Below are 230017 nucleotides of genomic sequence, written 5' to 3' on the forward strand. Positions count from 1 at the left end.
CCCAGACAGGGCCCCCTCACCCGGCCTGCGGCCGACCTCTCCCCCAGAGGGAGAGGTGTCGCTGCGCTCCCTATTCGCACTCATCCCCGCTCGCACTGGCATCGCACACATCGGTGTGGGTGTCGGGTTTCAGCAATCGCGCCATATCGACCAATCGGATGAACTCGGCACGGTAGCCGCCCTCGTCCACCCCGCGCCCGGCTTGGGCCAGTGCCTCGACGCCATCCCAATCCATGGCCGTGCCATAGGCGCTGCCCTTGAGCTTTTGCCCGAAAGCGGCGACCGCGGCGGCGAATTGGACGTCGACACCGGCATCGGCGATGTCGCCATAGGCAAGATCGGCCGTGACCGGGGTTTCGATCAATTGGCTGACATCGCTATCGGGGAGCTTGTAGCGCATCTTGAGGAAGGCGATTTCGTCGCCTCCCGTCGGCGTCGCGGCTTGGCCATAACGAAGTGGATCGACCAACTCTGCGCCCGAGCCGACCGGGGTGATTTCGTAAAGCGCGGTCACGCTTGTGCCGGCGCCGACATCTCCCGCATCAACCGCGTCATTGTTGAAATCCTCACGATTGAGCGCGCGGGTTTCGTAGCCGATGAGCCTATATTCGCTGACCAGGGCCGGATTGAACTCGACCTGGATTTTGACATCCTTGGCGATGGTGTGGAGCGTGCCGCCGATTTCCTCGACCAGCACTTTTTTGGCTTCGGCAAAGTTTGAAATGTAGCTGGCATTGCCGTTGCCGTTCTGGGCCAGCGCCTGCATGGTGGCGTCATCAAGATTACCGCGCCCGAAGCCGAGCACCGAAAGGCTGATCCCGTCCTGCCGTTTGTCGGCAATCAAGGTCTTGAGCGCTTCGGGATCATTGATGCCGACATTGAAATCGCCGTCAGTGGCAAGGATCACCCGATTGGTGCCGCCCGCGATCCGGGCTTCGCCTGCCAGCCGATAGGCCAGTTCGATCCCCTCGGCGCCCGCCGTGCTGCCACCGGCATAAAGCTGGTCAAGCGCCGCCATGATGCTTGCCTTCCGGTCGGCACTTGTCGGCGGCAATGCCACCCCGGCCGAACCGGCATAAGTGACGATGGAGACCGTGTCATCGCCCGACAGCTGGTCGAGCAACAGGCCAAAGGCGCGCTTTAAAAGCGGCAGCTTGTCGGCTTCATCCATCGAACCGGAGGTGTCGATGAGAAACACCAGATTGCTTTTGGTCGCGGCAGCCTCGGGTTCGAACCCCTTGATGCCGATCTGGAGGATCTGCGTATTGGCATTCCACGGCGTTGGATAAAGCGAGAGCGTTGGCTGGAACGGCACCTCGGCGCTGGTCGCCGCCGGATAATCATAGGGGAAATAATTGATCAGCTCTTCGATACGCACCGCGTCGCGCTCGGGCAGATAGCCGTCCTCCAGCATGCGCCGTGTATAGGCATAGCTGGCGGTATCAACATCGAGCGAAAAGGTCGAAACCGGCTCCTCGGCGGCGAGTTTGAGCCGCTGTTCCGCGAAGCTGGCGAACGCGTCGCCGCTGGGCTGGGTGACCTGGCTGGGCGGGGCGAAATTGGCGGCACTGTCGAGCGCCATCCCGCCAGCCGGCGCGGTGGATTTGCTCGCCATGGGCGCCGCGATTGACGGCATGGCTACGCGGCCTATCTCGCTTTCTTCGAGCATCATCGGTTCGGGGGCAGGCGCAATGGCATCGGCCAGCGTCATGTCGGCATCGGCCGGCGCCTGTTCCAGCGGTTGGGCGAGCTGCGTGGCCGCACGGTCCGCCGGCGTCAGCGCCGTGGAACTGTAAAGCTGCCAGCCCAGCGGCAGCACAAGCAGGGCAATGGCGGCGGTGCCGACAGGAAGACGCATGTCCATGATCGAAATCCCTTTCAAGGAAGTGATGATGGAGATGAGACGGCGGCCAAGCGCATTTCCTTGGGTGGCCTCGGCAGCTTTTTTGTTTTCGGCCTCAAAGGCCACGCGGGCAGCGTGCAGGGCCTGCTGTCGCGCAGCATCACGCGGCGGCGGAACGGCGCCGGACTTCAGGTTCTCGAACGGATCGGTGTCGTCAGGAAAGCTCATAATAGCCCCCTCAAGGTCTTGCGGGCTTCGTAAACGTGAAACGAGACGGTCGCTTCCTTGATGCCCATGATCGTGGCGGCCTCGGCATGGCTCAGCTCTTCGGCATAAACCAGGAGCACCGCATCGCGCTGCTTGTCCGGCAATTGCCGGACCGCGTCCCAAAGCTGGCGAGAGGTCGCGGAGGCTTCCTGCTCCGGGGCGCTTTCCGTGTGGCTGACCTCGGCAAAGGCGCTGGCCTGCCGCCCGCGCCGCGCCCCGGCTCTCTGCCAGTCGCGCACGGCATTGAGCGTGATGCGATAGACCCAGCTCGAAAAGGCGCTGCGCCCATCAAAGGCGCTGATCCCCTGCCCAATCTTGACGCAGACCTCCTGGGCGATGTCCTCGGCGTCGTCGCGATTGCCGCACCAGCGCCAGGCGGCGCGATAGATGCGCTCATACTGGTCGGCAATCAGCGCGCCAAAGGCCGCACCATCACCCTGGCGTGCGCGCAGCACCAGCGCCGCAATCAGCGCTTCGCTCGTGTCCGGCGGGGGTGCGGCGGTCAGTCCCATCATCTGTGCATGCAAAACGGGCCTCTCCGGGCTATTCTACAAGGTAAGACGATCCGATCGCGCCATTCCTTTGGTTTGGCCCAAAGTTTTTTATGTGCCGGAAAGCCGCCAATGACCGACCAGAAACCCGGCCCCTTCGGGCTCAACCGCACCCGCCTGTTCCTGCTTGCCATGGGCGCGCTGGTGCTGGTCATCACCATCTCGATGATGATGGGTGGGCTGGGGTCCTACAACGCCCTAAAGGAAGCCGCCAATGCCGCAAGAGAGCCGACGGCGGAGCAATTGAGCGGCGACTAGGCCACCAGCGCCTGTGGCACCGCTTCGGCAATGAAGCCGCCGCCGAGCACTTCGCTCATTTCGCTGTCATCGGCATAGAACACACAGGCCTGGCCCGGCGAGATGCCGTATTCGCCGCTGACCAGCGTCACATAGACCTCGCCGTTCTGCATCTGGATTACGGCCGGCTGCGGACCGCGGGTCGAGCGCACCTTGACCTCGACCGGAGCGCCATTGCCGGCACTGGCCTCGGCCAAGGGCAGGCCACCGAGCCAATTGACGTCGCGCAACCGCACGGTGTGGGTCTTTAGAGCCTCGCGCGGCCCGACGATCACCCGGCAGGTCTTGTGCTCGAGCTTGATGACATAGAGCGGTTCGCCCGCCGCGACCCCCAGGCCTTTGCGCTGGCCGATGGTGTAGTGGACAATGCCCTCGTGCTCGCCCAGCACCCGACCGTCCAAATGGACAATCTCGCCCTTGGCCAGGGCTTCGGGATGCATCCTGGCGATAATGTCGGCGTATTTGCCCTGCGGCACAAAGCAGATGTCCTGGCTATCGTGCTTTTCGGCAATTTCCAGACCCATGTCGCGCGCATGCTGGCGCACTTCGGCCTTGCCCATGCCGCCGAGCGGAAAGCGCAGGAAATCGAGCTGGCTCTGGGTGGTGGCAAAGAGGAAATAGCTCTGGTCACGATCATTATCGACCGGGCGGAACAGATGGCGGCGACCATCCTCCCCGAGCTTGGTCTGCACATAATGCCCCGTCGCCAGAACATCGGCCCCCAGGTCCCGCGCCACCGTCATCAGGTCAACGAATTTGACCGACTGGTTGCAGGCAATGCAGGGCACCGGCGTTTCGCCCTGCTGATAGGCATTGGCAAAAGGCTCGATGACGGCGTTCTTGAAGCGCTCTTCGTAGTCGAGCACGTAATGGGGAATGCCCAGCGTGGCCGCGACGCGGCGCGCATCGTGAATGTCCTGCCCGGCGCAGCAGGCACCCTTGCGATGAATGGCCTCGCCATGATCGTAGAGCTGGAGTGTCACCCCGACCACTTCATAACCCTCGCGGGCGAGCAATCCGGCAACAACGGAGGAATCCACGCCCCCGGACATAGCGACGACGACGCGCGTGTCCTCTGGGCGCTTGGCGATATCAAGCGAGTTCAGCATCTTCTCTTTCGTATCCGGGTGGGTTCAAGGGCCAGCGGAAACTGTGAGGCGCGGTTTTACGCTGCACCGGCCCATCTGTCCATCGCGCGCCCGGCAGCTTTTGCCGCCTGCCCGGCAGGTCTGGCCACTCCATGCCCGGACAAGCAAATGCCAGAACGCGCCAGCGCATTGAGTTTGAACGACATTTCGGCCCGACCCGACTTGGCAAGGCTCTTGCATTGAACGGAGCGGATGAGTGTTTTGTTCAGGGGCGCCCACGTGGCTTCACATCTGACGATTATCAGCGGAAACAGCGGCGCCAGCGCCTCGGTCAAGGCCTTTGCCGGCCAACAGACAGGCGTGCAGGACGCGACAAAGGAGCCCAAAGGCCTGCTGGGCCTGTTTTCGGCGCTCTTGTCGGGCGCGGACGCCGCAACCATTGCCGAGGCCGCCCCTGCCGGTTTGACCACCGATCGTCCCGGCCACCAAAGCGGTGAAGGACTGGCGGGCCTTTTCCGGCTGGCCCTGCAGAACGGCATCGGGGGCGAAACCGGGGACGGCTCGACGGAGCCGGGCGATTCCGACGTGATCGCCGCGCCCGTGGACCCGTCGGCTATCGGCACGGTCCCCGCCGACCCCGCCGCCATGGTCAACTTTGTCGAAGCGCTGAGCGCCCTCAAGGCCAGCCTCGATAACGGCGAGCCCCTGGATTCGGAACTGCTCGAACAGGTCGAAACCGCCCTCTCCGAACTCGCCGAAGCGCTTGATCTCGACCTTGATACGCTCGACGTGCCCGAGGATTTCGCGGCCCTGCTTGAAACCACCGGCACCGACGAAACTGGCCTGGCCGGCGTGCTAACCCAATTGCTGATGCCCCTGGCCACCTCGCTGGACACCGCCCAGCCGGCGACCGACGCCGAACAGGCCGCAGCTGCCGGCGCCGCCAGTGCCCAGTTGAAGGCTCTTGGCGACAAGCTCGCGGCCCTTTTGGCGGCTCTCGAAGACGGCCAGGTGTCGGCCGAAAAGCTGGCAGCGCTGGGCATGACCCCGGGCGAACCGCTGGATGCAGAAATCGAGGCCGCGCTGAGCCGCTTTACCGCCGGCCTCAGCGCGCAGGCCACAAATGTCCCCGATGAACCCATACTGTCGGCCCCGGCGCTCAAGCTGACCGAGCCGGTGCTGGCAGGCCAGACGACGCCAGCCGATGCGCCCGAGACGCTTGCGGCCGCCCCGCGCCCCGCGAGCGACCCGGCCGATGCCGGTGGACAGCAAAACGACGCCGGCGATTCCTCCGCCGATGATCGTGGCCGCGACCGCGCCGAACAGGCGCCACGCGAAGCCCGCTCGTTCACCCCCCCGTCAGCGCCCGCCGCGGCTGACGCATCGGGCAATCCCACCCCCACCGCTGACGCCAGCGCCCAGCAGGCAACAGGGGCGCGCGTCGACGCAGCCGCCAATCCACGCATCATCCAGGCCGGCTACCAGACCAGCCAGCAGCAGCTCAACCTGCCGCAACTGGCCTTCGAGCTGGCCCGCCAAGTGCAGGATGGCAATACCCGCTTCCAGATCCGGCTCGATCCGCCAGAGCTTGGGCGCATCGACGTGCGGCTCGACATCGATCAATCCGGCCAGGTCAGTGCCCGGCTAATGGTGGAAAAATCCGAGACCCTGGACCTGATGCAGCGCGACCAGCGCGGACTGGAGCGCGCCCTGCAACAGGCGGGGCTCGATAGCGCCAAGACCAATCTCGAATTTTCACTCAAGCAGAACCCGTTTGCCGGCCAGCAGGGCCAGATGGGCGAGGGCAAAGGCCAGAACGGCACCAATGGCGGCCTGAACGCCAATGACAATGGCCTGGGCAATGGCGAGGCCGAAGAGACCCCGCCCATGGTCAATCTTTACCGCGGGGCCCTGCAGGCCAGCGGCGTCAACATTATCGCGTAAGGAGTAGGTTTCATGGCTGTTGATGGCGTTACAGGAGCAAGCACCCCCGCATCGAAGAATGCTTCGTCACGCGCCACCATTGCGGACAATTTCGACACCTTCCTGTCGATCCTGACCACGCAGCTCAAGAACCAGAACCCGCTCGATCCGCTCGACACCAACCAGTTCACCCAGCAATTGGTGCAGTTCACCGGCGTCGAACAGCAACTCAAGACCAATGAGTTCCTCGAGGCCCTGCTGCTCAACACCCAGACCGGTTACCGCGCCGATGCCGTCTCCTATATCGGCAAGGAAGTGACCGCATCGGGCGAAACGGCCGAACTCAAGGACGGCGGTGCATATTGGGCCTACAACGCTGAATCCAACGTGGCCAATGCCAGCGTAGCCATCAAGAATGCCTCGGGGCAGGTCGTTTATAGTGAAGGCGGCTCCCTCAATGCAGGGCCCGGCGCCTTCCTCTGGGACGGCATGGGCACTGATGGAAGCAAACAGCCCGATGGCGTCTATACCATCGATATCAAGGGCACGAACCTGGCCGGCAATACGGTCAAGGTGTCCACGTCCTCGGTCGGCATTGTCACCGCCGTCGACTTCTCCGGCTCCGAGCCCATGCTTACCGTGGGCAAGAACAAGATCGCACTGTCCGATGTCACCAGTATCAAACTGGTCGACAGCACCGGTGGCGGCGACACCACCGACCCCGACAATACCCAGAGCTGATCACGCGCTCCAATTTCCCGGCACCAGCGGCGGCCTCGCAAGGGGTCGCCGCACTGTTTTGTACTCGGTCGCAATTGATTGAAACGGCTGGCGTTTCTTAACCTGTTGTAAGTTTCCCCTTAGGGGTATTTTAAGCCCACTGCCCTACTCTCTCCTCATATGGTCAGGTTTGAGTAGAGAGTAAAATGACCGTACAGATGCGTCCTCGCGTGAAGTACGTTATTGGCCCAGACGGCAGCCCGCTAACCATTGCGGACCTTCCGCCTGCCAATACGAGACGGTGGGTCATCCGCCGGAAGGCCGAAGTGGTTGCCGCTGTGCGCGGTGGCCTGCTCAGCCTCGAAGAAGCATGCGAGCGTTATACGCTCAGCGTGGATGAATTCCTTAACTGGCAGGCTGCCATCGATAAGCATGGCCTTGCCGGACTCAGGACCACCTGGATCCAGCACTACCGGGAAGGCTGAGGCCTTCTCTTTAAAGGATTTTGGTGCCAAACAATCAAACCCGTCGGAGCGATCCGGCGGGTTTGTGCCTTTTGCTGCCGCTCAGCCATAATCCTGCGGCATCCAGCGCGCTCCGGCCGGCCGTTCCAGCAAACGCTGGTAATAGGCCTTCGCCGCCGGCATCGGCTTCTTGTCGAAAGGCGTCATGAACCAGCGATGGCAGGACAGGCCGATGGCAATGTCGGCAATCGAAAAATCGTCACCCGCGATATAGGGGCGTCCCCTGGCCAGTTCTGCTTCCAGAATATCCATCTTGGCGGTCCAGCGCGTCGTGGAATCGGCGATTTTCTGCGGGTCGTCAAAGCCAGGCATTTTGCGCAGCAGGCCCATGACGGCATAGCCCCAGGGCGCATTGAGCTCTGTGGCCTGCCAGCTCAGCCATTGCAGCGCCAGCCCCAACTCGTGCCGTTCCCTGGGCAAGAGTGCGCCGCGTGTCTGAGCGAGGTAGATCAGCAGCGCATTGCTCTCCCACAACGATGAGCCGTCTTCCTCGATCAGCACTGGAACAGTGGCATTGGGATTGAGCGCCAGAAACTCGGGGACGCGAGGATCGCGATTGGGCAGGCCCCAGTCTTCTCGCGTATAGGCCACTCCCAGCTCGTCGAGTGCCCAGAGCACCTTGCGCACATTGATCGAGGTCACCCGCCCCAGCACCAGCACCATTTCGATACATCCCTTGTTAACTTAACCCGGCACTTCTTGCCCCAAATCGCATGTTGCGACAGTCGGTTAATACATTGTTTACCATCCACTAGGTAATTTTTGCCCATCGGTCTTGGGGGCACCATCGACCGCTATGAATAGGACCAGAGTGGCGGCGTGGAAAGTCTAACCAATCTCATCAACCGGATCGGCCTGCCGCGCATAGCCGCAATGGTCATCGTCGCGGTGCTGATGCTCGGCTTCTTTGGCTTCCTGATCCTGCGCTCCCAGTCCCCCAACCTGGCGCCGCTCTATTCGGGCCTCAGCCTTGAAGACTCCTCGGCAATCCTGACCGAGCTGCAAACCCTCAACATTCCCTATGAGTTACGTGGCGACGGCGACACTATCCTGGTACCGCGCGACCAGATCACGACGCTGCGCATGACCCTGGCCGGCGAAGGTCTGCCCACCCGCGGCCAGGTCGGCTACGAGATCTTCGACCAGCAGTCGACCCTGGGCGCCACCAGCTTCGTCCAGAACATCAATAACTTGCGCGCGCTCGAGGGCGAACTGGCCCGCACCATCGGTTCACTGACCCGAATCAAGAGCGCCCGGGTGCATCTGGTCCTGCCGGAACGCGAGTTGTTCCGTCGCGAACGCAAGGATCCTTCCGCCTCCATCGTGCTTTCGGTGCGCGGCGAACTCTCCAACGGCGAAATCCGCGCCATCCAGCACATGGTCGCTTCGGCCATTGAAGGCCTGACCCCCAGCAGTGTCTCCATCGTCGATGATCAGGGCAATCTTCTGGCCTCGGGTACAGGCGAGGATGTGGCCGGCGTCATGTCGGGCCAGAATGACGAGCGCACCCTGGGTTTTGAAAACCGCCTGCGCACCCGTGTCGAGGACATGCTGGCCAATGTCGTCGGCGCCGGACGTGCCCGCGTCGAAGTCGCCGCCGAACTCGACTTCAACCGCTCGACCACTACCCAGGAAACCTTTGACCCGGAGAGCCAGGTCGTTCGGTCCACCCAAACCCGCGAAAGCGAGAACCTGACGGGCGGCGCCAATGGCCAGGTGACGGTCGCCAATGAACTGCCCGGGGCCAGCCAGAACAATGGCGCAGCCGGCATCACCGACCAGGGGACGTCGAGCGAGGAAGTCGTCAACTACGAGATTTCCAAGACCACCCAAACCGCCGTCATGGAAGCTGGCTCGGTCAAGCGCCTGTCGGTCGCCGTGGTGGTGGACGGTGTCTATACCGACGATGGCGCAGGCAATGTGACCTACTCGGCCCGCTCCGCCGACGATATCGCCCAGATCCTGACGCTGGTGCGCTCGGCAGTTGGCTATTCGGCGGAACGCGGCGACAGCGTCGAAGTGGTCAACATGCAGTTTGCCGAACGCCCGGACCTGGCGCCCATCGGCACCGATGCGGAAGCCGGTCTGCTCGACTTCACCCGCGACGACCTGATGAACGGCGCCGAAATGGCTGTCACCCTGCTCATCGCCCTGGCCCTGGTCTTCTTCGTCATGCGCCCGCTCTTGAAGCGCGCCCTGACCCCGGAAACCGCGCCCCTCGCCCTGCCCTCCGCCGCCGAACTCGGCCATCATGGTGTTTTGGGCCCCGATGGCCAGATCATGGCCGAGGAAGAAGTCGTGGCACCCCGCGACAAGACCCCGGCCTGGGTCACCAATGCCAAGTCCATGGGCGAAACCCAGCTGCAGACGCTCAAGACCGTGGGCACGCTGGTCGAAGAAAACCCCAAGCAGGCCGCGCTCATCGTGCGCGACTGGCTTGGTAGCGCGGCGTAACGGCAATGGCACTGGTATCCCAATCCAAGGACGACACCGCCCTCCCCGGGGCAATGGGCGCGCAATTGCAGATCGGCGCCACCGCCGAGCAGCGCGTCCTCAAGGGCGACGAGAAGGCCGCAGCCCTGTTGCTGGCGCTGGGCCCCGACTATGGCCGGCCCATCTTCGACGAACTGGACGAACTCGAGGTCAAGCAACTCTCGCGCGCCATGGTGCGCCTGGGGCCGATTACCCAGGAAATGCTCGACGACCTGATGATCGAATTTGTCACCAGCGTCTCGTCCAATGGCTCGCTCTCGGGCAATACTGATTCGACCGAACGCCTGCTGCTCTCCTTCCTGCCCGCCGACAAGGTCGATGCGATCATGGAGGAAATCCGCGGTCCGGCCGGTCGCAACATGTGGGAGAAGCTCTCCAACGTGCAGGCCGACGTCCTGGCGGCCTACCTCAAGAACGAATATCCCCAGACCATCGCCGTAGTGCTCTCCAAGATCGCCACCGAGCATGCCTCCAAAGTGCTCGCCGTGCTGCCCGAGGAACTGGCCATGGACGTGGTGCAGCGCATGCTTGGGCTCGACCCGGTGCAAAAGGAAATTCTCGAAAAGATCGAGATGACCCTCAGGACCGAATTCATGTCGACGCTCAATCACACCAAGCGCCGCGACAGCCACGAGCAGATGGCCGAGATTTTCAACTCCTTTGACCGGCAGACCGAAGCGCGCTTCATCACCACGCTCGAAGAGGTCAATCGCGACGACGCCGAGCGTATCAAACAGCTCATGTTCACCTTCGAGGACCTGGCCAAGCTCGATATGTCGGCCATCCAGACCCTGCTCAGCAAGCTCGACAAGCGCGATCTGGCCCTTGCCCTCAAGGGAGCCAATGATCAGGTCAAGGAATCCTTCTTCACCAATATGTCGAGCCGCGCGGCCAAGCTGCTGCAGGACGACATGCAGGGCATGGGTCCGGTGCGCTTGAAGGATGTGGACGAGGCCCAGACCCGCATGGTCGCCACCGCCAAGGATCTGGCCGCCAAGGGTGACATCATCATCCTCAAGACCAAATCCGACGATCAGATGATTGCGTAGCGCCATGGCCAGTCCCGCACGCTTCACCTTCGATCTGAACCTTGAAAGCCATGGGGTTCGCAAGGCCGCGCCACCACCGGTGCCCACCATCCCCGAGGATGTCGTGGCCCAGCTCATCGCCAATGCTCGCGAGGAGGCCTATGCCGAGGGTCTAAAGGCCGGCGAGCAGAACGCTGCCTCCATGGCCGCCCAGACCATCGCCGCTGCGGCCGGGAGCATTGCTACCCAGTCGAGCCATATGGCCTCGGCGCTCGACCGCGCCCGCCAGGATCACCACCAGCAAGCGGTCGAACTGGCGCTCAGCGTCGGTCGCAAGCTGGCGCTGCATCTGGTGGCGCGCTTTCCCCTGGGAGAACTCGAAGCCCTGGTCGCCGAATGCCTGCCCAGCCTGAGCGGCGTGCCGCATCTGGTGATCCGCTGCCACCCGGATCTGGCGGACGCCATCCGCGACGCCGCCACCGCCCAGATGGCTCATGCCGGGTTCGCCGGCCGTCTGGTGGTCATGGGCGACCCCGAACTCCGGCTCGGTGACGGCCGGCTGGAATGGGTCGATGGGGGACTGGTGCGCGACATTGCCGACACCTCCCGCCAGATCGACCAGCAAATTGCCACTTATCTCGCTTCCCGCCGCGGCGGACAGCACAAGGAGAACGGTTCATGACCGATCCCGAAGACGACATCACCTCCGCTGAGGGGCTGACCTTCGACGAGATGGATGCCCCCAGCCGCGAACCGCGCGGCCAGGGCTATATCGAGCGCTCCGCCGCCGACCTCGAAGCCGTGTTCGACGTGCCGGTCCGCGTTTCGGTCGTGCTGGGCCGAACCAAGATGCCGGTATCCGATCTGCTCAAGCTCGACACCGGAACGGTCATCGAACTCGACCGCCAGGTAGGCGAAGCGGTTGAAATCTTCATCAATGACCGCCTCGTCGCGCGTGGTGAAATCGTGCTGGTCGAAGACCGGCTCGGCGTCACCATGACCGAAATCATCAAGCCGCAGTAAGGGAAGCCAAGATCATGCGCCTGCTCATCATCGGGGCTCTCGAAGGCCAGCTCTCCACCGCGACAAAGATGGCCATGGATGGCGGCGCCAAGGTCGCTCACGCGCCCTCCATCGAGATCGCCCTGGCCTCGTTGCGCGCCGGCAAGGGTGCCGACCTGCTGCTGGTCGATGTGATGATGGACATTGCCGGGCTGATCGCCGGGCTCGAGGCCGAGCGCATTGCCATTCCCGTGGTCGCCTGCGGCATCGAGACCAATGCCGCCGCCGCCGTCAACGCCATCCGCGCCGGGGCCAAGGAATATATCCCGCTGCCGCCCGATGCCGAGCTGATTGCCGCAGTCATCGCCGCCGTCGCGCGTGAAAGCACGGATTTCCTCTATCGCGACCCCGCCATGGAACGCGTGGTCCGCATGGCCGAGCAGATCGCCGGCTCGGCAGCCTCGATCCTCATCACCGGCGAGAGCGGCACCGGCAAGGAAGTCATTGCCAAGCACGTCCACGCCCGCTCCAAGCGCGCCCATAAGCCGTTCATCTCGATCAACTGCGCTGCCATTCCCGAAGCCCTGCTCGAAAGCGAATTGTTCGGGCACGAGAAGGGTGCCTTCACCGGCGCCATTGCTCGCCGCATCGGCAAGTTCGAGGAAGCCTCGGGTGGCACCCTGCTGCTCGACGAAATCTCCGAAATGGACGTGCGTCTGCAAGCCAAACTGCTGCGGGCCATTCAGGAACGCGTCATCGACCGGGTCGGCGGCACCAAGCCAGTGGCAGTGGATATCCGTATCCTCGCCACCTCCAACCGCAACCTCAACGAGGCCGTGCGCGAAGGCAGCTTCCGCGAGGATCTGCTGTTCCGCCTCAATGTCGTCAACCTGAAACTTCCGGCGCTGCGCGAACGCCCCGGCGACATCGTTGCCCTCTCCGAGCACTTCGTCGCCAAATACGCCAAGGCCAATGGCCTGCCGCCGCGCACCCTCTCGGCGGAAGCCCGCGATGCCCTGGTCAAGGCGCCCTGGCCGGGCAATGTGCGCGAACTGGAAAATACCCTCCACCGCGCCGTATTGCTGTCCTCCGGCGACATCATCGGCCCCGACGCCATCGTGCTGCCCGACGGCATGGGCCTTGCCGAAGCTGCCCGTGCCGCTTCGCCGGCGGCCCAACTGGCCCAGACCGCAGAAGCCATGAACCGGGCCCTCGTCGGCCGCACCGTGGCCGATGTGGAGCGCGACCTTATTCTCGATACCCTTGACCATACGCTGGGCAACCGAACCCACGCCGCCAATATCCTGGGCATCTCGATCCGCACGCTGCGCAACAAGCTCAACCAATATTCCGATGAAGGCGTGCCGGTGCCCGAACCGGGCGAAAAGCGCGGCGCGGCATAGGATCGATACACACTAGATGACCGATATCCCCAACAGTCCCGGCACCGGCTTCAAGCTTCCCAGCTTTGCCACAGTGCTGAACACGCTGCGCTCGGGCGACATAGCGCTCGCAACCGGCGTGATGGGGCTGATTGTCATCCTCATCGTCCCCATGCCCGCTATCCTGGTGGACATGCTGCTGGCCATCTCGATTGTCTTCTCGGTCATGATCCTGATGACCTCGCTGTTCATCCAGAAGCCACTCGAATTCTCGTCCTTCCCTACGGTGCTGCTGATCGCCACCATGCTGCGGCTGGGTCTCAACCTGGCGACAACAAGGCTGATCCTGTCCGAAGGCCATGAGGGCACCAGCGCCGCGGGCAACGTCATCGAGGCTTTTGGCAGCTTTGTTACGGCTGGCAATTTCGTCATCGGTATTGTCGTCTTCATCATCCTCGTGATCGTCAATTTCATCGTCATCACCAAGGGCTCGGGCCGTATCGCCGAAGTCGCCGCGCGCTTCAGCCTCGACGCCATGCCCGGCAAGCAGATGGCCATCGATGCGGACCTTTCGGCAGGCCTCATCGACGAAGACACTGCCAAGAAGCGCCGCGCCGATCTTGAAGGCGAAAGCGCCTTTTTCGGTAATATGGACGGCGCGTCCAAATTCGTGCGCGGTGACGCCATCGCCGGCCTGATCATCACCTTCATCAATGTTTCTGCCGGCATGCTGATCGGCATGATGCAGCAGGGCCTGGGTTTCCAGGAAGCCGCCAATAACTATACCCTGCTCACCATCGGGGACGGCCTCGTCAGCCAGATCCCGGCACTGATCGTTTCGACCGCCGCCGGTATCCTGGTGTCAAAATCCGGTGTTACCGGCGCCGCCGACAAGGCCCTGTCTTCCCAGTTCACCGGCTATCCGCGTGCCCTGGGCATGTCTGCCGCGGTCATGGGCGCGCTGGCCTTCCTGCCGGGCATGCCCTTTGTGCCCTTCATTGCGCTGGCCGGTGGCGTCGGCTATGCCGCCTATCGGGCCACCAAGTCCAAGGCCGTGCGCCAGGGCGTGGAACACGCCCAGGAAATCGCCAAATCGGCCCCGCCGCCCATGCCGAGCGAACCGCCTATTACCGACAGCCTCAAGATCGACGATCTCAAGCTCGAACTGGGTTATGGGCTGCTGAGCCTGGTCAAGGAAGACGAGACGGGCACCGACCGCCTCACCGAGCAAATCAAGGCGCTGCGCCGCCAGCTGGCGCTGGAACTGGGCTTTGTCATGCCGCCGGTGCGCATTCTCGACAACATGCAGCTCGAGCCCAATGACTATAAGGTTCGCATCAAGGAAGTCGAAGCCGGCACAGGCCAGATCTACGCCAATCAGCTCATGGTCATGGACCCCTATGGCAACCCCATCGACCTGCCGGGCAACCACACCACCGAGCCCACTTTCGGCCTGCCCGCAACCTGGATCGAAGCGGCATTGCGCGACGAAGCCGAGCTCCGCGGTCTCTCGATTATCGATCCGTCGACCGTCATTTCGACGCATCTGACCGAAGTGCTCAAGGCCAATGTGGCCGACCTCCTGAGCTATGCCAATGTGCAGACATTGCTCTCGGGCCTGCCCAAGGACCAGCAAAAGCTGGTCGAAGATCTGGTGCCCAGCCAGATCACCGTGTCCGGCTTGCAGCGGGTGCTGCAATCGTTGCTGACCGAGCGCATCTCGATCCGCGACCTGTCGTCCATTCTCGAGGCCGTTGCCGAGATCGCCGGCAGTGGGCGCTCAATTGCCACCATTACCGAACATGTCCGCGCGCGCCTCGCCCGCCAGATCTGCGCCGCCAATCTGGGACACGACGGCAATCTGCCGCTACTGACCCTGTCGCCCCAATGGGAGCGCGATTTCGCCGAGGCCATGGCCGGCGATGGCGAAAACCGTCACCTCGCCATGGCGCCGAGCAAGCTGCAGCAATTCATCGGCGCCGTGCAATCGGCCTTCGAGCGCGCCGCCCAGCAGGGCGAACTGCCGGTGCTGATCACCTCGCCTTCGATCCGCCCACATGTTCGCTCCATCATCGAACGCTTCCGCCCGCAGACGGTGGTGATGAGCCAGAACGAAGTGCATCCGCGCATCAGGCTCAAGACAGTCGGGAGTGTCTAGGGTTCGGAGGTCTGGCGGGACGGCAACATCGGCGCCCCTTCCCCTGGCGGATTTGCTTCGAGATCGGAAATCAGCGTCTTCATTTCCCCAATTTCGCGCACCTGTGCCTCAATGATCTGATCGGCCAATTCGCGCACGCGCGGGTCGCGGATATTGGCGTGGGAGCTGGTGAGAATGGCGATGGAGTGGTGCGGGATCATTGCCCGCATATAATCCACGTCGCCCACCAGCGCCTGGCTGCGCACCAGGAACAACGAGCCGGCAAAGACCACCACCGCACCCGCAAGGATCGCCAGATTGGCCGCGCGGTTCTTGTACATGGACCACATGAACCCCAGCATCACCACGGCCATGACCGCGCCCATCAACAGCGCCATCCATAGCCGGGTCTGGCTGTAGAACACGTGATCCAGCTGATAGGTATTGAGATACATCAGCCCATACATGATGACGGTCGATGCAGCGATCATGGCGCCAAAACGAAGATAGCTCATGACAAATCCTTCCTTGCGTTTGAGGGGCAACGCAACAAGGCCGTGTTGGGTTCGCGCCGCTCAATCGCGATGGACCGCGTCATAGGCCGCCAGCTCTGCGGCATCGGGCGCCTGAAAGAGACCCACCCATCCCTCGATATGCTCAAGCGTGATCGGTGGATTTTCCCGCCCCCGAGCGGCAATGCGCGCACGCATGACCTCAAGCGGCGCAGTGAGCCAATAAAGCTCGGTGCGGGCGCCCAGGGCCCTGGCTTCTCCCGCAAGGCGCAAACGCTCCTCGCGTCCCCAGGTGCCCCATTCAATAATGACGCTCACCCCAGCGGCCAGAAACCGCCGGCTCAGCCGCCATTGCATGGTCTCGATGGTAAAGCGCCGATCCTCGTCCCAGAGGTCGAGCTTGAGTTCACTCATCCAGCCGTCCGGCTCCATGCGCACGGCCCCGCTCGACGCTTCTAGCGCCGCGGCGCATGTGGATTTGCCGACCCCGGGCAGGCCGGTCACAATATGAAGCGTTGCGGCCACTGCTCGCCCTCCCTGGCATGGCGGGCGACTATGACGGGATTGGCGAAGCGCTTCTAGCCCAGTCCGCCCGGCACCACGGGCGGCAGGTCCACCCTGGCATTGTCCCGGGACGAATCGACTTCGTCCTCTTCCGCCATTTCGCGCTCTGCCTGATACCAGAACTCCTGTTCACGGCCCTCGGGCTGGCCGGCACGGTCCCAAAGCTGGAACGCCCGGTCGCGGATTTTTTCCTGATCGATGGTCTGCATGTCCTCGTCCTCCTGCTTGCCCCCACAAAACGCACGGATCATGGCCCGGTTGCCGCTGGAACAAGCCTGTGACCGGCCGCATTATGATCCTGTACAAAGGGGCGGCCGATGAAACTGTTTTCCTGCGACCATTGTGGCAACACGGTCTATTTCGAGAACGCCACCTGCGAACGTTGCGGCCATACGCTGGGCTACGCCCCGGACCATGGCGCGCTGCTGTCGCTCGATGATGACAATGGCGCCTGGACCAGCCCCGCCCGGCCAAGTGAGCGGTTCATTTTCTGCGCCAATGCCCAGCATGGCGCCTGCAATTGGCTGGTTGCCGAGACGCCGGGTGGAGACATTTTTTGCGCCGCCTGCCGCCACAATGAGACTATCCCCCCAATTGCCGATCCAGCCAATCTCGGGCGCTGGCAAACCATCGAGCGCGCCAAGAAACGGCTGTTTTACGCGCTGATCCGGCTCGGCCTGCCCCTGCGCACTCGCGACGAGGACCCTGATCACGGTCTGGCTTTTCGTTTCCTGGCGGACGACAGCGGCGCCAAGGAGCGGGTAATGACCGGTCACGACACCGGCACGATCACCATTGCCCTCTCAGAGGCCGATGACGCCGAACGCGAATATCGCCGCACCAGCATGAACGAGCCCTATCGAACTCTCCTGGGTCACTTTCGCCACGAGATCGGGCACCATTTCTGGGATCTGCTGGTGGCCGGGCAACCCTTCGAGGGGCAATTCCGCGCCCTCTTTGGCGATGAGCGCGTCGATTATGGGCAGGCGCTGGAAGGCTATTACGCCAATGGTGCACCGCAGGGCTGGTCACAGACCCATATCAGCGCCTATGCCACGGCCCACCCCTGGGAAGATTTCGCCGAGACCTTCGCGCATTACCTGCACATCATCGACACGCTCGAAATGGCCGCCGCCTTTGGCGTGCGGGCGCGGCCGCAGACTGGCGACGAGCACCTGAACATCCCGCCCATGACCTTTGACCCCTATATGGCGCCCGACATGGCCCTGATCATCGAGGACTGGGTGCCGCTCGCCAGCCTGATCAACAATCTCAATCGCGCCGTTGGACAGGCCGATGCCTATCCCTTCGTGTTGACCCCCGGCGTCATCGACAAGCTCGCCTTCATCAACACGCTGGTGCATCAGGCACCGGCGCTCAGCCAGCTCGATACGCTCAGCCGCGCCCACTGACCTGGTTATAGGGCGCCAAGGCGTCTTCAAGCGCCTGCAGATCATCGGGCAGATCGGCCTGGAACATCATTTCCTCGCCGCTGGCGGGGTGTTCAAAGCCCAACTCGGCGGCATGCAGCGCTTGCCGCCCCAAGGCCAGGATCGCCTCGGCCAGTTCGGGCGGCAACTTGTTGACCTTGGTGGCAAAGCCCGGCGCATAGAGCAGGTCGGACACCAGCGGGTGGCCGATATGGGCCATATGCACGCGGATCTGGTGGGTGCGGCCGGTCTCAAGCTGGCACTGGATGCGGGTGACATCCCAGCCTTCGCCCTTGAAGCGCGCTTCGACCGCATAATGGGTGATCGCGTCGCGGCCGCTCTTGAGCACCGCCTGCTTGAGGCGGTTGCCCGGATCGCGCCCCAGTGGCGCATCGACCGTGCCCATGCCTGATTGGGTCGAACCCCAGGCATAGGCGATATAGGCCCGATGCAGCGGCCCGGTGCGCCCATGATCGGCAAACTGCGCACTCAGATGCTTGTGCGCCTGGTCGGTTTTGGCCGCGACCATGACACCCGAGGTATCCTTGTCGAGCCGATGGACGATGCCAGGCCGCTTGACCCCGCCAATCCCCTTGAGGCTATCGCCGCAATGATAGATGAGTGCATTGACCAGCGTGCCCGTGGGTGAACCGGGCGCCGGATGCACCACCATGCCCACCGGCTTGTTGATAACGATCAAGTGCTCGTCCTCGAAAAGGATATCGAGCGGGATGTTTTCAGGCTGCGGATCGGGATCTTCCGGGGGTGGGGCGACAAGCACGATTGTCTCGCCAGCCTTGAGCCGGTATTTGGGTTCGGCAATTGTCTTGCCGTTTACCGCAACGGCACCGGACAGGATCAGATCCTTGATGCGGCTGCGGCTCAGAGCGTCGTGCGCCTTTGCCAGCATCGCATCGAGCCGGCCACCATCCATGGTGGCATCGACCACAACTTCAATGGGCTCGCCCTCAAACTCGAAATCGGTATCTTCCGCCATGAGCAATCCTGAACCAAATGTGCCCAATGCCGCCGACACTGAATTGTCGCCCGAAGCAGTGGTCATGCTGGGAAAAGCCCGCCGCTCGTTCGCGGTGTCGATGGGCATTCTGTTGCTGGGCTTTATGGCGATTGGTGTTGCGCTTGTCTATCGCGTCATGCGCGACAGCCCACCCGCCGCAATTGCCGAAAGTGTCGCCCTTCCGGCCGGCGCCGACGTGATCTCGGCGCTCAACACCGATGGCACCATTCAGGTGACATTCCGGGCCGGCGGCGCAACCATGCTCAACGTCTTTGATGCGGGCTCCGGGGAACTGGTCCGCAGCGTGCAGATCGGCACCGAGTAGGCGCGGCCTTTATCCAACTGCAACTGCCCGAGGGCGGAGCAGTGATTGGGACCACGCACGCCGCTGGAATGTCAAAGTGCAGGCCCCGGTCTAACGCCCCTGGATTTCCTTGAGCGCCGCGAGGCGGTCCGACACGGTGCCGCGCTGGCTATTGGCGGGCGTGGGCAGAATGTCGATCCCTTCGCCATCATCGGCAAAGCGCTGCACCCGGTCGAAAAGGCTTTCCTCGGGCTGCGCGTTGGCCGGAGCCTCGTGATCAACCGCATAGACCAGCCGACTGACGCTGGCGGCTATGTCATTGAGCTTTTCGCGCAGGTGGGCTTCCTCGAACCGCTCGGTCTCCCAATCGGCCATGATACTGGCTTCGACATTGCCGACCTTGGCGCGCAGGTTTTCGAGCTCGTCTTCCATCGACAGCTTGTCAGCCAGCAGCTGCTCGACCCGTCCTTCGCTCTTTTCCACCATCTGGCTGGTTTCAGCCAATAGGGCATTGAGCCGGTTTTCGGCGCTGGCAATGCGGGCCTCCGCCGCCACCAGGTTTTCGGCATCCTCTTCACGCTGGGCTTCGCGGCCGGCCAGGGCATCGCGCATCTGGGCAATGGCCGAGCTCGCCTCAGAACTGCGGCGGTCCGAATTTTCCAGCCGATCAATCAGGCTCCGCGCCTGATCTTCGAGAAAGGCCGCCCGCTTGCGCTCAATGGCAAGAGCCGTTGTCAGCTGATCGATATCGCCTTCATAATCGCCCGATAGCGCCACGCCATCGACGCGCGTGGCCTTGGCCAGCCCGCCGCGCAGGCTATTGCGCAAGGTTTCGATTTCCCCAGCGCGCGTCTCCAGCTCGCGGTCGCGCTTGCGCAGGCGATTGCCCAGATCGGCACCTTCCTTTTCAAGCTCGAGAATGCGTGCGCGCAATTCAACCTCGCGGGCCTCCAGCTCGCGCACGACGCGGAGATGGCTTTCCCGCTCAGCCTTGAGCGCGCCAAGATCGGTGCGCTTCTGATTGACGTCGCTCAGCTGTTCGGCCAGGCGCTTGCGCAGCGCCTCGACATTCATTTCCAGCCGGCGGGTCGAGAGTGCGAACTCGGCGCGCAACTGATCCTTGTCGGCGCGGAATTCGGCCATGGTAATGGGGGTAGCGGCTTCGATACGCCGCTTGGTCAGCCGCACGGCGCGCTTCCAGACGGCCGGCATGATGATGAGCGCCACCAGCCCTGCCACCAGCAGGCCCAATGCAAAATACATGACGTTCTCGATCAGCATCGACTCTGCCTCCGGCGGCGCCACAGCATCCGCCTTGGGACTTTCCCGTTTTCGTTTTGGCAGCAAAGATGAGGTGAGACCATCTTTGGCACTTGTTAACCCTAACGGGTTTGAGCGACGCCGTCACGACATCGGCCAAACACCCCGCCCGGTTTGAGGGCGATTGGTCTTCACTTTTACGGGTCGAGCTGGCCCATGAAAAGTCAGAGGCCGCCCGCACTCAAGCGGACGGCCTCGTGTGAGACAAGTAAAAGGACCCGCGCCTTTGGATCAGAAGGGGTTCCAGGTGGGCTCACTGGTGAAATTGAGATAGCCCACATTGATCCCCAGCCGGGCGCCAACACCCGAACGGATCGGCACCACAACCACATTGCCGCGCTTGGTCACGGTCATGCCGACCCCGCCGATGACATAGGCCGAGCCGTCGACCCCCGGATAGCGCCCCAGAATGTCCTGGATGGTGGAGAGATTGTAGACCAGCATCATGACCTTGGAGCCATCGCCGCCGACATCAAGGCCAATGCTCGGACCCTGCCAGAAAATCGAAAACTGTCCCGCGTTGCGGGTATAAAGCGTGCCCTCGCCATATTTGGCGCCGATAAACAGCGCGCCACCCGCTTCCTCGCCAAGGATATAGCCATTGGGCTGTCCATATTGGCTCACCGCCCGCTCGACCACCGAAGCCAGACCCTGGGCGGCTGATCCAAAGAACTCGCGGCCATTGTCGACCAGTTCTTCTCCCGAAAACGTGTCGCTCAACGACCCCTGCGCGAAAGCCGGCGCGGTGAACGCCAATAGGCCGACACACAGGGCGGCAAGCTGGGCAAGGCGCTTGATCATGGCAATTCTCCCGTAGCGACCGCGCACTTTACGAAGACCTTAAGGTCTGCGGCCCTAGTCTGGGACCATGGCATGGCGATCATTTGGGCCAATCATGAAGCAAACCTCTAAACAAATCTTAACCATGATCGCCCTTGTTTTGACGCTTTTCGGGCTCGGTCCGGCCATGATTGTTCCGGCAGGGGCCCAGTCCATCATTACCTATGTGCAGACCGACCCGCTGACCGGCCTGGCGATGAACGGCATGGACCCGGTATCCTATTTCACCGAAAGCGCTCCCCTGCCGGGCCACCCCGACCATGAATTCACCTGGATGGGTGCGCCGTTCCTGTTTGCCAATGCGGCAAATCTGGAGGTTTTTCGCCGCCACCCCGAGATCTACGCCCCTCGCTACGGAGGCCATGGCGCCATGAGCATGTCGCGCGGCTTTGTCTCTGACTCCGACCCCCAGATCTTCACCGTCTTCAAGCAGCGGCTCTACCTGTTCTACTCCGCGTCCAACCGCGAGGCTTTTTTGCTATCGCCCGACGCCGCTGCCATTGCCGGTGAAGAGCACTGGCAGCGCCTGTCCAAAACGCTCTCGACCCGGTAGTCCGGGCCGGCGCGGCGCATTATTGTCCCCTTACTGATTCTTGCCCCATTTTCCGCCGAATGGCGCCTACGGAGACCTGCACCATGGATATCATTGAGCTCAAGGCAACCGATCTGGCCGCCATGTTGTGCTCGCGGGTCTGCCACGATCTCATCAATCCCATTGGTGCCATCGGCAATGGCCTGGAAGTGCTCGCCGACCCCGCCCAGGGCGAAATGGCCGAGGGCGCACGCGACCTGATCGCCAGCGCCGCCCGGCAGAGCCGCGCCAAGCTCGAATTCGCCCGCCTCGCCTATGGCGCCTCATCCACCGCCGGCACCGATATCGACACCCGCGAATGCGAGCGCGTCGCCCGCATCCTGTTCGAGGTGGAAAAGGCGGACCTGGAATGGAACGCACCGCTGATCCTTTTGCCCAAGCACAAGGCCAAGCTGTTCATGAACATGCTGCTGATCGCCGCCGGGTCAGTGCCGCGCGGCGGGGTGGTGACCGCCTCGATCACCGGTGCGGCCGGCGAAGAGAAATTCGAATTCACCTCCAAGAGCGACCCGGAGAAGCGCCAGAAGACACTGGTTCCCTCCGGCTCGGCAGGCCTTCTCTCTGGCATGCCCGAGGAAGGCTCGGTGGATGCCCGGGGTATCCAGCCCTTCTACACGGGCCTGCTGGCGCGCATGACCGACATGGATCTCGACATCGGGCTCGAAAACGAGATGTTCTTCTTCACCGCCACGCCCAAGGCCAAACCCGCCGCGGAATAGCGCTTAAACACCTATCGCTATGGGATATTTCCGTATGTCCCAATTGCCTGAAACGGCATTTTGGGAGAGGCGCGCTAACCTTTCGCCAACCTATTGGACGGCATAGTCATCTCAGCGTCTCAACCTCCAGGGCCAAATCATGCGCAGCTGCCTGATAGTCGATGATTCCAGCGTGGTGCGCAAAGTTGCCCGCCGCATCCTGGAAGATCTCGACTATATCGTGGATGAGGCAGAAGACGGCCAGGAAGCCATCGACAAATGCCGTCAGGAAATGCCTGACGCCATTCTGCTCGATTGGAACATGCCGATCATGAGCGGGCTGGAATTTCTCAAGCTGCTGCGCGCCTATGTCGGCGGTGAAAAACCCCGCGTCATCTATTGCACTGTCGAGAACGACATTGGCGCCATCGCCATGGCCCTCAAGGCCGGTGCCGACGACTATATGATGAAGCCCTTCGATCAGTCGGTGCTGATCTCAAAGTTTCAGGACAAAGCTGCGGCGGCCTGATCGGGCGAGCGCTAAACCACTTCCTCTGCCCTTCCGAGCAGGAATGCCTTTTCGCGCGCATTGCGGGTCAGTTCCGCTGCCTTGCGGAAATCGGCATTGGCTTCGTCATGGCGGCCGAGTTTGCGCAACAGATCGCCCCGCACACCGTACAGCAGATGATAGCCTTCGAGCGTCAGGCCAGCCGCGAGCGCATCGACCAGCGGCAGCGCCGCCGCCGGCCCCTCGGCCATCGACACGGCTACGGCCCGATTGAGCTCGATGACCGGCGATGGGGTAACCTGATTGAGCAACCCATAAAGGGCCGCGATCTGCCCCCATTCGGTGTCCTCTGCCTTGCGTGCCCGCCCATGGCAGGCCGCGATGGCGGCCTGCAAGGTGTATGGCCCGGCAATGCCCCCCAGGCTCTGAGCGCGCGCCAGCCCGTCAAGACCGCGGCGGATCAGCATCTGGTCCCAAAGGGCCCGGTTCTGGTCAGGCAGCAGCACCGGCTCCCCCTTGGCATTCACGCGGGCGCCGGCACGCGAGTGCTGCAATTCCATCAGCGCCAAAAGGCCGTGAACCTCGGATTCCTCGGGCATCAGCGTGACGAGGATGCGCCCCATGCGCATGGCCTCCTCGCAAAGTTGGGGCCGCATCCAGTCTTCGCCCGCCGTGGCCGAATACCCCTCATTGAAGATGAGATAGAGAACACCCAGCACCGACGCGACCCGCGCTTCGCGGTCTGCCCCTCGTGGCACTTCGAAGGGCACGCCGGCATCGGCAATGGCGCGCTTGGCCCGCACAATGCGCTGGCCGATGGTCGTGTCATTGGCCAGAAACGCCCGGGCGATCTCCTCGGTGGTGAGCCCGCCGATCAGTCGCAAGGTCAGCGCCACCCGGCTTTCGGGCGGCAGCACCGGGTGGCAGGAGGTAAAGATCAGACGCAAGAGGTCATCACCGACCTCGTCGTCCAATTGTTCATGCAGCGCGGTTTCGGTGTCTGGCGTTTCCTCGTCGAGGAGGCGGCCGACTTCTTCAAGCTTGCCTGCCGCCATCTTGCGATGGCGAAAATAGTCGATGGCCTTGCGCTTACCAGCCTGCATCAGCCAGGCGCCAGGATTGCGGGGAACGCCGGTATCCGGCCAACTGCGCAGTGCCGCCATCAGCGCTTCCTGCGCCAGCTCTTCGGCCAGTGAAATGTCCCGCACCATGCGCGTCAGGCCCGCGATGACCCGCGCCTGTTCCAATCGCCACACGGTGGTGATAGCGCGGTCGGTCTCCGTGCGACTGTTCATACTGCGCTATCTCCCGAACGCTTGACCGGGAATGGAGATCATCAGACCGCCCCTCGTCAAGGGTCACCCTGTCAACATCACAGGCGCGACGGCTCAACCGGTCGAGGCCGGGCGCTGAGGGCCGGGCAACTATTCCGCGCGCTCAAATTCCAGGCCGGACATCGGGCACCCCTCCGCCTCGCCAACTATAAGGCCGGCTTCGGATTGTTCCACTGGGCAGGTCATGGGGAACTGCGCAGCGCCAATGCTGCCCGAGGGGTCGGTCAGCACCAACTCCCTGTTTTCAAGGGAATAAGCGCCACTCACGCGAGCGCCGGTACGGTCCTGCATCAAGAACGTGCCATCCTCGGCCAGTGTCAGGCGCAGGCCATTGGCTTCGCCTTCCGCCGACACTTGATAGACACTGCTGGAGGGGGATAGTTCTGCGCCTTCTTCGGCATCGGCACCCGCTGGCGACGCCGCTCCGATTGCGGCTTCGATGCCTTCGAGCTGGCTCGACCGCTGGGCGAGGGTGCGCGTCAGTTCCTCGACCTGCGGCTGCAGCACGGCCAATTGATCTTCATACCCGTCCACCTCCCCGGCAAGAGCGTCGCGGCGCTCCCCAAGGTCGGCAATGCTTTGCTGCAATTGCTGCACATCCTCACCGGCTGCCTCGGTTTGCTGGGCAATTTCGGACCGCTCTTTCTGCGCGGCCGTCAATTCCTGACGCGCTGCCTGCAACTGGCTCTGAGTGTCCGCCAGGCTCGACGTCGTCAGGGCTGCTTCCTCTGCGAGCTGAGCGACATTGGCCGTCGCAACCTCTTCCTGCCGCCGCGCCTCTTCAAGGCGAGCGCCGACATCATTCAACTGCTGGTTTGAACTCTGAATTTCGGCCTGGAGCGAGGCCTGGCGGGCGGCCAATTCCTCGGTGCGTTCCTGGTCCTCGGCCAGCCTGGTCTCAAGCGTCGCCATTTCCGACTGGCGGGCCGTCAAGTTCTGCGTCGCAGTCTCAAGCGCGCTGTTGCGGGCGTCCAGCTCCGACTGCGCATTCGACAAGGCGGCATTGGCCTCATCCACCTGCTCGCGGAGCGCGACCAGCTCGGTCTGCGCGGCCTCAAGGCTGGCGACGGTTTCATCGCGCGCGGCCAGCTGCGCGCTGATTTCGTCGCGCTCGCCACTCACCACGGCAAGCTGTTCGCGAAGCTGCCCGCTCTCTCCCGCGCTGTTGATCCAGACGGCGAAAAACGCCAGCCATCCGGCGACGGCGACCACCAGAATGGTGAGCACCAGTGGTTCCCTTAAGCGCTGCGACAGGTCAGTCATGACGATCCCCCGGAATTGGCTACCAACAGAGGCAACGTCGCGCGTCGTCATGGGTTCCGGTCACGAGGCGTGTTCGCTGGTGAACCCGCATTTCGCGCCCCGGCTCAACAAAAAAACCCCGCGCTTCGGGCGCGGGGTCTTGGAAAATTTCGTCTGCGGCAGAGCGTCTTAGGCGACGTTCTCGCTATAGACTTCGCTCTCGTCCGGCTCACGCAGCACATAGCCGCGGCCCCAGACGGTCTCGATGTAATTCTTGCCGCCGGTGGCAACGCTGAGCTTCTTGCGCAGCTTGCAGATGAAGACGTCGATGATCTTCAGTTCCGGCTCGTCCATGCCACCATAGAGGTGGTTGAGGAACATTTCCTTGGTGAGGGTTGTCCCCTTGCGGAGCGAAAGCAGCTCCAGCATCTGGTACTCCTTGCCCGTCAGGTGAACCCGCGCGCCCTGGACTTCCACAGTCTTGGTATCGAGGTTGACCATGAGGTCGCCCGTCGAGATGACCGACTGGGCATGGCCCTTGGAGCGACGGACGATGGCGTGGATGCGGGCCACGAGTTCGTCCTTGTGGAACGGCTTGGTCATGTAGTCGTCGGCGCCGAAGCCGAGACCGCGAACCTTGTCCTCGATGCCCGCGAGGCCCGAAAGGATAAGTATTGGCGTCTGCACCTTGGCAACGCGCAATGTCCGCAAGACTTCGTAACCGCTCATATCCGGCAGATTCAAGTCCAGCAGAATGATGTCATAATCATAAAGCTTACCGAGATCGACGCCTTCTTCACCGAGGTCGGTGGTGTAGACGTTGAAACTTTCGGACTTCAGCATCAGCTCGATGCTCTGCGCCGTGGCGCTATCGTCCTCAATAAGGAGTACCCGCATTATATTCCCCTTGCCATTCGTTCCTGCTGGAACCTGCGGGAGGCCTGGCCATATTGCCGTTCCCGCTCCAACCCTACTGGATATGACTGAAGCCTAAGCCCAACTAGTTAACAAAGTTTAATTCTGATCCGCAATACGCAAAGAGCGTTAGTACAACTTTATCTTAAGTTACTGAAAAATAACGATAAATGCCCTATAAAATTCTTAAGGTACTACATTAAGAAAGGGTTCCAAGAGACTCTTGGGACTCAAGCTATTCGGGCTTTTGGGGGTGGTTTTGCCACAATGGTGGCGGTGAACGGAATTAGCCGATCATCACTGCCAATAGCGCTTTTGAGTTAATGATCGGTTACGATCTGATTCGCACGAACCAACGATTCGAGCCCGGCTGGAAACCATAAATATGGCACGGGGCCACCGCCAGGCTATCGATGATGAACGGCCACAGGGCTTAGATGAACATGAAAGCGCTGATCTCGGCCATTGAGGCCATAGACGACGTGGAAGTGTTCGGACGCGTCAAATCCGTCCAGGGCCTTCTGATCGAAATCGTCGGCCCGGTGCGTGAGCTGCGCGTCGGCGGCCGGGTGATCATCGAAACCACTGACAACAAACACCTGGCGGCTGAAATCATCGGCTTCCGCGACGGCCACGCGCTCTGCCTGCCGTTTGGCGAATTGGGTGGCGTGCGTCTCGGCTGCAAGGCGGTGTTCAGGCGCCATGACGGCTCGGTCAATCCGTCCGAGGGCTGGCTGGGGCGCGTGGTCAATGCCAATGGCGACCCTATCGACGGGCGGGGACCGCTCCCACGCGGCGCTACTCCCTATCCGCTGCGCCAATCCCCCCTTGCCGCCCATGACCGCACGAGGGTGGGTGATCCCATAGAGTTAGGCGTGCGCTGCCTCAATACCTTTGCCACCATGTGCGAAGGTCAGCGCATGGGAATTTTTGCCGGCTCGGGCGTTGGCAAGTCGGTGCTGATGTCCATGCTGGCCCGCAATACCGATGTCGACGTCTCGGTTATCGGGCTGATTGGCGAGCGTGGCCGCGAGGTCCATGAATTCATCCAGGAATATTTGGGCGAAGAAGGGCTGGCCCGTGCGGTTGTCGTCGTGGCCACCAGTGACGAGGCTGCGCTGATGCGCCGGCAAGCCGCCTATATCTCCATGTCTATCGCCGAATATTTCCGCGACAGCGGCAAGCGCGTGCTGTGCATGATGGACAGCCTCACCCGCTTCGCCATGGCGCAGCGCGAAATTGGCCTCGCGATCGGCGAACCGCCCACCGCCAAGGGCTATCCGCCCACCGTCTTCACCGAATTGCCACGCCTGCTCGAGCGCGCGGGACCCGGCACACCAAATTCGGGCTCTATTACCGGTCTATTTACCGTTTTGGTGGAAGGTGATGATCACAATGAGCCTATTGCGGATGCCGTACGCGGCATTCTTGACGGGCACATCGTGATGGAGCGCGGCATTGCCGAACGGGGACGCTACCCCGCAGTCAATGTGCTCCGGTCCATCTCGCGGACCATGCCAGGCTGTGTGCCCGAACAAGTTCGGCCCATCCTGTCGAGGGCGCGGGAACTCATGTCCATCTTTTCGGACATGGAGGAACTGATCCGGCTGGGGGCATACCGGAAAGGGTCAGATCCGAACGTGGACCGCGCTATCGCCATCTACCCGCAGCTGGAGGCCTTTCTTGGCCAGCGACGGGATGAAACGACGACGATCGCCGAGGGCTACGCCATGCTCGCCGGTTTGATCGCCGAGGCCGATGCGCGGGACTGACGGGGTGGCTTGCCAGTGTTTGGGCCACACCGGAACTGACTTGATGTGTAAGGAGTACAGGTCTTGAAATCGCGCAGCGAGAGCCTCATCCGGCTCAAAAAGTTCCAGGTGGACGAGAAGCGTCGGCAGGTCACGCAGATCGAGATGATGGTAGCCGATTTCGAGCGCATGGCGTCCGAACTCGACCAGCAGATCGAGATCGAGCACACCAAGACCGGCATCTCCGATGTTGCCCATTTTGCCTATTCGACCTTTGCCAAGGCCGCGCTGACCCGGCGCGACAACCTCCTGGCATCGGCCCATGACATGAAGGGCAAGCTCGAAGCGGCCCAGGATGATCTGGCCGAAGCGCTCGAGGATCTCAAGAAGGTCGAACTGCTCGATCAGCGCGAACACCAGCGCGAAAAGGACGAACAGGCCAAGGTCGAGCAATCCGAATATGACGAAGTGGCCCGGATGCGTTATCGGCGCCAGTAGGCGAGACGCTACTGAACACATGAAAAGGCCCGCCGAAGCGGGCCTTTTGCGTTTTTGGACTGCGGCTGCCGATTACAGGTCGGTGGCGCGCTGGGCCGGATCGTCGGCGTAGGTGGCCTCGTCGTATTCCGGCTGGGCTTCGAGCTGTTCGCGGGTGAAGTCCGAATAGATAATCAGATCGCCGTTTTCGTTCGACGCGAACTCAAGGTTCTCAAGACCAACGGCAACGCGCTTTTCGCCAATGCCGAGGAAGCCACCAAAGTCGATCAGCATGGCGTCGACCTGGCCATCAGCCGTCAAGAGGATGTCGCCGACCACGGCAATGTCATCGCCTTCCGGGCCAATCACGGTGGCACCTGTGAGGTTCTCGGCCGTCAGGGCATCGACCTCGACGGCAGTATAGCCCTCACGCGGCAAGACATTGGTCTGATCGGCATTCGTGGCATCATCAGCCGGAGCGACAGCCGGATCGGCTGGTGCCGCGGCAGGATCGGCAGGGGCCACAGCCGGATCAGCCGGTGCGACGGCCGGGTCAGCCGGTGCAACGGCCGGGTCAGCGGGGGCGACGGCCGGATCAGCAGGCTCCATGGCCGGGTCGGCTGCAACATCAACGTCCCAGATGAAGTCCGGTGCAGCGTTCAGCGCGTCAGCCGTGGTGGCCAGCACCCAGCGCTCGGTTTCATCAAAGGCAATGGTGTATTCGAGCTCGGCAAAATCAACGGCGACATTCTTTTCGCCAATGCCGAGGAAGCCACCAACGCCGATCACGACGGCATGGATTTCCCCATCCGTGGAAATGACGAGATCGTTGACGGTACCGATGGTTTCGGCATCTTCAGCGCCGCTCGAGAAAATGGTGGCGCCCATGATTTCGGACACCAGGGCATCACCCTCGCCTGCAACATAGCCGGCGGACATATCCCAAGGCTCATCGGCCTCCATGGTGCCGTGATCGGCGGGGGTCATCGCATCATCAGCAGGGGCCATGGCATCATCGGCCGGGGCCGTAGCATCGTCAGCCGGCGCCATTTCGTTGGCCGGCGCCATCTCATTGGTCGGTGCCGTTTCGGTGGTGGTGGTCTGTGCGACAGCAGCAGTACCAAGCACCAGGGCAATGGCCGAGCTGGTAAGAAGTGTGCGGATCATAGTAGGCTCCATAGGTTCATCGTTGCGGTGAACAGGGCCGTGCGGCGCAAAACTTGCCGGTAGCGCACCGTGCGGCCCATTGATGTTCGATGAACGCAAGGACCGCGCGAGGCGTTCCGCAGCTTTTTTGCGGGCCAATTCGGAACCAAAGAAAAAGCCGGCCGCTGATTGCACCAGCGCCGGCTCTTCCCGCCTCCCGTTAACGGGTTATATTATTGTCGACCAACCGGGTGTGTCGCGGTCACGCCGGTCGATCTTTCTGCCCCCGGCGGCGCGGCATGGGGCGCGCAGGAGGGCTGACAGGACGACAATAGCGCAACCACGTGGACCGACCAGCCAGACCCCGGTTAATGCGTTAACGCAATGCTAATGCGCGCGACGTGTCGCCTTTTGGCGCGTCGTTTTCTCGCCTGTCTTGGTCCCAAAACCGGGACCCACTTTTGGCTGACATGCCCTAATCGACCAGGTGTGCGCTCTCACGGTCATAGTCGCGCATGGCCCGATGCGGCATCCCGCCATCCTGGAATTCAGGCCCGAAGGCGACGAAACCGAGGCTTTCGTAAAACCCCAGCTTGTCTGATTGAGCGGTCAGGTAAAATCGGTCCTGCCCGCGCTGGCGCGCATGAGCCATGGCCGCCGCGATCAGTTTGTGGGCGATCCCTCGCCCGCGAAACAGCTGTCGCACCGCAACCCGGCCAATCTTGGTGTGCTCGGGCAGATCGATCAGGCGCAACGTGCCGACCACCTCACCCTCGCTGATGGCAACAAAATGGGTGGCCGAGAGGTCATATTCATCATGCTCCTCTGCCTCGGGCACCTTCTGCTCCCACACGAAAACTTCGCGCCGCAGCGCAAAGGCAGCGTTGCACAGAAGGGAAAAGCACGGGACGGGAAGGATGGCGAGTTCGGACATGGCCGCATCCTAGAGCATTCTACCGCTTCGTTAAAACGCCAAAATGCTCAGGCGCAAGGACGGAATGGTAGAGGCTGGACTGACAGCCCATTCTCAAGCAAGCCGCGCAAAAACGCACCCGTCACATCAATGTGTTTGAACTTTTCGCGCTTCTATCGTATTATGACGATGAATGGCGAAGGCCGTCGGGGCAACCTGTCCAATTTGTAACGATTGTTCTGCCCGGCACTCTTAAATTCGCCAAACTGCAACCTATATTATCCTGACTTCGGGAGTTGTGCCTTCGGGACAGCGTCCGATTTCCGCCCGCGTCCTGCGGGGGATGCCGTAAAGGGGGTGCGTCCATGGCCCAAACCAATTTGCCGGTCCTCTCGTCCGAGGGAGGCCTCAGCCGTTATCTTCAGGAAATCCGCAAATTCCCCATGCTGGAAGCGGATGAAGAATACATGCTGGCCAAACGCTACAAGGAACATGCCGATCCTGGCGCCGCGCAGAAGCTGATCACCAGCCATCTGCGCCTGGTCGCCAAGATTGCCATGGGCTATCGCGGCTATGGCCTGCCGATTTCCGAGGTTATCTCGGAAGGCAATGTGGGCCTGATGCATGCGGTCAAGCGCTTCGAGCCGGAAAAGGGCTTCCGCCTGGCCACCTATGCCATGTGGTGGATCCGCGCCGCGATCCAGGAATATGTCCTGCGCTCGTGGAGCCTGGTCAAGATCGGCACCACCGCCGCCCAGAAGCGGCTGTTCTTCAACCTGCGCAAGGTGAAGGGGCAGATTGCCGCCCTTGACGACGGCTCGCTGCACCCCGACCAGATCAAGCAGATCGCCACCACGCTTCGGGTGACCGAGGACGAAGTGGTGCAGATGAACTCGCGCCTTTCGGGCGACGCCTCGCTCAATTCGCCGATGCGGGCCGACGAGGGCTCATCCGAATGGCAGGACTGGCTGGTCGATGACACGCCGGACCAGGAAACAAGCCTTGGCGAAAGCGAGGAATATTCCGAGCGCATGGGCATGCTGAACAAGGCCATGGACGTGCTCAACGAACGCGAACGTGCGATTTTCCAGGCCCGCCGGCTTCAGGAAAGCCCCTCGACGCTCGAGGAACTGGCCCAGCAATATGATGTCAGTCGCGAGCGCATCCGCCAGATCGAAGTCCGCGCCTTTGAGAAGGTGCAGGACGCCGTCAGGGATGCGGCAAGCCACGCCTGACAACGCCTTGCTCCGCAGGAGCGTTCACATCGCAATAAATCAAACGCCCCGGCCCGGCAGCCGGGGCGTTTTGCGTTTCCCACGCTATTGCCCCTGCGTCTCCAATATCGTCTTGATCGCCACCAGGTCCTTGCGATTGGCCGCCTTCATCGCACCCGAAAGAACCGGCGCCATAATGCCGGCAAAGCCCTTGGGCGCGCCGCGATTGATCAGGCACATGCGGGTGCGCGCGGGACCCATGGCCTGCAATTGATAGGTCGTCTCCATGGCCAATGGCCCCTGTGCCGTGGCCATCACCAGCCTGTTGGGCGTCAATTCGACCACCCGATAGGTATAGGCCAGCTCCCGCCCCAGAAAGCGGGCGACAAAATCCATCTCGCTGCCCAAGGCAACCGGCGGATCGGTGCGCCAGCGGACAGACTGGATGTTCTGGTACCAATGGGGCGCATTGGCGGGATCGAAGGCATAGGCGGCGACGACAGCAAGCGGCCTTTCGATCTCGATTTTCGTGACGACTTCAACCTGCATCGCATTCCCTTCTTGGCCCGGCATCCGGCCTGCAGCAATTTTTAGCAGTTCGCCGGGACATTGGTGCATCCTTTTGACCCGTGAGAACGTATTAACCCCATCGCGACAATATGACTGGACGGGAAGGCCCGAAACGCCGAGGTCTTGCCCTTGTAACGCCCCATTGAGGGACTTACATTCGCCCTAATACCGTCGCTCCCCATGCGCCGGCTTCTCCGGGACAGGAATTGATGAACGGAAACTTCCGCAACTTCGCCATCTGGCTAGTCATACTCTTCATGCTGATGGGTCTGTTCCAGGTCTTTCAATCGTCCACGCGCACCATGTCCGTGGCCGAAAAGAGCTATAGTCAATTCGTGACCGACATTGAGAGCGGCCGCGTTTCGAGCGTCACGGTGACCAATAATGTGGTCTCGGGCCAGCTCAACGACGGCACCCGCTTTGAAACCATCATTCCTGATGGCGCCGATGTCATCACCAAGCTTGAAAACCGCGACGTGAGCATCACCGCCCGCGCCCCGGAAGCCAGCCCCTTCTGGTCCATCCTGCTCTCGAGCTGGTTGCCCTTCATCGTCATCATCGGCGTGTGGTTCTTCTTCATCCGCCAGATGCAGGGCGGCGGTCGCGGCGGTGCCATGGGCTTTGGCAAGTCGCGCGCCAAGCTTCTCACGGAAACCCAGGGCAAGGTGACGTTCGAGGACGTCGCCGGCGTTGACGAAGCCAAGCAGGATCTTGAGGAAATCGTCGAATTCCTGCGCGATCCCGGCAAGTTCCAGCGCTTGGGCGGTCGTATTCCGCGCGGCGTGCTGCTCGTCGGCCCTCCGGGTACCGGTAAGACGCTTCTGGCCCGCTCGGTCGCGGGCGAAGCCAATGTGCCCTTCTTCACCATTTCCGGTTCTGACTTCGTGGAAATGTTCGTCGGCGTGGGCGCATCGCGTGTCCGCGACATGTTCGAACAGGCCAAGAAGAACGCGCCCTGCATCATCTTCATCGACGAAATCGACGCCGTCGGTCGCCAGCGTGGCGCCGGGCTCGGCGGTGGCAATGACGAACGCGAACAGACCCTCAACCAGCTGCTGGTCGAGATGGACGGCTTTGAAGCCAATGAAGGTATCATCCTCATTGCCGCCACCAACCGCCCCGACGTGCTCGATCCGGCCCTTCTCCGTCCCGGCCGCTTCGACCGCCAGGTCGTGGTGCCGAACCCGGACGTGTCGGGTCGCGAAAAGGTCCTCAAGGTCCACGTCCGCAAGGTGCCGCTGGCCCCCGACGTCGACCTCAAGGTGCTCGCTCGCGGTACCCCGGGTTTTTCGGGCGCGGACCTGATGAACCTGGTCAACGAGGCGGCCCTGATGGCGGCACGGCGCAACAAGCGCTTCGTCACCCATCAGGAATTCGAGGACGCCAAGGACAAGATCATGATGGGCGCCGAGCGCCGCACCATGGCCATGACCGACGACGAGAAGAAGCTGACCGCCTATCACGAGGCCGGCCACGCCATCATCGCCCTCAAGGTTGCCGGCATCGACCCGATCCACAAGGCCACCATCATCCCGCGCGGCCGTGCGCTGGGCATGGTGATGACCCTGCCCGAGAGCGACAGCTATTCGTTCTCTCGTGAAAAGGCGCTGGCGCGGCTGACCATGCTGTTCGGCGGCCGCGAGGCCGAGATCATCAAGTTCGGCCCCGAAAAGGTGACCTCCGGCGCCTCGGGCGACATCCAGATGGCCACCGGCCTGGCGCGGTCCATGGTGATGGAATGGGGCATGAGCGAAAAGCTCGGGCGCGTGCGCTACAAATCCAACGACCAGGAAGTGTTCCTGGGCCATTCCGTGACGCAGAGCCAGCACATGTCGGACGACACGGCTCGCATCATCGACCAGGAAGTGCGAAAGCTGATCGAGGATGGCGAAGCTTCGGCCCGCCAGATCCTGACCACCTACCACGATCAGTGGGAAGCCATTGCCCAGGCGCTGCTCGAATACGAGACGCTGACCGGTGATGAACTGCGCGCCCTGATGGATGGCAAGCAGCCCGTTCGCCCCGATGATAACGGCCCCGCCGCCCCCAAGGCGACCGGCGTTCCCTCGGCTGGCAAGACCGGCAAGAAGCGCCCCGACGCGCCGCCGGAGCCGGGCATGGAGCCGCAGCCGGAAAGCTGACCGGCACGGATAAACCACAATTAAGGGTCGCCCCCGGGCGGCCCTTTCGCTTTTCGCGACACTGCGCTATTCGAGGGCGAAGTGGTATTTAATGAACAAGACCAGTGAATCGGGGGGAAACCCATGGCGCGCAAGTATTTCGGCACCGACGGTATTCGTGGCCTTGCCAATGGCGACAAGCTGACCCCGGATCTGGCTCTTAAGGTCGGCATGGCGGCCGGCACAAAATTCGTGCGCGGCGACCACCGCAACCGTGTCGTCATCGGCAAGGACACCCGCCGCTCGGGCTATATGATCGAGCAGGCGCTGACGGCCGGCTTCACCGCCGTGGGCATGGATGTCTACCTGCTGGGCCCCATGCCCACCCCGGCAGTGGCCATGCTGACCCGCTCGCTGCGCGCCGACCTCGGGGTGATGATTTCGGCCTCGCACAATCCCTATGACGACAACGGCATCAAGCTGTTCCGCCCCGATGGCTACAAGCTCTCCGACGAGATCGAGCTGCAAATCGAAAAACTCATCGATAGCGATATGACGCGCTACCTCGCCAAGGGGCGCGACATCGGCCGCGCTCACCGCGACGAGGAAGCGCGCACCCGCTATATCGAATACGCCAAGCGCACCCTGCCCCGGAACATCGACCTGTCGGGCCTGCGCGTCGTGCTCGATTGCGCCAACGGCGCCGCCTATAAGGTGGCCCCGATTGCCTTGTGGGAACTGGGCGCCGAGGTGTTCACCATCGGGGCCGAGCCGGACGGGTTCAATATCAATCACAAGGTTGGCTCCACGGCCCCCGAGGCGGTGGCCGCCAAGGTCAAGGAAGTGCGCGCCGATATCGGCATTGCGCTCGATGGCGATGCCGACCGCGTCATTATCATCGACGAGAAGGGCAATGTGGTCGATGGCGACCAGTTCATGGCCGTTATCGCCGAGAGCTGGCTGGAGCGGCAGATGCTGGTGGGCGGCGGCATTGTCGCCACCGTCATGTCCAATCTGGGCCTCGAACGGCATCTGACAAAGCTGGGCCTGACGCTCGAGCGCACCCAGGTGGGCGACCGCTATGTGCTCGAAGCCATGCGCACCAAGGGCTTCAATGTCGGCGGCGAGCAATCGGGCCACATCATTCTCTCCGATTTCACAACCACTGGCGACGGCCTTGTCGCGGCCCTGCAATTGCTGGCCGTGCTCAAGCAGCTTGAACGCCCGGTCTCGGAAGTCTGTGCCCGCTTTGACAAGGTCCCGCAGCTGCTGCGCAGCGTGAAGTTCAAGTCCGGCAAGCCGCTTGAACACAAGCAGGTCATCCAGGCGATTGCCGATGGCCAGGCCATGCTGGGCAAGGGCGGGCGCCTGGTGGTCCGCGCCTCGGGCACCGAGCCGGTGATCCGTGTCATGGGCGAGGCCGACGACGCCATGCTGGTGGAAACGGTCGTGGGCCAGATCGAGGCGGCTATTCGCCAGGTCGCCTGACCACCCATAAAGTATTGATAGATTACTAATACGCATCTGCGCAGTAACGATTGATCAATCATCGCGATTGACTGGCGGTTAGGGTTAAATTTCTAGGTTAAGCGCGCTTTAAGAAGTTTGCCGGATATTGGTCGCAATCGACTTGGTGTCGTGGCAACCAAAGGACCTTCGTAATGCGTAACCTAACCGCTGCAATGCTGGTGGCAGGAGCCACCATGATTGCCGGGCAAGCCCTGGCTGCGGATCTGCCCTACTATCCCCCGGTCATTGAAATTCCCGATGTAGACTATGGCTATTCTGGCTCGTTCTACCTGCGCGGCAGCGCCGGCCTGAACCTGATGTGGACACCCTATGTCCATCATCCGGACGCCTTATCCGCAGACAAGAACTTCGCCATTACCGAATTCGGTTACGGCTATTCGGTCGGCGCCGGCGCTGGTTACGAATTCGGCAATGGCTTCCGCGTTGACGCGACGGTCGACTACCTCGCCAACGAGAACATGACCGCCTACATCAACGATGGTTCTGGTGGTGCTGTCCTCACCGTCGGCGACCACAAGCTTTCGCTGCGCTCCACTGTCCTGCTCGCCAACGCCTATTACGATTTCGGCCTGGGCCTGGGCGATGGTTATGGTGCTGCTGGTGGCGCGTTTGGCTATGTCGGCGCTGGCGCTGGCGTTGCCTTCAACGACTTCATCACCACCGGCTCCGCACTGCCCGATACCCGTGACCAGAACACCAGCCTTGCCGCTGCTGGCATGGTCGGCGTGGGCTATGATTTCGGTCAGGTGGTTGCAGACGTGGGCTACCGGGCCCTTTACATCAACCGCATCCACAACGATGCAGCCACCCACCCCTACACGCTCGACAACAATTGGATCCACGAAGTGCGCGGCTCCGTGCGCTATCGCTTCAACTAAGCCAAGCCGCAGACCGCCACGTCTGCCAATTCGGAATGGGGCCGGTGTCAGAAGACACCGGCCCTTCTGTTTGCCCTCTGGACGGCAAGCCCCGGCCAATGCTCAATGGCACGGGGACAAAGTCCCTTTTTTTTATCGCGTTTCCGAACCGCAAAACTGTTGCCACTTGTGCTGGAAACGCTCTGGAGGAGGAGCGGCGTGCATATTCTGATTATAGGTGCCGCCGGCATGGTCGGGCGCAAGCTGACCCAGGCCCTGCTGGCAGCAGGCACCATTGCGGGCCGGGACATTTCGGCGCTGACGCTGGTGGACGTGGTCGCCGCCGACGTACCAGTGAGCGACACTCCCATATCGGCCCTGGCCGCCGACCTGTCGCTACCCGGCACCGCCCAAACGCTGGCTGCCACCAGGCCTGACCTGATCTTCCACCTGGCCGCCATTGTTTCGGGCGAGGCGGAGGCTGACTTCGACAAGGGCTATCGCATCAATCTCGACGGCACCCGCCTGCTGCTCGAAGCGATCCGGCAGGAGGGCATGAAAGCCCCATATTGCCCGCGGCTGGTCTTCACCTCGTCCATTGCCGTCTTTGGCGCGCCCCTGCCCCCGGCCATTCCCGACGACATGGCCCATACGCCGCTCACCAGTTACGGCACGCAAAAGGCCATTTGCGAGCTGCTGCTGGCCGACTATTCGCGCCGCGGCTTTGTCGATGGCATCGGCATCCGCCTGCCCACCGTGGTGGTGCGGCCGGGCAAGCCCAACAAGGCCGCCTCGGGCTTCTTTTCGGGCATTATCCGCGAGCCGCTCAACGGCATGGAAGCCGTGCTGCCGGTCGATGACAGCGTGCGCCACTGGTTCGCCTCGCCCCGCTCTGCCATCGGCTTCCTGCTTCACGCCGCCGGCCTCGACACCGCCCCGCTGGGTCAAAGACGCAATCTGAGCATGCCCGGACTCTCGGCGACCATTGCCGAGGAAATCGCTGCATTGGAGCGCTTCGGCGGCACCAAGGCCCTTCGGCTGATCCGCCGCGAACCTGACGAGACCATTGCCCGCATCGTCGCGGGTTGGCCGCAGAACTTTGACACCGGCCGCGCCATCGCTCTTGGCTTCCGAGCCGAAACCAGCTTCGACGATATCGTGCGCGCCCATATCGAAGACGAATTGGGCGGGCAGATCGGCAATGGTTGAGCCCGAGGCAATGCTGAGGGCCGTCATTGCCCGATTGTACCCCGCCGATGCGCAGCATGGTGACGGCCTGGCCTTCGGCGCCCTCGACTATCTCGAACGCCACTTCGCCGCCCATCCAACCGATCGGCAAAGCGTCGCAGCCGGCCTCGAAGCTCTCGCCGCGGCAGGCTTTGCTGATCTTGATATTCAGGCCCAGGATAACCTGCTGACGCGATACGAACAGGAAGCCTGGTTCCTCCGCCTCGCCGAACTGGTTGCCGAGGGCATCTATGCCGACCCTGGCAATGGCGGTAATCCAGGCGCTGCCTCATGGGCGATGCTGGGCTATGCACATGGCCTGCCCGACGGCCCCTCTGGCCCACCGGCCCAGGACGCGCCACCATCGCGCGGCCATTCCGGCACGCTGCGTTATGACACCATAATTGTGGGCGCCGGAGCCGGCGGTGGCGTCGCGGCGGCGGTGCTTGCCGAGGCCGGACACCACGTATTGCTGCTTGAGCGCGGCGTCGAGCGCAGCTATGCCGATAGCGGGCATCGCGACCATTTGCGCAACCACCGCCTCTCGCTCTATGGCCACAATACCGGCCCCGACCTTGCCGGCAATCCGCGCGTCTTTGTCGATGCCAACGGTCACGAGCACATGGCTGCACCGCATGAGCCGGGTTATCACAACATCGCCGCAGCGGTGGGCAGTGGCACCACGCTTTATGGTGCCATGGCCTGGCGCTTCCACCGCGACGACTTTCGCATGGCGAGCCTTTATGGCGTGCCCGAAGGGTCCTCGCTGGTGGATTGGCCCATGGATTCTGACGCGCTGGCGCCCTGGTATGATCGGGTCGAGGCCGAACTGGGTGTTTCCGGCGATGCGGCACGCCACAGCCATGAAGGCGCCCGCGACCGCCCCTATGCCATGCCGCCCCTGCCGCCCGCCCCGCAGACCCCGACGCTTGTCGCAGGCGCCGCAGCGCTGGGCCTCTCCACCACCGTGCCGCCGCTGGCGACCAACAGCGTGCCCCATGATGGCAGGGGCGCCTGCATCGGCTGCGGCGCCTGCGTTGGCTTTCCCTGCCCCGTCAATGCCAAGAACGGCAGCCACAACACATTCATCCGGCGTGCCCTCGCCACCGGGCGCTGCGAACTGGTGACCGGCGTCATGGTCACCAAGGTCGATACCGACACGGCGGGCCGTGTCACCGGCGTCAGCTTTGCCGATCCCGATGGGGCCATCCACGGGGTGCGCGCAAAGACTGTGGTGCTGGCCGCCAGCGCCATTGAAACGGCACGGCTGTTGCTCAATTCAGCCTCATCGCGCGAACTTGAGGGGCTGGGCAATGCCAGCGACCAGGTCGGGCGGCACCTGCAGGGCCATGTCTATCCGCAGGCCTATGGCCTGTTTGATCACACGGTTCACGGCAGCACCGGCCCCGGCGTCACCATTGCCACCACCCAGTTCAGTCATGGCAATCCCGGCATCATCGGCGGCGGACTGATCGCTGACGACTTCATCCTGCCCCCGATCCTGTTCTGGAAGTCCTGCCTGCCGCCCGATCTCCCGCGCTGGGGTCAGGCCGCCAAGGCCTTCATGCGCGACAATTTCCACAAGGTGCTGCGGCTGACCGGCCCCATTCACGAAATCCCCAATCCGATGTCTCGGGTAACGGTAAGCGCAAGCCTGCGCGACCGATGGGGCCTGCCGGTGGCGCGGCTTTCGGGCAGCATCCACCCCGAGAGCCTGCGCACAGCGCTTTACGTGCAGCAGCGCGCCTTTGACTGGCTCGACGCCTCCGGCGCATCGCGGCATTGGGGGCCGGTTCCGGCCATGGGTCTGTCCGCGGGCCAGCACCAGGCCGGCACCTGTCGCATGGGCACAGACCCGGCCCATTCGGTAACGGACACAGAAGGCCGGGTCTGGGGCCACGACAATCTTTATATCTGCGACGGCTCGGTGCATCCCACCAATGGCGGGTTCAACCCGTTCCTGACCATCATGGCCATGAGCTATCGCACGGCGGCCGGACTGGCTGGCCGCCGCTGAACTCAGGCCCCGGTAACGCGCCAGATGACATCGCCCACATCATCCGCCATCAGCACGGCGCCATCGCTGGCGAGGGCCACACCGACCGGACGGCCATAGGAATACTTCTCATCGGGCGAGAGAAAGTCCTTGAGGATCTCGCGCGGCATGCCGACCGGCTTGCCGTTCTGGAATTCGACGAAGGCCAGCTTGTAACCCGAAAGCTTGGAGCGGTTCCACGAGCCGTGCTGGCCAATGGCCATGCCGGACGGAAAGCCGGGCAGCGTGCCTTCGGGCAGCCAACAGAGACCGAGCGAGGCCGTGTGACCGCCCAGCGCATAATCGGGCTGCGTGGCGGAGGCGACCTTGGCGGCATCCTGAGGCACGCGGTCGTCAACGACGCGATCCCAATAGCAGAAGGGCCAGCCGTAAAATCCACCATCGACCACTGAAGTGAGATAATCGGGCGGGGTTTCGTCGCCCAGGCCGTCGCGCTCATTGACCACGGTCCACAGGTGCCCACCAACCGGCTCCCAGGCCATGCCCACCGGATTGCGCAGGCCACCGGCAAAAATGCGAGACTGGCCCGAGACCAGATCCAGCTCATGGATACAGGCGCGGTTTTCTTCCGCCGCCATGCCCGCGTCGCCGATATTGCTGAGCGAACCGACAGCCACATAAAGCTTGCTGCCGTCCTTGGAGGCAATGAGATTGCGCGTCCAGTGTCCACCCGGAACCAGGGTCATCAGCGTCTTGCCGGGCTTGGTGATGCGGGTCTCGCCGGCCACATAGGGATAGGCCAGCACCGCGTCGGAGGCGCCGACATAAAGCGTGTCCCCGATCACCACCATGCCGAAGGGCTGGCGCACATTCTCGATATAGGCATGGCGTTCCTCGGCCACCCCGTCGCCATCGGCATCGCGCAGCAGCATCACCCGGTTGGGGCTCTTGCCCGAGGCCTTGGCGCGCTTCATCGTGGCGTGCATGGCATGCTCGAATATGGTTCGCGGACCGCTGCCTTCCTCGCCCATGGATTCGGCCACCAGCACATCGCCATTGGGCAGGACATACACGTGGCGCGGGTGATCAAGCCCCTTGGCAAAGGCGTTGACCTTGAGGCCAGGCGCGGGCGTCGGCTTGTGATCGCCTTCCCAACCCTTGGCCGTGGGCATCTTGAGGGTCGGAATCTTGCCCTGTGGCTTGGCATCGGGAATGGCCGGCGAGGCGCCATAGGCCGGCGCTTTCGGTCCGTCGCCGGAATGGCGAATGGCAACGGCTGCACCACCGACAAGGGCGACGATGCGGGCGAAAAGGCTGGACTGGGCCATGAAACGTCTCGAAATCTGGGATAAAACGAAGGAGAGATTGCTAGGCTAATGACTTTGCGCCCCAAGCACTAGTACCGGGGGCAAAAATCAGACAATTGCGCACCCGCGACCGGCGCTAGGCCTCGATCATGGTGCGCACCTGCGAGCCGGGCGCGATGGTTGATGGGGCATTGTTCAACTGCTCCATGGCAAAGCCCGCGGCGGCCTTGTATTTGGCCACGAACTCATTGCGCTCCTCGGGCGGCACCACATCATCGATATTGTCGAACTCACCGGCGCAGCGTTCATCGACGATATTGAGGAGGCCGAAGGGGCCGGCGCCGCGATTGCGCAGCACCAGCTGCGAGATCGGCCCGCAGAATTTGCTGTCATAGGCGCTGAGCGCTGCCGGGGTGACCCCATGCTCGAGCATGGCCACACCCAGTTGGCGGGCATCCATGATGGCCTGGCTGGCGCCGTTGGAGCCGGTTGGATACATGGCATGGGCCGCGTCGCCCATAAGGGCCACCGGACCATCCTGCCAGGTCGATACCGGGTCGCGGTCGATCATGGGATTTTCATAGGCCACATCCGAGCGCCCAAGCAGGTCGGGCACGTCCAGCCAGTCATAGGTCCAGCCGGCGAAATGATGGGCAAAGTCCGCCACCTCGACGGGCCTGAACCAGCCGCTGCTGTAGCGGCCATCGGTGGCATCAACCGTCAACTCCGCGATCCAGTTGATCATGGCCAGCCCGGTTTCGGGGTCGGGATGCGAAATGGGATAAAACACCACGCGGTGCCGATGGGTGCCCAGGCCGACGAAGGACGAACCCGAGCGGATCGGCTTGCCCAGCGTCGTGCCGCGCCACATGATGGCGCCGCCCCAGTGGATGGGCGGCTGGTCGGGGTGCATGGTGGCGCGGATCGCTGAATGAATGCCATCGGCCGCAATAAGAAGGCTCGCCGTCTCGCGCAATTGCGTGCCATCGGCCCGCTGCACCAGTGCCGTCACGCTGCCGTCGGCGTTCTTTTCGTAGCCGGTGACCTTGTGCCCCAGCTTGACGACATCGGGACCGGCGCGCTCGACCAGCGTGCGGTGGAGCAACATGTGGAAGCGGCCGCGATGCACCGCATATTGCGGCCAATTGTATCCGGCGAGAAGGCCGCGCGGCTCGGAATAGACATCATTGCCATTGAGCCCGACCAGCGCCCACTCCCGCGCCGGCACGCCGACCGTGTCGAGCGCATCGGCGCCAATACCCAGATCGTAAAGTTCCCGCACCGCATTGGGCTGGATATTGATACCCACGCCAAGCGGCGCCAGCTCGCGAACGGCTTCGTAAACCGTGAACGGCACGCCGATCTGCTGCAAAGTCAGGGCCGTTGCCAGGCCGCCAATGCCCCCGCCCGCAATGATGACATGTGGTTCGGACATGTGCCCCCGCTCAACTGTTATTTTTGTGAACCGTCATAGACGAGCATCTGGATCAAGTCCAATGCCCCCGGCGCGCTATTCGACGGCGTAAATGTCGATCTGGACGCCGGTGGCGGTTTTGGCCCCGGTGCCGATGAACACCATGCGGTTGACATAGGCATAGGCCGGGTGGCCGGTTTCGAGCCGGATCGAGGACCGCATGTAATAGGCTTCGGGCGACACGGGTTCGCCGGAAACAAGGCTTTTCATCACCGCTTCCGGGCCGTGGCGATAGCCCTGGTCCACGATCTCGATGAGGGCGCCGTCCTCGGTCTCGAAACTATAGCGCGCATCGAGTATCGCCAGGCCATCGGCGCTGGCGGTCATCCAGTCAGCGCCCCCTGGCGATATCGTGCCGCTCAGCGCCGGCCCACTGACGCGTCCACCCACAATGGGAATGATGCGCCGCTGGCCCAGCCGCCCCGCTCCCAGATGGCGAACGGGCCCGGCTTCGACCTCCAGCGTACAGAACGGGCGCAGCACGGGCGCCTTGAGATCCAGCATGTTTCCCCCTCATCACGACGGCGCCGAACCTAACGGCCCGCTTCCCGCCCGGCAATCCCGAAGCCCGCGCGGCTGGTTTGCCTTCCGTTGCGGGGGCGCGCGGCGGCCTTATTGGCTAACCCCCATGTACCGACCGAGCCAGCCCCAGGAGGTCAAGACTATGGGCAGCATAGCCAGCCATGCCAATGGCGATGATCACAAGTGCAGTGGTGAGAATGCGACGACGAGTCATTTTGAAATCCTAATTGTATGCAAGGGTTTGGCGGATGGTGAGGCGCGCGGCTTGCCGCGCGGGTGTGAGGCTGGCAAGGACCGAGCCGGCAACCAGGATCAGGGTCCAGATGCCGATGGCGCCCGTGGATATGGTCAGGGGCAACGGCAGGCCGAAGGACATCGTCCCGACCAATTGGCCGATGCTGTAGCCCAGCGGAATGCCGGCAATCAGCGCCAGCGGCAGGCTCAACAAGGCAATCATCAGCCCCTCGGCCAGGATGTTGCGCATCAGCGGGCCACCACCGGCGCCAATGGTGCGCATGATGCCGAACTCGCGGGTGCGTTCGACCACGCTTGACCCCTGGGACGCGGCAAGGCCGATACTGCCCACAGCCGCCATCAGCAGCGCCATGGCCTTGAGCGCGATGATCAGGATGGCGACATGGCCCGATTGTGCTGCCGCCAGCGTGGCCTCGGTGGTCAATTGCTCGATGGCAATACCCGCCCGATTCAGCGCCTCGGATGCGGCAACGGCGGTTTGGGCAACACTGGCAGCGTCATCCTCGGCCAGCACCAGGCGGATGGCCGCGACCCCATCGTGATGGTCCACCAGCACGGCGAACAGGTCCGGCGGGAGATAGGCCGTTGCCGGGGTCAATATCTGGCGCACAATACCGCCCGGTGTCGCCGCCAGCGTCCGTCCTTCCACGGCCAGAAGCAGCTGGGCATCGAGTGCCGGTCGGCCAAGCAGGTTCCACGCCTGCTGATTGAGCACGATGGCCGCCGCGTCCGCTCTGGAACCCGCGATGAATTCGGGATCGGCCGGCAGGCTACCGAGCGGTCGCAGCGACAGGCTGCCGTGGCCACCATCAGGATAGGTGCGCACCAGCATCAACCCATCCTCGCGGCCCGCGGCGCCCGAAATCAGGTCTGTGGGCCGCAGCTCGGCAATATTGCCAACACCGGCCAGCGCCTCGGCCAGCCGCGCAGGCGATACCGGCTCGAGCAGGTTCATTTCGATGTCGTAGTCCCGACTGCCGGCCGCCTCGACCAATTGCCCCTGCCAGGCGGCTTCGACATTGAGTGCGGCGACAAACATCGCGCCGGCCGTCCCCAAAAGGCCAATATTGAGCAGCAACCGCCCCCGCTTGCGGAAGGCGTTGCGCAATGCCAGCAGCAGTGTTCGATCAATGCCGGTAAATCGGCCGAGCAAGCGCTGGATGGGGTCATTGCGCAGGGCATCTGCGGCGACGCCCTGGTCCGCCAAAACCTCCCGCACGGTCGCGCGGGTCGCCTTGCGGATGGGCACGGCAACCAAGATCAACGGCAGCAGCAGGCCAGTGGCGACCAGCGCGACGATCAGCCAGGTGGATACCAGCGGCGAGGCGATGTCGAAATTGAGGAGTTGCGAGATCACGCTGGCAAAGCCGGCCGCCCCATAGAGCCCAAGGGGAATGGCGACGGCGAGCGCCGCTGCCGCCACCACGGCAATACCAACGAGATAGAGGCCGCCAATCTGCCGGCTGGTGCCGCCAATGGCTTTCATGATGGCAATCTGGCGGACCTGTTGTGCCAGGAGCGCAGAAACCATGGCCGCCGTGAGCACCGCACTCAGGATGAGCGCCAAAAGGGCGAACATCAGGAACATGCCCAGCACACCATTCATCTGGCTTTGGTGCGGATGCTGGTTGACGGGCGGAATCTGCACCTGGTGCACCGTGACACCACGCTCGACGAGGCGGCGGGAAACGCCGGCAACCACGCCATCGACATGGTCCTGTCCAAGCGCGGCATCCCGCACGACCACTTTGACCAGTTCGGATGCGAGGGGCAGGCCGAGCTGCGCCGCCGTCTCCGACGTCAGGTAAATATAGGCGGTCTGCTCCTGCCAGGCTGGCGCCAGGCTTGGATCATGCACCGAGCCGGCAACAGGCAGGTCGCGTACCGTGCCGCCGCTGGTCTGGATGGAGATCGTCCCGCCAATGGCGGCGCCAAGAAAGCCCATGGCTTCGCGCTCCACCAGGACCGTGCCCACGGCGGGCGGAAACTGCCCATCCGCGGCAAAGGTTCGGCCGATATCGGCGCTGGAGAAATCGGGAACGACAAACAGCAAGCTGCGGTGCCAGGTCCCTTCTCCACTCCGGGATCGGGCCACCACGATGGAGGTGGGTTCGGCAGCGACAATACCGGGATCGGCCGCAATGGTCGCCAGGATGTCCGGCGTCACCGCCCCGACATCGATCAGCGCCGAGGCCGGATTGGTCTGAAGGTAGTTTCGGGCAATTTCCCGGCTGAGGATGGCGTAGGCACCGGCAATGGTGGTCAGCGCGAACATGCCGATGGCAAGCGCGGTGAACATGAGGGCGATGCGCCCCTGGGTTGCGCTGAAATCGCCAATCAGCTTGCGCCAGCGTGGGGCAAGGGTCATGACCGCCCCCCCTGGCCCTGCGTGGTGACCATGCGGCCATCGGCCAGTTCGATCGTGTCGGTAAAATAGTCGCCCAGATCACGCTCATGGGTGACCATGACCACCGTCTTGCCCTCTTCGGTGAGGCCACGGAACAAGTCCATCACCTCGGTCGTGGTGCGAGAATCAAGGTTCCCGGTCGGCTCGTCGGCCACCAGCAACGGCGGGTCATTGGCCAGGGCACGGGCGATGGCGGCGCGTTGCTGCTGCCCGCCCGAGAGGTCGGCAGGCAGTTTGTCGGCCTGTTCGGCTATGCCGAGTTTTTCGAGCAGCGCCAAAGCGCGCGGCCGCCGGTCCTGTGGCCGTCCGAAGCGACAAAAATCCATAGGCAACATGACGTTCTCGACCACCGTCAATGTCGGCAGCAATTGGAAGAATTGAAACACCACGCCGACATTGCGACCGCGCCAGGCCGTCAGCTCCTCTTCCGATTTGCCGTTGAGCAGGACGTTCCCGAAGTGGATGTCGCCGCTGGTGGCGCTATCGATGCCAGTCAGCAGGTTGGCCAGCGTGGTCTTGCCACTGCCCGATTTTCCGACCACCGCCAGGAAGGCACCCGCCTCCAGGCTGAGGGTAATGTCGGTGAGAGCAGCAAAGGGACCTGCGGGCGTGTCGTAGGTCTTGCCGATTGCCCGCAGGCTGACGATGGGCGCCGCCGTGGCAAGGCGCGCGACCGGCTTGAGAAGCGATGTAGGGGGCACGATAGAACTCCGTGACGATCAGACATCTGTGTGATATTGGACACTTGTCTTGAAACGCAATCGACGCGGCAGCCGCTCATGTCCGATACTGAACACTGGCCGGGATTTGACCGGGAAAAGTCTGCGCAGGTGCTTGTCGCGGGCGGATTGACCGACCGGCGGGCCCGGCGCACCCGCCAGTCTCTGCATGAAACATTGATGCGGCTGACGGTCGAACGTGGCTATGACGAGCTTAGTGTTGCCGACATAGCCGCCGCCGCCAATGTCGGCCGCTCCACCTTTTATGCGCACTTCACCGACAAGGACGATCTGCTGCGCAGCGCCATGGGGACGCTGCGCGCCGCGCTGGTGCAGGAACATGCGGCGGCAGGCATCGATGGCACCGACCTGGACCGCATGCTGGGCTTCAGCGCCTTCATGACAGCCCACCTGGCCGAACAGCATGTGCTCTATCGGGCCCTGATGCGCGGCCGGGCGGGGCCGATCCTGCTCGATCTCATCCGCCACGCATTGTGCGACATTGTCCGCTCCGAACTGGCTCCCGGGTCCAGATCAGCAAATGTCTCGCTGGACGACGAACTCTCCGTGCAGTTCGTCGTGGGCGCCTATATGTCGGTGCTGACCTGGTGGCTCGACCGCGGAGCCAAAGAGCCGCCTTCCGCCATTGAAGCCGGCTTCCGGCACATGGCGCTGAACGGCCTTTCGAGGACCCGCAAAGCCTGAGATGGCAAGCGCGCTCTGTTAGCGGGTCGAAATTCGCCCGTTTGGCGCCTTGCACCCTTGGCTGCGTTGACCCGCAACGTTGATCAGCGGGAAGCGCCTGGCTCGGCTCGACGACCGGAACCGGACGCTGGGCCGTAACCGTTTATCATGCACTCCACTTTCCCCATTGACGCCACCTCTCCCCCGGCGTATCTCCCGCCTCAGGACACCTCTCCCTAACGAGAGGCGCATAGGCCTGGGAGGGCCGCTGAAGATGGCTGAAACGCCCCAAACCGCACCGGCGGTCAAACCGGCAAACCCAAATTTCTCGTCGGGCCCATGTGCCAAGCGTCCTGGTTGGACCCTTGATGCGCTCGCTGACGCGCTGACCGGCCGGTCGCACCGCGCCAAGCCGGCCAAGGCCCGCATCCAGCAGGCCATCGACCTGACGCGCACCCTGCTCGAAGTTCCCGCCGACTATCGCATCGGCATTGTCCCGGCCTCCGACACCGGCGCGGTCGAAATGTTCCTCTGGAGCGCCCTGGGCGCCCGCGGCGTCGACATGCTGGCCTGGGAGAGCTTCGGCGCCGGCTGGGTCACCGATGTGCAAAAACAGCTCAAGCTCGACGACGTGCGCGTGCTCGAAGCGCCCTATGGCGAACTGCCGGACCTCGGCCAGGTCGATTTCAACCGCGATGTGGTCTTTACCTGGAACGGCACGACCTCGGGCGTGCGCGTGCCGAACGCTGACTGGATCCCGGCAGACCGCCAGGGCCTGACGATCTGCGACGCAACCTCGGCGGCCTTTGCCCAGAAGCTCGATTTCGCCAAGCTCGATGTCGTCACCTTCTCCTGGCAGAAGGCGCTGGGTGGCGAAGCCGCCCACGGCATCCTCATCCTCTCGCCCCGCGCCGTCGAGCGGCTGGAAAGCTACAAGCCCGACCGTCCGCTGCCGAAAATCTTCCGCATGACCAAGGGCGGCAAGCTGATCGAAGGCATCTTCAAGGCCGAGACCATCAACACCGTCTCGATGCTGTGTATCGAGGACGCCATCGACGCCATGAACTGGGGCATCAAGATCGGCGGTCTCTCGGCCATGCAGGCCCGCGCCGACGCCAATTTCAAGGTGCTGGCCGACTGGGTGGAAAAGACCGACTGGGTCGCCTTCCTCGCCAAGAATGCCGAGCAGCGGTCCAACACCTCGGTCTGCCTCTCGATTGTCGATCCCGAGGTCGTGGCGCTTGACGCCGATGCCCAGGCCGCCTTTGCCAAGGCCATTGTCGCCCGCCTCGACAAGCTCGGTGTCGGTTATGATTTCGGCTCCTACAAGGATGCGCCCGCAGGCCTCAGGATCTGGGCCGGCTCGACCATCGAAGCCTCCGATCTCGCGGCCCTCGTCCCATGGCTCGACTGGGCCTTCGCCCAGGAAAAGGCCGCTCTCAAGGCTGCTGCCTAAGTTCGGGCACCCCCACCCAACCTCCCCCTGACAGGGGGAGGGGCTGATCGAGCTTGCTGATAGAACAGAGCGAACTCGGAGCTACCCCTCCCCCTCCTTCAGGGGGAGGCCGGGTGGGGGTCCAGTTCCACATTTGAAATCCAGGACATCCCAAAATGCCAAAAGTTCTCGTTTCCGACAAACTGAGCCCGACCGCCGTCCAGATCTTCAAGGACAATGGCGTCGAGGTCGACTACCTGCCCGACCTGGGCAAGGATAAGGACAAGCTGTTCGAGGTCATCGGCCAGTATGATGGCCTGGCGATCCGCTCGGCCACCAAGGTCACCGAAAAGATCATCTCGGCAGCGACCAATCTCAAGGTCATCGGGCGCGCCGGCATTGGTGTCGACAATGTCGATATTCCGGCAGCGACCAAGAAGGGCATCATCGTGATGAACACGCCCTTCGGCAATTCGATCACCACCGCCGAGCACGCCATTTCCATGATGATGGCGCTGGCCCGCCAGCTGCCCGAGGCCGATGCATCCACCCGCGCCAGCAAGTGGGAAAAGAACCGCTTCATGGGCGTCGAAGTGACCAGCAAGACCCTTGGCCTGATCGGAGCCGGCAATATCGGCTCGATCGTCGCCGACCGGGCGCAGGGCCTGCGCATGAAGGTCATCGCCTTTGATCCCTTCCTCACCCCCGAGCGCGCCCAGACCATGGGCGTTGAAAAGGTTGAGCTGGACGAGCTGCTGGCCCGCGCCGACTTTATTACCCTGCACACCCCGCTGATCGACGCCACTCGCAACATTCTCAATGCCGAGACCCTGGCCAAGACCAAGAAGGGCGTGCGTATCATCAATTGTGCCCGTGGCGGATTGATCGATGAAGAGGCGCTTTATGCGGCGCTGAAGTCGGGCCAGGTGGCCGGTGCGGCGCTCGACGTGTTCCTGGTGGAGCCGGCCGAGAACAATCCGTTGTTCGAGCTGCCCAATGTCATCTGCACGCCCCATCTTGGCGCTTCGACCACAGAAGCCCAGGAGAATGTGGCCCTGCAGGTTGCCGAACAGATTTCGGCCTATCTGATGAGCGGCGAAATCACCAATGCGCTGAACTTCCCATCGATCTCGGCCGAAGAAGCACCGATCATCACCCCCTGGGTGAAGCTGGCCGAAACGCTGGGGTCCTTTGCCGGCCAGCTCACCGAAACCGCGATCAAGGGCATCCAGATCGAGTTCGAAGGCACCCCGGCCGGGCTCAATACCAAGCCGATGATCGCTGCTGCCATCAACGGCGTGCTCAAGCCTTCGCTGGGCGATATCAACATGGTCTCCGCCCCCCAGATCGCCAAGGATCGCGGCATTCTGGTGGAAACCACCACCCGCGACCAGCAGGGTGCCTATGAAGGCTATATCCGCCTGACCGTGACCACCGAACGCCAGACCCGCGGCGTTGCCGGCACGCTGTTCGTCAACGGCAAGCCCCGCATCATCCAGGTCAAGGACATCAACATGGAGGCCGAAGTCACGCCCCACATGCTCTATGTCACCAATGAGGACAAGCCGGGCCATATCGGCCGTCTCGGCACCACTCTGGGCGCGCTCAACATCAACATCGCCAACTTCAACCTCGGCCGTGCCGATGTGGGCGGCGACGCCATCGCGCTGGTCTCCATCGATGGCACACTGACCGAAGACCAGCTTGGCCAGATCGCCAAGCTCGAAGGCGTCAAGCAGGCCAAAGCCCTGACGTTCTGAGCCGTCGAACTGCCTCCTGCACCTTGATCTTGTCTCAATTGAGATACATATTGGTGCAGGAGGTCACTCATGGCTACGCAAAGTTCCATGCTCCACGTTCGCGTGGACGACGACACTAAAGAAAAAGCCACAGAGGCTCTCAACGCGATGGGCCTTTCGGTATCCGATGCGGTGCGCCTGTTCCTGCGCCGCGTCGTGATCGATCAAGCATTTCCGTTGGAACTAAAAGTTCCCAATGCCGAGACGCGCGCCGCCATGGCGGAAGCGGACGAGATTGGGCGGACTGGCAAGGCGCGCTTTTCGACCAGCAACGAGTTGATCGAAGACCTTGAAAAGACCGGCAAGCAGTAAGCGGGCGGGCTTGCCGCGGGCGGCCGACTATACAAAAACGTTCCTCAAGGACTGGGAGCGTCTGGCCCGCTCTGGCCGCTATGACCTCAATCGACTAAAGCATGTCATGCTGCTGCTGGTCGCAAATGACGCACCGCTCGGTCCCGAATGGCTTGACCACGCCCTGAAAGGTGATTGGGCCGGCCATCGCGAATGCCACATTGGCGGCGATTTCCTATTGGCTTACAAGATCGAGGACACTGGAAAGGCCGGCATGGTCATTTTCGTCCGCGCGGGCACCCATGCCGATCTCTTTGAAGCGTAGGCGGGAAATCAGCCGCGCCGGGCCGCCCATTCGGCGAGAAGAATGCCCGAGATGATGATGGCCGCCGCGATGAAGTGATAAAACTCCAGCCGCTCGCCCAGAATGATCACCGAACCGAGCGTACCGAACACCGGGATGAGGTTATGGCTGGGCGCGGCGCGATTGGCGCCAACCAGTTCCACGCCGCGGGCATAGGCCACCTGGCTGAACATGGACGGGAAGACTGCCACATAAGCAATCACCGCCCACACCACCGGCGGCGCGCTGGCCAGGGTCGTCACCGTCCCCAAACCGCCCCCGAACAGCGCCAGCATGATGACGGCCGTTACGGCTGCGCCGAAGAAAGACACCGCCATAAAGCTCAGAATGTGCATTTTGGGGCGGAAGCGCAGCGCCAGCGTATAGGCCGTATAAGCCAGGCACGCGAGCATGACGAAGCCGTCGCCCAGGTTGATGTCGAGCGTTACGATGCGGGTCAGGTCGCCATGGGTGGCGGTCAGCACCACCCCGGTGATGGCCAGCAGCACGCCGATGATCTGGATCGGCCGCGCCCGCACCCGGAAGAAAATGAAATTGGCACCCAGAATCAGCATGGGCAGCGAGGCCTGCTCGATGGCCGAATTGACTGCTGTCGTCGTCTGCAGCCCCAGATACAGGAAGCCATTGAAGAGGGCATAACCGACAACGCCATAGGCCATCAGCACCGCCCAATAGCGGCGCAGCACCGGCCAGTCGCCCTTCAGGTGCGGCCAGGCAAACGGCACGATAAAGGCAGTTGCGAGCACGCAGCGGCTGGCCAGCAGCAAAAACGGGTCGATTTGCCCCACGGTGAGCTTGGCCGCCACCACATTGCCGCCCCAGAAAAGCGGAGCAAGCACCAGAAGCAGATAGGGTTGATCGAGAACGCGGGCGAAAATGCCGCTCTTTTGCAGATCTTGCGGCTTTGTCATCGTCGCCCGGGTGATGTAAGGACAGTCGGACTTAACAGTTATTCGGCCGCAGTCAAACCCGACAAAGGGTGGTCGAGGGGACGTTGGTCCTATCATCGTAGGGTTCCGCTTAAGGGCTGGAACCATTGTTGTGCTTGCTTTGGGGAAGTCTGGATTATGGCGAATGTGGTTGTCGTCGGCTCACAATGGGGCGACGAGGGCAAGGGCAAGATTGTGGACTGGCTGTCGGAGCGCGCCGACGTTGTCGTGCGCTTCCACGGCGGGCACAATGCCGGCCATACGCTGGTCATCGACGGCGTCAGCTACAAGCTCGCCCTGCTGCCCTCGGGCCTGGTCCAGGGCAAGCTCTCGGTCATCGGCAATGGCGTGGTGGTCGACCCGCACCACTTTGTCGCCGAAATGGCCAAGCTGCGCGCCCAGGGCGTCGAGATCACGCCCAAGATCCTGCGCATTGCCGACAATGCGCCGCTGATTCTCTCCCTGCACCGGGAACTCGACGGCATCCGCGAGGACGCCAATTCCGGGCTCAAGATCGGCACCACCCGTCGCGGCATCGGCCCGGCCTATGAGGACAAGGTTGGCCGCCGCGCCATTCGCCTGGTTGACCTCAGCGAACCCGAAACGCTGATGCCCAAGATCGAACGGCTGCTGACCCATCACAACGCGCTGCGCCGTGGCATGGGCCTTGATGAAATCGCCGCGGCCACTATCTACGAGGAACTGACCTCGATTGCCGGGGAAATCCTGCCCTTCATGGATCAGGTCTGGCGCGTGCTCGAAGACAAGCGCAAGTCCGGCGCCCGCATCCTGTTCGAAGGCGCCCAGGGCGCCCTGCTCGACAATGATCACGGCACCTATCCCTTCGTGACCTCGTCCAACACTGTCGCCGGCCAGGCCGCCGCCGGTTCGGGCCTCGGCCCCACGGCCATCGGCTATGTGCTGGGCATCACCAAGGCCTATACCACCCGCGTCGGCGAAGGCCCCTTCCCCTGCGAGCTGGACGACGAGATCGGCAAGCACCTGGCCGTGGTCGGGCGCGAAGTGGGCGTCAACACCGGCCGTCCGCGCCGCTGCGGCTGGTTCGACGCCGTGCTGGTGCGCCAGACCGTCAAGACCTCGGGCATCACCGGCATTGCGCTGACCAAGCTCGACGTGCTCGACGGGCTCAAGGAGATCAAGGTCTGCGTCGGCTACGAGCTGGACGGATCACGCATTGATTATTTGCCTGCCTCAATGGGAGCACAGGCGCGGGTTAAGCCAATCTACGAGACCCTCGAAGGTTGGTCCGAAACCACGGCTGGCGCCCGCAGCTGGGCCGAATTGCCGGCCCAGGCTGTCAAATATGTACGCTACATCGAGGAGCTGATCGGGGCCCCGGTTGCCCTGTTATCAACTTCTCCAGAAAGGGCGGATACCATCCTTGTGGTTGACCCATTCCAAGACTGAGAAATTTTGATACAAGACTGCGCTGTCATAGTGAGTACCAAGTAGCCAATGGCGGATTACAAGGAGCTGTTGCGTCGGGCGATTTCGGCGCTGCCGGAGAACAACGGGGCTGCCCGGCGTGCAGTCTATGAGAAGGCGCGCTCGGCTCTGGTGGGCCAGCTTCGCGCCATCCAGCCACCGCTCCCGGCGCGCGACATCACCCAGCATCGCCTGCAGCTCGAAGATTGTATCCGTCAGGTCGAACAGGAAGCCAGCGAGGCCGTCATCAGCCTCGGACGCGACGGCCCCCTGGCGGCACGTCCGGCGCCCGACACTCCTGCCCTCAACGTGCGGCCAACGCCTCCGCCACAACCGCAGCCGCAGCCCAAGCTGGCCGAGGTCAGCGTCGCGAGCGAAGCCAAGCCGCCCGCAACCTCACCCGAAGCCGAGCCGACCCCAAAGCCGGTCGAGCCCGCTCCGGCCGCCGTGCCGGTCGAGGCCCCGCCCGAGCCCAAGTCTGCTGCGCCGGAAGAACCCGTCAAAGAGCCGGGCGTGGAAACGCCGTCTCCCCGGGACTCTATCGAATCCATCATCGCCCAGGCCGCCCAGACCAGCGGCGCGGTGCTGCTGAGCGATGACAAGCCGGCAAAAACCGATGCCCCCGTCGCGCCTGTCGAAGACAAGCCTACCCGGCCCCTGACGTTCACGCCGCGACCGCCAGCGAGCAGCGGCAACACCCAGGCCGTATCCGCGACAACCGTGGCGCCGCGCATTGAGCCGATGCTGGGCAGCACGGCCCTCGCCAGCCAGCCGGTGCTGACCGAACCGGTTATCATCGAACCGCCATTGCCGGTCGATCCGGCGCTGTCGAGCGTCCGTGAAGTCGAAATTGAGCAGGACGATGCCCGCGCCGCCGAAGGCGCCATCGAACGCGCCATCGAGACCCTTGACCGCGAAGCCCGTGGCGAAGCCACAGAGCCGCCGCCGGAACGCGAAGACAATGCCGCCGTCGAGGCCAGCCAACAGGACGAGGATGCCGGTTTTGCGCCGGTTGGTGCCGAGCGCCGCTCCGGCGCAGGGCTGACCATCTTTCTCATCGTCTTTGTCGTGCTGCTGGCTGGCGTCGGTGGCGCAGGCTTCTGGGCCTGGCGCGAAGGCTATGTCGATCTTGACCAGATGTTCGGGCGCACTCAGACAGCCGTGACCCAGCCGGTGACCACCACCGAGCCGGCCAGCCTGCCCACCATGGACAGCGCCGCCACTCCGGCCCCAACCGACACAGAGGGCGCTTCAGGCCCCGGCAATACCGCCACCACGGCCGCCACCGAGCCCACCAGCGCGCTCGAAGTGACCGACGAAGACCGTCTCGAACCGACGCCGGAAGCCGTGACCCCGACCGGCAACGAAACCGTGTTGCCCTCCATTGACGGCGAGACCAAAACAGAGGAGCGGCTTTCGGGCGAGGATACGTCCATTGCCGCCACCGAGGACCCTGCAGCCAGCGTCGATCCGGCGGTACTGGCCGGCAATCAGTCCCTGCTGCTCGAAGCCTCGACCAATGGTCAGGGCGGCGCCGTGCCCTTCTCGGGCACCGTCGAATGGACCCAGGGCAGCGACGAAATCGGCCTGCCGACCTTGCAGGCCCAGGCCAGCATTCCGGCGCGCAACCTGGGTGTCTCGATTATCATCCGCAAGAACAACGATCCGGTTCTGCCCGCCAGCCACCTGATGGAAATCAGCTTCGATGTGCCCGATACCTTCATCGGCGGCTCGATAGCAACGCTGGCCGGTGTGCTGCTCAAGGACGAGGAACTGGTTCCTGGCACGGCTCTGGCCGGTGCCGCGGCGCGCGTCGTGGGCAATTCATTCCTCTTTGCCCTCAGCGCCTCGCCGAGCGACCTGACCACCAATACCAACCTGCTGGGCAGCCGCCGCTGGCTCGATCTTGCCATTGTCTATGGCACGGGCCGCAACGCCATCCTGACGCTCGAAAAGGACGAAGAGGCCGAGGCCCTGTTTGATACGGTTCTGGCGGCCTGGGCCGAATAGCGGGCGCGCCTCAGGCGCGTTCGAGCCGGCCATCAACGATGCGGTAATGAGCCTCGGCCAGCGCTGCAATGTCGTCGGCGTGGTGGCTGACCAGCACCGTGTGCCAGCCATGCCGGCGGGTCAGATCACCCACGAGTTCTCGCGTGGTCTTGCGGGTTTCATCATCCAGCGCCGAGAAGGGCTCGTCCAGCAGCAGCACCGGCCGGTCGCGCAACAGGGTGCGCGCCAGTGCCACGCGCTGCTTTTGTCCCCCCGACAGGTTCGACGCGATCCTGTCCTCAAAACCCGATAGTCCAACCTCGGCGAGGGCCGTTGCGACCCGCGCCTTGCCATCGGCCTTTGGCGTCCCGCGTGGCAGGCCGAGGGCGGCATTTTCTGCGGCGCTCAGGTGCTCGAAGAGGTTGTCGGCCTGCAGCAACAGGGACACAGGTCGCGTCTCTGGCGGGAGGGACAGCAGGCCGACGCCATCCAGACTAAGCGATCCGCTGGTGGGGCGGATAAATCCGGCCAGGAGATCAAGCAGCGTCGACTTGCCCGACCCGCTGGCGCCAGAAATTGCCGTGACCGTGCCCGGCATGGCCTCGAGGGTAAATCGATAGGGCTCGCCCTGCCCCGGATAGGCAAAGACCAGGTCATCGGCGCGGAGCATGGGCGATCCTCTCGATAAGGCGCGGCAGGCCGACAAAGGCGGCAATGGTAAAGATCAGCAGGAGTGCCGCAATCGCCGCCGCATCATTGCTGCGGTACGAGCCAAGGGCCCGATACATCATCAGCGGCAGGGTCTGGAAATCCTGCGTGCCAAAGAGCGCAATCACCCCCAGGTCCCCCAGCGAAAAGCAGAAGGCCAGCGCCAGCATCAGCCCGATGTCGCGCCCCAGCAGCGGATATTCGATGGCCGTGAACTGCTGCCAGCCCGAGAGACCCAGCGAACGGATCAGCTTGCCGCGCGAGCGCAGAACCGCATCGAGCGGCGGCCCCAGCGTCGCCATGGCAAAGGGCAGCGACAGAAGGCTATTGGCAATGACCACCACCACCGGGGCGGCCGCGCCGGACGGCACGCCCAGGGCGCGCACCAAAAGGAAAAAACCCAGCGACAGCACCACCGCTGGCACCGCAAGATAAGCATAGGCCGGGACACCGAGCAGGGTGCGCCCGACCCGCTGAGCGGTGGCGCTCCGCCCCAGCGCCAGAACCAGCGCCAGTGCCAAGGTAAGCGCAGCAGAGCTGGCACCAATAATGACGCTGGTGGCCGTGGCACGCCAGAAACTGGCCTGTTCGAGCACCCGGAACAATCCGCCCGCCAGCCCCTCATAAAGGACATTGAGCAGGGGCAGCGCAAAGCCCAGTGTCGCCAGCACCAGCACCAGCCATTGCACCGCGCGCACCGGCCGTGCATCGCGCCAATTGGGCTGGGCGGAACGGCTGAGCGCCGACGGCACCGGCGTGAAGGCCGAGGCGATGAGGATGACGACGGAACAGACTGCAATTTGCGTCAGCGCCAGCCGCACCGCGCCCGCGAGATCGAAATCGAGCCGCACTGCGGTGTAGATCGCCACTTCCAGCGTCTGGTTGGCCGGGCCGCCACCCAGCAGCAGCACGATGGGAAAGCTGGTGAAGGCCAGAAGAAAAATGATCGCACCCAGGCCCGGCAGGCTGCCACGCATGGCCGGCCAGTCGATCAGCCTGAAGCGCTGCACCGCGCCAAGCCCCAGCGACTGTCCGACCTTGAGCCGGCTCTGCGCAATGGCATCGAGCCGCGCCAGCAAGATGCGGGCGGCAAAGGCACCATCGAGCACCACATGGGCGATGAGAATGCCCGACAACCCATAGGCGGGACTGTCGAAGCTGAACCCGAACAGCGACTGCGCCGCCTGGTTGATCCAGCCATTGCGTCCCCAGATGGACAGCAGCCCGAAGGCAACCACCATGCCCGGCGTGACAATAGCCGCCGCAAACAGCCCCACCACCAGATCGCGCCCAAAAAACCGCAGCCGGTTGAGCGCCCAGGCCACGGCCACGCCCACACCCAGCGAGAGCACCATGGTCAGCCCGGCCTGCAGCGCCGTCATCCGCAGCAGATGGGCGAGATCCACCCGCGATCCGCCGCTGGCGCCTGTCGCCGCATCGAGAATGGCCCAGAGCACCGCAACGATCAGCGCCGCGATGATGAGGGTCAACCCGGTGGCAGTGGCGATCCGAAGGGGTCGGCGGGGGAGGGTCAGCATGGGCGCCCTGCCCCGACATCCCCCTCATCCGGCGCTGCGCGCCAGCTTCTCCCCGAGGGCGAGAAGCATGGCACAGCGTCCACCCTTGTGCCTCTCCCCAGCGGGGAGAGGGTGGATCGGCCGGAAGCCGAGACGGGTGAGGGGGACCTTTCCACGAGTGCGGACCTCTACTGCACCGCCGCCAGCATCTCTTCGATCCACGCCGGGGAATTGGCGATAATCTCGCTTTCCTCGAGTGTAAGCGTCTTGTCCGGCTGCGGCAGACCTTCAAAGGACGCGTCCAGCTCGGTGCCCAGATCGACGACCGGGAACATCCAATTGGTGGTCGGGATCACTTTCTGCCCTTCGACCGAGGTCAGATAGGCGAGGAAATCGCGGGCCAGATCCTGCTGGTCGGAGGATTTCAATATCCCCGCCACTTCGATCTGCGGGAAATGTCCTTCACTGAACATGGCCGCCTTGATGGTGTGATCATCCTCGTCAAAAATGTGGTAGGCCGGCGATGTGGTGTAGGACAGGACCATATCCGCTTCCCCATCGAGGAACAGCGCATAGCTCTCGCTCCACTCGCGGGTAATGGTGAGGATATGCGGCTTGAGGCCCGCCCAGATTTCCGGGGCGCGCTCGCCGTAGGCGGCCTTGACCCAGAGCATCAGCCCAAGGCCCGGCGTGGCCGAGCGCGGGTCCTGGATGGCGATCTTGATGTCGTCGGGCAGTGCGATCAGCTCTTCAAACGAGGCCGGCGGCACCGGCATGGTGTCGGTGTCGTGCATGAAGGCGAAGTGCGAATAGTCGAAGGGCACGAACTGCGCATCGGTCCATTCGCCCGGCAGGGCGAGATCGCTCAGCGCCAAGCCATGATCGGCAAAGAGCCCTGTGGCCCGTGCCTCTCCGGCAATGGCGGTATCGAGCCCCAGGATCATATCGGCCTCGGTGCTTTCGCCCTCAAGCTGCACCTTGCGCAGCGTGCCGATGGACGAGTCGGCGGCCACCCAATTGACCGTGCAATTGCAGGTGGCTTCAAAGCCGTCCTTGAGCGGCACGCCCGGACCCCATTCCGAGGCAAAGCCGTCATAGGTGTAGATAGTGAGGGTGGGCTTGCCCTGTGCGATTGCACTGCCGGAAAATCCGGCAATAAGGACCGCAAGCGCCAGCGAGGAGGATTTGACCATTTTGGTCTCCCTTCGTTTGGTGTGCGGCCATGGGTGAAGGGATGTGTCAATGGTAAGGACGCGCGAGGGCACCCTTGCCATCTCGAACTTCCTCCGCCAGCATGACCTGGTTCAGGTTCTATGGGTAACTCTCAGCTCCGGCGGTAACCGGAACACCCCAGCGAGACGGTGCGGACCTTATTGAGAGTGAACCCAGAGTGCAATCCCCCAATCCATCGACCCAAAAACTGCTGCTCAGCTTTGATCGACCACTGGCCATTGTCGGCGGCGGCACCGTTGATCCCGCGCTTTTGCGCGAACTGGCCGCGCGCCAGGTGGCCCTTGTCGGCGCTGACGGCGGCGGCAATGCCATAGGCGCTGCCGGGCTCATTCCCGAGGCCATTCTGGGCGATCTTGATTCGCTCGAAGATCGTGCGGCGTGGGAAAAGCGCACAAGCGTCATCCACATTCCCGAACAGATCACCACCGACTTCCAGAAGGCACTCTATTCCACCGAGGCGCCGGTGACCCTCGCCCTGGGCATGACCGGCAAACGGCTTGATCACACATTGGCGGCGCTGAGCGCCCTGCATGAAGTGGCACACAGCCGCCGGGTGATCCTGGTCGATGAGGTGGACGTCGCCCTCGCCATTTCAGGGCGCTTTGCCTTCGACGCGGCGCCCAGGGAGCGCATCTCGGTGCATCCTCTGGTGCCGATTGTCTTTGAGCGGACCGAGGGCCTCTACTATCCGATGAACAACCTGCTGCTCGACCCGGCCGGGCGCCTGGGCACCTCGAACGAGGGCACCGGCGGGCGGGTTGAGATCGTGCCGAAGGACCAGACACCCTGGCTGCTGATCCTGGGGCGCGAGCGGCTCTGGGATATGGTGGCAGCGTGTGAGGCGGCTGAGGAACACACCCACCTGGCCTCCCCCTGAAAAAAGGGGAGGTTGGGTGGGGGTAAATGGCCTAAACCGCCTCAGCCGTCCTGAACTGCAGTTTTGCCAGGTCGGCATAGCGGCCGCCCTTGGCGACCAGCTGGTCATGGGTGCCATGGTCGATGATCTCGCCGCCATCGAGCACCAGGATGGTATTGGCATCGCGGATCGTTGCCAGACGATGGGCGATGACCAGCGTGGTCCGCCCTTCCATCAGGTGTTCCAGGGCCAGTTGCACCAACCGCTCGGATTGCGCGTCGAGCGCCGAGGTGGCCTCGTCGAGCAGCAGGATCGGGGCATTCTTCAAAATGGCGCGGGCAATGGCGAGGCGTTGCTTCTGCCCGCCCGAGAGCATGACGCCGCGTTCGCCCACCACCGTGTCGTAGCCGGCGGGCAGGTCGGTGACGAAGTCATCCACCAGCGCCGCCTTGGCTGCCGCGATCACCTCGTCCATGGCCGCATCGGGTTTGCCGAAACGGATATTGTCGGCAATGGTGCCGGCAAAGATGATCGGCTCCTGCTCGACATAGGCGAAACGCTGCCGCAACTCGCTCAGCTTCACATCGCGGATATCGACGCCGTCCACCGCGATAGTCCCCGCGTCGACGTCATAGAAGCGCTGCAGCAGCGACAGCGTCGTCGACTTGCCCGACCCCGAGGGGCCGACCAGCGCCACGGTCTCGCCCTTGCCGACGCTGAAGCTGACATTGGTCAGCACCTTGTCGCTGCCCGCCTCGCCATAGGAAAAATTGACACCTGTGAAGGTCACCGTGCCAAGCGGCGGGGTCGGCAGCGCCACGGGCCGGGCGGGATCAACGATTTCGGGCTTGGTATCGAGGATTTCGGTGAGGCGCTCCGTGGCCCCCGAAACCGTCTGCAAGGTGCCCAGCACTTCCGAGACATTGGTCAGCGCGCCCGACGCCATCAGCGCATAGACGAGAAACTGCCCCAATTGCCCGGCCGTCACCGAGCCGTCGAACACCGCACGGGCGCCCCACCACACGAGCCCCACCAGCGCGGCGGTGCCAAGAAAGATCACCATGCCCACAAGAAAGGCGCGGGCGCCCAGACGCTTGACCTCGGCCCTGTAGCTCGCCTCGCTGCTGGTGTCGTAATGGGCGGCCTGCACATGTTCCTGGGTAAAGGACTTCACCGTGCGATTGGCGCCCAGCATTTCAGTCGCCATGGCGGAGAGGTCCGCCAGCGCATCCTGGGTGCGGCGCGACATGCCGCGCAGGCGCCGCGCATAGATCATCACCGGGAACAGGATCGCCGGCAGCGCCACAACCACGGCAATCGTCAGCACCGGACTGGTGAGGATCATCATGGTCAAGGCGCCAATGATAGTGACGAGCGAACGCAGCGCCAGCGAGAAGCTTGACCCGACGGCGCCCCGAATGACGGTCACGTCGCCATTGAGGCGGCTGGTCAGCTCGCCCACCCGGTGGGTATCGAAATAGCGGGTTTCAAGCTGCAGCAGATGGGCGAACACCGCCTGCCGCAGATCGGCAACCACACGCTCGCCAATGACCGAGATAAAGTAGAAACGCGCGCCGCTGGCCACAGCCATGATCACCGAGATGCCGATGATCAGCCAGCCATAGCGCCCGACATTATCAAGGTTCTGCGCGACAAAGCCCTCGTCAATCGCGCCGCCCAGCACGGCCGGGATCGCCAGCGAGGAAATGGCCGAAACCAGGAGGAAGAGGACGGTAAGAGCAAGCCGCAGCGGATAGCGCAGCAGGAAGGGAAACAATCGGCGCAGGGGTTGGAGCTGGCGCGGCGCCGCCTTGACCTCGGAAACGATCTTTTCGGGGTCGGTTGCTGCCGAAACGGCCTGGTCTGTCATGGCTGGAACACGCCGTTCTTGCTGCGGGACCGGCTAGGGCCGGCGACCGCCCCCATATAGGGGCTGCCCCCCCGCCCCGCAACCACGCGCGGCGGGGCAAAAATGCCGCGGCAGGCTTCACCCCGCTTGTTTGCGGCAACGCGTTCTGCACTCTTGCAGAACCCGAGCTTCTGCTGTAGGAAGCCGCCACAACACCAGATTGATGCTCTCCGGGCGCTGCGGCGCCCGTTTGATTTGAGGCAAACCATGAAGACCGGCATTCACCCCGACTACCACACCATCAACGTTGTCATGACCGACGGCACCACCTACCAGACCCGTTCGACCTGGGGCAAGGAAGGCGACACGCTGCAGCTGGACATCGACTCCAAGACCCATCCCGCCTGGACCGGCGGCACGGGCCAGCTGATGGACCGCGGCGGCCGCGTTTCGCGCTTCAAGGAGCGCTTCAAGGGTCTTGGCATGTAAGCCAAACTCTTCGACGAGTTTTCAGCAAAGCCCGGCCCCCGCGCCGGGCTTTGTGCTATCCGGGGACCTGCATGTTCATCCTGACACTGACCTATACCGTGCCGCTCGATGCCGTCGACGCCCATATCGCGCCGCATATGGCCTGGGTGGCAGAGGGCTATGAAAAGGGCATCTTCCTCGCCTCGGGCCGCAAGGAGCCACGCACTGGCGGCGTCATCCTCGCCCATGGGCAGCGCGATGCGCTGGCGGCACTGGTCGCCACCGACCCTTTCGTGATCGCGGGGGTGGCGCAATATGAGATTACCGAGCTGGTGCTCAGCCGCACTGCACCGGGTCTGGAAAGATTAAAGGCCTGAGAATTATTCGGCGCGGGCGAAGGCGGCCTTGAGGCGGGAGAGCTGGTCGGCCACGCCATTGGCAACACCCGGCGTCATCGGCGGCAAAGTGCCCTTTTCCAGTGCGTCGAGCTGCATCACCCGCTCAAACAGGCGGTCGCCCTTTTCGATAAAGTCGCGCAGCGCCCGCGGCAGCTCGTCATAGCCCGGCCCGCCGCGCTGCGAGGGCGTTGCGGAGAACTTGACCTTCTCCTTTTCGGAGCGGGCGTTGTCGCGCGAGATCTCGCCTTCATTGACCGCCCGCTGCAACAAGAGCCACGAGGCCAGCTGCATCAGGCGCGTGGTCAGGCGCATGGATTCGGTGGCGTAGAGGAAGCCGGCTTCGCGCGGCAGCACCCGGCTCTCGATCCGGCCATCGGCGTCGAGATAAGCGGCCACGGCCTCGATCAGGCCCATGCCTTCGCGGTAGAGCGCATCAAAACCACTCGACGCCACGATACGCGGACCGATTGAGATTGCTTGCCTCGTGTCGCCATTGTCGGCCAATGGGGGTCTCCTCTATGGACCGATGCTAGCCCGAACCGGGCAAGGGGTCACTTGAAGGGTCCCAGTATTGTTAATTTTGTGGTTGAAGCGTGGCCCGCCAAACCTGGCCCTGAAAAAGAAAAAGAGCCGCAAGACTGCAGCTCTCGAAGTTAACAGGGAGGCGTCAAACAGAGGGAGAAACCACTCTGAAAAATCCAGAACAATCTGAATAACCTGACGTTACCGCCCAAACATTAATTTGGCCTTAACAGGCAGAGGTTTCTTAACCCTGTCGATTGACTTCAGCGCAACCTTACCGATTTGCCCTCAAGCAGAGCACGACCGGTCAGGGTGATGATGGCGTCATCGCCAATAACATCGACCCATCCCTTGGCATGGAGTGGCACGATGTCCCGGCGCGCCGGCGGCACGGCGCCATCGGCCAATGCCCGCAGGGAAGCAATTTCGCTGGCATGCACGCCCTCGAGAATAAGATCGTCCTGTCGCACCATTTCCATCTCCTCCGTGAACCTTAGCGAAATGGGACTAGAAGCGGCCTTTGTCCATAAGCCAAAGGTTGGAGCGACGGTGGCGTGCACTCAGCAATTGCCGCATGAACACCTGTACCGGCTCGGTCATCCAGGCCCGCTCCAGCGCCGTGCGGGCCGGCGTCAACACCCGGACCGGGAGTTCCTGCAGGGGCGCCCTGTTCCTTTCGGACTCCAGGAAATAAAGCCCGCTCAGCGTCAACAGCAGCGCCACGCCCAAAAGATTCCAATCCATTCCGCAATCCTCTTCCAGCAATGGGGCAAAACTACCCGCACGCTTGAGAGAAACGAACCATAACCCCTTGTTAACACTAACAGGGCTCAGGACCGGAAACGGCCACACGGCAATTGGTGCCATCAGCAATCTGGCCGTGTCGGTCCATGGCGTTAGAATTTGAACGCGGATTCGGCGGCCCGGCGTGACTGATCCTTGGCCTCGATGGCCACCCGCAACCGGGCAATCTCGGCCTCCAACAGGGCTATGCGCTCTTCAAGCTCGACCACCGAGAGCGTATCGAGCCGCATCCCGACCTCGTGACTGGCCGGGCGCTTGATCTGTTCCTCATCCATTTCGTCCTACCGGGTTTGTTCTTTGGCCCCAAGTTTAGCCCACCTGCCTTGCCGGGCAAGTCGGCTTGCGCCAGCATGGCGACATGACTCGGCCCGACACCATGACTGCCATCTCCATTTCGGCGCCCGGCGGCCCCGACGTGCTCATCCCCTCCACCCAGCCGGTCCCGGCGCCCGGCCCCGGCGACGTGCTGATCCGTGTTGCCGCCGCCGGGGTCAATGGCCCGGACCTGGCACAGCGCCGTGGCCATTACGCCCCGCCCCCCGACGCCTCGCCGCTACCGGGGCTGGAAGTGGCCGGCGAAATCATTGCCATGGGCAAGGCTGTCACGGGGTTCGCCCTGGGAGACGCCGTCATGGCGCTGACCAATGGCGGGGGCTACGCCGAATATGTTGCCGTTCCGGCAGGCCAGGTGCTGCCGGTGCCCGAAGGCTGGAGCATGATCCAAGCTGCGGCCCTGCCCGAGACATGGTTCACCGTGACCCAGACCCTGGTCATGCGGGCCGGCCTTGCTCCGGCCATGACGGTATTGGTGCATGGCGGGGCCGGCGGCATTGGCGGCGCGGCCATCCAGATCTGCTCGATCATCGGCGCACGTGCCATTGCCGTGGTGTCGGACGAGGACAAGGCCAATTATTGTGACGCGCTGGGCGCTGTGGCCAGCATTGATCGCACGCGCGAAAACATCGCCGACCGGGTCATGGCGCTGACCGATGGCCACGGCGCCGATAGGGTTCTGGATCTCATCGGTGGCGCGCTGACCGCCGTCAATATCGCGGCTTCCGCCCGTGGCGGCCACATCGTCCAGGTCTCGACCCTTGAAGGCGCCAACGCCACTGTGCCGCTGCGCGCCATGATGGCGAAGGACCTTACTCTCTCGGGATCGACGCTGCGGCCGCAAAGCGCGGCCACCAAGGCCGCCATTGCTGATCGCATCCGCACCGATTTCCTGCCCGCCCTGTCGGCCCCGGGCTGGATCAAGCCGCAGATCGCAACCTATCCGCTCGCCAGCGCGGCCCAGGCCCATGCGGAAATGGAAAGCCGCCGGCATCGCGGCAAGCTGATCCTCGTGACGACCTTCGGCGCCGGGGAGAAAGCGAGTTAGCCGTTGCGATTGCGCGGCATTTTCCCTATATTGAGCGTCAGTTCCCCCTCAGCATTAGGCCAAGAGGCGGAGCGGCCCGGAGGAAGACCGGCCGCGCCATCAGGAGAAATTTAACCATGTCCCAGTCCCTTTTGATGCCCAAGGCGACCGCCGTCTGGCTCGTGGACAACACCGCCCTGTCCTTCGAGCAGATCGCCGCCTTCTGCACCCTGCATCCGCTGGAAGTGCAGGGCATTGCCGATGGCGACGTGGCCAGCGGCATCATGGGCGTGAACCCGATCCAGAACGGTCAGCTGACACGCGAGGAAATCGAAAAGGCCGAGGCCGACCCGAGCTATCGCCTCAAGGTTTCCGAACCCAAGGTTCGCGTTGCCGCCGTCAAGCGCAAGGGTCCGCGCTACACCCCGATCTCGCGCCGCAACGAGCGCCCCAATGCCATCAAGTGGCTTGTGCGCAACCATCCCGAACTCAAGGACGCCCAGATCATGCGTCTGGTCGGCACCACCAAGTCCACCATTGATTCCGTGCGCGAGAATTCGCACTGGAACGCCGCCAACCTGGCCGCAATGGACCCGGTGACGCTGGGCCTGTGCAGCCAGATCGACCTCGATCTTGAGGTCAAGCGCGCCAGCAAGGATGCGCCGACCCAGACCGAAATGCACGAAGGCACGACCCTGCTCACTGCCGAAGAAGCCCTGGCCCGCGCCGCAGCGCGTCTGGCCCCCCAGAGCGAAGGCGAATATGGCGAGGACGGCATGGGCCGCGGCGCATCGTCGTCCGACGAACAGCTCGACGCCGATTCGGTTTTTGCCAAGCTCAAGTCGATCAAGACCGACACCGACGAATAGCGCATCGAGGCCAGCAGGATGGAAGACAATATTCTGCTGGCCCTTTTCGTCCTGCTCGCCGCCAGTGCCGCCCTCGTGCCGCTGGCCAAGGCAACCGGGCTGGGCACCGTACTGGGCTATCTGGCCGCCGGTATTCTCATCGGCCCCTACGGCCTGAAACTCCTCACCGACAGCGACACCATCCGCCACATCGCCGAATTCGGCATTGTGCTGATGCTGTTCCTCATCGGGCTCGACCTGCAGCCGCGCGAAGTCTGGCGCATGCGCAACAAGGTGCTGGGCCTGGGCCTGCCGCAAATGGCGCTGACCACGCTGGCCGTTTCCATTGTGGTCTATTTCGCCGGCTTCGCGCCCAATGTCGCGATCATCGTCGGGCTGGCCTTTGCCATGAGCTCGACCGCCATTGCCATGCAGACCGCCGAGCAGCGCGATATCACCCGCACCGATGCGGGCCGGTCCAGCCTTGCGGTTCTCCTCGTGCAGGACGTGGCCGTCATCCCCATTCTGGCCATCGTGCCCTTGCTGGCGCTCGCCACCAGCGGCAGCAATCTTGAAGCCGAAATCTCCGAGGCCGTCGCCGAGGTGGATTCCCCGATCTTCTGGCAGACCTCGTTCCTGCTGCTGGCGACTTTTGTCGCGGCCGTCGTCGGCGGCCGCTATGTCGTGCGCCCGCTGCTCGCCTTGATCGCCCGCACCGCCGTGCGCGAAGCCTTCACCGCCCTGGCGCTGGCGCTGGTGATCGGCGCGGCCCTCGCCACCCAGGCGCTGGGCCTGTCGCCGGCGCTCGGTGCGTTCATCGGCGGCGTGCTGCTGGCCGACAGCGAATATCGCCATGAGCTTGAAAGCAATCTCCAGCCCTTCAAGGGCCTTCTGCTGGGCCTGTTCTTTGTGTCGGTCGGCATGTCGATTGCCTTCGCCGAATTCCTCGACAGCCCCTGGCTGATCGCCGGGCTGGTCCTGGCCGTCATCGCCATCAAGTTCACAATCCTGCTCGGCCTTGGCGCCCTGTTCCGCCTCAACAAGGCTGACCGTCTGCTGGTTGCGATCCTTCTCAGTCAGGCCGGCGAATTCGCCTTCGTGGTCCTGCAATTTGCCAATAATCACAACGCGCTTGAGGCCGACGCCTTCGCCATGTTCACCGTGGTCGTCGCACTTTCCATGGCCACGACGCCGCTGTTGCTGCTGGCCTTTGACAAGCTCGTGGCGCCACGGCTCGACGCGCGCAACAAGGTCCACCGGCCCGCCGATGCCGTCGATCAGCAGCGCCGCATCGTCGTTTTGGGCTATGGCCGCTTCGGCCAGATCGTGACCCGCATGCTGCGCAGCTACGGCTATGACATGACGCTGATCGACGATGACGCGGCCCAGATCGAGCTGGTCAAGACCTTTGGCGTCAAGGTTTTCTACGGCGACGCCTCGCGCACCGACCTGCTGCATTCCGCCGGCGTCAAGCAGGCCGAACTGGTCATCATCGCCGTGGGCGGCGCCGACCGTATCCTCGAAATTGCCCGCAATGTGCGCCGCAACTTCCCCGAGGTTGCCATCGCCGCCCGGGCGGTGGATCGCGGCCATGCCCATGAACTGATGGAACTGGGGGTGACCCTGTTCGAGCGCGAAACCTTCCATTCGGCGCTGCATCTGGGCAAGCGGGTGCTGACCCATCTCGGGCACCCCGAAGAAGAAGCCGAGCAGTTGGCGCGCGATTTCCATGCCCGCGACCAGGAATTGCTCGAGCGCGCGTTTGAGCTGCGCAACGACCGCGAGGCCTTTCTGGGCACGGTCCGCCAATCCATGGCCCTGTTGCACCAGGCCATGCAGGCCGATCAGCCGCGCCCGGCGCCCATTGTCCCCAAGACACGCAAGCGCAAGACCACCAGCAAGCCCGGCAAGGTTGACAAATCACGCCTGCCAAGGTCGGGATAACGCCTTCTCCTGCCCGGACTAGAATTTCCCATGTTTGATCCAGTTTTCGTCACGATCGCCGTGATCGCGGTGCTTGTCGTTGGCCTCTCCAAGGCCGGGCTCCTGGGCGGCCTCGGCGTCGTCGGCGTTCCGCTGCTGGCCCTGGTCATGGCGCCGCGCGACGCTGCCGGCATGATGCTGCCGGTGCTGCTGTGCATGGATGCGGTGGCCATCTGGATGTACCGCAAGGAATGCGACTGGAGCCTGTTGCGCATCATGTTGCCCGGCGCCGCCATCGGCACCCTGGTCGGCTGGGCGCTCTGGGCCGTGGTCAGCGACGCAGTGGTGCTGCTGATGGTGGGCGTGGTGACGCTGCTCTTTGTGCTCGACGCCATCTTGCCGCTGCGCAAGAAGCTGGAAGGCCTGCCTCCCTCAAAGCCCTGGGGCGTGCTCTGGGGCGGCATTGCCGGGTTCACGAGCTTTATTTCGCACACCGGCGGCCCCCCGTTCCAGATCTATGTGCTACCCCGCCGCCTGCCCCCGGCGGTCTATGCAGGCACCACGGCCTTCTTTTTTGCCATCGTCAACACCGCCAAGCTCGTGCCCTATTATTTCCTCGGCCAGCTCAATGTGCACAACCTGACCCTATCGGCAGCGCTTGCCCCGGTTGGTGTGCTCGGCGTCTTCATCGGCATCTATCTGGTTCGCCGCATTGACGCGCGTCTCTTCTACCGCATCGCCTATTGGCTGGTGTTCATTCTGGCGCTGCAATTGATCTGGGAAGGGTCGAGCCGGTTGCTGGCGGGGTAACCGGAAGCCCCCTCACCGACCTCCGCTTCGCTCCGGCCACCTCTCCCCAAGAGGGAGAGGAATGGGCACTTTGCCCAAACGAGCACCGCCGCATTCTTCTCCCTCTCGGGGAGAAGGTGGCGCGCAGCGCCGGATGAGGGGGTGGGCCGAGCTGAGTGGAGCCATCTGTCACCACACCGCCTTCACATCCCCCAACGCCCTAGCTAAGGTCCGCCCCGAAACAGTTTCGGAGTCGCCTATGTCCGCCACCGCACAAAAAGGCCATAACCAGTTCGGCAACCTGCCGGTATGGGATCTCAATGATCTTTATCCCGGCAAGGACAGTCCCGAATTCAAGGCAGCCATGGACGAGGCCAAGAGCCTCGCGACCACCTTCGAAACCACCTACAAGGGCAAGCTGGCCGAGCTGACCACCTCTGGCCGCCTGATCGAGGCGATCAAGGACAGCGAAGTGCTGGGCGACCTGACCGGTCGCATCGGCTCGTTCTCCTTCCTGCAATATGCCCAGAAGTCCACGGACCCGGATCGCGCCAAGTTCATGGGCGACACCAATGAGGCGCTGACCACGCTCTCGACCAAAGTGCTGTTCTTCGAACTCGAATTGAACCGCATCGACGATGCGACGCTTGAAGCCGCCATCGACAAGGACCCCGAGCTGGCGCGCTACCGCACCTGGTTCGCCGATTTGCGCAAGGCCAGGCCCTACCAGCTCGACGACAAGCTCGAAGAGCTGTTCCACGACAAGTCGGTCACCGCCTATTCGGCCTGGAACCGCCTGTTCGACGAGACGCTATCGAGCCTTGAATTCGAGGTCGACGGGGAAACCCTCAATCTGGAATCCACGCTCCACCTGCTCTCGGAAAAGGACGAGAAGAAGCGCGAATCTGCCTTCAGGGCCCTGGGCAAGGTGCTGGCGGCCAACGGGCGGCTGTTCACCCACATCACCAATGTGCTGGCCAAGGACAAGGAAATCTCCGACCGCTGGCGCGGCTACCAGGATATTGCCGACAGCCGCCATATGGCCAATGCCGTCGAGCGCGAAGTGGTGGATGCCTTGCAGAGCGCTGTCCAGGCCGCCTATCCGCGCTTGAGCCATCGCTACTACAAGATGAAAGCCAAGTGGTTCGGCAAGGACAAGCTCAACGCCTGGGACCGCAATGCACCCCTGCCCACCAGCGACGAGCGCATCTGGGACTGGGACAGCGCCGTCACCACCGTGCTCGACGCCTATGGCCGCTTCTCGCCCGAACTGGCGGACGTCGCAAAGCCCTTCTTCAATTCAGGCTGGATCGACGCGCCAACCGGCAATGGCAAGCTCTCGGGCGCCTTCGCCCACCCGACCGTGCCCAGCGCTCATCCCTATCTGATGCTCAACTATCTCGGTCGCACCCGCGATATCATGACGCTCGCGCATGAGCTGGGCCATGGCGTGCACCAGCGCCTGGCTGCCGCGCAGGGGCCAATTCTCGCCAATACGCCGCTGACCCTGGCCGAAACCGCTTCGGTCTTTGGCGAAATGCTGACCTTCCGGGCGCTGCTCGAAAAGACCACTGATCCCCAGCAGCGCTTTGCCCTGCTCTCGGGCAAGGTCGAGGACATGCTCAACACTGTCGTACGGCAGATCGCCTTTTATACCTTTGAGCGCAAGGTCCACACCGCCCGTCGCCAGGGCGAATTGCGCACCGAGGAAATCAACGCGCTCTGGCTTGAAGTGCAGGCCGAGTCCCTGGGCGACGCCATCATCGCCAATGAAGGCTATGAGAGCTTCTGGGCCTATATTCCCCACTTCATTCATTCGCCTTTCTATGTCTATGCCTATGCCTTCGGCGATTGCCTTGTGAACTCGCTCTACGCACAGTATGAGAAGGCCAGTGATGGCTTTGCGGAGCGCTACTTTGAGCTCCTCAAGGCAGGGGGAAGCAAGCATCATTCCGAACTTCTGGCACCCTTTGGGCTCGATGCCAAAGACCCCCAATTCTGGACGCTCGGCCTCTCGATGATCGAGGGCCTGATCGACGAACTGGAAGCCACGGCCCCATAGGCTGCGACTTTCGGCCCATAACCAAAAGACGACTGTACTTTCGAGGACCGAATGGCCAAAACCCGCCCCGAACACCACGCCGCCCCAGTACTGGAATCCGCAATGGACTACGCCGAGCACGAAAAAACCTACAATGGCTTCGTCACCGGCGTGAAGTGGTCGCTTTATGCGATTGCGGCGATGATGGTTATCCTCTTCTTCGTGATCAATCCCTGATCCGAACCAAGCAAGCAGGCACATGAGACAAGCCTGCCCGCGGGCAGGCGGGTAGGAGAGTTTCCATGAAGATTGCCGTTTTGCGCGAACGGTTCGAGGGCGAGAGCCGCGTTGCGGCCACCCCCGAAACCATCGCCAAATTCATTGGCCTGGGCGCCGAAGTCAGCGTTGAAAAAGGCGCCGGAACCGGCTCCCGCATCAGCGACGACGACTTCAAGGCGGCCGGTGCCGGCATTGGCGCCAGCGCCGCCGCGACGCTCAAGGGCGCCGACATCGTGCTCTGCGTGCGCCGTCCGGCCGCTGGCGATCTGTCCGGCGTCAACAAGGGCGCCCTGCTGATCGGCGCGCTTGATCCCTATGGCAATGAAAAGGATGTCGCCGCCCTCGCCAAGGCGGGTGTGGCGGCCGTCTCCATGGAATTCATGCCGCGCATCACCCGTGCGCAGGTCATGGACATTCTCTCTTCCCAGGCAAACCTGGCCGGCTATCAGGCCGTCATCGAGGCAAGCGCGGTGTTCGACCGCGCCCTGCCCATGATGATGACCGCCGCCGGCACGGTTCGTCCCGCCAAGGCCTTCGTGATGGGCGCCGGCGTTGCGGGCCTCCAGGCCATTGCCACGGCCAAGCGCCTCGGCGCCCTGGTTTCGGCCACCGACGTGCGTGCCGCCGCCGGCGAGCAGGTGGAATCGCTGGGTGCCAAGTTCATCATGACCGATGCGCTCAAGGACGCTTCGGGTGCCGGTGGCTATGCGCGCGAGCTGACCAAGGACGAACAGGCCTCCCAGGCCGAACTGGTCGCCGGGCACATTTCCAAGCAGGACATCGTCATCACCACGGCGCTCATTCCGGGTCGCCCGGCGCCGAAACTGGTCACCAAGGCCATGGTGGAGAGCATGGCCCCCGGCTCGGTCATCGTTGACCTCGCCGCCGAACGTGGCGGCAATGTCGAATTGACCCAGCCCGGCAAGGTGATCGAGCATAATGGCGTGACCATTATCGGCTACACCAATCTTGCCGGTCACATCCCCACCACCGCCAGCCAGCTCTATGCGCGCAATCTTCTGGCCTTCGTCACCACGCTGATCGACGCCAAGGAAAAAAAGCTCGCCATCGACTGGGACGACGAGCTGGTCAAGGCAACCGTGCTCACCCGCGACGGCGCAGTGGTGCATCCGAACTTCGTCGCAGCCCCGGCTGCGGCACAGCCGGCCAGCGCCGCCAAGCCAGCGACCAAGAAGCCAGCAGCTGCCAAATCCGCAACGGCCAAGGCAACGGCCTCCAAGGCCCCGGCCAAGAGCGCGGCAACACCAAAACCGGCGGCGCCCAAGCCTGATATCGCGCATGACCCTGAGGCCAAGCCCGCAGCGCGCAAGACGCCGGCCCGCAAGACTGCCGCCAAGCCGGCGGCGGCCGAAGCCCATCCACAGTCCGCAGCAGCGCCTGCCAAAAAGCCCGCGGCAAAAAAGCCGGCTGCCAAGAAGCCCGCCGCCCCCAAGGGAGGAGACCAGTAAATGGAAACGACGGCTGAACACATTGCCGATGTCGCCGCCGTGGCGCATGGCGCTATTGGCGGGGCCATCGACCCCTTCACCTTCCGCCTCGCCATTTTCGTCTTGGCGATTTTCGTGGGCTATTTCGTGGTCTGGAGCGTCACCCCGGCCCTGCACACCCCGCTGATGAGCGTCACCAACGCCATCTCCTCGGTGATCGTGGTGGGCGCCCTGCTGGCGGTTGGCGTCAATCTCGCCAATGACGCCAGCTGGGTCAGTAAGCTCTTCGGCTTCATCGCCCTGGTGTTTGCAAGCGTGAACATCTTTGGCGGGTTCCTCGTAACCCAGCGCATGCTGGCCATGTACAAGAAGAAGGGCTGATCGAAATGATCGACGCAAATATCGCCGCCCTTCTCTATCTGGTCTCGGGCGTTCTGTTCATCCTGGCCCTGCGGGGCCTGTCGCATCCTTCCTCATCGCGCCAGGGCAATATGTTCGGCATGGTGGGCATGGGCATTGCCATGGTCACGACGCTGGCCGTCGCCTCGCCATCCGATTGGGTCAGCTGGCTGCTGATCATCGGCGGCCTGGGGCTCGGTGGCGGTATTGGCGCCTTCATGGCCCGCACCGTCAAAATGACCGACATGCCCCAGCTGGTCGCCGCCTTCCACTCGCTGGTGGGTCTGGCCGCCGTCTTCGTGGCTGCCGCCGCGCTCTATGCGCCCGAGGCTTTCGGCATTGGCGCAATTGGGGCCATCCACGCCCAGGCGCTGGTTGAAATGTCCATCGGCACCGCCATTGGCGCCTTCACCTTCACCGGCTCGGTCATCGCCTTCGCCAAGCTCAACGGCAATATGAGCGGCAAGCCGATCATCCTGCCCATGCGCCATCTGCTGCATGGCGCCATGGGCCTTGCCATCGTGGCGCTGGTCTGGACCTTTGCCGTCACTGGCGAACCGACCCTGTTCTGGATCATCACCATCCTCGCCCTGGTCCTGGGCGGCCTGATGATCATCCCCATTGGCGGCGCCGACATGCCGGTCGTGGTTTCCATGCTCAACTCCTATTCGGGCTGGGCCGCGGCGGGCATCGGTTTCACCCTGGGCAATACCGCGTTGATCATCACCGGCGCGCTCGTCGGCTCTTCGGGCGCCATCCTCTCCTACATCATGTGCCGGGCAATGAATCGCTCGTTCATCTCGGTGATCCTGGGTGGCTTCGGGGGCGACACCTCGGGTGGCGCTGCCGCTGGCGAGGATGATCGTCCGGTCAAGCAGGGCGCCGCCGACGACGCGGCCTTCCTGATGAAAAACGCCGGCAAGGTCATCATCGTCCCCGGCTATGGCATGGCCGTGGCCCAGGCGCAGCACGCGCTGCGCGAAATGGCCGACCTGCTGAAAAGGGAAGGCGTCGAGGTCAAATACGCCATCCATCCGGTGGCCGGCCGCATGCCCGGGCACATGAACGTGCTGCTCGCCGAAGCCAATGTGCCCTATGACGAAGTGTTCGAGCTCGAGGATATCAATTCCGAATTCGCCCAGTCCGACGTAGCCTTCGTCATCGGCGCCAATGACGTGACCAACCCCTCCGCCAAGACCGACAAGACCTCGCCCATCTATGGCATGCCGGTCCTCAACGTCGAGGATGCGGGCACGGTGCTGTTCATCAAGCGCGGCATGGCTGCCGGTTACGCGGGCGTTCAGAACGAGCTGTTCTACCGCGACAACACCATGATGCTGTTCGGCGACGCCAAAAAGATGACCGAAGACATCGTCAAGGCACTTGGCCACTGACGTCGAGCGGTCGTCTTGCACCAGTCACGCCTATGGCGTGGCTGGACGCTCCAATGGCGGGAAACTGTGGAACCCCTATGCCAATGACTGACGGCACATTTTGGAAAGCGCGGCCATGAGTACCGCGCTTTTTTCATTCGCGCTGGCAAGCCTGCTCATCGAGCTGACGCCGGGCCCCAATATGGCCTATCTGGCCATTCTCGCCGCAGACCGGGGCCGCGCCCCTGGGCTGGCCGGTGTTGCCGGCGTCGCGCTGGGGCTGGCACTTCTGGGCCTGCTCGCCATCCTCGGCCTGGGCGCCTTGGTGCTGGAGCAGCCCTGGCTCTACCAGACGCTGCGCTGGGCCGGCGTCATCTACCTGCTTTATCTTGCCTGGGAGGCCTGGAGCGACTCGCGCAAACCCATTGAAGCGGTTGACCCCCATTTGGGCGCCTGGCGCTATTTCCGGCGCGGACTGATCACCAATCTGCTCAACCCGAAAGCAGCCTTGTTCTACGTGACGGTCATGCCCAGCTTTCTGACCACGACCGCCTCAAGCGAGGCCATGCTGTTTGGCGCCGTCTATGTGGCCGTCGCCACTGCGGTCCATGCTGGCGTCGTTCTCCTGGCTGGAAGCGTTCAGCCCCTTTTGACCATTCCGTCGCGTCGCCGCATCATGGGCCTGGTCTTTGCCGTCCTGCTGATCGGCATTGCCGCCTGGGTCACTATGACAACGGCCCGCTAGGGCGGTTCCGCAGGGCAGCAACTTGTCCTAGTCTGGCGCCACTGCGGAGGGGGGAACATGGCCAGGACACCACGAAAGCGCGCGCAGGCGCCGCAACCAATCGCCCGCCAGGCCATCGTGGTCATTCACGGCCAGGGCGAGCAGCGGCCCATGGGCACGATCCGCGACTTCGTCCATGCACTCTGGCAGGACAACCCCCAGCTCGACACACCCGGCGAGGACCATCCCCGCCCGCGCCCCATCTGGATCGTGCCCGACGACAAGAGCGGCCTTTACGAATTGCAGCGCATCACCACGCCCGAGCACAATGGTCGCCGCAGCGATTTCTTCGAGCTCTATTATGCCGACCTGCTGAACGCCACGCCGCTGCGCAACCTCTGGCGCTGGATCAGGCGCCTGCTGTGGATCGATCCCGCCTATGTGCCGCCGCATATGCGTTGGCCATGGGCCGTCTTCTGGGTGCTGACCATATTGACCGCCGCCAGTGCCCTTGGCGCGATCCTGGCGCTGCCGCAAATTCTCGACACCAACTGGTACGATCACTTCGTTTCCGAGGCGGCCCGGCGGGGGCAGGTGATCAGCCTTGTCGGGTTGGTCCTGATCCTGGCGCCAAAATTCATCCGGCCCCTGGCCATGCTCAAGCGCCTGCCTCGACAGCTGCTGGTTCTGCTTGTCGCCATCGGCATCCTCGACAGCTTCGGCTGGAACGGCCATGTCGCCAATCTGATGGTGCTCGGTTGGCTGGCCTATCTCGCCGGCACGCTGCTGCTGCCCTATTTCGGTGACGCTGCCAGCTACCTCTCGGCCCAGACCGAGACAGTGCAAAGCCGGCAGGGCGTGCGCAATCGCGGACTGGCGCTGCTCAAGGCGCTGCATGAAGACCCCGAATATGACCGGGTGATCGTCGTCGCCCATTCGCTAGGCTCGGTGCTGGCCTATGATCTGCTGCATATCCTCTGGCGCGAGGTCGGCCCCACCAAGGACAATCCGCCCGGCCCCGAGGCCGTAGCGGCCTTCGCCGCGCTCGACACCTTCGTGGCTGCCTCGCCCAGGAACAGTTGGAGCGCCGAGCAGGTCGCAACCTACCAAGCGCTGCAATGGCGGCTCCTCGACGCTCTGCGGACGCAAAAAGGCAAGCCGGGAACCGCCGAGCTATCGGGCTGGAAGATTTCCGACCTCGTGACCCTGGGCTCCCCCCTCTCCAGCGCCGAATTCCTCATCACCGACGGCCGTGACGATTTTGCCCGCATGAAAACCGAGCGCGTCCTGCCCACCGCACCACCACAGCCCTATGACACCACCCGCGGCGCCATCTACCCCGACCCGCAAAAAGGGCCGGTGGCCCACCACGCTGCCGTATTCTCAGCCGTGCGCTGGACCAATCTGTATGACCGCACCGAGTCTCCGCTGTTCCTGCTGGGCGACGCGATTTCAGGACCGCTGGCGGGCGCAGAACGCTTTGGGCCCGGCATCAACGATACCAAGGTGGAAATCACCTGGGGCCGGCTGAGCTGGCGCCTGTTCACCCACAATTTTTATTGGACCGATACCGCCCCCAAAGGCGAACCGCCCGCCGGCCACATCACCGCCTTCCGCGAAGCGGTCGGACTTGAGCGCGGCGTGCCCTCAACCCGATTGCCGCCAGAAGCTCAATAATGCGGCGGTGGCCGGTCAGATGAGGGATCGGCGATAAAGCCGCCCGAGCGCACCTGCTCTTCAAGCATGGCCAGTTTCTTGGTCAGGAGATCGAGGGTTTTCCACTGCTCGGTCAAGGCGCCGTTGAGTTCCTCGATAGTCTGGTCCTGATAGGCCACGCGCGTTTCCAGCGCATCAATCCGCTCGCTCTGATCAGGATTGGCCATGACAATTCTCCCGTGCATCTTGCCCCCGCAATAAGCGGCAGCGCGCCTTCCCGCAAGCGCTGCCATGCGCTTGCCGGGTTGACGCAAACGGAACCCTTTGCGTCTCCCACCCATTGATCTGGCACGAACCGCCAATGGGGAGCCGTCAAATGGCCACCGCAGCAACGCTCGCTATCACCCGTCCCGAACCCCGGACCACCGCATCATCATGGCGCGTGGCGCTGGCCTGGATCATCTGCACCGGACTGCCGCTTGGCCTGTTCGGCCTGCTCAATCTGGGCGGCGAAGCCATTGGTATTCTCCCGCTGTTTTTTGCCCCCTTTGGCCTTCCTGGCTGGGTCGGCGCTATTGCCCATCTGGGCCAGCTCGCCTTGCTCGGCAGCGCCTATTGGGCCCTGACGCAGCGCAATACTCGGAGCCCGGCCCGCCTGTGGCTCATCGCCCTCATGGCCGGCTATGTCGCCTTGCCCTTCATCACACCGCCCCTCGATTCCCTGCAGCTGAGCCTTGTGTGCACGGGCCTTTTCCTGGCGTCCGTCGCCACCATCAGCCGGGTCGGCGCCGTGTCGCCCCTTGCCGGCTGGATGATGGCGCCAATGCTCGCTGTCATCGGCTTCAGCGCCACCATGGGTCTTGCCATTGCCGCCGCCTATGCCCCGCCCTTCGCACTGATGCAGGCCCAGCAGGCTCCCTCGGCCGCCTGACAGTTACCTCAAGGTTCCCTCTTGCCACCTTCCGCCCGGAGCGTCATCTGGGCGGAAGGTTTCTGTTCGGAGTGCATCAATGCCCAAGCTGCTCAAGATCGACGTCTTTACCGATGTGGTCTGCCCCTGGTGTCTGGTCGGGTCAGCGCGGCTGGACCAGGCCCTGGCCAACCTGCCCGACGACGTCGAAGTCGAGATCGAGAACCACCCGTTCTATCTCGATCCCACCGTGCCACCCGAGGGTGTCGATGTCGGCGCCATGCTGCGCGAGAAATATGGCCGCGACCCTGCCGAGATGTGGGCTCGGGTGGAAAGCGAAGCGGCAAAGGCTGGCATCACTCTTGACCTCAGCCAGCAGCCACGCATGTTCAATACCGCCAAGGCCCACACCCTGACCCGGCTTTCCAAACCCCATGGCAATCAGCACGAGCTGGCCAACGCCATTGCCGACGCCTACTTCCTGGAACACCGGCAGATCAATGATGACAATGTACTGGTCGACATTGCCGCCGAGCACGGCTGGGACAGAGGCGATGCGCTGGACGCCATCAATGACGAAACCGAACTTGCGACCACGGCGCAACTGGCGACCAGCGCTGCGCAGCAAGGCATTCGCGGCGTGCCCTTCTTTGTGTTTGGCGAGAAATATGCTCTCTCGGGCGCGCAGCCTGACGAAGTCTTCGCCGGTGCGCTCGAGCGGACCATTTCCGAACTCTGACAGCCTGTCGGCGGCTGCTATAGTGGCTGCGTTGTTCTTGTCCGGGGATAGACCGTGAAACTGCTGCGTCGCCTGCTGCTCGCTTTTGTTGCCCTCGTCGTCATCGCTTATGTGGGCGTGCTGGGCTATATATTTCTCAACCAGCGGGCCCTGCAATATAGCGCCACCGGCCCCGTTTTTACCTTGGCCGACACCAAGCTTGGCCAAGCCCGCGACGTGGCGGTCAAGAGTGGCGACGCGCTGGTCAACGGCTGGTACCAGGCGCCAGCGCCAGGCAAACCCGTCATCATGTACTACAAGGGGAACTCCCAGAGCTTTTCCGAGGAGAACGAACGCTATGAGCAATTCGTGGCCGGCGGTTATGGCTTCCTCGCCTTCGACTATCGCGGCTTTCCGGCATCGCCCGGCGAGATTTCCGAAGCCAATATCCTGACCGATGCCCTGGCCGCCTATGACTGGCTCGATGCCCAGACCGAAGCGCCGATCATGATCTGGGGGCGTTCGCTCGGCTCAGGGCCCGCCACCTATGTCGCCAGCCAGCGCGATGCATCGGCCTTGCTGCTCGAAACCCCCTTCCTTTCGGCCGTCGGCGTTGCCGCCGAACGCTACCCCATCCTGCCGGTCGGGCTGGTCATGCAGGACCAGTTCCGCAGTGATCTCTGGATCAAGCAGGTCAGCGAGCCGGTGCTGGTTGCCCATGGAACCGCCGACCGCACCATTGGCGTCACCAATGGCGAGAGGCTCTATGCGCTGGCGCCCAACCCCGATGCCATCTGGATTGTGCCCGGCGCCGGCCATTCCGACCTTTGGGATGCCGGCATCTGGAACCAGGCCGAACCGTTCTTTGAACGAGCCCTCGCGCCGTGAACCCGTCCAAACTGCTGGGCATGTCCCCACGCCGCACCGCCATCATCGGTGGGTTGATGGTCACCACCGGCCCCTTGAGCCTGACGCTTTACGGGCCGGCCCTGCCCTCCATCGTCGCCGATCTTGGCACCAGCGATGCCGGCGGCAAACTGACCATGAGCGTCTATTTCGCCGCCTTCGCCATTTCCCAGCTGATCTGCGGACCACTGTCGGATCGATTTGGACGGCGCTGGGTCGGGGTGGCGTTCTTTGCCATCTATGTCATCGGCTCGCTCGTCTGCGCGATGGCGGCAAGCCTGGAGGTGCTGCTGCTCGGGCGCCTCTTGCAGGGCTTTGGCGTGTCGGCCGGCGGCGCCCTGTCCCGCGCCATGGTGCGCGATCAGTTCGTGGGCATGGAAGCAGTCCGCATCCTGACCCTGGTCAACCTTATCCTGACGGTGACACCGGCAATAGCGCCGACACTGGGCAGCCTCATCATGCTGGCGGGAAGCTGGCACCTGATGTTCACGATCATGGCCGGGTTCGGCCTCGCCGTCATCACCCTGCTCGGGTTCGGGGCGCGCGAAACGCTGCCCGAAACCGCGCGCGTACCGCTCGTTCCGCGCACCGTGCTGGTCAATTATGCTACTCTGTTGCGGGCGCCCGATTTCCTGATGCCGGCCCTGCTTCTGGCTTTGGCCTTTGGGGGCTTCTACGCCTTCGCCGCCCTGCTGCCCTTCATTCTCATCGAGGAGATCGGCCTCACCCCCTTCCAGTTCGCCATGGCGCTGCTGGCACAGACAGGGTCCTTCATCATCGGCAACCTGGTCGCGGGTCGCCTGGCGCACAAGCTCGACGGCGCACAACTGATTGTCCTCGGACTGATCCTGCTCGGCATGGGCGGACTGGGCTTTGCCATCGCGCCCCGGCTCTTCCCCGATTCGGTATTTGCCGTCATGGCGCCGGTCAGCCTGTGGATGCTGGCATTGCCGGCTATCGGCCCCAGCGCCACCGTTGCCGCCATGGCGCGCTATGGCCACATTGCCGGCGCAGCCGGGGCAATGACCGGCTTCTTCCAGATGGGCGGCGGCTTTATCGCCTCGCTGCTGGCGATCGCGCTGTTCCCCGATGCCCATGCGGCGCTGGTGACCGTGTTGCCCATCCTGGCTGTACTGGCCATCGTCACGGCGCTGCTGCATCGGCGCTCCTGGGCCGAACAATAAAAAACGCCGCCCCAGCGGGACGGCGTTCAAATTCTTTGCGTTCAAGCCCGTGCCTAGTTACGGGCCGGAGCTGCCGCGCGGGCTGGGGCTGCTGGTGCGGGCAAGCCGCCCTCGCGCTGTGCACGCTTACGGGCCAGCTTGCGGGCGCGACGAACGGCCTCGGCCTTCTGGCGAGCCTTCTTTTCAGAGGGCTTCTCGTAATAGTTGCGAAGCTTCATCTCGCGGAAGACGCCTTCGCGCTGCAGCTTCTTCTTGAGCGCGCGCAGCGCCTGGTCAACATTGTTATCGCGAACGACTACTTGCAAAGGTCAACCGCCCTTTCAAAGCTATGCAAACTGTATTGGATGGAAGCGAAACAGCCATAACAACCGTCCCGCCGACCAGCTCTGCCGGTCACCGTGGCGGGGTCTATAGACCAACGCGCGCCGCCTGTCCACACTTTTACGTTAGGAAAAGCGCAGCGTTCCTCTGCCCATATTGTCCAATTCTGTCGCGCCAGCTACCCCTTGGTGCGGACCAAGGAGCCCCTCATGTATCAGCCCATCGTCTTCCTGCCCGGCCTCATCTGCGATGCCCGGCTCTGGCGTGATATCATCGACGGTTTGTCCGCCAGCGTGGCGCCCATGGTCGCCGACCTGCGGCTCGACGACACCATTGCCGCCATGGCCGCGCGCACGCTGGCCGCGGCCCCGCCTCGCTTTGCCCTCGCCGGCCTCTCCATGGGTGGTTATGTGGCGCTCGAAATCATGCGGCAGGCGCCCGAACGCGTCACCCATCTCGCTCTCTTGGACACCTCGGCCCGTGCCGATACCGACGAGCGCCGCGAAACGCGCCGCAAGGGCATCGCCATGATCGGCGAAGGCAAGTTCATCGGTGTCTCGCGCGGCCTGCTGGGCCAGCTGGTCGCCCCGCATCACCTGGGCACACCACTGGCCGACGAGGTGCAGGCCATGTCCGAACGCGTTGGCGGCGAGGTCTATATCCGCCAGCAGAAGGCCATCATGACCCGCGCGGATTCTCTGCCGTCCTTGAAGGACATCGCGGTGCCCACTCTGGTGGGCGTCGGCGCACTCGACAAGATGACACCGCCCGAACTGGCCGAAGAAATGGCCACCCACATTCCCGGCGCCGATCTGGTCCAGTTCCCCGACGCGGCGCACCTGCCGACCATGGAAAACCCGGGGCCGGTTGTGGAAGCCATGAAGCGGTGGCTAAAGAAATAAGGCCCCCTCACCCGCCGCTGCGCGGCAACCTCTCCGCAAAGGGCGAGGTGGGTAAGGGACTTCTACCCCCGCACAATCCTGTTGATATGCCCCATCTTTCGCCCCGGCCGGGCCTCGGCCTTGCCATAGAGATGTGGCTGGGTATGGCCATCAAGGCCATTGGGCACGATGTCGACCTCGTCCCCCACCAGGTTCTGCATCAGCACATCGGCCATGCGTTGCGGGTCGCCCAGCGGCCAGCCAGCGATGGCGCGGATATGCTGCTCGAACTGGTCGGTGAGGCACACGGCCTCGGTCCAGTGCCCGGAATTGTGCACGCGCGGGGCGATCTCGTTGACCATCAGCGTCGGCCGGTCGCCCGGAATGACAAAGAATTCAACCCCCAGCACACCCACATAGTCGAGCGCCACGACGATTACCTTGGCCAACATGGCCGCATGTTTTTCAACACCGGGCGGAATGTCAGCGGGCACGGTGGAGGTGTAAAGAATATGGTGGCGATGCACATTCTCGGCCGCATCGAAGGCCCGGACCGCGCCATCCAGTCCGCGCGCCACCACCACCGAGATTTCTTTCTCGAAAGGCACGAAAGCTTCGAGCACCAACGGGTGTGGGGCCAGTTCGGCAAAGGCGGCTTCGGCGTCGCCGGGTGTACGCAGCACCCGCTGCCCCTTGCCATCATACCCGAGCCGCGTGGTCTTGAGCACCGCCGGAAGGCCCAGTTCGCCAACCGCGACCTTCAGGTCATCAAGGCTATGGACGGCGCGATAGGGCGCCACCGGGATATTTTTGGACGCCAGAAAAGACTTTTCCGCCAACCGGTCCTGCGAAATAGCCAGCGCGTTGGCGCCAGGCCGCAACGGTACGAGGGCCGATAGCACCTCGGCGGTTGCCGCCGGCACGTTCTCGAATTCATAGGTAACGACGTCAACCTGCGCCGCAAATCGCTTGAGCGCCTCGACATCCTCATAGCCCGCCACGGTCTTGAGCGGCGTCACGTCAAATGCCGGGCTTTGCGGGTCGGGGCAATAGACGTGGCTTTTCAACCCGAGCTTGGCTGCCGCCAACGCCAGCATGCGTCCAAGCTGTCCCCCGCCCAGAATACCAATGGTCGCGCCGGGAGCAAGAATGGTCGTTTTTTCGGTCAAGTCACTACTCGATGTCGGACGGAAACTGGGGCACGGATTGGGTCTGGCGGGCGCGATGCGCATCGAGCCGGTCGGCCAGATCATCATCGTTGAGCGCCAGCACTGCCGCGGCGAGGAGCGCCGCATTGATGGCGCCGGGCTCGCCAATGGCCAGCGTGCCCACGGGCACGCCGCCGGGCATCTGCACGATGGAATAGAGGCTATCGAGGCCGTTGAGCGCCTTGGAGCGCACCGGCACGCCAAACACCGGCAGCGGGGTCATGGCAGCGATCATCCCGGGCAGATGCGCCGCCCCGCCGGCCCCGGCAATAATGATTTTGAAGCCCTCGGCGCGGGCATTGGTGGCAAAGTCCACCATGCGCGCTGGCGTGCGATGCGCCGAGACGACGCGGGCCTCATATTCGACTTCGAGACTTTCGAGGGTTTCGGCGGCGTGCCGCATGGTGGGCCAGTCGGACTGGCTACCCATGACAATGGCGACCGGTGGCTTGAGCATGGCGATTCCCCCGTCGCGCTCCACAAAGCGCGCAATTAGCCCAATTCCTGCCACAACTCAAGGCGCCGAAGCGCTCAGGCAATAATGTCGGGCAAGAGGATATTCTCCAACTGCACGATCCTGTCCTTGAGCGTCAGCTTGCGCTTTTTGAGGCGCTGAATCAGCATCCGATCCGCCAGCTGCGATTGCGTAAGGGTGTGGATGGCAGCGTCCAAATCCGAGTGTTCCTGGCGTTTTATCGCCAGTTCCAGACCCAGTTGGGCTTCCTGTTCCTTGTTCAGCTGCAGCATGGGTTACCGGTCTGCGCATGCATGGTTCTCACCCTTGGTTAACCGATCACACAGAGTTTTGCATCTGATTTCCAAGCCCGTCTCAAACGCCGTCGACAAAGCATGAAATATTTGTGACGATGCTCCCGTCCACCACGCTGAAAGGAGTTATTATGACGACTGTAGGCCACATTGCAGCGCTGGAAAGGCGTCATCAGGAACTGGATCGGATGATCCAGACTGAAACCCAAAATCGGCTTGCCGATGATCTGATGGTTGCAGCGCTCAAGCGCAAGAAACTCGAAGTGAAGGACGAACTCTACAAGCTCCAGGGCGCTACGCGGCAATAAGGCAGCAAACATAGATTTGACGAGCTCTGGAGGGTCACGGCCAAGCGCCGCGGCCCTTTTTCATGCGCCCTATTCGCTAAAAATTGATTAGGATTAACATCCTCTTAAGGTGCGGTCGGCATCGTCTTTCCCAAAACGGCACAACACGATTCGTGCCGATCAACGAAGGTTTTGGGGTAGATATGACGCGTGTTCTGGTGGTGGATGATGATCCGGTGCAATTGCGGCTGACCGCCGAGATTGCCAACCGGGCGGGCTTCAAGCCCATCACCGCAACCGGCGGCGAGCAGGCCCTCGCCCTCCTGCGCGAAGATCCGCAGTTGGGCGCCATGATCCTTGATCTGGTTATGCCCGATCTCGACGGCATGGGCGTGATGGAGGCGATGCGCAAGGAGGGTCTGAACACCCCTGTGATCATCCAGACCGCCAATGCCTCGCTCGAAACCGTCATCTCCGCCATGCGCCAGGGCGCAGCCGATTATTTCGTAAAGCCGGTGGCTCCCGAACGGCTGATCATATCGCTGCGCAATGCCATGAAGCTTGATGCGCTCGAAGCTGCCATCCGGGCCGAGCATGCCCGCAAGGCCGGCACATTCTCGCGCAAGGACATGATTGCCACGGCTCCCAGCATGGCGCGGGTCATCACCCTTTGCGCCAAGGCAGCCAAGAGCACCATCCCGGTACTGATCGAGGGCGAAACCGGCACCGGCAAGGAACTGGTCGCACGCATCATCCAGGGCACCGGCGAGCGCGCCGGAAAACCCTTCATCACCGTCAACTGCGGGGCCATTCCGCCCAATCTGGTGGAGTCAGTGCTGTTTGGCCACAAGAAGGGCGCCTTCACCGGCGCCCACGCCGATCAGGCCGGCAAGTTCAGCGAGGCCCATGGCGGCACGCTGTTTCTCGATGAGGTGGGGGAACTCCCTCTCGACACCCAGGTAAAGCTGCTGCGCGCCCTGCAGGAGGGCGAAATCGAGCCGGTCGGCGCGACACGACCCGAAAAGGTCAATGTGCGGCTGATCTCGGCCACCAACCGGCGCCTGCTCAACCTCGCAAAATCCGGCGAATTTCGCGAGGACCTGTTCTACCGTCTCAATGTCTTTCCCATCTATGTGCCGCCGCTGCGTGATCGCCGCGAGGACATGGTTGCCCTGGTCAACCACTTCATCGCACGTTTCTCCGCCGAAGCCGGCAAACGCGTACTGGGTGCCACCCCCGCCGCCATGGACCTTTTGGGCGCCTACGATTGGCCTGGCAATGTCCGCCAGCTCGAAAATGCCGTCTACCGCGCCATCGTTCTGAGCGACGGGCCATTCCTTGAAACCCAGGACTTCCCCCAGATCATTGCGCAGTCCGCTGGTCGCGAAGAAGCCTTGCGGTCTCTTGAAAACATCCCCGCTCCCGGTCTGCCGGTGCATATCGACGCCGCCACGGCTCGTCCCCGGCTCGAGCCGGCGCCCGAGGCCGCCCGGGATCGGTTCCTCACCGACACCGGCGAATTGCATGCCCTTTCGGAAATCGAGCGCGAAGCCATCGCCTTTGCCATCGCCCACCACGGCGGGCGCATGTCGCGGGTTGCCCGGGCCCTGGGCATCGGCCGCTCGACGCTTTACCGCAAGCTGCACGAATATGGCATGGCCGAGGGGCTGATCAACGACGCAGCGTGACCCATGGTGTTTTGAACAGGAACCACGCGCGTTAACCCTGTTCCTTACCTGAGCGTTAAGAGATTGGCGCGAATTTCGGCCTTGAACTTAACGACGAGGCCATCATGAGACATTCCGGCACGGCGCTGCTCGCCCTCCTCCTGTTCATGGCACCGGTCCAGGCCGCTGACCTGGGCTGGGCCGGCAATTCTTCGCCCATCTATTCGCCCACCAGCGCCACGCAGTGGAGCGGCTTTTATGCCGGCATCAATGGCGGCTTCGCCTGGGGCACCACGGTCAATTCGCCGGCCCTGCCCGGTGGCACGCTCGACAACAATGCCGCAGGCTGGGGCGTCGGCGCCCAGGCCGGCTACAATTTCGACATGGGCGGCCTCGTCCTCGGCGGCGAAACTGACCTGCAATGGTCCAGCATTGGCTACCAGGAAGACATCGCCGGCGGAACTTTTGAAGCCAAAACCGATCTTTTCGGCACCCTGCGCGCCCGCGCCGGCGTCCCCGTCGGCCAGGTCATGCCTTATGCGACCGTGGGTATTGCCTATGGCCGCGGTGTTGCCCAGGAAAGCACCGGCGTCGTCACCTCGCAAACGGCCAATCACTTCGGCTGGACCGCCGGCCTCGGGCTCGAAGCGCAGGCAACCGCCAATGTCTCGATCAAGGCCGAATACCTCTATGTCGACCTCGGCGGACAGCCCTATGGCGGCCTGCCGGTGGGCAATCGCGACATCACCCAGCGCTTCTCGATGGTCCGCGCCGGCGTCAACTACAAGTTCTAGCCCCCCAGTGCAGGATCGTTTGCCGGCCACAAGGCAGTCGTTCGGTTTATCCGAGCTTGATCTGCGCCAGGCCTTCAGCAAATGAAGTCACCCTGAAATCCGGGAACCGGGCCTTGAATTTGTCGGAGACGAAAATGTTGTCGGCCGCGTAGCGCGGGAGCAATTCGGCGGCGTCCCGAATAGCCGGCCTCACCAGGCCGGCCAGCCGCAATTGCCAGTGTTTGAGGACCGAATGGCGTGGCTCGGTGCCAAATGTCTCCGCCGCCAGCCCGATGAAGTCTCCATAGGTCAGGCGGTGATCATCGCAAGGCAGGTGCCAGGTGTGGCCAAAGGCGTCGGGCGTGTTTCCCAGGAGCGCCATGGCGCGGCTGGCGTCGGGCGTGAAGATGAGGCTGCGCAAGGTGTCGTCGCGAAGCAAGACCCTGGCCGTCTTGCCCTGTCGAAGGGGATCGAGGATGGCGCTATTGGTGATGCTTTGGGTCTTGCCTGGGCCATAAAATTCTGGCGCCCGGCAGATCATCGCCGTCAGACGGTTTTGCGCCATGGCGGTCAGCAGGTCATTGGCAATGGCGGCGCGAACGCGTCCCTTTTCGCCATTGGGGGCAAAACGCATGTCCTCGGTCTGCGCTTCGGCCGTCTGGGGGTACATGTAGGTGTTGTCAAAAAAGACCAGTCTGGTGCCATGGGCAGCGCAGGCCTCGATGACATTGCGCATGATCACCGGCCATTGTTCAACCCAGAGCCGGGTGTCCATCGGCAGGCCGGCCGTCAGATAAACCACCTCGGAACCCTGGACGGCGCGCATCGTCTGCTCGGGGTCAAGCAGATCTGCCGCAATCAGCTGATCGGTATCGTTCACCTTGCGCGGATTGCGGCTGACCAGGCGGATGTCGTCGGTGAAGTCCCGTTTGAGCGCTCTGGCAAGTTCCTCGCCGATCTGTCCCGACGCTCCGAGTATGGTCTGCATGTATCGCACTCCGGTCCTGCATATGTCCTTGAATGCGCCAGCTCTAACCTTTAAGTTAAGTTGAAGGTCAAGCGGGGTGGAAATGAAAATTGGCGAACTGGCGCGTCGCACCGGCCTGACGGCATCGCGCATACGCTTTTACGAGGGGCTGGGCCTGCTGCCGATGGTGGAACGCATGCCCAATGGCTACCGGCACTACCCCAGAAATGCTCAAACGGTGTTGGAGCTGATCGACACAGCGCAGCAGGCCGGTTTCAGCCTTGACGAAATCCGCACCCTGCTGCCTGTCAATCTGGAGACGTGGGATCATTCGGCGCTGGTGGAAACCTTGCGCCGCAAGCTCGCAGAGATCACGGCGCTGCAAGCGCGGCTGGCCCAGAGCAAAGCGCAATTGCAGAACCTGCTCGGCGACATAGAACGCAAACCAGACGACATGACCTGCGCCGACAATGCCCGGCGTGTGCTTTCGACCATGCTGTTGGAGGCCCGTCACGTCACCGAGACCGGCGCCGTTCCGCGTATCGCCCGGCAGTCCTCCTAGCGGCCGCCGAGCGCCATGACGATCTTTTCAGCAGTTAGTTTGGCCGAAAAGGGGTTTTGACCGGTGATCAGCCGGCCATCGACGCGGGCGTAAGGCAGGAACGGCAGCAGCGCCTTCTGGTAATGCGCGCCGCGTTTTTTCATTTCCGCTTCCGCATTGTAGGGCACATGACTGGCCACGCCAGCGACCACCTCCTCAGTCCAGGCAAAGCCTGTCACATCCTTGCCGGTGACCAGGTTGGTGCCGTCTGACAGGGTGACATTGAGCAGCCCGCAGTAGCCATGACACACCGAGGCGACCACGCCGCCCTGCTCCCAGATGGCTCGCGTCAGCGCCTGCAGGCCAGGATCGTCTGGAAAGTCCCACATGACCGCATGGCCACCCGTAAAGTAGATGGCGTCGAATTGCGCCGGATCGACCTCATCGGGCCGAAGGGTTGTGGCCAACATATTCATGCGTTTCGGATCGTCGAGCCACGCCCTGGCCGAGGCATCGAGCAACGGCCATTTGAGAGCCCGAGGCTCAAGCGGAGATCGGCCGCCCTTGGGACTGACGATGACCTGCTCGTAACCCTGCGCTTCGAAATGGTCCCAGGCATGGGTCAGCTCCGACAACCACAACCCGGTTGGCTCACCCGGATCGTCGTAATGGGCGACATTGGTCACGACATGAATGATGCGCTTGGGCATGAAAGCGGTTCCGATATGAAGTGCAGCTGAGCATAACCTTGAAGCTATGTTTAAGGTCAAGCCTGCAAACTGAGTATCGGAAATGCCAATGCTCCCGCGCGTGTGGTCGCAAAGATCGATGAGCGTCGTTGACACGAAGTTCGCGCCGCTCGGTCCACACAGTTCAGCGAAGTCGCTGTCCGAAGCCCAGCTCCCTACTGGATCTTTGCCAGCCACCGATCCATCAGCCACCCCGGTTTGGACGCCTTGAAACGTTGGCGGCTTCGGCCAAGGCCGACGTTCGGTCAGTGCGTTCTATTCCGCTTTGATACGAGCGTTTCGCAAGGCACGCCACCTCACTTGTTCGTTACGTCCTCGAAGGCGCTCACGTTGCTCGCCTGCCCCTTGACTTAAACTGACTATACTCATATTTGAGCATAGTCACTAATAAGGCCTGCGGACTATGTGGCCCGCAACGCCCAGCGCAAGGAGCCCATCATGGACAGGAACATCCCTTCAAACGAAACCATCGCCACCCGCTACAAGGACGCACCGGCGCGCACGATCACGGCCGGCGGCGTCAGCTATGCCTATCGCGAATTGGGACCCAGGGGCGGCGTGCCCGTCGTGTTCTTCGTTCACCTGGCCGCGAACCTCGACAATTGGGACCCGCGCATCATCGACCCCATCGCCAAGGGCCATCACGTCATTGCCTTCGACAATCGCGGACTCGGCGCATCGTCAGGCAAGGTGCCGGACAGCGTCGAGGCCATGGCCGAGGATGCGGCGACCTTCATCCGGGCGCTCGGCTTGGAAAAGATCGACATCTTCTCGTTTTCGCTCGGCGGCATGGTCGCCCAGGCGTTGGTCGCGAAATATCCCGGCCTCGTCCGCAAGCTGATCCTCACCGGCACCGGCCCTGCGGGTGGCAAGGACATCGACAAGGTGAGGGGCATCACCTATTTCGACATTCTCCGCGCCACCCTGACCGGGTCCGATCCCAAGGAGTTCCTGTTCTTCAACCGCAACGCCATTGGCAAAAGTGCAGGCCGCGCTTTCGTTGGCCGGCTGAAAGAGCGCACCGTCAACCGTGACGTGCCGGTCAGGATCAAGGCCCTTCAGACGCAGCTCCGCGCCATCGAGAAGTGGGGACGTTCGGCCCCGGCGGACCTATCGAGGATCACTCAACCCACGCTGATCGCCAATGGCGACAATGACCGTATGGTGCCTTCGGTTCTCTCGACCGACCTGCATCGCCGGATCAAAGGCTCGGAACTGGTCATCTACCCCGATTCCGGCCACGGCGGCATTTTCCAGTTCCACGAGAAGTTCGCGCCGGTTGCCGTCGCGTTTCTTGATCGTTGATTGCAGCGCCAGGGAGCCAGAAAATGGGTAAATCGCCAAAGGTGCGCAAGCACTTCTCGAGCTCGATCCTGCTGTGGGTCAGGAACGACCAGCCTCGCGACAGGGGAATGGCCTATTGGAAGGGGCCGCATTCTCGGATCATCTCGGCGACGCCGGGAATGGAGGAATACCGGCAGATCCACCTTGCCGAGGACAACCGCGGGGTCTGGCCGGCGACGGCTGGCATGGAGACGGTCATCCCGGCTGCACGAAAAATAGACGGGGTCGCCGAGGTCACGTTCAAATCGATCTTTTCGGTGTTCCAGGGGCGCAAGCAGACCCAGATGGCCTACAAGGACGAGATCAACCTGTTCAGGCGCACGTTGCTTTACCTCGGCCCGCCGGGTTGGTCCCGCTGGTACGAAGTTGGTCGGCCCGGCGAAGAGGTCGGCTCGCGCGTCCTGGTTTATCTCAGGCGGCGGGACAGCGTTGGCGCTGCGGCGTTTCGGAGATTCATCAACGCCGAACTTGCGCCGGCGCTCGCCGCGAGCGGTCTACTAAAGGAGTTGCGGACGCAGACCTTCCTGCCCTGGACCAGGCGCCTTTGGGATACGCCCAATGTCGCCCACGACAACCCCGCCGACCAGCGGTTCCACGCCTCGCTGATCCTTGGCTTTGCCGACGCAGCCGCCCAGGCAGCGTTCCTGGAGAGCCACGAGGTTTCGTCTCTCTCGCGCGGGTTGGCGCGGTTTGCCTCCGCCGCCCACGCCTACCAGGTCTCGGAAGCGCTGACCTTCGTGAAGGGTGGTGTCGCCCTTCCTGACGATCAGGAGTAATCGGTGATAGACATGGGAGGCAGCATGCCGTGCCTCTCATATCAAGTCGCCGTCACTGAAGGAATTGCTCATGCCCCCTGCCCCCCGGCCAATCGGACGCCGCGAGCGCAACAAGCAGGATAAGCTCGAACGCATCATTGCAGCAGCCCGCGCGCTCTTCGAGGAGCGCGGCGTCGATGCTGTCACGACCCAACAGATCGCAGACAAAGCCGATATCGGCACCGGAACCCTGTTCCTTTATGCCAAGAGCAAGAGCGAGCTGTTCCTTCTGGTCCAGAACTCAAGCTATGTCAGCGCCCTTGAAGAGGGCACCGCAGCGGCCGAGAACATCCCCGACGTGTTGACGGCGATCATCGCGATCATCCGCCCGGTCGTCGAATGCAACCGCGTCCATATCGAGAATGGCCGGACCTACCTCAAGGAGCTCGTCTTCGGGGACCCCGAAGAGCCACATCACCGTGACGCACTGGTCCTTACCGTCAGGACCGAGCAGGCAATCGCCGCCGTCTTGAGCCGAGATGGACGCATCAGCGCCGACGATGCCGCAAAGATGGCGCAGATCGTCTCGGCCATCATGTTCGTCAGCATGTCGACGACGATCAATGCCGCCCATTCTGTGGACCAGGTCATGGCCGAAATCGCCGGCCGCCTCAGCGTCCTGCTTCGCCGCTGAGGCGGCGGGGCGTGATCTGGCGCTGAAGGATAGGCCGGTGCATGCCTTCAATCAGGCTTCTCCGTGCGCGGAACGCCCGCTGCTACCTGTGTCAGACGATTACGCGCGTGCCGCCCTCGTTGAACAAATGCACTTTGTTTGGCGGAAAACCGAGAGTCAGGGTTTGGCCGACATGGCAGTTGGTGTCGCCGTCAAGGGCAACGATAATCCCCTGTCCATTGGTCAGAGACAAGCTGACGAGGGTCTCGTTGCCCAGGTGTTCAACCAAAATTACCGTGCCCGAAAGTGGCCCGTCGTTCATGGCGGTGAGATCGTGCGGCCGCACGCCCAAGGTCAGCTTGTCGCCTGCCCGATTGTCCGATGCGGGCAGTGTCAGTCCCTGAAGGGCGGGCCCAGATAGCCGCATGGAGCCACCGTCGACGGCCTCGACCGTGACTTCGAGGAAATTCATTTTCGGCGAGCCGATGAAGCCAGCGACGAACTTGTTTGCAGGGCGATGGTAGAGTTCGAGCGGCGTGCCCACCTGCTGAACGATGCCGGCATTGAGGACGACGATTTTGTCGGCCAGCGTCATGGCCTCGACCTGGTCGTGCGTCACATAGACCATGGTCGCCTTGAGGTCGGCATGGAGCTTGGCCAGTTCCATGCGCATGTCCACCCGCAATGCGGCATCGAGATTGGACAAAGGTTCATCAAACAGGAAGACGCCGGGCTTGCGCACAATGGCGCGGCCGATGGCGACGCGTTGGCGCTGGCCGCCCGACAATTGGCTCGGACGCCGCTCCAGGAGATGCTCCATCTGGAGAATGCGGGCGGCTTCGGCCACCTTGGCATCCTTCTCGGCCTTGGGTGCATTGGCGATGGTGAGGCCGAAAGCCAGGTTCTCCCGCACGGTCATATGCGGAAAAATGGCATAGGACTGGAACACCATGGCAATGCTGCGATCCTTAGGGGGGAGATCGTTGACCACGCGGTCGCCGATGCTCAGCGTCCCGCCGCTGATGTCTTCAAGCCCGGCGATCATGCGCAGAAGGGTCGACTTGCCGCAGCCCGAGGGGCCGACAAAGACGCAGAATTCGCCATCTGCGATCTCTATGTCGACGCCCTTGATGATATCGGCGGCGCCGTAGTTCTTGCGGACATTCTTGAGGGAAACGCTGGCCATGTCGGTGTCCTTGCGAGTGTTCGGGGTCAGACTTTTGCGCCGGGGGGCAGCTTGTCGAGTTCGGTATGCAGCAGGCCGTCGGCGTCGATGCGCACGGGGATGGGGTCGGAAACCTCCCCAATGAACGAGCCGTCGGGCGCGTCATGGAGAAAGCCCATGAACACCAGGCCCGCATCGGTCTCGACGATCTTGCCGGCATAGCGGCTGCCCTGGGCCCCATCAAAGAAGGGGCCGGGCGCCACGTCCCAGGGACCGAACGGATCATCGGCCATGAGGTAGTGCGTGCCGCGGACGGGCTTTTCAGGATTGAAGCGCTTATAGGCTTCCGACCAGTGCGACCCATCGGTGCAGAACAGCATGTACCATTTGCCATTGGCCTTGAAGACCTGCGGCACTTCCATCTGCCCGAACATGCCCCCGGCATAGACGGGTGGTTGCAGCGTCCAGGTATAAAGGTCGGGCGAGGTGGCAAAGCCGATCGTGCCGCCGGCATTGGGTTCGGCCGTGCCGGGCTGGCGGGCAACGAAATACATGACCCAGCCGTCTCCCTTGGGGTTCTTCATCACCCAGGGATCGCGGAAGGCGCGGTCATGCCAGTGGCCGGGGGTATATTCCTCATAGTCCGGGCCGGACAGATCGAGCGCCAGCCCATCGCCGACGCGGGTCCAGTTGTGCCCGTCGATTGAGGTCGCATGGCCCAGCCGCTGCTTCATGCCCTCCTCGGCATGTTCGGTGCCGGTATAGAACAGATGCCAAAGACCGGTATCGTCACGCAGGGTCGAACCGGTCCAGGTGGTCCAATCGTCCCATGCCACCGGATCGGCCGGCCTGAACGTGGTGCCCAGATGCGTCCAGTTGACCAGGTCCTTGGAAACCGCATGACCCTGGGTGACATTGCGATGGCGCATGTCGGGATGGGCGAGAGTATTGTCGGCCTGCAGGAAATAGGCGTGATAATCCGCGCCGTCCTGGTAGATCCAGAAATCCCAAATCCATTTGTCTTTAAGAGCAATAACCACTGGTCTCGTCTTTCAAAAAGATATGCCGCTCAGCCCTTGACGCCGGTTGAGGCGATCGAGGCGATAAAGGCGCGTTGCAGAAACAGGTAGAAGGCCAGCACAGGGACGGTAATCAGCGAGAGATAGGCCATGATCTCGCCCCAGGCGCGGTTGAGCTGGAAGAAATATTGCAGACCCACCATGACGGGGCGGTAAGTCTCCTCCTGCACCACCATGAGCGGCCAGAGATATTGGTTGTACATTGCCAGGAACTTTAGGATTGCCGCCGTCGCCAGCACCGGGCCGGCCAGCGGCATGACGATCCGGCGATAGACCTGCCACCAGCTGGCGCCTTCGACACGTGCAGCCTCGATCAACTCGCCCGGCAGGTCCTTGAAATACTGGACGAAGAGGAAAATCGTGAGGCCATCGGCCACAAAGGGGATGATCTGCACCTGATAGGAATTGAGCCAGCCATAGCTAAGGCCATCGAGCCCGAGCCAGGGCAGCTTGGACGCGATGAGCAGGAGCGGAATGGCGATGGTCTCGAAAGGCACGATCAGCGTTGCCAGGATCAGCGTCAGCACCAGTTCCCGCCCGCGCCAGTCAACGAAGACGAAGGCAAAGGCCGCCGCCGAACAGACCATGAGCGAAAGCACCACCGTGATCCCGGTGACGACGACGGAATTGAAGATGAAGAGCCCCACCGGCGCGCGGCGGAAGGCGTCGAAATAGTTGTCGAGCGAGATATCGCCCACCGGCAGGAAGGCGCGCAGGCTGCGCGTGTCGCTGAGCAGCTGCGCGTCGGGCTTGAGGCTCGACATCAGCATGAAGACCAGCGGGAAGACGAACATCAGGGCAATCAGGCCCAGCACGGTGTAACGCACCACAAGGCGCAGACCATGATTATCCGCGGTGATCTGGGCCATCACTTCTTCTCCCGGGTCAGCCAGCGCTGCAACAGCGAGATGGCGAGGACGAACACGAACAGGATCACCGAAATGGTCGAGCCACCCGATATGTCCTGCTTGCCATAGCCGCGCTCGACGGCCTGGAAAACGATGGTTTGCGTGGAGTCGAGCGGACCGCCGCTGGTCATGACATCGATCTGTGCGAAGAGCGCGAAGGCCTGCATGGTGATGACGATCAGCACCAGTACCGCCGTGTTGCGCAGGCCCGGCCAGGTCACATAGCGGAAGGTCTGCCAAGGGCTGGCGCCCTCAATGGCCGCAGCCTCGTAAAGGGACGGGCTGATCGTTTGCAGGCCCGAAAGCCAGATGACCATGTGGAAGCCCACGGCCTGCCAGATCGACATGGCGATAATGGCGCCAAGGGCAGTGTTGGGGTTGCCCAGCCAGTCAATGCGCGGGAAAGCCCCAAAGGTCAGGGCGCCCAACAGATTGTTCAAAAGCCCGCTCTGGCCGTCATAGATGAAGCGCCACAGCAGCGACACCACCACGATCGAGACCACAACCGGCATGAAATAGACGGCGCGGAAGAAATTGATGCCGCGCAATTTCTGGTTGATCAGCAGGGCCAGCACCAGCGCCAGCCCGCCCTGGAGTGGCGCCACCACCATGACGAAGATCACCGTATTGACGATCGCCTTGATGAACACGACATCGCGCGCCAGGACATAGATGCGATTCTCGCCAAGGGACAGGCTGAACCATTCCCGCATGCCGTCGAATTGCGGATAATCTGGGTTGTTCCGCGTGAAGCCGCGCAGGGCCGGATAGGTGAGCGAGCCGTCGTCGGTGCGCAGCACGCTGCCCGCTTCGTCCTTTTCCGGCTCGAGGACTAACAGGCCCACGCCCAGCAGTTGCGAATAGTTGCTCAGGCCCACGAACTGCGTCGGGTTGGGCGAGATCAGTCGCTGGTTGGTAAAGCTGAAGCCAATTGCAAAGATGAAGGGCAGCACGATGAACAGCGCCATCAGTGCGGCAGCCGGGCCGGCCATCATCCAGCCGGTGGCATTGGAACGGGTGAACTTGGAGGCCATCTGCCACGAACCTTTCAAATCGGGACCCCGGCTGGCGCCGGGATCCCTCTAGAGTCACGAGGGGGCGGACTCTAGAAGCCGTAATTGTCGTTCTTGGAGATGTCGGCGTCGATTTCATCAACGGCGGAGTCCAGCGTGTCCTGCACGTCGGCACCATTGGCGATGTCGGCGAGCGCCTTCTCGAACACCTTGGCGGCCACGACATAGCCAGGGGTCACGGGGCGCACGAGGGCTTGGGCCTCGGACAGGCCAAAGAACACGGCCAGCGGCCCACCTTCCTCGTAGTTCTCCGTCAGCGCCGCCGCCGAGGCGGTCGCCGGGATCAGGCCGATCCCGTTGGAGAAGTCGGCCAGGTACTTGTCCTGAAGGGCAAATTCGATGAACGCGGAAGCGCCATCGGGATGCTCGGAGGTTGCCGCCACGCCGAACTGCCAGGAGGCAGCACCGATCTTGGGGCCATTGCCGAAATCGGGCGCGGGAAGGAACAGCACGTCTTCATAGGCATCCAAGGTGCCCAGCGCCGCCCAATTGCCATTCCAGGAGAAGGCATATTTGCCGCTGTTGAAGCCATTATCGCGGTCGGCCGGGTCCTGGGTGGCCTGGGCATAGCCCTCTGTGAACAGGCCCTGCCACCAAGTGCCGAATTCCACGGCTGCTTCGCCGTTCAGCACGCCTTCGGCAGTGGTATAGGTGGAGCGGTCGATGATGTCGCCGCCAAAACTCTGCAGGAAGGGCGAGAAGGCATAGGGATACCATTCACCGGTCCAGGCGGTGCCCAGGTCGAGGGCATGATCGAACTTGCCCGAGGCCTTGGCCTTGGCCAGCGCATCCATGAATTCTTCGCCGGTCCAGGGTTGCTCGAGCGTCGGAACGCGCAGGCCCAGCTCATCGAGATAGGACTGGCGGGTGACCAGCGAGATCGCCGCATCCCACAGGCCGATGGAATAGAGCTCGCCGTTCCACACACCCTTGGTGCCGGGCAGGTAATTGGCGATCTTGGCTTCGTCGATCTGCAGCGGCTGCATATAGCCCGACCAGGCCCAATTGGGCATCACCGGACCATCGACGTCCAGAATATCGGGAAGGTTGCCCGCCAGGGCACCGGCAACGACGCTGTCATTGTAGGCTGCCTGCGGAAAGCTCTCGATTTCCACGACCCAGTCGGACTGGCTGGCGTTAAAATCGGAAATGATCTGGTTGATGATGTTGGATTCAACCTCGTTGCCAGCGCCGTGGTACCACATGGTCAATGTGGTCTGGGCGAAGGCAGCGCTGCTCATGGCGCTGGCGAAAGCGAGGCTCGCGGCCAATAGGCTTAGGGATTTCATGTTTCTCTCCTCCTTGAGTTCAGTTGGGTGACATTGGCGTCACGGGTCAGGACGCTGTCGCGCCAGGCAACCGGAGCCGACACGTGTTCGCGGTTCGGTTCACCGGGTTTGGTCGAGCCACCGATGAGGCGCAGCAGCTTGTCGGCAGCGCGCGCGCCCATGGCGGCATAGGGCAATACGGCGCTGGTCAGGCCGGGATGCAGGTGTTCGGCGATCATGCGGTAGTCGTCATAGCCGGCCACCGACATCTGCTGGGGGATAGCGACGCCCCGGTCGCGCAGGAGGCCGTAGACGCGCATTGCCATCTTGTCATTGGCGCAGCAGATGACGGTGGGTTCGGCCTTGAGCACGCGGTCCAGCGCATCCCAGAGCAGGTCGAATTCATGCGTGGGGCTGGGCAGTGCGCCGACCTGGATCAGTCGTTCGTCGACTGCGATCCCGTGCTGGGCATGCGCCCGGTGGTAGCCGGCGACGCGCAGGCCGCAAGCCACTTGATGCTCGGGCAGCGTCAGGTAGGCGATGCGCTGGTGGCCGCGCCTGATCAGCCCATCGACCAAGGTGAATTGCCCGCCTTCGTCATCGGGCAGGATGCAGGGGGTTTCAGCGGCATCAAAGCAGTTGACCAGGACAATCGGCAGGTCGCGCAGCGAGGCCGGCAGGGTCACTTCCCTATGGTATTCGGCCACATAGAGAATGCCTTCCACGCGATGCTCGCGGAAGGTCTGCAAGAGCGTGGGGATACGATCTGCCTGCCCGCCGCTGTCGGCAATGAGCAGGGTGCGGTTCGACTGGCCGATGACGCGCTGGGCGCCTTGCACCAGGTAGATTTCCGGCAGGCCTGCATCTTCGAACTGATGCGTGGTGCTGATGGCGCCAGTGATCATGCCGATCAGGCCCGAGCGTTGCGAGCGCATGGTGCGCGCCGCACTGGACGGCACGTAATTGAGCGCCAACATGGCCTGTTCGACGGCCTCGCGGGTCGCCTGGTTGACCGGCGCATCGCCGTTCATGACCCGGCTCACCGTCTTGGGCGAAACCCCTGCTGCCTTGGCGACATCGTAAATCGTAGCCACTTTATTCCTCCTCCGGTTGAATCGATTGCCCAACTTACCCTCTTGGGGTTCAGACGTATCGATCCACCGAGATGTCCGCGGCGCTCTGATGACACCGATGTCATGACATCGGTGTCATAAATGAATGAGTTGTTGCCTGGAGTCAAGCCGCGTCTGGCGGTGGGCAGCAGCAATTGCCGCCCACAGGCATTTTTTGAAGGTTTTGACGGGGCGGAATCAACGGACGCCACCTAGTCCCCAATGCCGCCGCTAACGCGCCCAGCCTTGCGTTGGACCGCATCAAAGTCACCTCGATCAGTGGGAACGCTTTACCGCCTCCCCGCCTTATCTCCTCCAAACGCCGCTGACCCGGAGGACTGATGCAGGTTGGAACGATGAGAGCGCCTTCCACGCTGGCCCATATTTGCGTTGACATGCAGAACCTGTTTGCGTTCGACACGCCTTGGCATGCGCCCTGGCTGGGCCGCGTCCTGCCCGCCATCGAAGAGGTCGCCGCCCGCTTTGCTGACCGCACCATCTTCACGCGCTTCGTCCCGCCCCGGGTGATCGAGGCCGCAGTCGGTCATTGGAAGGACTATTACGCCCTCTGGCCGGACATGGTGGGCGAAAGGCTGACGCCGGACCTTATCGATCTCGTGCCGTCCCTGCGCCGGCTCGTGCCACCCGCCGAAGTCCTGGATAAGCCGGTCTATTCGCCGTGGTGGTCCGGTGATTTGCACCGGGCGTTGCGGGCCCGCGGCGCTTCGTCAGTGATCATCACCGGCGGGGAAACCGATGTCTGCGTGCTCGCGACAACGCTCGGTGCCATCGACCTTGGGTATCATGTCTATCTGCCGCTGGACGCCCTGTTCGGCTCGGCGGACCCAACCCATGATGCCATGCTCGACATCTACCGCAGCCGTTTTCAGGCGCAGCTGACTGTTACCAGTGTCGGGGAACTGATCGACCTCCGGCAGGAGGCGGGCCTATGACGCTGATCGGATACCATGCTTCGCACGAGCAATTCGCGCCAAGTGACTTGATCGGCTTCGTCCGCGCCGCCGAGGCAGCGGGCTTCGATTGCGCCAAATCCTCCGATCACTTCCATCCCTGGAGTGACCGGCAGGGGCAATCGGGCTTTGCCTGGTCATGGCTGGGCGCGGCCATGCAGGCGACGTCACTGCCAATGGGGATAATCTCAGCGCCCGGCTACCGCTATCATCCGGCCATACTGGCGCAGGCAGCCGCCACAATCGGAGAGATGTTCCCGGGGCGCCTTTGGCTGGCGCTCGGCAGCGGTGAGGCAATCAACGAAGCCATCACCGGCGAGGTCTGGCCTGACAAGGCCGAGCGCAACGCGCGCCTGCGCGAATGCGTCGACGTGACCAGGGCCTTGTTTGCCGGGGAGACCGTAACGCATCGCGGCCGGGTGAGGGTCGTCGAGGCCAAGCTTTATTCGCGTCCGTCGACACCTGTTCCCCTGTTCGGAGCGGCTGTCTCTGAAGCGACGGCCGCCTGGGCCGCAGGCTGGGCCGATGGACTGTTGACGACCGGCGGCGAGCCCGACGCTGTCGCCCGGGTGATCAATGCCTTCCGCGACAATGGCGGCGCCGGCAAGCCCATCCACATCCAGCATGCCCTCTCCTGGGACAGAACCGAGGAAGAGGCCGTGCACAATGCTCTTGAGCAATGGGGACCGCTTTCGGCGGCAGGGGACACCAACTGGAACCTCAGTCGGCCCAGCGATTTCGACGCCATTGGCGCGCTGGTGACGGAGAAAACGATCCGCCAGCGCGTCGCCGTCTCGGCCGACCTGGGCTGGCACCAAGCCCGCATCGCGGCTCTGACGGACCTCGAGGTTGCGGCCGTTCACCTGCACTGCGTCGGCCGCAATCAGCAAGACTTCATCGAGGCCTTTGGCGGCAAGGTTCTCCCGGCGCTGAGATGAGCCTTGCCGGCAGGGAGCCGAAAGTCACCCGGTCGAAACCATGCTTCCGATCAACGACATGTCCTACTCCTCAGATGGACGCGTCCAGGTCCAGGCCACCGCGCTCCAGGGGCCGAGGCGCAACACTTCGCCGTGCTGGGCGAAGTCGCCGGTGGTGATTGGCGGACCGTTGACGACGCAGGCGAGGTCGGCGGGCCTGTCGCTGGCATTGAGCGCCATGGTCAGCACGCCACCTTCGAAAATCCAGCTGACCACGATGGCCGTGCCGTGCCGGCCTGTTCGTGCATCGAGACACGGCGTCGCAGCCAGAGGCCAGAGACGCTCGCGGCGCCACGATGCCAGGGTCTGGAAACGGGCAAAGGCCGCCTGGCGCTCCGGCTGCTCGAACTCGGTCCAGTCGATCACCGCGCGCTGGAAGGTTTCGAGCGCGTTGGGATCGGGCAGGTCTCCCTCCTCGACCTCCTCCTCAAAACTTTCGCGCATCTGCGTGTAGCGTTCGGCGCGCACTTGGGCGGCCGCCGCCTCGGGCAGATCGACGAAGAATGGAAAAGGTGTTCGCAGATGCGCTTCCTCGCCCATGAAGAAGAGCGGCACCTGGGGCGCTAGCATGGTTACGAAATGCAGGAAGTCGAGTTTTTCGGCACTGACCCGGTCCGGCAGGCGCTTGCTATCGGCGCGATTGCCGATCTGGTCATGGTTCTGCACATAGGAGACGAAGGCATCCAGAGGCAAGCGGCTGGCCGGCTCACCGCGCGAGGTCCCATCGCTTCCGCCCTCAGCCTCACCATCATGGATGAAACCGTCGGCCAGGCCCTTTTCGAGATCCGCGACAGGATCGCTGCCCATTTCATCGTAGCCATTCTTGCCTTCGCCGGTGACCAGGTAATGCAGCACATGGTGGATGTCGTCATTCCACTGCGCCGTGAAATCCTTGGGCTGGTTGGCGGCGTCACGGTCCAGCCAGGACGCGATATTGTCCATGTTCTCGATAATGAGCTTTGCGTCGCCCTTCACGCTGCGGGCCACCTTGGCCAGGTCGCCCAGGAACAGGTCGCGCGCCTCTGTCTGGATTTCGTGGATCGCATCAAAGCGCAGGCCGTCGAAATCGAACTCCCCAAGCCACATGCCAGCATTCTCGTAGTAGAACTGCCGCACCATTTCCCGGGTAAAATCAATGCCTTTGCCCCAGGGCGTCTCGACGTCATTGTCGAACCATTCGGGCGCATAGCTCTCGATGAAATTGTCGAACTTGCCGAAGTGGTTGTAGACCACGTCGAGGATGAGACAGAGGCCCAGTTCATGGGCCCGATCAACCAGGCTTCGCAGGTCTTCCCGGCTGCCATAGGCTTCTGCCGGGGCATAGATCAGCGTCCCGTCATAGCCCCAGTTGCGCCGGCCGGGAAAGGCATTCACGGGCATGATTTCGAGGGCGGTGAACCCGGCATCGCGAAAGTGTTCGAGCCTTTTGGCGAGCCCCGCAAAAGTCCCTTCCGGGGACGCTGTGCCCACATGCACTTCGCAAATTATGGTTTCGTGCCAAGGGCGCAGGGGCTCTTTCCGGCCGCTGGGCAGCAGCGGCGCGCAGACGACGCTCCAGCCCGCAGTCCCCCCGTCCTGCTGGCGTGACGCCGGGTCCGGGAAAGCCTTGCCGCCAATGGCGAACCGATAGCGCGTACCGGGTCCGCAATTGTCTGGTCGCGCGGACCACAAGCCTGCCTCGTCCCGAACCATTGGCACCGGTTCGCGATCCTTGAGAATGAGGTCGATGTTCTTTGCGCTGGGCGCCCAGAGGCGGAATTGGGTGGTGGTGTCGTCGAGGTGGGGGCCAAATCGAGAGGGCATGAGAAAAGTCCGAAAGTAGGGACCTCGGAAACGGTGGCAAGTGTTGCCTGGTTCCCGTTTCAGCAATCGCGCCGCCCTCGCGGGGTCACCGGACACTGACGCCCCGATCATGTCGCCATGCTGCCATCGGCCTCGCGCCCGTTTGCGGCGCGACGTCTACTCACTGCCGCGCCGCGCCAATGCTGCTATTGTTGCTGTCGGTGGTGGCCGAACCAGCTTGGTCGCCGCTTTGTAAGGACGAAAACGTTCGACACTATCGAGGAGGCTCCCTTGGCTCTGATTCAGTACCTGACGCGCATTCAATTCCAAGCGGGAGCCATCTCCCTCCTCGCAGATGAGTTGAAGCTCCTCGGCGTATCCCGTCCCATGATCGTCACTGACAGGGGCATTGTCGCCGCCGGTCTGCTCGCGACAGTGCTGGCCAGGTCTGGCATTGGCCAGGACACGCCCGTCTTTGACGGCACGCCTGAAAATCCGACGGAAGCTGCCGCCCAGGATGCTGTCGCGTTGTTCAAAGCCTCGGGCTGCGACAGCATTGTAGCCATCGGCGGCGGCTCTCCCATCGACCTGGCAAAGGCCGTGTCCCTGCTGGCCAGCCACCCCGGGCCGCTGGAACAATATGCGGTCATTCTGGGCGGCATGGACCTGATCACCGCGAACAAGCCCCCGGTCATTGCGGTGCCGACCACTGCCGGTACCGGCAGCGAGGTGGGCCGGGCGGCGCTGCTGACCCTTGAGGATGGCCGCAAGCTGGGGTTCATCTCGCCCCACATGATCCCCAGCGTCGCCATTTGTGATCCGGACCTGACAATCGGCCTGCCTCCCTACCTCACGGCCGCCACCGGCATGGATGCCGTCACCCATTGCATCGAGACCTTTCTCAGCCCGCGGTTCAATCCGGTGGCCGATGCCATCGCACTCGATGGGCTCGCGCGCGCGGCCAAGTGGATCGAGCCCGCCACGCGTGACGGAGCCGATGCGACGGCGCGCCATGAAATGATGCTGGCAGCGCTACAGGGCGGGCTGACCTTTCAGAAGGGACTGGGCGCCGTGCACTCGCTGTCCCATCCGCTCGGCGGCCTCAAGGCGCTCAGGCTTCATCATGGAACGCTCAACGCAGTCCTGCTGCCGGCGGTACTGCGCTACAACGCCCCGGGCAGCCAGGAAAAATATGCGCGCATCCGGGTGGCGCTGAACCTGTCGGAAGATGCCGATATCGCTGATGAAATGGCCGCGCTTGCACAGCGGTTGGGCCTGCCGGCACGGCTCGGAGAGATGGGCGTAACGCCAGACTGCTTCGAGCAGATCTCCCAATACGCGGTCAAGGATCATTCGACCGCGTCCAATCCACGGCCGGTTGGCGCTCCCGACTTCCTCAAAATTCTGGAGGATAGCCTCTAGACGCAGGCAGCGGAGCGGCGGACCATTTCTACTGCCCAGCACACCGCGGCATATCCCAAAGGGGACCGCCAGCCCGGGCGCCGGCTACGGCTTCGATAGATAGGCGCGCAGCATCGTACGAGCGGCATCGTGGCGGCACCGGCGCCACTCGGCATCCATGAGGTCCTCTTCAAAAATCACGGACAGGGTATGAGCGTTTGACAGGTGAAATTGATTGAGGGCCACCATCATCACATAGAGCTGCAGCGGATCGATGCCTGGCCTCAGGCACTTGTCCTGTTCACCGCGCCTCAGAAGGTTGGCGATCAGATCGCGCACCGGCGAAGACATTTCGCGGATGCGCTTGGATGACTTCATGTGCCGTGCCTTTTGCAGGTTCTCATTGCGCAAAAGGCTGACCAGCGGCATGTCGGCCTCAAAATGGTCATGCATGAAATCAAACAGCTGCATCAGACCCTCGAGCGGGGTCAGGTGCTCCACGTCAATCTTGAGCTCTTCCTTGCGTAGTCGCCCCAGCGCATCTTCCAGGACTTCGATATAGAGCCCGGCCTTGCCGCCAAAATAGTGGTAGACCATCCGCGGATTGGTTTTTGCGGCCGCCACGATCTTGTCCACGCGTGCGCCCGCAAAACCGTTCTGGGAGAACTCGGCGCGCGCCGCCTTGAGAATCTTGGCACGTGTCTCGTCGGCATTGCGCTTCTGGCGCGGGGCAGCGTCGCTTGTGCTGGCAGGGGCCGAACCGTCTTGCGTTTTCTTTGTCATCTATCGCCTAACCAAGACTGTTCCTGAGTGAATTCGCCAGATCGAGCAAGTCATGATCCGTGCCGGGTGCTGACAATAGCGACAAGGCTGGACCTGACCCTGACATCCGGGCCAACTGAATGTGCGGCGCACCCCAAAGCCCTGCGATTGCATTGAGCGCGAGCGTGCGTTCGTAAAAGGCACCGAGTGTCGTCTTGTCGACCGCCACGTCCAGAGCGTCATGCGAAACAGAAGGCAAAACGAGCGCCATGCCCGGCGGACACTGTTCCGCAAGCCAGTCTGTCAGACCCTGCCGGACACGCAGGGCATTCCGATAATCCTGCGCGGTGATCCGCCGCGTGCTTTCAAACCGCGCGGCTATGTCCGGCGCCAGCATGATCCGGCGTTGATCGAGACGCGGCAGGAGCCCTTGCGCGATTTCGAACCCCTGGATGGTCGAATAGGTCTGTTGCAGCAGCGGTGCGGCCCATACCCCGAACAGATGAATGGGCTCGGCATTGGTCACGAGCGATGATGCGAATTCAAAATGCGCAACCAGATCAGGCTCAAGCAGGTCGAGTGCATCGGCAACAAGACTTATGCTTGTTACAGGGTGGTGCGGTCGTGGCGGCAACAGGACCTTGCCGATCTCGGCCAGCAGGTGGGCGTCGCTGGCAAACCAGCCAATTGTATCAAGGCTCGGCGCGAAGGGCAGCAAGCCGTCCGCACTGATGGCGCCATGGCTCGGGCGAAACCCGTAAACACCACACCAGGCGGCAGGAACACGGATCGATCCACCGGTATCCGTCCCAAGCGCAAAATCCACCTCCCCGGTAGCCACCGCCACCGCCGATCCGCTCGATGACCCGCCCGGCAGGGCCGCATGATCGCGCGGATTGAGCGGTGTACCATAATGCAGGTTGCGCCCCTCGAGGCTGAAGGCAAATTCGTCGGTCACAGTCTTACCCGCACACCGCGAGCCGGCGGCCAGTAAGGCACCAACCGTCGGGGCGTTGGACGCCGCCGGGGCCTCCAAAGCTTGCCATTGCGGATTGCCGCCGCCGGTGGGGAACCCCTTGAGATCGATCAGGTCCTTGAGGGCAAAACAGGTGCCGCTCAGCCTACCCGAACCGGTCGCAGGCACTTCGGCCCGCTCCCCGGGCAAGAAGCCATCGAAACTGGCATCAATGAGTGTCATCAGTCTGCAAGCGCGGCCAACATGTCGTCGGACGAGCAGACGAAGCCGAAGCATTTCTTGACGTTCCAGATTGTCGCCTGGGTGCAGAAATCGGGTGAACTGGTGGCGCAGCAATCCTCCAGCATGATGCAGCCATAGCCGAGGAAATTAGCGTCCGTCAGTGAATGCAGCACGCATTGGTCGGTGTTACAGCCGGCAAACAGAATGGTGCGAATACCCAGATTGCGCAGGATGGAATCGAGCGGCGTGTCCCAGAAGCCGGAGATGCGGTGCTTGTCGACCTTGATGTCGCCGGGCAGTGGTGCAAGCTCGTCCACGACCGCAGCCGCCCATGAATCTTTCTCAAGCACACGCGCTCCGTTCGAGGGCAGCGGGTCGCCGAGCCCAATTCCTTCCCCGCTGTTCTTATAGAGATGGATCTGGTTGGGGGGCATATTGGCGAGATCAGGCCGATTGCCCCAATTGACCCAGATCACCGGCACATCACGACCGCGCAGTTCAGGCAGCAGTTTTAGCAGGGGCTCGATTGGTGCCCGGTCAGCTTCATAATTGCCCCCGATATGATCCACCCATCCGTCCTTGGTGCAGAAATCGTTCTGCAGGTCGATGACGACAATCGCGGTTCGGGCCAAATCCATGGTCACCGACTGCGGCTGGGACCGTACCGTCACGATATCGGCCGGGACGGCGGGCAAGGTCATGTCGACATTGTCGGTGGTCGCCCACCAGCGCGTTGTCCGCCCCACGCCCAAAGGGCCACCGCTTTTGCGTTCGCTCATCCGTATTCCCTGCCCGTGCAAATGGATTTGTCAGGATCATTGCAAAGGCCGTGCCAGGGGCTCGGCATTGGAAATGCTGCACTATTTTCATGCCGCACCCTGGCGCGCCTGAAAAATAGGCACAGCCGCAAAGACGCGGATTACGAAGTAATCATTTACTTACTTGAGGCGAGCGACCGCGAGTAATTCTCGTTTGAAATCAATGCCATTGAAGTTGGCATACGGTTTGCAACCTGGTTTGCGACGGCTTGGTGGGCCGTCCTCAAACAGGGAAAACGAACATGATCAACCGCCGGACACTGATCGCAAGCCTGAGCGTGGTGAGCCTGCTCCTGGCCACTGGATCAGCTTTTGCGCAGGACCCTTTGACTGTGGGCATCCTGATTCCGGGCTCGAAGTCCGACAAGGGCTGGATGGAATCCGGCTTTGATGGGCTGACGGCCGCGCAGGCTAAATATGGTGACCAGATCGTCGTGCAGATGATCGAGAACATCTCCAATGCCGACATGGAGCAGGCGCTGACCCAGCTTGCCTCGCAAAACGCGTTGGTCATTGGTGTTGGCGGTCAGACCCAGGCCGATGTGCTCAAGGTTGCCCCGCGCTTCCCCGACGTGAAGTTCTCGATCGTCGGGGGCAATGCAGGGGTCGAGGTGGCCAATGTGGCCGGTTACGACGTCAAGCAGGCCGAGATCGCCTTCGTGGCCGGCGCCGCAGCCGCCATGCTGAGCGAAACTGGCGCCGTGTCCTATGTCGGCGGCCTCGAAATCCCGTCCATCGTCAATGCCGGAACCGAGTTCGGCAACGGCGCGCGCTACATCAACCCCGACATCAAGTATTTCGAATCCTACACTGGCGACTTCGACGACGTCGCCAAGTCCAAGGAAGCCACGCTCGCCGCCATCGCCCAGGGTGCCGACATCCACTATCACATTCTCAACCTGGGCCTGCGCGGCATGGAGCAGGCGGCCAAGGAAAGCGGCACCCATATTATCGGGTCCTACTCGAACTATTGCGGCACCGATCCGCTGTACCTGGCCTATTCAATCACCGGCGTTGGATATCAGGTGCAATACGCCATCGATGAAGCCGTCGCCGGCACCTGGGTGGCTGGCTACAAACCCTTTGGTCTGGCCATGGGCGCCGACGCTTCGGACATGATCGTCTGTGACCCGACCCCCGAAATGACTGAAAAACTCACCGAGATCATGGAAGACATCAAGTCGGGCAAGATCACGGTGCTCGAAGGTTAATGGCAACCTTGTCCGCCATGAAAGAAGCGAGTGTCGCGCCTCCTCCGGGGCGCGACCAGCCGGTCCCACGTCTGACGATGTCAGGCGTGGGCAAGGTGTTTGGCGCCTTCACCGCGCTGGCGAACATCGACATCGCTTTCCATGCCGGGGAGGTGCATTGCCTCTTGGGTGAAAATGGCGCGGGCAAATCCACGCTGTGCAACATCATCTATGGGCTTCACAGCCCCAGCAGCGGCGCCATGGTGTGCGATGGCGTGTCCTATGCGCCGGCCAATCCCAAGGCGGCTTTGGCCAGTGGCGTCGCCATGGTGCACCAGCATTTCAGCCTCATTCCCGAATTGTCGGTGCTCGATAATCTGCTCATGGGGCAGCGCTTCGGACGGCTGGATCGCCGCGGCGAGGCCGCACGGATTGTGACCTTGGCGGAGACCTATGGCCTTTCGCTTGATCCCCATGCGCTGGTGGCCGACCTTTCCGTGGGTCAGCGGCAGCGGGTCGAGATCGTCAAATGTCTCATGCACAATCCAAAAATTCTCATTCTGGATGAACCGACAGCGGTACTGCTGCCCGACGAGATTACCGCGCTGCTCGAAATCTGCAGGCGCGTCGCCGATAGCGGCAGTGCCGTTGTCATGGTGACCCACAAGCTAGCCGAAATCGAAGCCATCGCCGACCGGGTGACGGTGCTGCACCGCGGCATAGTTGCCGCCCGGTCTGACCGGCCGGCCGCAGACATGGACGGCCTGGTGCGGGCCATGATCCAGCGGCCAGATGCCACCGGCGACGATCCTGCCGGACTGGCGCAGTTATCGACACGCCGCCATAGGCCCTCGGGCAAGGCCGCCGATGAAGTCGCCCAGCTCGACGGCATCAGCCTGCGCGATGAATTGGGTATTGCCCGTCTGCAGGACGTGACCCTGAGCATCGCACGCGGCGAAATCGTCGGCATTGCCGGCGTGGAGGGAAACGGCCAGACCGAACTGGGCAATATGCTGGCCGGTCTCTTGCACGCCAGCGACGGCCGCTGGTTCGTCGAGGGGCAGGACCTGAGCAAGGCAAGCCCAAGGCAGATCACCGAGGCCGGCGTAGGCATTGTGCCGGAAGATCGGCATCGCGTCGGCGCCGTGGACCGGCTCAGCCTGGCCGACAATATCTTCCTCAACCGCATGCCCCAATATTCGCGCTTCGGCATTATTGATCGCAGGCGTCAGGTCGCAGCCGCATCCACCCTCGCGCAGCAATTCGATGTGCGGGCCGCGGGCATGGGCGTTCGGTTTGGCAGCCTCTCCGGCGGCAATCAGCAAAAGGCGGTGCTGGCTCGCGAACTGACAACGCCAAACCTCAGGTTTCTGCTGGCCGCCCAGCCGACGCGCGGCCTCGATGTGGGCGCCGTCAAGGCGGTTTACAGCCTTATCCGCGATGCGGCCGACACCGGTGTCGGAGTTCTGCTGATCTCTTCCGAACTCGATGAACTGCTGGCGGTCGCCGACCGCATTGTCGTGCTCTACCGCGGCCAGATCGTGGGCGAATGCACGACCGACGCAAGCAACCGGGAACAGATCGGCATCTGGATGTCGGGTAAACACACATGAACATCTCCATGTCGTCACCCTCTGCAACCCTGGCCCGGATTGGTCCTCCCCTGCTGGCCGTTCTGGCCGCATTGACCGTTGGCCTTATTGTCATCGTCGGCATGGGCGCAGCTTTGGACAAGGCGCTCCTTGCCTTCTGGCGGGGCGCTTTCGGCAATGGCTATGCCATTTCAGCTTCTCTCAATCGCGCCGTGTCGCTGGCCTTGGTGGGCATAGGCTTCGTCATCGCCAACCGCGCCGCTCTCACCAATGTCGGCGGCGAGGGGCAGATCGCCATGGGCGGCATTGCCGCGACGGCCCTTTGCCTCTTCCCCCCGATTGCCGGCTTGCCATTGGGTCTGGCTTTCGTGGTGCCACTGCTCGGCGCGGCACTCGCCGGCGGCGCATGGGGCGGCATCGCCGGTGTGCTAAGGACGCGCAGCGGCACCAATGAGGTCATTGCAACACTATTGCTCTCCTTCATCGCGACCTGGCTACTCTACTGGTGCGTTCAGTCCGAGGCGCTCTTGCGCCAGCCCATGACCAGTTCGGCAACTCTGCCCGAATCCCTCCCCATCCCTGAAGCCACCCATGTGCCGCTGTTGACGGGGTCCTACAGTTCACCGGTCACGCTTGGCCTGCCAATCACCATTGCACTGGCCGCCGTCGCCGCACTCGTTTTGGCTCGGTCCCTGTTCGGTTTCCGGCTCAGCGCCGTTGGTCTGAATCCGGTGGGTGCCGCGCGCGCCGGCATCAATGTGGGCGGCCACATTGTTTCGGCACTTTTTATCGCCGGCGCCTTTGGCGGGCTTGCGGGCGGGCTGATGCTTCAGGGCGAGCAATTCTCCCTCAAGGCCGGGTTCTCGTCCGGTTATGGCTTCGATGGGCTGGTTGTGGGCCTTCTGGCGCGCAATTCCATCACCGGAGTGCTCGCCGGAGCCCTGCTCTTTGGCTTTATGCGCTCGGGCGGCATTGCCATGGAAATGGGCGCAGGCGTCCCCTCGGCACTGGTCAGCATCCTGCAGGGGCTGATTGTCGTCCTCATCGCCGGCGTGGCCTATTTCCAGGATCGGAGGAGTGTCCGATGAGCTTCGAGCTTCTTGCCGTTTTCCTGGCCTCCACCATCCGCCTGGCCATTCCGCTGCTCTTCGCCGCAACCGGCGAGCTCGTGTCCGAGCGGGCGGGAGTGGTCAATATGAGTGTCGAGGGAATGATGCTGGCCGGAGCCTTTGGCGGCGCCGTCGGCGCGGCCATGACAGGTTCGCCCTGGCTGGGCCTCGTCTTTGCCGTGCTGACAGTCCTGCCCATAGCCTTGCTGCAATCAGTGCTCACCAACAGCTTGCGCGCCAATCAAATCGTCACCGGTATCGGCATCAACATCCTGGTGCTGGGCATGACCACTCTGGGGTATCGCGCCCTCTTTGGCGCCCGCTCGCGCGAGGTCATACCGGGCTTTGACGCCGTGCCGGTGCCAGGCTTGGCGCAATTGCCCGTTCTGGGCCCGGTCTTTACGCAGATCTGGCTGGTCTGGCTGGCCTTTCTGGTTGCCGCTGCGGTGGGCTGGATGCTCTCGCGCACGGGCTTGGGCATCGTCCTGCGCGGCATTGGCGATGATCCCGAGGCCGTGGCCAAGTCTGGAGCGCCGGTGGGGGCGCTGCGACATGGTGCAGTATTATTCACCGGCGTGATGTCAGCGCTTGGCGGAGCGTTTCTCTCTATCGGCGATATTCACACCTTCACCGAAGGCATGACCAATGGCGCCGGCTATCTCGCCATCGTCGCCGTGATCTTCGGCAATTGGAGCCTGTGGCGCACCGTTTTGGCCTGTCTGCTGTTCGGAGCGGCAACCGCGCTGCAGTTCCAGCTCCCCGCTCTTGGCATTGTCGTGCCCAACGCACTTCTCATCATGCTCCCCTATCTGCTCGCCTTCCTCGCTGTTGCGGGACTAGTCGGGCGACAGACCGCGCCACGAGCGCTGGCTCAACCTTTCTGGAAATAGACATGCACACGCAGGAAATTCGACATGCTTGAACGCGACTACATTTCGCCCGGCCGATCCGCTGCCTTGGGCGAGAATGGCATGGCGGCGACCTCGCATCCGCTGGCAACGACGACGGCGATTGATGTGCTGCGAGCCGGCGGAAACGCCATGGATGCCGCCCTGGCCGCCGTCGCGGTGCAATGCGTGGTCGAACCGGCCATGACCGGGATTGGGGGCGACTGCTTTGCCATTGTTGCGCCGGCCGGCAAGGCCCCAATAGCCTTCAATGGCTCGGGGCGTTCACCTAAAGCCGCCTCGGCTCCCGCCTTGCGCGACCAGGGCATGACCCAGATCGCGGCCCGAAGTGCGCATGCGGTGACGATACCCGGAGCGGTCGACGCGTGGTGCCAGCTCTCGGAGGCTTATGGCAGCATGGGCCTCGACCGGCTTTTGCAACCGGCCATCGACCTGGCCGAAAACGGTTATCGCGTCACCGGTCGCGTGGCGCTGGATTGGGCGCGCTATCAATCCACCGTCGCCACTGATGCCGACGCCGCCGCATGCTACCTGCCGGGCGGCAAGCCACCACGGACCGGCGAAAAATTCGTCCACAAACAACTGGCCGAGAGCCTGCGCCGCATCGCCAGAGCGGGCCGCGCCGGCTTTTACGAAGGACCGGTGGCCGAAGAGATAGTGACAAAACTCAAGGCCATGGGCGGCCCCCATGCGCTGGAGGACTTTGCCGATTATCGCGGCGATTTCGTCGAACCGATTTCGGCCAGGTTCCGTGGCCATGACGTGCTCGAATGCCCGCCCAATGGCCAGGGCCTCGCCGCATTGGTCATGCTGCGCATTCTCGATGGCTTCGATCTTTCGGACAGTGCCGTCTCGGAAGCGGATCGGGTGCATCTGCTCGCCGAGGCCAGCAATGCCGCCTATACCATGCGCGATCTGCTCATCGCCGATCCAGCCACCATGCGCGTTCCGGTGCAAGACATCCTCTCGGACCGGTTCATTGGCGATCTGCGCGGCAAGATTGCCCTCGACCGCGTGCAACCGCCGGCCATCTGGACCGATGCGGTTCATCGCGACACCGTCTACATCAGCGTGGTCGACAAGGACGGCAATGTCGTTTCGTTGATCAACTCGATCTTCAACGCCTTTGGCAGCGGTATTCTGGCGCCTCAGAGTGGCGTCTTGCTGCAGAACCGCGGCAGCGGCTTTTCACTGATCCAAGGCCATCCCAACGAATTGGCGGGGGGCAAGCGGCCTCTCCACACCATCATTCCCGCCTTGGTCATGAAGGACGGCAAGCCCCTGATGCCCTTCGGGGTCATGGGCGGCCAGTTCCAGGCCGTGGGGCATACCCATTTCCTGTCCCACATGTTTGACCGCGGCTTTGATCCGCAGCGCGCCAACGAGGCGCCCCGCAGCTTTGCCTTCAATGGCACTCTGACAATGGAAGCCGGATTTGGCGATGCGGTGCGGGCCGATCTCGTACGGCGCGGCCATTCCGTGGCCTGGGCCGAAGACCCGATTGGCGGCTGCCAGGCCATTTATATCGACCATCAGCGCGGCCTCTTGATCGGTGGCTCTGACCACCGCAAGGACGGACTGGCCCTGGGCTACTGAGGAACTCGAATTGGACCTGCTTATTCAATATGGTGGCTGGATTGCCGCCATGGCCGTCACGGGCCTGGTCGCCGGCTTTGTCGCGGGCCTGCTCGGCGTGGGTGGCGGCATTGTCATCGTGCCGGTGCTCGACATTGCGCTGAGCGCCTTCAATGTCGATCCATCCATTCGCATGAAGGTGGCCGTTGCCACGTCTCTGGCAACCATCATGGCCACCTCGCTCGCCTCGGCCCGCGCCCATCACCGGGCGGGCGCGGTCGATTTTGCCCTGCTCAAAAGCTGGGGGCCGATGATCTTTCTTGGCGTCGTCCTGGGCACAGCCATCGCCGGCGTGGTCGATGGCCGGGTGCTCTCGGCGGTCTTTGCCACCACCGCGCTCATCGTGGCCGCAAACATGGTGCTGCGCGCCAAAAGCCACAAACTCTTCGAGGGCTTTCCCAATGCCATGGTCAAATCCGCCCTCGGCGTTCTGATCGGCACCATCTCGGCCATGATGGGCATTGGCGGGGGCACATTGGGCGTGCCGATCATGACCATTTTCGGCACCGATATCCGCCGCGCCGTCGGCACCGCCTCGGCCATTGGCTTCATCATCGCCATTCCGGGCACCATCGGCTATGTCCTGACAGGCTGGAACGCGGTTGGCCTGCCGCCGTTTTCGCTCGGCTATGTCAACCTGGTCGCCGTCGCTGCGATCATTCCGCTCTCCATGCTCGCCGCGCCCTGGGGCGCGAGAACCGCCCATACAGTCCCGCGCCAGGTCCTCGCCTATGGCTTTGGCATCTTCCTGACCCTGACGGCCATCAAGATGTTCGCCGGGCTGCTGGTCGGCTAGCCGATGCGCGCCAAGGGACATCTTCGCCGGTCGCGTCCAAGACAGCGCCCGCGACGCTTCACGGCGGCGCGGGCTTGTTGGCTCAAGGGGCTCTTGAGCCAGGCATAGAAGCCGCTGGGATGGATGGAAAGGCACCGGCACATGGTGCGCACACAGAATTGCTGGCGATGCTCGGCAACGAACGCGTACCTCACTTTGCATCCTTGGCGAAGTACGCGGCCGCTTTTTTAGGATGTCGCGCTCCTCGGTGACCCGCGCCAGTTCTCGCTTCAGCTGCCAGATCTCCTCGGACTGTTCATTGCCCTTGCCGACATCAGATGCGTACTTCTTACGCCACGCGTGGAGTGAATGGGCACTCACCCCCAGACGCTGCGACACCTCCGAAACCGGATATCCTCGCTCGGTGAACTGACGCACCGCGTCACGCTTGAACTCGCCGCTGAAATTGCCTTTGCCCATATAGGCCTCCTTGCCTCAAAAATAGGGAAGAAGGCGTCTACAAATCTAGGGGCTATTCACTCGGGCTTGACCCGAGGGTTCTGTACTTGAAGATGCCGGAATGGGCGGCTTCGTTTACATCCTCGCCAATATGCGCCGGGGGCGCACCTATATCGGCGTGACCAACGACCTGGTTCGTCGCGTCTATGAACACCCACAAGGGCTGGTGTCGGCCTACACCAAGGCGCGTGACATCAAGCGGCTAGTCTATTTTGAACAATTTGGTGAGATCGGCATGGCCATTCAGCGCGAAACCTCGCTCAAGCGCTGGTACAGCCGCTGGGAGCACGACCTGATCGAGCAGCATAACCCGGAATGGCGCGATCTCTGGGACGAAGTCAGCCAGTGAAGAGCCCTCGGGTCAAGCCCGAGGGTGACGTTCCGTGGGTGGTGAAGCGGACGGTTTTACGATCAGGGATTAACGGCGTGAATGTCTGAAATGGGGTCGGGATCTGCCGTCCAGACATGTCGACCAGTACCGCCCACCCACCGGTCGTCACCCTCGGCCTTGAGCCTAGGGCTCTGTACTTCTGGTTGCCGGAAGCTTGGCCGGGTCTAGGCTATGACCAACGCTCGACACTTTCACCGTCTCAAGCTCTGGAATGAAATCGTCAAGTAAAGAGCCCTCGGCTCAAGGCCGAGGGTGACGGCCGGTGGGCAAATGGGCGATCCGAGATTATGGCGGGTTGGAGCTATGCGCTGCAATGGCCTGAACGACCGCAACGGGNGTAAAGAGCCCTCGGCTCAAGGCCGAGGGTGACGGCTGGTGGGCAAATGGGCGATCCGAGATTATGGCGGGTTGGAGCTATGCGCTGCAATGGCCTGAACGTCCGAAATGAGGTCGACTGCGGCTAGGCAGGAACGCGCCCCATTCCGGTCGTTGGAACGGGATTTTGGAAGTCCCGAAAGCTGCCGCTAACCGAACCGGCCGAAGGCAGCGAGATGTTTCGGAAGACGGAGGGCGGCTGCCCCAACAGTGCAGCGGCGCCGACCGGTTGATGGGAGGCGTCGCAATCAATCGTTCTTGCTATCGACTTGGCGCCGCTCTCACTCAAGCTAAGAAGTGCCGGTCTTGCTGCGTTGGATTGAGAGGTCCTGGGCGGGCGGCATCTCGATGTAGGACAGCCGGTCGGGAGAGACTGACCGAAGTGTCATGGAGGATGAGTATAGATGATCGCAAAAGACCGAGTTGCGGGCGACACGCCGAGTGCGTCCGGTGCCCTCGGGGGCGCCAGTGTTTGGATTGACGTCGTACTTTGGGAAATTGCTCGATGAAATGTCGACTCTGATGCGATGTCCCGCCTTGAAAAGATTGGCGGTCGCAAACGGCTCGATGTCGATCTCCATGACCTCCCCCGGCAGACAGGGCTCGGGCCGCTCGAACGACTTGCGGTACCGGCAGCGGAAGATTCCGTCGGTTAGGATCAGTGAAAAGCCGGTGGGGTAGTCCTCACTGGGCGGGTAAACATCGATGAGCTTGGCCGTGAAGTCGGTATCCGGACCGTCGGTGGACACGAACAGCCGCACCACGATCGGACCAACAATGGCCAGGTCTGTATCGAGTACCCCGGTCTCGAACGTTAGAACGTCAGCCCGCGAGGAAAGTGGCAGTCCGGGGGCGCTGATGCCGAAGAAGCGCTCATCCTCCCGCTGGTCGAAGACCCCGCCTTCAAAGACCGGCCGGCCGCTGGTCAGCGCGCCCCCGATCGTCGGGACTGGGTTGGCAGGGTCGAAATCATAAGTTAGGGGACCCGGGTCGTCCTCCGGCCGAGCGCTCAGCATACGCCCGTCGCGGTGAAGATAGAGCGTGAGTTCTTCGCTCTGCGGCAGGGGCCAGGTCGCCCCCCTGATCCACGCGCCGCCATGGTCGAGCCGACCGTCCTGATCACGCCGCCCGCTGCCGCCACCCATCAGGAAGAGCCGGACGGCAGAAGTGTCGGCTCGCGCCGGTTCGATGTCCTTCAGCCAGGTATCGAACCATTGCCGCCGGTACTCCAGCCAGCTCTCTGCAACATTGCCGCCGATGGGTGCGCGCGGGCCAAACGAGACGTCCCCCGCAAAACTCTGGTTGCGGTCTCCATGAAGGCAAGGGCCCATGGTCAGTTCAAGATGGCGCGAGCCCGAGCGCGAAAGTCCCGCGTAGTTTTCGAGGGTGCTGGCGACATAGCAGTCGTACCAACTCGACAGGAAGGCGACCGGGACGTCCGGGAAATGGTCATAATGCCCAGCAGCATAGAGGCCCGTCTGGCGCCAGTAGTCGTCAAAGGTGCCGCGCCGCCACTGGTCGAGGAGATAGTCCTCGTATTCGGGCACCCAACGCACCGGCGAGCGCCCCTCTGACCAGGGCATGACCTTGAACCACGCGCGCAGGTTCTCGGCCGCGAGGGCTCTGGCGACCAGCGGATCCTTGCGAGCGGCCGGGCTCTCAGTGGCGTGGTTGAAGGCCCAGGTCGCCTGCTTGAGCTCGAACGCACCACCCTGCCGGATGCCGCAGGTAAAGGCGTTGGCGAAGCCGCCGGAGTCGAGCACCATGGTTGCCAGGCCCGGCGGATTGAGGCAGGCCAAGGCCATCTGGGTGTGGGCAGCATAGGAGAGGCCCATTGTGCCGACCTTGCCGCTGCACCAGCGCTGCTCCACGATCCAGGCGAGCGTGTCGAAGCCATCCGCGCCTTCGGAAAGATACTTTACGAACTCCCCCTCGGAGCCAAAGCGGCCGCGGCAGTCCTGATAGATCACTACATAGCCATGGCGGACAAAATGGCAGGCCACCTCCGCCCGGGTCATGGGCAGGTGCATCCCTACTTCGATTTCCGAGCGGGATCGTTCGGCCTTGCCGTAGGGGGTCCGCTCCAGGATGACCGGGAGCGGACCGGGAAGCGGGACGCCATCCCGGGCTGGGCGGTAGATGTCGGCTGCGAGCCGGATGCCATCGCGCATGGTGACCATGACGTCGCGATGGACCATTACCCCGTCAGCGACGTGCTCAGGTGGCGGGAGCATGTCCACCTCAACCGCAGGCCCATTGCTGGCGTCCCGAACACTCATTCGGTCACGCTCGCATAGGTGGCCAGTGTGTCTTCCGACACATTGGCGACATAACCGATGCCGTCGCGGCTGGCCCAAGTCACCTCCGGCCAATAGAGCGGCAGGATGGCATAGTCCCCGAAGACGATCTCGGCCGCGATTTCGAGCTTCCTGTTGCGGGCAGCCGGGTCGAACTCGGCCAGCGCGTCACGCATGGCGGCGTCATAATCCGGATTGGAATATCGCATGCGGTTGAACGAACCGGTGCCCGCTTCCTCGTCGAAGGTCATGAGCACGTTGGTCATTCCCGGCGCGGCCGAGGGAGTCGACGTGCCGAACGAGAAGATGAAAGCGCTGAACTCCTGCTTGCCCGCTGCCGTCGCATAGACGTTGTAGGGTTGCGTCACGACACCATTGACGGTCAGGCCACCCCGCTGGAACAGCTGCCCGAGGGCTTGGGCAATGTCGCCGTCGCCAGGGAAACGATCATTGGACGAGTGGATGGTGATGCCGAACCCATCAGGGAAGCCGGCTTCTGCCAGAAGGGCTTTGGCCGCTTCCAGGTCGATCTGGTCCGGCTGAAGCGAAGTCGAATGACCGCCCAGGCCGATCGGCGCCAATTGTCCCGCCGGCATGCCGGCACCCGAGAGCACGCGGTCGATCAGCAACTGCCGATCGATCATCTTTGACATGGCTTGGCGAACCCGTACGTCCTTGAGCGGGTTGGGGTTGAGCGGCGCGCCGTCGGGTCCGATGATGAAGGGGCTCTCGTCACGCGCAGAGTCGAGGCCCAGATAGATGATGCGCCCCGAAGGTGCACTGTGAACCTGGATGCCGTCGGAGGCTTCGAGTGTCGCCACGTCGCCCGGGGGAACGGAATCGATGAGGTCGACGTCGCCGGCCAGGAGGGCCGCCACGCGTGCGGCGGAATTGGACATAAGGCGGTAGGTGACGTTTTCGAATTCGGGCGCTTCGCCCCAATAGGTCTCGTTGAGCGTCAGCTTATAGTGATCGCCGGGCGTCCAGGAGACGAACTTGTAAGGGCCCGTCCCGATGGCGGCCTCGCCACTGTTAAACGCTTCGATACTGGCGCCTTCGGCTGCAGCCTTGGACACGATGTAGACCATGCCGGTCAGTTCCATGAACTGGGGCGTGGGCTTGGTCGTGGTGAAGCGAATGGTCAGGGGATCGACGATCTCCATGGAGGCAATCGGCGCGACATTGGCGGTAAAGGGCGCCGGGCTGTTGGGGATTTCGTCGGCTCGCTCGAGCGAGAAGACGACATCCTCTGCGGTAAAGGGCGACCCGTCGTGGAAGGTCACGCCCTCGCGCAGTTTCACTTCCCAGGTGAGCTCGTCCAGATTGGTCCAGGAGACCGCGAGGCCCGGCTGGATCTGCAGGTTCTCATCCGGTTCGACGAGGCGGTTGAAGACCTGCGCGGCAATCTGCTGGCTATTGCCGGAGCGCGAGAAGTGGGGGTCGATGGCTGCAGGTTCGGTGGAGCTGCCGACGGTCAGGTCCACGGCCATGCTGGCGGTGGTCAGGCAACTGGACAGGGCCAGTCCCAGCAGAAGCTTTCGGAGCATTGGCATAGATGTTTCCTTCCCTTTTGATCGATGAGTCATGGCAGACGTGTTCCCTCCTGGTGTTGCTCGCCACGCATGGGCGGCGTGTCGTTGAGATGGCAGGCGCTGAGGTGTCCCGGCGCGACGGCCTTCAAAGCCGGCCGCTCGATGCGGCAGCGATCGAAGGCGTGGGGGCAGCGCGGATGGAAATGGCAGCCAGCAGGCGGATTGAGGGGAGACGGGATCTCGCCCTTCACCGGCTGAAACAACCGCTTGCGCTGCTGCACATTGGGCATCTCGGCCAGGAGCGCCTGCGTGTAGGGGTGATTGGGCGATGCAAAGAACGCTTCCGCATCCGCACTCTCGACGATCCGGCCCAGATACATGATGACCACGCGGTCGGCGATGTGCTTGACCACGCCCAGATCGTGGCTGATGAAGAGATAAGTCAGCCCCAGATCCTGCTTGAGTTGCAGGAACAGGTTCAGCACCTGGGCCTGGATCGACACGTCGAGCGCCGACACGGATTCATCGCAGATCAGGAACCGCGGATTGACCGCGAGGGCCCGCGCAATGCCGATGCGCTGCCTTTGCCCGCCCGAGAACTGGTGGGGGAAGCGGCGCGCATAGGAGGGGTCGAGGCCGACCTTGGCCATCAGGCTCGCAACCAGTTCACCCACTTCGGCCCGACGCGTCATGCCGTGCGCGACAGGCGCTTCCCCGATCGCCTGCGCAACCGTCTTTCGCGGATTGAGCGACGACATGGGATCCTGGAAGATCATCTGCGCCGCCAGCCGCGCGGCCTTGAGCTCCCGCGCCGGCATAGTGGCGAGCGACTGCCCCTCCCACAGGACGTCGCCATCGGACTGTTCCATGATCCCGGCGAGGATGCGGCCCAGCGTGGACTTTCCACACCCCGATTCACCGACAAGACCGACAATCTCGCCGACGCCTATGTCGAGGGACACCTCGTCCAGGGCGCGAACCGTGCTGGGTTCGGGGGCGCCTCTCAGCCGATCCACGAGTCGCTCTGCCAGGTCGGGCTTCCGGGTGAAGCGCTTGGAGAGGTTCTCCACCCGAATCAATGGCGTGTTCATGGACGAGCCTCGTTCTGCGGGTGGAAGCAGCGCCAGCTGTGTTCGCCGATCCGGGCGTCCACCGGTTCGGTTTCGCAGGTGGCCGTGGCCGCAAAGCAGCGCAGCCTGAACGGGCAACCGCTTGGCCGGCGCAGCGGCGATGGCGCCATACCGGGAATGGCCTCAAGGGCTTCTCCGCGGCGCAGGTTGGCCGGGATCGAGCGCAATAGGCCGACGGTGTAGGGGTGCACCGGATGGTCGAGGACGGTGTCCACCGGCCCCGCCTCGACGATCCGTCCCGCATACATCACGGCTATATTGTGGGCGAGGCCTGCAACCACGCCCAGGTCGTGGCTGATCCAGATCAGCGACATGCCGAAGTCCCGCGAAACCTTCTGGATCTCGAACAGGATCTGGGACTGGATCGTCACATCGAGCGCCGTTGTCGGTTCGTCGGCGATGATGAGGTCGGGCCTGTGGAGGAGCGCAATGGCTATGGCCACCCGCTGTCGCATCCCGCCCGAAAACTGGTGCGGATAGGCGGAGAGACGCTCATCGGGGGACGGAATGCCGACCAGGCCGAGCGCTTCCACGGCGCGGCGCCGGGCCTCGAGCTTTGGGACATTGTCGTGGGCACGCACGGCCTCGACCATCTGCGTTTCGATGGAGAGGACAGGGTTGAGCGTCATCATCGGGTCCTGGAAGATCATGGCGATCTTCTTGCCCCGAAGGGCCCGCATCTCGCTTTCCGACCTTCCGACCAGGTCTTCGCCCTGGAAAAGGATGCGCCCACCGGCAACGCGACCCGGCGGATCGACCAGGCCGATGATGGAGAAACCGGTTATCGATTTGCCAGATCCCGATTCCCCCACAAGTCCGAGGATTTCGCCACGCTCTACGCTGAAGGAGACTCCGTCGACGGCGCGAATGACACCGGCGGGGGTTTCGAAATGCGTCTGGAGATTGTCGATGACGATGGTGCTCATCTCAGCGCCCCAGGAACCGCGGGTTGAACACCTCGCGCAGGCGGTCGCCGACGACGTTGATGCTGAACACCAGGATGAGGAGAAGCAGGCCGGGATAGACGCTGATCCAGTACTGACCGGACAGCAGGACCTTGTAGCCGTTGGCGATCAACAGCCCGAGGGACGGCTCGGTTATGGGCAGGCCGATGCCAAGGAAGGACAGGGTCGCTTCGGCCGAAATGGCACTGGCAACTTGCAGGGTGCCCACCACGATGATCGGCGGCAGGCAGTTTGGCAGCATGTGGCCGAAGAGAATGCGGGGCCGGGACAGGCCGAGCGAAACGGCTGCCTCAACATATTCCTTGTTGCGCTCGACCAGCGCGGCGGCACGAACGGCGCGGGCGAACTGCGCCCATTGGACCAGCACCAGCGCGAAAATGACCTTCCAGACGCCTTGCCCCAGCATGGCCAGCAACATCAACGCTACCAGGATGGCCGGTAGTCCAAGCATAAGGTCGACCAGGCGCATGATCAGGGCATCCACCCGGCCGCCGACATAGGCGGCCACCATGCCCAGGGCGGTGCCCACCACCAGGGCGACGACGCCGGACAACAATCCGACGGCAATACTGGTGCGCAGCCCGTAGATCATCGCCGACAGCATGTCCCGGCCCTGTCCATCCGTCCCCAGGAGATAGATGGAGCCGTTCATGCTTGGCGACATCGGCGGCAGGCGGGCATCGAAAAAATCGATTGCGCCCAGGTCATAGGGGTTTTGCGGTGCCAGCCAGGGTCCGAAGATGGCGGTTAGCACGAGGAAGAGCGTCAAGATCGCTCCCACGGTGGCTTTTGGGCTGGTGAGAATGCCATCCAGCGCCCGGCCCAGGGTCGTGTCAGTGGACCGGTGCCATTTGCTGCCGGTGGACATCATTGCGTGTCCCTCAGGCGAATGCGCGGATCGAGCAGGGAGTATGCGATATCCACGAGGAGATTGATGATGACGAACATGAAGACGACGACCAGGAGGTAGGAAACGACAACCGGGCGGTCGAGCAGCATGATCGAGTCGATCAGCAGCTTGCCGATGCCGGGCCAGGAGAAGATGGTTTCGGTGACGACGGCGAAGGCGATGATGGATCCGAACTCCATGCCAACGACCGTCACCACCGGGATCATGATGTTCTTGAGCACATGGACCAGCACGATGCGGCGCTCGGTCAGTCCCTTGGCGCGTGCGAACTTGATGAAGTCGAGAGGCATGATCTCGCGCACACCGGTGCGAGTGAGACGGATCACCAGAGCCAGGTTGAACAGCGCAAGGTTTGTAGCGGGCAGGATGAGATGGGTAAGGCCGTCCCAGCTGAGGAGGCTCGTCGTTATGCCAAGGACCTGCGCGGTATCCCCGCGCCCTCCCGCCGGGAGCCAGCCGAGCCACACGGAAAAGATCATGATAAGCATCATGCCCTGCCAGAAGTTGGGCAGGCTGAAGCCGAGGATCGAGCCGGTCATGATCGTTTCGTCGACAAGCGTGTTCGGCTTGAGCCCGGAGACGAGCCCGAGGGGGATGCCCACGACAAGCGCGATGATCAAGGCAACCAGAGCCAGCTCGAGTGTTGCGGGGAGCCGCGCCAGGATCAGGCTGATCGCCGGCTGGTTGAAGACGAATGAGCGGCCGAAATCACCGCGCAGGGCATTGCTGAGGAAAATCCAGTACTGTTCGATCAGCGGGCGGTCCAGGCCAAGGGCAACAATGGCCGATTGTCGTTCCAACTGGGTCGCGTCAGCGGCAATCAGGATGTCCGCGGGATTGCCGATGGCGTAAACGCCCAGGAACACGATCACCGAGGTCGCAAGAAGCACGCCGGCGCTTTGCAGCAGCCGTCGAAGAATGAAGACGGTCATCCTGCCATCCCATGTGCTGCGCGCATCTCCGGCAGTTTCGACATTGATATCCCCCTCGTTCGTGTCAGGCACAATGTCCTTGCGCGACCAATGAGGGCAGCTAATGATCAATTCGCAAAAGGCGCAATCTTATGTGTTTTTCGCATTGGTCGATGCAGATTCCGGCATGTCCGGGTCGCGCTGGCGGGATGAACCATGACGCCCAAGCAACTCGAAGTTTTCCGCGCCGTCATGTCCACCGGGACGACGATTGGCGCCTCCGTCGTTCTCAAGCTGTCCCAGTCGGCCATCAGCCGTCAGTTGAGCGCGCTTGAGGCCGATCTAGGATTCAACCTCTTTCATCGCGATCGTGGGCGCCTTCTGGCTACTGCCGAGGCGCGAATCCTGGTCGAGGAAGTGGATGAACTGGCCGACGTGCTGGCGCGCCTCAAACGGCGTACGGACGAGCTGGGCGCGGGACGCTTTGGGCGGTCACTGCTCAAGATGGGCTTCCCCCACTCCATGACCACAACCATCCTGCCGCGGGTCATCCGGGACTTTCTGGCAGAAACGACCTCGGTGAGCCTCGAACTGGTTGCGGGGCCATATAGCTATGTCGAGCACGCCGTCATGGGACGCGTGGCAGATTTCGGATTTGTACGCTTGCCCCCAGAGGATCTAGGCTTTGAGGTGATGCCGCTTTTCACGAGCGGCACGCTTTGCGCTGTCCCCCGGGACCATGCGCTGGCAAACCGGGATGCGATTGCCGCCGAGGATCTCAATCAGGCCGACATGGTCCTGCTGGGCCGCCTTCGCCACAACCGCCAGGAGATCGAGTCCCTGTTGCGCGACGCCAAGAGCGAGGTCCGTTGCCGGGTGGAGACTCATTCGGTCGAATCCAGCATCGCGCTGGTTGCCGAAGGCATCGGCATCTCGATCGTCCCGGCCTTCATCGGTAGCTTCATCGCCAGCGAACGCGTCAAGCTCGTGCCGCTGGTGCCCGAGACCCAGGTAGACTACGGGATCATCACCCTAAGGGACGCGCCCCTATCGCGTCCGATGCAGCTGTTCATCGACATGCTTCGGGAGCGCATTTTGAGCGAGGCCACGCTGACCTGGCCCAAATGATCAGGTCCAGAACACGCCCTGCAGCAGGTTCACACTGGCCAGGGAGTCCAGCTGTTCCAGCCTATTGAACAACTGGTGTGCCGTAGGAAGGGACAGGGTGCCCGCGGCACAATCAAGAAACTTCGCCTGACGTTCGGCATCAGTGAGCGGTGCGGCCAGTGATCCGCGCGCTGCAAGCCGTGAGGCCCGCAATTGGGTGCCGTCCCGCAGCGTCACCGTGAGTTCATGCGGTAGGCGTCCGGGCGTGTCACGCTCGTAGGTTTTGGAATAGGTCGACATCCGGGTCAGCGGGAATAGCGAGCGGATTTCCTCGCGCATCACCGCTTCCGCTCTGAAGTCGGCGAGCGTGAGTGCTTGGTGGACAAGCGCAACTGCAAGGCAGTAGTTCATGCTGAACCGGGCTTCCGCTTCGGTCAAGGGCGCCGCGAAAGCAAGGTTGCGAGCATGGGCGATGGCGACCAGGACCTCCATGCCGACAACGTCTGCTAGGGAAAAACCGTGCTCTACCCTGAGGTCGATGAGCATATCGACTGCCCGGTGGGTCGAGCCACAGCAGGGATATAGCTTCGTCGCCAGGCCTATGGTCTCAATGGCCGAGGTCGCGCCAAAGGAAAGGTCGCCCCAGCCGCCAGGGTTCGGCCCGCCATATAGAGGGAGGAACCCCTGCTGGGACTCGAGAATATCGAGCCGGCCGCCCATGCCTGCCGCGGCAAGCTTGGCAGCATCGACAGAGTTACGCGCGGCAAGGCCGGCATGAAGCGGTTTTACTGCCGTGCCGAACTGGCCTTTGAGACCGCCCGCCATGCTGGTTGCGATACTCATGGCTGAGGCGATGCCGCTTTTATCCAGTCCCAATAACCAGGCCGCGGCTGCGGCCGTTCCAATACACCCCACCGTGGAGGTGGAATGCCAGCCGGCCGTGTAGTGGGATGGGTTGACGCCCTTACCGACGGCGGCCTGCGCTTCGAGCCCCACGAGGTAAGCGTCGATCAACGCGGCCCCGCTAGCGCCGATGCTTTCCCCGATGGCAAGAAGGGCTGGGACGAGAACCGCCGAGGCGTGCGTGGTTGCACCATGGAAGTTGTCGTCGAAGTCGAGCGCATGCGCGGCGGTACCGTTGACGAGAGCGGCAACACCAACCGGCGCCCTGCCGCCACCCATTGCCGCCGAAGGTCCGCGAGTTCCAATCTCGCGCGCGAGCGCGCGTCGAACGGACATCGTCGCCTCGTCCGGTGCGCCGGCCAGCATACAGCCGATCGTGTCACTGATGGCGTTCTTGGCCCTTTCTTTCGCGATTGCGCTGAACGCGTGCGGCGAAGCGCACCAATCGGAAATGATGGTCAGGACCGGTTCACGGGCCTGATGGTCTTGTCTCTCTGGCATCATTGAAGGGCATCCCAGCACGCGCGAGAGACCCGTCCAATAGTGTCCAGCGCCGAGGTGTATCCCGGCGTCCCGTCGGCCAGTGCCAGCGGTACGCTGTCTGTGTAAACCCCAAGGACATAGATTGGGCTGCCATCCTTGAACACGATGCCCGCATCCATTCTTCCGCGCTTGCCGCGTCCGCCCTTGCAGGCAAACTTTGTATCATAGGGTAGCCGCGAAGGTATCCCATAGCGAAGGATCTGCCGACCGAGCGTGTTCAAGGCGAAATCGCACAAGTCCTGCGTGAGCCCAAGCTCTCGCGCAGGCTCGGGTTCCCTCTGGCCCGCCAGCAGCTTGTCGAGCAGTCGGGTCTGATCTGCGGCGGTCGTTGTGGTCACCTCATCGAGAGGGCGGTCGTCGGGGGTGGCGACCTCCTCTCGAAGTCGCGGTTCGTAGAGTATTGGTGCATCTAAATCGAGTCTGCCGTCATAGACTGCCCTTAGGGCAGCCAACATAATTGAGATCTTCCTAGTGCTGGCTGACGACGCTTCTGCTTCGGAGTCGCGCTCGACCACTCTGTTGTGTCGTTTGTCGAGGATGCTGTAGCGGACCGTGTCTGGCACGCTTTCGCGTATGTGGCGAAGGGCATTGGTGAGGTCGTGCATCTCGTTTCCGTGGTGGACTCAGGGTGATCGGCGCAGCCGGCCGGAGTTCCCCAAACCTGAACCGCCTCTGCTTCGCCCCGCAATATTATGCAGAGGGAACATAGACCTATGCGCCCGCAGATGCGTGTCGCCGCTTCGAATAAGGGCAAGGGAGCAGCGCGGCCCTTTTCGGCAGCAGAGCGCCCCATTCTGGCCGTTCGGCAGAGATTTCAAGTTCCTGATACCTGGCGTTCCTGGTTGGATCATTGACGCAATCGGGGTGGTTGGGAATTGCGAACAGCACCACCGGATTTGTCACCTGGAGGCGGTGACCCCCGAGTAGCCGCCAACTTCCAAACCGGGCCTCCCGGCCATGTTGTCATACAGATCGTCTTGATTGAGATCTAGTTATCAGCTATCTTTCTGCTGGTTTAACGTGACGGTGATCGAATGAGGGACATCCTGGTTTTTGGCGATAGCCTGACTTGGGGCGCAGACCCGGCAACGGGCGCCCGCCATCCTTTTGAGATGCGCTGGTCGAGCGTGCTGGCCGCCGGACTGGGTGATCGCGCTTTTGTCGTGGCCGACGGTTTGGGTGGTCGAAATACTAGTTTCGATGACCATTCCGGGCCGTGCGATCGCAACGCGACGCGCACCCTGCCGGTGCTCCTGGGGGCCCATCAACCGCTGGACTTGGTGATGATCATGTTGGGAACCAATGACCTTAAGCCCTATCTGTGTGGGCTAGCGTCGGGCGCCACCGCCGGGATGAAACGCCTAATCCAGATCGTCAAATATTTCCCCTACAAGAATGAAACGGTGCCGCAGATCTTGGTGATCGCACCGCCGCCCTGCGTTGCTGGCCCCAGCGGAGCACCAGCGCAGAGCCGGTCGATTGCGGAATCTCAGGCGTTGGCAGGCGCTTATCGCGCGCTCGCGGAGGCCGAGAATGTGGCATTTTTTGATGCGGCCAACGCCTGTACAGCATCCGAAATTGATGGCGTTCACATGACGGCCGAGGAGACCGCTGCACTCGGCCAGGCACTGATACCCGTCGTTGAAGGCCTCCTCTGGCGATGACACATAATGTGCTCGTAGTGGGCGACAGCCTCACTTGGGGCGCCGACCCGAGTACCAAGCGCCGCCACCCGCCAGAACAGCGCTGGCCCGATGTGCTGTCCACTTGCTTGGGCGGCGGGGCGCAAGTGATCACCGAGGCGCTGTGTGGCCGTACCACCAGTATGGATGACAACGCCGTCATCGAGGAGCGCAACGCCGCGCGCAGCCTGCCTATGCTGCTGGCGTCGCACCAGCCTCTCGATCTCGTGGCCATCATGCTGGGGACCAACGATCTGAAGCCACACCTTGGAGCGCACGCCTTTGCGGCGCAGGCAGGCATGCGACGCCTTGTCCAACTGGTTCAGCGCCATCCTTATCTTTATGGCTCGCCGCCGCAGGTGGTAATCATGGCGCCGCCACCCCGGATCGCAACGCCGAACCGGCCGGACATGTCGGCCTTCACAATCGCGCAATCCCGCCTGCTGGTGTCGCTTTACCGCGAACTTGCGACAGAACTACGGGTTGGTTTTTTCGACGCCGGTGCGGTCTGCGTGCCTTCTGAGGCCGACGGCGTGCATCTTGATGCGGTGCAGACAGCGCAGATTGGCCGTGCCATAGCACCCTTGATACAGGACAGGTTGTCAAAAGTTGTCTGACTATTGACAAATGCTGTATTATAGAAAAAACTCCCTTCCAGCAGAATGTGAGTTCCTGGGAGGAAAACGATGAAAAAACTGCTCTCGACGGTGGCGCTTGCCGCTCTGATTGCCGCAGCGGCTGTTCCGCAGACCTTTGCGGAAACGCCCAATGACCAGCTGGTCATCGCCCTATCGCTGGGCAATGTGCTGACGCTGGACCCGGCAGCGACCGGCAGCCGCGAAACCGCGCAGGTGCTCTCTGCGGTCTATGACACGCTGATCAAGCTGGACGACGCCAATCCCGGCGAATTCCTGCCCGGATTGGCGGAAAGCTGGGAGATCAGTGAGGACAATTCGAGCATCACCTTCAAGCTGCGCGACGCCAATTTTGCGTCGGGCAATCCGGTGACGGCGCAGGACGTCGTGTGGTCCTTTGACCGGCTGATGAAGCTCAATCTCGCCAATTCATCCTTCCTCAAGACCCGTGGCTTCAGCGCCGACAATGCCGGCACCACCTTTGTGGCGGTCGACGACAAGACCGTGCAAATCAACCTGCCGCAGGCGGATGATCCGAACATGGTGATGATGGTAATCGCCCTCCCCGGTCCCGGCTCGATCATTGACAGCCAAACGGTCCTGGCGAATGAAACCGATGGTGATCTTGGAGAAAACTGGCTCCGCACCAATTCGGCCGGTTCGGGCGCCTTTACCCTCACCGAGTGGCGCTCGAACGAATATGTCATCCTTGATCGCAGCGAGAGCCATTGGGATGAACCGGCCGGCTTGCGGCGCATCCTCATCCGTCACATTCCAGAATCGCAGTCGCAGCGTCTGCAACTGGAGCGTGGAGATATCGACATTGCCTATTCGCTCCTTGCTGCGGACCTGCAGGCGCTCAGCACCACCGAGGGCATCGAGATCGAAACCGTGCCCAGCGCAGGCTTCTATTATCTCGCGGTCTCGATGAAGGACGAGCGAATGGCCAATCCCAAGGTGCGCGAAGCGCTGCGCTACCTGATCGACTATGAAGGGCTCAACAGCGCCATCATGCAGTTCTACGGCACGCCGCACCAGCGTCCGCTGAACTCCACTGCCATGGGCGTCCTGCCCGATCCCGGCTACACACTGGATGTGGAACGCGCCAAGGGCCTACTCGCCGAGGCCGGCTATGCTGATGGTTTTGAGGTCACCTTGCGCGCCCTCAATGAGCCGCCATTCCTCGACGCAGCAACCGCCATCCAGGCGACGCTGGCCCAAGCCGGCATCAAGGCCAACCTGATCACCGGCACCGGCGACCAGATCTATGGCGCCATGCGCGAGCGCAACTTCGAACTGATCGTCGGTCGCGGCGGCGGTGGCCAGCACCCGCACCCGGATTCCAACCTGCGGGCAACTGCCTTCAACCCCGACAATTCGGACGAGGCGCAGCTGACCAATTATCAGGGCTGGCGCACCAGCTTTTATGATGAGACGCTCAACACGATGATCGAGGATGCCCTGCTGATCACCGACCGAAAGGAACAGGTGGCGGCCTACGAGGAAATCCAGACCTATTACGAAGAGATGATCCCGGCGCTGCAGCCGTTCTCGGAAGTGGTGGTCACGGCGGCATTCCGCGATGACGTGGAAGGGCTGACGGTCGATCCGTGGCGAACCGATCTTGGTGACGTCACCAAGAACCGCTGATCGCGCCAGATCAAGAACAGGAAGCCCGGGTCAAGCCGGGCTTCTTTCCATATAAGGATTAGGTCCGCTTTGTGGGCCGCGAGGACAGTAGATGATCATCACGGATGTTTCGGTCAAGACCTTTCTGACGACGACGCGGCGCCATGCTGACAGCGCCGGTCATGCCCATCCCGGCCCGGAACACAAGGTCAAGCAGGCCATGCTGGTCATACGGACCGAAGATGGCCATGAGGGCTATAGTTTCGCGGCGCCCGAAATCGTGCGGCCGCATGTGATCGACAAGTTCGTCAAGAAGGTGCTGATCGGCCAGGATCATCGTGATCGTGAGCGACTATGGCAGGATCTGGCCCATTGGCAGCGCGGGTCGGCGGCGCAATTGACTGACAGGACATTAGCCGCCGTCGATGTGGCCCTGTGGGATTTGGCCGGTCGCACGCTCAACCAGCCCGTGCACAAACTGATCGGCGCCTATCGCGACAAGGTGCGGGCCTATGGCTCGATCATGTGCGGCGACGAGATTGAAGGCGGGCTCGCAACACCCGAGGACTACGGGCGCTTTGCGCAAAAACTGGTGGCCCGCGGCTACAAGGGCATCAAGCTGCACACTTGGATGCCGCCGGTGTCCTGGGCGCCCGATGTGAAGATGGACCTCAAGGCCTGCGCAGCCGTGCGCGAGGCCGTTGGCCCCGATATTCACCTGATGATCGACGCGTTCCACTGGTATTCGCGCGTGGATTCGCTGGAACTGGGGCGCGGGCTCGAAAAGCTCGGCTTCGACTGGATCGAGGAGAGCATGGATGAGCAATCCATGAGCTCCTACAAGTGGCTGTCGTCCAATCTCGACATTCCTGTGCTCGGACCGGAAAGCGCCTCGGGCAAGCATTGGCATCGCGCCGAATGGGTCGCCAGCGGCGCCGTGGATATTTTGCGCACCGGCGTCAACGATGTCGGCGGCATCACGCCGGCGCTTAAGACCATGCGCCTGGCGGAAGCCTTCGGCATGGACTGCGAAGTGCATGGCAATGGCTCGATGAACCTGATGGTGGTTGCATCAGCCAAGAATTGCCGCTGGTACGAACGCGGGCTGCTGCACCCGTTCCTCGAATATGACGAGGGTTTCGACTATCTCACTGCGCTGTCCGACCCGATGGACGAAGACGGCTATGTGCACGTCCCGGACCGCCCCGGCATCGGCGAGGCGATCAATTTCGAGTTCATTGAAAACAATCGCGTCGCCTGATCCCGCCGGGTGCGCGCCCCGTCCTCCGCGCGCACCCGGTGGCCCCTTTTCGTCAGAACACCAAGCGTGAAGCGCCGCGCCGGGCGATCGCCAAGCTGTCGCCTCAGGAGGCGCGATCATAGGCGACGGATGCCGAGATCAGTTCACGTGCGTAAGGGTGGGTGGCGCTGTCGTTGACCAGGGCCGAGCGGTCGAGCACTTCGACAATGTCGCCGGCCTGCATGACCGCAAAGCGATCACACATATAGTCCACCACCGCCAGGTCATGGCTGACCAGGATATAGGTAAAGCCGCGACGGCGGCGCAGGTCCGACAGGAGATTGAGGATTTCGGCCTGCACGGAAACGTCGAGCGCCGAGGTCGGCTCATCGAGCAGCAGGATGTCGGGCTCAAGGATCAAGGCCCGGGCAATCGCCACGCGCTGGCGCTGGCCACCCGACAATTGATGGGGAAAGCGATCCAGGAAAGAAATGGGCAGACCCACCTCCTCGAGCGCTTGCTCCATGCGCTCCTGCCGGCGGTCCAGCTTGTGGATTTTGAGCGGTTCCTGCAAAACGGTGCGCACCGAGTGGCGCGGATGCAGCGAGCCATAGGGGTCCTGAAACACCATCTGCACGGTGCGGCAGCGGTCGATGACGCTGAGATCCCGCAACGAGGTACCGCCGATGGCGATATCGCCGCGCCAGTGCTGCAGGAGCAGCGAAATGCAGCGCAGCACCGTGGATTTGCCAGATCCGCTTTCGCCGATCAGGCCGAAGCACTCGCCCTTTTCAACCTCAAAACTGAGGTCGGGCAGGATATTGGCGACATTGGCGCCCATTCCGAGGGCGATGGAGAGATTGGTGACGGCGACGGATTTCATTGCACTGCCTCCAGGGGCGTTTCCCATGCTGCCTGGCGATCGAGCACGCTGAGCGGGGCGCGGCTGCCGCCAATGCGCGGCTGGGCAGCCAGCAGGCCAAGGGTGTACGGATGCTGGGCCTTGCCCAGCTCGGACGCCTTGAGGCTTTCCACCACCTGGCCGGCATACATGATGAGAACGCGGTCGCAGAAATTGCGGACCAGATTGAGGTCATGGCTGATCATGATCAGCCCGATGCCGCGTTCGCTCACCAAAGTGTCAAGAATGTTCAGCACCTGCAGGCGCACCGTGACATCGAGCGCCGAGGTTGGCTCGTCGGCGATGACCAGGTCGGGGTCGGTCAGCAGCATCATGGCGATCATGATGCGCTGGCCCATGCCGCCTGAAACCTCATGGGGATAGAGATTATAGACCCGCTCGGGGTCGCGGATCTGTACCGCTTCAAGCATAGACATAGCCTTGGCGCGCGCCTCGGCTTTCGAGCATTTGAAGTGAATAAGGTAGGATTCGGCCACCTGATCGCCGACACGGCGAATGGGATTGAGCGAGAATTTGGGATCTTGCAGGATCATCGACATGCGCCGGCCGCGAATGTCGAGCATCTGCTTTTCCTTGAGCGCGAGCAGCGGCGTGCCTTCGAAATCCATGCGCTCGGCTGTTATGCGGGCACTGGGCAGCAGCCGCATCAGCGCGCGACCGACCGTCGACTTGCCCGAGCCGCTTTCGCCAACAATGCCGAGCTTTTCTCTGCCCAGGGTGAAGGAGACATTGCGCACGGCGTCGGTATAGCCGGTTTCGGTGCGGTAGCTCACATTGAGCTTCTTGACGTTCAATATGGGACCGGTTGGCGCGATCATGATTACCTCCGGTTCATTTGCTTGGGATCGAGCGCATCGCGCAGGCCATCGCCGAGCAGGTTGAAGGCAAGGCTGACAAGCAGGATCGCAACGCCCGGAAAGGCGACCAGCCACCAGCTGTCGAGCATGTAGCGACGCCCCGTGGCGATCATCGCGCCCCATTCGGGCATTGGCGGCTGGGCGCCGAGGCCCAGAAAGCCAAGACCGGCTGCGGTTAGGATGACCGTTGCCATGTTGAGGGTGAGACGGATCATCACCGAGGGCAGGCACATGGGCACAATCGAATGGACGATGATGCGCACGGGCGACGCGCCCTGGAGCCGCGCGGCCGCGATATAATCGGACGAGCGGAAGGTAAGCGTTTCCGCCCGGGCGAGGCGAGCAATCGGCGGCCAGGAGGTCAACGCGATGGCGATGATGGCGTTGTTCAGGCTGGGCCCGAGCGCGGCAACGAAAGCCAGCGACAGGATGAGGCTGGGGAAGGACAGGAAGATATCGGTGATGCGCATCAGCACCGTATCGAACATGCCGCCGACATAGCCGGCAGCAGTTCCGACGGCGAGGCCAATCGGCCCCACGGTGATGGTGACCAGCCCGATGATCGTCAGGGTAATCCGCGTCCCGTAGATCAGGCGCGAATAGATATCGCGACCCAGCTCATCAGTGCCGAAAATATGCGCGCCATTGGGCGGCTGCAGCACATTTGTCAGGTCCTGCAGATAGGGATCATGCGTTGCCAGCAGCGGCGCCAGGATCGCCAGGAGGATCAGGGCACCGATAATGACCAGGCTGAACGCCGAGGTGGGGCTGCGCAGCAGGAAACGGATGATGTTGAACACCGGCATCATAAAGGCGAGCCCGCCGGGCGCGGTCTTTGTCGTCATGGCGGTTTGGGTCATCGGGTCCTCGGATCAAAGACGCGGTACAGCACATCGGACAGCACGTTGAGACCGATGAAAATGAGACCGACGATCAGCACACAGGTCATGACGGCATTCATGTCGCCAATGAGCAGGTTGTTGGTGAGGTATTGGCCAAAGCCGGGCCAGGCGAACACGGTTTCGATCAGCACGGCGCCTTCAAGCAGCCCGCCATAGGAGAGCGCCACGATAGTCACCAGCTGCACGCGAATATTGATGAAGGCGTGCTTCCAGATCGTGTCGCGCTGCGACAGTCCCTTGACCCGCGCCGTGGTGATATATTCCTGGTTGAGCTGATCGAGCATGAAGCTGCGCGTCATGCGGGTGATGTAGGCTGATGAGGAATAGCCCAGCAGGCTCGCCGGCAGGATCAGGTGGTTGAGGGCCGAATAGAAGATATCCCATTCGCCGGCGATGAGACTGTCAATCAGGAGAAACCCTGTCGGTCCGCGGATCATGCCGATATAAAAGCCGCTCATACGGCCGCTGCCACCGACCCAGCCGAGGGCGGCATAAAATACCAGCAGGCCGATCATGCCGGTCCAGAAGATAGGCATGGAGTGGCCCATCAGGCTGAACACCCTCACCACGTGGTCAACCCATTTGTCTTTGTTGACGGCGGCCAGCACGCCCAGCGGAATGCCGAGGCAGGCGCCGATGACGATCGCGAAAGTCGCCATTTCGATGGTGGCGGGCATGACATGGAGGATGTCGTTGATCACTGGCTGGCCCGTGCGGATCGCGACGCCGAAATTGCCGGTCAAAACATCGCCGAGATAGCGGAAGAACTGCTCCCAGATGGGCCGGTCAAGGCCAAGCCGCTCATACATCATGCGATACGTATCGGGCGTGGCGTCTTCGCCGACTATGGCCCGGACCGGGTCTGCGGGCATCATACGGCCGATGACAAAGGTGAGCACGAGAAGCCCAAACAGCGTCACGAGGATGGAAACCAGATGCCCACCGAAAGAGCGCACCTTGAGCGCACGATGGTGCATTGCCGAACTGGCCTGCGCCCCGGCGTTGCCGCCTGCTGAAATTGTCATGGGCCTCCTCCTCAGGTGCCCGCCACGCGGTTCTTGGCGTGACGGATTTCGAAGCTTCTGTGCCAAGTGGCTGGATGAAGAGGTGACAATGACCACCAGCTCGCTCCGCCCCTTCGTGATCGGCTTCGGAACCCATCTTTTCGCGCAGAAGTCATCCTACTGTCAATAGTTATCATACAGATTTTCGGTTCGACGACGGTCGTGAATGAGTGCAGCGACGGAAATCTTGGGGTGGAACCCCCGCCCGCCTGGCCAAATGTCGCCCCCTTTCCTAGTCCTTCTCGACAAAATTGCGTGACACCGTCAGCGGTGAAGGTGGCCAAAACCCATAGGATAAATCCTCGCAACATGTCGGGCGAATCACCGTGTGTTGCTTGACACAGATGCCGGGCTGGCCTCAAATTCACTCAACACCTCCTGGCTGCCGTGCTGAAAGATTGAACCGATGAATTTGCAACATCCCCGGAACGATAAGGGTGCTGGAACGCTGGTCATACAGGTGGCCAATGCACTGCGCAGCGCGCTGTCATCGGGTGATTATGCGGTGGGCGACAAGTTGCCGAGCGAGGCGCGGATCGCTGAAACCCATGGCGTCAGCCGCACGGTGGTGCGCGAAGCCATCGCCTCGCTGCGCTCGGATGGTCTGGTGGAGCCGCGTCGCGGCGCCGGTGTTTTTGTGCTCGAGCCCACAGAGCCTGCTACATTGCCCTTTCAAAACGTTGATCATGCGCGCCTGTCCTCGATCATCGCCCTGCTCGAGCTCCGCTCTGCGGTTGAAGTCGAGGCGGCAGGCCTTGCGGCCGTGCGCCGGTCGCCCGCGCAGGAAGAAGCGATATTCGAATTTCATCGGGCGGTCGGCCAATGCATTGCTGAAGGCAAGCCCACCAGCACGGCCGATTTCGCGCTGCACACCGCCATCGCCGACGCCACCAATAATCCGCGCTTTTCGGAGTTTCTGCGGGTCATCGGCCAGAATGCGATCCCGCGCGCCGCCCTTTCCAGTACGGATCCCGGCTCTTCCAAATCCTATCTGGAGCAGCTGCATCTCGAGCACGCTAATATCGTCACCGCAATTTCCGACGGCGATGCCGAAGCAGCGCGCGAAGCTATGCGCGTTCACCTGCAAGGCAGCCAGCGCCGCTACCGCGCCCTTCTGCAAACCACCTGACGCCCCACATAGTTATCATACAGCTTGTTGACTTTAGTCAGGCAGCCGTCTACTCATTTCGCATCGACCTAATTGTGCGAAGGAGAATTTCATGGGGCCGCAGGAAGTTAAGCAGGCGCTTGGCGCGGGGCTACTTTCATTCCCTGTCACGCATTTCGATGAGAATGGCCGGTTTAACCGCGGTTCTTACGTCGAGCATGTCAACTGGCTGTCGGGTTTCGAAGCGACCACCCTGTTTGCGGCCGGCGGCACCGGCGAGTTCTTCTCGCTGGGCCTTGAGGAAATTCCGCAAGTCGTTGCCGCTGCCAAGGAAGCCTCAGAAGGCAAGGTCGCCATCGTCTCGGGCTGCGGCTATGGCACAGAGATTGCCGTATCCATTGCCAAATCGGCTGAAAAGGCCGGCTCGGACGGCATTCTGCTATTGCCCCACTACCTGATCGATGCGCCCCAGGAAGGCCTCTTTCACCACGTGCGCACGGTCTGCCAGTCGGTGGGCATCGGCGTTATGGTCTATAATCGCGACAATTCGATCCTCACCGCTGAAACGCTCGCCCGGCTTTGCGAAGTCTGCCCCAATCTGATTGGTTTCAAGGATGGCTCGGGCGACATTGGCCTCGTCCGCCAGATCACCGCGACCATGGGCGACAGGCTGACTTATCTGGGAGGTATGCCGACGGCCGAGCTTTTTGCCGAGGCCTATTTGGCCGCCGGTTTCACCACCTATTCGTCGGCTGTGTTCAACTTCGTCCCCGGTCTCGCCGTTGAGTTTTACAAAGCCCTGCGCGGCGGCGACCGCGCTAACTGCGAACGCATCCTGCGCGATTTCTTCTATCCGTTCATGGACATCCGAAACCGTCGCAAAGGCTATGCAGTCTCTGCGGTCAAAGCTGGCGTGCGGCTCCAGGGCTTTTATGCTGGTCCGGTGCGTGCGCCTCTGACAGATCTCACCAAGGACGAAGAGTTGCTTTTGGCAAAGCTAATTGAGCCGCACCGTCGCTGATTTCTAACGTCTGGAAAGGGAATGATGTTACCTTGTTCTGCGAGGCACCATCTACCAACACGTGGCACGCGTTTCAGACCAAGACGGCTGCCTCCTGCCGGTCTTTGCCGGGCCTTGGCTAAAAGTATGCACTTCTCGACTGGGTTGGCCGCCATCTTACGTGAGACTTGGCTAATCGCTTGAGCAAGAGAAGCTTGCCAACGGATGGGTATGACCCAAAGGCCTTCCCTGGCCCATACAAGGCAAATCAACTGCGCGCTACGCTCCGCAGTCTCTTGCGCGATCCCTGAGGATCGTCAATCTTTGGATTGCGGCGCCGTTGGTGACGTGATTGCATTTATATGCAGCGTTGTGCAGAGGGATCGCTCTGCCTGGAGATCTCTTCGGCCTGGTTCTCAACGCCATGCTCCCTGTGATGATCTAGCACAAGATTTAGACGGAGAAAGATCGTTGGACGAGGTAGTGCGACGGAGGGGGGGCGTCTCAGACAAACTCGCCGCCCGCATCAGGGACGAGATTCATTCTGGTGGCCTGCGCCCCCACACCCATCTGACTGCTCAAGGCCTTGCCGATCGTTTTGGTGTGTCCCGGTCGCCCATTGGTGAAGCGCTCAAGTCATTGACGGCGGAGGGCGTGCTGACCCATGAGGCTAACAAGGGCTACTTTGTTGCGCCGGAACCGCCAGGGCCTCCCTCTGATCTCCCATCGCAGCACTCCGCAGTGGATGCGGCTTATTTTGCGCTCGCGGATGACCGACTCGAGTCGCGGGTTCCTGATGTCGTTTCGGCTGCATACCTTAAAGAGACTTACGGGCTAAGTTCTGCAGAGGTGCAGAGCCTTTGCACGCGGATCGTCAAGGAGGGGTGGCTCGAGCGCAGGGCGGGCTACGGCTATCAATTCACGGATATGCTCAATTCGGCGGAAGCCCTTACGCAAACCTACCGGTTTCGTATGGCCTTGGAGCCTGCGGCCCTGCTGGAGCCTGGCTACAGGCTTGATACTGCAGCGGCAGCGGAGTGCCGTTTGGTCGAGCAGCGAATCCTGGCCGGTGGCGTAGAGTCCATGAGCATCGAAGAATTGTACGATCGAGGCGTAAAATTCCACGAACTGATCGTTTCTGGATCACAAAATCCATTTTACCTGGATGCTCTCCGACGCATCAACTCGATCCGCCGCCTTATCGCTTACAGGTCATCGGCCACCCGAGAGCGCTACTACGGACAGGCACAGGAACACATAGAAATTCTTGATCTATTGGTTGCCGGGCGCAACGAAGAAGCGTCCTGGAAACTACGTTCGCATCTTGGTCATGTCATCCACAACCTTGCGGAAATAAGACCCATTCTCGAGCCTGGCGGCAAATAGGTATTGCATTTGTAAGTTATAATATGCAATCACTCTCCTCAGCTCTGGGAGGAGTGAATTGTGACGACCGACGGCCCGACCAGCCTGCTTATCGATGATTTTCTGGCTGTGGACCTGCGCGCTGTTGCCGGGGACACGCTGGACAGGCTGCCGTATTCGCTCCGAATCCTGCTTGAGAACACGCTTCGTCATTCGCAGGGCGCAGAGCGGGAGCGCAATGTCGCTGCAGTTCTGAGTTGGCCCGCAACAGGCACATCGACTGAAGAGCTCGCGTTTCAGCCAGAACGATTGCTTATGCACGACACCACGTGCGGCCCAGCTCTCGTCGACATTGCGGGCATGCGCGACGCGCTTGCGGAGCGCGGAGATGACCCGCGCAAGCTCAACCCTCAATTGCGGGTTGACGTCTCTGTGGACCATTCGATTGCTGTCGACGCATTCGGAACAGCCGCGTCCGTCGCCGTAAACATGAAGCGGGAGGCCGAGCGAAATTCCGAACGGCTCCGTCTCATGAAATGGGCGCAGGAACGGTTGGAAGGCGTGACTATTCACCCGCCGGGCACCGGCATTCTGCACACGTTCAATTTGGAACAGCTTGCGACCGTTGTTTCGAGGTCGACAGATGCGGAAGGGCGGAAATGGCTCTTTCCCGACACTTTGATCGGCACCGACAGTCATACCCCGATGATCAATGGTCTGGGCGTCATGGGATGGGGTGTCGGCGGACTTGAGGCGGAAGGCGTGATGTTCGGCCTGCCAGTTATGATGCGGCTGCCTGACGTTGTTGGGGTGCGCCTGACTGGCCGTCTCTCCGACGGGGTGCTGGCAACCGACCTGGCACTTGTCGTGACCAACCGCCTGCGCGAATATGGCCTCAACAGCCAGTTTGTTGAATTTTTTGGCGACGGTCTCGACACACTATCGGTCGGAGATCGATCTGTTGTTGCCAACATGGCGCCCGAATATGGGGCGCAAACGGCCTATTTCCCGATCGATAAGCACGCGCTTGCCTACCTGGCCAATACCGGGCGTGAGCCGAGACATATACACCTTGTTGAGCGCTACGCGCGGGCGAATGGCCTGTGGCGCGAGCGTTCAGAACATATCCGCTACACCGATATTCTCGATATTAATCTGGATACAGTTCGGACGAGCATCGCTGGACCTCGCCGCCCTCAGGACATTATCGAGCCAAAGGCGGCCCAAGCCGAGGTTGCGGAGCTGGCCGAAGATTCAGGGGCTCGGGTCGGTGATATCGTCAATGGTTCGGTTGCGATTGCTGCCATCACCAGCTGCACGAATACGACCGACCCTCGCCTGACCGTTGCTGCGGGGCTACTTGCACGACGTGCCCGTGAGCGCGGGCTTGCGCCCAAGCCTTGGGTAAAGACATCATTCTCGCCAGGTTCACCCGCTGCCTCCAAATATCTCAAGCGAGCGGGACTGCTGGACGATCTTGAGGCCGTGGGTTTCGGCATTGTCGGGTTCGGCTGCATGACGTGCATCGGCAATTCGGGGCCTCTGCTTGCTGAAACACAGGCGGCAATCGACCAGGGCGTGGTGCCGGTAGCGGTGCTTTCAGGTAACCGCAACTTCGCGGGCCGGGTTCATCCGGTGCTGAAGGCCGGTTTTCTTGCCTCACCGCCATTGGTGATCGCCTACGCCCTGGCGGGCGACGTCAACAGGGACGTCCTCTCTGAACCACTTTGCAAAGATCCAGAAGGGCGCGATGTATACCTGTCGGAGCTTTGGCCCTCCGGTGTTGAGATTGACGCAGCCCTCGCGCAGGGACGTGACCCATCTGACTTTGCATCTAGTTTTGCAGAAGCTTCAAAGAATGCCATCTGGGACGAAATTCTGGCGCCGCAGAGCGATCTCTATCCCTGGGACGAAGACTCTACTTACCTCCGTCGACCGCCATACACTGTTGGCGCCAGTACATGTCGGCTTGGCACGTATCGAGCCGACCCCATCCTCGTGCTCGGCGACGATGTCAGCACCGACCATATTTCTCCCGCGGGTGCAATTTCTGCGAAGAGCGAAACGGGTCAATACCTGATCAATGCGGGTGAAAACCCCCTGGATCTCAACGTTCATTCCTCGCGGCGAGGCAACTGGCAATCCATGGTCCGCGGGCTCTACACGAATGGGGCCGTACGAAATCTCATCGCCGAAAATGTACCGCCGGGCAGCGGTGTCGACCCTGTAACCCAGGACGTTCTTCCCCTCTTTCGACTGGCAGATCTGAATTCACAGCGTGGTCGCTCATCTGTCATTCTGGCCGGTGAGCGGTACGGTCAGGGGTCATCGCGAGACTGGGGCGCCAAGGGGCCAGCGATCTTGGGGGTAAGGGCCGTTCTTGCATCGAGCATCGAACGCATCCACAGGACAAACCTGATCGGCATGGGAATATTGCCGCTCCGGTTCCCCTCACATGTGCATCCCCAGGAGTTGGGGTTGAAGCCCGGAGATGCTGTTGTCATCGACACAGCTCCCGACCGCCTCAAACCACGTTCCGAGGTTGCTGTTTCCATCGAGCGCAACGGCGCCGTCCTACATCAATTTTCCGCAATGGCCGAAGTCGAGACTGAGCTCGAACTCAACCTTCTTCGTCATGGCGGCATCGTTCCGTTCATTCTTGCCAGGGTGGCATCCGCTCCGGCCGGGAAGAACGCTGCCATCGGTCATGCCTCTTTGGGGTGAACCGAACCGCACCTTGCGTGCATGCATCAAAAGGGAGGAACCCGATGCACAAACTAGTAAAATCCGTTCTGGGGGCCGGTTTCGCGGTAGCGCTGTCTGCCGGCATTGCATCTGCCCAGGAATTTGAATTCAATATCATCGCTCCGGCTGGCGCCGGCGGCGGGTGGGACGGGGCCGCCCGTTCGATTCAGGAAGTGATGGTTGCCACCGGGCAGGCGCGCAGCGCTCAGGTTGTCAACGTGCCGGGCGCAGGTGGGACAGTGGGCCTTGCCCAGTTCGCTGCGAGTGCCGGTGCTGATCCAAACCAGCTTCTGGTGGGTGGAATTACCATGGTGGGTGCAATCATTTCCAACGCCTCGCCCGTTAGTCTTGACCAGGTGACCCCAATTGCCCGCCTCACTGGCGACCCACTCGTTGTCGTTGTTCCGTCCAGTTCCAGCATTCAGACCATCGATGATTTGCTCGCTGCTGCTAAGGCTGATGTCGGCGGGACCATCTGGGCCGGCGGTTCAGCTGGCGGCGCTGATCACATGCTTGCGGCGCTCATTACCGAGGCTGCAGGCGAAGACCCAGCCAAGGTAAACTACGTCGCCTATTCGGGCGGTGGCGAGGCACTGGCTGCAATGCTTGGCGGCCAGGTGACGGCGGGCGTTTCGGGCTATGGCGAGTGGCAGGGTCAGATCGAATCCGGTGACCTGCGCGCACTTGCCATTTCCTATCCCGATCCGATCGAGGGCATTGAAGCGCAACCGCTGAAGGCGCAGGGTGTTGATGTAGAGCTGGTCAACTGGCGTGCAGTGTTCGCCGCCCCGGACGTTTCGGATGAAGACAAGGCCCGCCTGTCTGCTGCCTTTGACGCGATGGTCTCTTCCGATGAGTGGAAGGAACTGCTCGTCGCCCGCGGCTGGACCGACTACTACATGCCAGCTGATGAGTTCTCTGCGTTCCTCGAAAAGGAAACAGAAAGCGTTCGCGGCGTCCTGCAGGCACTTGGCCTCGCCCAATAGCGCATCCTATGGGGCGCGAGTCATCGGGCCCCTTTTTTTTTCTTTAGGGAGGACGGCAAGTGGAAACGCCCAGCCGATCGTTTAACGGCCCGTACGTCATCGTCGGTGTGGCCCTTCTCGCTGTCGCAGCGATCACAGTTTGGGACGCAAGCACCATGCGCATTCGGGCTCAATATGGGGTGGGCGCGGACGCAGCATCCTACCTGATCGCTGGATTTTTGGTCTTGCTGGCCGCAGGGCATTTCATCGGCGCGTTCCGGAAGTCCGACGACTTGGATGCCGAACCGACCGACTGGCGTGCCATCGGCTGGATCGCCCTGGCGCTAACAGGCCTTGTGAGCGCCATCGGCCTGGGGGCAGGTTTTATCCTCGGGTCTACGTTGCTTTTCGCTTTCACGGCGCGCGCTTTTGGTCGTCGAGCGCTGCTTGTCGACCTGCTCATTGGCGCCGCGCTCGCTGTGCTTGTCTATTTCCTCTTCCATGGCCTCCTGACGCTGCATCTGCCCGAAGGTCCCCTGGAACGGCTGCTCTAGGGGGCCTCAAATGGATGTCTTGCTCAACCTCTTTGCAGGCTTCGCTTCGGCGCTGACGGTCAGCAATCTTATCTTTGCCGCGGTGGGAGTGTTCATCGGCACTGCCGTCGGTGTACTTCCCGGGATTGGCCCGGCACTGACGGTTGCCCTGCTTCTCCCTGTGACGTTCAAGCTGGATCCTGGCGGCTCACTGATCATGTTTGCCGGCATCTACTATGGCGGCATGTATGGTGGCTCAACCACCGCAATCCTGTTGAATACTCCTGGTGAGGCGGCGTCCGTGGTGACTGCCCTCGAAGGCAACAAGATGGCCAGAGCGGGCCGAGGCGGACCGGCCCTGGCGACTGCGGCCATTGGGTCCTTCGTTGCAGCACTGGTTGCAACCTTTGGTCTCGCCTTTCTTTCGCCAATTGTAGTTCAGATTGCGGTGCGCTTCGGACCCTGGGACTATTTTGGTCTCATGCTGATCGCTTTCGTAACGGTTTCCGCGACCTTCGGGTCATCTCCGCTTCGCGGATTGACCAGCCTTGCCTTCGGGCTCTGGCTTGGCCTCGTCGGTATCGATCAGCTCACGGGACAGGCCCGCCTGACCTTTGGCGTGCCGCAATTGTTGGATGGTATCGAAGTGACGACGCTGGCTGTTGGATTGTTTGCTATCGGCGAAGCGCTTCACGTTGCCGGGCGGCATCTCAGAAATCCGGAGAAGCCAATTCCTGTGAAGGGGTCGCCCTGGATGACCAAAGAGGACTGGCGCCGTTCGTTCTTTCCCTGGCTGCGCGGCACCCTGATTGGTTTCCCGATCGGCGGTTTGCCAGCCGGCGGCGCAGAGGTGCCGACGTTCCTGAGCTACAACCTCGAGCGGCGGCTTTCCAAGCACCAGGATGAGTTTGGAAAAGGAGCGATCGAAGGCGTTGCTGGCCCTGAGGCCGCGAACAATGCGTCTGCGGCAGGCACCCTTGTGCCCTTGCTTACTCTTGGCCTGCCCACGTCGGCGACCGCCGCGGTAATGCTTGCCGGCTTCCAGCAATACAATATCCAGCCCGGCCCACTGCTCTTTGTCCAACACGCCGATCTGGTGTGGGCGCTAATAGCAAGTCTCTTCATTGCCAACGTGATGCTGCTGGTGCTGAACCTGCCGCTGGTTGGCCTATGGGTCCGGCTCCTCGCCATACCTCTGCCCTGGCTCTATGGCGGCATCATGCTTTTCGCCGCCATGGGAACAGTTGCCGCCAATCCATCGGTCGTAGAGCTTCTGATGCTGGTTGGCTTTGGCACCTTAGGCTTCCTGATGCGCAAATTCGACTATCCAATTGCGCCTGCGATTGTCGGACTGATCCTGGGGCCCATGGCCGACAGCCAGCTCCGACGCGCGCTGCAGATGAGCCAGGGCGATCCAATGATCCTTCTTCAGCACCCCAGCTCGGCGGTGATGATCGGGCTTGCGACGCTCGCCTTAGTCGCCCCGTTGATCTTCAAGGGTCTGTCCAAAATGCAAAGTGACGAAGATTGAAACTATGGGGCGCTTCGAGCGCCCCACCTCTTGGAGGGCGGGCTGCCAACACTGGTTGTCGATCGGGACGAGGACAGCGCGGAAAACCAGGGCTCGAATTTATGTGGCAGCTGTGAAGTGCCTCCTATTGCGCGAATTCCGCACTAAGCGGTCTGACCTCTACCGGCCCCATTTCAGTCTTTGGCGGAAGGCTGGGGAAGGGCAAAGTAGGGGCCGGCAGCGGCCTGTCAGCTTTTTTAACCCGAAACTGGAAATCCAGACATACCCGACGCTGACAAGTGCAAAGTCTGCAACAGCCGCAGAGGCGCTTCAGCACTGGGATTCGATCGCACTCGCCGCCACAAGGGGAAGGCCTCCCGCAGCCACTGGATCGATTTAGTTATAGACTATATCAATGCCAAAATTGACAATGTGAAGCATAGGGGCGCGATGCGCCTTTCAATCACGCCTTACACCCGGCCCCTAGAGTTCTTCAAACCAAGGTGGCCGCTTCGATCACGCCGACTATGACGACAGCAGCTCAATCCAGTCACCCCATGAACACAGTCCTGTCAGCCAAGCGCCGCGTCCTCGTTGCAGCGATTCTCGCCTCTTCCATGGGGTTCATAGATGGCTCAGTGCTCTCGATCATGACCCCATCGATCAGGACTAGCTTCGATGCCAGTCTGGCGACAGCCCAATGGGTGTCGAATGCGTATCTGCTACCGCTCTCTGCGCTGATCCTGCTGGGCGGTGCCACTGGAGACCGTTTCGGTCTACGCAACACATTTGCCGCCGGAATCGCGGTTTTCGTTGGGGCATCCCTGCTTGCTGCGTTTGCACCAACTGCCGAACTATTGATCGCTGCGCGCGCCTTTCAAGGGTTTGGCGCAGCCTTCATGGTGCCCGGCAGCCTTGCAATGATCGCCGAGACGTTTCCGGAGGCGGAGCGCGGCAAGGCCATCGGCACCTGGGCTGCAGCCTCGTCACTCACCACATTGTTGGGCCCCTTGCTCGGTGGCCTGTTTCTCAGTTGGCTTGGCGATGCCGCCTTGCGCTGGATTTTTGCGATCAACCTGCCGCTGGGCGCAGCGTCCCTGATCCTGCTGCGTGGCGCACCACCGCGCAGCGTGGGCAGTACGCAAAAGCCCGACATTGTCGGCGCCATTCTGATCAGTCTGGCCTTGGGCCTGATTTCCTTCGCCTTCATCGGCGGCACCGGCCATGTCCTGCTCGAGATGATCCTCGGAGGGTTGGCGCTGACGGCCTTCGTCGCCTGGGAGGCGAAATGGTCCGCCCCCATGCTGCCGCTTGGCCTCTTCCGCAACCTGCGATTTTCAGGGGCACAACTGGTGACGTTCCTCATCTATTTTGCCCTGACCGCGGTGTCGTTCTACCTTCCAAGTGTCCTGATATCGGGATGGGGAGCCAGCCCGCTGGAGGCGTCGGCAGTCCTCTTGCCGTATAGTCTCGCGCTGACAGTGCTTTCCCGCTCAGCAGGTCGCCTCGCTGACCGGTTCGGACCGGCCCCCGTGATTGCGACGGGAGGGCTCCTGGTCAGCGTCTCCATGCTGGTTTTTGCGGTCAGCGCGCCCGCGCATCTGCTGTGGACGGGCGCAGTTCCGTTGATGGCCCTGTTCGGCGTGGGCATGAGCGGCGTCGCCGGGCCCATTTCGACGGCTGTCATGGGCGCCGTTCAACCCGGCAATACGGGCGTTGCGTCCGCGACCAACAATGCCGTCGCCCGCATGGCCGGATTGCTGGCCGTGGCCGCAATGGGCTCATTGGCCGCTTCGGTTTTCAGCATGATCGCGGGCCCGGAGACGCACGATTTTGGGTTGGTGGTTGAGACGGCGCTTTCTCCTGAAATGGCGTCTCTGCGCGTCGCGGCGACAGACGCCGCCTTTGCCGCTGTCTGTTATTGCGCTGCCGGGTTCTCGGCCTTGGGCGCAATCCTGGCATGGTTCATGCTGGAACACAAAACGCCGCTGGCCGCACAGCCTACCCAACCCATCAGGCCGTAGCGGACGCTCTCTGGATCGCATCATGCATCGCGGCGCCTGCGGCCGCATGCCCGCTTCCGGCGAGCCAGCAGACCCAATATTCCACATCGAAATCATGTGGCAGGGAAATCGTACTGAGCTTCGGGCGAATGGCTTCAATCGACGCCAGTGGCAAGACGGAAACATAGCCGTAGTGCAGAACCAGATTGAGAATGACCGGAATCGAGTCGATTTCCAGCAGCTTCAGGCGATCGCGCGTCTGCTCGTCAAAAGTGGTCTCCAGCATCCGGTCGATCGCCAGGCGGAGGCCGCTACGCGAACTGGGAACAGCGATCCGGCGGTCCTTGAGGGCGCTGGCCAGGTCGGTCCCTTCGGCGCCCGCAACCGCCAGGGAAGAGCGGATAACGGGCAGGCCCTCCAGGTTGGCCGTCAGGCGGCCGGTATCGAGAAGGACGATATCGAAAACACCGCTGCGCAGCCCACGCAGAAGTTCATCGGCCGTGGTCGAGCTCACGAACAGAGGCTGGCGAGGGCGCAGGTTGGCCCAACTCGCCATCAGACTGGCTAGCTTTCGGGCGATTTCACTCTCGTGTCCCAGGGGCATGATCGTGCCCAAGCGAATGGTGGCCTGATTGCGCCGAAATCGATTGTCTGAATTGCGTGATATACTTTCCCAAAGGCGCAGCAGTTCCATGCTCAAGTCACGAAGAGCCGCACCCTCTTCGGTCAACCCGGAACCCTCCGCCCCCCGCTTCAACAACGAGCGCCCCAGAACCGATTCGAGCTGCGCCAATTGTCGAGACAGTTGCGGTTGACCCAGCATGAGCACATGGGCCGCCTGCCTGATACTGCGCCGTTCGGCCACTTCCACAAACCGCAAGAGAGCTTCAAACTTGACGGGTCGCGACAAGGGATCGATGGCGTCGGCATAGAGCCGCCGCACGATTGTGGCAGCCTCGGCCAGTGTCCCGGCGAGCCGGTCGGCTTCAAGGGTCAGGACAAGGCCCGGCCCTGCGCGTTGGCAAAGAGTGGTCGACAGCGACGCTTCGAGCCGGTCGAGGGCCGCAGACATGCTGGACACCGGACGCCCGAGCAGACGGGCCGCACCGCGCAGACTGCCCGAGCGCAAGACGCTGTCGACCATCAATACTGTCGTCGTATCCACACGCGCCTCCGACCGCATTTTAGGCAGCACTAAAAAGTGCCCTAAAAATCCGCATCATATGTTCAACTTTTGGGATATCCCACGAGCAGGGCATTTTCAATAACGTCCTTTCATCGAGGAGCCAATCGTGACCAACCCCACCCCGTCACAGCCAGAAACGATCCGCCTGTCGGGCAGGCCGCTGACATTTGGCGACCTGCGCGCAATCGGCATGCGGTCGTTGGGCCTCGATATCGATGAAACCTCGTTCACCAGGGTTCAGGCATCCCGGCGCGTTCTTGAAGCGGCCATTGCCGCTGGTCAGCCGGTTTATGGCGCCAATACCGGCGTGGGCGCCATGAAGGACGTGTCCTGGTCCGACGCTGACCTTGCCGCCTTCAATACCGGTCTCGTCCGCGCCCACCACTTTGGTACCGGCGACGCTTTTCCGGTGGAGGTGGTGCGCAACGCCATCGCCATCCGCATCAATATGGCCCTGACCGGCCATGTCGGCTGCACGCCGGAACTGGTGCGCATCTATGAGCGCCTACTGGATGCCGATGTGATCCCCGTCGTGCGTCGCACCGGTTCGATCGGCTGCGCCGATATCGGCCTGATGGGCCAGATCGGCGCGGTGCTGACCGGAGTTGGTGAGGCTTGGCACAATGGCAAGAGGCTCCCGGCAGAGGAAGCGCTGGCTCTCGCCGGGCTCGGCCCGATGCAACTGGCCCCCAAGGACAGCCTGGCGTCGATCTCAACCAACGCCGTCGGCTACGCAGCCGCAGCATCGGCCGTGCAAAATGCCGCCAAGATCCTCCGGGTCCTTCTGGCAACGGGCCTCACGACCGCGGGCGCTCTCGGGGCTTCGCGTGAACCCTGGAAGGCGGTCGCGCATGTGGGCACAGAGCGCGAGGCCGGTATCGGTGCCTGGCTCTATTTCAACGCCATGGGCTGGGACTGGCCGATCGGCACGAACGTGCAAGACCCGCTCTCGGTCCGCATGATGAGCCAGGTCTTCGCCACGGCCTTCGAAAGCCTCACCATCGCTGGCCGCACCGTTTTGGCCGCGACTGGTCGCACCGATGACAACCCGGTTGTCGCCGGAGGCCTGGTGCTGACCTCGGGCGGTTCGCTGCCCCTCGATGTCACGGTCTTCCTGCAGACGGCACAGCTCGCGCTGGCCCATGTCGCCCGCAATTCGTTCAACCGTTGCGTGCTGCTCGCCAATGGCGGCCGCCGCAACCTGCCGGTCAATCTGGTGGCGCCCGGCGTGATCGCGACCGGGTTCGGTCCGATCCTCAAACTTTCCGGCGAGCTTTATGCCCGCTGCCTGTCGTTCTCTTCCTCCATTTCGGCACAGTCCATGGTTGTCGCCAATGGCATGGAAGACGAAGCGGCGTTCCTGCCCCTGGTGGTCGAGCGGCTGGAGCGCCAGACCGAGGCCCTGTGCCGCATGGCTGCGCTCGAAGGGCTGCTGGCCGCCCAGGCCATGGACATATCCGAAGACCGCCCGGGCAATGTTCCGGGCATGGTCCATGCGCTCGTGCGCCAAAATGCGGCCTTCTACCGCGAGGACCGGCCGCTTTCCGCAGATGTCGAGGCCATCGAATGCGCCCTCTGCTCGGATGCCTTTGTGTCCGAGTTGGTTTCCCACTCCGCATTGATGGACCTCGACGCCTTTTTCGCCCTGCCTTCCCGCCCCGACCAAGGAGCAAACGGTGTCTGACTTCGATCTCAGCCTCACCGGCACAGTCATTTTGCCCGACCGCATTATCGAGCGCGGCCACGTCGCGGTGCGTGACGGCAAGATTGCCCTGGTTGGCGAAGGCCTGGGACCCGATGCCCACGAGCGGCACGATCTGGGCAATGCCATGATCCTGCCCGGCGCCATCGACGCACAGACCCATTCGCTGAGCCAGAAGAACCAGGAAGATTTCATCTGGTCGACGCGCTCGGCAGCAGCGGGCGGGGTCACGACAATCGTCGACATGCCCTATGATGAGGGCAATCTCGTGTGTTCGGCTGAAGCCGTGCGCATCAAGGTGGATCATGCAGCCCAGCAGGCGCGCGTCGACTTTGCCCTTTACGGCACCATCAACCCCGAAGAGAGCCCTGCCCGCATTGCCGAGCAGGCCGAAGCCGGCGTCGCCGCGTTCAAGTTCTCGACCTTCGGCACCGATCCCGTGCGCTTTCCGCGCATCCCTCCCGCCCTGTTGGAAGACTGCTTTGCCGCCGTCGCCAAGACCGGCCTGACCGCTGGCGTCCACAATGAGGACGACGAAATGGTCCGGGCCGCCATGGCCAAGGTCAAGGCCGCTGGAATTACCGACTACCGCGCCCATGCGCTGAGCCGCCCGCCACTGACCGAGCTGCTTGCATCCCTGCAAATCTACGAAACCGGCGCACAGACCGGCTGCGATGCCCATGTGGTGCATTGCTCGCTCGGACGTGGCTACGAGATCGCGCGCAGTTATCGCGACCAGGGTTACGCCGCCACCATCGAATGCTGCATCCACTATCTGACGCTCGACGATGAAAATGACGTCGCCCGCCTCGGCGGCAAGGCCAAGATCAATCCCCCTATCCGTCCCCGGGCCGAGGTGGAAAAGCTCTGGCAGCATGTCGCGGCGGGCAATGTCACGCTCGTCTCTACCGATCACGTCAGTTGGTCGGAGGATCGCAAGACCAATCCCGACATGCTCGCCAATGCGTCGGGCGTTCCCGGTCTGGAAGCGATGGTTCCGCTGTTCATCAAGGGGGCCCTGGACCACGGCGTTTCCCTCACCTGGGCAGCTAGGTTGATGGCGGCCAATCCGGCACGCCATTTCCGGCTCGACCATGTCAAGGGCGCTCTGGAACTCGGCAAGGACGCCGACATCACCGTGCTGGTGGATCGCGCGCAGGTCTATGACGCAGCGCAGAGCGGCCATAACGTGGTCGGCTGGAGCCCCTATAACGGCATCGAACTGCCCTGGACCATTGCTGGCACGTGGCTGCGTGGCCAGCAGGTTTTTGACGGCACCGAGGTTCTCGCAGCGCCCGGCAATGGCCGCTTTGTGCGCCCCGAGGCCCGTGCATGAGCCGCAACCTGCCCACAAGTGTCGCGCGGATCGACGAGGACATTGCGGCCCTCGCCGCGATCACCGAGCCCGGGCGCCCCTATACGCGCCGCGCCTTTACGCCGATATTTCTCGAAGGACGGGCCTGGCTCGCGCGGCGTTTTGAGGCCGCTGGACTGACTGTTCACATAGATGCCGCCGGCAATCTGATCGGCAGGAGAGCGGGCCTAAAACCCGACCTCGGCACTATCATGCTGGGCTCGCATTCGGACACTGTGCCCGAGGGTGGGCGCTATGACGGCATTGCCGGTGTTTCGGCGGCGCTCGAAGTGGCGCGCGCGCTCTCAGACCTCAACATCGCGCTCGAACATGATCTCGAAATCATCGACTTCCTTGCTGAAGAAGTCTCGATCTTTGGCGTCTCCTGCGTCGGCAGCCGCGGCATTTCCGGCACGCGACCGAGTGCCTGGCTGGCGCGGGAAAGCGACGGCATAGCTCTATCGCAGGCCATCGAAACCGTCGGCGGAAAGGTGGCGCAGGATGCAATCCGCAGCGACATCGCCGCCTTCCTCGAGCTGCATATCGAACAGGGTCCGGTCCTTGAAAACGAGGCGCTCGATATCGGCGTGGTGACGGCCATCGCCGGCATTACCCGCATCGAAATCATTGTCGAGGGCCGCGCCGACCACGCGGGCACCACGCCCATGGGAAGCCGCAAGGACGCGCTTTCCGCTGCGGCGCGGATCGCCCTGGCGGTGGAGGCAGAGGCCTCGGATCTGGCGAAGAGCGATTATCATTTTGCGGCCACGGTCGGCGAGTTCCGCATGGAACCCAATGCGGCAAACGTGGTCCCTTCTCAGGTCACCATGCTGATCGATGCGCGCGCTGAGCGCCGCGCGGACATGGAAGATTTCCTGGCGCGGCTCAGTGCCAAAGTTGCCGCTGTCGCGACGGAAACGGGCGTGACAGTCGCAGCGCCACGGGTGCTTTCAGACAATATGCCGACGCCGGGCGATGCCGATGTTCTGACCGTGCTTGAGGCGGCCTGTGAGGCAACGGACGCGCGGTTTCGGCGCATGGCGTCGGGCGCGGGCCACGACACCGCGTGGATGGCCCGCATCACCAAGGCCGCGATGATTTTTGTGCCCTGCGTTGGCGGCCGCAGCCACACACCGGACGAATCCGCCACGCCCCAGGACATTGCGCTGGGCGCCGCCGTGCTGCTCGAAGCCGTCCAGCGGCTCGATAAAGACTTGCAGGAGAAGAAATAATGGGACGCGTATTGACCGAAAAAGACGTCGAAGCCGCCGTCAAGGGTGGCTCCGTCTATGCGGCTGGCGGTGGCGGCTGGGCCGACCACGGCCGGATGCTCGGTTACGCGGCCGTCTCCATCGGCAAGCCGGAATTGGTCTCGGTCGAAGAACTGGACGGCAATGACTGGATCGCGACCGCAGCGGCCATCGGCGCGCCAGCCTCGACCACGCCCTGGGAGATGCGCGGCGTTGACTATGTGAAGGCCGTGCAACTGCTCGAAGACGCGCTCGGCGAGAAACTCACCGGCCTGATGGTCGGGCAGAATGGCAAGTCATCGACCCTCAACGGCTGGCTGCCTTCGGCCATCCTCGGCACCAAAGTGGTGGATGCGGTGGGCGATGTGCGCGCCCACCCCACCGGTGACATGGGCTCTATCGGGCTGGCCGGTTCGCCCGAACAGATGATCCAGACCGCCGTGGGCGGCAACCGCGACGAGAACCGCTATATCGAGCTGGTGACGCGTGGCGCCACGGCCAAAGTTTCCCCCATCTTGCGCACGGCCTCGGACATGTCCGGCGGCTTTATCGCGTCCTGCCGCAATCCGGTCCGCGCCAGCTATGTGCGCCAGCACGCGGCGCTCGGCGGCATCTCGCTCGCCCTCAAGCTGGGTGAAGCCATCATCGCGGCCGAAAGCAAGGGCGGCACCGCGGTCATCGAGACCATCGTCAAGACCACGGGTGGCGCGATCCTCGTCGAGGGCAAGATCGCCCGCAAGGCGGTGACCTATACCAGCGAGGCTTTCGACGTCGGCACCATCACCATGGAAAGCGGCTCCGTGCTGCATGTCATGAACGAATATATGGCCGTCGATGCCAAGGACGGCACGCGTCAGGCAACCTTCCCCGATGTTATCACCACGCTGTCGCCCGAAGGCGAGCCGCTGAGCGTGGGTCAGTTGGCCCAGGGCATGCAGATTTTCGTCCTGCATGTGCCCAAGTCGATCATTCCGCTGTCCTCGAGCGTGCTCGATCCGGCCGTCTATCCTCATGTCGAAAAGACCATGGGCATCGACCTGGCCACTTATGCTTTGTCGCGGGAGGCCTGAGCCATGCCCACGCCCAATCCGCGTCATCCCAATTTCCCGATCCCGGGCGGCAACGAGGTCCGAGCCCGCGGCTGGCGTCAGGAAGCGCTGCTGCGGCTGCTCGAAAATGTTCTTAGCGTCGGCGAAGACCCCGAAAACCTCGTTGTCTATGCGGCACTTGGCAAGGCGGCCCGCAACTGGGCGAGCCACGAGGCCATCGTCCACGCGCTCAAGACCATGGACGACGACCACACGCTGGTCATCCAGTCCGGCAAGCCGATTGGCCTGCTCAAGACCCATGCCAAGGCGCCCCTGGTCATCATGGCCAATTGCAACATTGTCGGGCAATGGGCCAAGGCCGAGGTCTTCTATGAACTCGAGCGCAAGGGTCTGATCTGCTGGGGCGGCCTTACCGCTGGTGCCTGGCAGTATATCGGCAGCCAGGGTGTCATCCAGGGCACCTATGAAATCTTCATGCGCATCGCCGCGAACCGCTTTGGTGGCGACCTGGCAGGGCGCTTCATCCTGACCGCTGGACTTGGCGGCATGGGCGGCGCGCAGCCGTTAGCCGGTCGCATGGCCGGCGCGGCGATCCTCTGCGTCGATATCGACCCGGAACGCGCCCGCAAGCGCAAGGAAATCGGCTATCTCGAAGAGGTCGCGCCGGACCTCGACACCGCCCTCGCCATGATCGAAACGGCCGTTAGCGAGAAACGCGCCACCTCGATCGGTCTCGTTGGCAATGCGGCCGAGATCTATCCCGAGATCGCCCGGCGTGGCATCACGCCCGACATCGTCACCGACCAGACCTCGGCCCATGACCTCGTTTACGGCTATGTCCCCTTGGGATACGCGCTCGACGAAGTCCGCGCCTTGCGCCAGACCAATCCCGCGGAGCTGATGGCGGCCAGCCGGGCCTCTATCGTCGAACATGTCAAAGCCATGCTCGAATTCCAGCGTCGCGGCGCGGAAGTCTTCGACAACGGCAATCTCATCCGGACGCAAGCCAAGGAAGGCGGCGTCGAAAATGCCTTCGACATCCGCATCTTCACCGAGGCCTATCTGCGTCCGCTTTTTGCCCGCGCCGTGGGTCCCTTCCGCTGGATGGCCAGTTCGGGGGATCCCGAAGACATCCGCAAGATCGATGACAAGTTGCTCGAAATGTTCCCGGACAACCAGATCGTCACCAACTGGATCCGGCTCGCCCGAGAACACGTGCCTTTCGAAGGCTTGCCGGCCCGCATCGCGTGGCTCGGCCATGGCGAACGCACCGAATTGGCATTGGCCGTCAATGAAATGGTCCGCAGCGGCGAACTGGCCGGCCCGGTGACCTTCAGCCGCGACCATCTCGATGCCGGGGCCATGGCACACCCCAATATCATGACGGAACGGATGAAGGACGGTTCGGACGCCATAGCCGACTGGCCCATCCTCGATGCCATGCTGCTCTGTTCGTCCATGGCCGACCTCGTCGTCGTCCATTCGGGCGGCGGTGGCTATGCCGGCTACATGACCTCGGCGGGCGTAACTGTCGTGGCCGATGGCACCGACGAGGGTGCTGAGCGCCTGGCCCATTCGCTGACCAACGACACCTCTCTGGGGGTCATGCGGTATGCGGACGCCGGTTATGCCGAGAGTTTCGACGAAATCGCCCGCAAGGGCATTGGCCATATCGCTTTGGCCTGAAGGAGATCGCGTCAATGCCCCGCACGACGGGCACGCGCATACGAGTTCAACCCGTTCGGCCACCGGTCAGCGCCAACGGGATGAAAGACGGTCCGATTGCTGCCCCGCAACCGGACACTAGGCCGGCGGGCCGGCTCGGGGTAACGGCTCTTGCAGCCCTGTCCCTGAGCCGGTCACGCCAGAAGGAACATGTAGTTATTCGAGATAACTATGTGGGGGAAAGGTTTCTGCCGCGAGGGGTTTGTTGCAGAAACCGGAGCCCAGCTTTGGAGAACAGCAGGCCGCGGCCTGGAGAAGGAAGAAACATGAGCGACAAGATAGACGGCCGCCACACGGCCAATCAGTTGACCATTGCTGACAAACTCAAGAATGGCATGGAATCTGGCCACATGTCCCGCCGCGAAGTGTTGCGGCGCGGCTCGGTTCTGGGCCTGTCGATGGCCTTCATGGGAAGCCTGTTCGGCTTCGACCGGGCCGCCTTTGCACAGGAAGCGCCCAAAGAGGGCGGCGTGCTCAAGCTGGGCATTTCGCGCCCTCGCGGTGTGGTCGACCCCCTGACCTCGCGCAGCCGCAGCGAAGGCTTCATCCTCAAGCCCGTCCTGCCCCCGCTTGGCCGCTTGCAGGCCGATGGCACCCTGGCACCGGGCTTGGCTGAATCCTGGGCTCCCAACGAAGACGCCACCGTCTGGACCTTCACCTTCCGCCCCACCAAGTGGATCAGCGGCGAAGCCTTCACCGCCCACGATATCGCGGCTGCCCTCGACATCCTGCTCGATCCGGCCAGCCCGTCCCCGACCGTTTCGGGCTATCGCGGCATTCTCTCTCACGGGAAGTACGAGGTTCCGGACGACAGCACGCTCGTCTTCCACCTCGACCGCCCCTATGTCGACTTCCCCTATATCGTGTCCTACGGCGCCACCGCCTGGTTCCCCAAGGGTTACGTGCAGGGCGATTTCGCTGCCGGCAAGGTCGGCGGTGTTGGCCCGTTCCTGCTCAAGGAATATTCGGCCGATCGTGGCGCCACCTATGTCAAGAACCCCGACTATTGGGACGCGGCCAACATCCATCTCGATGGGCTGGAAATCCTGTTCTTTGACGATGACCAGTCCATGGCCCTGGCCCTGCAGGGCGGCCAGGTCGATGCGCTCCCGGTTCTGGCCAGCTCGGCGGTTCTCGCCATCAGTGCCAACCCGGATTTCGAAGTGCTCTCGGCCCGTTCGAGCGCCTATAACTCGATCCGCATGCAGGTCGATGCCAGCCCCTTCAGCGACAAGCGCGTGCGTCAGGCCCTGGCCTATTCCATCGACCGTCAGGCCATCGTGAACACCATCTATAGCGGCGCTGCCGATGTGGGTAACGATCACGTCTTCGCGCCGGCCTTCCAGCAGTCTGCCGCAGTCGTGGCTGCCATTCCGCAGCGCGAACGCGACATCGAAAAGGCCAAGGCCCTGCTGGCCGAAGCTGGTTATGCCAATGGCGTTCAGGTGACGCTGACCTCGCAGCAATATGCCGATATCCCGCAATATCTGCAGATGGTGCAGTCGCAGGCCAAGGAAGCCGGCTTCGAGATCACGCTCGATCTCAAGTCGCAGGCCGAATACTATGGTGCCGACGACAACCAGCCGTGGCTGAGCGTGCCATTCGGTGCCACAGACTGGGGCGAGCGCGCTACGCCGGGCGCCATGATCACCCCGGCCTATCTCACCGGCGCGCCGTTCAACGAAAGCAAGTATGCCAATCCGGATTTCGACGCAGCGGCCAAGGCCTTTGACGCAGAAACCGATCCGGTCAAGCGCGACCAGCTTGCCATCGACGCCGCCAAGATCATGCACGAAGACACGCCGACCATCATCGGCTACTTCGCGCAGACCCGGCGTCCGGTCAGCAAGAAGGTCAAGGCCTTCCCGGCTGGTCCCGCTTCGCAGTTGGACCTGACCGGCACCTGGCTCGACCAGTAAGCTTGAACTCGGGGCCGGCCAAGGCCGGCCCCACCTGAACTTTTCGATCGGACCGCCCCATGCTCCGCTTTCTCCTCCAAAGATTGGCGCTCATCGCGTTGATGCTGCTGGTCCTGTCCGGTCTGGTCTTTTTCCTCGTGCAATTGCTGCCCGGCGATCTGGCGACCAATATTCTGGGCAGCCAGGCAACGCCTGAACAATATGCCGCCATGCGCGCCAAACTCGGCCTCGATCAGCCGGTCTGGGTCCGCTACTTCACCTGGCTTGGAGATTTCCTGCGCGGCGAATGGGGCCATTCGGTCAGCGCCGACCAGCCGGTGCGCGACCTGGTCCTGACCCGCTTCGGCAATACGCTCAGGCTAGCCGGCGTTGCCCTGGCCATCCTCATTCCCAGCGCCATCGTCGCCGGCGTCCTGGCCGGCCTCAATGAAGGCAAATGGATCGACAAGATCATCTCTGTCGGCGGCGCCACACTGACGGTTATCCCCGAATTCGTCAGCGGCATCATCCTCATGATCGTATTTGCCGTGTGGCTGCGGTGGTTCCCCATCAGCGCCACGGCCCCCAGCGACGCCGATTTCTGGACCACGGTGCGGCACCTCATCCTGCCGTCGCTGCCCGTCGTCTTCGTGTCCTTCGGCTATATCGCCAAGATGGCCCGCAGCGGCACGATCGAAGTGCTCGAAGCGCCCTATATCCGCACCGCGACATTCAAGGGCCTCACCCGCCGGCAGATCGTTCTGCGCCACGTACTGCGCAATGCCCTGCCGCCCACCATTTCTCTCTCGCTGCTGCAGGCCAGCTTCATCATGGGTGGCCTTGTCGTTGTCGAGCAACTCTTCACCTATCCCGGCCTGGGCAAGCTTTTGCTCGATGCCTCGACTTCGCATGACGTACCTACGCTTGAAGCCGCCGTGCTTCTGGCCGGCATCATCGTCATGGTGATGACGCTGCTGGCAGACCTCACCCTGGCCCTGCTCGACCCACGCGTGCGTGTGGGAGGCTGAACCATGCAAGAAAACACCATGTCCCTAACGCAAACGCCCGCCGAGAAATTGCGCGCGGAACGCCGGCAGCAGAGAGCCTTTCTCCTCCGCCAACTCTTCGGCAATCCCGGCTTTCTGCTCGGGGCCGTGATCATCCTCTTCTGGTGCCTCGTCGCCATCGGCTGGCACTTGATCGTGCCCTATGATCCCTTCGCCACCGGCATCACCATGCCGCTCGGCGCCCCAAGCCTCGAGCATTGGATGGGGGGCGATGATCTGGGGCGTGATGTCTGGTCCCGCGTTCTCGCCGGCACGGCCGACGTGCTCTCGATTGCTCCGCTCGCGACTGTCATCACCATCAGCGTCGGCACGCTGATCGGTGTTTGCGCGGCCTATTTTGGCGGCGCCATCGACAACCTCCTGATGCGCAGCGTCGACATCCTGCTCGTCTTCCCGCCCATCATCATCGCCCTGATGATCATTTCGGCCATTGGCGCCAGCCAGGTGACCATGATCATCATCATCGGTTTCTTCGGCGCCCCGGCGGTCAGCCGCACCATTCGGGCGGCCGCCATGCGCGAAGCCAATCGCGATTATGTCGCGGCGGCCGTGATGCGCCGCGAAAACAACGGCTACATCCTGCTGCGCGAAATCCTGCCCAATATCGAGGGACCAGTTGCCGTCGAAACCACCATCCGCTTCGGCTACGCCATTTTCGCGGCGGCCTCGCTTTCATTCCTCGGCGTTTCCCTGCAGCCGCCCGCTGCGGACTGGGGTCTCACCATCACCGTGCAGCGCATCTACATCCAGGTCCAGCCGTGGTCGACCTTGGGACCGGCTTTGGCGCTGGCGTCCCTGGTGGTCGCCGTCAACCTGGTGGCGGATCGCCTGCGAAAGGTTCTGGCCACACCATGACACACGCACCAGTCGCCATTTCGGTCGAGAATCTCGCCGTCGCCTATGTCCGCAAAGGCCGCATCCTGCCGGTCCTGCAGGACATTTCCTTCTCGGTCAGGCCCGGCGAGGCACTCGCCATTGTCGGGGAATCCGGGTGTGGCAAGAGCACCCTGGCCGCCAGCATCCTCGGCGTTTTGCCCGGCAATGCCCAGATCACCTACGGCACAATCAGGGTCGCGGGCCTCGACACCACCACGGCCGGTTTCGAAGAGCTGCGCGCCGTGCGCGGAACCAAGATTGCCATGGTCTCGCAGGAACCGGGCGGCGCGCTCAATCCGTCCATGACCATCGGCAAGCAGGTGGCTGAGGCCGTTTTGGCCACCCGCGGCTGTTCTGCCACGGAAGCACGGGCCCGCGCTCTTGAGCTGCTGACCCGCGTCGCCATTCGCGAACCGCAAAACGTTGCGCGTCGCTATCCGCACCAACTCTCGGGCGGCCAGCAGCAGCGCGTGCTGATCGCCATGGCCGTGGCAGGCGATCCCTCCGTGCTGGTGCTCGACGAGCCAACCACCGGTCTTGACGCCACGGTGGAAGCCGAAGTCGTTGAGCTGATCGGTCGTCTGCGTCGCGAAACTGGCGCGGCCATCATTTTCATCAGCCACAACCTGCGGCTTGTCAGCCGGGTCTGCGAGCGCATGGCTATCTTCTATGCCGGGCGTCTCATCGAAATCGGGCCCTCGGCCGAAGTGATCGCGAACACGGCGCATCCCTATACCAATGCGCTGCTCTCGTGCCTGCCGAGCCCGAGCCACGACAAGTTTGCCAATCCGGTCGCGCCCATTCAGGGCGAAGTGCCGCGTCCGGGCGAACTCCCGCCCGGTTGCGTCTTCAGCCCGCGTTGCCGCTTCGCCACCGACGCCTGCACGTCGGCGCAGCCGAGCCTTGAAGCTGTCGAAGGGACGGCCGATCATCGTGCCGCTTGCTACTATCCCGAAAAGGCCGAAGGTTCGGTCACCAGCATCCCCATCGAGCGGGGCCCGGCTTCGGCCGATGACGATTACGTGCTGGAGCTCGAGCACATTTCCAAGCGCTTCCGCAATCTGGTCGTCTGCGACGATATCAGCTTCAAGATCAAGCGCGGCGAGACACTTGGCCTGGTCGGCGAATCCGGCAGCGGCAAGAGCACATTGGCACGCTGCATTGCCGGCCTTACCCTGCCCGATAGCGGCATCATTCGCCTCAATGGCAAGGACTTATCGCTCCGCATCGAGCGTCGCTCGATGGCCAGCGTCCGGGCCGTGCAGATGGTGTTCCAGAGCCCGGAAAACACGCTCAATCCGTCTTTCTCGGTCCGCGCCATCCTCGGCCGGGCCATCAGCCGGCTGGCGCAGAAGGCCGTCAGCCCCGACAGGCTCGAAAAACTGGCCGAGAATGTGCGCCTGCCGCAGGTCTTTCTCGACCGCCGCCCGCGCCAGCTCAGCGGCGGCCAGAAGCAGCGCGTGGCCATTGCCCGAGCCTTTGCCGGGCAACCCGAACTCGTCCTCTGCGATGAGCCAGTCTCGGCACTCGACACGTCGGTTCAGGCCGGCATTCTCTATCTGCTCACACGCCTGCAGAATGAGGAACGGGTGTCCTACCTGTTCATCTCCCATGACCTGGGCGTGGTGCGTTATCTCGCCGACCGCATCGGGGTCATGTATCTGGGCCAGATGCTGGAGATCGGCACCTCCGCCGATATCTTCGCCGGTCCCCGCCATCCCTATGCAGACGCCCTGCTGCGCGCATCGTCGCTCGATGGCGGCGAGACGAGCCCCCTGCCTGCGGCCATGCCCGACGCGCAGGTGACAGAACAAAGCTGCCGCTTTGCGGCTCGCTGCCCGCGCGCCATGGCCACCTGCATTTCCGCCCCACCGCCGGTGCGCGAAGGCGAAAACGGACACCAGATCCGCTGCCACCTCACGCTCGAGCAATTGTGCCATCCCGGCACACCCACACCCGTTTCAATCGAGGCTTAGGATAGACCATGAGTGAGCTCAGCCCCGCCGTCGTCAAGGATGACGCCTTTACCATCGCCTTCCGCGGTGCCTATTTCGTTCTTCATCCGTCCATGCGCCGCGTGCGCGGTGAATTCGGCGGCAAGGTCGTCGCGGATTCCGAGGAAGCGGTCCTGTTTGTCGAGTTTCGCGACCCGCGTGATCGCGCCCGCGAAATGACCGAAAACAAGTTCTGGATGGGACGGTGCGAATATCACTGGCCGATCAAGGACGTCGATATGAGCGCCTTCCGCGCCAATGGCCGCCGCCGCCACGACCCACGTATCGGTGAGGGCGCGTATTACGATCTCGTCGTCGACGGTCGCGTGATCACGGACGCGGCCTGGGTCTGGGATGCGGCAGAGGATGATGCAGAAGTGCTGAACACCTATATCGGCATCTTCAGCCGTGCTCTCGACGGCCTTTATGAAGAAGAAGACCAGATCACCGGTCCGCGCAATCCCTACCACGCCGTGGAAGTGCGCCATTCCAGCCGCCATGTGCAGGTCGAAGTCGATGGCGTCATCATCGCCGACACGACTCAGTCGCGCATTCTCTACGAGACCGGACTGCCGCCGCGCTATTACTTCCCGCGCCAGGATATTCGTGGCCAGTATCTGACCCGCACCGACCTGCGCACCACCTGCCCCTATAAGGGCGAGTGCATTTATTGGTCGGTGAAGACTGAGGGCGACACACGCGAGAACCTGGCGTGGAGCTATATCCATCCCTATCCCAATGCCGGCAAGATCGAGCATCTGATTTCGTTCTATATCGAACGCGGTGCGACCCTGATCGTCGATGGCCAGCGGCTGCCTGCGCCCGGCACGCCCTTCCCGCCCGGTTTCATCGTCAAGCCGACCGCCAAGCGCGAAGGCGAATAGGCCGGCCCCGTAGTGACGCGGAGCCGCAGCTCGACTGCGGCTCCCACATACTGCCCATCGATCCGATCGCATTGATCATCTGAAACTGGTGTCGATCATAGTCCGCATACGGCGGCGGACAAAAACGCTTCAATGTCTGACTTGGGGTGCCTTTCTGCCCGAGGCTGCCGACCCCATTGGAGACATCCGAATTCGCCCAGCGCTTTGCGGAAAGCGGCCAGTCGACGGCGCCGTGAACTCTGCGATGACGCCCGGGAGGGTATGGATTTCGCGCCGTGGGCCGGCAAGGCACTCGAGCACTAGCCGTGGCTATGCCCGTGGCGGTGGTGAAGGTCGGGATAGTGCGGGTGCTTGTGCCGCATCGGCTCATGCCGGTGCCAGTGCGAGTGCGGTTCCTTCACAGGGCCGTCGTGGGTATGTTGGTGATGCTCGTCATGGAAATGGGCATGATCGTGCTCCAGCGTTTCGTGATCATGTTCGTGGTCGTGCCGTTCAGCCAGGTGCAGGTATAGCCCGATTGCCATCAGGACGCCGGCACCGACCAACTGCCAGGAAATGCCATCCCTGAAGATGGCGATGGCCAACACGGCTCCGATGAACGGCGCCAAAGCAAAATAGGCACCGGTCCTGGCGGTACCCAGGTGCCTCAGCCCGAGCATGAACATAACGAGGCTTACCCCAACGCCAAGAAAGCCGACCACTGCACCCGCACCCACAAGACCCGGGCCTGGCAGGCTGGCACCCAGCGACAGGGCCAGCACCAGATTGGTCGAGCCGGCCACAAGTCCCTTGATCATGGCGATCTGCACCGGGTCGGCCGACGACAATTTGCGGGTCAGGTTATTGTCTATGCCCCAGCACAGGCACGCTGCGGCGATGAAGAGGCTTCCGGTATCGAGGCTGAGACCCGTCCCGGTCCACGACAGCAGCATGGCACCGGCCAAAATCGCTGCAGCACCGAAGATGAGTTGCCGGTCAACGCTTTCACGAAACACGATCCAGGCGATGGCCATCGTGGTCAGGCCCTCCAGATTGAGCAGGAGGGATCCGGAGGACGCGCTGGTCTGCGACAGGCCCAGCATCAGGAGCAGAGGCCCGAGCATGCCGCCAAAAACGATGACGGCTGCCAGCCATGGCAGGTCGCCGCGCTGCAAGGAGGCCTCGGGAGGCGGCAATCCGATCAGCGGACGACCGACATGCACGATTGCGAGGCCAATGCCGGCGCCCAGGTATAAGATGCCTGCAAGCAGCCATGGATCTATGGATCCGATCAGGAGCTTCGACAAAGGAGCCGAAGCCCCGAACAGGATAGCGGAACCGAGCGCCAGGGAAACACCGGGCCAAAGGTGTGATCTGGGTGTCATGATCGTCAGTGCTCCGTGCAGCAATGGCTATGGTCAGCCAACGCCTCGATGATCCTGCAGTCGCATATCCTGCCATGACCGCACTCGTCGATCATCCGGCTCAGCTCTGCCTTTAGCGCCTGGAGGCTGGCGATGCGACGGTCGATTTCAGACAGGTGGCTGCGGGCGATGCTGTCGGCCTGGTGGCACGACCCCTGCGGTTCCGATGTCATCGCCAGCAGCGCCCTTATGTCCTCGACCTCGAAGCCCAGCGCGCGGGAATGCCGGATGAAATTCAGCCGGTCGGCCTCTGCCTTGCCGTAGCGGCGCTGGTTGCTTTCGGTGCGAGGCGGTTCCGGCAAAAGGCCGATCTGTTCGTAGAACCGAATCGTCGGCACCTTGACGCCGGTTCGCTTCGAGAGCTCGCCGATCGGAAAATTCATCAGATTACCTCTTGATGCTCTAGCGACTAGAGGGATTAGCATCGGGTCGACTCATAAGGAAGTCCGTCATGACTGAAGCCATCGTCACCAAGTTCCGCATCGGCGGCATGGATTGCGCCAACTGTGCGAGCAAGGTCGAGAATGCCGTCTCGCGGGTGCCCGGCGTCACGGAAGTCGGTGCTTCGTACACGGCTCAGTCCATGAGCGTGACACACACCGGCGTCCCCCTTGCCGCAATCAGGAACGCCGTGAAGGCGGTGGGCTACACCGCCGCTGCCGCCAACGCCGCGCCGGAGGGCGATCATGCTGCCGATCACTTCGAGCTCGGCGACGGCCCGTGGTGGAAGACCCGAAAGGCCATGCTGACCTGGGGCTGCGGGCTTGCGCTGGCGGCTGCCTACCTGATTGGCCAGGCAATGCCCGACGTCGGGCACTGGGCGTTCCTCGCGGCGCTGCTGGTCGGGCTGGTGCCCATCGGGCGTCGTGCCATCTCCGGCGCCATGCACGGGACGCCGTTCTCGATAGAGACCCTGATGAGCATCGCCGCGATCGGTGCCGTGTTCATCGGAGCGACGGAGGAAGCCGCCACCGTGGTGCTGCTGTTCCTCGTCGGCGAGCTCCTTGAGGGCGTCGCCGCCGGCAGGGCCCGCGCCAGCATACGGGGCCTGACCGACCTGATACCCAAGACCGCCCTGGTAGAGCGGAACGGCCAGATCGAAGACATTCCGGCCGAAGCCCTAGCCATCGGCGACATCCTGATCATCCGACCGGGTGACCGCATCGCCGCCGATGGCGATATCGTGGAAGGCGACAGCGCGATCGAAGAGGCAGCCGTCACCGGCGAAAGCGTGCCCAGGCGAAAGGGCATGGGCGATCCTGTGTTCGCCGGCACTATCAACACCGACGCCGTGCTGCGCGTGAAAGTCACCGCTGCCGCCGCCGACAACACTATTGCCCGCGTCGTCAAGCTGGTCGAGGAAGCCCAGGAGAGCAAGGCGCCGACCGAGCGGTTCATCGACCGCTTCTCGAAGGTCTATACGCCGGGTGTCCTCGTTGTCGGAGCGCTGGTTGCGGTCGTGCCACCACTTGTGCTCGGCTGGGACCGGAATGAGTGGATCTACAAGGGACTGGCCGTTCTCCTGATCGGATGCCCGTGCGCCTTGGTCATCTCGACGCCGGCGGCCATCGCTGCTGGACTATCGGCCGGCGCGCGCCGCGGCCTGCTGCTCAAGGGCGGTGCCGTGCTGGAAGGCTTGCGGAACATCACGGCCGTGGCCTTCGACAAGACCGGAACTTTGACGGCGGGCAAGCCGGTCGTCACCGACATCATCGCGATCGGGCGCACCGAGACCCAGCTGCTATCGATGGCGGCAGCGCTGGAGAGCGGGTCTTCGCATCCCCTCGCGCTGGCAATCCTGGCGAAGGCCAAGGGATCCAAAGCGCCGGTGCCGCCCGCATTCGGTGCCAAGGCGCTTGCCGGCAAGGGCGTCTCGGGGAATGTCGGTGGCGTCGAGGCGCTGCTGGCCTCGCCGTCCGCTGCTGCGGAAACGGCGAATATGCCCGCTGACCTCACCGCTCGCGTCCAAGCCTTCAACGACGAGGGCAAGACGGTTTCCGTTCTATTGGCCAACGGTCAGGTCGCCGGCCTGTTCGCAATCCGAGACGAGGCCCGCCCGGATGCCGTGGCCGGATTAAAGGCGTTGCGGAATGCCGGGATCGCCACCGTCATGCTGACCGGTGATAACCGCCGCACAGCTATGGCGATCGGCGCCGGGCTCGGCATCGAGGTCAAGGCCGAGCTGATGCCAGAGGACAAGCAGCGGATCGTGCGGGAAATGCAGTCAGCTGGTCAGGTCGTGGCCAAGGTAGGGGACGGCATCAACGACGCACCGGCGATCGCTGCAGCCGATATCGGGATCGCCATGGGAGGTGGCACGGACGTAGCGCTGGAAACAGCTCACGCGGCTGTCCTTCACGGACGCGTTGCCGACATCCCGGCAATGATTGATCTGTCAGAGGCCACGATGTCCAACATCACCCAAAACATTGTTATAGCATTGGGGCTGAAGGCCGTGTTCTTGGTGACCACCATCGTTGGGATCACTGGGCTGTGGCCCGCTATCCTTGCCGACACCGGAGCAACGGTTCTTGTTACGGCAAATGCCATGCGTCTGCTTGGCTGGAAACCGAAGCAAGACTAGCTGAAAAGTTAGTCCGCTTCTGCGCAGTTACAACCGGAATGCAGCCAGACCGCTACCGACCCCAAATCAGACTGATCGTGGGGCCGCTCTTCCAAGCCAATCACTGCCAGCTCAGCCAATCCTTTCAACAGCCTATAGCGTCCCCCAAACACGCCGAGGGACATATCGGCTGATAGCCATCCTTGGGGAGCTCGCATCACGTCCTAGCACCCAGGCACGCATTCCTGTCCCTTTGAGCGCTCATCAGCCCAGCGTTTTCCCAAATTCACGCGACATAACAAGCACCTAACTTGACGCGACCAATGGAAAAAATTACTCGGCAATTTGGAAACGTAAACCGTTGCAGAGCCGACACATCGTCGTTTCACTATTCTGCGAGCAATTGCTCCCGTTAAGGTTTGCAGAGTATTGATTTTTGGCGGCGGGCCTGGATGGGCCGGATTCGGCTTGTCCCTGTCCCAGTGTCACGCCGTCAGGAGCAATGATGAACAAGGTATTGGTCAGTCTGGTCGCACTTATTGCTGCAACGGCAAGTGTGCCCGCGGTGTTCGCCCAGCAGGTCGCGAGCCTTGAAACCAGCCGCATCGTCATTGCCCCGCCCCAGACCGAACTGGCCCGCACCATCAAGTCCGGCCTCTCGGCGGCCTATTATGGCGCTCGTCCCGAGACGGCTGCCCATGCCGAGGCGCAACGCCTCTATTTCCTCTACGGCGAACGCCATTTCGAGCCCATCTGGCTGACTGAAAACGGCAAGGGCGAGATCGCCTTCTCGCCCGCCGCCAACAAGATTATCGACCTCTTCAGGAATGCCGCCTCGGAAGGTCTCGTCCCCGCCGACTATCTGACGCCCTCCATTTCCATGGACAAGCTGACGGGCGATGGCATTGCGCTGGCAACGCTTGAAACCGCATTTTCAGCGGCCACGATGCGCTACGCCAATCACCTGCACAATGGCCGCATCAAGCCCCAGTCGATCAGCCCATTGCTCGACATTCAGCCCAAGCCTATTGACGAGGCAGCCTTGCTTGAACAGCTGGCGGGCAGCAACGATCCGGCAGCAATTCTTGCCACGCTCGAGCCCCAGCATCCCGAATTCCGGGCTCTCAAGGCGGCCCTTGCCAATTTCGAGCAGTCCAGCGCCAAGCGCCCGACCCCGATTGGCGAAGGCCCGGTCCTGCGTCCCGGCAATTCCGATGCGCGCCTGCCCGCCATTCGTGAACGGCTCGAGCTGACGGCCTCGACCTCGAGCCTTTATGACGCGCTGACCGTTGACGCCATCAAGTCGTTCCAGGAAGTCCAGGGGCTGGAGATCGATGGCATCATCGGCCCTGCTACGGTCGCCGCGCTCAATGGTGGCGCCGCCACCCGCCGCGAGGACATTCTTGCCAATATGGAGCGCTGGCGCTGGATGCCGTCCGAGCTGGGCGACTTCACCGTTTTCGTCAACATCCCGGAATTCCGCCTGGCAATCCTGCGCAATGGGGTCGAGGAATACACCACCCGCGTCGTCGTCGGCACCACCAAGAACCAGACGCCCATATTCTCGGACAATATCCGCCATGTGGTGGTCAATCCCTATTGGAACGTGCCCTCCTCCATCATCCGGGGCGAGATCGCACCGGCCGTGCTGAGCAATCCCGGCTATACCGACAGCCACAACATGGACCTGCTCTACAATGGCTCCCCGGTTAGCCCCTGGCAGGTGGACTGGAGCCAGGTTTCGACCAGCAATTTCCCCTTCCGCGTGCGCCAGCGTCCGGGTGCCGGCAATGCGCTGGGCCAGATCAAATTCCTGTTCCCCAACAAGCACGACGTCTATCTGCACGATACGCCCTCCAAGTCGCTGTTCGGGCGCAGCTATCGCGCCTTCAGCCATGGCTGCGTTCGCGTGCAGAACCCGATGGAATTTGCCGATGCGTTGATGGCCAATGAGCCCAATATTTCGCGCGCCTCGCTTGAGGCCATGTTCGGCTCGTCCGAGCGCTGGGTGAACCCGGAAAAACAGATCCCGGTGCACATCGCCTATTTCACCCTGAGGGCAAATCCCGACGGCACCCTGCGCGCCTATGGCGACGTTTATGGCCACAATGAAAAGCTGATCGCGGCCATGGGCCTGGTCACGGCCGAGGAACCGGCCATCGTCGCCGAGGCCGAAAACGTGCCCGAAGAGCTTTCGCCCTGAGCGGTATCCGGGCCTTCCCATCGGCCCGCGTTAACGTCTGCTTTACATTTTCGCCTTGGTTGCGCCTGCTTTTGCCCGTAATAACAGACGCGTGAGGGGGCCGCCGGCCAGTTCACAACTGGTTAGCGTTAATTAAATCGTGCGATTTGGGCGCTAACGTCCCACCATTATCTGACGAGTGAACCGGGCAGAGTTTGGCGTGACGGTTATGGGGTTGATCAATTGGGGACGGGCTGCGCGGTTTCTTGCCGCTGCGGCTATCAGTGTGTCGGCTCTGCTGCCGGCGGCGCCGGTACAGGCTGCCAGCGAGCGCGCGCTCTATCTTTACTATACCCACACCAAGGAAACGGCCCGCATCGTTTTCAAGCGCAATGGGCAATATGTCCAGTCGGGCCTGAACGAACTGAACCGTTTCCTGCGCGATTGGCGCCGCAACGAACCCACCAAGATGGACCCGCGGCTGTTTGACCTCGTCTGGGAAGTCTACCAGGACGTTGGCGGCTCCCAGCCGATCAATATCGTCTCTGCCTATCGCTCCCCCGCCACCAATGCCATGCTGGCCTCCAAGTCGTCGGGCGTGGCTGACAATTCGCAGCACATGCGCGGCACCGCCATGGACTTCTTCATTCCCGGTGTGTCGCTGACCAAATTGCGCGCGGCTGCCATGAAAAAGCAGGTCGGCGGCGTCGGCTATTATCCCACTTCAGGCAGCCCCTTCGTCCACCTCGATACCGGCTCGGTGCGCGCCTGGCCGCGCATGACCCGCGCGCAGTTGAAGGAAATCTTCCCCGACGGTCGCACCATGCATGTGCCCACCGATGGCACGCCGCTGTCGCAGGAGGGCTATCGGGTCGCGATGGCCGAGTGGAAACGCTGCCACGCCTACCCCTGCAATGGCTCTTCCTCGGGCACCCAGGTCGCCAGCAATGACAGCGGCGGCTCTGGCCGCACGCTGATGGATGTGCTGTTCGGCGGCAATGAGCAGGCCGCGCCCGCCGCTCAAATACAGACCGCCTCCCTCGCGCCGCAGACTTTCCGCCAGGTCGCGCCGGTATTGCCGGTGTCGCGTCCAGCCGATCTGGGTGGCGACGAATTCCAGGTGGCGTCGGTGTCGGATACCGTCATGCCCTTCTCCTCGACGGGCAGCGCGCCCCTCTCCGAGGGCGAAATGGGCGCTGTCGCCGTAACCATGCCGGTTAGCCTTCCGGCCGACCTGCGCCCTGAAAACGCTGTGACCGCCCTGGCGGCCCTCACCGCGCCCACCATGCCGACGCCGCGCGTCATCATGACTGATGCGCCTTCGGATTTGCTCACTGCCTATGCCGCGGCACCGACGCCCGAGCCGGGCGCCCAGCGCGCGCTCGAAATGATCATCGAAGGCTCGACCACGGCCAGTACTGCGACCCCGCCAAGCCCGACGACCCGGCTGCCCATCCTGCCGCCGCTGACCGCAGCGACCGGCTTGCGCACCGCCTCGCTGGGTGGCCCCATAGCCAATCCGCTGACGGGTCTGTTCAACGGCACCTTCGGCGCGACCAATGCCGCTTCGCCTACGCCGCTGGCCGAAGCACTGGCCGAGCATGTGGCGCGGCGCCCGGCCCCCGGCGACATGCGCCGCCGCGACCTCGTGGCTCCCGATCTCGAACACGTCGCCGATATCTTCATGGACCCCGCGTCCCTGACCTCGAACCGCTATGCCGTGATCTTCGACCACGACGAGGCGGATTTCGACCCCACGCCGGAAATGGGTCGCCATGTGCTGGTCAAGGGCATTGGCGATGTCGACGCAGTGCCGGTCCACGACCGGTTCATCCGCGTCACCCCGCTGGTTGTCGCCAGCAACTGAACCGGCGTCCTGGCGTTATTGCCCTGCAAAAGCCCGAAAGGTCCCTGAGAAACCGGGGACCCTTCGCCGCATGCGGGCTGCCGCCATTGCCAAGCCCGGACCCTGCGCCTAAACAGGGTTAAACCAGATACTCACGGGGACACGCTTGGCCGACAAGCCCGAAACGCCGCTGCTCGACACCATTCAGTCGCCCGCTGATCTGCGCGCCATGCCGCGCGAAAATTTGCGCCAACTGACGGACGAACTGCGCGCCGAAATGATCGACGCCGTCTCGGTGACCGGCGGACACCTCGGCGCTGGTCTCGGCGTTGTCGAACTGACCGTGGCGCTCCACGCCGTCTTCGATACCCCGCATGATCGCATCATTTGGGACGTCGGCCACCAGGCCTATCCGCACAAGATACTCACCGGACGCCGCGACCGCATGCGCACCCTGCGCCAGAAGGACGGACTCTCCGGCTTCACCCGTCGCGCCGAGAGCGAATACGACCCCTTCGGCGCCGGCCATTCCTCGACCTCGATTTCGGCGGGTCTCGGCATGGCCGAAGCCAGCAAGCACCTCGAAACACCGCGCAATGTCATTGCCGTCATCGGCGACGGCGCCATGTCGGCCGGCATGGCCTATGAGGCCATGAACAATGCCGGCGCCATGGATGCGCGGCTCATCGTCATTCTGAACGACAACGACATGTCCATCGCCCCGCCCACCGGAGCCTTGCGCACATATCTGGCGCGGCTGGTGTCCGGCCCGGTCTATCGCGGCACCCGCGAAGCAGCGAAAAACATCGTCCACAAGCTGCCGCCCTTCCTGCACGAACCCGCCCGCCGCACCGAAGAGTTTGCCCGCTCCTTCTTCACCGGCGGCACGCTGTTCGAGGAACTGGGCTTTTACTACGTCGGTCCCATCGACGGGCATAATCTCGAAGATCTGCTGCCCATTCTCGAAAATGTCCGTGATTTCGGCGCCGGGCCGATCCTCGTCCATGCTGTGACCAAGAAGGGCAAAGGCTATGCCCCGGCCGAAAATTCGGCCGACAAATATCACGGCGTCTCCAAATTTAACGTCATCACCGGCGCCCAGGCCAAGGCTCCGTCCAACGCCCCCTCCTATACCTCGGTCTTTGCATCAAGCCTCATTCAGGAAGCCGAGGCCGATCCGCGCGTCGTCGCCATCACCGCAGCCATGCCCTCGGGCACCGGCCTCGACAAATTCGCAGAACTGTTCCCCAGCCGCATTTATGATGTTGGCATTGCCGAGCAGCACGCCGTGACCTTCGCAGCCGGCATGGCGACCGAAGGGATGAAGCCCTTCTGCGCCATCTATTCCACCTTCCTGCAGCGCGCCTATGACCAGGTGATCCACGACGTGGCCATCCAGTCTCTGCCGGTGCGCTTTGCCATCGACCGCGCCGGCTATGTCGGCGCCGATGGTCCCACCCATGCCGGCAATTACGATAATGCCTATCTAGGGGCCATTCCCGGCATCGTGCAGATGGCTGCCGCAGACGAGGCCGAATTGCGCCACATGGTGGCAACTGCTGCCGCCTACGACAAAGGCCCGATCAGTTTCCGTTATCCGCGTGGTGACGGCATGGGCGTCGACATGCCGGCCCGTGGCCAAATCCTGCCCATCGGCAAGGGTCGCGTGCTGCGCCAGGGAGCAACCATCGCGCTGCTTTCCTATGGCACACGCCTGGTCGAAGTTTTGGCCGCCGCCGACAAGCTGGCCGCCCTCGGCCTCAATCCCACCATTGCCGATGCGCGCTTCATGAAGCCGCTCGACGAGGACCTCATCGCCACGCTGGCCCAGTCCCACGACGTTCTGGTCACCACCGAAGAAGGCGGCCTCGGCGGCTTCGGCAGCCATGTCGCCACCTTCCTCGCCAGCAACGGCTTGCTCGATGGCAAGCTGCGCTTCCGCCCACTGATGATCCCCGACAGTTTTGTCGAGCACTCCACCCAGGCCGACATGTACGCCGCTGCCGGCCTGGACCGCTCCGGCATCGTCCAGACCGCCCTCACCGCCCTCGGCTACGATCAGGCCGCCATGCAGGCGGCCTTGGCGAAGGTCTGACAGCGCCCTTGGTCCATCCCCCTCTCCCTCTGGGGAAGAGGGTTGGGGTGAGTGGCCCTCCGGCGGACACCTTGGCCAAGCCCCTCACCCTGCGCTGCGCGCCGGCCTCTTCCCCAAAGGGAGAGGTGAGGAACGTCAACCATAATTGGTCGGCAGACCCTTCGCCTGTTTCACTGTCTCCATCGAGATATAGGCCGACATGTCAAACAGCTCGATGCGCCCCACCAGCTGCTTGTAGACCACGTCGTAATGCTCGACATCGGGCAGCACGATCTTGAGGATATAGTCGAAATTGCCGGTCAGCCGGTGCACCTCGACAATCTCGGGAATGGCACCCACGGCCGCATGGAATTGCTCCAGCCAGCCCGCGGCATGGCTGCCGGTGCGCACGATAACGAACACCGTCGTCGGCAGGCCCATTTTCCGGCGGTCCAGTTCCACCGTGCTGCGGGCGATATAGCCCTCCTCCTTGAGCCGCGCGATCCGGCGCGAACAGGCCGATGCCGACAGCGCCACGCTGTCGGCAATCTCGCCGACCGGCATTTCGCCATCTGCCTGCAAGAGGCCCAGTATCTTCCTGTCACGATCATCCAGCATTGCCGCGCCCCACATTGACGCACATTGGTAGCGCATTCTAGCCAAGAGACGCAATTGTTGCGCGCCACATCAGTGGACCCGACACATCTGCGCACACCTCATTCCCGCAAGGCGCGTCAAACTGAGCGCAAACGGAGGGAATGATGAAAACCATTGGCCTGATCGGCGGCATGAGCTGGGAATCCACCGCCACTTATTATCGACGCATCAACCAGGAGGTGCGCCGCATTTGCGGTGGGCTGCACTCCGCCGAGATTGCCCTGCGCTCGCTCGATTTCAGCCGCGTCGTTGATCTGCAAAAGGCGGGGCGCTGGGACGAAGCCGGGGCGCTTCTGGGCGGCGCCGGGGTAAGCCTGGCGCAAGCCGGCGCTTCCTGCATGCTCATCTGCACCAATACCATGCATCTGGTGGCTGAGCCGGTGGCCGCCATGATCGGCGTACCGCTGATCGACATCATCACCGAAACCGCCGCGGCGCTCTATGCCCACGGGCGCCGCCGGCCGCTGCTGCTGGCCACCCGCTACACCATGGAGCACGGCTTTTACACCAGCCGCATGAGCCGGTTCGGCCTTGAGGTGATGACGCCTGACGCAGCGGGGCGTCAGGTGGTGCACGATGTCATCTTTGACGAACTCTGCCAGGGCATTGTGCGCGATGCCGCGCGCGAGGACTATCTGCGCATCATCGAGACCGCCCGCAGTCAGGGCGCCGACAGCGTCATTCTGGGCTGCACCGAAATCGGCCTGCTGCTCGATCCTGGAGCGCTGCCCCTGCCCGGCTACGACTCGACCACCATCCATGCCGACGCGGCCGTGCGCTTCGCACTGGGCAAACAGGCAGCGCGGGCGGCTTGAACTTGATCGGCCTTGCGCCAGTCAGTCTAACGATTTCTTGAGAATTTTGACGCCTTGCTGGCTTCCCAACCAGCAAGGCCTCTCATGAGCATTTCCAGCATCGGCATCGGCGCTTCCGGCATGCACCGGGCCAGTTCCCAGCTCGAACAGAGCGCCAGCCGCATCGCCCGCATCGGGATCGAGGGCAATGAAGTCGATATCGGCACCGAAATGGTCAACGTCATCCAGGCCAAGCACGACTTCAAGGCGTCGGCCAAGGTGGTGAGCGTGGCCGCCGACATGTCGAAGGCCCTGCTCGATATTCTGGTTTAGTGGCGCCCCCGAGTCATCGCACCCGCGGCTCCTCGCCCCTTAGAGGAGAGGGATGGGGAGAGGGTTGAAGGCCACTCGGTAAACCGGTGACACTGCCCCCCATCCGGCGCTTTGCGCCAGCGTCTCCCCTCAGGAGAGACGTGAAAACGGCGACGCCTGGAGGATTAAAGGTCCGACGGCCCCTCGACCATGCCCAGGGCAGACATGTAAAGCTCGAGCAGGGCTTCCTGCTCCATGCGCTCATTGGCATCCTGCTTGCGGATGGTCACGATCTTGCGCAGGATTTTGGTGTCGAAGCCATTGCCCTTGGCTTCGGCATAGATTTCCTTGATATCGGCGGCGATGGCCGCCTTTTCTTCTTCCATGCGCTCGATGCGCTCGATGAAAGCGCGCAGCTGATCCTGCGCGACGCTGTCCTCAACGGCCATGGTTAACCTCTCTCGGCCCCACCGCACCTGGGCGGTTGCGGGCGTAAATTCTGAACGAAAACTGTCCGGCCCCATCAACCCCATGCCCCGTTCCCGTTCAACCCCTTTGTGGGTCAATCCACACCCTGCGCCGGGCTGGGGGAAATCACGTCCGTGCTATTGCGCCACTTTTCTGACCAGCGCCGCAAACATGCCCGCAATTCCGTCAAATCAGCCCATTAGCCATTGACCTCACTCCTGCCATACGATCAAAGAAGGGCACGTTTTCCGGTGATTTCTGGCGCAATGACACAACGTATCCGCATGGGCTCAATCCTGCTGCTAACGGCCCTTGCTGGCTTGTTTGGCGCGGTGGCTCCGGCTCAGGCCGAATTGCGGGTCTGCAATGAAACAGCCAATCTCGTTTCGCTCTCGCTCGGCTATCGCGCCGAGCGCGGCTGGATGAGCGAAGGCTGGTGGCAGGCGCCTCCAGGCGATTGCCGCACCATTTTCCAGGGCGACCTGCAAAAGCGCTTCTATTACCTCTATGCCGTTGACGACATTGGCGGAGGCGCATGGGACGGACAGGTCTTCATGTGCACCCGTGACGAAACCTTCACAATATTCGGGGTTGAGGATTGCCTCGCCCGGGGCTATGAGCGCACCGGGTTCTTTGAAATCGATACACAGAACCGATCCGACTGGACGCTGCAGCTCACCGAGAGCGCCGGCGCACCAAGTATTGTCGGCCCGGACCTGGGCGAAGATCTCGAAGACCCTGCCTTCCTGGTAGACCCCGACGCCCCCCTAACGCCAGACAATACGGATACGCAATGAAACGGATCAGACGCGCGAAGATCCTTGCCACCCTCGGGCCTGCAAGCCATGAGGAGAACATGATCGAGGAGCTGGCCAAGGCCGGTGCCGACGTCTTCCGCATCAATATGAGCCACGCCAGCCACGAGGTTCTGCACCAGACCGTCAAGCGCATCCGCGCGGTCGAGGCGCGTTTGAAGCATCCCATCGGCATTCTGGCCGACTTGCAGGGTCCCAAGCTCCGCGTCTGGAAATTTGCAGGTGGCTCGGTCAACCTCGTCGCCGGGCAGAAATTCACCCTCGACAGCGACCAGAACGACCAGGGCAATGCCGAGCGGGTTTACCTGCCACACCCCGAAATCATCGAAAGCGTCTCGGTCGGTGACCGCCTGCTGCTCGACGACGGCAAGCTGCAGCTCAAGGCCACCAAGGTCGGCGGCGGCGCCATCGAGACCGAAGTGGTCTATGGCGGCAAGCTCTCCGACAAAAAGGGTGTGTCCCTGCCCGATACGCTCCTGCCCACCGGCGCTTTGACCGAGAAGGACCATGCGGACCTGCTCGAAGCGCTCAAGGCGGAAGTGGACTGGATTGCCCTCTCCTTCGTGCAGCGCCCCGAAGATATCATCGATGTGCGCAAGATCGTCCAGGGCCGCGCCGGCGTCATGGCCAAGATCGAAAAGCCCCAGGCCATCGAACGCCTCGAAGAGATCGTCAAGCTTTCCGACGCCATCATGGTCGCCCGCGGCGATCTGGGTGTCGAACTGCCGCTCGAATATGTGCCGGGCCTGCAAAAGCGCATGATCCGCATGTGCCGTCGCTATGGCAAGCCCGTGGTGGTGGCCACCCAGATGCTCGAGAGCATGATCACGGCGCCGGTTCCCACCCGCGCCGAAGTCTCGGACGTCTCGATTGCCGTATTTGAAGGTGCCGACGCGGTCATGCTCTCGGCCGAAAGCGCTTCGGGGCAATATCCCGTCGAAGCCGTCGCCACCATGGCCCGGGTCGCTGTGGCGGTCGAGGGCGACGCCAACTACCAGAACATCATTCGCGCTGCCCAGACCGAGCCGGAGGCCACTGCCGCCGACGCGATTTCGGCCGCCACCCGCCAGGTCGCCGAAACACTCGATCTGGCCGCCATCGTCACCTATACCGCCTCGGGCTCGACCGGCATCCGCGCCGCCCGCGAGCGGCCAAGCAAGCCCATCATTGCCCTCTCGCCCAATCTGCGCACCATCCGCCGCCTCTCGGTGGTCTGGGGCATTCACTGCGTGCAGACCGAGGATGCGGTGAGCCTGGAAGACATGGTCGATCGCGCCTGCGTCATCGCCTATCAGGAAGGCTTTGCCCGCCCCGGCGATCGCATTGCCATCACCGCCGGCGTGCCGCTGGGCACCCCCGGCGCCACCAACATGCTGCGCATCGCCTTCGTCCGCCAGGACGGCGCCGGTTCGAGCTGAACCGCACCCGCATCGCCCAAAATCAGAAACCCCGCCAGTGGCGGGGTTTTTTGTTGCCCGATACATCGGCTCGACAAAGCGGCGGCGGATAGCGCGTTGCCCGAAAGGCCTTGAGCCTCGGCAATGCCGACGGCAATGTGAATTGAGATCCGGTGCGACAGCGGCATGTCAGTCCGGCTCGTACATCAAAGCAACAAGGCCCGCATTTTCATGCGGGCCTTGTCACTATTAAAGTCAAAGCGTGAAACGCTTAGCCCTGGCGGGCCTTGAAGCGCTTGTCCACCTTGTTGATGATGTAAACGCGGCCGCGACGGCGGACGAGCTTGTTCGCGCGGTGGCGAGTCATCAACGCCTTCAGCGAGTTGCGGATCTTCATCTCAATATCCTCGGTCAAACAAAAGGGGCGCCAAGGCGCCCGAAAACTGGCCTCTACATAAGGAAACTGACCCGCCCTGTCAACGCAGATCGCACCAGGTTTTCCCCATCCACGCAATGTTAACGCGCGGGTGAGGCTTCCGCGTTAATTTGGGGTTTCTCCGCATCTTTGAGTGCCCTGATGGCCAGTGAAACGATTACCAGCGCGGGTGTCCTGATCATCGATCCGCAGGCCAATATGGCAGCCTTGGTGGCCGGCATGCTGCGCAGCCTCGGGCGCCGCGATATCCGGGAGGCGACTGACACAAGTCAGGCACTCAGCGCCCTGCAACGTCGCCCTTTTGATATCATCATCATTGACGATGCCATCACCAGTCCTAATGCTGTGGAACTGGTGCGGCGCCTGCGCGCCAATGCCGACAGTCCCAACCGGCTGACCCCGGTGATCATGCTGTCCGCCGCGCCCGATGCCTCGCGCATCGCCGCTGCGCGGGACGCGGGCGTCACCGAATTCCTGCGCAAGCCCTTTGCGGCGGCGCATTTGAAATTGCGTCTCGACACCATTGCGGACAGCCCCCGCCCCTTTATCGAGGCAGATCGCTATGCCGGGCCGGACCGGCGCCGCAAGACCATTGCTGTCGGCAAGGCCGACCGCCGCCAAGCCAAGGATCACCCGAATGGCGAGGCGGCGACACCGGCCGAGGCCGGGGCGTCAGCCAAAAGCTAGGCTGCCGCCGCCGCTTCGCGCCGCAGCTTGCGCCGCACTTCGCGCCGTCGCATTTCTTCCTTGGGATCAGGCACCGGCACCGAGGCAATGAGCTTTTTGGTGTAGTCGTGCTGGGGGTCCATCACCACCTGCTCACTCTCGCCGATTTCCACCACTTCGCCGAAATAGAGCACCATGATCCGCTGGGCGATGTGGCGCACCACGGCAATGTCGTGGGCGATGAACAGCAGGGAAACCCCGAATTCCTTCTGCAGGTCCATCAAGAGGTTGATCACCTGCGCCTGCACCGAAACGTCGAGCGCCGACACCGCCTCGTCGCAGACGATCAGCTTGGGCCGCGTGATCAGCGCCCGGGCGATGCCGATGCGCTGGCACTGGCCGCCCGAAAACTCGTGCGGATACTTGTTGATCATCTCCGGTGTCAGGCCAACCTTGGCCATCATCTCGGCCACGCGCGCCGTGCGCTCGGCCTTGCTGACCTCGGGATAGTGGATCTGCAGCGGCTCACCGATGATCTGGGCGGCGGTCATGCGCGGATTGAGCGAGGCCAGCGGATCCTGAAAGATCATCTGGATATCCTTGCGCAGCGCAATCAGCTCCTTGGGGCTCATCTTGAGGATGTCCTTGCCCATCCACATCGATTCCCCGCCAGTGGCGTGGATCAGCCGGATGATGGCGCGCGACAGGGTCGACTTGCCACAGCCGCTTTCCCCCACAATGCCCAGCGTTTCCCCGGCATGGAGGTCAAACGACACGTCCTTGACCGCCTTGAGCACAGCATGGCCGCCAAAGATGCCGCCGGTGGGAATGTTGAAATGGACCGAGAGATTGCGGACCTTGAGAATGGGTTCGTTTTCGCTCATGCCTCGCCCCTCTGGCTCATGAAGTCATAGGAAACGGTCGAGAGGCGCTCGACCTTCTTGTCGAGCCGCGGCACGGCGGCCAGCAGGCCCTGGGTGTAGGGATGCTCGGGATTGGCGAACAGCTCTTCGGTCTTGCGATATTCCATCACCCGGCCGTCGAACATCACCAGCGTATCCTCGCAGGTGCCCGCCACAATCCCCAGATCGTGGGTGATCAGGATGATCGAAGCGCCGAAATCTTCCTGCAGGTCCACCAGCAGGTCGATGATTTCTGCCTGCACGGTCACGTCCAGCGCCGTCGTCGGCTCATCGGCGATCAGCAGTTCCGGCCCGCAGAGCAGCGACATGGCGATCATCACGCGCTGCCGCATGCCACCTGAAAACTCATGCGGATACATGTGGACGCGGTTCTTGGCATCGGGAATGCGCACGGCGTCGAGAAAGCGCACGCTTTCGGCCAGGGCCGCGCTGTGGCTCATGCCCTTGTGGTGCTCGAGCACTTCGGTCATCTGCCGGGAAATGCGCAGATAGGGATTGAGCGAGGTCATCGGGTCCTGGAAGATAATCCCGATGCGCTCGGCCCGATATTGGTTGATCTGCTTGAGCGGCAGGTTGAGGATTTCCTTGCCGTCGAACATGACCGAGCCGGCGGCCCGGCCATTTTTGGGCAAAAGCCCCATGATGGCGAAGGCGCCCTGGGTCTTGCCCGAGCCGCTTTCGCCCACGATGGCCAGGGTCTTACCCTTTTCCAGCGTGTAGCTGAGATCGCGCACGGCGTGCACGACGCCATCATTGGTCTGGAACTCGACCGAAAGGTTTTTGACTTCTAGCAATGCCATGAAACTGCTTCCTACCGGTCCTTGGGATCGAGCGCGTCACGCAGGCCGTCACCAAGATAGGTAAAGGCAATCAGCATGGCGACCAGGATCACGGCCGGGCCGAGCAGCATCCAGGGCAGTGCCACGGCAACCTCGGACCCCTGCGAGATCAGGGTACCCAGCGAGGTTTGCGGCTCCTGGACGCCAAGGCCCAGATAGCTCAGGAAGCTCTCGGTAATGATGATTTCGGGGATCGTCAGGGTGGCATAGATCACCACCGGCCCGGTCAGGTTCGGCACGATGTGCCGGAAAATGATGCTCCAGGGGCTGGCGCCGCTGGCCCGTGCCGCCTCGACGAACTCGCGTTCCTTAAGGCTCAGCGTCTGGCCGCGCACGATGCGAGCCATGGTCAGCCATTCCAGACACCCGATGCCCACGAACAGCAGGATCGGATTGCGCCCGAAGATCACCACCAGGATGATGACGAAAAGGATGTAGGGCAGCGCATACATGATGTCGACAAAGCGCATCATGACCGCGTCGATCCGGCCGCCGAAATAACCGGCAATGGCCCCGTAGCTCACCCCGATCACCACCGACACCAGCGTCGCAACACCGGCCACGACCAGGCTCATCTGGGTGCCCTGCATCGTGCGGGCCAGCATGTCGCGGCCATTCTGGTCAGTGCCCATGAAGTGACCGGCTTCGAAATTGGGCGGCTTGCGGATATTGGCCCAATCCACCTGGCTATAGCCCCAGGGCAGGAAATAGGGGGCGATGAACACCACAAGAAGGATGGTGACGAGCAGAAAGATCGAGAACACCGCCGCCTTGTTGGCGACCAGGCGCCGCACGGCGTCCTGCGCCAGCGAACGGCCCTTGGGCGCGTTCAGCAGCTGCTGGTTGTACTCGGTGAGAATTGCGTCTCTCGACGTCAGGCCGGCCATTAGCGGTACCTCACCTTGGGATCGAGATAGGCGTACAGAATATCCACGATCAGATTGAGCAGCAGGATCACGCCCATGTAGAGGACGGTCGTCCCGAGCACGATGCCATAGTCACGCGCCAGCGCTGCACTGATGAAATACTTGCCGATGCCGGGCAGGGCGAACACCTGCTCGACCACAAGCGAGCCCGTCAACAGCCCCGAAAGTGCCGGCCCCAGATAGGAGACCACGGGCAGCAGCGCCGGCTTGATGGCATGACGCGCCAGCACCAGCCGCGCACCCAGGCCCTTGGCCCGTGCGGTGCGCACATAATTGGTGCCCAGCACTTCGATCATCGAGCCGCGCATCAGCCGCGCCACGCGGGCGGCCTGCGGCAGGCTGAGAATGAGAATGGGCATGATCAGATGCGGGATCGACCCCGGCACATAGCCGCGCACCGGCAACCAGTTCCAATAGACGCCCAGCAGCAATTGCAGCAGGTTCGCCATCAGGAAGTTGGGTACGATAAGCCCGATCATCACCACGAAGATGACCGAAAAGTCCGGCCATTTGTTCTGGTTCACGGCCGAGATCATGCCCGCCAGGATGCCGACCGAAGTGGCGACCACAAAGGCGACCAGGCCCAGCATCAGCGAAAATGGCAGGCCAATGGCCAGGAGCTCGCTGACCGAGAAGTCCTGATAGCTCATGGACGGGCCGAAATCGCCGCGCAACACGCCGCCGACATAAATAAAGTACTGCTCGAACAGCGACTTATCGAGATTATAATAGGCCCGCAGATTATCCATGATCTGCGGCGGCAGCGCACGCTCGCCGTCGAAGGGGCCGCCCGGTGCGGCACGCAGAATGAAGAAACAGGCAGTGATCGCGATCAAGGCGATCGGAATGGCGCCCAACACGCGCCGGAAGGCATAGGACAGCATTTTGCGTCCGCTCCCCTTTCTTTAAGATCCGGCCGGCTCCGCGGAGCGAAGCCGGCCGGATGAGGGTTGCCGGCGCGGGATGACCCCGCGCCGGGCGGACATTATTCCGACTTGGACAGCCAGCGGGTGCGGTGGATGTCGGACGGATTGTCGACGAAGCCTTCGATGGCCGGCGAAACGATGTTCTTGGACACATACCAGTAGATCGGCATGGCGGCGAAATCGTCCATGGCAAGGGCTTCGGCTTCATGCAGGATCGCTGCACGGGCCGTCAGGTCGAGCTCGGCAGCAGCCTTGTCCATCAAGGCGTCGAACTCTTCATTGTTGTAGCGGCCATAGTTATTGCCCCAGTTCATGGTGTCACCCTGCTGGGTGCCGCCCTTGAGCAGGTCGAGCGTATTGGCAGCATCGGAATAGTCGAGCAGCCAGCCGGCACGGCCGATCTGGAAGTCACCGGCCTGCAGGGCGTCGTAGTGGACGGCCACTTCGGCGTTGAACAGCTCGATGTTCACGCCCAGCGGTTCCCACATGGCCGACAGGGCCACGGCGATACGCTGGTGCGCTTCATTGGTGTTGTAGCGCAGCTGCAGGTTGAGCGGGTTTTCCGGGCTGTAGCCGGCTTCGGCCATCAAGGCCTTGGCCCGTTCGACGCGCGAACCATAGTCCTCCGATGCCCAATCGGGCATGTAGGCCTCGCCATCATAATTGGCAGTGCCCGGCGGGACCCAGCCATAGGCGGCGATTTCGCCAGTGGTCAGGATATCGGGACCGATAACTTCGCGGTTGACCGAGATCGACAGGGCTTCGCGGACGCGCACGTCGGTCAGCGGACCTTCTTCCTGGTTCATCACATAGTAATAGACGCCAAGGAACGGCTCGACATGGGCTTCACCCGGACGATTGTCCTGCAGCCACTGGTACTGATCCGGCGGGAAAGCCGTCAGGATGTCCAGTTCGCCCGCGATATAGGCGTTGAACGCAGCGGTCGTGTCTTCGGTGTTGTCATAATAGACTTCATCGATGGCGACATTGGCAGCGTCATAATAGTCAGGGTTCTTTTCCGAACGCAGGAACGAACCGGGCACCCATTCCTTGAGAACATAGGGGCCGTTGCCAACCACGTTCTCGATCTTGGTCCAGTCGTCACCAAGCTCTTCCACCTTGTGCTTTGGCACGGGGAAGGCGGTGTAGTGGGTCAGCGCCTGGAGGAAATAGGGGGTCGGGTTTTCGAGAGTGATCTCGACGGTCGTGTCATCCACGGCCTTGACGCCCAGCTCGGCAAAATCGGTGATCTCGCCCGAAGCAATCGCCTCGGCATTCTTGATCGGGTACTGCAGATACGCATAGGACGAAGCCGTTGCCGGATCGAACAGGCGCTGGAAGGCGAAGACGAAATCGCCGGCAGTCACGGGGGTGCCGTCCGACCACTGGATGCCATCGCGCAGCTTGAAGGTGTAAACCAGGCCATCGTCGGACACGGTGAAGCTCTCGGCCTGGCCCGGAATGGCCTCGGCATTGGCGTCTTCGGTCATCAGGCCTTCGATATAGTCGCCGATGATGCGGTTTTCCCAGTCGCCTTCAGCGTGGTGCGGGTCGATTGAGCCAGGCTCGCCACCATTACCCATCCGCAAAGTCACCGCCTGCGCAGCGGAAACCGCCAGCAGCGAAACCGTACCGGCCAACAGCGCAGCCGTAAGGGTTTTCGTGATTTTCATGTTCGTCCCATCTCCTTGTGGAATTTGTGCGTTTCTCTGACTGGCTGCCTTTGACGTTGGGCAGTTCCCTTTTCATTGCCGCCGGTTTTGTCCCGACGGTCAAGATTGCTGGACGGTATTACGCAATTCCGTCCACTGACAAGCGAAAGATTGACCTAAGCGTCATCCGGTGGCCGATTGTGAACATGCTGTGGACGGCGCCTGCGTAAGCATGAATTTGCGCGATATCTCTTTCGACCGGATTCGAATTCTCGGCATGATCGCGCCCAGCCGCCGCCAAGCAAGCTTGTCCTAACCCAGCTCTTCTGGCCGGCTAGCCCAAGAGGCCGCTGCGTTGCACAAAAAAGATAATCAGTGCGAGCGCACCGATGCCCGCGAAGGGCAACCAGCCGGGCATTGGGCCGGCCGGCTTGCTGCTGACGGGCTCGGGCTTGGTCTCGGGTCGGCGGAATTTGATGATATTGTCGCTCATGCCGCACTTTCTACCAGTGCTGCCACGCCCATGCCACCCGCCGTGCACACCGAGATCAGCGCTTTCTTGTTGGCCTCGCCGGAGAGCAGTTTTGCGGTCAAACCCAAAATGCGCGCGCCCGTCGCGGCAAAGGGATGGCCATAGGCAAGGCTTGATCCCTTGACGTTGATTTTGGCCGGATCGATCTCGCCCATCACGCTGTCGCGTCCCAACACGTCCCTGCAATAGGCCGGGTCCTTCCAGGCCTTGAGCGTGCACAGCACCTGCGCGGCGAAAGCCTCGTGCAGCTCGAAATAATCGATATCGCCAAAGCCGAGCCCTGCCCGCTCCAGCATTTCGCTGACCGCAATGGTGGGCGCCATCAAGAGGCCTTCGCCATGGGCGAAATCATTGCCCGCGACCCGGCCCGTGGTGAGATAAGCCTGGATCGGCAACCCACGCGCCTTGGCCCAGTCCTCGCTCGCCAGCAGCACACCCGAAGCGCCATCGGTCAGCGGCGTCGAATTGCCGGCCGTCAGGGTCCCCAGACCACTGGACTTGTCGAAAGCGGGTTTGAGCGTCGCCATCTTTTCGATATTGGCGTCGGCCCGCACATTATTGTCACGCACCAGCCCCGCACATTGCACCAGCAGGTCATCGTGGAAACCTTCGTCATAGGCCGCCGCCGCATTGCGATGGCTGGCAACCGCCAGCGCATCCTGCTCGGCGCGCGTAATCCCCCATTCCTTGGCCATCAGTTCGCAATGCTGGCCCATGGACAGCCCGGTGCGCGGCTCATTGACCGAGGGCGCCACCGGCGTCAGCTCACCAAACGACAGGCCTTTGAAGGCCCCCAGTTTCTGCCCGGTCGTCTTGGCGGCATTGGCATTGAGCAGACGGTGCTGGAACTTTGACCCAAAGACGATGGGGCTGTCGCTGACCGTATCCGACCCCGCCGCAATGCCGCTTTCGATCTGGCCCGAGGCAATCTTGCCGGCCAGCACCAGCGCCGCCTGCAAACTGGTGCCGCAGGCAATCTGCATCGTCGTGCCCGGCGTGCGCGGCGACAGGCCGGCATCGAGCAGGGCTTCACGGGCCAGGTTAAAGTCGCGCGAATGGTTGATCACGGCACCCGCAATCACCTCATCCACCTTCTGCCCCTTGAGCCCGTATTTGTCGGCCAGCCCGCCCAATACCGTCGAGAGCATGGAGAGATTGGTTTCATCCGCATAGGCCGTGCCACCGCGGGCAAAGGGAATGCGGGCCGAGCCGATAATGGCAACGCGCTTGAGTTCAGTCATTCTTTGTTCCCTCCGTGGGATTTTCACCCAGGCGACACAGCTCGCCCAACCACAGGACGATCGAGTTTACGGCGTGATCCTCCATCATGCCCGTCCATCGGCACGGGCCTTCATTGGTCCACCCAGGAACGGCGCGAACCCGGTGCCCATGATCACGCCGATATCGGCCAGTTCGGACGAAGCGACGACACCTTCACCCACCACCACTTCCGTCATGTCGACCAGGGGCTTGACCAGTTCCCGGCCGAGGCCGGCGAGATCGGCATGGGGTGGCGTCTCGGCCTTGATCGCCTTGCCCTTTTCCCACTTGTAGAAGCCCTCGCCGGTCTTGCGCCCGAGCTTGCCTTCCGAGATCAGCCGCGCAAAGCGGCTCTCGCCGGGCACCGAATGCCCCAGCTCGGTTGCCACCGACTTGCCGACATCGAGCCCCACGGTGTCCATCAATTCAATCGGCCCCATCGGCATGCCGAACGCCACGGCGGCGGCGTCGAGCAATTCCTTGCTTTCGCCCTTTTCCACCCGCTCCACCGCGCCCAGCATGTAGGGCATCAGCACGCGGTTGACGAGGAAGCCCGGCGCCGACTTGACCACCACCGGCGACTTGCCGATGGCCAGGGCAAAGCTCGCGCCCTTGCCGATTTCTTCATCGGTGTTGAAGCGCGAGCGGATCACCTCAACCAGCGGCAACTGCGCCACCGGATTGAAGAAGTGCAGCCCGATCAGCCGCGCCGGATCTTTCAATGCTTCGGCAATGCGTTCGAGCTCGATGGAGGAGGTATTGGTGGCCATGATGGCACCCGGCTTCATCTTGCCTTCGATCCCGGAGAAGATCGCCTGCTTGACCTCGAGCTTTTCCACCACCGCCTCGATGATCACATCGGCGCGCGACACGCCGGTGCCCTGCGGGTCGGCCACCAGCCGGCTCATCGCGGCCTCGACCTCGCGCTTCTTTTTGTAGCGCTTCTGGAAAAGCGTCTTGGCCCGGTCGAGCGCCGGCTTGATGCGCTCCATATCGAGATCCTGCAGCGTCACGCTCATGCCGCGATAGGCGCACCAGGCAGCAATATCGCCCCCCATGACGCCAGCGCCGATGACATGCACGCGCGAAAATTTCGCGCCCTTGATGCCCTGCTTCTTGAGACCCTCCGAAAGGAAAAACACCCGGCGCAGATTGGTGGCCGTGGATGACCCCATCAGCGGCACGAAGCGATCCACCTCGCCCCGGATCATCGCCCGCCAGTCATTGCCATGCTGCTCGAACAGATCAATCAGGGCATAGGGCGCGGGATAATGGTCCTTGCGGGCCTTCTTGCCGACCTGCTTGCGCATCTGGTTGGCCAAGGCCTCGCGCACCAGGGGCAGGGCCGCAGCCTTCTTGATCGCCGGCGCCTCGCTCGATGTCTTTTTGGTCAGCACCGCCTTGCGTGCTTCCCAGCGCAGCATGTCGCGATGGCGCACCAGCTTGTCGACAAGGTTGAGACCCCGCGCCGCGCCCGCTCGCAGCATCTTGCCGGTAAGCATGATCTGCATGGCATCGACCGGCCCCGCCTGGCGGATCGCCCGCCCCGTGCCGCCAAAGCCGGGGAATATCCCCAAGTTCACTTCGGGAAAGCCGATGCGGGTTTTCTCGTCATTGACGGCAATGCGATAGTGGCAGGCCAGCGCCAGTTCCAACCCGCCGCCGAGGCAGAAGCCATGGATGCCGGCCACCACTGGAACCTTGAGCGCCTCGATGCGCGCAAACAGCGCATGAGTGCGCCGCAAGGCTTCGGGCAGCACCGAAAAATCGCTCATGGCGTCGAATTCGCTGACATCGGCCCCGGCAATAAAGCCGCTGGACTTGCCCGACAGGATCACCACCCCGACCAGTTCGCCCGAACTGGCCAGGTCCTCGAACCGCGACACCAGCGTTTCGAGCTCCATGATCGCCTCGCGGCTCAACGTATTGACCGAGGCATCGGGCGTATTGATGGTCAGCCAGCCGATCTTTTCGAGATCGGTGTGGAAGCTCCAGTGTTTGGTCTCGGTTGCCTGTGGGGCGATCATGGTTTCCTCTTTCTTCCCCTCCCCCTTGAGGGCAGGGGCTAGGGGTGGGGGTGCCGGAGCCCCCAAATCTCGGACATGTGGAATGTGCCGCACCGCTGACACCCCCACCCTCAGTCCCTCCCCTCAAGGGGGAGGGAGGCGCAGACTGAGCCTGCAGTATTATTCAGCTGCCACCCGTGGCGGCGTTTCCTTGAGCACGTCCCTGTCGAAATCATCGACATTGACGGCATTATTGGTCGCCTCGTCGGCTGCCCGCATGATGCCGGCCTCGTTTTCGTTCAACACGCCTGCCGCCACCGCATCGGCAATCGCGTCGCGATCCAGTCGCCGCTCGATGACACCCTTGCGCGCCGCCTTGACGAAGCGGGCCTCGATCTCCTCGGCCTCCGTCACCTTGACGAACGCATCTTCCAGAACGCCTGTGACGTCATTGGGGTCCATGGAAACATAGACGCCCGTGGTCAAACGATCGCGGAAGGCGCCGGGGCGCAGCACCGAACGCACGAAACGATAATTGACGCGATCCGACGCCGGCTTGGCATGGCGTCCCAGCGGGAAACAGAGGAGCCGCATTGCCCAGGCAAAGACCGGATTGGGGAAATTGGCGAAAACCTCGGCAAAAGTGGCTTCGAGCGAAGCGATGCGGTCAGCCATGATGGCTTCGACCAGTTCCTTGTCCTCGGCAATCGAGCCTTCCTCCTCAAAGCGCTTGAGCGTGGCCGACATCAGATAAAGATCGCCCAGAATATCGGCCATGCGGCCCGAGAGCTTCTGCTTGCGCTTGAGCGCGCCGCCCAGCACCACCGTGGTCCAGTCGGCCACGAGCGCAAAGTCCTGCGTGTAGCGATGCAGGCGACGATACCAGACCGCCATCGACCCCTGATTGGGCGAGGACGCGAAGGCGCCGTTGGAAAGGCCATGGAGGAAACTGGCCACGATATTGCGCAGCATAAAGCCTGTATGACCGCCAAAGGCGCTGTCAAAGGCATCAAGACCGGCGCGTCTGTCCTTGTTCTGCACCGCCTGGATTTCTCGGAGCAGATAGGGATGGGCGCGCAGCACGCCCTGGGCAAAGGTCATCAGCGTGCGGGTGAGGATATTGGCCCCCTCCACCGTGATTGCCACTGGCAGCGCCTGATAGGCACCGAACAGATAATTCGCCGGTCCATCCTGAATGGCGCGACCGCCCTGGATATCGAAGGCGTCGTCCATGCTGTCGCGCATGGCTTCGGTGGTGGTGTATTTGAGAAGGCCCGCAATCACAGCCGGGCGCTGCCCCTCGTCCACCATCGAAGCGGTCAGGCGGCGGGTCGCCTCATACATATAGGCGCGCTTGACCATCTCGCCGAGCGGCTCGGCCACGCCTTCCATAATGCCCACGGGGATGCCGAACTGGCGCCGCACGCGCGCATAGGCCGAGGTGGCGCGCAGCGTCTGCTTGATCGACGTGGTGCCAATGGCCGGCAGCGAGATCGCCCGGCCGGTGGACAGGCACTCCATCAGCATGCGCCAGCCCTGCCCGGCATATTCGGTGCCGCCAATGAGGAAATCCATGGGCACGAACATGTCCTTGCCGCGCACCGGGCCATTCATGAAGGCCTGACGCGCCGGATAATGGCGGCGGCCAATGTCGAGGCCGGGATGATCATGCGGGATCAGCGCCAGCGTGATCCCGATATCATCGCCGCGCCCCAATAGGTTGTCCGGGTCCTTGAGAATGAAGGCGAGGCCGACCAGCGTGGCGATGGGTGCCAGGGTAATGTAGCGCTTGTCAAAGCTGAGACGCACGCCCAGCACTTCCTTACCCTCATGCATGCCCTTGGTGACAATGCCGATATCGCGCATGCCGCCGGCATCCGAACCCGAATGCACCCCCGTCAGCGCAAAGCAGGGCACTTCGCGGCCATCGGCGAGGCGATGGAGATATTTTTCCTTCTGTGCCGGCGTGCCGTATTTCTCCAGCAATTCGCCCGGCCCGAGCGAATTGGGCACCATGACCGTAATGCCCGCCGCGACCGAGCGGCTGGCGATCTTGGACACGATCATCGACTGCGCCTGCGCCGAAAAGCCCAGGCCACCATGCTCCTTGGCAATCAGCATGCCCAGGAACCCCTTGTCCTTGAGAAACTGCCAGAGTTCGGGCGACAGGTCCGCGCGGTTGTGGCGAATGTCCCAGTCATCGATCATGCGCGCCGCGGTTTCAGCCGGGCCATCAAGGAAGGCCTGCTCGTCCGGCGTCAGCGTCAGCGGACGGATCTTGGTCAACTTGTCCCAGTCAGGACGACCCGAAAACAGCTCGGCATCCCAACCCACGGTGCCCGCATCAAGCGCTTCCTGCTCAGTGCGGCTAACCTTGGGCAGAATGGATCTGACCGCACCATAAACCGGTCGCGTCAGCACCATCATGCGGATCGGCTTGACCGCCAGCACCAGCAGCACCACGCCCAGCACAATCAGTACATAGGCGACCCAACCCAGGCCGTAGATCGCGCCGCCCTGGGTAAAGTCGAGACCTGAGAGGAGGCCGATGGCGGCCAATGCCGCACCCCACTGCCACAGCGGGCTCTCCCGCATGGCCAGGGTGGCAAATACAACAAGACTGATTGCAACCAGCAAAAGGGTCATCGCCCTCATCCTCCTCGGACAGGTCATGACCCGCAAGACTGGGGCCAATGCCCGCCATTTCTCAAATGCCGGGCCGGTGCTGACCTGGAATCAGCCCGACCTTCCCCTTGCTTGCCCGCACCATAGCGCGACAACCAGGGATGTGTAGAGGTCAGTTTACCCAAGTTTACGTATACGTCAACTACACGCCCTTTACGTCGACAAGCCAGAGCACAACGCCACGCCGCCATATCGTATCGGCAACAAATTGACGCTAACGTAAAGCCGTGTGATATTTCCCAAGCGATGCCGGAACGCCAAGGCGCCTCAAGCGCCGGTCTGCAACGACCCGTCGGCATCCAAAGAGGGGGAAATCCGTTTGCCCCTTGGGGGCATTTGGAGGAGGAAACGCCATGGCCGCGCCGAAAAGTTCAATTGAGGGACTTCGCCCCTGGATCGCCAGCTATCCCGACGGGATCACCTGGGACGACGCTATCGACACCACGCCCGTGCATGAACAGGTCCTGGCCGCCTGCGCCAGGAACCCCAATGCAATGGCCCTCGATTTCCTGGGCGCCACCACCAGCTTCGGCGAACTGGCCGAAAAGATCACCGCCTTTGCCGGCGCCCTGCAAAGCCAGTTCGGCGTCACCAAGGGCAGCCGCGTCGCGCTGATGCTGCCCAATACACCCTTCTACCCGATCGCCTACTTCGGCGTGCTGCGTGCCGGCGGCACCGTGGTCAATTGCAACCCCCTCTACACCGTCGCCGAACTGGGCCACATCACGGCCAATGCAGGCGCCGACATCATGGTCACGCTCGACCTCCAGCAGATATTCGAGAAGGCCGAGGCGCTCTTGGCCGCCGGCCACGTCAAGAAGCTGATCGTGGCGCATTTCCCCAATGCCCTGCCGCTGGTCAAGAAGGTGCTGTTCTCCCTCGCCAAGCGCAAGGACCTGGCCAAGGTCAGCCATTCGCCCCATGCCAATGTCATCGCCGGTTTTGAAGCGCTGATCGCCCGCAACGACAACCCTGCCCCGGTCGTCATCGATCCGCTCAAGGACATTGCCGTCCAGCAATATACCGGCGGCACCACCGGCATTCCCAAGGGCGCGCTGCTGACCCACGCCAATATCGCGGCCAATATGAGCCAGATCGACAAATGGGGTTGTGGCCTGTTCTACCCGCCTTCCAAGGTCATCGCGGTTCTGCCCTTCTTCCACATCTTCGCCATGACCGTCTGCATGAACGTGCCGCTGTGCAACGGCACGCCGGTGATCATGCTGCCGCGCTTTGAATTGAAGGCCTTGCTCGGGATTTTTGCCCGCACCAAGGCCAACGTGCTCCCCGCCGTGCCGACGCTGCTCAACGCCATTGCTCGCGCCGACACCGCCGGACAGGCCGAATTGGCGAGCTTAGAAGTCGCCATTTCCGGCGGCGCCGCCCTGCCCGACGAAGTGCGCCATGCCTTTTCCAAAAAGTCCCAGGCCCTGCTCGCGGAAGGCTATGGCCTCACCGAAGCCTCGCCCGTGGTCTGCTGCGCGGCGCTGCGCGTTGCCTCCAAGCCCATGTCCATCGGCATGCCTTTGCCGGGCACCGACATCCGCTTCGTCGACGTGGACAGCGGCAAGGTTGTTGGCATTGGCGAAAATGGCGAACTGCAGGTCAAGGGCCCGCAGGTCATGGTCGGCTATTACGGCAATCCCGAAGCCAGCAAGGACGCCTTCATGGATGGCTGGCTGCGCACCGGCGATGTCGGCCATATGGACGAGGACGGCTATGTATTCCTTGTCGACCGCATCAAAGACCTGATCATCTGCTCGGGCTTCAATGTCTATCCGCGCACCATCGAGGAAGCCGCCATGACCCATGAGGCCGTGGAAGAGGTCAATGTCATCGGCGTGGCAGACGAATATCGCGGCGAGGCGCCTGTGGCTTTCGTCAAGCTCAAGGCGGGCCAGTCGATCAGCGAAAGCGATCTCAAGGCGTTCCTGGCCGAAAAGCTCAACAAGATCGAAATGCCCAAGCAGATCATCTTCAAGGACGCCCTGCCCAAGACGTTGATCGGCAAGCTTTCCAAGAAAGAACTACGCGAGGAATATGCCCAGATGAAAGCCGCCAAACCGTGAGCGAAAAAGACACCGATAGCCGGGACCTGTTCTCGATTGCCGAGCTCGCCAGCGAATTCGGCATATCGACCCGTGCCATCCGCTTTTACGAATCCAAGGGCCTGCTCGCGCCCGAACGGGTGGGAGCAACCCGCATTTTCCGCAAGCGCGACCGCGCAAGGCTGATCCTGATCCTGCGCGGCAAGCGCCTCGGCTTCACCCTACGCGACATTTCCGATTATCTCAGCCTCTACGACGCCGACCGCGCCCAGCAGGTCAACCTGCTGGCCGGCAAGGTCGACGAGCGCCTGGCCTTGCTTGAACGCCAGCGCGACGACCTCGAAACTACCATAAACGAACTGCGCGAAATCAAATCCCTGGCCGAGGAGCGCTTGCAAAAGGCGGGGTGACTTGAATTTATGTACGAAAATGCGTACATAAATTCTCAAGGAGGCCTTCCATGCGCGCCAAGTCCATTTCCGATTTCCGCAAGAACATCGCTGCCGACGTCGAGCATGTCACCGATAGTGGCGAACCATTGATTGTCACGAGAACTGGCGGAAAGAAGCCCGTCTTGGTAATCCCGCTCGAGCAGGCGGGGGACTGGGACGAAACGGCATATCTGCTGAGCAGTCCGGCCAATGCCGCCAGATTGCGAGCGGCGATCAATCAGGCAAACACAGGTGGCGGGACCGTCCGTGAGCTGATTGAGGAATGATCGTCGCCTTCATGACGAAGGGCTGGGAGGATTATCTCCACTGGCAGGCGACCGATAAACAAATACTCAGGAAGGTGAATGCGCTGATTAAGGAATGTCAGCGCACGCCCCGCGAGGGAAGCGGTAAACCTGAAGCCTTGAAACATGAATTCGCTGGCTGGTGGTCTCGGCGCATAACGGACGAACACCGATTGGTGTATCGTGTGGTGGGCGAACGTCTTGAGATCGCACAATGTCGGCATCACTATTAGCGCGCCCCGCGCCCCTTGTGATTCTTCGTCATCAGGCTCGGCTTTTTCGGCTTCACCCAACCTTTGGGCGGCGTGCGCACCGGCGCATTGGAGCCCAGCCCGATCTGTCCCGGCGGCGCTTGGCCGACCGACACCTCGGCCGGATTGCCGTCATCATCCAGGATCATGGTTGCGCCGGCGTCCTCGCCTTTAAGCCGGGCGATCTCGTCCCGCAAGGCGGCAGCTTTCTCGAAATCGAACGCCGCCGCCGCTGCGTCCATCTGCTTTTCCAGCGCGGCCAGCCGGGCATGATTGCTGCGTGACGACATCACCTACCCCACAAACGCGTCCATATCCTCTAGCCGCGCCGCCTCATGCGCCGGCTTGTCCCAGCGTATCCGGTTGATGCGCGGAAACCTGAGCGCTACGCCCGACTTGTGCCGCGTGCTCGCTTGCGCGCTGTCGAACGCGACCTCGAACACCAGTTCCTTCTTCACCTCGCGCACTGGCCCGAAACTGCCCAGGGTATTGGCCCGGATCCAGCGGTCAAGTTGCTTCAGCTCCTCATCGGTAAACCCGAAATAGGCCTTGCCGATAGGCACGATCTCATTGCCCTTCCACACCCCGAATGTGTAGTCCGAATAAAACGAGCTGCGCTTGCCATGCCCGCGCTGGGCATACATCAGAACCGCATCCACCACATTGGGGTCGCGCTTCCACTTGAACCAGAACCCCTTGGGCCGTCCGGGCACATAGGGGGCTGTCCTCAATTTGATCATCACCCCTTCATGGCCATGCTCGTCCGCGCCTTGCCGCCGCAACCGGGCCACGTCGTCCCAGGATGCAAAGCCCAGCACCTCGGAAAGGTCCATCCGCGTTTGCGGGTTCTTCGCAAACCACGCCTCCAGCCGCGCCCGCCGGGCCGCCCAGCCAAGCGCGCGAATGTCCTCGTCGCCGTCAAACAGCATGTCATAGACCCGCACGAAGCCGGGCAGCTCCGCCATCTGCTTGGCTGAGGCGACCTTGCGGTTCAGTCGCTGCTGCAGGTCATTAAAGCTGCGCGCCTCGAAATCATGCCCCACCAGCAACTCGCCATCGAGCACCGCCCGGCCCATCGCCGCCTCGACCACATCGGGAAAACTCTGGGCAATGTCGTCGCCGGTACGCGAAAACAGCGAGGCGCCATTCCGTCCCAGCACCAATTGCACGCGGATGCCGTCCCATTTCCACTCCAGTGCAAAATCGCGGGGCTCGAGCCTTTCGAAATCGCTGTCTTCGATGGGGGTCGAAAGCATCAGTGGATGGAACCGCGCCGTATGGTCCACCTCTGGCCGCCCCGCCCTGCCCTCCAGCCACGCAAAAAGGTCCGTATAGGGCGGCTTGAGCCCGTGCCAAACCTCTTCGACGGCCTGCAATTCCACCCCGCTCATTTCGGCCAGCGCCGTCTTGGCCAGCCGCGCCGAAACCCCGATGCGCAGCGCGCCCGTCGCCAGCTTGATCAGCGCCCAGCGCTCGTGGATCGCCGCCTGCGTCAACAAATCGCCGATCACCCCGGGCAGCTCCGCCTTGCTGGTCGTGTTGAGCAGCGCCACCAGGTCCTTGAGACGTGGCAACTCTCCTTGACCATGGTGCGGCCAGATGAGCGCAATGGTTTCGCCCAGATCGCCCACATAATCATAGCTCAGCGCAAAAAGTGTTTCGTCCACCTCCGCCAGGACCGTCTGCTTGAGCAGCGCCGGTTTGACATTGGATATATCCATTTCCCCGGTCAGCACCGCCAGGGCCAGCCCACGGTCGGGGTCCGGCACCTCGGCGAAATATTGCGCCAGCGCCGCAATCTTGCGCGTCCGCGACGGTGTCAGCGCCAGGAGTTCAAGCAGGTCGGCAAAGCGCTTCATTCCCCGCCCTCCCCGCCATCGTCATCCAGCCCCGGCAGCGCCAGCGGTTCGGCCTCCAGCCCCTTGGTCTTGCACCAATAGACCAGCGCATCCTCGCGCCCATGCGTCACCCACACAGTGCCCGCGCCGCTTTCAAGGATCGAACTATTCAGCTCGCCCCAATCACAATGGTCCGAAATCACCAGTGGCAGTTCGACCAGCGCCTGCCGTGCCCGCTGCTTGACGCTCATCCAGCCCGAGGCCTGGCACACCACCGGATCGGGAAAGCGCCGGCTCCAACGGTCGCGGATGGCCGAGGGCGGCGCGATGACGATCTGCCCCGCCATCGCCGCCTTGGGCATGCCCGTGGCCGGGAGCAACTCGCCCAGCGGCACACCCAGTTCCTCATAGAGTTCGCAGAGCCGGATCATCGCGCCATGGAGATAAATCGGCCGGTCCCATCCGGCATCGCGCAACAGCGCAATCACCCGCTGCGCCTTGCCCAGTGCATAGCATCCCACCAGATGGCTGCGCTCCGGCTGATCGGCGACTGATTTCAGCAATCGGGCAATTTCGTCCTGGGGTTTGGGATGCTGGAACACCGGCAACCCGAAGGTCGCCTCCGTCACCAGCAGGTCGCAATCGACCGCCTCATAGGCTTCCGCGGTCCGGTCGGGCAGGCGCTTGTAGTCGCCGGTGACCAGCGCCCGCTGCCCCGCGGCTTCGATTCTCACCTGCGCCGAGCCCAGAATATGCCCGGCTGGATGGAGGCTGACCACGGCCTGATCCATGCTCAGCCGTTCCCCAAACCGCAATGCCTCGAACCGCCCGGCGCAATCCTCGCCATAGCGCACTTTCATGATGGCAATGGTCTCGGGCGTCGCCAGCACCGCCCCATGCCCGGAACGCGCATGGTCGGCGTGGCCATGGGTGATGATCGCGCGCGGCTTGGGCGTGCTCGGATCGATCCAGGCATCGATAGCGGGACAGTAAAGATCGCGATTGAGGATTGGCTGAACCATGATACGCACAACGTCGCTGGATGAAGTCCGGTTCACAACACCCTATTCCAGCCTCCTGACACCTGCCGTCACCATTGGCACGATCCATCGCGCTCTCGGGAGAGATCGGCCGAAGGTGGCATTGGGCCTTTCCTCTTGCTCCTGACGCCGCTCTATTCCAAACCGGAGAAAAGAGGAGCCAGACATGCGCAAGACCACAAACGCCCCGGGCACCATTCATCGCCTCGCCGTCGACAGCAAGGCGCTCGCCGGCAATCGCCTGGGCGACCCGACCACCCGCATCGTCGATGTCTACGTGCCCCACGGCCATGATGGCGCCGGCCTGCCCCTCTTGGTCGACCTTGTCGGCTACACGGCCGGCGGCCCGGCCCATACCAATTGGAAGAGCTTTACCGAAAACCTGCCCGAGCGCCTCGACCGGCTGATCGGCGACGGCACCATGGCCCCCGTGGTCGTGGCCTTCCCCGATTGCTACTCCCGCCTCGGCGGCAATCAATATGTGAATTCGCCCATCATCGGGAACTACGAGGATTTTCTCATCGCCGAAATGCTGCCCGCCCTCGAAACCCGCTTTGCCTGCGGCGGCACTGGGCGGCGCGGGGTTTTCGGCAAGTCATCGGGCGGCTTCGGCAGCCTCGTCCACGCCATGCGCCACCCCGACGTCTGGGCCGCCGCCGCCAGCCATTCGGGCGATGCCGGCTTTGAAAACCTCTACCTGCCCGAATTTCCCGCGACGCTGCGCGCGCTCGCCAAGTCGGACAATTCCATCGAAAAATGGCTGACCGGTTTCGAGGCAAAGAACAAGATCGATGGCAAGGACACCCTCGTCCTCATGATCCTCGCCCAAGCCGCCAGTTTTGACCCCGATCCCAGCGCCGAGACCTTTCTGGGCCTCAGGCTCCCGGTCACCCTCGACACCTGCGAATTGATCGAGGATCGCTGGCAGAACTGGCTGAAATGGGACCCCGCCCGCATGGTCGAAACCCACGCCGATGCCATCGGCAAGCTCAAGGGCTTCTTCCTCGATTGCGGCACCGAGGACCAGTACAACATCCTCTATGGCACCCGCCGCATCCACCGCACGCTTGAAGCCAAAGGCATCGCCCACCGCTATGAGGAATTCCCCGACAACCATTCCAGCGTCGACTACCGCATGGACATCAGCCTGCCGTTCCTGGCCGAAGCATTGAGCAAGTAGCGGAACTCTTGTTCATCCTCCCCACGAGGGGCGGACAGCGCAGCATGGCCCAAAGGTCCGAGCGACGCTGGGTGAAGCGGGGCGACGTGCGCAAATCAAGTGTGCCTGGCCCCACTCCATCCTCGGTCCCTCCCCATCATGGGGAGGGAAGCGCAGGAACCAGCGCTATCCGCCCGGCCTCAAACCACTTTGCTGACTTCGAGCAGTCCCGGCCGCATCTCATTGGCGAGGTTGATCGCGGCCTCGCCGCCCAGCACCACCACATGGCCCTTTTCGGCCACCACGTCGATGGCATCGGCCAGCGCCAGGAAGTCGGCCCGGCTGGTGTTGAGGACTTCGTCGCGCCGTTGCTGGCGCAGGGCGTCGCTGGTGCCATTGAGAATGCGCCACATGGCCGAATAGCCCTTGGCATCGGGGAATTCTGGGCGATCCAGATCCCCCACCACCCCGATCACCGAGCGCACCAGGTCCGTCTCGCCAATTTCGGCGCGCAGTGCCCTGGCCGCGCCATCATAGGCGTCGAGCGTCTTCAAGAGGTTCGGGTCGCGATAGCTGAGGAAAGCGAAATTGCCTGAGCTGAGGTCAAACCGGCTCGACCCGCCATAGGCCCCGCCCTGCACCCGCACCTTGTCCCAGAGATAGGTGGTGTTGAGCAGCCGCAGCGCCACCGATGAGGCAGCGCTGAGTTCGATCCCCAGCGCCTTCAAATTGGCGCCCTTGCCCACGTAATTGACCTGCGCAGGGATCACCAGACCCTCGTTTCTGGGCACAAACACATGGCTCCAGTCGGCGTCAGGCCGCTGCGCCCCCGGCAGGCCACCGACAAAACCGGCCAGTTCGCGCTGCGCCTCGGGCCAGAGCGCGCCATCGGCCGTCAGGTTGATGACCATCCGGCCGCGGTTGAACAGTGTGTCGCGGATGCTCGTCAGCGCCGCCTCGACACTATCCCAGTCGCTGTCGATGCGCTTGACCAGGCCCTTGAGGAATTCGAGATAGCTCACCCCGCCCATCTGCTCGGCAATCCAGCCCGCTTCGGTCAGCCCCGCCTTAATGCGCATATCGGCAAAGGCATTGCCCGAGGGCACCAGCCGCGCTTCAAAACCCGCCTTTTCCTCCAGCGCCATCTGCCGGAGGCGCTGCTTGTTGGACAATTGTGCATCGAGCAGCACATCGCCCATGATGCCGAGCATGTCGCCGAATTTGTCAGGCACCGACTTGCCCGACAGGAAGAACCAGGCCGCGGTGCCCGGCCCGTCCTGCCGCGTCGCCAACCCGCGATGCTGGGCAATGCCGCCCGTGGTCCGGCCGATGCGCTGGGTGAGGGAAACAAAATCCTCTTTGCTGGTCCCGGTCTGCAACAGCGCCCGGCCGAACAGCGGCAGATAGGGCAGCAGCGCCTTGTCGAGCACGCGCATATCAAAGCCCAGGTCGAGATACAAAATCCCCAGGGTCGGCAGGTCGTGATAAAGCGTCCGCACGCCCTGGATCGAGGTCTCTTGGGTCGGCACCGTGCGGATATCGCGGTCGAGATCGGCCAGCGTCAGCGTCGGGATTTTGGCCAGGTCCTCGGGCCGGTCGACCGCCTCCTGCAGCTCCTTGAGCCGCGCGGTGCGCTCCATGACGTCTTCAAGCGCGGCTTCATCCAGCCCCGCCCGCACCGACGCCAGCCGGTCAGCCTCCGCCTTCGCCTCGCGCGCACCCTGATGGGGGTCGGCTTCAATTTTCGAGGTAACACGATGCGGATTGTCGAGGAACAGCCGGGCAATTTCGCGCTCGAAATGGCCCGAACCCGCCTTGGCCTTGAGCCCCGCCAGCGCATCCTCGAACGCCAACGGCGCCAGCGGATCGCCGCCATGCAGCCAGCCGCCCAGCGCCGTAAACATGTAGCTCATGCCGCGCGGCATCGACCCGGTATTCTGCTCGCGCAGATTGAACTCGAACGTGTTGAGCGCGGCTTCCCGCTGCTCCTCGGAAAAGCCGGTCTCGGCAATTTCCTTCAGCGTTTCGAGCACCAGCGCCTCGACCTTGTCGGCGTCCGCCGGATCAATGCCCTTGAGCCCGAAGCTGGCCATGGGCTGGCGCAGATGGGTGCCGATACCGCCACCGATCATGCCCTCGCCCAGCCCGCTTTCATTGAGCTTCTTGCGCAGCGGCGCCGCCGAATTGCCGGCCAGCAGATAGCTCAAAAGGCCAAAGCTCAGCGTCTCTTCCCGCGTCTCGGGCGGGTCGAGCATCCAGTTGACCGACACCATGCCATCGCGGCGCTTTTCGGGGTCGATACTGCCGGCATAGGTGCCGCTGACGGTGCGCGGCGCGTTCCAGCGCGGCTGCAGCTTCACCTCGGCATTGGGATCGATGCGCTCGAACTGGTCGAAAAATGCATCGAGAATTTCAAGGCGCTTCTCGGGCGCGTCATCGCCCGAAAACACCACCCGCGCATTGGACGGGTGATAATAGGTCTGATGGAAGCGCTTGAACTGCTCATAGGTCAGCTCCGGGATGACCTTGGGGTCACCGCCCGAGCTTTTGCCATAGGTCGTGTCGGGATAAAGCGCCAGCTGGCTCTGGGTATGCATCACCGCGTCGGGCGATGAATAAACGCCCTTCATCTCGTTGAACACCACGCCCTTGTAGACCAGCGGCGCGTCCAGGCTCTCCAGCTCATAATGCCAGCCTTCCTGCTCGAAGGTCTCCTCGGTGATCAGCGGAAACAACACCGCATCGAGATAGACATCGACCAGGTTGTAGAAGTCCTTGAGGTTCTGACTGGCCACCGGATAGGCGGTCTTGTCCGGGTAGGTCATGGCGTTGAGAAAGGTGTGCATGGAGCCCTTGAGCAACTCCACGAACGGCTTTTTCACCGGATATTTCCGGCTCCCGCACAGCACCGAATGCTCCAGGATATGCGCAATGCCGGTGGAATCCTCCGGCGGCGTCTTGAAGGTAATGCCAAACACCTTGTTCTCGTCGGAATTGACGAGGCTGAGCACCTCCGCGCCGGTCTTCCTGTGCCGATAAAGCTTGGCCTGTGAATTGATCTCGGCAATGGCGTCGTCACGAACAAGCTCGAACGCAGGATGGGACATGGCACAACTCTTCTTCTTGGCTTTTGAGGCCCTAACCTAGGTGTCGAAAATACCTGCCGCTAGTGGCCGTTGCGAAGTGTACAACAAAAGTGTACATTAACCGAACGGCGCATGACGTGCTGACGAACTACAATTGGTGACGTCAACCATCTGCGTGGAACGCTCCATGCGGTTGCAGCTGCTCAGGGAGCGCCGACGTGGACTACGAGTGGGACGAAGCTAAACGCTGGTCGAATATAGACAAGCACAAGGTCGATTTCAGACTTGCGGCTTTCATATTCGAAGGTCCGGTCATTTTGGAACCCGACCACCGACGGGACTATGGCGAGGAAAGATTTCTCGCAATTGGCTTTGTCGATAACGAGTGCTTTGTCGTTGCGCACACACGAAGGGGTGAAATCATCCGCCTTATATCTGCTTGGAAAGGTGGTCGTAATGACCGAAGAAAACATCAAGCGCTATACCCTGGCTGAGCTTCGCGAAATGAAGGACCGTGGGGATTTTTATCATAACCCCGACGCCCCCGAGGGCCCTGACCTCCCTGACAGCTTCTGGGAGAATGCGGTCGCGGTCGATCCACAAGGCAAAACCTCCGTTCACCTCAAGCTCGACGCCGACGTTTTTTTCTTCTTCAAGCGCCAGGGCAAAGGCCACATAACCCGCATGCAGGATGTGCTAAGGGCCTATATGAAGGCGCATCAGAACCCTGATGGCTCATTGCTCACACCCAAAGAAAAGCCGAACCGCAAGGCCGGCTGATCCCTGCCGGGCAGTTACACCCCGCCCCTGATTTCCGGCTTCACGTCCGTCTGGTACCATTCTCCCAGCTGCTTCATCAGCGCCGGGAACAGGCTCCGCCGCTCACTGGCCGCAACATTGTCAGCGATCTGTTCGGGCTTGGAAACGCCCGCAATCACCGTCGACACCTGGGGGTGATCAAGGATCCAGCGCAGCGCAAACTGGCTCATCGGCATGCTTTCGGGCGCAAAGCCCTTGAGCATCTGTACCAGTTCGACGCCCCGCTCGAACGGGATGCCCGAAAAGGTCTCGCCCACCGAAAACGCCGCGCCGTCACGATTGTAGTTGCGATGGTCGCTCTCTTCGAACTGGGTGGATTTGTCGTATTTACCGCTAAGCAAGCCGCTCGCCAGCGGCAGCCGCACGATGACGCCGACATCCTGTGCCGCCGCCCTGGGCAGCAGTTCGGCGGCCGCATCCTGGCGGAAGAGATTGAAGATGATCTGCAAGGTAGCGCAGCCGGGCTGTTCGAGGCAGAGCATGCCTTCCTCGATGGTTTCGACGCTGGCGCCCCAATGGCGCACCAGCCCCTCGGCCTGCAGCTCATCCATCCATCCAAAGATCGCCCCGTCGCGCAGCACGGCGGCGGGTACGCAGTGGAGCTGCGCCAGGTCGAGCGTTGCCACCCCCAGCCGCTTGGCCGAGGCAACAAGGCTCTCGCGCACACCCTGCTTGGAATAATTGTCCGGGAACAGCGTGCCGCCCCGCCCCAGCTTCGTCGCCACCTTGACATTGGGGCCCTTGGCATGGGCGCCGATACGTGTTTCCGACAGGCCCCCGCCATAAACGTCCGCAGTGTCCCAGAAGGTGATCCCGGCGGTCAGCGCGTGTCCGAGAATGGCATTGGCGGTTTCCTCGCCCACCGGCCCGAAATCGCCGCCCAGCTGCCAGCACCCAAGGCCGATCTCGCTGACCTCATACCCCGTCTTGCCCAGCCGTCGCGTTTTCATGCCCATGTCTCCGAGAACCTTTGAATTGGCCGCAACCTATTTGCGCGGCCACGCAAGAACAAGGGCGCCACAGCGCCCCGGTTCCCTCCAGCCAAACGGCCGGCTCATTCAAAATAGTCGGGAAAATCCTCGATGGTCTGGTTGAGCAGCACTTCCGCCCGCCCCAGATGCGCCCGCATCGCCGCCTCGGCGCCTGCCACATCAGCCCGCGCCACCGCCTCTGCGATCTGCTTGTGCTCGGCAATGGCGCGCTGGCTCGAGGACACACCCAGCGTCAGATAGCGCACCCGGTCGAGCTGCATCTTGTGATCATCAATCAGCTGCCAGGCGTATTCCACCCCCGCCAGCCGCGCCAGCGTGCGGTGGAATAACTCATCGAGCTTGTGGAAACGCCGGCTGTCATTCGCCGCCGAGGCCGCTTCCTGGTCAAGGATAAGCTTGGCCAGCACTTCGGCCGCCTCGGTGCCGGGACGCGACGCCACGCGGCGGATGATTTCCACCTCGATGCTTTCGCGGATGAACCGGCTCTGGCGCACCCCGTCGGGCGAGATTTTCTTGACCACCGTGGCGCGCTTGGGCCGGATCAGCAGCAGGCCCTGCTGCGCCAGCCGGATAAAAGCCTCGCGCACCGGCTGCCGCGACACGCCATAGCGTCCGGCAATATCGCTTTCCGAAATCACGTCGCCCGGCTTGAGCGCCATGCTGACAATGTCGTCGCGCAAGGCAACGACAACCCGAAAAGCAATGGTCCCCTCTAATGTGTCGCCCACCTTGCCTCGCACTTGGGCTGATTCCATCCCCGAACCATGGGACGGATAGGGGTTTGACTGGTCGCTTCGTTTGCGCTCTTCCACAGAATTCTCGCCCCTCCGCCTGTCTATCCGCCGCGCCGCGCCGCTGTCTGGACCGCCGCCAACAGAATTGTCGAAAGAAACTATACAACTCTGCAATCTTGTATGGTAGATGCTTCCGCACAGTCTGTCACCGAAGTGGCGGCACCCATTTAAAATCGAGACCGGAGAGAACAGAATGGCCAAGACCTACGCGCTCGTGGGGACCGGAGGTCGCGCACGCATGTTCTATGAGGCGATCCTGGGACCGCATCGCGCCGAGGCCCGGCTCGTGGCCCTTTGCGACACCAATCAGGTGCGCATGGACTTCACCAACAAGGTGATTTCCGAGGAACTGGGCGGCCAGAAGGTCCCCACCTACAAACCCGCCGGCTTCGCCAGCATGATCGCCGAGCACAAGCCCGATACGATCATCGTCACCTCGATTGACCGCACCCACGACCGCTACATCATTGCCGCGCTCGAAGCCGGCTGCGACGTCATCACCGAAAAGCCGATGACCACCGACCCCGAAAAGTGCCAGGCCATTCTCGACGCCGTCGAGCGCACCGGCAAACAGGTTCGCGTCACCTTCAACTATCGCTATGCCCCGCACAATTCGGCCCTGCGCGAACTGATCGCCGAAGGCGCCATCGGCAAGGTCACCTCGGTGCATTTCGAATGGCTGCTCGATACCCGCCATGGCGCCGACTATTTCCGCCGCTGGCACCGCGACAAGCGCAATTCTGGCGGCCTGATGGTCCACAAGTCGACCCACCATTTCGATCTGGTCAATTTCTGGCTCGGCAGCCAGCCCGACACCGTCTTCGGCATGGGCGATCTCAAATTCTATGGCCGCGCCAATGCCGAGGAGCGGGGCGTCTTTACTCCCTATACCCGCACCACCGGCGTGGAAGCGGCCAAGGACGATCCCTTCGCCATCGATCTGACCTCCACCCCGGTCCAGAAGGGTCTCTACTGGGATGGCGAAAAGGAAGATGGGTACCAGCGCGATCAGAACGTCTTTGGTGATGGCATCTCCATCGAGGACACGATGAATGTCATCGTGCGCTATCGCAACAAGGCGGTCATGACCTATTCCCTCTATGCCTATGCGCCCTGGGAAGGGTTCAATGTCGCTATCAACGGCACCGGCGGCCGGCTCGAGCTGACCGTGCACGAAAATTCCTACATCAATGCCGGCGCCGGCTCGGAAACCGAAGGCGCCGCCAAGGGCGTCAAGCTCTATCACTTCCCGCTGCATGGCGAACCGCGCGTCGTCCCGGTCCAGCATGGCGAAGGCGGCCATGGCGGCGGCGACAAGATCATGCTCGAGGAAATCTTCGGCAATGCCACCCCGCGCCCCGGCTACGGCGCCAATCACCGCGACGGCGCCCTTTCCATCCTCACCGGCATCGCCGCCAACAAAAGCTTCGCCACCGGTCTGCCGGTGGATGTGAACACGCTGGTCAGGCTTTAGAGCGCTTCTAGCAAAAGTGGCAACGGCTTTGCGGTTCAGAAGCACGGCAAAACAAGGGCTTAGAGCATTCAGCGTTTCAGCAAAACGGTGAAATGCTCTAACGGTTGGGCACCTGGTCACCCTCCCCCTCAGAGGGGGGGGGGGGTATCGCCGCCAGGCCGATATGCCGGTGTTCATCGTCTCCCTCCCCCTCGTGGGGAGGGTAGCGACGCTAGGTGCGCCGCACCGTAGCAAAGCTGGGGTGGGGGGGATTCCCCACAGAGACGACCTCGGTACCGCTCCTACCGATTAAACGGCACGCTCGCCGTCAGCACGTCGCCCGAATTGTTGAATTCGACCTCGAAGTCCACGGTGATCTTGTCATTGATCAGCAAGATCCGCGCCCCGATCCGCACGTCGCCGCCGGCGCGATCCTTTTGCTGCTCACGCAGGTCAAAGCTGATATTGCCGCCCGACTGCCGGCCGATGGCCAGCCCGGTGTAACCGGCATTGGAGCTCATGGCGGCTTCAAAGCGGCGCTCGGCGTCATTATAGGCGATAGTGCCGCTGATCGAGAGCGTCGCGTTCACCAGCGTGCAACGGCCAGTGTAATTGATCTTGAGCAGATTGCCCTGCGAAACGCCCAGGCGACAGCGGAATGGCTCGGGCTGGTCGCCGCCCACCAGGGCCCCCTCGCCGCGCCAGTCCCCGATATAGGATGTGAGCAAATCAAGCTCGCCATTGGCGGCCTGCACCATGCTTGGTGTTGCCGTCGGTGCCAAAAGGGCCAATGCGACCAGTGCCGCCCGAAACCCGTTTTTCACGCTTCCCCCCTCACGATTTCTCCCGCCGCCCTGTCTGCCAGCACTTTTGCACCGCCGCCAGTAAAAATATCCACTCGTTGACGGCAATGTTACGAATCAACCTACCAATATTGCGTGAAGTTACTGGGTAAGGTGCAGCACAACCTTCCCGGCCGAAATGAGGGGACAACGGTCATGGTTTCTGGACCGATCATCGACGCACGCGACGTGGACTACAGCCTGGATGTGGCTGGGCGACCGCTCCATATCCTGCGCAGGGTTTCCCTGACCGTTGCGCCATCCGAAGTGATCGCCATTGTCGGTCCGTCCGGCAGCGGCAAGACCTCGCTGCTCATGCTGCTGGCCGGTCTGGAAAAAGCCACCGGCGGCTCGGTCATGGTCAATGGCAGCGACCTGGGTGCCATGAACGAGGACGCGCTGGCGCGGTTTCGCCGCCATACCCTTGGCATTGTCTTCCAGAGCTTTCACCTTATCCCCTCGCTGAGCGCGCTCGATAATGTGGGCCTGGCGCTCGAAATTGCAGAGCCCGACCTCTCCATGGCGCAGATCCGCGACAAGGCTGCGGCGGCATTGACCGCGGTTGGCCTTGGGGATCGGCTCGATCATCGCCCAACCGCTCTTTCAGGGGGCGAGCAACAGCGCGTTGGCCTCGCCCGCGCCACCGTCGCCGACCTGCCACTGCTCCTGGCCGATGAACCCACGGGCAATCTCGACCAGAAGACCGGCGCCATCGTCGTCGACCTGATGTTCGACCTGGCCCGCCGCAACAATACCGCCGTGGTGCTGATTACCCATGATCCAGCGCTGGCCGCCCGTGCCGACCGCGTTTTCACCATGACCCAGGGCCAACTCACCGAAACGCCGATGGCCAAAACCGCCGCTGCCAAGCCCGCAGCGGCTAAGACGCGGGCCGCCAAATGATGCGCTCCGTCTGGCCTGCCATTCGCATTGGCCTGCTCGACATGCGCGGCGATCTGCGGCGCTTCCTGCTGCTGGTTGTCTGCCTGGCAGTCGGCACGGCGCTGATTGCCGGGGTCAATTCTGTCGGTACCAGCATTACCCGCGCCATCGAAACCGGCGCCGCTGAAATCATGGGCGGCGACATAGAACTCTCCCGCGCCGACCGGCTGGCCACCCCCGATGAACTGGCCGCCATGCAGGCGCTGGGCCAGGTCGTAAGCGTCATCGACACCAATCTGCGCGCCGAAACCTTCACCGACGAGGCCTTTGCCGATGTCAGCGCCGTGGGCGCGGGCTACCCGCTGCTGGGCGCCATACGCAGCCCGCAACTGTCTCCGGGCGAAGATATCGGCGCCTTGCTGGCTGAAACCGATGGCGCCCATGGCGCGCTGATCGATGGCATCATGCTCGATCAGCTCGGCATCGGCATTGGCGACCGCTTTGGCCTTGGCGGCACCGAATTTGTCGTGCGCGGCACGCTTGCCCAACTGCCCGATGGCCCGGTTCGCGGCTTCCGACTGGGCCTGCCCACGCTGATTACCGCCGAGGGCTTTGCCGTCGTCAGCGACCGCACCTCGCCGCTGCCTGGCCTTGGCACCTGGTATCGCTACAAGATCCTCTTGACCGACCGCGATATCGAAACCGGTCTCGCCAGCGCCGTCGAACAGTTCAGCGCTCAGGGCTGGACCGTTCGGTCCGCCCGCGACGGCTTGGGGCAGATGGTGCGCTATTACGATCTCTTCATGCGCTTTCTCGTCATCGTCGGTCTTGGCTCGCTGCTCATTGGCGGCGTCTCGGTCTGGACCGGCATGCGCGCCTATATTGCCGAACGCTCCGGCGTCATCGCCGTGCTGCGCTCCATTGGCGCGGGCCGTTCGCGCGTCTTCATCCATTTTCTTGCCCAGGTTTCGGCCCTGGCGGTGGTCGGGGTCGGCATAGGGCTGATTGCCGGCGCCAGCGTGGCCTGGTTCATCCTGCCCTCCATCGGGGCTGCGGTCGGCATTCCGCTGACGCCCGCCGTCCATGTCCAGCCGCTGCTGGTCGCCGCCGGCACGGGCCTGGTCACCGCCTTTGCCTTTGCCTATCTGCCCCTGCAGCAGGCCCAGGGCATCCGCCCGGTGCTGCTGTTCCGCTCCAAGGGCCTCGACGCCCCGCCGCTTGATTGGCACGCCCTGCTGCTCTCCTGGCAAGCGCTGCCGCTTGTTGCCGCCATCATCGCCTTTTTTCTCCTCGCCTGGCTGATGACCGGCGATCCGACGCTGGTCGCCGCCTTTGGCCTTGCCAGCGCGCTTGGCGCGGCGCTCTTCCAGCTGTTCATTCGCCTCGTCCAGGCCGGTTTGGCCCGCCTGCCCGAAGCCGGCCCGCGCATCCTGCGCCACGCCCTGCGCGCCATTTCCGGCGCCGGCCAGAACGCCGCGACGGTCGCCGTATCGGCCGGCATGGCGCTCTCCATGCTGATTGTCGTTCTGGTGATGCAGACCAACCTGCAGCAGGAGTTTTTGGGAGCCTCGGCCTTTGACGCACCCACCCTGGTCGGCTCCGATCTCTTCCCCGATGAAGTCGAAAACCTCGAAACCCTGGCCGCCAGCGGCAATGACATTACCCGCTTCGTCTCGACCCCGATGCTGCGCGCCCGCCTTGACGCCGTCCAAAATGTTCCGGTTGACGCGCTGATCACACGCGGCCCCGAGGCCACCTTCCTCCTCGCCGGCGAAGTCCCGCTCACCTTCCGCACCCATCTGCCCACCGCCTCGCGCGTCACGGCAGGCGAATGGTGGCCCGCGGACTATGCCGGGCCAGGCCTTGTCAGCCTGCACCAAAGCCTCAGGAACGGCCTCGGCGTCGACCTCGGCGACACCCTGACCTTCTCGATCTTTGGCGAACCGATCACCGTCACCATCGCCAGCTTCCGCGACTATTCCTGGCAGGGCGGCATCGACTTTCTCGCCACCTTCTCCCCCGGCGTCCTCGACAACTATCCCACGACCCTGTTCGCCGCCGTCACCGCTGCGCCCGGCGCCGAAGAAGCCGTCGGGCGCCTCCTGGCCACCGAACTCCCCGACATCCGCTTCATCGCCGTGGGTGACACGCTCAAGCAGGTAACGGACGCGCTGGGGCAGCTCTCTTTTGCGGCCAGCCTTGTGGGTGGTCTTGCCGTCGGCAATGGCCTCCTGGTGCTCATCGGCAGCCTCGCCACTGGCCGCCGCCAGCGCGAGGCCGACGCAGTGATAACCAAGGTACTGGGCGCCACCCGCACCGATCTGATTGCCACCGCCGCGCTGCAATATCTGCTGCTCGCGCTGCTCGCCGCCGTCCCCGCCTTGGCCCTCGGCCTCGGCCTTGGCCGGGTGGTCAGCGGCCTGATGCTGGCGGTGGACTTCACCGTCAAGCTCGACATCATCGTGGTGGTGCTGGTGGTCGCTGTCGTGATCACCGCCATCCTGGGCGCCATGACCATCTGGCGCGCCGTCTCGACCCGCCCGGCAAGGCTGTTGAGGGATCTTTAGGTGGGGTGACTTGGCAAACACAGACGGAGCGTCAGAAGACCTTCACGAAAAGTGCTCGGCCAGCATGTCGAAAACCAGCCGGATGCGCCGGCTGGTGTGCAGTTCCCGATGCGTCACCAGCCACACCGGCACCACGATGGGGTCGATGCTTGGCACCGCGATCCGCACCTCGGGCGTCGCCTGCCCGACCGCCTCGACCATGCCACTCAACACCATCCCCTTGCGCACCCATTCCCAGCCCGTCATGCCGCTTTGCGTGGCCAGGCGGAAATTGGCCTCGCTCAGCGGCACGCCGCGCGCCCGCATCTGGGCCATGAAATCCTCATTGCCCTGCATGGCGCCGACAAAATCGCCCCGCGCCAGCGCCTCGCCATTGGCCGGGTTCCCCATACGCTCCAACAGCGCCGGAGCGCCATAGATATAGGCCCTCGTGTCCTTGCAGCGCCGGGCGATCAGCCCATCCTGGTCCGGCCGCACATGGCGAATGGCAATATCGGCCTCGCGCCGCAGGAGATCGCTGATCGACCCGGTCGCCAGCACCTCGACCCGAATGGCTGGCGCTTCCTTGCGAATGCGCTCGAGCAGAGGCGGCAGCACATGCCCGGCATAAATATCGGCCGTGGTGATCCGCACCACCCCCTCGATGGCCTGCGACTGACCGGCGGCGGTCATGGCCACCCGCTCGGCCGCCTCGCCCATGGCGCGCAGATGCGCGACCAATTGCGCCCCCGCCTCGGTCAGCGCCAGCCGTCGCCCCAACCGCTCGAAAATGGCGATGCCCAGGCTTTCTTCCAGCGCCGCCACCTGCCGTCCCAGCGTCGGCTGCGTCAGGCCCAGACGCTTGGCGGCCGCCGACAGTGAGCCGGCGTCCACCGTCGCCAACAGCGCCCGCATCTGGTTCCAGTCTGGACTGTTCGGCAACTCGCTCATGCGCTGATGTATAGGTCTTCTGCCAATTTGTGCAATTTTGTTTTTATCGACCGAAGGCTATCATCCCGCAACAATCGAGCATGCAGGACCCGACCATGGCTGAGCTCAGCACTTTCTGGGACAAGATGGCGGACAAATACGCCGCCCAGCCCATTGCCGACGAAGCGGCCTACCGCACCAAGCTGGCGCGCACGCAAAGCCACTTCACCCCGGAAATGGACATTTTCGAATTCGGCTGCGGCACCGGCGGCACCGCCATCACCCATGCCCCCCATGTCCGCCATGTCCACGCCGTGGATTTTTCCGCCCGCATGCTCGACATGGCCCGCCAAAAGGCCAAGGCCGCCGGCGTAGACAATGTCACCTTTGAGCAGGGCGACATCACCAGCCTTTCTATCGCCCCGGCCAGCTACGACATGGTGCTTGGCCTCTCCATTCTCCACCTGCTCAAGGACCGGCAGGCCGTCATCGACCGGGTCTTTGCCATCCTCAAGCCCGGCGGACGCTTTGTGTCCAGCACCGCCTGCATCGGGGACAGCATGAAGTGGCTGGGCGTCATCGCGCCCCTGGGCCGCGCCTTTGGCCTCCTGCCCATGCTCAATGTCATGACCCATGACCAATTGCGCGACAGCCTCACCCGCGCCGGCTTTGCCATCGAGCATGACTGGCGTCCCAACCCCCATGCTGCCGTCTTCATCATCGCCCGCAAGCCGGACTGAACTGCCTGTGGATCGGGCCTTTCCCTGACCGGGCGAATCGCCAACGCTGTGTGCTAGTGGTGTTTGCACACCAGATTTGCCGTGCGTCTGTCTTCCCGCTGGAACTAGGACGCATCCAGCCGGAGAGACAATGCAGGTCGCCATCGACATGGGAGAGAGCCGGACCACCGGCGCCGCCCACATGGACCTTGAGGAATTGCTCGCCACGCGCCTTCTGGTGCAGGGCAATTCGGGCTCCGGCAAGTCACACCTGCTGCGGCGCCTGCTCGAACAATCGGCGCCCTGGGTGCAGCAATGCGTCATCGATCCCGAGGGCGATTTCGTCACCCTGGCCGATAAATTCGGCCATCTGGTCGTCGATGCCACCCGCACCGAAAACGAATTGACCCGCATTGCCGCCCGGGTGCGCCAGCATCGGGTATCGGTCGTGCTCAATCTCGAAGGCCTCGACGTCGAGCAGCAGATGCGCGCCGCAGCAGCCTTCCTTGGCGGCATGTTCGATGCCGACCGCGACTATTGGTATCCCGTCCTCGTCGTCGTCGACGAAGCCCAGCTCTTTGCCCCGGCCGCTGCCGGCGAAGTCTCCGACGAAGCGCGCAAACTCTCGCTCGGCGCCATGACCAATCTCATGTGCCGCGGTCGCAAGCGTGGCCTCGCCGGTGTCATCGCCACTCAGCGCCTTGCCAAGCTCGCCAAGAACGTCGCCGCCGAAGCCTCAAATTTCCTCATGGGCCGCACCTTCCTCGATATCGACATGGCCCGCGCTGCCGATCTCCTGGGCATGGATCGCCGCCAGGCCGAGCAGTTCCGCGATCTGGCGCGCGGCCATTTCGTCGCCCTTGGCCCAGCCATTTCGCGCCGCCCGCTGCCCATCACCATTGGCCCGGTAGAAACCTCGGCCCGCTCCACCAGCCCCAAGCTGACCCCGCTGCCCGAAGCGCCCGCCGACGCGGCCGACCTCATTTTCACCCACGACCCGGAGGAGCTGGCGCGGCCCGTCGTGCGCCGCCCGGCGCCCCCGCCGCCGCCCTCCACCAATGAATTGCTGGCCCAGGTGGCCGAAGCCCGCGCCAGGGCCCGCGCCGAGGCACCGGACGAACCGGCGTCGCTGTTCCCCGAGATCGACGAAGCCGAGCGCGCCGCCATGATCGAGGCGGTCATGGTCGAGCTGATGAGCGATCCTGACGCGGGTTTCCGTACCACCGCCGTGCTCTATCAGGATTTTCTGGTGCGCTGCCGCATTCGCCGCGTGCCCGGCGACGCCCCGGCCCTGCCGGCCTTCAAGCGCCTCCTGGCCGTGGCCCGCGTCGCGCCCGACGAAACTGTTTCCGCCTCCGAAGGCTGGCAACAGGCCCTCTCGCTATCCGAAACGCTCACCGACGACGTGCAGGGCGTCTTCCTGGTCATCGCCCAGGCCGCGCTCATCGGCGCCCCCTGCCCGTCCGATGCCACGCTGGCACGCCTTTATGGCACCCATTCCTCAAGCCGCGCCCGGCGCCTCCTCACCTGGTTCGAAGAACGCGGCCTCATCGTCCTGCGCACCGATTTCCGCGGCCAGCGCATCGCCGCCTTCCCAGAACTCAGCGCCGAAACCGCCCCCGGCGATCCCAATGGCCCTGATGCCTTGGTCGACCAGCGCGGCGCAGCGGAATAGCAACAAAGACGACAGGGAACACCCCCACCCTTGATCCCTCCCCACAAGGGGGAGGGAGACGATGAACACTGGCGCCACAGTCCATCGCCTCCCTCCCCTTGATGGGCTTCGATCCGTCCCGAAGGGCAATTCTCTCCAGTGGAGAGATTTGAGGGAAGAAGGAATGAGGGTGGGGTGACGCAAGCCACTGAATTATCGAGAAGGACCTGGAACGGAGGAACGCTAAGTCCGGCCCAAGCTCTAGACCGTTTCACGTCTAGCTGACGCGCTGCCCTCTTTCCTCCCTCCCCCTTGTGGGGAGGGTAGCGACGCTAGGCCGACAGGCCATAGCAGAGCTGGGGTGGGGGTGACGCGACCTCCAGAGGCTCCGAGCAAGAGGACATGCCGACACCCCCACCCTCGGTCCTTCTCTCCTCAAACCTCTCCACCGGAGAGGTTTGAGGAGAGAAGCCCACAAGGGGGAGGGAGGCGATGGAGCCGCGTCCGCCTGAGTGTGAAATGATCTACCCCCGCAGCTCCGCCTTGAAGCTGTACCGCCCCCGGGCGCCTGGCCCCAGCAGCACCGAATAGGGCCGCTCGGCCAGTTCACCAGAGCCACCCACTTCCGCTGCCGTGCCATGCCAGGGCTCAAGGCAGATGAAGCCGCCACCCGATTTGGACCAGAGGGCAAAATTGGGCAGGTTCTCCCAGGTGAAATGCACGCTCGGTCCCGTCTGTGGCCCATAGACGAGGCCCGCGCCGGCCCCCTCGGGAAACAGCATGGCGTCTTGGGCAAAAAGGCTGTGATTGAGCTGCAACCGTCCATCGACAAAGGGCGAGGGCAGCGATTGCGGGTCCACCAACCCGCCCGACAGCCGGTGCAGCGCCGGCGCGGCGCCATCATCGAGTTCGATATCATGCGCCTTCCCCTCGCCCCCCGGCAGCGGCCAGGCAAAGGCAGGATGAAAGCCGATGCCAAAGGGCATGACCCGATGGTCGCGATTACTGACCTCGGCCGTTACCACCACGGCCCGTCCCTCGATCCGGTGCTCGACGTCGAGCTGGAAATCGAACGGATACATGGCCCGGCTCGCCTCCGAGGCGGTCAGCCGATAGACGCAGCGGTCGCTCTCTTCCACCAGCAACTCAAAATTGCTGCGCCGGGCAAAACCGTGCTGGCTCATCTGGAAGCGTTCACCGTCCACGCTGACCGTGTCATTGGGCGCCTTGCCCACGATGGGAAACAGCACCGGGCTGCGACCGGTCCAATGGCTGGAGTCGCCATGCCAAAGCCAGTGACGGCCGTCCCGCGTCTGGATGGACTGCATTTCTGCGCCCAGCGCGGCGACATCGACCGTGATCTGGTCGTTGGCGATACGGGTCAATTGCATGCGCCGCTCCGGGCAGATTGGACCAAACCGGGCGCACCCTACCCGCTTCGGGCGCGCTGGAGAACCCACAAGTACACCCGGGGTGAACAAGCCCCTAAAACCCGCCTCTTGCGGGACCGTGGCAACAAAGGCTATCGCCAATCCATGCCCGCAATCCTGCCGCCCCTGCCCATTGATGCCGCCCTGCCCGCCCTGCATGCTGCGCTGGCAGACGGCACCGCAGCTGTGCTCGTCGCCCAGCCCGGCGCCGGCAAGACCACGCGTGTCCCCCTGGCCCTGCTCGATGCGCCCTGGCGCGGCGATGGCCGCATTATCGTGCTCGAACCGCGCCGCCTTGCCGCCCGCGCCGCTGCCCGACAAATGGCAAGGCTCCTGGGCGAAGAGGTCGGGCAAACGGTCGGCTATCGCGTCCGCATGGAAAGCAAGACCTCCGCCCGCACCCGCGTGGAGGTGGTCACCGAGGGCGTCTATACGCGCATGCTGCTCGACGCGCCCGACCTGCCCGGCGTCGCCGCTGTCATCTTCGACGAATTTCACGAGCGCAGCCTGGATGCCGATCTGGGCCTGGCCCTGACCCTTGATGCCCGCGCCTTGCGGCCAGACCTGCGCATTCTGGTCATGTCGGCCACCATTGATGGCGCCAGCGTCGCGACGCTGCTCGATCACGCCCCGGTCATTGACAGTCCCGGCCGCACCTTCCCGGTCGAAACCTTTCACGCCGAGCCCGATCCCTTGCAGCGCCTCGAAGATCAGGTCGCTGCGGCCACCCTCAAGGCTCTGCGCGAGCATGAGGGGTCGGCGCTGGTCTTCCTGCCCGGACAGGGCGAAATCACCCGCGTGGCCGAGCGCCTCGCCACCCGTCTGCCGCCCGATATCGACCTGGCCCCGCTCTATGGCCAGCTCAGCCCCGCCGAGCAGGACCGTGCCATCCAGCCCGCGCCGCCCGGTCGCCGCAAGATCGTGCTGGCCACCTCCATTGCCGAAACCTCGCTGACCATCGAAGGCGTGCGCATTGTCATCGACTCGGGGTTTCGCCGCGTTCCGGTCTATGAGCCATCGACCGGCATGACGACGCTCGCCACCCGCCGCGTCTCCCGCGCCGGCGCCGACCAGCGTCGCGGTCGCGCCGGGCGCACCAGCCCTGGCGTCTGCATTCGCCTCTGGAACGCCGGCCAGACCGCCGCGCTGGAGCCGTTTGAAACGCCCGAAATTCTCTCGGCGGACCTCGCAAGCCTGGTGCTCGACCTGGCGGCCTGGGGCGTCACCGGCCCCGAGACCCTGCTGTTTCTCGATCCCCCGCCTCTGCCCGCCTGGACCGAGGCCAGGGCGCTCCTTGCCCGGCTCGACGCCCTCGACGCCCAAGGCCTCCTGACCCCCGCAGGCAAGGCGCTGTCCCGCCTGCCCCTCCACCCGCGACTTGCCCATATGGTGGTCGCCGGCGCCCAGGATGGTGACCCGCGCACTGCCGCCGAGCTTGCCGTGCTCATCGGCGAACGCGGCCTGGGTGGCGACGACCCTGATCTTGGCCGGCGGCTCGAACGCTTCCGCACGGACCGCAGCAAGCGCGCCGAGGATGCCCGCACTCTGGCGTCCCGCTGGGCCCGACAGGCAGGCGGCACCAGTTCAGGCCAAAATCTATCCGCCGGGCATCACCTCTCCCGCGCCTTCCCCGACCGCGTGGCCCAGCCCGCTGGGCCGCGCGGCCGCTTCCGCCTCGCCAATGGCCGTCAGGCGCAGCTCGATGAAACCCATGCCCTTGCTGGAGCACCCTTTCTGGTGGTCGCTGATCTCACCGGCAGCGCCACGCAGGGGCGCATCCGCTCCGCCGCCGCCCTCGATCCGGCTGAACTTGAAACCCTGTTTTCGGCCCATATCAGCAGCCAGACCACGCTCAGCTTCGACACGGCCACCGGCTCGGTCCGCGCCCGCCGCCAGCGCCGTCTCGACGCCTTGCGCCTCAGCGACGACACTGCCCCGGTCACCGATCTGGAAGCGGCGGCAGTCCTCCTGGCCGAGGCCGCGCTCAAACGCCCCGAGACCCTACCCTGGAGCAAGGACCAGAAGGCCCTGCGTGCGCGTGCCAGCTATCTGCGCCAAAGCCTGGGCGAGGATTGGCCCGATCTCAGCGACGCGGGCCTCGCGCGCGATCCCGCTTGGCTCGCCCCGCATCTGATCGGCGAAACCCGGCTGTCTGCCATCACCGCCGAGCATCTGGGCAATGCGCTTGAAACGCTCCTGCCCTGGGCCAGGCGGCAGGAGATCGACCGGCTGCTCCCGAGCCATTTCCACGCGCCCTCGGGCAGCCACCTGCCCATCGACTACGCAGCCGAGAACGGCCCGGCGCTCGAAATCCGCGTGCAGGAACTCTTCGGTCTCGACCGCCATCCCGCCATCGCCAATGGCAAGGTTCCGCTGCTCCTGGTGCTGCTCTCGCCCGCCCACAGGCCCATCCAGACCACCCGGGACCTCCCCGGTTTCTGGCGCGGCAGCTGGAAGGATGTCGCCAAGGATCTCAAAGGCCGCTACCCCCGCCACCCCTGGCCCGAAAACCCGATAGCGGCCCCGCCCACGGCGAGGGCCAAGCCGCGCGGCACCTGACGCTGGGCAAACTCGGGTCGGCGGCGCCGCCCCCCGCCCCTCCGGGAAACGGTTGGCGCAGGTGGCCTTCCTGACACCGCTATGACGCGAACGGCGCGCGCCACGCCAACCCAACAGAGGTCCCACCCGCAGGCCGGTACTCCGCACCGACCCAGCCGGCATAGCCGCTCTTGCCAATGGCCGCGAACACCCCCTGGAAATCCACCGTGCCGCTGCCCGGCTCGTGCCGCCCCGGCATGTCGGCGACCTGCACATGCTCGATGCGCGGCAGCAGCCGCATAAACGATGCCACCACCTCCTCGCCGGTCATGGCCATGTGATAGACATCAAACTGTAACCGCAGATTGGCATGCTCCACGGCCGCCAAAACCCGCTCGGCCTGCGCCAGACGCGACAGCCCATAGCCCGGCATATCAACGCCGTTGATCGGCTCGATCAAGGCCACGATCCCGGCCTGTGCCAATCGCTCCGCGGCCCAGGCCAGATTGTCGATGAACACCGCCTCGGCTTCACCAGAGGACACGCCGTCCGGCACGATCCCCGCCATTACATGCAGCCGCGGACAATCCATCGCCCGGGCATAGTCGATGGCGCGCTCGATGCCATCGCGAAATGCCTGGCCCTCTCCGGGATGACAGGCATTGCCACGCCCTCCCGCGTCCCAATCTGCAACCGGGCTGTTGAACAACACAACGTTCACCCCCGCCGCCTTGGCCGCTGCCGCGACGACCTCAGGCGAATAGGCGAACGGCGAGACAAATTCGACGCCGCCAAAGCCATCGGCTGCGGCGGCGTCGAACCGGTCGAGAAAGTCATGCTCTGTGTAGAGCATGCTCAGATTGGCCGAGAATCTCACGCTTCAGGCGTAAAGTTCAGCGCCACGCCATTGATGCAATAGCGCAGCCCGGTCGGCGGCGGCCCGTCGGGGAACACATGGCCCAGATGGCTGCCACAGGTGGCGCAATGCACTTCCGTGCGCGTCATCCCATGCGAGCGGTCCGTGGTGGTCTCCACCGCGCCTTGGATCGGGTCATTGAAACTTGGCCAGCCGGTGCCGCTCTCGAACTTCAGCGTCGCCCCGAACAAGGGCGTATCGCAGCCGGCGCAGGAAAACGTTCCCGGCCGCTTTTCGTGCAATAGCGCACACGAGCCGGGCCGCTCGGTGCCGTGCTGGCGCATGATGTAATATTGTTCTTCCGTCAGGCGTTGGCGCCATTCGGCGTCGGTCCGGGTCACGGGAAAAGCATGGGCGTCCATGGCTTCACACTCCTTTTGTCCTGATATCTTTCGCTCAGCATATAGGCTTAGTTACACATCAATCCCAGCGCGCGTTGCATCACAACGCGGTTTCCAGCGGCAAGACACATGACCATTATCACCTCCATCGACCAGCTTGAGGCGCTCTACCTGCCCGCCCCGGTCGCGGCCTCCACCGTCAAGGTTGCCCACGCCATGACGCCCGATTATCGGCGCCTCATTGAGGCCAGTCCCTTTGCGGCATTGGCGACCATCGGCCCCGAGGGAATCGATTGCTCGCCGCGCGGCGACAAGCCGGGCTTCGTGCGCATTCACGACGACCGGACCCTGATGATGCCCGATCGCCGTGGCAATAATCGCATCGACAGCTTGCGCAACATCGTCCGCGACTCGCGCTGCGCCTTCCTCTTCCTGATCCCGGGCTCGGGCACCACCATGCGCGTCAATGGCCGCGCCCATCTGTCGGTCGACCCGGCCTTGCTCGAAAGCTTCGCCGTCGAGGACAAAGCCCCCCGCACCGTCATCGTGCTCGATATCGACGAACTCTATTTCCAATGCGCCCGCGCCATTATCCGCTCCGACCTCTGGAACCCCGAGCGCCATGTCGACCCCGGGACCCTCCCCACCCCCGGCCAGATCCTGGCTTCCATGACCGCCAACGAAGTGGGCGGCGAAACCTACGACAAGGCCTGGCCCGACCGGGCAAAAGCAACGATGTGGTGAGTTCTTTTAAGATTAGCTCTAGCTCATTTCACACTCAGGCGGACGCGGTTCCATCGCCTCCCTCCCCCTTGTGGGCTTCGACCCGTCCCGAAGGGCAAACCTCTCCGGTGGAGAGGTTTGAGGAGAGAAGGACCGAGGGTAGGGGTGTCGGCATGTCCTCTGGCTCGGAGCCTTTGGAGGTCGCGTCACCCCCACCTCAGCTCTGCTATGGCCTGTCGGCCTAGCGTCGCTACCCTCCCCACAAGGGGGAGGGAGGAAAAAAGGGCCGCGCGTTCAGCTAAACGTGAAACGGTTTGGGCACCATCTGCCTGCGCAGCAGGCTTCTTCAAGTCAGAACGAGTCGAAGCCGGTGGCGCTTCGAGCACCGAAGGGAGCACCAGGAGGGGTTCAGGGCACCATTTGCCTATTACGCGGTCAAGGCGAGGCGAAAATCTCGGAATGCGAGAACCGAAGCGCAGCGTGCATGAGCACGTGAGCATCGGAAGCGGAGTATTTTGGGATTTGCAGGCCGCCTTCACCGCAGGAAAAGGCAAATGGTGGGAGTAACAAGGATTGAACTTGTGACCCTTCGCGTGTGAAGCGAATGCTCTCCCGCTGAGCTATACTCCCATGTCGCCTGTGCCTGCGTGAGGACTTGGCGAACCGGTAAGAGATGGTGGGCGTAACAAGGATCGAACTTGTGACCCCCTCGATGTCAACGAGGTGCTCTCCCGCTGAGCTATACGCCCATCTCTCCGGGCCGGACTGGCTGCGCCGTTCCGGTGGCGCGGATAGACCATAAAATCCCCGGTGGGGTCAAGAGCCAATCCGCAACCTGTGAATACTTGCCGCGCCAGCCCCGGAAATCTGCCTTTCCGTGACCCGCCGCAGCAGCGTTTCCTAGGCTGCCAGCAGCCGCTCGACTTCGTTGACCAGGTCTTTGAGGTGGAACGGCTTGGACAGCACCGAGGCATCCTTGGGCGCGTCGCTGTCCGGGTTAAGCGCCACGGCGGCAAAGCCGGTGATGAACATCACCTTGAGGTCCGGGTCGAGTTCGGTGGCGCGCCGCGCCAGTTCGATCCCGTCCATTTCGGGCATCACGATGTCCGAGAGCAGCAGCGAGAACGGCTCCTCGCGCAGCCGCTCATAGGCCGACAAGCCATTGTCGAACGACACCACCTCATATCCGGCGTTCTTGAGCGCCCGTGTCAGGAACTGGCGCATGTCATTGTCGTCTTCGGCGAGCAGGATTCGCTTCATCAAATAACCTCTTGGGCAATGCCGGCGGCTGAGTCGGTGTTTGCGCCGATGTTTATGCCACCACGCCGCTTTCGCAACCGTTAGCTGGCCCTTGGCGCCGGTTTTCCGCGCTGTTCGCAAAAATGCGACAATATGGACATTTTTGCCGCCACGGGCGAGAATTGCTCCAACAAATCACCTTGGCGGGTAAAACCGCTGTATCGGGGGAACCTGCGTGCGGTCCGACTATTGGGATCAACCAGCATTCGAGACGATCCGGCCACGACGCCTTGTCGCGCCCGTCGTGTTCAACTCGCCCCACTCGGGCCGGGTCTATCCCGAGCGGTTCCTTGCCATGGCGCGGCTCGATCATCTCTCGATCCGCCAGTCCGAAGATGCCTTCGTCGATGAATTGTTTTCCCGCGCGCCCCACCTCGGCGCGCCGCTCCTGCGCGCGCATTTCCCCCGCGCCTATCTCGACGTCAATCGCGAACCCTGGGAACTCGATCCCACCATGTTCACCGAGCCGCTTTCGGATCGGTTCAACACCACCTCGCCCCGCGTTGCCGCCGGGCTCGGCACGCTGGCCCGGGTCGTAGCCGAGAACAAGCCGATCTATCGCGAGCGGCTGACCCTGGAAGACGCCCGCATGCGCATTGAGGGCATTTATCACCCCTATCACGCAGCGCTGCAGAAGCTCCTGTCCGAATCCATGGCCAGCTTTGGCCTCGCCGTGCTGATCGATTGCCATTCCATGCCGCGCCTGGGCCGCCACGGTGAACGCGCCACCCCCGACATCGTCCTGGGGGATCGCTATGGCACCACCTGCGCCGCCCCGCTGGTCGATCTGGTGGAAACGGTCTTTACCGCCGCCGGACTCCGGGTGGCGCGCAACCGCCCCTATGCTGGCGGCTTTTGCACCCGCGCTTATGGCCGGCCCCAGCATGGGGTCCATGCCCTGCAGATCGAAATCAGCCGCCATCTGTATATGAACGAGGTGACGCTGGAAAAACATGCAGGCTTTGACGCCATCAAGACCCTGATGGAGCGCCTGATCCTCACCCTGATCGGGCTCGACCTCGTCTCGCTGGCCGGCATCGCCACTGCGCCCGAACAGGCCGCGGCCGAGTAACATTCCAAACTAAAAAGGGGCCGTCCCCAAAGACGGCCCCAGTCAAGGGAGGAACGATGTTTACCGGACGCGGCGGCCTAGGCCGAAAGTCCGGTAACGCACCATGCCCCTTCCCGATGACTGTATTTTCGCCGCCCCACAAGCGCGAACCGCGAAATGCACAGCAGATCAAACCGGTCTTGTTGCAAAAATGAATCAGAACAGACACAGCATCGTCAACGTGTTGCGCCCCACAATTGAGCGTCAACCTTCCGTGTACTTCCATTATCCGCCGTGCCATCAACGCCTTACCACTGCCCACGCCCGAAAGACCCGCCATGAACGCCCCTGAGATTGACTTTTCTCGCGTCGAGACCACCTTGCGCGCCGCTGGCGAGGCTGCAGCCCGGCTGACCCTGCCACTGTTTCGCACGCCGCTCAGTGTCGACAACAAGCTGGCCGGCGGTTTTGACCCGGTCACCGAGGCCGACAAGGGCGCCGAAACCGCCATCCGCGCCGTCATCGCCGAGGCTTTCCCCGATCACGCCATCATTGGCGAGGAGTGGGGCACAACCGGGGCGAGCCGTTACAGCTGGATCATCGACCCGGTGGATGGCACCCGCGCCTTCATTTCTGGCGCCCCGGTCTGGGGCACGCTGATCGGATTTGCCGTGGATGGGGTGGCCGTGGCTGGCCTGATGAGTCAGCCCTTCATCGGCGAGGAATTCCTGGCCGTGCCCGGTCGCTCAAGCTATCGGCGCGGCGACATCCATATCGCCAATCGCACCAGCGGCCAGACTGAGCTGGGGGCCTGCCGCGTCTTCACCACCACGCCCAACCTGTTCAAGGGCGATCACTGGAACAAGTGGCTGGCAATCGAGACGGCAACGCGCCTGCAACGCTTCGGCATGGATTGCTATGGCTATGCATTGTTGGCCGCCGGCCAGGCGGACCTGGTGATCGAACCTTCGCTCAACACCTATGACATCGCGGCCCTTGTCCCGATCATCCGCGAAGCCGGTGGCGCCATCGCCTGCTGGGACGGCTCCGAGCCCAGCGGCGGCGGCAATGTTGTGGCCGCCGCAACGCCCGACTTGCTGGCTCAGGCCCTCGACCTCATCAACGCGGCCTGACCCGGCCCTGGGACCAATCGCCATGCAGGCCAGGCCCAGCCGGAAATGTCGGCTTTTCGCCGGTCCAACGAAACGGTGAAATGATCTAGCTGCTCTGCTGGGTGATGAAGGCGTCAAAGGCCGCCAGCACCTGGCCGCGCACATTGTCATTTTCCATGAACATCTCGTGGCGCGATCCGGCGATCACCATGTGTCGCCCCGTGCGCAGGCGCAGGCCCAGATGCTCGATGGCCGGGGTCGAGACGATCTGATCGCGCGCGGCCGCCAGGATCAGCAGTGGAATGCGGATTTCGCCCGCAAAGCGCTCCCGCCGCGTGTCCAGCATCGCCCGCATGGCCGCGGCCAGCCAGCGAAAGCTGGGCGAGCCGAGATAGAGACCATCATCGGCCCGCACGGTCTCGACCATGCGCTTGTAGCGCAGCATGTCCGAGGTCAACGGATTGTCGGGATACATCGCCTCGTCCGGCCGCCGGTCCCCCTTGCGCTTGAGTGGCAGCTTGCCCAGGCCAAGGAAGCTTGCGGTCTCCGCAATCATGGCCCAGCGGCTCAGGCTCTCGTCCATGCCATGCAGCCCCACCATGGGCGCGCTAAGGAAGACGCGGTCGAACATCATCCGGTCGCGGGTCGTGGCAACAAGGCTGGCGAGCCCTCCCATGGAATGCCCCACCAGATAGAACGGGCCCGGACAATCGGGCAAAAGAATATCGGCGTGAAAGCTCCTCAGGTCCGTCCAGTAATCCTCGAACCGGTCGACATAGCCCACCGTTGGATCGCCGATCAGCCGGTCCGATCCGCCCTGGCCGCGCCAGTCGAACGTTGCCACCGCAAAGCCGCGCCGCCGGAAGTCGGCCACGGTCTCGAAATATTTCTCGATATATTCGGTGCGCCCCTGCACCAGGCAAATGGTGCCACGCTGCGGGCCTTCCGACTTCAGCCAGCGCGCATAGCGCAGCCGCACCTTGTCCGATGTGGTGAAATATCCCACCCGCGCGCCCTCGGGCACGGGATTGGTCGGGATGGAGACCAGCTTTGGTCCATTGGGTTCGACTTGGGTGGTCAAATCAGCGCCTCGTGCCTTCACTGCGGCGACCATAGGCGGGCCCGGTAAAAAAAGAAAAGCCAGCAACCGGAAGGTCGCTGGCTTTTCGGGTCTGCGCGGCTCCATGCGGGGGGCGGGTTGATGGAGCCGTCAGGGCGTGAACTCCCGAACCGGATCACTCCGGTCGCGTCCACATGTCCCGTTCTATCCCGGCGCACCTGAACCGGGCCGGACCCATGTGTTCATCTCGCGTTCATCTCTCGTTCATCAACGCGATCCTGGCCCTTGAACCGGCCCCGGCCTCACCTACATCAATGCTGTCCGCCGGCTACCCGGGGACACTGGTCACGTCGCTCGCCAGCTAAGGGAGCGTCACGGACCGGAATTGAAACCACGTTGCTCACTGGAGAATGTGACATGCAAACCATTGATTTTTCACCCTATTACCGTTCGACCGTCGGCTTTGACCGGCTGTTCAACCGCCTCGACACCCTGGGCGCTCAGGAAACCAAGACCTATCCGCCCTACAATATCGAGCGCACCGGCGACGATACCTACCGCATCTCCATCGCCGTAGCCGGTTTTTCCAACGGCGACATCGCCGTGGAAACCAAGGAAAACAGCCTGGTCGTAAAGGGCGCCAAGCCCGCCGAAACTGTTGATGGCAAACGCGAATTTCTGCATCGCGGCATCGCCGAGCGCGCCTTTGAGCTGCGCTTCCAGCTGGCCGACTATGTCGAAGTTCAGGGCGCCGTCCTCGAAAATGGCCTTCTCCATCTCGAACTGAAGCGCGAGCTGCCCGAGAGCAAAAAGGCCCGCACCATCCAGATCAATGGCGGCACTGCCACCATCGAGGACAAGTCGGTCAACTAAGCCCGGTGCTTGCCAAAAAACGACGAGGGCGCGGTCCATGAGACCGCGCTTTTTTGTTTCCGCCGGAACGACTCCCCGCCCGGCCAGTTGAAGACCCAAGCGGCATTGCCGCCTCCACCCTTCAACTCCAGCAGCAGAACAGGTCCCGATGAAAACCCCATCCGTCGCCCTCAAGGCCAATGCGAAATCCACCGTCATCGACGTGCTCAATGCCCGACTGGCAGATAGTATTGATCTCGCACTCTCGACCAAGCAGGCCCATTGGAACCTCAAGGGCCCCAATTTCATCGCCGTCCACGAAATGCTCGATCCCATGCGTGCCGCCATCGACAATCATGTCGATGTCATCGCCGAGCGCATCGCCCAGCTCGACGGCACCCCGCTCGGCACCAGCCAGGTTATCGCCAAGGCCACCAACCTTGAGGCCTATCCCACTGATATCAAGAAAGTGCCGGATCACCTCGCGGCCCTGGCAGACCGCTTCGGCAAGCTCGCCAATCAGGTGCGCGAAGATATCGACACCACCGACGAAGCAGGCGACGCGGACAGCGCCGACATTTTGACCGCGTTTTCGCGCGATCTCGACAAGAACCTGTGGTTCATCAAATCGCATCTCGAATAGGACTATTCGTCACTTGACGGCAATAAGGGCGCTCCATCGGGGCGCCCTGTCTGTTTTTGGCCTCGATTTCCTACACTTTCCTATAGGTTTTGCGTCAAAGTCCTATTTTTTGTGTCCGAACAGCGGCAAAATCGCTTGCCCCTAGTTTTGAATTATGCAAATGTGCCTCTCGTTAGGGCAGTGTCTCTGTCCTATCTGACGCGCCGTCCCGCTCTCCGCGGTCAGCGGCGCACGCTGGTCCGGCTGGACCGCTAGTCGATAGCGGAAACGGACAGGCGGAGCTAACATAGGTCGATAGGACTTCTTTGAAGGACATTCGACCCAAGCTCGAATTATGAGCGGCCATTTGGATGCAGTGCCGCTCCCCACGCATGGACGCGAAGTTGCTCATTCGAGCCGTACTGTGTAGTACGACCCGGCTGAACACTGCGCCCCAAGAGGACAATATGCATCCGCCCCGCCGGCTCGCCGGCAACACCAGGATGCGCGAATAGAGCAACAGCCCGACAAGCGGGCCGAACAGAACGAGGTTGAGCCATGGCACACGTACGGACCGGAATTCCCGCCCAGACGGAAACTGCCAATCGCAAAACTCTTATTCTCGATGGCAAGCGCGTTGATGGCCGCCCTGCCGCCCAAGGTCTTTACGATCCCGCCAACGAGCACGATGCTTGCGGCATCGGCATGATTGCCAACATCAAGAACAAGCCCAGCCATGAAGTGGTGCAGAAAGGTCTCGAAATCCTCGAGAACCTGGAGCACCGTGGTGCCGTGGGCGCCGATCCGCTTATGGGCGATGGCGCCGGCATTCTGGTTCAGACCCCGCACGCCTTCTTCGCCAAGGTGCTGCCCTTCGCGCTGCCCGAAAAGCACCACTACGCCGTGGCCATGGTCTTTTATCCCAACGAAGCCGGTCTGCGCGACAGGTGCGCCGGTGTCGTTCGGCATTGCCTGGAACAGGAAGGCCTCGAATTGCTGGGTGAGCGCGTCGTGCCCACCGACAATTCGCGCCTCTCCGAAGGCGTCATCGCCACCCAGCCCATCATCGAGCAGATGGTCATTGCCCGCCCCGAGGGCCTTTCGCTGGATGAGTTCGAGCGCAAGCTCCTCATCGTGCGCAAGGTCATCTCCAACACGGTCTATGCCCAGGTTCCCGAGAGCAATTCCGACAACGGCTTCTATGTCGTGTCGATGTCGGCGCGCACCCTTGTCTATAAGGGCATGTTCCTGGCCTACCAGCTCGGCGCCTTCTATACCGATCTGCATGACGAGGCCTTCGAAAGCGCCATTGCCTTGGTGCACCAGCGCTTTTCGACCAACACTTTCCCGTCCTGGAAGCTGGCCCACCCCTATCGCATGACCACCCACAATGGTGAAATCAACACCATTCGCGGCAACGTCAACTGGATGGCGGCTCGCCAGGCCTCGGTCTCCTCGCCCAAGTTCGGCGACGACATCACCAAGATTTGGCCCATCTCGTATGAAGGTCAGTCGGACACGGCCTGTTTCGACAACGCGCTCGAATTCCTCGTGCGCGGCGGCTATTCGCTGCCCCACGCGGCCATGATGCTGATCCCCGAAGCCTGGGCCGGCAATCCGCTGATGGATGAAGAGCGCCGCGCCTTTTATGAGTATCACGCCGCTCTGATGGAGCCATGGGACGGCCCGGCTGCCATGTCGTTGTCGGACGGTCGTTATGTCGTGGCCACGCTCGACCGCAATGGTCTGCGTCCGGCGCGCTACTTGGTCACCAAGGAGGGCCATGTCGTCCTCGCCTCGGAATCGGGTGTGCTCGACATCCCCGATGAGGATATTGTCGAGCGCTGGCGCCTGCAGCCGGGCCGCATGCTGCTCATCGACCTCGAAGAAGGCCGCATCATCTCTGATGAAGAGGTGAAGAAGGCCCTCGCCAACAAGAACCCCTATGCCGAATGGCTGGCGCGCAGCCAGATCGTGCTCGAGGACCTGCCGGCCACCGAGCGCCAGGCCCCCAAGAGCTCGGAAGGCCTGCTCGACCGCCTGCAGGCCTTTGGTTACACCCAAGAAGACATCAAGCTCTTGATGGCGCCCATGGCCACCACCGGCCAGGAAGCCGTCGGCTCGATGGGCACGGACACGCCGATTTCGGCGCTCTCCAACAAGTCCAAGCTCCTTTACACCTACTTCAAGCAGAATTTCGCGCAGGTCACGAACCCGCCCATCGACCCGATCCGCGAGGAATCGGTCATGTCGCTGGTCTCGTTCATCGGCCCGCGTCCGAACATTCTCGATCTCGAAGGCTCTTCGCGCGAAAAGCGCCTGGAAGTGCGCCAGCCCATTCTCACCAACGAGGATCTCGAAAAGATCCGCGCCATCGGTGACATGCGCGACAACCAGTTCAAGACCAAGACCATCGACATCACCTATATGGCCGACAAGGGCGCTGCCGGCATGGAAGCGGCCCTTGAGGATATCTGCGCCATTGCCGAAGACGCGGTGCGCGGCGAATACAACATCATCGTGCTCTCCGACCGGCTGGTCGCGGCTGATCGCATTGCCATCCCGGCGCTGCTGGCGACCGCTGCAGTCCATCACCACCTGATCCGCAAGGGTCTGCGCACCTCGTCTGGCCTTGTGATCGAGACCGGCGAAGCCCGCGAAATGCACCATTTCGCCATGCTGGCCGGCTATGGCGCCGAGGCGATCAACCCCTATCTCGCGTTCGAAGTGCTGGCCGCGCTGCATGCCGAAGGCGAATATCCGCCCGAAGTCTCGGCCGATGAAGTGGTCTATCGCTACATCAAGTCCGTGGGTAAGGGCCTGCTCAAGGTCATGTCCAAGATGGGCATTTCGACCTACCAGTCCTATTGCGGCGCCCAGATTTTCGATGCCATCGGCCTCAACACCGATTTCGTGAAGAAGTATTTCTTCGGCACCGCTACCTCCATCGAAGGCGTCGGCCTTGCCGAAGTCTCCGAGGAAACCGTGCGCCGCCATCACGATGCCTTTGGCGACGATGCCGTGCTGCGCAAGGCGCTCGATATCGGCGGCGAATATGCCTATCGCATCCGCGGCGAAAAGCACGCCTGGTCCCCCGATGTGGTGGCCGACCTGCAGCATGCCGTGCGCACCGCCGAGGAAAGCCCGGAGACCGCCCAGGAGCGCTATGACAGTTTTGCGCGGCGCGTGAACGAGGGCGAAAACGGCTATCTCGCGATCCGCCACCTCTTCGACATCAAGCCCATCGGCCCTGCCGTGAACCTCGACCAGGTCGAGCCGGCGGTGGACATCGTGCGCCGTTTCGTCACCGGCGCCATGAGCTTCGGCTCGATCAGCCGCGAGGCCCATACGACCCTCGCCATCGCCATGAACAAGATCGGCGGCAAGTCCAACACCGGTGAAGGCGGCGAAGAGCCTGATCGCTACAAGCCCCTGCCCGATGGGTCGTCCAACCCGTTGCGCTCGGCCATCAAGCAGGTCGCTTCGGGCCGCTTCGGCGTCACCACAGAATATCTGGTCAATTCCGACCAGATTCAGATCAAGGTCGCGCAGGGCGCCAAGCCCGGCGAAGGCGGTCAGCTGCCCGGCCACAAGGTCGACTGGATCGTCGCCAAGACCCGTCACTCGACGCCCGGCGTCGGCCTCATCAGCCCGCCGCCGCACCACGACATCTATTCCATCGAAGATCTGGCCCAGCTCATTTACGATCTCAAGAACGTCAATGAAGCGGCCGATATCTCGGTCAAGCTGGTGTCCGAGGTTGGCGTCGGCACGGTTGCGGCCGGCGTTGCCAAGGCCCGCGCCGATCACATCACCATCTCCGGCTATGACGGGGGCACGGGCGCTTCGCCGCTGACCTCTTTGAAGCATGCCGGCGGTCCATGGGAAATCGGCCTGGCCGAAACCCACCAGACGCTGGTGCTCAACCGCCTGCGCTCCCGCGTCCGCCTCCAGGTCGATGGGGGTCTCAAGACCGGCCGTGACGTCTTGGTCGGCGCCCTGCTCGGCGCTGACGAGTTCGGCTTCTCCACCGCCCCGCTGATCGCTGCGGGCTGCATCATGATGCGCAAGTGCCATCTCAACACCTGCCCGGTTGGCGTCGCCACCCAGGACCCGGTGCTGCGCAAGCGCTTCAAGGGCACGCCCGAGCACGTCATCAACTACTTCTTCTATGTCGCTGAAGAGCTGCGCGCACTGCTGGCATCTCTGGGCGCCACCACGCTCAACGAGCTGATCGGGCGCTCGGACCTGCTCGACCAGCGCCGGGCCGAGAACCACTGGAAGAGCGAAGGCATCGACCTCGCCAAGGTGTTCTACAAGCCCGCTCCTCTGGGCGGCGATACGCTCTTCCACTCCGAAGTGCAGAACCACCACCTTGAAGCCGTGCTCGACCGTAAGCTGATCGAACTGGCCGCCCCGGCGCTGGACAACGGCGCCCCGGTACAGATCGAACTGCCCATCCGCAGCCGCGACCGCTCGGCCGGTGCCATGCTCTCGGGCGCGCTGGCCAAGAAGTATGGCCACGCGGGCCTGCCCGAGGACACCATTTCGATCACCCTCAAGGGCACGGCCGGACAGGCTTTCGGCGCCTTCCTCGCCAAGGGCATTTCCATCGACATGATTGGCGATGCCAATGACTATGTCGGCAAGGGCCTTTCGGGCGGCCGCATCGTCGTGCGGCCCTCGGACAAGATCGGCATTGTCCCCGAAAACTCGATCATCGTGGGCAATACGGTGCTCTACGGCGCTGTCGCGGGCGAATGCTACTTCCGCGGCGTGGCTGGCGAACGCTTTGCCGTCCGCAACTCCGGCGCCATCGCCGTTGTCGAGGGCACCGGCGATCATGGCTGCGAATACATGACCGGCGGACTGGTCGTCGTCATTGGCAAGACCGGCCGCAACTTTGCTGCGGGCATGTCGGGCGGCGTCGCCTATGTGCTCGACGAGGACGAAACCTTCCGCTCGCGCTGCAACCTGGCCATGGTCGATCTTGAGCCCGTGCAGGAAGAAGAAGACCTGATGCGCAAGCTCCACCACCATGGTGGCGACCTTGAATGGCACGGTCGCGTCGACATTTCGGGCGACATGACCAAGCACGACGACGAGCGCCTGCATCAGCTCATCTCCAACCATCTGCATTATACCGGCTCGACAAGAGCCAAGCAGATTCTGGACAACTGGGCCGAGATGCGACCCAAATTCGTCAAGGTCATGCCGGTTGAATATCGCCGCGCCATCCTCGAGATGGAAAAGAAGCGCGGCTCCGGCGCGCATGTGGCCGCAGAGTAAGGGAGAAAAGCATGGGTAAGGTAACAGGCTTTCTCGAAATCGAGCGCGAAGAGCCCCGCTATGAGCCGGCATCCGACCGCATCCGCCATTTTGGCGAATTCACCATTCCGCTGACCGAAAGCCGGGTGGTGGATCAGGCGGCGCGTTGCATGGATTGCGGCATTCCGTTCTGCCATGGCGACACCGGCTGCCCGGTCCATAACCAGATCCCGGACTGGAACGACCTCGTCTATAATGGCGACTGGGAGGAAGCTGCGCGCAACCTTCACTCGACCAATAACTTCCCCGAGTTCACCGGCCGCATCTGCCCCGCCCCCTGCGAGGAGGCCTGCACGCTCAACCTCGAAGACGTCCCGGTCGCGATCAAGACCGTGGAACAGGCCATTGCCGACCGGGCCATCCGTTCAGGCTGGATCAAGCCGCAACTGCCCAAGGCAAAGACCGGCAAGAAGGTCGCCGTCGTCGGCTCCGGCCCAGCCGGCATGGCCGCTGCCCAGCAGCTCGCCCGCGCCGGACACGATGTGCATCTGTATGAGCGCGAGCCCAAGGCCGGTGGCCTGATGCGCTACGGCATTCCTGACTTCAAAATGGAGAAGGAACACATCGACTTCCGCGTCACCCAGATGGAAGCCGAAGGCGTCACCTTCCACTATGGCGTCAATGTCGGCGTCACCACGCCCCTCTCCGACCTGCAGCGCGACCACGACGCCGTGTTGCTGAGCGGCGGCGCCGAAAAGCCGCGCGATGTTGATGTCGAGGGCAAGGAATTTGCCGGCGTGCACTTCGCCATGCCCTTCCTCGTGCAGCAGAACCGCCGTGTCGGCGGCGAGGATGTGTCGGGCGAGTTCCAGCTGTCGGCCGCCGGCAAGCATGTCGTGGTCGTGGGCGGCGGCGACACCGCCTCGGACTGCGTCGGCACCAGCTTCCGCCAGGGCGCCATTGCCGTCACCCAGCTCGACGTCCGCCCCATGCCGCCCGAGCTCGAGAACAAGCTGGCCAACTGGCCCAATTGGGCGGTCAAGATGCGCACCTCGTCCAGCCAGGCCGAAGGCGCCATCCGCGAGTTTTCCGCGGGCACCATGAAGATCATTTCCGATGCCAAGGGCCAGGTCACCGGCGTTGAATGCGCCCGCGTCGACCGCAAGCGCCAGCCCATCCCCGGCACCGAATTCGTCATCAAGGCCGACCTCGTCCTGCTCGCCATCGGCTTTTCCGGCCCGGTGCAGGAAGGCATGCTGAACGAGCTGGGGGCCGATCTCGACAAGCGCGGCAACCTGTTCGCCGACACCATGAGCTATAAAACCTCGGTGCCCGGCGTCTATGCCGCCGGCGACATGCGCCGCGGCCAGTCGCTCGTCGTCTGGGCCATCCGTGAAGGCCGCCAGGCAGCCCGCTCGATCGACTTCGATCTGATGGGCAAGACGGACCTGCCGCGGTAATTTCGGGGCGCTTCGGCTCCTTCCTCCCTCCCCCTTGAGGGGCAGGAGCAGATCACATTGCCGGCAAGATTTCGTCTCGGCCACCGAACAAGCTCCTCCCCCTATCAGGGGGAGGCTGGGTGGGGGTATGGTCGCGCCAACCCGATTCCGCGGAGCCTTCAATGCCCCAAGCCCCCTATGTCGTCGACAAGCTGATTTCTTCCAAGGCCATCGCCGCCCGCGTCGAAGCCCTGGCCCATGAAATCACCGACGCCTTCAAGGATACCGACAAGCTCGTCGTTGTCGGTCTCCTGCGCGGCTCCTTCATCTTCATTGCTGACCTCGTGCGCGAGATCGACCTGCCCGTGGAGGTCGATTTCCTCGAGGCCTCGTCCTATGGCGACGGCATGGAATCGAGCCGCGAAGTGCGCATATTGAAGGATCTGCGGGGCGAAATTCATGGCCGCGACGTGCTGGTGGTCGAAGACATCATCGACACCGGCCACACGCTCAAGCACGTGCTCGAAATCCTCGAGACCCGCCATCCGCGCCGTATGGAAGTCTGCGCCCTGCTCAATAAACCCAGCCGCCGCGAGACCGACGTTCCCGCCCGCTGGATCGGCTTCGACATTCCCGACGAATTCGTCGTCGGCTACGGCATCGACTACGCCCAGCGGAACAGGAATTTGCCCCATATCGGCAAGGTGCGGTTTACCGAGTAACCCCCACCCGGCCTCCCCCTGAAGAAGGGGGAGGAGAAGAACGGCAGTTGCTCGGGCATTTCAGCAAACACGATACGTCCCTCCCCCTATCAGGGGGAGGTTAGGTGGGGGTATCCCCTCACATCACCGCCCCGACCTGCCAGGGCACGAATTCATTGTCGCCATAACCCAAGGCTTCCGACTTGGTCTGCTCGCCCGACGCCACCTTGAGCATCAGGTCGAAAATCTCCTGCCCCTTGGCTTCAATGCTGACGCCCTCGACGATATCGCCGCAATTGATGTCCATGTCCTCGCTCATGCGCGCATACATGTCCGAATTGGTCGCCAGCTTCATTGAGGGCACGGGCTTGCAGCCATAGGCCGAACCGCGCCCAGTGGTGAAGGCCAGGATATTGGCGCCGCCAGCCACCTGCCCCGTCGCCGAAACCGGATCGAAGCCGGGCGTGTCCATGAACACAAAGCCTTTCTCGGTGACCTTTTCGGCATATTCGTAAACCGCGGTGAGCGGCGTCGAGCCGCCCTTGGCGGTGGCGCCGAGGGACTTTTCGAGAATGGTGGTGAGCCCCCCGAGCTTGTTGCCCGGCGAGGGATTGTTGTTCATCTCCCCGCCGTTGCGGCTGGTGTAATCTTCCCACCACTTGATCCGCTCGATCAGCTTCTCACCCACCGCGCGGTTCACCGCGCGGCGCGTCAGCATGTGCTCTGCGCCATAGACTTCAGGGGTTTCCGAAAGGATCGCCGTACCGCCATGCTTGACCAGCGTATCCGCCGCGACGCCCAGCGCCGGATTGGCGGTAATGCCCGAATAGCCGTCCGAACCGCCGCATTGCAGCGCCAGCGTCAGATGGCTGGCGTCCACGGTTTCGCGCCGGGCCTTGGCGGCCACCGGCAGCATTTCCTTGATCCGCTCCACGCCCCAGTCGATCATCTTGCGCGTGCCACCGATCTCCTGGATCGTCATGGTCTGGAAGGTGTCGGTTTCCTTGAGGTTATAGGCTTCCTTCATGCGGTCGATCTGGAAAGCCTCGCAGCCAAGACCCACCAGCAGAGCCGCACCCAGATTGGGGTTGGACGTATAGCCCCACTGCGTGCGCCGGAGGATTTGATAGCCTTCCCCATGCGTATCCATGGCGCAGCCAGTGCCGTGCACAAAGGGCACGATGCCATCGATCTCGGGGTAGTCGTCGAGCAGGCCCGACGTGTTGATCGCCTCGGCCATGAACTTGGCCACCGTCGCCGAG

General features: G+C 62.7%; 207 protein-coding genes, 2 tRNA genes, 1 pseudogene and 1 riboswitch (1 of these 211 running past the window's edge). Of the genes and pseudogenes, 119 read left to right on the forward strand and 91 right to left on the reverse strand.

Annotation, left to right across the window (positions count from 1 at the left end):
- Positions 1-70: 70 nt before the first annotated feature.
- Positions 71-2071: a vWA domain-containing protein gene (locus NIM87_RS13760; RefSeq protein WP_254675275.1), complete on the reverse strand. Its 2001-nt coding sequence runs from the start codon at positions 2069-2071 to the stop codon at positions 71-73.
- Positions 2068-2622 carry an RNA polymerase sigma factor gene (locus NIM87_RS13765; protein WP_254675504.1) on the reverse strand — a complete coding sequence of 185 codons (555 nt, stop codon included), beginning with the start codon at positions 2620-2622 and terminating at the stop codon, positions 2068-2070. Before NIM87_RS13765 ends, NIM87_RS13760 begins: the two co-directional genes overlap by 4 nt.
- A gap of 111 nt (positions 2623-2733) precedes the next feature.
- Between NIM87_RS13765 and NIM87_RS13770 the strand changes: the two genes are divergently transcribed.
- Positions 2734-2919 carry a hypothetical protein gene (locus NIM87_RS13770; RefSeq protein WP_254675276.1) on the forward strand — a complete coding sequence of 62 codons (186 nt, stop codon included), beginning with the start codon at positions 2734-2736 and terminating at the stop codon, positions 2917-2919.
- Here NIM87_RS13770 and mnmA read toward each other — a convergent pair.
- Positions 2916-4067, reverse strand: coding sequence for a tRNA 2-thiouridine(34) synthase MnmA (gene mnmA, locus NIM87_RS13775; protein WP_254675277.1), 1152 nt, complete (start codon positions 4065-4067; stop codon positions 2916-2918). The genes NIM87_RS13770 and mnmA overlap by 4 nt on opposite strands.
- 258 nt (positions 4068-4325) lie before the next feature.
- Between mnmA and NIM87_RS18740 the strand changes: the two genes are divergently transcribed.
- The 3 genes from NIM87_RS18740 (at position 4326) to sciP (ending at position 7174) form a co-directional block, all read left to right on the forward strand.
- On the forward strand, positions 4326-5990 hold the full coding sequence (locus NIM87_RS18740) for a flagellar hook-length control protein FliK (protein ID WP_254675278.1): 1665 nt from the start codon (positions 4326-4328) through the stop codon (positions 5988-5990).
- A gap of 12 nt (positions 5991-6002) precedes the next feature.
- Positions 6003-6710, forward strand: coding sequence for a flagellar hook assembly protein FlgD (locus NIM87_RS13785; RefSeq protein ID WP_254675279.1), 708 nt, complete (start codon positions 6003-6005; stop codon positions 6708-6710).
- Positions 6711-6895: 185 nt separating this feature from the next.
- Positions 6896-7174: a CtrA inhibitor SciP gene (gene sciP / locus NIM87_RS13790; RefSeq protein ID WP_035085775.1), complete on the forward strand. Its 279-nt coding sequence runs from the start codon at positions 6896-6898 to the stop codon at positions 7172-7174.
- 81 nt (positions 7175-7255) lie between these two features.
- Here the strand turns inward: sciP and NIM87_RS13795 are convergent, their stop codons facing one another.
- The gene (locus NIM87_RS13795) at positions 7256-7876 is read right to left on the reverse strand and encodes a glutathione S-transferase family protein (protein WP_254675280.1); all 621 of its coding nucleotides are present in this window, start codon (positions 7874-7876) and stop codon (positions 7256-7258) included.
- Between the two features lie 156 nt (positions 7877-8032).
- Between NIM87_RS13795 and fliF the strand changes: the two genes are divergently transcribed.
- From fliF to flhA, 6 genes are read left to right on the forward strand one after another with little or no spacing between them, the layout of a single operon-like run.
- Positions 8033-9667: a flagellar basal-body MS-ring/collar protein FliF gene (gene fliF, locus NIM87_RS13800; protein WP_332017525.1), complete on the forward strand. Its 1635-nt coding sequence runs from the start codon at positions 8033-8035 to the stop codon at positions 9665-9667.
- A 53-nt stretch (positions 9668-9720) separates the two neighbouring features.
- Positions 9721-10755 (forward strand): flagellar motor switch protein FliG, encoded by a 1035-nt coding sequence (gene fliG, locus NIM87_RS13805; RefSeq protein ID WP_254675506.1) that lies wholly within the window; start codon positions 9721-9723, stop codon positions 10753-10755.
- A 4-nt stretch (positions 10756-10759) separates the two neighbouring features.
- Positions 10760-11416, forward strand: coding sequence for a FliH/SctL family protein (locus NIM87_RS13810; protein ID WP_254675281.1), 657 nt, complete (start codon positions 10760-10762; stop codon positions 11414-11416).
- A gap of 50 nt (positions 11417-11466) precedes the next feature.
- Positions 11467-11757 carry a flagellar motor switch protein FliN gene (fliN, locus tag NIM87_RS13815; RefSeq protein WP_254675507.1) on the forward strand — a complete coding sequence of 97 codons (291 nt, stop codon included), beginning with the start codon at positions 11467-11469 and terminating at the stop codon, positions 11755-11757.
- Between the two features lie 14 nt (positions 11758-11771).
- Positions 11772-13139: a sigma-54-dependent transcriptional regulator FlbD gene (gene flbD / locus NIM87_RS13820; RefSeq protein WP_254675282.1), complete on the forward strand. Its 1368-nt coding sequence runs from the start codon at positions 11772-11774 to the stop codon at positions 13137-13139.
- 16 nt (positions 13140-13155) lie between these two features.
- The gene (flhA, locus tag NIM87_RS13825; RefSeq protein WP_254675283.1) at positions 13156-15276 is read left to right on the forward strand and encodes a flagellar biosynthesis protein FlhA; all 2121 of its coding nucleotides are present in this window, start codon (positions 13156-13158) and stop codon (positions 15274-15276) included.
- Here flhA and NIM87_RS13830 read toward each other — a convergent pair.
- The 3 genes from NIM87_RS13830 to NIM87_RS13840 are packed head-to-tail and all read right to left on the reverse strand — an operon-like array spanning position 15273 to position 16540.
- Complete coding sequence (locus NIM87_RS13830; protein WP_254675284.1) at positions 15273-15770, reverse strand: DUF305 domain-containing protein; 498 nt, start codon at positions 15768-15770, stop codon at positions 15273-15275. The two genes, flhA and NIM87_RS13830, sit on opposite strands and share 4 nt — an antisense overlap.
- A 60-nt stretch (positions 15771-15830) precedes the next feature.
- Positions 15831-16292 (reverse strand): P-loop nucleotide/nucleoside kinase family protein, encoded by a 462-nt coding sequence (locus tag NIM87_RS13835; RefSeq protein WP_254675285.1) that lies wholly within the window; start codon positions 16290-16292, stop codon positions 15831-15833.
- A gap of 53 nt (positions 16293-16345) precedes the next feature.
- Complete coding sequence (locus tag NIM87_RS13840; RefSeq protein WP_254675286.1) at positions 16346-16540, reverse strand: DUF2934 domain-containing protein; 195 nt, start codon at positions 16538-16540, stop codon at positions 16346-16348.
- A 108-nt stretch (positions 16541-16648) separates the two neighbouring features.
- Here NIM87_RS13840 and NIM87_RS13845 point away from each other — a divergent pair, with 108 nt between their 5' ends.
- Positions 16649-17743: a zinc-binding metallopeptidase family protein gene (locus NIM87_RS13845; RefSeq protein WP_254675287.1), complete on the forward strand. Its 1095-nt coding sequence runs from the start codon at positions 16649-16651 to the stop codon at positions 17741-17743.
- On the opposite strand, the gene NIM87_RS13850 is transcribed toward NIM87_RS13845, so the two are convergent.
- Positions 17727-18758 carry an RluA family pseudouridine synthase gene (locus NIM87_RS13850; RefSeq protein ID WP_408640079.1) on the reverse strand — a complete coding sequence of 344 codons (1032 nt, stop codon included), beginning with the start codon at positions 18756-18758 and terminating at the stop codon, positions 17727-17729. The two genes, NIM87_RS13845 and NIM87_RS13850, sit on opposite strands and share 17 nt — an antisense overlap.
- On the opposite strand from NIM87_RS13850, the gene NIM87_RS13855 reads away from it, so the two are divergent.
- Entirely contained in the window at positions 18757-19104 is a 348-nt protein-coding gene (locus NIM87_RS13855; RefSeq protein WP_254675288.1) for a DUF6476 family protein, read from the forward strand. The two genes, NIM87_RS13850 and NIM87_RS13855, sit on opposite strands and share 2 nt — an antisense overlap.
- Positions 19105-19194: 90 nt before the next feature.
- On the opposite strand, the gene NIM87_RS13860 is transcribed toward NIM87_RS13855, so the two are convergent.
- Both NIM87_RS13860 and NIM87_RS13865 read right to left on the reverse strand, forming a co-directional pair.
- On the reverse strand, positions 19195-20364 hold the full coding sequence (locus NIM87_RS13860; protein WP_254675289.1) for a coiled-coil domain-containing protein: 1170 nt from the start codon (positions 20362-20364) through the stop codon (positions 19195-19197).
- A 270-nt stretch (positions 20365-20634) separates the two neighbouring features.
- The gene (locus NIM87_RS13865) at positions 20635-21204 is read right to left on the reverse strand and encodes a DUF1134 domain-containing protein (protein WP_254675290.1); all 570 of its coding nucleotides are present in this window, start codon (positions 21202-21204) and stop codon (positions 20635-20637) included.
- 124 nt (positions 21205-21328) lie between these two features.
- On the opposite strand from NIM87_RS13865, the gene NIM87_RS13870 reads away from it, so the two are divergent.
- The 3 genes from NIM87_RS13870 (at position 21329) to NIM87_RS13880 (ending at position 23062) form a co-directional block, all read left to right on the forward strand.
- Positions 21329-21796, forward strand: a complete 468-nt coding sequence (locus tag NIM87_RS13870) for a YHS domain-containing (seleno)protein (protein ID WP_254675291.1) — start codon at positions 21329-21331, stop codon at positions 21794-21796.
- An 83-nt stretch (positions 21797-21879) separates the two neighbouring features.
- Positions 21880-22554 (forward strand): histidine phosphotransferase ChpT, encoded by a 675-nt coding sequence (gene chpT / locus NIM87_RS13875; RefSeq protein ID WP_254675292.1) that lies wholly within the window; start codon positions 21880-21882, stop codon positions 22552-22554.
- 139 nt (positions 22555-22693) lie between these two features.
- A complete protein-coding gene (locus NIM87_RS13880; RefSeq protein ID WP_254675293.1) occupies positions 22694-23062 on the forward strand; it encodes a response regulator in 369 nt (122 codons plus the stop codon).
- A gap of 11 nt (positions 23063-23073) precedes the next feature.
- Here NIM87_RS13880 and NIM87_RS13885 read toward each other — a convergent pair whose 3' ends face one another.
- From NIM87_RS13885 to ctrA, 3 genes are all read right to left on the reverse strand, one after another.
- Entirely contained in the window at positions 23074-24336 is a 1263-nt protein-coding gene (locus NIM87_RS13885) for an RNA polymerase sigma factor (RefSeq protein ID WP_254675294.1), read from the reverse strand.
- Between the two features lie 129 nt (positions 24337-24465).
- Positions 24466-25638, reverse strand: coding sequence for a coiled-coil domain-containing protein (locus tag NIM87_RS13890; RefSeq protein WP_254675295.1), 1173 nt, complete (start codon positions 25636-25638; stop codon positions 24466-24468).
- 168 nt (positions 25639-25806) lie between these two features.
- Positions 25807-26514, reverse strand: coding sequence for a response regulator transcription factor CtrA (gene ctrA / locus NIM87_RS13895; protein ID WP_254675296.1), 708 nt, complete (start codon positions 26512-26514; stop codon positions 25807-25809).
- A gap of 461 nt (positions 26515-26975) precedes the next feature.
- On the opposite strand from ctrA, the gene fliI reads away from it, so the two are divergent.
- Positions 26976-28304 carry a flagellar protein export ATPase FliI gene (gene fliI, locus NIM87_RS13900; RefSeq protein WP_254675509.1) on the forward strand — a complete coding sequence of 443 codons (1329 nt, stop codon included), beginning with the start codon at positions 26976-26978 and terminating at the stop codon, positions 28302-28304.
- A gap of 63 nt (positions 28305-28367) precedes the next feature.
- Positions 28368-28781 (forward strand): flagellar export protein FliJ, encoded by a 414-nt coding sequence (gene fliJ / locus NIM87_RS13905; protein ID WP_254675297.1) that lies wholly within the window; start codon positions 28368-28370, stop codon positions 28779-28781.
- A gap of 72 nt (positions 28782-28853) precedes the next feature.
- Here fliJ and NIM87_RS13910 read toward each other — a convergent pair whose 3' ends face one another.
- The gene (locus tag NIM87_RS13910; protein WP_254675298.1) at positions 28854-29927 is read right to left on the reverse strand and encodes a PRC-barrel domain-containing protein; all 1074 of its coding nucleotides are present in this window, start codon (positions 29925-29927) and stop codon (positions 28854-28856) included.
- A 454-nt stretch (positions 29928-30381) separates the two neighbouring features.
- On the reverse strand, positions 30382-30840 hold the full coding sequence (locus tag NIM87_RS13915) for a GNAT family N-acetyltransferase (RefSeq protein ID WP_254675299.1): 459 nt from the start codon (positions 30838-30840) through the stop codon (positions 30382-30384).
- A 344-nt stretch (positions 30841-31184) separates the two neighbouring features.
- Here NIM87_RS13915 and rpoH point away from each other — a divergent pair, with 344 nt between their 5' ends.
- On the forward strand, positions 31185-32054 hold the full coding sequence (gene rpoH / locus NIM87_RS13920) for an RNA polymerase sigma factor RpoH (RefSeq protein WP_254675300.1): 870 nt from the start codon (positions 31185-31187) through the stop codon (positions 32052-32054).
- Positions 32055-32138: 84 nt separating this feature from the next.
- Here rpoH and NIM87_RS13925 read toward each other — a convergent pair whose 3' ends face one another.
- On the reverse strand, positions 32139-32582 hold the full coding sequence (locus NIM87_RS13925) for an SRPBCC family protein (RefSeq protein ID WP_254675301.1): 444 nt from the start codon (positions 32580-32582) through the stop codon (positions 32139-32141).
- 230 nt (positions 32583-32812) lie between these two features.
- Here NIM87_RS13925 and ftsH point away from each other — a divergent pair, with 230 nt between their 5' ends.
- The 5 genes from ftsH (at position 32813) to NIM87_RS13950 (ending at position 40354) form a co-directional block, all read left to right on the forward strand.
- The gene (gene ftsH / locus NIM87_RS13930; RefSeq protein ID WP_254675302.1) at positions 32813-34744 is read left to right on the forward strand and encodes an ATP-dependent zinc metalloprotease FtsH; all 1932 of its coding nucleotides are present in this window, start codon (positions 32813-32815) and stop codon (positions 34742-34744) included.
- A 123-nt stretch (positions 34745-34867) separates the two neighbouring features.
- Entirely contained in the window at positions 34868-36211 is a 1344-nt protein-coding gene (gene glmM, locus NIM87_RS13935; RefSeq protein ID WP_254675303.1) for a phosphoglucosamine mutase, read from the forward strand.
- A gap of 173 nt (positions 36212-36384) precedes the next feature.
- On the forward strand, positions 36385-37131 hold the full coding sequence (locus NIM87_RS13940; RefSeq protein ID WP_254675304.1) for an outer membrane beta-barrel protein: 747 nt from the start codon (positions 36385-36387) through the stop codon (positions 37129-37131).
- A 198-nt stretch (positions 37132-37329) separates the two neighbouring features.
- Positions 37330-38319, forward strand: coding sequence for a D-erythronate dehydrogenase (denD, locus tag NIM87_RS13945; protein ID WP_254675305.1), 990 nt, complete (start codon positions 37330-37332; stop codon positions 38317-38319).
- Complete coding sequence (locus NIM87_RS13950) at positions 38312-40354, forward strand: GMC oxidoreductase (protein ID WP_254675306.1); 2043 nt, start codon at positions 38312-38314, stop codon at positions 40352-40354. Before denD ends, NIM87_RS13950 begins: the two co-directional genes overlap by 8 nt.
- Before the next feature lie 2 nt (positions 40355-40356).
- Here the strand turns inward: NIM87_RS13950 and NIM87_RS13955 are convergent, their stop codons facing one another.
- From NIM87_RS13955 to NIM87_RS13975, 5 genes are all read right to left on the reverse strand, one after another.
- Entirely contained in the window at positions 40357-41661 is a 1305-nt protein-coding gene (locus tag NIM87_RS13955) for a PQQ-dependent sugar dehydrogenase (RefSeq protein ID WP_254675307.1), read from the reverse strand.
- 115 nt (positions 41662-41776) lie between these two features.
- Complete coding sequence (locus NIM87_RS13960) at positions 41777-43075, reverse strand: flavin-dependent oxidoreductase (RefSeq protein WP_254675308.1); 1299 nt, start codon at positions 43073-43075, stop codon at positions 41777-41779.
- A 75-nt stretch (positions 43076-43150) separates the two neighbouring features.
- Positions 43151-43618, reverse strand: coding sequence for a DUF3237 domain-containing protein (locus tag NIM87_RS13965; RefSeq protein WP_254675309.1), 468 nt, complete (start codon positions 43616-43618; stop codon positions 43151-43153).
- Between the two features lie 241 nt (positions 43619-43859).
- Entirely contained in the window at positions 43860-46259 is a 2400-nt protein-coding gene (locus tag NIM87_RS13970; protein WP_254675310.1) for an ABC transporter permease, read from the reverse strand.
- Positions 46256-46999 carry an ABC transporter ATP-binding protein gene (locus NIM87_RS13975; RefSeq protein ID WP_254675311.1) on the reverse strand — a complete coding sequence of 248 codons (744 nt, stop codon included), beginning with the start codon at positions 46997-46999 and terminating at the stop codon, positions 46256-46258. The genes NIM87_RS13970 and NIM87_RS13975 overlap by 4 nt, the downstream gene beginning before the upstream one ends.
- Positions 47000-47077: 78 nt before the next feature.
- Here NIM87_RS13975 and NIM87_RS13980 point away from each other — a divergent pair, with 78 nt between their 5' ends.
- From NIM87_RS13980 to NIM87_RS14000, 5 genes are all read left to right on the forward strand, one after another.
- A complete protein-coding gene (locus tag NIM87_RS13980; protein ID WP_254675312.1) occupies positions 47078-47722 on the forward strand; it encodes a TetR/AcrR family transcriptional regulator in 645 nt (214 codons plus the stop codon).
- Between the two features lie 253 nt (positions 47723-47975).
- The gene (locus tag NIM87_RS13985) at positions 47976-49157 is read left to right on the forward strand and encodes a phosphoserine transaminase (protein ID WP_254675313.1); all 1182 of its coding nucleotides are present in this window, start codon (positions 47976-47978) and stop codon (positions 49155-49157) included.
- Between the two features lie 155 nt (positions 49158-49312).
- On the forward strand, positions 49313-50896 hold the full coding sequence (serA, locus tag NIM87_RS13990; protein ID WP_254675314.1) for a phosphoglycerate dehydrogenase: 1584 nt from the start codon (positions 49313-49315) through the stop codon (positions 50894-50896).
- 69 nt (positions 50897-50965) lie between these two features.
- On the forward strand, positions 50966-51247 hold the full coding sequence (locus NIM87_RS13995) for a type II toxin-antitoxin system RelB/DinJ family antitoxin (RefSeq protein WP_254675315.1): 282 nt from the start codon (positions 50966-50968) through the stop codon (positions 51245-51247).
- A gap of 10 nt (positions 51248-51257) precedes the next feature.
- The gene (locus tag NIM87_RS14000) at positions 51258-51551 is read left to right on the forward strand and encodes a type II toxin-antitoxin system YafQ family toxin (protein WP_254675316.1); all 294 of its coding nucleotides are present in this window, start codon (positions 51258-51260) and stop codon (positions 51549-51551) included.
- Between the two features lie 8 nt (positions 51552-51559).
- On the opposite strand, the gene NIM87_RS14005 is transcribed toward NIM87_RS14000, so the two are convergent.
- Positions 51560-52501 carry a DMT family transporter gene (locus tag NIM87_RS14005; protein WP_254675317.1) on the reverse strand — a complete coding sequence of 314 codons (942 nt, stop codon included), beginning with the start codon at positions 52499-52501 and terminating at the stop codon, positions 51560-51562.
- Between the two features lie 156 nt (positions 52502-52657).
- On the opposite strand from NIM87_RS14005, the gene NIM87_RS14010 reads away from it, so the two are divergent.
- Both NIM87_RS14010 and NIM87_RS14015 read left to right on the forward strand, forming a co-directional pair.
- Positions 52658-53947, forward strand: a complete 1290-nt coding sequence (locus NIM87_RS14010; protein ID WP_254675318.1) for an adenylosuccinate synthase — start codon at positions 52658-52660, stop codon at positions 53945-53947.
- A 48-nt stretch (positions 53948-53995) separates the two neighbouring features.
- Positions 53996-55975: a prolipoprotein diacylglyceryl transferase gene (locus tag NIM87_RS14015; protein ID WP_254675319.1), complete on the forward strand. Its 1980-nt coding sequence runs from the start codon at positions 53996-53998 to the stop codon at positions 55973-55975.
- Positions 55976-55985: 10 nt separating this feature from the next.
- Here the strand turns inward: NIM87_RS14015 and NIM87_RS14020 are convergent, their stop codons facing one another.
- The 3 genes from NIM87_RS14020 to thiB form a co-directional block, all read right to left on the reverse strand.
- Entirely contained in the window at positions 55986-56624 is a 639-nt protein-coding gene (locus tag NIM87_RS14020; protein ID WP_254675320.1) for an ATP-binding cassette domain-containing protein, read from the reverse strand.
- Positions 56608-58200 carry an ABC transporter permease family protein gene (locus tag NIM87_RS14025; protein WP_254675321.1) on the reverse strand — a complete coding sequence of 531 codons (1593 nt, stop codon included), beginning with the start codon at positions 58198-58200 and terminating at the stop codon, positions 56608-56610. Before NIM87_RS14025 ends, NIM87_RS14020 begins: the two co-directional genes overlap by 17 nt.
- Positions 58201-58367: 167 nt before the next feature.
- Entirely contained in the window at positions 58368-59372 is a 1005-nt protein-coding gene (gene thiB / locus NIM87_RS14030; RefSeq protein WP_254675322.1) for a thiamine ABC transporter substrate binding subunit, read from the reverse strand.
- A gap of 71 nt (positions 59373-59443) precedes the next feature.
- Positions 59444-59542, reverse strand: a riboswitch (TPP riboswitch).
- A 27-nt stretch (positions 59543-59569) separates the two neighbouring features.
- Between thiB and NIM87_RS14035 the strand changes: the two genes are divergently transcribed.
- Positions 59570-60289, forward strand: coding sequence for a thiamine diphosphokinase (locus NIM87_RS14035; protein ID WP_254675323.1), 720 nt, complete (start codon positions 59570-59572; stop codon positions 60287-60289).
- A 31-nt stretch (positions 60290-60320) separates the two neighbouring features.
- Here the strand turns inward: NIM87_RS14035 and NIM87_RS14040 are convergent, their stop codons facing one another.
- Complete coding sequence (locus NIM87_RS14040) at positions 60321-62138, reverse strand: ABC transporter ATP-binding protein (protein WP_254675324.1); 1818 nt, start codon at positions 62136-62138, stop codon at positions 60321-60323.
- 246 nt (positions 62139-62384) lie between these two features.
- Here NIM87_RS14040 and rpmE point away from each other — a divergent pair, with 246 nt between their 5' ends.
- Both rpmE and NIM87_RS14050 read left to right on the forward strand, forming a co-directional pair.
- The gene (rpmE, locus tag NIM87_RS14045; RefSeq protein WP_254675325.1) at positions 62385-62606 is read left to right on the forward strand and encodes a 50S ribosomal protein L31; all 222 of its coding nucleotides are present in this window, start codon (positions 62385-62387) and stop codon (positions 62604-62606) included.
- Positions 62607-62677: 71 nt separating this feature from the next.
- The gene (locus NIM87_RS14050; protein ID WP_254675326.1) at positions 62678-62962 is read left to right on the forward strand and encodes a YciI family protein; all 285 of its coding nucleotides are present in this window, start codon (positions 62678-62680) and stop codon (positions 62960-62962) included.
- Between the two features lie 3 nt (positions 62963-62965).
- Here NIM87_RS14050 and rcdA read toward each other — a convergent pair whose 3' ends face one another.
- The 4 genes from rcdA to NIM87_RS14070 form a co-directional block, all read right to left on the reverse strand.
- A complete protein-coding gene (gene rcdA / locus NIM87_RS14055) occupies positions 62966-63487 on the reverse strand; it encodes a protease adaptor protein RcdA (RefSeq protein ID WP_254675327.1) in 522 nt (173 codons plus the stop codon).
- 281 nt (positions 63488-63768) lie between these two features.
- Positions 63769-63978, reverse strand: coding sequence for a hypothetical protein (locus NIM87_RS14060; RefSeq protein WP_254675328.1), 210 nt, complete (start codon positions 63976-63978; stop codon positions 63769-63771).
- A gap of 34 nt (positions 63979-64012) precedes the next feature.
- Entirely contained in the window at positions 64013-64249 is a 237-nt protein-coding gene (locus tag NIM87_RS14065) for a hypothetical protein (RefSeq protein WP_254675329.1), read from the reverse strand.
- Positions 64250-64401: 152 nt separating this feature from the next.
- The gene (locus tag NIM87_RS14070; RefSeq protein WP_254675330.1) at positions 64402-64584 is read right to left on the reverse strand and encodes a DUF1192 domain-containing protein; all 183 of its coding nucleotides are present in this window, start codon (positions 64582-64584) and stop codon (positions 64402-64404) included.
- 83 nt (positions 64585-64667) lie between these two features.
- On the opposite strand from NIM87_RS14070, the gene NIM87_RS14075 reads away from it, so the two are divergent.
- The 11 genes from NIM87_RS14075 (at position 64668) to NIM87_RS14125 (ending at position 77170) form a co-directional block, all read left to right on the forward strand.
- Entirely contained in the window at positions 64668-65690 is a 1023-nt protein-coding gene (locus NIM87_RS14075; protein ID WP_254675331.1) for an NAD(P)H-quinone oxidoreductase, read from the forward strand.
- Between the two features lie 116 nt (positions 65691-65806).
- Positions 65807-66538, forward strand: coding sequence for a DUF1013 domain-containing protein (locus tag NIM87_RS14080; RefSeq protein ID WP_254675332.1), 732 nt, complete (start codon positions 65807-65809; stop codon positions 66536-66538).
- Positions 66539-66556: 18 nt separating this feature from the next.
- Entirely contained in the window at positions 66557-68461 is a 1905-nt protein-coding gene (locus NIM87_RS14085; protein WP_254675333.1) for a monovalent cation:proton antiporter-2 (CPA2) family protein, read from the forward strand.
- Between the two features lie 30 nt (positions 68462-68491).
- A complete protein-coding gene (locus tag NIM87_RS14090; RefSeq protein WP_254675334.1) occupies positions 68492-69250 on the forward strand; it encodes a sulfite exporter TauE/SafE family protein in 759 nt (252 codons plus the stop codon).
- 238 nt (positions 69251-69488) lie between these two features.
- The gene (locus NIM87_RS14095; RefSeq protein ID WP_254675335.1) at positions 69489-71291 is read left to right on the forward strand and encodes a M3 family oligoendopeptidase; all 1803 of its coding nucleotides are present in this window, start codon (positions 69489-69491) and stop codon (positions 71289-71291) included.
- A 51-nt stretch (positions 71292-71342) separates the two neighbouring features.
- Positions 71343-71507, forward strand: a complete 165-nt coding sequence (locus NIM87_RS14100; RefSeq protein WP_254675336.1) for an aa3-type cytochrome c oxidase subunit IV — start codon at positions 71343-71345, stop codon at positions 71505-71507.
- A gap of 65 nt (positions 71508-71572) precedes the next feature.
- The gene (locus tag NIM87_RS14105; RefSeq protein ID WP_254675337.1) at positions 71573-73018 is read left to right on the forward strand and encodes a Re/Si-specific NAD(P)(+) transhydrogenase subunit alpha; all 1446 of its coding nucleotides are present in this window, start codon (positions 71573-71575) and stop codon (positions 73016-73018) included.
- Complete coding sequence (locus tag NIM87_RS14110) at positions 73019-73378, forward strand: proton-translocating transhydrogenase family protein (protein ID WP_254677810.1); 360 nt, start codon at positions 73019-73021, stop codon at positions 73376-73378.
- Positions 73379-73386: 8 nt separating this feature from the next.
- A complete protein-coding gene (locus tag NIM87_RS14115; RefSeq protein ID WP_254675510.1) occupies positions 73387-74790 on the forward strand; it encodes an NAD(P)(+) transhydrogenase (Re/Si-specific) subunit beta in 1404 nt (467 codons plus the stop codon).
- Positions 74791-74905: 115 nt separating this feature from the next.
- Positions 74906-75514, forward strand: a complete 609-nt coding sequence (locus NIM87_RS14120) for a LysE family translocator (protein ID WP_254675338.1) — start codon at positions 74906-74908, stop codon at positions 75512-75514.
- A gap of 57 nt (positions 75515-75571) precedes the next feature.
- Entirely contained in the window at positions 75572-77170 is a 1599-nt protein-coding gene (locus NIM87_RS14125) for a hypothetical protein (protein WP_254675339.1), read from the forward strand.
- Here NIM87_RS14125 and NIM87_RS14130 read toward each other — a convergent pair.
- The gene (locus tag NIM87_RS14130) at positions 77164-77376 is read right to left on the reverse strand and encodes a SlyX family protein (protein ID WP_254675340.1); all 213 of its coding nucleotides are present in this window, start codon (positions 77374-77376) and stop codon (positions 77164-77166) included. The genes NIM87_RS14125 and NIM87_RS14130 overlap by 7 nt on opposite strands.
- 149 nt (positions 77377-77525) lie before the next feature.
- Here NIM87_RS14130 and NIM87_RS14135 point away from each other — a divergent pair, with 149 nt between their 5' ends.
- From NIM87_RS14135 to NIM87_RS14150, 4 genes are all read left to right on the forward strand, one after another.
- The gene (locus NIM87_RS14135) at positions 77526-78080 is read left to right on the forward strand and encodes a hypothetical protein (RefSeq protein WP_254675341.1); all 555 of its coding nucleotides are present in this window, start codon (positions 77526-77528) and stop codon (positions 78078-78080) included.
- Positions 78081-78159: 79 nt separating this feature from the next.
- Complete coding sequence (locus tag NIM87_RS14140; protein ID WP_254675342.1) at positions 78160-78798, forward strand: DsbA family oxidoreductase; 639 nt, start codon at positions 78160-78162, stop codon at positions 78796-78798.
- Positions 78799-78852: 54 nt separating this feature from the next.
- On the forward strand, positions 78853-79665 hold the full coding sequence (locus NIM87_RS14145; RefSeq protein ID WP_254675343.1) for an alpha/beta hydrolase: 813 nt from the start codon (positions 78853-78855) through the stop codon (positions 79663-79665).
- Complete coding sequence (locus NIM87_RS14150; protein ID WP_254675344.1) at positions 79662-80867, forward strand: multidrug effflux MFS transporter; 1206 nt, start codon at positions 79662-79664, stop codon at positions 80865-80867. Before NIM87_RS14145 ends, NIM87_RS14150 begins: the two co-directional genes overlap by 4 nt.
- A gap of 53 nt (positions 80868-80920) precedes the next feature.
- Here NIM87_RS14150 and rpsU read toward each other — a convergent pair whose 3' ends face one another.
- The gene (rpsU, locus tag NIM87_RS14155) at positions 80921-81172 is read right to left on the reverse strand and encodes a 30S ribosomal protein S21 (protein WP_254675345.1); all 252 of its coding nucleotides are present in this window, start codon (positions 81170-81172) and stop codon (positions 80921-80923) included.
- A gap of 225 nt (positions 81173-81397) precedes the next feature.
- Between rpsU and NIM87_RS14160 the strand changes: the two genes are divergently transcribed.
- Complete coding sequence (locus tag NIM87_RS14160; RefSeq protein ID WP_254675346.1) at positions 81398-82090, forward strand: alpha/beta fold hydrolase; 693 nt, start codon at positions 81398-81400, stop codon at positions 82088-82090.
- Between the two features lie 62 nt (positions 82091-82152).
- Here NIM87_RS14160 and NIM87_RS14165 read toward each other — a convergent pair whose 3' ends face one another.
- The 3 genes from NIM87_RS14165 to NIM87_RS14175 form a co-directional block, all read right to left on the reverse strand.
- Positions 82153-83238, reverse strand: a complete 1086-nt coding sequence (locus NIM87_RS14165; protein ID WP_254675347.1) for a 5-(carboxyamino)imidazole ribonucleotide synthase — start codon at positions 83236-83238, stop codon at positions 82153-82155.
- A gap of 4 nt (positions 83239-83242) precedes the next feature.
- On the reverse strand, positions 83243-83734 hold the full coding sequence (purE, locus tag NIM87_RS14170) for a 5-(carboxyamino)imidazole ribonucleotide mutase (RefSeq protein ID WP_254675348.1): 492 nt from the start codon (positions 83732-83734) through the stop codon (positions 83243-83245).
- A 74-nt stretch (positions 83735-83808) separates the two neighbouring features.
- Positions 83809-84015, reverse strand: a complete 207-nt coding sequence (locus NIM87_RS14175; protein ID WP_254675511.1) for a YdcH family protein — start codon at positions 84013-84015, stop codon at positions 83809-83811.
- A 161-nt stretch (positions 84016-84176) separates the two neighbouring features.
- Here NIM87_RS14175 and NIM87_RS14180 point away from each other — a divergent pair, with 161 nt between their 5' ends.
- The 3 genes from NIM87_RS14180 to NIM87_RS14190 all read left to right on the forward strand — a co-directional run bounded on the left by NIM87_RS14180 (position 84177) and on the right by NIM87_RS14190 (position 86793).
- Positions 84177-84353, forward strand: a complete 177-nt coding sequence (locus NIM87_RS14180) for a YdcH family protein (protein WP_254675349.1) — start codon at positions 84177-84179, stop codon at positions 84351-84353.
- 182 nt (positions 84354-84535) lie between these two features.
- Positions 84536-86020, forward strand: a complete 1485-nt coding sequence (locus NIM87_RS14185) for a sigma-54-dependent transcriptional regulator (protein WP_254675350.1) — start codon at positions 84536-84538, stop codon at positions 86018-86020.
- A gap of 104 nt (positions 86021-86124) precedes the next feature.
- Positions 86125-86793 (forward strand): outer membrane protein, encoded by a 669-nt coding sequence (locus NIM87_RS14190; protein WP_254675351.1) that lies wholly within the window; start codon positions 86125-86127, stop codon positions 86791-86793.
- A gap of 46 nt (positions 86794-86839) precedes the next feature.
- Here NIM87_RS14190 and NIM87_RS14195 read toward each other — a convergent pair whose 3' ends face one another.
- Positions 86840-87760: an NAD-dependent epimerase/dehydratase family protein gene (locus NIM87_RS14195; RefSeq protein WP_254675352.1), complete on the reverse strand. Its 921-nt coding sequence runs from the start codon at positions 87758-87760 to the stop codon at positions 86840-86842.
- A gap of 82 nt (positions 87761-87842) precedes the next feature.
- Here NIM87_RS14195 and NIM87_RS14200 point away from each other — a divergent pair, with 82 nt between their 5' ends.
- On the forward strand, positions 87843-88301 hold the full coding sequence (locus NIM87_RS14200) for a MerR family transcriptional regulator (RefSeq protein ID WP_332017526.1): 459 nt from the start codon (positions 87843-87845) through the stop codon (positions 88299-88301).
- On the opposite strand, the gene NIM87_RS14205 is transcribed toward NIM87_RS14200, so the two are convergent.
- Positions 88298-88990, reverse strand: a complete 693-nt coding sequence (locus NIM87_RS14205) for a type 1 glutamine amidotransferase domain-containing protein (RefSeq protein WP_254675353.1) — start codon at positions 88988-88990, stop codon at positions 88298-88300. The two genes, NIM87_RS14200 and NIM87_RS14205, sit on opposite strands and share 4 nt — an antisense overlap.
- A 477-nt stretch (positions 88991-89467) precedes the next feature.
- Between NIM87_RS14205 and NIM87_RS14210 the strand changes: the two genes are divergently transcribed.
- The 3 genes from NIM87_RS14210 (at position 89468) to NIM87_RS14220 (ending at position 91822) form a co-directional block, all read left to right on the forward strand.
- On the forward strand, positions 89468-90334 hold the full coding sequence (locus tag NIM87_RS14210) for an alpha/beta fold hydrolase (RefSeq protein WP_254675354.1): 867 nt from the start codon (positions 89468-89470) through the stop codon (positions 90332-90334).
- A gap of 23 nt (positions 90335-90357) precedes the next feature.
- On the forward strand, positions 90358-91149 hold the full coding sequence (locus tag NIM87_RS14215) for a hypothetical protein (RefSeq protein WP_254675355.1): 792 nt from the start codon (positions 90358-90360) through the stop codon (positions 91147-91149).
- Between the two features lie 70 nt (positions 91150-91219).
- Complete coding sequence (locus NIM87_RS14220) at positions 91220-91822, forward strand: TetR/AcrR family transcriptional regulator (RefSeq protein WP_254675356.1); 603 nt, start codon at positions 91220-91222, stop codon at positions 91820-91822.
- A 91-nt stretch (positions 91823-91913) separates the two neighbouring features.
- Here the strand turns inward: NIM87_RS14220 and NIM87_RS14225 are convergent, their stop codons facing one another.
- The 6 genes from NIM87_RS14225 to NIM87_RS14250 all read right to left on the reverse strand — a co-directional run bounded on the left by NIM87_RS14225 (position 91914) and on the right by NIM87_RS14250 (position 98388).
- Complete coding sequence (locus NIM87_RS14225; protein WP_254675357.1) at positions 91914-92987, reverse strand: ABC transporter ATP-binding protein; 1074 nt, start codon at positions 92985-92987, stop codon at positions 91914-91916.
- Positions 92988-93013: 26 nt separating this feature from the next.
- On the reverse strand, positions 93014-94006 hold the full coding sequence (locus tag NIM87_RS14230) for a glycoside hydrolase family protein (protein ID WP_254675358.1): 993 nt from the start codon (positions 94004-94006) through the stop codon (positions 93014-93016).
- Positions 94007-94035: 29 nt separating this feature from the next.
- On the reverse strand, positions 94036-94914 hold the full coding sequence (locus tag NIM87_RS14235; protein WP_254675359.1) for a carbohydrate ABC transporter permease: 879 nt from the start codon (positions 94912-94914) through the stop codon (positions 94036-94038).
- Entirely contained in the window at positions 94914-95987 is a 1074-nt protein-coding gene (locus tag NIM87_RS14240) for a carbohydrate ABC transporter permease (protein WP_254675360.1), read from the reverse strand. The genes NIM87_RS14235 and NIM87_RS14240 overlap by 1 nt, the downstream gene beginning before the upstream one ends.
- Before the next feature lie 71 nt (positions 95988-96058).
- On the reverse strand, positions 96059-97315 hold the full coding sequence (locus NIM87_RS14245; RefSeq protein WP_254675361.1) for an extracellular solute-binding protein: 1257 nt from the start codon (positions 97313-97315) through the stop codon (positions 96059-96061).
- Entirely contained in the window at positions 97312-98388 is a 1077-nt protein-coding gene (locus NIM87_RS14250) for a LacI family DNA-binding transcriptional regulator (protein WP_254675362.1), read from the reverse strand. The genes NIM87_RS14245 and NIM87_RS14250 overlap by 4 nt, the downstream gene beginning before the upstream one ends.
- Positions 98389-98762: 374 nt before the next feature.
- Here NIM87_RS14250 and NIM87_RS14255 point away from each other — a divergent pair, with 374 nt between their 5' ends.
- Together NIM87_RS14255 and NIM87_RS14260 are read left to right on the forward strand one after the other, a co-directional pair.
- Complete coding sequence (locus NIM87_RS14255; RefSeq protein ID WP_254675363.1) at positions 98763-99359, forward strand: cysteine hydrolase family protein; 597 nt, start codon at positions 98763-98765, stop codon at positions 99357-99359.
- Complete coding sequence (locus tag NIM87_RS14260; RefSeq protein WP_254675364.1) at positions 99356-100315, forward strand: TIGR03885 family FMN-dependent LLM class oxidoreductase; 960 nt, start codon at positions 99356-99358, stop codon at positions 100313-100315. The genes NIM87_RS14255 and NIM87_RS14260 overlap by 4 nt, the downstream gene beginning before the upstream one ends.
- Positions 100316-100378: 63 nt before the next feature.
- Here the strand turns inward: NIM87_RS14260 and NIM87_RS14265 are convergent, their stop codons facing one another.
- A complete protein-coding gene (locus NIM87_RS14265) occupies positions 100379-102157 on the reverse strand; it encodes an alpha-amylase family glycosyl hydrolase (RefSeq protein WP_254675365.1) in 1779 nt (592 codons plus the stop codon).
- Between the two features lie 270 nt (positions 102158-102427).
- On the opposite strand from NIM87_RS14265, the gene NIM87_RS14270 reads away from it, so the two are divergent.
- Complete coding sequence (locus NIM87_RS14270) at positions 102428-103558, forward strand: iron-containing alcohol dehydrogenase (RefSeq protein ID WP_254675366.1); 1131 nt, start codon at positions 102428-102430, stop codon at positions 103556-103558.
- Positions 103559-103642: 84 nt separating this feature from the next.
- Here NIM87_RS14270 and NIM87_RS14275 read toward each other — a convergent pair whose 3' ends face one another.
- The 3 genes from NIM87_RS14275 to NIM87_RS14285 are packed head-to-tail and all read right to left on the reverse strand — an operon-like array spanning position 103643 to position 106276.
- Positions 103643-104320 (reverse strand): TetR/AcrR family transcriptional regulator, encoded by a 678-nt coding sequence (locus NIM87_RS14275; RefSeq protein ID WP_254675367.1) that lies wholly within the window; start codon positions 104318-104320, stop codon positions 103643-103645.
- A 7-nt stretch (positions 104321-104327) separates the two neighbouring features.
- Positions 104328-105497, reverse strand: coding sequence for an amidase family protein (locus NIM87_RS14280; RefSeq protein ID WP_254675368.1), 1170 nt, complete (start codon positions 105495-105497; stop codon positions 104328-104330).
- Entirely contained in the window at positions 105497-106276 is a 780-nt protein-coding gene (locus tag NIM87_RS14285) for a cysteine hydrolase family protein (RefSeq protein ID WP_254675369.1), read from the reverse strand. The genes NIM87_RS14280 and NIM87_RS14285 overlap by 1 nt, the downstream gene beginning before the upstream one ends.
- Positions 106277-106557: 281 nt before the next feature.
- Here NIM87_RS14285 and NIM87_RS14290 point away from each other — a divergent pair, with 281 nt between their 5' ends.
- The 6 genes from NIM87_RS14290 to NIM87_RS14315 are packed head-to-tail and all read left to right on the forward strand — an operon-like array spanning position 106558 to position 113545.
- Positions 106558-107526, forward strand: a complete 969-nt coding sequence (locus tag NIM87_RS14290) for a BMP family protein (RefSeq protein ID WP_254675370.1) — start codon at positions 106558-106560, stop codon at positions 107524-107526.
- Positions 107526-109118 carry an ABC transporter ATP-binding protein gene (locus NIM87_RS14295; RefSeq protein ID WP_254675371.1) on the forward strand — a complete coding sequence of 531 codons (1593 nt, stop codon included), beginning with the start codon at positions 107526-107528 and terminating at the stop codon, positions 109116-109118. The genes NIM87_RS14290 and NIM87_RS14295 overlap by 1 nt, the downstream gene beginning before the upstream one ends.
- A gap of 8 nt (positions 109119-109126) precedes the next feature.
- Entirely contained in the window at positions 109127-110185 is a 1059-nt protein-coding gene (locus NIM87_RS14300) for an ABC transporter permease (protein ID WP_254675372.1), read from the forward strand.
- Complete coding sequence (locus tag NIM87_RS14305) at positions 110182-111096, forward strand: ABC transporter permease (protein ID WP_254675373.1); 915 nt, start codon at positions 110182-110184, stop codon at positions 111094-111096. Before NIM87_RS14300 ends, NIM87_RS14305 begins: the two co-directional genes overlap by 4 nt.
- A gap of 24 nt (positions 111097-111120) precedes the next feature.
- Positions 111121-112710, forward strand: coding sequence for a gamma-glutamyltransferase (gene ggt, locus NIM87_RS14310; RefSeq protein WP_254675374.1), 1590 nt, complete (start codon positions 111121-111123; stop codon positions 112708-112710).
- 10 nt (positions 112711-112720) lie between these two features.
- Positions 112721-113545: a sulfite exporter TauE/SafE family protein gene (locus NIM87_RS14315; RefSeq protein ID WP_254675375.1), complete on the forward strand. Its 825-nt coding sequence runs from the start codon at positions 112721-112723 to the stop codon at positions 113543-113545.
- A gap of 68 nt (positions 113546-113613) precedes the next feature.
- Here the strand turns inward: NIM87_RS14315 and NIM87_RS14320 are convergent.
- A pseudogene (locus tag NIM87_RS14320) lies at positions 113614-114004 on the reverse strand (transposase); the annotation flags it as partial.
- 100 nt (positions 114005-114104) lie between these two features.
- Here NIM87_RS14320 and NIM87_RS14325 point away from each other — a divergent pair.
- Positions 114105-114392: a GIY-YIG nuclease family protein gene (locus NIM87_RS14325; RefSeq protein WP_254675376.1), complete on the forward strand. Its 288-nt coding sequence runs from the start codon at positions 114105-114107 to the stop codon at positions 114390-114392.
- Positions 114393-115099: 707 nt separating this feature from the next.
- Here NIM87_RS14325 and NIM87_RS14330 read toward each other — a convergent pair.
- From NIM87_RS14330 to NIM87_RS14355, 6 genes are read right to left on the reverse strand one after another with little or no spacing between them, the layout of a single operon-like run.
- On the reverse strand, positions 115100-117043 hold the full coding sequence (locus NIM87_RS14330; protein WP_254675377.1) for a CocE/NonD family hydrolase: 1944 nt from the start codon (positions 117041-117043) through the stop codon (positions 115100-115102).
- Positions 117044-117084: 41 nt separating this feature from the next.
- Positions 117085-118653: an ABC transporter substrate-binding protein gene (locus tag NIM87_RS14335; protein ID WP_254675378.1), complete on the reverse strand. Its 1569-nt coding sequence runs from the start codon at positions 118651-118653 to the stop codon at positions 117085-117087.
- A 35-nt stretch (positions 118654-118688) separates the two neighbouring features.
- Positions 118689-119729 (reverse strand): ABC transporter ATP-binding protein, encoded by a 1041-nt coding sequence (locus NIM87_RS14340; protein ID WP_254675379.1) that lies wholly within the window; start codon positions 119727-119729, stop codon positions 118689-118691.
- Positions 119726-120694 carry an ABC transporter ATP-binding protein gene (locus NIM87_RS14345; RefSeq protein ID WP_254675380.1) on the reverse strand — a complete coding sequence of 323 codons (969 nt, stop codon included), beginning with the start codon at positions 120692-120694 and terminating at the stop codon, positions 119726-119728. Before NIM87_RS14345 ends, NIM87_RS14340 begins: the two co-directional genes overlap by 4 nt.
- 1 nt (position 120695) lies before the next feature.
- A complete protein-coding gene (locus NIM87_RS14350; protein ID WP_254675381.1) occupies positions 120696-121601 on the reverse strand; it encodes an ABC transporter permease in 906 nt (301 codons plus the stop codon).
- Positions 121601-122575, reverse strand: a complete 975-nt coding sequence (locus tag NIM87_RS14355; RefSeq protein ID WP_254675382.1) for an ABC transporter permease — start codon at positions 122573-122575, stop codon at positions 121601-121603. The genes NIM87_RS14350 and NIM87_RS14355 overlap by 1 nt, the downstream gene beginning before the upstream one ends.
- 195 nt (positions 122576-122770) lie before the next feature.
- Here NIM87_RS14355 and NIM87_RS14360 point away from each other — a divergent pair, with 195 nt between their 5' ends.
- Positions 122771-123682: a LysR family transcriptional regulator gene (locus NIM87_RS14360; RefSeq protein WP_254675383.1), complete on the forward strand. Its 912-nt coding sequence runs from the start codon at positions 122771-122773 to the stop codon at positions 123680-123682.
- Here the strand turns inward: NIM87_RS14360 and NIM87_RS14365 are convergent, their stop codons facing one another.
- On the reverse strand, positions 123683-125068 hold the full coding sequence (locus tag NIM87_RS14365) for an MmgE/PrpD family protein (protein WP_254675384.1): 1386 nt from the start codon (positions 125066-125068) through the stop codon (positions 123683-123685). It lies immediately after the preceding gene.
- Positions 125065-125712: a serine hydrolase gene (locus tag NIM87_RS14370; RefSeq protein WP_254675385.1), complete on the reverse strand. Its 648-nt coding sequence runs from the start codon at positions 125710-125712 to the stop codon at positions 125065-125067. The genes NIM87_RS14365 and NIM87_RS14370 overlap by 4 nt, the downstream gene beginning before the upstream one ends.
- 429 nt (positions 125713-126141) lie before the next feature.
- Here NIM87_RS14370 and NIM87_RS14375 point away from each other — a divergent pair, with 429 nt between their 5' ends.
- The 4 genes from NIM87_RS14375 (at position 126142) to NIM87_RS14390 (ending at position 130314) form a co-directional block, all read left to right on the forward strand.
- Complete coding sequence (locus NIM87_RS14375; protein WP_254675386.1) at positions 126142-126771, forward strand: SGNH/GDSL hydrolase family protein; 630 nt, start codon at positions 126142-126144, stop codon at positions 126769-126771.
- On the forward strand, positions 126768-127406 hold the full coding sequence (locus NIM87_RS14380; protein ID WP_254675387.1) for an SGNH/GDSL hydrolase family protein: 639 nt from the start codon (positions 126768-126770) through the stop codon (positions 127404-127406). Before NIM87_RS14375 ends, NIM87_RS14380 begins: the two co-directional genes overlap by 4 nt.
- A gap of 69 nt (positions 127407-127475) precedes the next feature.
- On the forward strand, positions 127476-129074 hold the full coding sequence (locus tag NIM87_RS14385) for an ABC transporter substrate-binding protein (protein WP_254675388.1): 1599 nt from the start codon (positions 127476-127478) through the stop codon (positions 129072-129074).
- Positions 129075-129165: 91 nt separating this feature from the next.
- Positions 129166-130314, forward strand: a complete 1149-nt coding sequence (locus NIM87_RS14390) for a mandelate racemase family protein (protein WP_254675389.1) — start codon at positions 129166-129168, stop codon at positions 130312-130314.
- A gap of 103 nt (positions 130315-130417) precedes the next feature.
- Here NIM87_RS14390 and NIM87_RS14395 read toward each other — a convergent pair whose 3' ends face one another.
- Genes NIM87_RS14395 through NIM87_RS14410 form a run of 4 tightly spaced genes read right to left on the reverse strand, consistent with a single transcriptional unit; the run spans position 130418 to position 133951 of the window.
- The gene (locus NIM87_RS14395; protein ID WP_408640080.1) at positions 130418-131176 is read right to left on the reverse strand and encodes an ABC transporter ATP-binding protein; all 759 of its coding nucleotides are present in this window, start codon (positions 131174-131176) and stop codon (positions 130418-130420) included.
- The gene (locus NIM87_RS14400; protein WP_254675390.1) at positions 131173-132033 is read right to left on the reverse strand and encodes an ABC transporter ATP-binding protein; all 861 of its coding nucleotides are present in this window, start codon (positions 132031-132033) and stop codon (positions 131173-131175) included. The genes NIM87_RS14395 and NIM87_RS14400 overlap by 4 nt, the downstream gene beginning before the upstream one ends.
- Positions 132034-132035: 2 nt before the next feature.
- Positions 132036-132932: an ABC transporter permease gene (locus NIM87_RS14405; RefSeq protein ID WP_408640081.1), complete on the reverse strand. Its 897-nt coding sequence runs from the start codon at positions 132930-132932 to the stop codon at positions 132036-132038.
- Positions 132929-133951 carry an ABC transporter permease gene (locus tag NIM87_RS14410; RefSeq protein ID WP_254675514.1) on the reverse strand — a complete coding sequence of 341 codons (1023 nt, stop codon included), beginning with the start codon at positions 133949-133951 and terminating at the stop codon, positions 132929-132931. Before NIM87_RS14410 ends, NIM87_RS14405 begins: the two co-directional genes overlap by 4 nt.
- Before the next feature lie 493 nt (positions 133952-134444).
- Between NIM87_RS14410 and NIM87_RS14415 the strand changes: the two genes are divergently transcribed.
- The 8 genes from NIM87_RS14415 to NIM87_RS14450 all read left to right on the forward strand — a co-directional run bounded on the left by NIM87_RS14415 (position 134445) and on the right by NIM87_RS14450 (position 145288).
- Positions 134445-135167, forward strand: a complete 723-nt coding sequence (locus NIM87_RS14415; protein ID WP_254675391.1) for a FadR/GntR family transcriptional regulator — start codon at positions 134445-134447, stop codon at positions 135165-135167.
- Between the two features lie 91 nt (positions 135168-135258).
- Entirely contained in the window at positions 135259-136167 is a 909-nt protein-coding gene (kdgD, locus tag NIM87_RS14420) for a 5-dehydro-4-deoxyglucarate dehydratase (protein WP_254675392.1), read from the forward strand.
- Positions 136168-136617: 450 nt separating this feature from the next.
- Positions 136618-137532: a GntR family transcriptional regulator gene (locus NIM87_RS14425; protein WP_254675393.1), complete on the forward strand. Its 915-nt coding sequence runs from the start codon at positions 136618-136620 to the stop codon at positions 137530-137532.
- Positions 137533-137592: 60 nt separating this feature from the next.
- The gene (gene acnA, locus NIM87_RS14430; RefSeq protein ID WP_254675394.1) at positions 137593-140235 is read left to right on the forward strand and encodes an aconitate hydratase AcnA; all 2643 of its coding nucleotides are present in this window, start codon (positions 137593-137595) and stop codon (positions 140233-140235) included.
- Positions 140236-140279: 44 nt separating this feature from the next.
- Positions 140280-141242, forward strand: coding sequence for a tripartite tricarboxylate transporter substrate binding protein (locus NIM87_RS14435; RefSeq protein ID WP_254675395.1), 963 nt, complete (start codon positions 140280-140282; stop codon positions 141240-141242).
- 59 nt (positions 141243-141301) lie between these two features.
- On the forward strand, positions 141302-141775 hold the full coding sequence (locus NIM87_RS14440) for a tripartite tricarboxylate transporter TctB family protein (protein ID WP_254675396.1): 474 nt from the start codon (positions 141302-141304) through the stop codon (positions 141773-141775).
- A 10-nt stretch (positions 141776-141785) separates the two neighbouring features.
- Positions 141786-143285, forward strand: a complete 1500-nt coding sequence (locus tag NIM87_RS14445; RefSeq protein WP_254675397.1) for a tripartite tricarboxylate transporter permease — start codon at positions 141786-141788, stop codon at positions 143283-143285.
- Positions 143286-143821: 536 nt separating this feature from the next.
- A complete protein-coding gene (locus NIM87_RS14450) occupies positions 143822-145288 on the forward strand; it encodes an MFS transporter (RefSeq protein WP_254675398.1) in 1467 nt (488 codons plus the stop codon).
- Here the strand turns inward: NIM87_RS14450 and NIM87_RS14455 are convergent.
- A complete protein-coding gene (locus NIM87_RS14455; protein ID WP_254675399.1) occupies positions 145278-146432 on the reverse strand; it encodes a LysR family transcriptional regulator in 1155 nt (384 codons plus the stop codon). The two genes, NIM87_RS14450 and NIM87_RS14455, sit on opposite strands and share 11 nt — an antisense overlap.
- 127 nt (positions 146433-146559) lie before the next feature.
- Here NIM87_RS14455 and NIM87_RS14460 point away from each other — a divergent pair, with 127 nt between their 5' ends.
- The 10 genes from NIM87_RS14460 to NIM87_RS14505 all read left to right on the forward strand — a co-directional run bounded on the left by NIM87_RS14460 (position 146560) and on the right by NIM87_RS14505 (position 160252).
- Entirely contained in the window at positions 146560-148137 is a 1578-nt protein-coding gene (locus NIM87_RS14460; RefSeq protein WP_254675400.1) for an aromatic amino acid ammonia-lyase, read from the forward strand.
- Positions 148130-149491, forward strand: a complete 1362-nt coding sequence (locus NIM87_RS14465; protein WP_254675401.1) for a dihydroorotase — start codon at positions 148130-148132, stop codon at positions 149489-149491. Before NIM87_RS14460 ends, NIM87_RS14465 begins: the two co-directional genes overlap by 8 nt.
- Positions 149488-150741, forward strand: a complete 1254-nt coding sequence (locus NIM87_RS14470; protein WP_254675402.1) for a Zn-dependent hydrolase — start codon at positions 149488-149490, stop codon at positions 150739-150741. The genes NIM87_RS14465 and NIM87_RS14470 overlap by 4 nt, the downstream gene beginning before the upstream one ends.
- Positions 150741-151829 (forward strand): DUF917 domain-containing protein, encoded by a 1089-nt coding sequence (locus tag NIM87_RS14475; protein ID WP_254675403.1) that lies wholly within the window; start codon positions 150741-150743, stop codon positions 151827-151829. Before NIM87_RS14470 ends, NIM87_RS14475 begins: the two co-directional genes overlap by 1 nt.
- Positions 151830-151832: 3 nt before the next feature.
- The gene (locus NIM87_RS14480; RefSeq protein ID WP_254675404.1) at positions 151833-153494 is read left to right on the forward strand and encodes a urocanate hydratase; all 1662 of its coding nucleotides are present in this window, start codon (positions 151833-151835) and stop codon (positions 153492-153494) included.
- Positions 153495-153799: 305 nt separating this feature from the next.
- On the forward strand, positions 153800-155452 hold the full coding sequence (locus tag NIM87_RS14485) for an ABC transporter substrate-binding protein (RefSeq protein ID WP_254675405.1): 1653 nt from the start codon (positions 153800-153802) through the stop codon (positions 155450-155452).
- Positions 155453-155511: 59 nt separating this feature from the next.
- Entirely contained in the window at positions 155512-156459 is a 948-nt protein-coding gene (locus NIM87_RS14490) for an ABC transporter permease (RefSeq protein ID WP_254675406.1), read from the forward strand.
- An 18-nt stretch (positions 156460-156477) separates the two neighbouring features.
- Positions 156478-157353, forward strand: coding sequence for an ABC transporter permease (locus NIM87_RS14495; protein WP_254675407.1), 876 nt, complete (start codon positions 156478-156480; stop codon positions 157351-157353).
- Positions 157350-159350: a dipeptide ABC transporter ATP-binding protein gene (locus tag NIM87_RS14500; protein ID WP_254675408.1), complete on the forward strand. Its 2001-nt coding sequence runs from the start codon at positions 157350-157352 to the stop codon at positions 159348-159350. Before NIM87_RS14495 ends, NIM87_RS14500 begins: the two co-directional genes overlap by 4 nt.
- Before the next feature lie 8 nt (positions 159351-159358).
- Complete coding sequence (locus NIM87_RS14505; RefSeq protein WP_254675409.1) at positions 159359-160252, forward strand: DUF427 domain-containing protein; 894 nt, start codon at positions 159359-159361, stop codon at positions 160250-160252.
- Between the two features lie 299 nt (positions 160253-160551).
- On the opposite strand, the gene NIM87_RS14510 is transcribed toward NIM87_RS14505, so the two are convergent.
- Both NIM87_RS14510 and NIM87_RS14515 read right to left on the reverse strand, forming a co-directional pair.
- The gene (locus NIM87_RS14510) at positions 160552-161616 is read right to left on the reverse strand and encodes a DMT family transporter (RefSeq protein ID WP_254675410.1); all 1065 of its coding nucleotides are present in this window, start codon (positions 161614-161616) and stop codon (positions 160552-160554) included.
- A 5-nt stretch (positions 161617-161621) separates the two neighbouring features.
- Complete coding sequence (locus tag NIM87_RS14515; protein WP_254675411.1) at positions 161622-162038, reverse strand: MerR family transcriptional regulator; 417 nt, start codon at positions 162036-162038, stop codon at positions 161622-161624.
- 68 nt (positions 162039-162106) lie between these two features.
- Here NIM87_RS14515 and NIM87_RS14520 point away from each other — a divergent pair, with 68 nt between their 5' ends.
- The 4 genes from NIM87_RS14520 (at position 162107) to dxs (ending at position 170341) form a co-directional block, all read left to right on the forward strand.
- Positions 162107-164239 carry a heavy metal translocating P-type ATPase gene (locus tag NIM87_RS14520; RefSeq protein ID WP_254675412.1) on the forward strand — a complete coding sequence of 711 codons (2133 nt, stop codon included), beginning with the start codon at positions 162107-162109 and terminating at the stop codon, positions 164237-164239.
- 484 nt (positions 164240-164723) lie between these two features.
- Entirely contained in the window at positions 164724-166421 is a 1698-nt protein-coding gene (locus NIM87_RS14525; RefSeq protein WP_254675413.1) for a L,D-transpeptidase family protein, read from the forward strand.
- A 208-nt stretch (positions 166422-166629) separates the two neighbouring features.
- Positions 166630-168267 carry a peptidoglycan L,D-endopeptidase MepK gene (locus tag NIM87_RS14530; RefSeq protein WP_254675414.1) on the forward strand — a complete coding sequence of 546 codons (1638 nt, stop codon included), beginning with the start codon at positions 166630-166632 and terminating at the stop codon, positions 168265-168267.
- A gap of 145 nt (positions 168268-168412) precedes the next feature.
- Positions 168413-170341 carry a 1-deoxy-D-xylulose-5-phosphate synthase gene (dxs, locus tag NIM87_RS14535; RefSeq protein WP_269468067.1) on the forward strand — a complete coding sequence of 643 codons (1929 nt, stop codon included), beginning with the start codon at positions 168413-168415 and terminating at the stop codon, positions 170339-170341.
- A 135-nt stretch (positions 170342-170476) separates the two neighbouring features.
- On the opposite strand, the gene NIM87_RS14540 is transcribed toward dxs, so the two are convergent.
- Positions 170477-170938 (reverse strand): Lrp/AsnC family transcriptional regulator, encoded by a 462-nt coding sequence (locus NIM87_RS14540; protein WP_254675415.1) that lies wholly within the window; start codon positions 170936-170938, stop codon positions 170477-170479.
- A 143-nt stretch (positions 170939-171081) separates the two neighbouring features.
- On the opposite strand from NIM87_RS14540, the gene NIM87_RS14545 reads away from it, so the two are divergent.
- Both NIM87_RS14545 and NIM87_RS14550 read left to right on the forward strand, forming a co-directional pair.
- Positions 171082-171792 carry an aspartate/glutamate racemase family protein gene (locus NIM87_RS14545; protein ID WP_254675416.1) on the forward strand — a complete coding sequence of 237 codons (711 nt, stop codon included), beginning with the start codon at positions 171082-171084 and terminating at the stop codon, positions 171790-171792.
- An 84-nt stretch (positions 171793-171876) separates the two neighbouring features.
- Positions 171877-172104: a flagellar basal body rod C-terminal domain-containing protein gene (locus tag NIM87_RS14550; protein WP_254675417.1), complete on the forward strand. Its 228-nt coding sequence runs from the start codon at positions 171877-171879 to the stop codon at positions 172102-172104.
- A 164-nt stretch (positions 172105-172268) separates the two neighbouring features.
- Here NIM87_RS14550 and NIM87_RS14555 read toward each other — a convergent pair whose 3' ends face one another.
- Positions 172269-172532 carry a DUF2312 domain-containing protein gene (locus NIM87_RS14555; RefSeq protein ID WP_254675418.1) on the reverse strand — a complete coding sequence of 88 codons (264 nt, stop codon included), beginning with the start codon at positions 172530-172532 and terminating at the stop codon, positions 172269-172271.
- Between the two features lie 285 nt (positions 172533-172817).
- On the opposite strand from NIM87_RS14555, the gene NIM87_RS14560 reads away from it, so the two are divergent.
- Entirely contained in the window at positions 172818-173348 is a 531-nt protein-coding gene (locus NIM87_RS14560; RefSeq protein WP_254675419.1) for a DUF1036 domain-containing protein, read from the forward strand.
- On the forward strand, positions 173345-174784 hold the full coding sequence (pyk, locus tag NIM87_RS14565; RefSeq protein ID WP_254675420.1) for a pyruvate kinase: 1440 nt from the start codon (positions 173345-173347) through the stop codon (positions 174782-174784). The genes NIM87_RS14560 and pyk overlap by 4 nt, the downstream gene beginning before the upstream one ends.
- A 250-nt stretch (positions 174785-175034) precedes the next feature.
- Here pyk and ykgO read toward each other — a convergent pair whose 3' ends face one another.
- On the reverse strand, positions 175035-175160 hold the full coding sequence (gene ykgO / locus NIM87_RS14570) for a type B 50S ribosomal protein L36 (RefSeq protein WP_046105532.1): 126 nt from the start codon (positions 175158-175160) through the stop codon (positions 175035-175037).
- 180 nt (positions 175161-175340) lie between these two features.
- Here ykgO and NIM87_RS14575 point away from each other — a divergent pair, with 180 nt between their 5' ends.
- Complete coding sequence (locus tag NIM87_RS14575; protein ID WP_254675421.1) at positions 175341-175886, forward strand: response regulator; 546 nt, start codon at positions 175341-175343, stop codon at positions 175884-175886.
- Here the strand turns inward: NIM87_RS14575 and NIM87_RS14580 are convergent.
- The 9 genes from NIM87_RS14580 to NIM87_RS14620 form a co-directional block, all read right to left on the reverse strand.
- On the reverse strand, positions 175883-176749 hold the full coding sequence (locus NIM87_RS14580) for an ABC transporter ATP-binding protein (protein WP_269468068.1): 867 nt from the start codon (positions 176747-176749) through the stop codon (positions 175883-175885). The genes NIM87_RS14575 and NIM87_RS14580 overlap by 4 nt on opposite strands.
- Positions 176746-177588, reverse strand: a complete 843-nt coding sequence (locus tag NIM87_RS14585; protein ID WP_269468069.1) for an ATP-binding cassette domain-containing protein — start codon at positions 177586-177588, stop codon at positions 176746-176748. The genes NIM87_RS14580 and NIM87_RS14585 overlap by 4 nt, the downstream gene beginning before the upstream one ends.
- Positions 177589-177599: 11 nt before the next feature.
- Entirely contained in the window at positions 177600-178514 is a 915-nt protein-coding gene (locus NIM87_RS14590) for an ABC transporter permease (protein WP_254675422.1), read from the reverse strand.
- Positions 178514-179437 (reverse strand): ABC transporter permease subunit, encoded by a 924-nt coding sequence (locus tag NIM87_RS14595; RefSeq protein ID WP_254675423.1) that lies wholly within the window; start codon positions 179435-179437, stop codon positions 178514-178516. Before NIM87_RS14595 ends, NIM87_RS14590 begins: the two co-directional genes overlap by 1 nt.
- Before the next feature lie 101 nt (positions 179438-179538).
- Positions 179539-181152 (reverse strand): peptide ABC transporter substrate-binding protein, encoded by a 1614-nt coding sequence (locus tag NIM87_RS14600; RefSeq protein WP_254675424.1) that lies wholly within the window; start codon positions 181150-181152, stop codon positions 179539-179541.
- A 313-nt stretch (positions 181153-181465) separates the two neighbouring features.
- Positions 181466-181624 (reverse strand): hypothetical protein, encoded by a 159-nt coding sequence (locus NIM87_RS14605; RefSeq protein ID WP_254675425.1) that lies wholly within the window; start codon positions 181622-181624, stop codon positions 181466-181468.
- Complete coding sequence (locus NIM87_RS14610) at positions 181621-182904, reverse strand: acetyl-CoA C-acetyltransferase (RefSeq protein ID WP_254675426.1); 1284 nt, start codon at positions 182902-182904, stop codon at positions 181621-181623. Before NIM87_RS14610 ends, NIM87_RS14605 begins: the two co-directional genes overlap by 4 nt.
- Positions 182905-182988: 84 nt before the next feature.
- Complete coding sequence (locus NIM87_RS14615) at positions 182989-184950, reverse strand: 3-hydroxyacyl-CoA dehydrogenase NAD-binding domain-containing protein (RefSeq protein WP_254675427.1); 1962 nt, start codon at positions 184948-184950, stop codon at positions 182989-182991.
- Between the two features lie 159 nt (positions 184951-185109).
- The gene (locus tag NIM87_RS14620; RefSeq protein ID WP_254675428.1) at positions 185110-187575 is read right to left on the reverse strand and encodes an acyl-CoA dehydrogenase; all 2466 of its coding nucleotides are present in this window, start codon (positions 187573-187575) and stop codon (positions 185110-185112) included.
- 392 nt (positions 187576-187967) lie between these two features.
- Between NIM87_RS14620 and NIM87_RS14625 the strand changes: the two genes are divergently transcribed.
- The 4 genes from NIM87_RS14625 to NIM87_RS14640 are packed head-to-tail and all read left to right on the forward strand — an operon-like array spanning position 187968 to position 190631.
- Entirely contained in the window at positions 187968-189683 is a 1716-nt protein-coding gene (locus NIM87_RS14625; RefSeq protein ID WP_254675429.1) for a long-chain-fatty-acid--CoA ligase, read from the forward strand.
- On the forward strand, positions 189680-190072 hold the full coding sequence (locus tag NIM87_RS14630) for a MerR family transcriptional regulator (protein ID WP_254675430.1): 393 nt from the start codon (positions 189680-189682) through the stop codon (positions 190070-190072). Before NIM87_RS14625 ends, NIM87_RS14630 begins: the two co-directional genes overlap by 4 nt.
- Positions 190073-190122: 50 nt before the next feature.
- A complete protein-coding gene (locus NIM87_RS14635) occupies positions 190123-190380 on the forward strand; it encodes a type II toxin-antitoxin system Phd/YefM family antitoxin (protein WP_254675431.1) in 258 nt (85 codons plus the stop codon).
- Entirely contained in the window at positions 190377-190631 is a 255-nt protein-coding gene (locus NIM87_RS14640; protein ID WP_254675432.1) for a Txe/YoeB family addiction module toxin, read from the forward strand. Before NIM87_RS14635 ends, NIM87_RS14640 begins: the two co-directional genes overlap by 4 nt.
- Here the strand turns inward: NIM87_RS14640 and NIM87_RS18820 are convergent.
- From NIM87_RS18820 to NIM87_RS14655, 3 genes are read right to left on the reverse strand one after another with little or no spacing between them, the layout of a single operon-like run.
- Entirely contained in the window at positions 190628-190939 is a 312-nt protein-coding gene (locus tag NIM87_RS18820) for a UvrB/UvrC motif-containing protein (protein ID WP_408640082.1), read from the reverse strand. The two genes, NIM87_RS14640 and NIM87_RS18820, sit on opposite strands and share 4 nt — an antisense overlap.
- Positions 190940-190942: 3 nt before the next feature.
- Entirely contained in the window at positions 190943-192508 is a 1566-nt protein-coding gene (locus NIM87_RS14650) for a cisplatin damage response ATP-dependent DNA ligase (RefSeq protein WP_254675433.1), read from the reverse strand.
- Positions 192505-193509, reverse strand: a complete 1005-nt coding sequence (locus NIM87_RS14655) for a ligase-associated DNA damage response exonuclease (protein ID WP_254675434.1) — start codon at positions 193507-193509, stop codon at positions 192505-192507. Before NIM87_RS14655 ends, NIM87_RS14650 begins: the two co-directional genes overlap by 4 nt.
- A 184-nt stretch (positions 193510-193693) precedes the next feature.
- Between NIM87_RS14655 and NIM87_RS14660 the strand changes: the two genes are divergently transcribed.
- A complete protein-coding gene (locus NIM87_RS14660; protein WP_254675435.1) occupies positions 193694-194707 on the forward strand; it encodes an alpha/beta hydrolase in 1014 nt (337 codons plus the stop codon).
- A gap of 179 nt (positions 194708-194886) precedes the next feature.
- On the opposite strand, the gene NIM87_RS14665 is transcribed toward NIM87_RS14660, so the two are convergent.
- Positions 194887-197793 (reverse strand): insulinase family protein, encoded by a 2907-nt coding sequence (locus NIM87_RS14665; RefSeq protein ID WP_254675436.1) that lies wholly within the window; start codon positions 197791-197793, stop codon positions 194887-194889.
- Between the two features lie 197 nt (positions 197794-197990).
- Between NIM87_RS14665 and NIM87_RS14670 the strand changes: the two genes are divergently transcribed.
- Positions 197991-198266 carry a BrnT family toxin gene (locus NIM87_RS14670; protein ID WP_254675437.1) on the forward strand — a complete coding sequence of 92 codons (276 nt, stop codon included), beginning with the start codon at positions 197991-197993 and terminating at the stop codon, positions 198264-198266.
- Positions 198267-198276: 10 nt separating this feature from the next.
- On the forward strand, positions 198277-198552 hold the full coding sequence (locus NIM87_RS14675) for a BrnA antitoxin family protein (protein ID WP_254675516.1): 276 nt from the start codon (positions 198277-198279) through the stop codon (positions 198550-198552).
- A 14-nt stretch (positions 198553-198566) separates the two neighbouring features.
- Here NIM87_RS14675 and NIM87_RS14680 read toward each other — a convergent pair whose 3' ends face one another.
- Together NIM87_RS14680 and NIM87_RS14685 are read right to left on the reverse strand one after the other, a co-directional pair.
- Entirely contained in the window at positions 198567-199541 is a 975-nt protein-coding gene (locus NIM87_RS14680) for an aldo/keto reductase (RefSeq protein WP_254675438.1), read from the reverse strand.
- Positions 199542-199645: 104 nt separating this feature from the next.
- The gene (locus NIM87_RS14685; RefSeq protein ID WP_254675439.1) at positions 199646-200338 is read right to left on the reverse strand and encodes a GntR family transcriptional regulator; all 693 of its coding nucleotides are present in this window, start codon (positions 200336-200338) and stop codon (positions 199646-199648) included.
- 232 nt (positions 200339-200570) lie between these two features.
- Here NIM87_RS14685 and NIM87_RS14690 point away from each other — a divergent pair, with 232 nt between their 5' ends.
- Complete coding sequence (locus NIM87_RS14690; protein ID WP_254675440.1) at positions 200571-201851, forward strand: Gfo/Idh/MocA family oxidoreductase; 1281 nt, start codon at positions 200571-200573, stop codon at positions 201849-201851.
- A gap of 281 nt (positions 201852-202132) precedes the next feature.
- On the opposite strand, the gene NIM87_RS14695 is transcribed toward NIM87_RS14690, so the two are convergent.
- On the reverse strand, positions 202133-202654 hold the full coding sequence (locus NIM87_RS14695) for a hypothetical protein (protein ID WP_254675441.1): 522 nt from the start codon (positions 202652-202654) through the stop codon (positions 202133-202135).
- A 174-nt stretch (positions 202655-202828) separates the two neighbouring features.
- On the opposite strand from NIM87_RS14695, the gene NIM87_RS14700 reads away from it, so the two are divergent.
- A complete protein-coding gene (locus NIM87_RS14700; RefSeq protein ID WP_254675442.1) occupies positions 202829-203575 on the forward strand; it encodes an ABC transporter ATP-binding protein in 747 nt (248 codons plus the stop codon).
- A complete protein-coding gene (locus tag NIM87_RS14705) occupies positions 203572-206121 on the forward strand; it encodes an ABC transporter permease (protein ID WP_254675443.1) in 2550 nt (849 codons plus the stop codon). Before NIM87_RS14700 ends, NIM87_RS14705 begins: the two co-directional genes overlap by 4 nt.
- A 42-nt stretch (positions 206122-206163) precedes the next feature.
- Here the strand turns inward: NIM87_RS14705 and NIM87_RS14710 are convergent, their stop codons facing one another.
- The gene (locus NIM87_RS14710; protein ID WP_254675444.1) at positions 206164-207051 is read right to left on the reverse strand and encodes a LysR family transcriptional regulator; all 888 of its coding nucleotides are present in this window, start codon (positions 207049-207051) and stop codon (positions 206164-206166) included.
- A 95-nt stretch (positions 207052-207146) separates the two neighbouring features.
- Here NIM87_RS14710 and NIM87_RS14715 point away from each other — a divergent pair, with 95 nt between their 5' ends.
- Both NIM87_RS14715 and NIM87_RS14720 read left to right on the forward strand, forming a co-directional pair.
- Complete coding sequence (locus NIM87_RS14715; RefSeq protein WP_254675445.1) at positions 207147-207770, forward strand: class I SAM-dependent methyltransferase; 624 nt, start codon at positions 207147-207149, stop codon at positions 207768-207770.
- A gap of 130 nt (positions 207771-207900) precedes the next feature.
- Positions 207901-209424: a helicase HerA domain-containing protein gene (locus NIM87_RS14720; protein ID WP_254675446.1), complete on the forward strand. Its 1524-nt coding sequence runs from the start codon at positions 207901-207903 to the stop codon at positions 209422-209424.
- Between the two features lie 503 nt (positions 209425-209927).
- Here NIM87_RS14720 and NIM87_RS14725 read toward each other — a convergent pair.
- The gene (locus tag NIM87_RS14725) at positions 209928-210794 is read right to left on the reverse strand and encodes an aldose 1-epimerase family protein (RefSeq protein ID WP_254675447.1); all 867 of its coding nucleotides are present in this window, start codon (positions 210792-210794) and stop codon (positions 209928-209930) included.
- A 144-nt stretch (positions 210795-210938) separates the two neighbouring features.
- Here NIM87_RS14725 and hrpB point away from each other — a divergent pair, with 144 nt between their 5' ends.
- Positions 210939-213392, forward strand: a complete 2454-nt coding sequence (gene hrpB, locus NIM87_RS14730; protein WP_254675448.1) for an ATP-dependent helicase HrpB — start codon at positions 210939-210941, stop codon at positions 213390-213392.
- A 79-nt stretch (positions 213393-213471) separates the two neighbouring features.
- On the opposite strand, the gene NIM87_RS14735 is transcribed toward hrpB, so the two are convergent.
- Together NIM87_RS14735 and msrB are read right to left on the reverse strand one after the other, a co-directional pair.
- Positions 213472-214224: a hydroxypyruvate isomerase family protein gene (locus tag NIM87_RS14735; RefSeq protein ID WP_254675449.1), complete on the reverse strand. Its 753-nt coding sequence runs from the start codon at positions 214222-214224 to the stop codon at positions 213472-213474.
- 20 nt (positions 214225-214244) lie between these two features.
- Positions 214245-214649, reverse strand: a complete 405-nt coding sequence (msrB, locus tag NIM87_RS14740) for a peptide-methionine (R)-S-oxide reductase MsrB (protein WP_254675450.1) — start codon at positions 214647-214649, stop codon at positions 214245-214247.
- A gap of 108 nt (positions 214650-214757) precedes the next feature.
- Between msrB and NIM87_RS14745 the strand changes: the two genes are divergently transcribed.
- Positions 214758-215372 carry a pyridoxamine 5'-phosphate oxidase family protein gene (locus NIM87_RS14745; protein ID WP_254675451.1) on the forward strand — a complete coding sequence of 205 codons (615 nt, stop codon included), beginning with the start codon at positions 214758-214760 and terminating at the stop codon, positions 215370-215372.
- Between the two features lie 534 nt (positions 215373-215906).
- On the opposite strand, the gene NIM87_RS14750 is transcribed toward NIM87_RS14745, so the two are convergent.
- From NIM87_RS14750 to cpdR, 3 genes are all read right to left on the reverse strand, one after another.
- A tRNA-Val gene (locus NIM87_RS14750) sits at positions 215907-215981 on the reverse strand.
- A gap of 44 nt (positions 215982-216025) precedes the next feature.
- Positions 216026-216100: transfer RNA gene (locus NIM87_RS14755), tRNA-Val, on the reverse strand.
- A 151-nt stretch (positions 216101-216251) separates the two neighbouring features.
- A complete protein-coding gene (gene cpdR / locus NIM87_RS14760; RefSeq protein WP_046105558.1) occupies positions 216252-216611 on the reverse strand; it encodes a cell cycle two-component system response regulator CpdR in 360 nt (119 codons plus the stop codon).
- 214 nt (positions 216612-216825) lie between these two features.
- On the opposite strand from cpdR, the gene NIM87_RS14765 reads away from it, so the two are divergent.
- Positions 216826-217722 carry an N-formylglutamate amidohydrolase gene (locus NIM87_RS14765; protein ID WP_254675452.1) on the forward strand — a complete coding sequence of 299 codons (897 nt, stop codon included), beginning with the start codon at positions 216826-216828 and terminating at the stop codon, positions 217720-217722.
- A 317-nt stretch (positions 217723-218039) separates the two neighbouring features.
- Positions 218040-218834 (forward strand): inositol monophosphatase family protein, encoded by a 795-nt coding sequence (locus NIM87_RS14770; RefSeq protein ID WP_254675453.1) that lies wholly within the window; start codon positions 218040-218042, stop codon positions 218832-218834.
- An 85-nt stretch (positions 218835-218919) separates the two neighbouring features.
- Here the strand turns inward: NIM87_RS14770 and NIM87_RS14775 are convergent, their stop codons facing one another.
- Positions 218920-219894, reverse strand: a complete 975-nt coding sequence (locus NIM87_RS14775) for an alpha/beta fold hydrolase (RefSeq protein ID WP_254675454.1) — start codon at positions 219892-219894, stop codon at positions 218920-218922.
- 396 nt (positions 219895-220290) lie between these two features.
- Here NIM87_RS14775 and NIM87_RS14780 point away from each other — a divergent pair, with 396 nt between their 5' ends.
- From NIM87_RS14780 to hpt, 5 genes are all read left to right on the forward strand, one after another.
- On the forward strand, positions 220291-220746 hold the full coding sequence (locus tag NIM87_RS14780) for an Hsp20 family protein (protein ID WP_254675455.1): 456 nt from the start codon (positions 220291-220293) through the stop codon (positions 220744-220746).
- A 148-nt stretch (positions 220747-220894) separates the two neighbouring features.
- Positions 220895-221368, forward strand: a complete 474-nt coding sequence (gene dps / locus NIM87_RS14785; RefSeq protein WP_254675456.1) for a DNA starvation/stationary phase protection protein Dps — start codon at positions 220895-220897, stop codon at positions 221366-221368.
- 537 nt (positions 221369-221905) lie between these two features.
- The gene (gltB, locus tag NIM87_RS14790; RefSeq protein ID WP_254675457.1) at positions 221906-226636 is read left to right on the forward strand and encodes a glutamate synthase large subunit; all 4731 of its coding nucleotides are present in this window, start codon (positions 221906-221908) and stop codon (positions 226634-226636) included.
- 11 nt (positions 226637-226647) lie between these two features.
- Positions 226648-228075 carry a glutamate synthase subunit beta gene (locus NIM87_RS14795; protein WP_254675458.1) on the forward strand — a complete coding sequence of 476 codons (1428 nt, stop codon included), beginning with the start codon at positions 226648-226650 and terminating at the stop codon, positions 228073-228075.
- A 161-nt stretch (positions 228076-228236) separates the two neighbouring features.
- Positions 228237-228776, forward strand: coding sequence for a hypoxanthine phosphoribosyltransferase (gene hpt, locus NIM87_RS14800; RefSeq protein ID WP_254675459.1), 540 nt, complete (start codon positions 228237-228239; stop codon positions 228774-228776).
- Between the two features lie 118 nt (positions 228777-228894).
- On the opposite strand, the gene NIM87_RS14805 is transcribed toward hpt, so the two are convergent.
- A protein-coding gene (locus tag NIM87_RS14805) for a UxaA family hydrolase (RefSeq protein WP_254675460.1) crosses the window boundary here: on the reverse strand, positions 228895-230017 show its 3' portion. Its footprint extends 416 nt past the window's final position; 1123 of the gene's 1539 nt are visible here — the last part of the coding sequence; its start codon lies beyond the right edge, outside the window; the stop codon is at positions 228895-228897.

Origin of the sequence: Devosia ureilytica, from assembly GCF_024273195.1 — a bacterium.
GTDB lineage: Bacteria > Pseudomonadota > Alphaproteobacteria > Rhizobiales > Devosiaceae > Devosia > Devosia ureilytica.

Bases quoted from the DNA above. Each gene is read 5' to 3' on its own strand.
- NIM87_RS13760 (WP_254675275.1), bottom strand. From the start codon at position 2,071: ATGAGCTTTCCTGACGACACCGATCCGTTCGAGAACCTGAAGTCCGGC.
- NIM87_RS13765 (WP_254675504.1), bottom strand. From the start codon at position 2,622: ATGGGACTGACCGCCGCACCCCCGCCGGACACGAGCGAAGCGCTGATT.
- NIM87_RS13770 (WP_254675276.1), top strand. From the start codon at position 2,734: ATGACCGACCAGAAACCCGGCCCCTTCGGGCTCAACCGCACCCGCCTG.
- mnmA (WP_254675277.1), bottom strand. From the start codon at position 4,067: ATGCTGAACTCGCTTGATATCGCCAAGCGCCCAGAGGACACGCGCGTC.
- NIM87_RS13785 (WP_254675279.1), top strand. From the start codon at position 6,003: ATGGCTGTTGATGGCGTTACAGGAGCAAGCACCCCCGCATCGAAGAAT.
- sciP (WP_035085775.1), top strand. From the start codon at position 6,896: ATGACCGTACAGATGCGTCCTCGCGTGAAGTACGTTATTGGCCCAGAC.
- NIM87_RS13795 (WP_254675280.1), bottom strand. From the start codon at position 7,876: ATGGTGCTGGTGCTGGGGCGGGTGACCTCGATCAATGTGCGCAAGGTG.
- fliG (WP_254675506.1), top strand. From the start codon at position 9,721: ATGGGCGCGCAATTGCAGATCGGCGCCACCGCCGAGCAGCGCGTCCTC.
- NIM87_RS13810 (WP_254675281.1), top strand. From the start codon at position 10,760: ATGGCCAGTCCCGCACGCTTCACCTTCGATCTGAACCTTGAAAGCCAT.
- fliN (WP_254675507.1), top strand. From the start codon at position 11,467: ATGGATGCCCCCAGCCGCGAACCGCGCGGCCAGGGCTATATCGAGCGC.
- flbD (WP_254675282.1), top strand. From the start codon at position 11,772: ATGCGCCTGCTCATCATCGGGGCTCTCGAAGGCCAGCTCTCCACCGCG.
- flhA (WP_254675283.1), top strand. From the start codon at position 13,156: ATGACCGATATCCCCAACAGTCCCGGCACCGGCTTCAAGCTTCCCAGC.
- NIM87_RS13830 (WP_254675284.1), bottom strand. From the start codon at position 15,770: ATGAGCTATCTTCGTTTTGGCGCCATGATCGCTGCATCGACCGTCATC.
- NIM87_RS13840 (WP_254675286.1), bottom strand. From the start codon at position 16,540: ATGCAGACCATCGATCAGGAAAAAATCCGCGACCGGGCGTTCCAGCTT.
- NIM87_RS13845 (WP_254675287.1), top strand. From the start codon at position 16,649: ATGAAACTGTTTTCCTGCGACCATTGTGGCAACACGGTCTATTTCGAG.
- NIM87_RS13855 (WP_254675288.1), top strand. From the start codon at position 18,757: ATGAGCAATCCTGAACCAAATGTGCCCAATGCCGCCGACACTGAATTG.
- NIM87_RS13850 (WP_408640079.1), bottom strand. From the start codon at position 18,758: ATGGCGGAAGATACCGATTTCGAGTTTGAGGGCGAGCCCATTGAAGTT.
- NIM87_RS13860 (WP_254675289.1), bottom strand. From the start codon at position 20,364: ATGCTGATCGAGAACGTCATGTATTTTGCATTGGGCCTGCTGGTGGCA.
- NIM87_RS13865 (WP_254675290.1), bottom strand. From the start codon at position 21,204: ATGATCAAGCGCCTTGCCCAGCTTGCCGCCCTGTGTGTCGGCCTATTG.
- NIM87_RS13870 (WP_254675291.1), top strand. From the start codon at position 21,329: ATGATCGCCCTTGTTTTGACGCTTTTCGGGCTCGGTCCGGCCATGATT.
- chpT (WP_254675292.1), top strand. From the start codon at position 21,880: ATGGATATCATTGAGCTCAAGGCAACCGATCTGGCCGCCATGTTGTGC.
- NIM87_RS13880 (WP_254675293.1), top strand. From the start codon at position 22,694: ATGCGCAGCTGCCTGATAGTCGATGATTCCAGCGTGGTGCGCAAAGTT.
- NIM87_RS13885 (WP_254675294.1), bottom strand. From the start codon at position 24,336: ATGAACAGTCGCACGGAGACCGACCGCGCTATCACCACCGTGTGGCGA.
- NIM87_RS13890 (WP_254675295.1), bottom strand. From the start codon at position 25,638: ATGACTGACCTGTCGCAGCGCTTAAGGGAACCACTGGTGCTCACCATT.
- ctrA (WP_254675296.1), bottom strand. From the start codon at position 26,514: ATGCGGGTACTCCTTATTGAGGACGATAGCGCCACGGCGCAGAGCATC.
- fliI (WP_254675509.1), top strand. From the start codon at position 26,976: ATGAAAGCGCTGATCTCGGCCATTGAGGCCATAGACGACGTGGAAGTG.
- NIM87_RS13910 (WP_254675298.1), bottom strand. From the start codon at position 29,927: ATGATCCGCACACTTCTTACCAGCTCGGCCATTGCCCTGGTGCTTGGT.
- NIM87_RS13915 (WP_254675299.1), bottom strand. From the start codon at position 30,840: ATGTCCGAACTCGCCATCCTTCCCGTCCCGTGCTTTTCCCTTCTGTGC.
- rpoH (WP_254675300.1), top strand. From the start codon at position 31,185: ATGGCCCAAACCAATTTGCCGGTCCTCTCGTCCGAGGGAGGCCTCAGC.
- NIM87_RS13925 (WP_254675301.1), bottom strand. From the start codon at position 32,582: ATGCAGGTTGAAGTCGTCACGAAAATCGAGATCGAAAGGCCGCTTGCT.
- ftsH (WP_254675302.1), top strand. From the start codon at position 32,813: ATGAACGGAAACTTCCGCAACTTCGCCATCTGGCTAGTCATACTCTTC.
- glmM (WP_254675303.1), top strand. From the start codon at position 34,868: ATGGCGCGCAAGTATTTCGGCACCGACGGTATTCGTGGCCTTGCCAAT.
- NIM87_RS13940 (WP_254675304.1), top strand. From the start codon at position 36,385: ATGCGTAACCTAACCGCTGCAATGCTGGTGGCAGGAGCCACCATGATT.
- NIM87_RS13950 (WP_254675306.1), top strand. From the start codon at position 38,312: ATGGTTGAGCCCGAGGCAATGCTGAGGGCCGTCATTGCCCGATTGTAC.
- NIM87_RS13955 (WP_254675307.1), bottom strand. From the start codon at position 41,661: ATGGCCCAGTCCAGCCTTTTCGCCCGCATCGTCGCCCTTGTCGGTGGT.
- NIM87_RS13960 (WP_254675308.1), bottom strand. From the start codon at position 43,075: ATGTCCGAACCACATGTCATCATTGCGGGCGGGGGCATTGGCGGCCTG.
- NIM87_RS13965 (WP_254675309.1), bottom strand. From the start codon at position 43,618: ATGCTGGATCTCAAGGCGCCCGTGCTGCGCCCGTTCTGTACGCTGGAG.
- NIM87_RS13970 (WP_254675310.1), bottom strand. From the start codon at position 46,259: ATGACCCTTGCCCCACGCTGGCGCAAGCTGATTGGCGATTTCAGCGCA.
- NIM87_RS13980 (WP_254675312.1), top strand. From the start codon at position 47,078: ATGTCCGATACTGAACACTGGCCGGGATTTGACCGGGAAAAGTCTGCG.
- NIM87_RS13985 (WP_254675313.1), top strand. From the start codon at position 47,976: ATGGCTGAAACGCCCCAAACCGCACCGGCGGTCAAACCGGCAAACCCA.
- serA (WP_254675314.1), top strand. From the start codon at position 49,313: ATGCCAAAAGTTCTCGTTTCCGACAAACTGAGCCCGACCGCCGTCCAG.
- NIM87_RS13995 (WP_254675315.1), top strand. From the start codon at position 50,966: ATGGCTACGCAAAGTTCCATGCTCCACGTTCGCGTGGACGACGACACT.
- NIM87_RS14005 (WP_254675317.1), bottom strand. From the start codon at position 52,501: ATGACAAAGCCGCAAGATCTGCAAAAGAGCGGCATTTTCGCCCGCGTT.
- NIM87_RS14010 (WP_254675318.1), top strand. From the start codon at position 52,658: ATGGCGAATGTGGTTGTCGTCGGCTCACAATGGGGCGACGAGGGCAAG.
- NIM87_RS14015 (WP_254675319.1), top strand. From the start codon at position 53,996: ATGGCGGATTACAAGGAGCTGTTGCGTCGGGCGATTTCGGCGCTGCCG.
- NIM87_RS14020 (WP_254675320.1), bottom strand. From the start codon at position 56,624: ATGCTCCGCGCCGATGACCTGGTCTTTGCCTATCCGGGGCAGGGCGAG.
- NIM87_RS14025 (WP_254675321.1), bottom strand. From the start codon at position 58,200: ATGCTGACCCTCCCCCGCCGACCCCTTCGGATCGCCACTGCCACCGGG.
- thiB (WP_254675322.1), bottom strand. From the start codon at position 59,372: ATGGTCAAATCCTCCTCGCTGGCGCTTGCGGTCCTTATTGCCGGATTT.
- NIM87_RS14040 (WP_254675324.1), bottom strand. From the start codon at position 62,138: ATGACAGACCAGGCCGTTTCGGCAGCAACCGACCCCGAAAAGATCGTT.
- rpmE (WP_254675325.1), top strand. From the start codon at position 62,385: ATGAAGACCGGCATTCACCCCGACTACCACACCATCAACGTTGTCATG.
- NIM87_RS14050 (WP_254675326.1), top strand. From the start codon at position 62,678: ATGTTCATCCTGACACTGACCTATACCGTGCCGCTCGATGCCGTCGAC.
- NIM87_RS14060 (WP_254675328.1), bottom strand. From the start codon at position 63,978: ATGGTGCGACAGGACGATCTTATTCTCGAGGGCGTGCATGCCAGCGAA.
- NIM87_RS14065 (WP_254675329.1), bottom strand. From the start codon at position 64,249: ATGGATTGGAATCTTTTGGGCGTGGCGCTGCTGTTGACGCTGAGCGGG.
- NIM87_RS14070 (WP_254675330.1), bottom strand. From the start codon at position 64,584: ATGGATGAGGAACAGATCAAGCGCCCGGCCAGTCACGAGGTCGGGATG.
- NIM87_RS14075 (WP_254675331.1), top strand. From the start codon at position 64,668: ATGACTCGGCCCGACACCATGACTGCCATCTCCATTTCGGCGCCCGGC.
- NIM87_RS14080 (WP_254675332.1), top strand. From the start codon at position 65,807: ATGTCCCAGTCCCTTTTGATGCCCAAGGCGACCGCCGTCTGGCTCGTG.
- NIM87_RS14085 (WP_254675333.1), top strand. From the start codon at position 66,557: ATGGAAGACAATATTCTGCTGGCCCTTTTCGTCCTGCTCGCCGCCAGT.
- NIM87_RS14090 (WP_254675334.1), top strand. From the start codon at position 68,492: ATGTTTGATCCAGTTTTCGTCACGATCGCCGTGATCGCGGTGCTTGTC.
- NIM87_RS14095 (WP_254675335.1), top strand. From the start codon at position 69,489: ATGTCCGCCACCGCACAAAAAGGCCATAACCAGTTCGGCAACCTGCCG.
- NIM87_RS14100 (WP_254675336.1), top strand. From the start codon at position 71,343: ATGGCCAAAACCCGCCCCGAACACCACGCCGCCCCAGTACTGGAATCC.
- NIM87_RS14105 (WP_254675337.1), top strand. From the start codon at position 71,573: ATGAAGATTGCCGTTTTGCGCGAACGGTTCGAGGGCGAGAGCCGCGTT.
- NIM87_RS14110 (WP_254677810.1), top strand. From the start codon at position 73,019: ATGGAAACGACGGCTGAACACATTGCCGATGTCGCCGCCGTGGCGCAT.
- NIM87_RS14120 (WP_254675338.1), top strand. From the start codon at position 74,906: ATGAGTACCGCGCTTTTTTCATTCGCGCTGGCAAGCCTGCTCATCGAG.
- NIM87_RS14125 (WP_254675339.1), top strand. From the start codon at position 75,572: ATGGCCAGGACACCACGAAAGCGCGCGCAGGCGCCGCAACCAATCGCC.
- NIM87_RS14130 (WP_254675340.1), bottom strand. From the start codon at position 77,376: ATGGCCAATCCTGATCAGAGCGAGCGGATTGATGCGCTGGAAACGCGC.
- NIM87_RS14135 (WP_254675341.1), top strand. From the start codon at position 77,526: ATGGCCACCGCAGCAACGCTCGCTATCACCCGTCCCGAACCCCGGACC.
- NIM87_RS14140 (WP_254675342.1), top strand. From the start codon at position 78,160: ATGCCCAAGCTGCTCAAGATCGACGTCTTTACCGATGTGGTCTGCCCC.
- NIM87_RS14160 (WP_254675346.1), top strand. From the start codon at position 81,398: ATGTATCAGCCCATCGTCTTCCTGCCCGGCCTCATCTGCGATGCCCGG.
- purE (WP_254675348.1), bottom strand. From the start codon at position 83,734: ATGCTCAAGCCACCGGTCGCCATTGTCATGGGTAGCCAGTCCGACTGG.
- NIM87_RS14180 (WP_254675349.1), top strand. From the start codon at position 84,177: ATGACGACTGTAGGCCACATTGCAGCGCTGGAAAGGCGTCATCAGGAA.
- NIM87_RS14185 (WP_254675350.1), top strand. From the start codon at position 84,536: ATGACGCGTGTTCTGGTGGTGGATGATGATCCGGTGCAATTGCGGCTG.
- NIM87_RS14190 (WP_254675351.1), top strand. From the start codon at position 86,125: ATGAGACATTCCGGCACGGCGCTGCTCGCCCTCCTCCTGTTCATGGCA.
- NIM87_RS14195 (WP_254675352.1), bottom strand. From the start codon at position 87,760: ATGCAGACCATACTCGGAGCGTCGGGACAGATCGGCGAGGAACTTGCC.
- NIM87_RS14200 (WP_332017526.1), top strand. From the start codon at position 87,843: ATGAAAATTGGCGAACTGGCGCGTCGCACCGGCCTGACGGCATCGCGC.
- NIM87_RS14205 (WP_254675353.1), bottom strand. From the start codon at position 88,990: ATGCCCAAGCGCATCATTCATGTCGTGACCAATGTCGCCCATTACGAC.
- NIM87_RS14210 (WP_254675354.1), top strand. From the start codon at position 89,468: ATGGACAGGAACATCCCTTCAAACGAAACCATCGCCACCCGCTACAAG.
- NIM87_RS14215 (WP_254675355.1), top strand. From the start codon at position 90,358: ATGGGTAAATCGCCAAAGGTGCGCAAGCACTTCTCGAGCTCGATCCTG.
- NIM87_RS14220 (WP_254675356.1), top strand. From the start codon at position 91,220: ATGCCCCCTGCCCCCCGGCCAATCGGACGCCGCGAGCGCAACAAGCAG.
- NIM87_RS14225 (WP_254675357.1), bottom strand. From the start codon at position 92,987: ATGGCCAGCGTTTCCCTCAAGAATGTCCGCAAGAACTACGGCGCCGCC.
- NIM87_RS14235 (WP_254675359.1), bottom strand. From the start codon at position 94,914: ATGGCCCAGATCACCGCGGATAATCATGGTCTGCGCCTTGTGGTGCGT.
- NIM87_RS14240 (WP_254675360.1), bottom strand. From the start codon at position 95,987: ATGGCCTCCAAGTTCACCCGTTCCAATGCCACCGGCTGGATGATGGCC.
- NIM87_RS14245 (WP_254675361.1), bottom strand. From the start codon at position 97,315: ATGAAATCCCTAAGCCTATTGGCCGCGAGCCTCGCTTTCGCCAGCGCC.
- NIM87_RS14255 (WP_254675363.1), top strand. From the start codon at position 98,763: ATGAGAGCGCCTTCCACGCTGGCCCATATTTGCGTTGACATGCAGAAC.
- NIM87_RS14260 (WP_254675364.1), top strand. From the start codon at position 99,356: ATGACGCTGATCGGATACCATGCTTCGCACGAGCAATTCGCGCCAAGT.
- NIM87_RS14265 (WP_254675365.1), bottom strand. From the start codon at position 102,157: ATGCCCTCTCGATTTGGCCCCCACCTCGACGACACCACCACCCAATTC.
- NIM87_RS14275 (WP_254675367.1), bottom strand. From the start codon at position 104,320: ATGACAAAGAAAACGCAAGACGGTTCGGCCCCTGCCAGCACAAGCGAC.
- NIM87_RS14280 (WP_254675368.1), bottom strand. From the start codon at position 105,497: ATGACACTCATTGATGCCAGTTTCGATGGCTTCTTGCCCGGGGAGCGG.
- NIM87_RS14285 (WP_254675369.1), bottom strand. From the start codon at position 106,276: ATGAGCGAACGCAAAAGCGGTGGCCCTTTGGGCGTGGGGCGGACAACG.
- NIM87_RS14290 (WP_254675370.1), top strand. From the start codon at position 106,558: ATGATCAACCGCCGGACACTGATCGCAAGCCTGAGCGTGGTGAGCCTG.
- NIM87_RS14295 (WP_254675371.1), top strand. From the start codon at position 107,526: ATGGCAACCTTGTCCGCCATGAAAGAAGCGAGTGTCGCGCCTCCTCCG.
- NIM87_RS14300 (WP_254675372.1), top strand. From the start codon at position 109,127: ATGTCGTCACCCTCTGCAACCCTGGCCCGGATTGGTCCTCCCCTGCTG.
- NIM87_RS14305 (WP_254675373.1), top strand. From the start codon at position 110,182: ATGAGCTTCGAGCTTCTTGCCGTTTTCCTGGCCTCCACCATCCGCCTG.
- ggt (WP_254675374.1), top strand. From the start codon at position 111,121: ATGCTTGAACGCGACTACATTTCGCCCGGCCGATCCGCTGCCTTGGGC.
- NIM87_RS14325 (WP_254675376.1), top strand. From the start codon at position 114,105: ATGGGCGGCTTCGTTTACATCCTCGCCAATATGCGCCGGGGGCGCACC.
- NIM87_RS14330 (WP_254675377.1), bottom strand. From the start codon at position 117,043: ATGCTCCCGCCACCTGAGCACGTCGCTGACGGGGTAATGGTCCATCGC.
- NIM87_RS14335 (WP_254675378.1), bottom strand. From the start codon at position 118,653: ATGCTCCGAAAGCTTCTGCTGGGACTGGCCCTGTCCAGTTGCCTGACC.
- NIM87_RS14340 (WP_254675379.1), bottom strand. From the start codon at position 119,729: ATGAACACGCCATTGATTCGGGTGGAGAACCTCTCCAAGCGCTTCACC.
- NIM87_RS14345 (WP_254675380.1), bottom strand. From the start codon at position 120,694: ATGAGCACCATCGTCATCGACAATCTCCAGACGCATTTCGAAACCCCC.
- NIM87_RS14350 (WP_254675381.1), bottom strand. From the start codon at position 121,601: ATGTCCACCGGCAGCAAATGGCACCGGTCCACTGACACGACCCTGGGC.
- NIM87_RS14355 (WP_254675382.1), bottom strand. From the start codon at position 122,575: ATGACCGTCTTCATTCTTCGACGGCTGCTGCAAAGCGCCGGCGTGCTT.
- NIM87_RS14360 (WP_254675383.1), top strand. From the start codon at position 122,771: ATGACGCCCAAGCAACTCGAAGTTTTCCGCGCCGTCATGTCCACCGGG.
- NIM87_RS14365 (WP_254675384.1), bottom strand. From the start codon at position 125,068: ATGATGCCAGAGAGACAAGACCATCAGGCCCGTGAACCGGTCCTGACC.
- NIM87_RS14370 (WP_254675385.1), bottom strand. From the start codon at position 125,712: ATGCACGACCTCACCAATGCCCTTCGCCACATACGCGAAAGCGTGCCA.
- NIM87_RS14375 (WP_254675386.1), top strand. From the start codon at position 126,142: ATGAGGGACATCCTGGTTTTTGGCGATAGCCTGACTTGGGGCGCAGAC.
- NIM87_RS14380 (WP_254675387.1), top strand. From the start codon at position 126,768: ATGACACATAATGTGCTCGTAGTGGGCGACAGCCTCACTTGGGGCGCC.
- NIM87_RS14385 (WP_254675388.1), top strand. From the start codon at position 127,476: ATGAAAAAACTGCTCTCGACGGTGGCGCTTGCCGCTCTGATTGCCGCA.
- NIM87_RS14390 (WP_254675389.1), top strand. From the start codon at position 129,166: ATGATCATCACGGATGTTTCGGTCAAGACCTTTCTGACGACGACGCGG.
- NIM87_RS14395 (WP_408640080.1), bottom strand. From the start codon at position 131,176: ATGAAATCCGTCGCCGTCACCAATCTCTCCATCGCCCTCGGAATGGGC.
- NIM87_RS14400 (WP_254675390.1), bottom strand. From the start codon at position 132,033: ATGATCGCGCCAACCGGTCCCATATTGAACGTCAAGAAGCTCAATGTG.
- NIM87_RS14405 (WP_408640081.1), bottom strand. From the start codon at position 132,932: ATGACCCAAACCGCCATGACGACAAAGACCGCGCCCGGCGGGCTCGCC.
- NIM87_RS14410 (WP_254675514.1), bottom strand. From the start codon at position 133,951: ATGCACCATCGTGCGCTCAAGGTGCGCTCTTTCGGTGGGCATCTGGTT.
- NIM87_RS14415 (WP_254675391.1), top strand. From the start codon at position 134,445: ATGAATTTGCAACATCCCCGGAACGATAAGGGTGCTGGAACGCTGGTC.
- kdgD (WP_254675392.1), top strand. From the start codon at position 135,259: ATGGGGCCGCAGGAAGTTAAGCAGGCGCTTGGCGCGGGGCTACTTTCA.
- NIM87_RS14435 (WP_254675395.1), top strand. From the start codon at position 140,280: ATGCACAAACTAGTAAAATCCGTTCTGGGGGCCGGTTTCGCGGTAGCG.
- NIM87_RS14445 (WP_254675397.1), top strand. From the start codon at position 141,786: ATGGATGTCTTGCTCAACCTCTTTGCAGGCTTCGCTTCGGCGCTGACG.
- NIM87_RS14450 (WP_254675398.1), top strand. From the start codon at position 143,822: ATGAACACAGTCCTGTCAGCCAAGCGCCGCGTCCTCGTTGCAGCGATT.
- NIM87_RS14470 (WP_254675402.1), top strand. From the start codon at position 149,488: ATGAGCCGCAACCTGCCCACAAGTGTCGCGCGGATCGACGAGGACATT.
- NIM87_RS14475 (WP_254675403.1), top strand. From the start codon at position 150,741: ATGGGACGCGTATTGACCGAAAAAGACGTCGAAGCCGCCGTCAAGGGT.
- NIM87_RS14480 (WP_254675404.1), top strand. From the start codon at position 151,833: ATGCCCACGCCCAATCCGCGTCATCCCAATTTCCCGATCCCGGGCGGC.
- NIM87_RS14485 (WP_254675405.1), top strand. From the start codon at position 153,800: ATGAGCGACAAGATAGACGGCCGCCACACGGCCAATCAGTTGACCATT.
- NIM87_RS14490 (WP_254675406.1), top strand. From the start codon at position 155,512: ATGCTCCGCTTTCTCCTCCAAAGATTGGCGCTCATCGCGTTGATGCTG.
- NIM87_RS14495 (WP_254675407.1), top strand. From the start codon at position 156,478: ATGTCCCTAACGCAAACGCCCGCCGAGAAATTGCGCGCGGAACGCCGG.
- NIM87_RS14500 (WP_254675408.1), top strand. From the start codon at position 157,350: ATGACACACGCACCAGTCGCCATTTCGGTCGAGAATCTCGCCGTCGCC.
- NIM87_RS14505 (WP_254675409.1), top strand. From the start codon at position 159,359: ATGAGTGAGCTCAGCCCCGCCGTCGTCAAGGATGACGCCTTTACCATC.
- NIM87_RS14510 (WP_254675410.1), bottom strand. From the start codon at position 161,616: ATGACACCCAGATCACACCTTTGGCCCGGTGTTTCCCTGGCGCTCGGT.
- NIM87_RS14515 (WP_254675411.1), bottom strand. From the start codon at position 162,038: ATGAATTTTCCGATCGGCGAGCTCTCGAAGCGAACCGGCGTCAAGGTG.
- NIM87_RS14520 (WP_254675412.1), top strand. From the start codon at position 162,107: ATGACTGAAGCCATCGTCACCAAGTTCCGCATCGGCGGCATGGATTGC.
- NIM87_RS14525 (WP_254675413.1), top strand. From the start codon at position 164,724: ATGAACAAGGTATTGGTCAGTCTGGTCGCACTTATTGCTGCAACGGCA.
- NIM87_RS14530 (WP_254675414.1), top strand. From the start codon at position 166,630: ATGGGGTTGATCAATTGGGGACGGGCTGCGCGGTTTCTTGCCGCTGCG.
- NIM87_RS14540 (WP_254675415.1), bottom strand. From the start codon at position 170,938: ATGCTGGATGATCGTGACAGGAAGATACTGGGCCTCTTGCAGGCAGAT.
- NIM87_RS14545 (WP_254675416.1), top strand. From the start codon at position 171,082: ATGAAAACCATTGGCCTGATCGGCGGCATGAGCTGGGAATCCACCGCC.
- NIM87_RS14550 (WP_254675417.1), top strand. From the start codon at position 171,877: ATGAGCATTTCCAGCATCGGCATCGGCGCTTCCGGCATGCACCGGGCC.
- NIM87_RS14555 (WP_254675418.1), bottom strand. From the start codon at position 172,532: ATGGCCGTTGAGGACAGCGTCGCGCAGGATCAGCTGCGCGCTTTCATC.
- NIM87_RS14560 (WP_254675419.1), top strand. From the start codon at position 172,818: ATGACACAACGTATCCGCATGGGCTCAATCCTGCTGCTAACGGCCCTT.
- pyk (WP_254675420.1), top strand. From the start codon at position 173,345: ATGAAACGGATCAGACGCGCGAAGATCCTTGCCACCCTCGGGCCTGCA.
- ykgO (WP_046105532.1), bottom strand. From the start codon at position 175,160: ATGAAGATCCGCAACTCGCTGAAGGCGTTGATGACTCGCCACCGCGCG.
- NIM87_RS14575 (WP_254675421.1), top strand. From the start codon at position 175,341: ATGGCCAGTGAAACGATTACCAGCGCGGGTGTCCTGATCATCGATCCG.
- NIM87_RS14580 (WP_269468068.1), bottom strand. From the start codon at position 176,749: ATGAGCGAAAACGAACCCATTCTCAAGGTCCGCAATCTCTCGGTCCAT.
- NIM87_RS14585 (WP_269468069.1), bottom strand. From the start codon at position 177,588: ATGGCATTGCTAGAAGTCAAAAACCTTTCGGTCGAGTTCCAGACCAAT.
- NIM87_RS14590 (WP_254675422.1), bottom strand. From the start codon at position 178,514: ATGGCCGGCCTGACGTCGAGAGACGCAATTCTCACCGAGTACAACCAG.
- NIM87_RS14595 (WP_254675423.1), bottom strand. From the start codon at position 179,437: ATGCTGTCCTATGCCTTCCGGCGCGTGTTGGGCGCCATTCCGATCGCC.
- NIM87_RS14600 (WP_254675424.1), bottom strand. From the start codon at position 181,152: ATGAAAATCACGAAAACCCTTACGGCTGCGCTGTTGGCCGGTACGGTT.
- NIM87_RS14605 (WP_254675425.1), bottom strand. From the start codon at position 181,624: ATGAGCGACAATATCATCAAATTCCGCCGACCCGAGACCAAGCCCGAG.
- NIM87_RS14610 (WP_254675426.1), bottom strand. From the start codon at position 182,904: ATGACTGAACTCAAGCGCGTTGCCATTATCGGCTCGGCCCGCATTCCC.
- NIM87_RS14615 (WP_254675427.1), bottom strand. From the start codon at position 184,950: ATGATCGCCCCACAGGCAACCGAGACCAAACACTGGAGCTTCCACACC.
- NIM87_RS14620 (WP_254675428.1), bottom strand. From the start codon at position 187,575: ATGACCCTTTTGCTGGTTGCAATCAGTCTTGTTGTATTTGCCACCCTG.
- NIM87_RS14625 (WP_254675429.1), top strand. From the start codon at position 187,968: ATGGCCGCGCCGAAAAGTTCAATTGAGGGACTTCGCCCCTGGATCGCC.
- NIM87_RS14635 (WP_254675431.1), top strand. From the start codon at position 190,123: ATGCGCGCCAAGTCCATTTCCGATTTCCGCAAGAACATCGCTGCCGAC.
- NIM87_RS14640 (WP_254675432.1), top strand. From the start codon at position 190,377: ATGATCGTCGCCTTCATGACGAAGGGCTGGGAGGATTATCTCCACTGG.
- NIM87_RS18820 (WP_408640082.1), bottom strand. From the start codon at position 190,939: ATGTCGTCACGCAGCAATCATGCCCGGCTGGCCGCGCTGGAAAAGCAG.
- NIM87_RS14650 (WP_254675433.1), bottom strand. From the start codon at position 192,508: ATGAAGCGCTTTGCCGACCTGCTTGAACTCCTGGCGCTGACACCGTCG.
- NIM87_RS14655 (WP_254675434.1), bottom strand. From the start codon at position 193,509: ATGGTTCAGCCAATCCTCAATCGCGATCTTTACTGTCCCGCTATCGAT.
- NIM87_RS14660 (WP_254675435.1), top strand. From the start codon at position 193,694: ATGCGCAAGACCACAAACGCCCCGGGCACCATTCATCGCCTCGCCGTC.
- NIM87_RS14665 (WP_254675436.1), bottom strand. From the start codon at position 197,793: ATGTCCCATCCTGCGTTCGAGCTTGTTCGTGACGACGCCATTGCCGAG.
- NIM87_RS14675 (WP_254675516.1), top strand. From the start codon at position 198,277: ATGAAGGACCGTGGGGATTTTTATCATAACCCCGACGCCCCCGAGGGC.
- NIM87_RS14680 (WP_254675438.1), bottom strand. From the start codon at position 199,541: ATGAAAACGCGACGGCTGGGCAAGACGGGGTATGAGGTCAGCGAGATC.
- NIM87_RS14685 (WP_254675439.1), bottom strand. From the start codon at position 200,338: ATGGAATCAGCCCAAGTGCGAGGCAAGGTGGGCGACACATTAGAGGGG.
- NIM87_RS14690 (WP_254675440.1), top strand. From the start codon at position 200,571: ATGGCCAAGACCTACGCGCTCGTGGGGACCGGAGGTCGCGCACGCATG.
- NIM87_RS14700 (WP_254675442.1), top strand. From the start codon at position 202,829: ATGGTTTCTGGACCGATCATCGACGCACGCGACGTGGACTACAGCCTG.
- NIM87_RS14705 (WP_254675443.1), top strand. From the start codon at position 203,572: ATGATGCGCTCCGTCTGGCCTGCCATTCGCATTGGCCTGCTCGACATG.
- NIM87_RS14710 (WP_254675444.1), bottom strand. From the start codon at position 207,051: ATGAGCGAGTTGCCGAACAGTCCAGACTGGAACCAGATGCGGGCGCTG.
- NIM87_RS14715 (WP_254675445.1), top strand. From the start codon at position 207,147: ATGGCTGAGCTCAGCACTTTCTGGGACAAGATGGCGGACAAATACGCC.
- NIM87_RS14720 (WP_254675446.1), top strand. From the start codon at position 207,901: ATGCAGGTCGCCATCGACATGGGAGAGAGCCGGACCACCGGCGCCGCC.
- NIM87_RS14725 (WP_254675447.1), bottom strand. From the start codon at position 210,794: ATGCAATTGACCCGTATCGCCAACGACCAGATCACGGTCGATGTCGCC.
- hrpB (WP_254675448.1), top strand. From the start codon at position 210,939: ATGCCCGCAATCCTGCCGCCCCTGCCCATTGATGCCGCCCTGCCCGCC.
- NIM87_RS14735 (WP_254675449.1), bottom strand. From the start codon at position 214,224: ATGCTCTACACAGAGCATGACTTTCTCGACCGGTTCGACGCCGCCGCA.
- msrB (WP_254675450.1), bottom strand. From the start codon at position 214,649: ATGGACGCCCATGCTTTTCCCGTGACCCGGACCGACGCCGAATGGCGC.
- NIM87_RS14745 (WP_254675451.1), top strand. From the start codon at position 214,758: ATGACCATTATCACCTCCATCGACCAGCTTGAGGCGCTCTACCTGCCC.
- cpdR (WP_046105558.1), bottom strand. From the start codon at position 216,611: ATGAAGCGAATCCTGCTCGCCGAAGACGACAATGACATGCGCCAGTTC.
- NIM87_RS14770 (WP_254675453.1), top strand. From the start codon at position 218,040: ATGAACGCCCCTGAGATTGACTTTTCTCGCGTCGAGACCACCTTGCGC.
- NIM87_RS14780 (WP_254675455.1), top strand. From the start codon at position 220,291: ATGCAAACCATTGATTTTTCACCCTATTACCGTTCGACCGTCGGCTTT.
- dps (WP_254675456.1), top strand. From the start codon at position 220,895: ATGAAAACCCCATCCGTCGCCCTCAAGGCCAATGCGAAATCCACCGTC.
- gltB (WP_254675457.1), top strand. From the start codon at position 221,906: ATGGCACACGTACGGACCGGAATTCCCGCCCAGACGGAAACTGCCAAT.
- NIM87_RS14795 (WP_254675458.1), top strand. From the start codon at position 226,648: ATGGGTAAGGTAACAGGCTTTCTCGAAATCGAGCGCGAAGAGCCCCGC.
- hpt (WP_254675459.1), top strand. From the start codon at position 228,237: ATGCCCCAAGCCCCCTATGTCGTCGACAAGCTGATTTCTTCCAAGGCC.